Below are 228,856 nucleotides of genomic sequence, written 5' to 3' on the forward strand. Positions count from 1 at the left end.
CGAGCCTGTCGCCGGCCTCCGGGCTGAACGGGCGGCCGTCGATGTGCAGCACGCCTCCGGTCGGCTGGTAGATGCCGAGGAGCGCGCGGATCGTGGTGGTCTTGCCCGAGCCGTTGCTGCCGAGGAAGCCGAACGTCTCGCCGCGGGAGATGTCGAAGGAGAGATCGCGGATGACGGTCGTGCGACCGAAGTCCATGCGGAAGTGGTCGATGTGCACGAGTGGTTCGCTGCTGGGACTGCTCACCCGTCCCACATTAGGGGTTGACGGTGGCCGCGACCGGGATTATCTTATTCAACGTAATAGTTGATAAAGGAAATCGTTGGATATGAATGCGGACAGCGAGGCCAGGCTCGACAGGGCGTTCCAGGCGCTTGCCGATCCGGTGCGACGCGCGATCGTCGCCCGCCTCAGCACGGGGCCTGCGACGGTCAATGAACTGGCGGAGCCGTTCGCGATCACCACGCAGGCGATCTCCCGCCACATCCACGTGCTCGAAGAAGCCGGCCTCGTCACCAGGACACGGGATGCGCAGCGTCGCCCCGTCCACCTCGAACCATCCGCCCTCGAAGAGCTCACCTCGTGGATCGACCGCTACCGGCTCGTCCACGAACAGCAGTACCGCAGCCTCGACAGCGTGCTCGCCGACCTCGGCGACACCGTCACACACAAGGAGAAGAAGAAATGAGCAACCCCGTCACCATCACCGCGCCGGACGGCCTGCCGTTCGTCGACATCGAGCGCGAGTTCGACTTCCCGGTCGAGAAGGTCTTCCTCGCCCACAAAGACCCTGCGCTGCTCTCGCAGTGGAGCGGTCCGCGCGGCTACGAGATGGACATCAAGGAGTACGACTTCAGCACGGGCGGCCGCTACCGCTTCGTGCACCGCGACCCGGAGGGCGCCGAGTATGCGTTCCGCGGCGTCTTCCACGTCGTTCGCGAGAACGAGTTCGCCATCCAGACCTTCGAGTTCGAGGGCTACCCGGATGTGGTGAGCATCGAGTCGATCACGTTCGAGTCGCTCGACGGCGGACGCACCAGGGTCAAGGCGCACGCCGTGTACCCGACCATGGAAGCCCGCGACGGCATCGTCGCCTCCGGTCAGGCCAAGGGCGTCACCGAGGGCTACGAGCGCCTCGAAGAGGCCCTCTCCGCGCTCTGACGACCCCCTCCCGCCCTGCCGTCGCCATCGAGCCGGGACCTGTGTACGCCGCCGCCCGGCGTGTCGCGTACACAGGTCCCGGCTCGATCGTGCGTCAGGCGAGCGCGTCGAGGAGGGCGGGGTGCAGCAGGCCGTTGCTGGCGAGGGAGGAGCCGTTGCCGGGGCCGGCGTCTCCGGTGACGGAGGTGAACGTGCCTCCCGCCTCCTGCACGATCGGGATGAGGGCGGCGAGGTCGTAGGTCTTCACGTCGAACTCGCCCACCGCATCCAGCACCCCCTCTGCGAGCAGCATGTACGACCACATGTCGCCGTATGCGCGGTCCCGCCACACCCGCCTGGTGAGCGCGACGAGCTTGTCGAGGTAGCCTGCACCATCCCACTGGGCGATGCTCTGGAAGCTGATGGATGCGTGCTCCAGGTCGGCGACGGCGGAGACGCGAAGACGGCGGGGCGCGGCGCCCGACTCGGAGAGCCAGGCGCCGGCATCCCGTGCCGCCCACCAGCGCCGGTCGAGTGCCGGCGAGCTGACGACGCCGACCACCGGCACGCCGTCGACGGCGAGCGAGATGAGCGTGCCCCACACCGGGACGCCACGCAGATAGTTGGCCGTGCCGTCGATGGGGTCGATGATCCACTGGCGGGAGGCATCGCCCTCTGTGCCGTACTCCTCGCCCAGGATGCCGTCGCCAGGTCGTTCGGCGGCGATCAGCTCGCGGATGGCCCGCTCGACCGCCAGATCGGCCTCGGTGACGTGAGTGCGATCCGGCTTCGTGTCGATGTGCAGATCCAGGGCACGGAATTTCTCCCGGGAGATCGAATCGGCGACGTCGGCGAGGCGCAGCGCGAGCGCGAGGTCGTCGGCGAACGGGGAGGATGCGGAGTCGGAAGTCACCCGACGAGCCTACCGACGCATGGTGAACAGACGGTGCCGAAGTCGAAGGATGCTCGATTGGCAATGAGGGCGAAGTGGATGCTAGTGTTGAGCCTCGTTCGGGTCGCCGAACAAAACGCACCTCTAGCTCAATCGGCAGAGCAACTGACTCTTAATCAGTGGGTTCTGGGTTCAAGTCCCAGGGGGTGCACCACAAGAAAAAGCCCGGTCGGATCATTAATCCGGCCGGGCTTTCTCGTTGCTCGGGTGAGGGTCACACGAGCGCGCTGATCTCCTCGCGCGCCGCGGCGATCAGTGCGTTGCGCGCGTCTACGACCGGCTGGTATGCCGCACGGTAGTCGTCGCTCCAGTAGACGACGCCCGCCTTCACGGCGTCGCGGAAGCTTTCGAGAGCAGAACGGACCTCGGCGGCGTGTGCCACGACGGCGTCGCCGCCGACGAGTTGCAGGGTGCGGAACTTCTGCGCGACGTCGCTGTCGACCAGCCAGTATCTGTCGGAGTCGGCAGCGAGCGGATCCGGGCAACCGTCCGCCATGCGACCGAGGGTGTGCGCTGCCGAGTGCGCAGCATCGATGAACGCGATGTAGCGCTCAGAGCGGGTCGTCCGCAGAGAGTCGGCCAACGCCTCCCTGCGCGCCTTCCTGTGGCGGATCGACTCGGCGGCGAACGAGCCGACGGCTCCGAGGATCAGGGTCACGATGGGGAGGGCGACGGTCAGCCAGTTCACGTCCTTCATTGTGGCGTAGGCGCTGCTGCCAGGGCGACGCCCCCAAATGGGACAGTTCAATCCCTCAGCCCGCAGCCGGCGCCGGCGCGGATCCTCAGCGCAGCTCTTTCCTCGGCATCACGATCTCTTTGATGATCAGGATGATGCCCGCGGAGATCGGGATGGCGACCAGCGCGCCAGGCAGCCCGAACAGCGTCGACCCCGCCAATGCCGAGATCAGCACCACGGAGCCTGGCACCTGCACGGCCTTGCCCATCACCTTCGGGGTGAGGATGTATGCCTCGACCTGCATGTAGATCAGCATGAAGATCAGGACGAACAGGCCGGACACGGGGGAATGGATGAAGGCCAGCACCGTCATAGCGGCCGTCGTCAGCACGGTTCCGATCAACGGGATGAGTGTGATGAAGAACGCCAGGATACCGATGAGGAAGGCGCCTGGCACGTCCGTGAGCAGGAGCAGGATCACGCTGTAGACCGCGTTGAAGAACGCGAGGATCACCATGCCGCTGAGGTACTTGCCGAAGTTGCGCAGGATGCGCTCTGCGTAGCTGATGAACGTCGCCCTGTGCGATGCGGCGACCAGCTTGTACGCGGCCTCCTTGGTCGCGTCGTAGGTGGCGATGAAGTAGATGGTGAGGATCGCGATGAAGAACCCCGAGGTCAGGCCGTTCACGATCGAGAGGCCGAAGCCGACCAGACCGGTGCCGAGCGACGCCCACACCTCCGGCTTCTGGACCTCGCTCGCCACCCAGTTCACGAGGGCGCCGAGCACGCCGTTGCTCGACGCGTTGGCCGGGTCGAACCAGCCCTGGTCCTTGAGGTTCGCCACTTCTTTCGGGATGGTCGTCACCAGGAACTGGACCTGCTGGATCACCAGGGGGAGCACCACCCAGACGATGGTGATGATGACGGCGATGAGGAGCAGGATCACGGTCACGATCGCCCACGGCCTCGACATGTGCCTGCGCTGGAACCAGCGGATGAGCGGATCGAGGCCCACCGTCGCGAACATCGCGAGGAAGACCATGAAGATGATCGAGCGCAGCCCGTACAGGGCGAACCCGGTGACGATCGCGCCCACCGCGCCCAGGGTGACGATGTAGCCGAGCGCCAGTGGGCTCCGCTGCAGCATGGACGGCTGCGGCTGGTCTTCGGTGGCGGCCGGTGGGGCTGGCTTGGTGAGGCGCATCACGCCCTCCTCGGCTCGGTGTATGGCTGGTGCTGAGCGTATTGCCCCCTGGCGGTCCGCGACAAGTCATCAGGCGGCACGGCGAGGCACGACAGGACGGATGCGTGTTTCGAATATGTAAACCCGTTTACTTCTATTCGCTTTGGTCTTGACGCCCGCATCCTGCCCATGCTTCACTTACGGCAGCAATTAAGCAACGAGGTTTCATTGTAAGCGAGCGGGAGTTTCGACGAATGGTATTCGGTGGACGCGGCCAGGAGCCCGACGCTTCGCGTCAGAGGGCGGCGAACGCCGCCCGGTGCGCGGTCGCCGTCCGAGAGGGCGGCAGGGGGACCGTCGCCCAGATCGCCTCCCGAACGGGACTCTCCCGGCCCACCGTCGAGGTCGCACTCACCACGATGCGCGAGCGCGGTCTCGTGCTCGAGGTCGATGAGCACACGCTCGGAGGCCGCGGAGCAGGCAGGCCGGCCCGCCTCTACGACTTCGCCGCCGACCTCGGCTACCTCGTCGGCGTCGACATCGGCATCCACCGGGTGCGCGTCGCCGTCGCCAACCTCGCAGGAGCGATGGTCGGCTGGGCGGAGCAGGAGGTCGACGAGTCGTTCCTCGGGGCGAGCAGGATGAGCGTGGTGCGGAAGGTCGTGGCGGACTGCCTGGACGGCAACGGCATCGACAGGTCGCGGCTGATCGCCATGGCGGTGGCCGTCTCCGGGCTCGTCGGCGAGGACGGCAGGCTCATCGTCTCCCGCAACTTCCCGGACTGGGAGGGCGTCGACATCGCCGGTCACCTGCGCTCGGAGTTCGGCTGCGAGGTGGTGGTGGAGAACGACATGCGTCTCGCCGCTCTCGCGGAGCACAGGATGGGCGCATCCAGACTGGTCAACGACTCGGCGTACTTCTTCCTCGGGCACCGCATCTCGATGGGCCTCATCATCGACGGCAAGCTGCGCCGCGGAGCGCACTCCGCCGCAGGCGAGGTCGGCGAGATCGTCTTCTCGATGAAGGTCAGCGCGACCGGCCAGCTCAGCTGGAACTCCGCGCCGACAGGCGAAGAGGTGTTCCGGATGGCCGTGGACGGCGACGACGAGGCGCGCGAGGAGATCGAGTCGTTCGTCGGCGGCCTCGCCACCGGCATCGCGACCCTGACGATGGCCATCGACCCGGATGTGGTCGTGGTCGGCGGCGGTCTCTCCCGCGCGGGGGAGGCGCTGCTGGAGCCGTTGCGCAGGGCGGTGATGCGCGAGATCCGTCTGCCCATCCACCCCACCATCATCCAGTCGGAGCTCGGCGCAGAGTCGGTCGTGCTCGGAGCGCTTGCGCTCGCCTTCGGCCAGTCGGCCGAGCGGGTGTACGGGACGGCGGACGTGCCGGAGCCCGATATCGACGTCGCAGGGGCGAAAGCCCTCGCAGAGAGGATCGCAGTATGACTTCGCAGGACGCAGGGGCGCCGCTGAGGCTGGCCGTGATCGGTGTGGGGGCGCGGTCGTACATCGCCGGTCACGCCGTCGACTCAGGGGCCGGTGTCATCGTGGCGGTGGCCGACCCGAGCGCGACAGCGCGGGCGCGCGCCGCCGAGGCGTTCGGCGACCAGCTCACCGCGTTCCCCGGCCACCGCGAGCTGATCGAGGCTCGGGATGCGCGCGGAGGCAACATCGTCGACGCCGCCTTCGTCACGTCGCCCGACCACACGCACGCCGAGATCGCGATCGACTTGCTGCGCGCCGGGATCGCGGTCTACCTGGAGAAGCCGCTCGCGATCAGCCTGGAGGACGCAGACGCCATCCTCGCCGCGGCGGCGGAGAGCGGGAGCAAGCTGTACGTCGGCCACAACATGCGGCACATGGCCGTCGTCACCCTGATGCGCGACATCATCAAGCGCGGCGAGATCGGCGAGGTCAAGGCGGTCTGGTGCAGGCACTTCGTCGGCAACGGAGGCGACTACTACTTCAAGGACTGGCACGCCGAACGCGCCAAGTCGAACGGGCTGCTGCTGCAGAAGGGCGCCCACGACATCGACATCATCCACTGGCTCGCCGGAGGATACTCGGAGCTCGTCACCGGGATGGGCGGCCTCAGCCTCTACGGCGGCATCGACGCCCGCCGTGACAACTCCGACCGGTCGATGCCGGACTGGTTCTCGCTGGAGGCGTGGCCGCCGCTCAGCCAGACGGATCTGAATCCCGTGATCGACGTCGAGGACATCTCGATGGTGAACATGCGGCTCGACAACGGCGTATACGCGTCGTACCAGCAGTGCCACTACACGCCGGACTACTGGCGGAACTACACCGTCATCGGCACGGAGGGCAGGCTGGAGAACTTCGGCGACACCGATGGGGCCGTGGTGCGGGTGTGGAACACCCGCACGCTGTACGACCCCGTCGGCGACGCCGAATACCGGGTGAACGGAGACGAGCGGGGGCACCGTGACGCCGACAGGCTCACGGTCGCCGAGTTCATCCGGTTCGTGACGGACGGCTCCCGAACGGAGACGTCGGCGGTCGCGGCACGCAACGCGGTGGCGACAGCCGTCGCAGCGACAGAGTCCATCCGAGACGGTTCACGGCCCATCGCCGTCCCCGCCGTGGATGAACACGTGGCCACGCTGGTGTGACCACGGGGAATCCCCGGGCCGACGAGGACTGATCGCCGACCCGGGAGGCACCACAACAACACTCACATTTCAAGGAGAACCAATGCGAAAAGCCCTACTAGCCGCCGGGGCGGCGGTTGCAGCCGCAGCCCTTCTGGCCGGATGCTCGTCCAACACTGGAAGCGGCTCCGGTGCCACTGCCGATCATAATCTGTCGGCTTCGATCTCTTACGCGTTCTGGGACGTCAACCAGAAGCCGGCGATGGAGGCGCTCATCAAGGACTTCAACAAGGAGTATCCGAACATCAAGGTGACCACCCAGGTCACCCCGTACCAGAACTACTTCACCAAGCTGCAGACGCAGGGCTCGTCCAAGACGCTGCCAGACGTGTTCTGGATGAACGGTCCGAACTTCCAGCTCTACGCATCCAATGGGCTGCTGGAACCGGTGGGCTCCGGCATCGACCCTGCGAACTACCCGAAGGCGCTGAACGAGCTGTACAGCTACGACGGCAAGCAGTACGGGGCGCCCAAGGACTTCGACACGATCGGCGTCTTCTACAACAAGGCGGTGTTCGACAAGGCGGGAGTCGCGTACCCGACCGCCGACTGGACCTGGGACGAGTTCCACCAGAAGGCCAAGGATATCTCCGACAAGCTGAAGGCGGACGGCGTCTACGGCGTCGCCAGCGGTCTGAGCGGCGGCCAGGAGGTGTACTACAACACGATCCTGCAGGCGGGCGGCGAGATCATCTCGTCCGACGGCAAGAAGTCCGGTTACGACTCCGCCGCGTCGATCAAGGGTCTGCAGTTCGTGCGCGACCTGGTCGCCGACGGCTCTTCTCCGACGCCGTCGCAGCTGTCGGACACCCCGCAGGACCAGTGGTTCATCAACAGCAAGTCCGCGATGATCTGGTCGGGCACCTGGCTGAACGCCGAGCTGCTCGCCTCGCCGATCAAGGACACGATCGCACTCGCTCCTCTGCCCAAGGGCGAGAAGCAGGCGACCGTCATCCACGGTCTCGCGAACGTCGTCGCGAAGGACTCGAAGAACAAGGCCGCTGCCGTCGCGTTCCAGAACTACCTCGGCGGCAAGCAGGCTGCGGAGACGCAGGCAGAGATGGGCGCGGCGAACCCCGCGTTCAACGGCACGCAGGACGCCTTCGTCAAGACGGCTCCCTGGGACCTGAACATCTTCGAGAAGGCGGCGGCGGACTACGCGTACCCGTACCCGATCTCGAAGAACACGGCGGCCTGGAACAAGGCGGAGAACGACCTCCTGCCCGACGCCTTCTCCGGCAAGCGCCCGGTGGCCGACGTCGCCAAGGACCTCGCCAAGCAGATGAACGCGGACCTCGCCAAAGAGTAATGTCCGTTTCCATCGCACCCCAGGAGGCGGGCGCCGTGACCACGGCGCCCGCCACCCGGTCGACGCCGCCGCGCAGACGGCGCACCGACCGGAAGGAATGGCTGTGGGCGGCTCTGTTCGTCGCCCCGCTGCTGTTCGGCGTCCTCGTCTTCTACATCTGGCCGATCATCCGCAACGCATACTTCAGCTTCACCACGTGGGGCGTCTTCGGCGGCGCGACCTGGAGCGGCCTGTCGAACTATCAGGCGATGCTGGCGGACCCGTCATTCTGGCGGTCGATCGTCAACACGCTCGTCTACATCGGCTTCCTGCTCATCGGCATCCCGCTCGCCGTGGTCTTCGCCAGCCTGATGAACCGGCCGGGGCTGCGCTTCGCGACCCTGTACCGCACGGCGTTCTTCCTGCCGTACGTCGCCATGCCCGCCGCGGTCGCGATGGTCTGGCGGATCATCTTCAACGGCGACTTCGGCGTCATCAACTACACACTGTCGCTGGTCGGGATCAAAGGACCCAACTGGCTCTCCACCGAGTGGTTCGCTCTCATCGCGGTGGGCCTGGTCGGGATGTGGATCTCGCTCGGCTTCAACCTGATCGTGCTCTCGGCCGGGATGAAGGGCATTCCGCCGGAGATGTACGAGGCGTCGTCGCTCGACGGGGCCAGCCGGATGCGGCAGTTCTTCTCGATCACGGTGCCGCTGCTCAGCCCGTCGATCTTCTTCGTCTCCGTCATGACGGTGATCACCGGCTTCCAGCTCTTCGACCTGCTCTACGCCCTGATGGGCACGCAGAACCCGGCGATCAACCAGACCCAGTCGATGGTGTACCTGTTCTTCGCCCACCAGCAGACGGGCGACAACGGCTACGCGGCCGCGGTCGGCATGGCCATCCTGCTGCTCGTCGGCGTGTTCACGATCATCCAGTTCCGGATGCAGAAGAGGTGGGTGACGTATGTCTAGCTCCGTCGTGGTCGGTTCCAAGACCGGCAAAGCGAGGATGGGGACGGGGCTCACCCACCTCATCCTGATCGTCGGATCGCTCATCATGGTCTTCCCCTTCATCTGGCAGATCCTGATGTCGCTGTCCACGAACGCGCAGGTCACCTCCGTGCCGCCGACCGTGTGGCCGGGCACGCTGCACTGGGAGAACTTCGCCCACGTGTTCGACCAGCTCCCGTTCCTCAACCAGCTCTGGGTGTCCGTCGCCGTCACGGTGATCCGCACGGTCGGTCAGCTCCTGCTCTGCTCGATGGCCGGATACGCGTTCGCCAGGATGTCGTTCCCGTTCAAGCGCACGATCTTCGCGCTGGTGCTGGCCATCCTGATGGTGCCGCCGCAGGTGTACCTGCTCCCGCAGTACCAGATCGTGCAGGGCCTCGGCTGGCTGAACACCATCGCCGGCATCGCGGCCCCCGGCATCTTCAGCTCCTTCGGCACATTCCTGATGCGGCAGTTCTTCCTCGGTCTGCCGGACGAGCTGGCGGAGGCTGCACGCCTCGACGGCGCCAACCACTTCCAGACCTTCTGGAAGGTGATGCTGCCGCTGGCCAAGCCCGGCCTGTCCGCCCTCGCGATCATCACGGTGCTCGCGTCCTGGAACGACCTGCTCTGGCCGCTCATCGTCGCGACGGACTCCACCCAGATGCCACTCTCCGCCGGCATCGCGACGCTCACCAGCCAGCGGTCAATCCCCGACTATCCGCTCCTGCTCGCAGCCAGCCTGCTCGCGATGGCGCCGGTGCTCATCCTCTTCCTGATCATGCAGAAGCGCGTCATCGACGGCATCGCATTCTCGGGCCTGAAGTAGAAAGAAACGAACACAGTGAAAACTCTCCGAGTCGGCCTCATCGGCGCCGGCGGGATCTCCCAGGTGCACGCGACCGCATGGGCGGCTCTCGGCGTCCAGGTGACCGTCTACTCCCACGAGGGGGCCGAGGCGCTCGCCGCAGAGTACGGTTTCGCCATCGCGCCCGATCTGGATGCGCTGCTCGCGGCGAGCGACGTCGTCGACATCGTCACGTCGAGCAGCAGCCACAAGGAGCTCGCGCTGGCCGCCATCGCCGCCGGTCGGCACGTCATCTGCGAGAAGCCGCTCTCTGTCACCTCGACCGAGGCGCGGGAGCTGGCGGACGCGGCCGACGCGGCAGGGGTGCGCCTGTTCCCTGCGCACGTTGTGCGGTTCTTCCCCGAGTACGCCGAAGTCAAGCGTCAGGTGGACGCCGGCCGGATCGGCGACCCAGCAGTGCTGCGGTTCGTGCGCGGCGGCCAGGCTCCGCGGGCAGGCTCCTGGTTCTTCGACGAGAACGCCGGGGGCGGCATCGTCCTCGACCAGATGATCCACGACCTCGACCAGGCACGCTGGCTCGCCGGCGACGTCACCCAGGTGTACGCGGTGCAGAGCCCGGCGAGCGTGGACGGCATCGTGCCGGGCATCGTCACCGCCCACGTCACCCTCACCCACGCGGGCGGGGCGATCAGTCACGTCCAGGGCACCTGGGGACCGGCAGGCACAGTGTTCCGCACCAGTGCCGACGTCGCCGGCACCAGGGGCACCCTCGAGATCGACTCGCGGACGGACGCCGCCAGCGTGCTCGACTTCCCGGCCGGCGCATCCGGAGACGGCTATCTGCCTCCCGCCACCCACGCGGTCAGTCCGTACACGACGCAGCTCGCCGCTTTCCTCCGTGCCATCGCCGATGGCACGGACAGCGTCGTGACGGCAGAGGACGGAATCAGGGCGGTCGCCATCGCGGAAGCGGCGGCGGAATCGCTCCGCACCGGACGCGCCATCGAGGTCGACACGGCGACGGGGCTCGCCAGGATCACCGGGATCGAGAACGCCCTCGCACAGAAGGTCGGCGCATGACCGCCGGAACAGGAGACACCGTGACCAGCACGCTCAAGATCGCCGTTCTCTCGTTCGCGCACCCGCACGCGATCGGCTACTGCCGGCTGCTCGCCGGCCGCGACGACATCGACCTGATCGTGACAGACCCGGACGGTGCCACCGCGCCGGACGCTGCGCTCCGCGGAGAGGCGCTGGCCGCATCCATCGGGGTGCGCTACGTGGCCGACTACGAGACAGCGCTCGCCTGGGGGCCGGATGCGGTGATCGTCACGGCGGAGAACTCCAGGCACCGCGAACTGGTGGAGGCGGCCGCCGCTGCCGGGGCGCACATCCTGTGCGAGAAACCCCTCGCGACGACGGTCGACGACGGCCGCGCGATGCTCGACGCCGCCGAACGCGCTGGCGTCACCCTGATGACCGCATACCCTGTGCGCTTCGCGCCGTCGTTCGTGGACGCGCTGGCGCGGGTGCGCGCCGGTCAGCTCGGTGACGTCGTGGGCATTCGCGGCACCAACAACGGCAAGCTGCCGTCCGACCGCGCCTGGTTCACCGACCAGACGCTCGCGGGCGGGGGCGCGCTGGTCGACCACGTCGTGCACTGCGCCGACCTGCTCGACGAGCTCCTCGGCGCGCTGCCGACGACGGTGCGGGCGGTGTCCAACCGACTGCTGCACGCCGACGACGGTCTGCAGGTCGAGACGGGCGGCCTCGTCACGGCGACCTACCCTGGCGGGGTAGTTGCGACCATCGACTGCTCCTGGACCATGCCGGAGAACGGACCGACCTGGGGCGGCCTCACACTGCAGCTCACCGGCACGAAGGGGAACATCACCATCGCGCCGTTCGCCCCCCACGTCTCAGGGCAGACGGTGGATGGCCAGGTCTGGGAGGGCGTCGGCGACAACCTCGACGCGCTGATGCTCACCGAGTTCCTCGACGCCGTGCGCACCGGCCGTGCCGCCGTGCCGGACGGGCGCGTCGGGCTGCGCACGCTCCAGGTGGCGGATGCGGCGCGCCGCTCTGCCGTGGACGGGCAGCCGGTCACTCTGTAGGCATTCCACGCGGCGCGAAACCCGCGCCGCGTGGATCGTGTCCGGCTCCGTCTAGGAGGGGCCCAGTCAAACCCTCGAGTTCTAGAGCGAGTGCTCCACCGACCCCACCATGGACATGTTCGCCGGTCCCACCGGGTGACGACGCACGAAGGCCAGCAGGCCGGCCGCTCAGCGCGGCCTGGCGATGACCGAGAAGTCCTTCTCGCCGTCGCCCGCGTCGACCGCGTCCTCCAGCGCCGCCGACACCAGGGCGACGGCGGGGAGCGGTTCGTGCGAGGTCGCCAGCATCAGACGGGTGTCCTTCGCGAGGAGGGCAGCTGAGAACTGGGTGTCGTCGAAGTCGCCGGCCACCACGGGGCCGCCCTTCATCGCGGCGATCGGGGCGAGGGCGGTGATGCCGAGGGTATCGAGCACCTGAGAGGTGCTGAGCCCGCCGGACTCTCCGAGGCGGAGGGCTTCCACCAGCCCCTCGAAGGAGACGGCGAGGGCGAGGTTGGCGACGAGCTTGCCGGTGGCGGCCTGCGCAGGGGTGTCGAGCATCCGGAGCTTGTTGGGGTCGGCCCAGAGCGCGACGACGGTGCGCGCTGTGCGTGCGGCGTCGTGCTCGCCGCCGATGAGGACGCCGAGGGCCGCTGCGCGCGCAGGCGCGAGGGAGCCGATCACGGGGGAGTGCACGTAGCTCACGCCGGCGTCGGCCGCCCACGCGCTGAACGCGTCGGCGTCGGCGGGAGAGACCGTGGTCACGTCGATCCAGACGGCGCCGGATGCGAATGGGAGCGCGCCGTCGACGATCACCTCGCGCACGGCGTCCGGCCCGAACAGTGCGGAGACGACCGCCTCTGCGCCGTCGACCGCCTCAGCCGCCGTCGCCGCCACGCGCGCGCCACGTCTGCCCATGGACTGGGCGGGCTCCGGCGAACGGTTCCACACGGTCACCCGGTGGCCGGCGTCGATGAGATGGGGGACGAGCTCACGGCCCATGCGGCCGAGCCCGAGGAATGCGATGTTCATGCATCCACTGTGCGCCGATGCGCGCGGCTAGGGAAGAGCGGCGCGCGAACGGGTGAGGAACGCGCGCTCGGCCGCGTTGTCGGTGAGCGCCAGCGCCGCCTCGTACTCGGCGGCTGCCTCTGCGCTGCGGCCGAGCCTGCGCAGCAGGTCCGCGCGGATCGCGTGCAGCAGATGGAAGGCGCCGAGCGCATCCAGCAGCCGGTCGGTCTCGGCCAGAGCCGCGGATGGGCCGTCGACCTCGGCCACGGCCACGGCGCGGTTGAGCGCCACGACGGGCGATGGATGCACGGAGAGGAGCTGATCGTAGATCGTCACGATCTGCGGCCAGTCCGTCTCGGCCGCGATGGTGGCGTCGTCGTGGACGGCCTGGATCGCGGCCTGCAACTGAAAGCTCCCCGGCCTGCCGCGGGCCAGGCAGCGCCGCAGGATGGCCTGCCCCTCCGCGATGCGGTCGGCGTTCCAGAGCGCGCGGTCCTGGTCGGGGAGCAGGACGAGACCGCCTGCCGCGTCGAGCCGGGCGGAGCGGCGGGCGTCGACGAGCAGGAGCAGCGCGAGCAGGCCGTGCGCCTCCTCCTCGTCCGGCATCAGCTCGACCAGCACCCTGGCCAGGCGGATCGCCTCGTCACAGAGCTCGTCGCGCACCAGCCGGTCTCCTGCCGACGCCGTGTAGCCCTCGGTGAAGATCAGGTAGACGACCGTGAGCACGGAGGCGAGCCTGTCGGGAAGGTCGGCGTCGGACGGAAGGCGGAACGGGATGCGTGCATCACGGATCTTGGCCTTCGCCCGCGACAGGCGCTGGCCCATCGTCGACTCCTGCACCAGGAACGCCCGCGCGATCTCCGCCGTGCTGAGGCCGCCGAGCAGCCGCAGCGTGAGCGCCACCCTGCTGGCGGGAGCGAGCGCTGGATGGCAGCAGGTGAAGATCAGGCGCAGCCGATCGTCGTCCACTTCGCCCTCCTCTGCTGTGGGTGGCGCGTCCTGTTCGTGCAGGAGCGCGGCCTCCGCCTCTCGATCGCGGCCGGTCGCCTCACGGCGCAGCCGGTCGATGGCCTTTCGCCTGGCGGTGGTGATGATCCAGCCGGCCGGCGCCGGTGGGATCCCGGACACCGGCCAGCGGTCGGCGGCGGTCACGAAGGCGTCCTGCACCGCGTCCTCCGCGATGCTCAGATCGCCGAAGACGCGGTACAGGACGGAGACCGAACGGCCGTACTCCGCACGGAAGACGCGGGCGATGTCGTCGCTGCCGTCGCGATCCACGCGGGGCTCAGCCGGCGAACGGGCGCACTTCGATGGGCAGGGTCGTCGCGAGCGCGAGCCGCTTGCCCCAGTCGAGCGCCGCATCCAGATCGGGCACGTCCACGATGGTGAAGCCGCCGAGGTGCTCCTTGCCCTCGGCGAACGGGCCGTCCGTCACGAGCACGTCCTGGCCGCTCGGCCGCAGCACGGTCGCCGATGCCGCGGGAAGCAGCCCGTTCGAGAAGACCCACACGCCGGCGGCGCGCATGTCCTGGTCGACCGCATTCACGTCGGCCTCGATCGCGGCGAGCGCGTCCGGCTCCGGGATGGGGCCGTCCGGCTGGTAGACGCTGAGCAGGTACTGAGTCATGGTGTTCTCCGTTTCTCTCACCGTCTACACGAACGCGGCAGCGTTATTTCGACATCGCATCGCGATCAGGATGCAGTTTTCTCTCTGCGCTCCAGTTTCGCCACCCCGATCTTGGAGTCCGCCATGCCGTAGAACACGAAGAGCCGGCCGTCGATGTCCTCGATCGCGGTGGGGAAGACGACGTTGGGCACGATGCCGCTGCGCTCGTCCTCGGTCTCCGCCGCCAGCAACGGTGCGTCCGTGCGGTCGATGACACGCCATGGCTCGTCGCCGTCGAGGATCATCGCGCCGGCGCCGTAGTTGACGTTCTGCTGCTGCGCCATCGAGTTCATGATCACGCCGGTGACGCCGTGGTGCAGCAGCAGCCAGCCCTCCGGTACCCGGATCGGGGCCGGCCCAGCACCGATCTTGAGCTCCTCGAACGGGTACTCCGGCCCGGCCAGGAAGCGGTTGCCGCGCCAGCGGGCGAGCTCGCGGCGGTCGGCGAGCACCGCATCCAGGGGGATGAACGCGATCCAGATGCTGGGGCGAGGATCGGGGACGGTCGCCGGCGGCCGGTTGCCCTCGCCGGGCCGCACCTCGCCGAGCTCCCACACCGGGCGGTGCAGCACGGCGAGGCAGAGCGTGCCGTCCGGCGCCGTGACCGGCTCTGGGAAGAACACGGTGTCCTTGTTGTGGTACAGCCCGAGGTCGACGCCGAGGGCGTCGTCGTACTCGAACGTCACCGGTCCGAGGCGCTGCCACTCCCGCAGGTCGTCGGAGACCGCGACGGCCGTGCGGGGGCCGAGCGGGCCGAACGCCACGTACGTCATCACGTGCAGCCCCAGGCTCGGGATGAACGTCACGCGCGGGTCCTCGACGCCCGCGTTGTTCGCACCGGCCTCCCACTCCCTCTCCGGCTCCAGCACGACGCCATCGCGGGTGACGCCGACCGGCACGCCGTCGGTGAGCTCCACCCTGGCGAGGCCGACGCGGGAGACATTGCCGGCGGCGACGAGCCTGGGCAGCAGGTAGAGCGTGCCGTCCGGCGTGTGGCCGGTGGCCGGGTTGAGCACCCCCTCCACCTCGTGGGCGTTGCCCGGCTCGGGGGTCATGATGACGCCGGCTCTGGTGAGGGCGTACGGGAAGTCGTCGGGGGAGCTCATGCTTCCTCCTCGGTCGTTGGCTGGTGGCGTGGTGTGGTGTGGTGCGTGGATCGATAGAAGTACATCTCGCGTGTCCCGGCGGGCGCATCCCAGCCCTGGGCGAATGTCCACTCACCGGTGAGCTTCTGCAGGCCGCCCCAGGCGAGCGAGCCGCCGCGGTGGACGGCGAGCTGCGTGAACGGGTCGTCGGGCGAGTACAGCGCCTGCGCCGCGGCGAAGTCGCCGTTCTCGTCTGCGTAGAAGAAGTCGAGGACCAGGTGATCCCCGTCGACGACGGCGCAGGCCACCTCGTGCAGGGAGCCGTTGAGCGGTGTGAGGTCGAGGTACGGCTGCTCGGCGAACGTCCACTGCACGAGGTCGTCGGAGTGGCCGACCATCGGGCGGCCTCCACATCCCTCAGAGAGGAACATCAGGTACTCGCCGCCGATGCGCACGGCGTTGCCATCCGCATCCCGTGGCACCACGGCGCCCTTCGCCCAATTCTGCGACACGTCGTACGGCACCGCGAGGCCGCGCTTCTCCCAGTGCTCGAGATCGTCCGAGGTCGCGACCATGATGTCGCAGGCCACCTCGCCGTCCTCCGTGCGCCGGATCGCGTTGTAGAACAGCACGTAGCCGTCGCCGACGGCGTAGACCTTGGGGTCCTCGCAGCCGAGGGTCTCGTTCTGCAGCGTCGGATAGATCACCGGGTTCGCCTGCGAGTCCGTCCACACGCCGTCGCGACGGACGGCGTGCCCGATTCGGCTGGCGGTCGACTCCTTCCGCGGGGATGCGCGGTAGAAGAGGTGCAGCTCTCCGTCGCGTTCGATCGCGGTGGGGTTGAAGATCGAATCGCTGGTCCAGCCGATGCCGGTGGGGTCCGCCCACTGGCCGTCGAGATGGAAGGTGAGCGACGCATCCCTGGCGAACGGTCCGATCGCCCAGGCCGGACGCTCGGGGTAGCTGGACGAGAACTGGTCGGTCGAGATGCGGTCGGTGAGCGCGTTGGTGTGCGCGAGGGCTTCGGCGTAGCTCGCGCGGAGGTCGTCGATGTCGACGGCTTTCACTGGTCTCCTTCTGTCGGAAAGGACGGTTCTGAACAGGGATGCTGTCGCGTCAGCCCTTCACGCTGGAGCCGATGTCGGTCGAGGTGAAGTAGCGCTGGAACACGATGAACAGCACCACGACGGGCGCGGCGAGCACGACCGCACCGGCGAGGATCGCGCCGTACGGATTGGTGGTCGACGCTGCGACGGTGCTGATGTAGTTGGCCAGCGAGACCGCGAGCGGCTGCATCGTCTGCTCCTTGGTGATCAGGAACGGCCAGAGGAACTCGTTCCACGGCCCGATGAACGTCAGCAGCAGCACGGTCACCAGCGCAGGACGCACGAGCGGGAGCGCAACCCTGCGGAGGATCATGAACTCGCCTGCGCCGTCGATGCGGGCGGCGTCGAACAGCTCCTTCGGTATCTGCAGGAAGTACTGCCGGAAGATCAGCACAGCCGTCGAGTTGATCGCGAACGGGAGGATCATGCCGAGATAGTTGTCGGCCAGACCGTAGTTGCGCGCGATCAGCACGTAGAGCGGCACCATCAGGAGCTGGAACGGCACCACCTGCACGAGCAGGGCGAGCGCGAACGTCACGCCGCGGCCGCGCCACTGCAGGATGGACAGCGCGTACCCGGCGAGCAGCCCGAACACCACGGTGCACAGCAGCACGCCGCCGGTGAAGATCGCCGAGCTGGCGAGCCCGCTCCACAGGTTGATCCTGTCGTTGATGTTGACATAGTTGTCGAGCGTCAGGTTGCCTGGTGACGGGAACGCGCCGGCGACGGTGGTGTCCGGCGTCGCCTGCAACGAGCCGACGAGCATGTAGTAGAACGGGAACAGGAAGGCGATCGCCCCGATGGTGAGCACGACGCCCTGCAGGATCGCCTGCCCGCGGCTGAGCTGCCTGGGCGACGACATGTCCACGTTGCGGCGCTTGCGCTGCCTCCCGCGATCCCTGCCGGTCGGCGCCGCGCCGGTGTCGCCGGACGCTGGTGCTGCTGTCGTTGTCATGAGTCTCGGTCTCCCGCGAATCGGTTCTGCAAGAAGGCGATGATGAGCACGACGACGACGAGCACGATGCCGATCGCTGCCGCGTACCCCGGGTGGCCCTGCTGGATGCCCTGCTGATAGATCAGCAGCACAGGGGAGGTGGATGCGCCGTTCGGCCCTCCGCCCCCCGTCAGCAGGTACGGCTCTGTGAACAGGTTGGCCCCGACGATGGTGGACAGCAGCAGCACGAGCACGGTCGCAGGGCGCACGCCTGGCACCGTCACGGAGAAGAACTGCCGCACGCGGCCTGCGCCGTCGGTGGATGCGGACTCGTACAGCTCCGTCGGAACGTTCTGCAGCGCTGCCAAGTAGAGCAGGATGTAGAAGCCGAGCTGCTTCCAGGTGACGTAGACGGCGATCATCGGCATCGCCAGCGTCGGGTTGACGAACCAGCTCGGGTTCGGCGCGAGCGGGCCGAGGATCTGGTTGACGAGGCCGTCCTGGTTGAACAGGAACAGCCAGACGCCGATGATCGCGACGCTCGCCGTGACGTACGGCACGTAGTAGCTGACCCGCAGGAAGGTTCGGAACCGCTTGATGCTGTTGAGACCGCTCGCCAGCACGAGGCTGAGCACGACGGTCAACGGCACGTTGATGATCAGGAAGATGCCGACGTTCGCGAAGGACTGCAGCACGGCAGGGTCTGTGAAGGCCGTCACGTAGTTGTCGAGTCCGACGAACGGCCGGTCGACGTTCGCGCCGGGAGCCGCGAAGAAGTAGTCGAAGAACGACATGTAGATCGCGAACAGCAGCGGGTACGCGAAGATCACGATGACGAACACCAGGTACGGCGCGCTGAACAGCCAGCCGAGCGGGTTGCGCCCGAAGATGCGCTGCCGCAGCGGCTTCACGGCCTGATTGGGGCCGCGGCCGCCGTTGGGCTTCCGCCCGGAGGCGGGGGCAGTGCTGCCCCCGGCCGCCGGGGTGGTGCGGATGCTGGACATCAGCTGCCTACTTCTGGGTCTGCAGCTTGTTGATCTTGTCCGCTGCCGCCTTGAACGCGTCGTCGACGCTGCCGGAGCCGGAGATCACGGACTTGGTGTACGCATCCCGGAGCGCCTGCAGCTGGGCGACCGTGTTCGGGCCGGACGGGTCGTCGACTGTGCGGGCGGACTGGGCGCCGAACTCCTTGTACGCCGGGTGGGCGGCGAAGTAGTCGGCGTATACGGTGGCGAGGTTGTCACGGATCGGCATCTGTCCTGTGACGTTCAGGAGCTTGTTGTCCTGGTCCTTGCTGGTGGCGAACTTGAGGACGTCCCACGCCGTGCCCTGGTTCTTGCACGAGGTGTACATTCCGACGTTCTTGGCGTCGGGGAAGGTGTATGTCTTGTCCGCCGCGATGCCGTCCTTGGTCGGCACGGGAACGGATCCCCACTTCACCTTGTCTCCGTAGTACGCGATGGCCCACGGGCCGACGATGGCCATGGCCGCCTTGCCGTCGGCGAACGCGTCGCCCTGGAACTGCTCCTTGCCGGCCAGGCCGGCGGAGTAGATGCTCTTCCAGAAGTTCGCGACCTCGATGCCGTCAGGGCTGTCGATCGTGGCCTTGCCGTTCTCGATCAGGCCCTTGCCGCCCGTCTGCGCTGCCAGCAGCGGCAGGTAGTCGAAGTTCGGCTGGAAGAACTCGCTGGTCGGCGCCGGGTAGATGGCGTACTGCGCCGCTCCGCTGGAGGTGACCTGCTTGGCCGCCGCCAGGAACGAGGCGTATGTCGACAGGTCGGGGTTGTTCGGGTCGAGGCCGGCCTTGGCGAAGATGTCCTTGTTGTAGAAGATCATCACCGGGTTCTGCTTCCACGGCATCTGGTAGAAGTCGCCGTTCGCCGACTTGTACTGGTCGGCCGCGCTGCCGCTTCTGGCCTGGATGTACGAGTTGCCGTCGGAGAACTTCGACAGATCGACGAGGCCGCCCTGCTTCTCGAACTGACCGGTGACCGCCGGGAGGTTGTTGAACACGAGGCACGGGGTCGTTCCCGCCGTGATGGCCGCGCCGAGCACTTCTTCGGTGCTCTTGCCTGCCGGCACCTCCTGCGCCTTGATGGTCTCCTTCGGGTGAGCGGAGTTCCAGGAGGCGACCATCGCCTTGCCCCACTGCACCTCCTGCGCATTGTTCGAGTACCAGATGGTGATGGGGCCCTTGGCCTTCATCGCGTCGGACGAGCCGCCTCCGCTCGAGCCGCACGCCGCGAGGGCGCCCGCGATGGCACCCGCCGTGACGATACTGAGGATGATCCTGCGTCTGTGCATGATGATGATTCCTTACTGTGGGTCACTGACCGGCGGCGGGCGCCGCGGTCGATGCGCGCACGACGAGTCGTGCAGGGGGCAGGGCGACGTCGGCCGGTTCGTCGTTCTCCACCAGCCGCAGCAGTGCGGTGGCGGCGGCGATGCCCCATCCGGTCGGGTCGTTGTCGAGAGTGGTCAGGGACGGATACACGTACGTCCCGATCTGCGAGCCGTCGAGGCCGGTGATCGAGAGGTCCTGGGGGAGGCGCAGCCCGCGTTCGTGCGCGACGCCCATGCCCGCGATGGCCATGGGGTCGTTGCCGTAGATGATCGCCGTCGGGCGGTCGGCGCCGTCGAGCAGGGCCTTCGTGGCCTCGGCGCCCTGCTCCGGGGAGAAGTCCGTCGGCACGACGACGGGGTCGAGACCGGCGGCGATCATCGCGTGCTCGTAGCGCTCGCGGCGTTTGCGGCCGTGCAGCATGCGCTCGTCGCCGGAGACGTGCACGATCTTCGTGTGCCCGAGGCCGACCAAGTGCGCGACGAGCTCGTCGATGCCCGTGTCGTAGTCGCGGCTGATGACGGGGAACGGCGTGCGGTTGGTCGGCTCTCCCAACGAGACCGCCTGCATCCCGAGCCCGTCGATGAGCGGGATGCGGGCGTCGTCGGCGAGCAGGTCGGTGAGCAGGAAGCCGTCGACGCGCTTGTCTGCGGCGAGGCGGGTGTACGCCCTGCGTTCGGCTTCCTCGTCGGGGACGACCGTGAGGACGAGCACGAGTCCACGCTCGGAGAGCACCGTCTCGACGCCGGCGATGAACGCCGCGAAGAACGGGTCGACCTCGATGGTGTGCGGGTCGCGCCGCACGATCAGCCCGAGCGCGTACGCTCGCTTCGTGCTGAGCCCGCGGGCGCTCGGATTGGGACTCCAGCCGAGCTCGCGTGCCGCCTCCAGGATGCGGTCCCTCGTCTCCGGCGCCACCCCGCGGCGGTCGTTGAGGGCGAGGGAGACGAGCCCCTTGCTGACCCCGGCCGCGCGGGCGACGTCGTTGATCGTGACGGTGCCGGAGCTCATCGCGGCACCACCGTGGTGAATCCGCCGGCCTCGACGGCGACGATGGCGTGGCCGCCGAGCCTGGCGGGGGAGCCGACCTGGTGACCGGTCTTGTCGAACCTGGTCACGGTGACGGGGCCTGTACTGTCGAGCTTCTTCAGCGTCGGCAGCTTCGTGCCGTTCACGTACACGTCCAGGCCGGTGGATGCTCCGGCCAGCCCGAGGTGCGACACCACCGGCTGCACGAGCACGGCGTCGAGACTCACCTGTCCGCCGACCCGCGCCGTGATCTTCGTCACGGACGGGAGCACAGGGATGGGCAGCGTCTGCGGCTTGAGGTACACCGTCGTCGGCGCGATGCCTTGCGCTCCCACGGCGGCGTTCGCGCTCGTGCCGATCGGCAGGGTGAGCTTTCCGGCCGTCGCCGTCCAGCGCGTCGTGCCAGAGCCTCCGGAGCCGAGGTCGGCGATGGGCAGGATGCGCGCTGTGGCGTGTCCGGCGGGAAGGGAGATGGTGATCGTGTCACCGGTCTTCGCTGCCACGTACTTTCCGCCGGACCAGTTGGCCGACCCCGTCCACGCCGAGGGAGGCGTGACGACGCTGGCCGAGCCGGTCAGCGTGCCGTTCTCCGCTTCGATGACCGTGATGCCGTCCGTAGCGGTGGTGCGGGTGAGGGCGGTGGCCTGCGCTGCGACGGCGGGATGCGCATCCAGTGCCAGCATCGACAGCTCGGTGTGGATGACGGACTCGGCGCCGCAGTTGCGGTTCACCGTCGTGTCCGCCCCGATCCCGTCGACGCAGACGCCGGTGGCCGGATCGTAGACGGGGACTCCCGCCGGGTTGGCGCCGAAGTACCAGGCGGCCTGCGCAGCGGCGAGCTGGGTGAGCCCGGAGGCGCCGGTGGCGTCGGCGACGGCGAGCAGTCCTTCGAGGCGCGAGTCGACCCCGTATGCGATCTGAGTGGTGTCCGCCGGGGTCGGGGTCCAGCCGTTGTCCGGACCGCCGGAGGCGAGGAGCTGGGCGGTGAACTGCGCGGCGTCCGTCGCAGCGGTCGTCTGCAGGTCACTGCGGCCGAGCACCGTCGCTGCGCGGGAGAGCGCTGCGGGCTCCATGCCGCCCCAGGCGTGCCAGAAGGTGGGGGAGTTGGCCTCCGGCAGGATGGCACCGAACGGCCACTGACCGATGCCGCCGCTCGCGAGCTTCGCGATCCCCTCCGAGTAGCGGGAGAGGGCGGTGGTCGCCTCGGCGTCGCCGGGCGCGGCCTTCACGTACGCGCTCAGGCCGAGCACGGCCTCGGAGGTCGCGCTCGCGCTGCCGACGATCAGCCAGGCGGGCACGGTGACGCCGTTGGCCTGCGCGGTGCTGCCGTACTTCGCCAGCGACTGACGCTGCAGCGCTGCGATGGAGAGGTCCATCCGGTCTTTCAGGAAGGACGCGAACGCCGGGTCGGCTGTGCGGAAGCCCGCGTAGCCCTCGCCGAGCGCCCAGACCGTGCGGGCGAGCCAGAAGGACTCGGCCGAATCGCTCGGGTCGGGGAGCTCGACCGGGATCGCGGACGGGTTCAGCGTTCCGTCCGACTGCTGCCACAGCACGACGCCGCCCGCGTTCGGGCCTGTCGTGGTCTGCAGGTAGGTGAGGGAGCGCAGCAGCTGGTACGCCGACTGCTTGCTGCTCGCCGTGCCGTTCTGCGCCCAGTCGCGCAGGTAGACGACGGCGGCGCGGGAGATGTCGTCCGCGTCGAACGCGCCCTGCGCATACCAGCCCTTGGCCGCATCCGTGATGGGTCCGCCGCCGACGCGCGTGAAGCTGCCGTCCGCGTTGCGGTCGGCGTAGACCCACGGTGCGCGAGCCGTCGGCTCCTCCGCCTGTCGATAGGTGGTGTGGCCCGCGACGCCGGCCAGTAGAGGCACATCGGCCTGCAGCCAGTCGAGATGCGCGAGATTGGTCAGTTTGGCCGGCGCCGCTGCTGTCGCGGCCGTGGATGCGGCGGGTGCGATGGTGGCGGCCTGTGCCGGAATCGCGCCCATCGTCGCCGCCACCGCCGTGCCGAGAATGAGAGCGACGGCCGCTGCCGAACGTCGCTTCGCGCTGTGATTTCCGAGGTGTCGCATCGTTGCGTCCTTTGTCTCTAAACCGGTTTAGATGACGGTAGGCGCGTTTTCAGGGCTTGTCAACGGGGAGGGGCGAGACCAGACTGGCGAGACCGGACAGTGCGCGACCGAGGGAGTCGGAAATGGAATACAAAGACATTCCCACGAAGGCCGACATCGAGAGGATCGCAGCCCTGCGGCAGCCGGGATGCGTGACCATCTACCTGCCGACCGGAACCGTCCCAGCCGACGCGGACCGCGCCAGGATCGAGCTCAAGAACCATCTGGCGCAGGCGGTCAGAAAACTCGAGGAGGACGGCATCCCGAAACCGCGGATCGCCGCGATCCAGCGTGAGGGAGAGGCCATCCTCGAAGACAGGGACTTCTGGCGGTACCAGTCACGGTCGCTCGCCGTGTTCCTCGACGGCGACCTCAGCGAGACGTTCCGCCTTCCCAACCGGCTCGGCTCGTCCTGCGACATCTCCGACCGCTTCTACGTCAAGCCTCTGCTGCGCACGGTGACCTTCCCGCAGACGGCGCTGATCCTCGCCCTCGCTCAGAACTCGGTGCGACTCATCCAGGTCTCGCCCCAGGCGCCGGCGGCGACCATCGACGTTCCCGGCCTGCCGAAGGACGTCGCCTCTGCCGCGGGGCTCGCCTCGATCAGCGGCAGGGCGCCGGACGGACGCATCCAGGGCTCAGAGGGGCAGAAGGTCAGGATGCTCGAATACGTCCAGGCGATCGAGCGGGCGCTGCACCCGATCCTGGCGAACTCGACCGACCCGCTCATCCTCGCGGCGGCCGAGCCCCTGGTAGGCATCTTCCGCAACGCCAACACGTATCCGAAGCTCGTCTCGGAGACCATCACAGGCAACCCGGAGGAGAAGACGGACGAAGACCTCGCAGCAGAGGCGCGCTTGGTGCTCGACCAGGTGTATGCGGCCAAGGCGGAACGACTGAAGTCCGACATGGAGGCGCGCATGGCGGCGGGTACGGCCACCACCGACCTGAGCGACATCGCGAGGGCGGCCACGTACGGCGCGGTGGAATCGCTCATCGTCGACATCGATAGGCGGGTGCCAGGCACCCTCGACGAGGAGAGCGGCGCGATCACATACGCGGACGACGACGAGCCGGGGAACTACGGCGTGGTGGACGAGATCCTGCGGCGTGCGCTGGCGTCCAAGGCGACCGTCTACGCTCTGCGCGCGGAGGAGATTCCCGGGGGAGCAGCCGCGGCGGCCGCCGTGCGCTTCCCCGTCTGATCGGCGGCGGGTCGGCGGCGGGTCGGCGGCGGGTCGGCGGCTACCGGTCGCCCTTCCACAGCGCGTTGACGAGCGTGTCCTGCACGAACGCCAGCCAGTCGTAGATCGCGCGCAGCAGCGCGGTCTCATCATCGTGGACGTCGCCGTCGTCTCCGTCCTCGACGATGCCGAGCCGGGAGGCCAGCACCAGGCGGATGTCGCCGATGGCACGCATCCACGCCGTTGCGTCGTGGGCGTCCAGCCGCACCTCGACGCGGCCGCGCGAGCCGGCCGGCCGGCCTGCCGCGCTCAGCGACTCCACCACCGTGACGGCGTTGAGTGCCTTCCGCTCTGCGAGCCCGTCCGCCGTGAACCGGCGGAACTCGGCCGACGCCTCTGCGTCCTCCGGGTATGCATCAGGGAGCAGCCGCAGCAGGGCTGGATCGCTCGCCGGATCGACGCCCGACCGCACGGACTCGACCAGCTCGGCGGCCTCTCCGGCCAGCCGCGCGATCACCTCGGCCTCCTCACGCTCGAAGACGGCGACGATCGCGCCGTCCCTCGCGCGCCGGAACGGCCTCACGCGTCCGCCTTGGTGAGCGTCGCCCACAGTCCGAAGTCGTGCATGGCCTCCACGTGCCGCTCCATCTCCTCACGCGTGCCCGTCGCCACGACAGCGCGACCCGCGTTGTGCACGAGCAGCATCAGTCGCTCCGCCTCCGCGCGAGGGAAGCCGAAATAGCTCTGGAAGACGTAGCTGACGTACGACATCAGGTTGACAGGATCGTTCCAGACGATGGTCACCCACGGCGAGCCGAGCTCGAGGCGTTCGCCGAGCTCCGTCTCCTCGACGGTCGATGCGTCCGTCATACCGCATCCCGTCTGGACGCATCCGTTTGAAGGGGGAACACGTTCACCGAGTCTACCGTCGCTGGTGCACGACGCTCCTGGTCGGTGCGTGCCCGACCCCCAGCGCATCCGAGATCGCGTCCGCAGCGCGCACCAGGGTCAGATGTGTGAGCGCCTGCGGCGTGTTGCCCACCTGCGACCTGCCGGAGACGTCGTATTCCTCCGACAGCATCCCGACGTCGTTGGCGAGCGCGACCAGCCTGTCCATCAGTGCGGTGGCGTCGTCGATCCGGCCGGAGCGCGCGTACTGCTCGACCAGCCAGAACGAGCACGCCAGGAAGGGATGCTCGCCTGGCGGCAGGCCGTCCACGCCGTTCTCGGTGTGGTAGCGCAGCAGCAGACCGTCGCGCATCAGATCGGTCTCCAGCGCGCGAACCGTGCCGAGCATCCTGGGGTCGTTCCAGTCGCAGTAGCCGACCTGGGCGAGCTGCAGCAGCGAAGCGTCGACGTCGGTCGAGCCGAAGGTCTGCACGTATGTGCCGCGTTCAGGATCGAACCCGTGCGCTTCGATGTCCGCCCGCACCTCGTCCCTGCGTGCACGCCACCGGTCGACGGGGCCGTCCAGCGCGTGGTCCTCGACGGCACGGATGGCGCAGTCGAACGCTGCCCAGACCAGTGCCCGTGAGTGCGTGAAGTACCGCGGGACGCCGCGGATCTCCCAGATGCCGTGGTCCGGTTCGTGCCAGTGCTCCTCCAGATAGCCCATCAGCGCCCGCTGCAGCGCCCAGGACAGACGGGTCTCCGCGACCCCGTTGCGGCGGCCGTGGTCGAGCGCGAGCATCACCTCGCCGATCACGTCGGCCTGGAACTGGGTGGATGCGTCGTTGCCGATCCGCACGGGAGACGCGCCCTGGTAGCCGGGCAGGGTGGTGATCTCGCGTTCTGTGAGATCCCGCTCCCCGGAGAGCCCGTACATGATCTGCACGTCGCTCGGGTCGCCGGCGACGGCGCGCAGCAGCCAGTCGCGCCAGTGGTCGACGTAGTCGTCGTAGCCGTGGGCGAGCAGCACGGAGATGGTGAGCGACGCATCCCGCAGCCAGACGTAGCGGTAGTCCCAGTTGCGTTCGCCGCCGAAGCTCTCCGGCAGCGAGGTGGTGGCCGCGGCGACGATGCCGCCGGTCTGCAGGTGGGTGAGCGCACGCAGGAGCAGCAGGGAGCGCACCACCTCCGACCGGTATGGGCCGTCGTGCTCGCAGCCCTCCGCCCACCTGGTCCACCAGTCGCGCGTGCGGGCGAGGGCCTTCTCCACGTTCGGCGCGGACGGGGTGTGCCGGTGGGAGCGGAACCAGGTGAGGCTGAGGTCGATGGTCTCGCCTGCGGTGATACTGAACTCGCCGGAGTGCGAGTGGTCCGTCGCGCGCAGCGCAGAGCCACGCACGACGATGGCGTCAGGGCCGGCGACCGCGATGAGGGCTGGAGGGTGCTCCGTCTCGTCTTTGCGCACCCAGGGCATCGCGGAGGCGTAGCCGAACCGGATGCGCAGGTCCTGCCGCATCCTGACGGTGCCGCGGATGCCGCGCACGCGCCGCACGAGGTCGGCGCGTCCGTCGCCCATCGGCATCGCGTCGGTGACCTCGACCTCGCCGTCGTCGGTGGTCCAGGTGGTGACGAGGATCATCGTGTCGCCCTCGTAACGGCGCTCCGCGTGCGCAGCGGGGTCGGAGGGTGCGAGTAGCCAGCGACCGTGGTCCTCTGTGCCGAGGAGGGCGCCGAACATGGACTGCGCGTCGTAGCGGGGGAGGCAGAGCCAGTCGATGCTGCCGTCCCGTCCGACGAGTGCCCCGGTGAAGCAGTCACTGATCAGGGCGTAATCCTCGATGGGGAGCGACATGTGTTCCAGTATGGCCGTACTGTGATGGACATGACGCAGCAGGTGACCACTCTCGTGATTCTCGGAGCGAGCGGCGATCTTTCGTCCAGACTCCTCCTCCCCGCTCTCGGCCAGTTGCTGACGGATCACCCGGAACGGTCGGTGAAGCTGGTGGGCTCCGGCGTCGAGGACTGGACCAACGCGCACTGGCGCTCCGTCGTCCGCGCCGCGTTCAAGACCATGAAGTGCTCAGGCCCTGCCGTGGATGCGCTGCTCGCAGGCACGACGTACGTCCCAGCCGATGTCACAGACCCGAAAGACCTGCAGCGCATCCTCGATGCGGCGGACGGCGTGCCCGCGCTCTACTTCGCGCTGCCGCCAGCCATCGCTGCCCAGGCGTGCACGGCCCTGGAGAAGCTGACGCTCCCCGCCGGCACGACGCTCGCTCTGGAGAAGCCGTTCGGCACCGACCGCCGCAGCGCCATCGCGCTCAACAAACAGCTCGCGAAGCTCGTCCCAGAGGACCAGATCCACCGGGTCGACCACTTCCTCGGCCGGTCGACCGTGTTCAACCTGGTGGGGCTGCGCTTCGCCAACCGCATCTTCGAGCCACTGTGGAGCAGCCAGCACATCGAGAGGGTCGACGTGATCTACGACGAGACCCTCGGGCTGGAGGGCAGGGCGCGCTACTACGACAAGGCGGGCGCGATGATCGACATGATCCAGAGCCACCTGCTGCAGGTCCTCGCCGTGCTCGCGATGGAGCCGCCGTCCACGATGGGCGCCCAGGACATCCGGGATGCGAAGGGCGCCGTGCTGCGCGCGACACGGGTCTGGAACGACAGTCCCCTGGAGTCGAGCAGGCGCGCCAGGTACACGGCGGGCACCGTCGAAGGCGAGAAGGTGCCGTCGTACGCCAAGGAGCCGGGCGTCGACCCCGCCCGCGAGACGGAGACGCTTGCCGAGGTCGCCTTCCAGATCGACACCTGGCGCTGGGCGGGAGTGCCGTTCACGCTGCGCTCCGGCAAGGCGCTGGGGGAGCGCAGGCGCGAGATCGTCGTCACGTTCAAACCGGCCCCGCACATCCCGACCGGGTTGAAGGGCGTCAAGGAGCCGACCAAGCTGCGCATCATGCTCGCGCCGGACGAGATGTCGCTCGACCTCAACATCAACGGCCCTGGCGACCCGACCGAGATCGAGCGCGCCTCCCTCTCCGTCGAGTTCGGCCCCGGCCAGCTTCTGGCATACGGCGAGGTCCTGGAGGGAATCCTCGACGGAGACCCGTCGCTCTCCGTCCGCGGGGACACCGCCGTCGAGTGCTGGCGCATCGTCGGTCCGGTGATCGCCGAGTGGCAGAAGGACGAGGTCCAGCTCACCACCTACCGGGCCGGCTCGCGCGGCCCCTCCGCCTGGCACCCCCTCGGCTGACCGGGCACGGGCGACGACGCGATCGAGCCCAGGACCCCTCACCGTTCGACACGGCGTGTCGGGGGAGAGAGCCTGGGCTCGATGGATGCGTGCGGGGCTTACGCGGCGGAGCGCTCTGCCAGCGTGGGGATCTCGCCGGTGACCGGCTTGCGCAGGTCGGTCCAGACGGTGATCGGGGCGGGCTCCCAGCCGAAGGCTGCCGGCTCGTCGTTGGCGGGGGATGCGGCTTCTGCCGGTGCTGTCGCGTCTGCGTCCGGTGCAGCGGCTTCGGAGGCGGCAGCGTCGGCGGAATCGGCGGTGGTGTCCGCCTCGGACGCGAGATGCTGCGGCTCCACGGTCGCGATGATCTCGCCCGCTGCGACGCGCTGGCGTGCGTCCACCAGGGCGGTCGTGATGCTGAGGCTGACCGATTGCGCGAGCACGGAGTGGAAGATCGTGTCTGTGTCGTCTGCGGCGCGGCGGGACACGGTCCATTCACCGTGCTCGCCGATCAGCTCGGCCACCTTGGTGTGCACGAGTTCGAGGATCTGCGCGTCCGTCAACTGCGGGACCGGAGGAACCGGTGCCAGGGCCGCCGGAACCGCGGCGGCGTGCCGCCTACGACCAAACATGGTCCAACCCCTTCCAGGCTGTTCTTGCACTTGAATACAAGTGTCCTGGAAGAAATCTCAGATTCGGCGCGGACACGCCGTGCGATCAGCGGGATTTCTCGCTGATCTCGGCTTCTTTCGACTCTTCGAGCACCGTGCCGACCGCGATCACGAGTGAGAGGGCCGCGCTGATCCACAGCAGGGGCACCCGCCAGTCCCTCGCCCCCGAGCGGGTGGTCTGGATGGTCGTCCAGAGTCCGAAGGCCGCACTGATGATCGCTCCATTGAAGATGAACTTGCGCATCCGCATCCTTTCGCTTCCGGTCAACGCTACCGGGTGCTGCCCATAGCGTACGCTCGCAGAGGCGCGCCGAGAAGGCGGCGGCGCCGGATGGCGGCCGATGGCTCGAAGGAGGATGGATGCGCACCGCGATCGTCGGCGCTGTGCTCCTCGTGCTCGGAGTCGTCGCGGTCGCGACCGGAATCCTGCCCGTGCCGGAGGTGGCGCAGCTCTGGGACAGGGTGTGGCCCATCCTGCTGTTCGTGGTCGCGGTCACCGTGGTCACCGAACTGGCCGCGGAGGCCGGCCTCTTCACCGCGGTCGCGCAGCAGACCGCGCGCTGGGGTCGCGGGCGAGCCTGGGTGCTCTGGCTGCTGGTCGCCGCCGTCGCAGCCCTCAGCACGATCTTCCTCTCGCTCGACACGACCGCCGTGCTGCTCACCCCCGTGGTGATCGTGCTCGCCAGGCACGCTGGACTCGACCCGCTGCCGTTCGCGCTGACCACCGTGTGGCTGGCGAACACCGGATCCCTGCTGCTCCCGGTCTCGAACCTGACCAACCTGCTCGCGCAGCACGCGATGGGCGATCCGAGCCCGCTGCAGTTCGCCGCGCTCACGGTCGTTCCGGCCCTCGTGGCCATCGCCGTGCCGGTGGTCGCGATCTTCCTGATCTACCGCCGTCGCCTGCTCACCAGGTACGAGACGGGGGAGGAGGACGGCATCGAGGACCCTGTGCTGTTCTGGTGGAGCGCCGCCGTGGTGGTCGCCCTCATCCCGCTGCTGGTGTCCGGCATCCCGGTGTGGCTGCCCGCGTCGGCAGCTGCCGTGCTGCTCGGCGCCGTGTTCCTGGTGCGCCGCCGCGCTGTGCTGCGGTTCGGGCTGGTGCCGTGGCAGCTCGTGGTGCTGGCGTCCGGCCTGTTCCTGTTCATCGAGGCGCTGCACGCGGTGGGGCTCGGCCATCTGCTCTCTGTCGTCTCGGGCACAGGGGAGTCGCCGCTCGCGCTGCTGCGCCTGTCGCTGACCGGGATGGTGGGGGCGAACGCGATCGACAACCTGCCCGCCTACCTCGCTCTCGAGCCGTCAGCCGATACTCCTGTGCGGTTGGTCGCGCTGCTGATCGGCGTGAACGTCGGGCCGCTCATCACGCCGTGGGCCTCGCTCGCGACCCTGCTCTGGCACCAGCGCCTCACGTCGTTCGACGTGCAGATCCGCTGGAGCCGCTACATGCTCCTCGGCCTGATCGTCGCCCCCGTCACCGTCGTCCTGGCCACCCTCGCCCTCGCCGCCACCCTCTGAAGGGACTACTCGGCGGGGAGGAGCTGGGCGACGCGGACGATGCGTTTGCGGGCGACGGCGATGAGGGAGAGCGCGAAGCCGAGGGCCGCCCAGAGCAGCAGACCGCCGAGGCCACGCCAGACCCCGTCCGTCGACTCGACCACACCGCGGAACGCCGTGATCGCCGCCGACGTCGGGAACCACTGCATCGCGCTGGTGAAGAACCCTGGCACGGTCGACACGATCCCCGCCGCGAGCGTCACCACGACGACGAGCATTGACACGAACCGGCCGATGCCGCCGAGCAGCGCCACCAGCCCGTGGTTCACCGCAGCGAAGGCCACCCCGACGGCCATCGCGACGCCGGCGAACCCGAACCAGTGACCGACATCGAGCGACAGCGCGAACTGCATGATGCCCGCCACGAAAACGCCCTGCACGGCGCCGATCGCGGCAGCGGGAAGGAAGCCGTCGAGGGCGATCCTGCCGGACGCCCTGGTGGTGAGGATCGCCCTGCGGGACACCGCCTGCAGCACCAGGAAGGTCGCGAGCGCACCGAGCCACAGCGCGACAGCGCCGAACAGCGGGATGCTCGACTGGCCGAACCCGCTGGTGTCCGTGGACTTCTGCGTCACCGGCTGCGACGCGACGGTGGCGAGGTTGGAGCGCTCGTCGCTGGAGTAGCTCGGCAGCTTGGCCGTCGCCTCGGTGAGCCCTGAAGCGAGGGACGCGGTGCCTGCGCTCGTCTGGTCCGCCCCTGTCGCCAGCCCGGTCACGCCGGTGGCGAGCTGCTGCGCTCCGCCGGCGAGCTGCGATGCGCCCGCCGCCGACTGCGCTGCTCCGGAGGCGAGCTGATTCGCGCCGGACGCGCTCTGTCCGATCCCTGCTGTGAGCGCCGGCATCCCCGCCGCGAGCTGCTGCGTCCCGGTGGCGACGGAACCGGCCGCATCCACCAGGCTCGGGTTGCCGCCCTGACCGGTGGTCATCCCTGCCATGGTCTGCTGGAGCCCGGCGCAGATCGGGTCTGCCGCGCCGTGCACGGCCGTGCACCCTGCCGCGAGCTTCTGCAGCCCGGCGACGGTCGCGTTCACGCCGCCGGCCACGCCGGAGGTGCCGGCGGCCAGCTGCTGGGTCTGGGCGGGAAGGGCGGCCGTCTGCTGCTGCAGTGTCGTCAGACCTCCCGCGAGCGACGAGACGCCGTCCGAGAGCTGGCCGACGCCGCTCGACAGCGAGGAGGCGCCCGATACCAGCTGCGTGGATGCGTCGCCGAGCTGGTGCGCACCCGCCGCGAGCTGCGACACCCCTCCCGATAGCTCCGTCGCTCCGCTGGCCGCCTTCGCGATCTGGTCGTGCAGCGTGTTGAAGCCGACGTAGACGTTCTCCAGGTAGGTGGAGGTGAGCTGCTTGTTCAGCACGGAGGTCGCCGTCGTGGTGACCGCCTGACTGATCGCAGGGTCGACCAGCTTGGACTTCTCGCTGGTCTGCACGTCGATGGTCGCCTGCTCGGCGTCGGCGGCGGAACCCGACGGGGAGGTGGCGGCCTTCGAGAAGTCTTTGGGGACGGTGACGACCGAGACGTACGTTCCGTCGGCGAGCCCGGCGTCCGCATCCTTCTGGTCGGTGAGCACCCAGCTGTAGTTGTCGCTCTTGCCGTTGAGCAGGCCGGCGGAGAGCTGGCGGCCGAGCGGCACGGTCTGGCCGTTGATCTGCACGGGCTGGTCGAGGTTGACGACGGCGGCCTTCACGTCGCTGAGCCGGTCTGTCGGGTTCCACAGCGCCCAGACGAGCAGGCCGCCGATGACGAGCGGAACGAGCAGCAGTCCGGCGATGGTGAGCCAGGTGACGCGCCGATCGGTGCGCATCCGTTCGAGGGAGAACAGGGAGCGCGGGCGGCGGAGCTGGGAGGTCGGGGTGGTCATCGGACGATCGCCTTCTCAGTGGTGCTGTCTGTCGTGCTGTCTGTGATGCTTGCCGCGGTGTGCGCAGGCGCCGTGTGCTGGCGGACGGTGTGCTCGCCATCGTGGTCGAGTTGGTCCGTCACGACGATCGAGGTGGGGTCGACGCTGTCCGGCAGCACGTCGTCGAGACCGGCCGGGTCGACCACGCTCACGACGAGCGCGAACGGGCGCTCCTCGATCCGCGCGCGGTTCACGGCGTCGGAGAGCTCGTACCGGATGCGCCTGCGCTCCACCGGATCGGTGATCGCGTCGACGGAGTCGATCGCCAGCACCTGCGGGTGGCCGGCCAAGGCTCTCCTCACATCGTCGACGGGGGTCTCCGTCGCGCCGAGTCGGACGACGGCGGTGCGGGAGCGCACCCCGGCCGCCCTGGTCGGCAGGGCGAGGCCTGCGACCTTGATCGTGCCGGCGTCCGGCTTCGTGCGCCCGGTGATCGCCATGAGCAGCGCGAGGGACGCCGTGCGGTCGTCGCCGTGCACGACGAGCACGTCGCCGTCCGAGATCCGGAACGAGACGTCGGAGAACAGGCGACGCCTCTTCGCACTGATCGCCAGGCCGTCCGCTGCGGCGATGTAGCGCCCGCCCGGCTCCGGCCAGTCGGCCAGGTCGAGCTCCTTCTGCAGGCCGTCGCCCTCCACGTCGAAAGACGGCAGGATGCGGTCGAGCCAGCGCGGCATCCACCAGGCTTTGTCGCCGAGCAGCTTGAGAACGGCGGGCACCAGGGTCATCCGCACGATGAACGCATCGACGAAGACGCCGACGGCGAGCCCCAGGGCGATCGGTTTGATAGAGGTGTCGCCCTCCGGCACGAACGCTGCGAAGACCGAGATCATGATGATCGCGGCGGCCGTCACGACCTTCGCGGAGCCGACGAACCCGCTCTCGACGGCGCGCCTGGCGTTCCCGCCGTGCACGTAGTCCTCGCGGATGCGGCTGACCAGGAACACTTCATAGTCCATCGCCAGCCCGAACAGCACGCCCATCAGGATGATCGGCATGAAGCTGATCACCGGGCCGGTCTTGGCGACGTTGAGCGCATCCGACAGCCAGCCCCACTCGAAGACGACCGTCACCGCTCCGAAGGCGGCACCGACCGACAGCAGGTAGCCGAGCGCTGCCTTGATCGGAACAGCGATCGAACGGAACACCATCGTCAGCAGCACGAGCGACAGTCCCACGACGAGGATGCCGAACGGCAGCAGGGCGCCGCCCAGCCGGTCGGAGACATCGATCTGCGCCGCGGTGTTGCCGGTTACCTTGAGGTCGACGCCGTACTCGTCGAGGAAGTGCTGGTGTTTGGCGCGGATGTCGGAGACGAGCTGCGCCGTCTTCTCCGAGTCAGGGCCGGTGGTCGGGATGACCTGCACGATGCCGGTGTCCGCCGTCTGGTTGGGCGTGGCGAGGGGCACGGCCGCCACGCCGGGCATGTCCGCGAGCTCGTCGCCGATCTTCGTCATGAGGCCGACAGGGTCCGTGCTGGAGATGATCGAGCCTGTGACGATCAGCGGACCGTTGTATCCGGGGCCGAAGTGCTCGGAGATGAGGTCGTACGCGATGCGGGCAGGGTCGTCCTCGGCGTGCGAGCCGGCGTCCGGCAGGGCGAGCCTGAGCTGCGCGGCAGGGATGGCGGCGATGCCGAGCACGGCGACGACGGCCACGATCGTGACGATCGGGAACCTGGTCACGGTGCGCACCCAGCCGCGGAAGAACCCAGGAGGAACGTCGGCCTTGGCCGCGTGCGCGAGCGTCGGCGCGGATACGCCGGCCGCGGGCTCTGCTGCGGCCACGGTCGTGTCGACGTCGGCTCCGGATGCGCCTGCCGCCTTCGCCGCGCGCCGCGCTGCCCGCTTGGCCGCTCGACGGCCCGGCGTGATCCTCGCCCCCGCGAACCCCAGCAGCGCAGGCGTCAGCGACAGCGAGATGAGCACGGCAACGGCGACCGCTGCTGCTGCGGCGACGCCCATCGTCGTCAGGAACGGGATGTTCGCCACCGACAGCCCGAGCAGCGCGATGATCACCGTGATCCCTGCGAACAGCACGGCCGACCCCGCCGTCGCTGTGGAACGCGCGGCGGACTCCTCCGGATCGACCCCGGCCTTCAACTGGCTCTGATGCCTGGAGATGATGAACAGCGAGTAGTCGATCCCGACCGCGAGCCCCAGCATCAGCGCGAGCAGCGGCGTCGTGGACGAGATGGGCCCGAACAGGGTGGCGATGAAGATGAGCGCCATCGACAGCCCGACCCCGAGCAGAGCGGTCAGCAGCGGCATCCCTGCGGCCAGGAACGAGCCGAAGGTGAGCACCAGCACGACGAGCGCGATGCCGACGCCGAGCAGCTCTGTGAGGCTGAGGGTGGGCAGGCTCTGAGAGAAGAGCTGCCCGCCGACGGCGACCTGCGACCCGGCCGGAAGCTGCTTCTGGAGCGCGGTGCCCGCATCCTGCAGGTCGGTCTTGGTGTCGGAGGGGACCGTGGTGATCTGGCCCTTCAGCTGCACGGTGACGATGGCGGCGGAGCCGTCGTCGGAGATGGAGCCCTTGACCTGGTCGCTGTACGGATCGGTGACGCCGGAGACGCCATCGAGCTTCTTCAGCTGCGCGACGGTGTCCTCGACCGGCTGTTTGACCCCCGCGTCCGTGACGGAATCGCCCTTCGGTGCGACGACCACGACCTGCGCCGAGGTGCCGCTGACCTGCGGGAAGGTGCGGCTGAGCGTGTCGAGCGCCTCCTGCGACTCTGTGCCGGGGATGCTGAACGAGTTGTCCGTGCCCTGGTTGAACAGCACAGCGCCGCCGCCGAGGGCGACGAGGAGCACGATCCAGAGGGAGACGACCAGCTTGCGGGCGCGAAACGCCCAGCGGCCGATCGAATACAGAATCGAGGACACGCGTTCTCCTAGATAATCGGGTGAAGAGTGAGGCAGTGGGGTTCGATACACCGTCGTATCCGATACCCGAATGTATCGGATACACTGGTGTATCCGGAACTCAGTTCAGGAAGGTTTCAGCTTGGAAACGACAGCTCTCAGAGAGGAAGCGCCGGCCGAGTCCGCGCGCCGCCAGAAGACCAGGTCCCGCCTGCTCGACGCCGCGTTCGACATCTTCGCCGAGCACGGCGTCCACGCCGCCAGCGTCGAGATGATCACGGAGGCCGCCGGCTTCACCCGCGGCGCGTTCTACTCCAACTTCTCCACCAAGGAGGAGCTGTTCTTCGCCCTGATGGAGCGCGAGATGTCGATGCGCATCCAGCAGCTGAGGGCCGGCGTCGCGCAGTACGTGGTGCCGAACGAGGACGACACCACGGCCCTCGGAGACGACGAGGTCGTCGAGATCATCACCAAGGTGCTCGAACTCCAGTCAGACGACCGCCGCTGGTGGCTGGTGCAGACCGAGTTCCTGCTGCTCGCGCTCCGCGATCCCGCGATCTCCGCCGACTTCCTCCACTCGCAGGATGCGTTCTTCGCCCAGCTCACCGACATCGTCGTGGAAGCGCTGGAGACCGCCCACCGCCGCTTCACCATCGCCCCGGAGGAAGCGGTCCGCGTGATCGCAGAGCTCTGCGCGAACGGCGAGGCGCGCGCGCTGCTCTCCGGAGACGAGCGCACCTTCCCCGAACGGCTCTCCGCGAGCGTGCCGGCGGTGCTGCTCGCGCTGACGGAGCGCGTCTGAGCGCTGCCGCAGTTCGCACACCGCGCGTTGAGCCGCAGCACGGCGAGCATCGAGCCCGCCCCCAGAATGCGCAGGTAACGTAGACCGGATGCGACGCAGAGCCATCGTCATCCCGATCATCGCCGTGGTCGCTGTCTGCGCGCTCGCCGGGGGAGCCGCCATCGCCTGGTCGGCGAACGCCGGCGGCGACGACGGCATCCGTGCGGGGGCGCCTCTCCGCCAGGAGACGACGCCGACACCCACGCCCACCGTCGATCCGTTCCCCGACGAGCCGCTGACGCCGGACACGCGCTATGTCGCCCTCGGTGACTCGTTCGCCGCCGGAATGGGCGCAGGGGACGAGACCGGCCGGTGCGTCAGCAGTCCGAAGAGCTACCCGGACGTCTTCGCGGAGGAGTCCGGTGTCGACCTGATCGCGAACGCATCGTGCAGCGGCGCGACCACCTCCGACCTGCTGAAGCGTCAGCTCATCGCCCTCGACGACCGCACCGATCTGGTCACCCTCAGCATCGGCGGCAACGACCTCGGCGTCGCCGACATCGCCAGCGACTGCGCAGCAGGCAAGGCCATCCCGTGCCGGAACGAGCTGTCCTCGGCACTGTCGCTGCTCAACGTCCTGCCCGACCGATTGGATGCGGTCTACACCGCCGTCGCGAAGGCGGCGCCGAACGCGCGCATCGTCGTCACCGGTTACGCGCTCATGTACGACGCCTCCGACCCGAACGCCCCGGACTTCGGGCTGGCGGCCGCCATCAACGCCGCGACCGTCGGCCTCAACGAGGTCATCCGCACGGCGGTGGACGAGCAGCGGGCCAAGGGTGTGCCGATGATGTTCCTCGGCGTGAACTTCGACGGACACGGCATCGGCAACAAGACCCCGTGGGTCAACACGACGGGCTTCGCCGCGTTCCACCCCACCGCGGCCGGCTACCGGGAGTACGCGAGCGCGCTGATCAGGACGCTGGGGAAGGCGCAGTAGTCGACCCGGTGTGCGCTCTGGCGAACTCGAGCGTCTCCCCGAGCATCCCGAGCCGTTCGTCGTCCGTGCGTGCCTTACGGGTGTTGACCTCGGCGACGATGCTGCCTGACCAGCGGCGGTCGGCGAGCATCCTGAGCACCTCGGCGACCGGCTCGCCGCCGTGACCAGGCAGCAGATGCTCGTCGAAGACGCGGTTCTCGTCCAGGGGGCCTGAGCCGTCGCAGAGATGCACGTGCCGCAGGCGGTCGCCGAGTTCCGTGGCCAGCGCGAGAGAGTCGACGTTGCTGAGGGCGGCGTGGGAGAAGTCGAGAGTGACGGCGTCGCAGTCCATGGCCGCCGGATTCCAGCCGGGGGAGTACGCGCCAAGCGCCCTCCCGGCGAGCTTCCACGGGAACATGTTCTCCACGGCGATCTCCGTGCCGCTCGCCGCCGCGGTCTCGCGCACGATCGCCAGGAAGTCCTCCGCGTATCCCGACTGCCAGCGGAACGGAGGATGCACGACCACCGTGTCCGCGCCGACCGACGCCGCCAGCTCCGCCGACCGCTGCAGCTTCACCTGCGGGTCGCGCCCCCAGACGAAGTGCGTCAGCAGCAGCACGGGCGCGTGGACGGAGAGGATGGGCATCCCGTACCGGCCTGACAGGGTGAGCAGCGCATCCGGCGACTGGGTGGTCTCGTCGCGGGTGACCATCACCTCGACCCCGTCGAAACCGGCCTCCGCCGCGTAGCGGAAGCCGTCCTCGACCCCGAGCGGGTAGACGCACGACGTGCTCATGCCGATTCGCATCACGCGCGTCACTGTACCCACGGGGCCTGAACGCCGCATGACCGCCCGGAGAACGCCGGCGGCGCACAGGCGCCCTGGGTGGGGCTAGAACACGCTGGTACCCTGGCATACAGTGCGCAATGGCCGCGACCCAGACGGATTGGACACACCATCACACCCCACCCAAGCTCCTCCACGACCACCGAATCCACCGCGGAGTCCGAGACGTACGAACTCGTGATCGTCTCCAACAGGCTCCCCGTCGACCGGGTCACCGACGACGACGGCACCGCGAGCTGGCGGCCGTCGCCCGGGGGACTCGTCGCCGCACTGGAGCCCGTGATGCGGGCGGAGGACGGCATCTGGATCGGCTGGGCGGGCGTCGCGGACGAGGACATCGACCCGTTCGAAGCCGACGGGATCAACATCCTTCCCGTCCGGCTCAGCGAGCAGGACCTGCAGGAGTACTACGAGGGCTTCTCGAACGACACCCTCTGGCCGCTCTACCACGACGTGATCGCTCAGCCGAGCTTCCACCGCGAGTGGTGGGACACCTACGTCAAGGTCAACCAGCGCTTCGCGGATGCGGCTGCCGAGGTGTCGGCCAAGGGTGCGGTGGTCTGGGTGCACGACTATCAGCTCCAGCTCGTGCCCGCCATGCTGCGTGCGCAGCGACCCGACCTGGTGATCGGCTTCTTCAACCACATCCCGTTCCCGCCGTACGGGATCTACTCGCAGCTCCCGTGGCGCAGGCAGATCATCGACGGGCTGCTGGGAGCGGACGTGATCGGTTTCCAGCGCGTCGCAGACGCTGGCAACTTCTCCCGCGCCGTCCGGCGGCTCAAGGGTTACGAGACGCGCGGCCCGATCATCGAGGTGCCGATCGACACGGATGATCCGGATGCAGGGTCGCACCGCCACGTCACCACGAACAAGCACGGCGGCCTGGCGCGCACCGTCCTCGCCAGGCAGTTCCCGATCTCGATCGACGCCGAGCGCTACCAGGAGATGGCCAAGCGGCCGGAGATCCAGGAGCGCGCCCGCCAGATCAGGGAAGAGCTCGGCAACCCGGAGAAGATCCTGCTCGGCGTCGACAGGCTCGACTACACCAAGGGCATCGGGCACCGGTTGAAGGCGTTCGGCGAGCTCCTGGCGGAGGGGAAGCTCGACTCGGAGCACGTCACCCTCGTGCAGGTCGCGAGCCCCAGCAGGGAGCGCGTCGAGACGTACATGCAGCTCCGCGACGAGATCGAGCTGACGGTCGGCCGCATCAACGGCGACTACTCCACGCTCGGCCACACCGCCATCGCATACCTCCACCACGGCTACCCGCGCGAAGAGATGGTCGCCCTCTACCTCGCAGCGGACGTGATGCTCGTGACCGCCCTCCGCGACGGGATGAACCTGGTCGCCAAGGAGTACGTCGCCACCAGAGCGGACGACGACGGCGTGCTCGTGCTCAGCGAGTTCGCCGGGGCATCCGACGAACTCCGCCAGGCCCTCCTCATCAACCCGCACGACATCGAAGGGTTGAAGGAGACCATCCAGCAGGCCATCGCGATGCCGAAGCGCGAGAGGACCAGGCGGATGCGCGCCCTGCGCAAGCGCGTCCTCACCAACGACGTCGCCAAGTGGTCGGCCTCGTTCCTCGACGCGCTCACCCGCAGCGCCCACGGTGACCACCCGCTGCAGAACCCGCCCGTGAACCGGCGCTGAGCCGCATCCACCGACCTCGCGCCCGTGCAGGGCGACACGCACGACCAGAGAAAGCAGCATGACAGACACCGCCCCCGCAACACCGTCCGCCTCCGCCGTCGCCCTCGTCGACGCCCTCCGCGCGTTCGCCTCGACGGAGCGGATGCTCCTCGCGCTCGACTTCGACGGCACGCTCGCCCCGTTCGTCGACCGGCCGAAGGCGGCCAGGATGCTCCCGCAGGCCAAGGAGGCGCTCGACCGCCTGGAGGCGCTGCCGAACACCTGGGTCGCGTACATCTCCGGCCGGCCGCTCTCCAGCCTCGAGATCGTGACGGAGGCCGACGCCGACGCGCTCCTGATCGGTTCGCACGGCGTCGAGATCCGGTTCGGCCGCGACGGCGTCTCCCTCGACCTCAGCGTCACGGAGCAGGAGACCCTGCAGAAGCTCGGGGACGTGCTCGGCGCGCTCGTCGAATCCATTCCAGCCACGAGACTGGAGACGAAGCCGGTCGGATTCGGGGTGCACTACCGGCTGCTCGACGGTGACGAAGGCGCGAAGGCCGTCGAGGCTGCGTACGCTGCCGCGGCGTCCGTCAGCGACGACCTCACCATCCGCGACGGCAAGGACATCATCGAGTTCTCGGTGCGCGGCGCCAACAAGGGCGACGGCATCGAGCGACTGCGCGAGTACACGAAGGCGACGGCCGTGCTGTTCGCCGGAGACGACGTGACGGACGAGGACGGCTTCGCCGTGCTCCGGCCGGGTGCAGGCGACGTCGGCATCAAGGTGGGCGAGGGGGAGACCGCCGCGCAGTTCCGCCTGTCCGACGAGAACGCCGTCGCGACCATGCTGACGCTGCTCGCCGACGCACGCAGTTCCTCCGCAGCCTGACCGTTCAGCGGCTTCTCCGCAGACCTGGGACATATGTTCAGAGCAGCATCTGGGACGTCCTAGAGTTGATCCATGCCTGACATCGATTGGAAACCGCGTTCGCGCGTCGTCACCGACGGAATCGAAGCAACCACGAGCCGCGGGATGCTTCGGGCTGTCGGAATGGGCGACGCCGACTGGGAGAAGCCGCAGATCGGAATCGCGAGCTCCTGGAACGAGATCACCCCGTGCAACCTGTCCCTCGACCGCCTCGCGCAGGGGGCGAAAGAGGGCGTGCACTCCGGCGGGGGATACCCGCTGCAGTTCGGCACCATCTCCGTCTCCGACGGCATTTCGATGGGCCACGAGGGCATGCACTTCTCGCTCGTCTCGCGTGAGGTCATCGCCGACTCCGTCGAGACCGTCATGATGGCGGAGCGTCTCGACGGCACCGTGCTGCTCGCCGGATGCGACAAGTCGCTGCCCGGCATGCTCATGGCCGCAGCGCGCCTCGACCTCTCTGCGGTGTTCCTGTACGCCGGTTCCATCGCGCCCGGCTGGGTCAAGCTCTCGGACGGCACGGAGAAAGACGTCACGATCATCGACTCCTTCGAGGCGGTCGGCGCCTGCAAGGCGGGCAAGATGAGCGAGGAAGATCTCAAGCGCATCGAGTGTGCCATCGCCCCAGGCGAGGGCGCCTGCGGCGGCATGTACACCGCGAACACCATGGCCTCCGTCGCCGAGGCGCTCGGCATGAGCCTTCCCGGCTCCGCGGCTCCGCCCTCGGCAGACCGTCGCCGCGACTACTTCGCCCACCGCTCCGGCGAGGCCGTCGTCAACCTGCTGAAGCTCGGCATCACGGCGCGCGACATCCTCACCAAGAAGGCGTTCGAGAACGCCATCGCCGTCGCGATGGCGTTCGGCGGCTCGACCAACGTCGTGCTCCACCTGCTCGCCATCGCCCGCGAGGCGGAGGTCGACCTCACGATCGACGACTTCAACCGCATCGGAGACAAGGTCCCGCACATCGGCGACCTCAAGCCGTTCGGCAAGTACGTCATGAACGACGTCGACCGCCACGGCGGCGTCCCCGTCGTCATGAAGGCTCTGCTCGACGCCGGCCTGCTGCACGGCGACTGCCTCACCGTCACCGGCAAGACCGTCGCGGAGAACCTGGCCGAGATCAACCCGCCTGCTCCGGACGGGGAGGTCATGCGCTCGCTCGACAACCCCATCCACGCCACCGGCGGCATCACCATCCTCAAGGGCTCTCTCGCCCCGGAGGGCGCTGTCGTCAAGACGGCCGGCTTCGACGCCGAGGTGTTCGAGGGTCCTGCTCGCGTGTTCGAGCGCGAACGCGGAGCCATGGATGCGCTCACCGAGGGAACGATCAAGGCGGGCGATGTCGTCATCATCCGCTACGAGGGCCCCAAGGGCGGGCCGGGGATGCGCGAGATGCTCGCCATCACCGCGGCCATCAAGGGCGCGGGCCTCGGCAAGGATGTACTACTATTGACGGACGGACGATTCTCAGGCGGCACAACCGGCCTGTGCATCGGCCACATAGCACCCGAAGCGGTGGACGCAGGTCCCATCGCCTTCGTGCGCGATGGTGATCTGATACGGGTCGATATCGCGGCTCGCTCCCTCGACCTACTTGTCGACGAGTCAGAGCTGACCGCCCGCCGTGAAGGCTGGGCGCCTCTTCCCCCGCGCTATACCCGTGGCGTCCTCGCGAAGTACTCCAAGCTCGTGCACTCCGCAGCGGAGGGCGCGGTCACGGGGTAGCTCCGCTTCCTCGCATCATCCGTTTCGTACGTAAGGGACTCGCCCACACATGTCCTCGGAACCTAGTTCTCCCAGTACCGTGTTGCCATCCGCGACGCCTGGAAAGGCGTCGCCCGAATCACTGACGGGCTCGCAGTCCGTCGTCCGCACCCTGGAGCTCCTCGGTGTCACCGACGTCTTCGGGCTCCCAGGTGGGGCCATCCTCCCCATCTACGACGCGATCATGGACTCCACCAAGATCCGTCACATCCTGGTCAGGCACGAGCAGGGAGCGGGCCACGCCGCAGAGGGCTACGCATCGTCGAGCAACAAGGTCGGCGTGGCGATGGCCACCTCCGGCCCTGGCGCGACCAACCTCGTCACGGCCATCATGGACGCGCACATGGACTCCGTCCCCGTGGTGTTCATCACCGGTCAGGTCTTCTCCACACTGATGGGGACGGACGCCTTCCAGGAGGCCGACATCGTCGGCATCACCATGCCGATCACCAAGCACTCGTTCCTGGTGAAGAGCGCGGAGGACATCCCGGCGACCATCGCTGCGGCGTACCACATCGCAGGAACGGGCCGCCCAGGTCCCGTGCTCGTCGACATCACCAAGGACGCGCAGCAGAACGCGGTGCCGTTCATCTGGCCGCCCAAGCTGGACCTGCCGGGCTACCGGCCGATCACCAAGGCGCACGGCAAGCAGATCCTCGCGGCCGCACAGCTGCTCGCCGAGGCCAAGAAGCCCATCCTGTACGTGGGCGGCGGCGTCATCCGGTCCCGCGCATCCCAGGAGCTGCTCGAGCTCGCCGAGGTCACAGGTGCGCCGGTGACCACGACGCTGATGGCCCGTGGCGCCTTCCCCGACTCGCACAAGCAGCACCTCGGGATGCCGGGGATGCACGGCACGGTTCCCGCCGTGCTCGCTCTGCAGGAGGCGGATCTCATCGTGTCGCTCGGAGCGCGGTTCGACGACCGCGTCACCGGCAACACCTCGCTGTTCGCCCCGAACGCGAAAGTCGTCCACGTCGATGTCGACCCGGCTGAGATCTCCAAGATCCGGATCGCAGACGTGCCCATCGTCGGCGATGCCAAAGACGTCATCGTCGATCTGACCGCCGCCTTCACGGAGGCAACGAAAGAGCACGCACCGGACACGGTCGAGTGGTGGACGTACCTGAACGGGCTCCGCGAGGAGTTCCCGCTCGGCTTCGCCCCGACGACGGACGGCCTGCTCGCCCCGCAGCACATCATCAAGCGGATCGGCGAGCTGACCGGGCCGGAAGGCGTCTACGTCGCGGGAGTCGGCCAGCACCAGATGTGGGCAGCGCAGTTCATCAAGTACGAGCGCCCCAACGCCTGGCTCAACTCCGGCGGCGCCGGCACGATGGGGTACTCCGTGCCGGCCGCGATGGGCGCCAAGGTCGCCCAGCCCGACCGCGTCGTGTGGTCGATCGACGGCGACGGCTGCTTCCAGATGACCAATCAGGAGCTCGCCACCTGCACGATCAACAACATCCCGATCAAGGTCGCGATCATCAACAACTCGTCGCTCGGCATGGTGCGGCAGTGGCAGACGCTGTTCTACGACGGCCGGTACTCCAACACCGACCTGAACACGGGCCACGACACCGTGCGCGTCCCCGACTTCGTGAAGCTGGCAGAGGCGTACGGCGCTCTCGGCATCCGCGTCACCAAGGAGGAAGAGGTGGATGCGGCGATCAAGCTCGCGCTGGAGACCAACGACCGCCCCGTGGTCATCGACTTCGTCGTGAGCGCGGACGCCATGGTCTGGCCGATGGTCCCGCAGGGCGTCAGCAACAGCTACGTCCAGTACGCCCGCGACCACAGCCCGGCCTTCGGAGAGGAGTAACCATGAGCACGCACGTTCTGAGCCTCCTCGTCGAGGACAAGCCGGGTCTGCTGACCCGCGTGGCAGGCCTGTTCGCCCGCCGCGGCTTCAACATCGAGTCTCTGGCGGTCGGTACGAGTGAGGTCGACGGCCTCTCCCGCATCACCGTCGTGGTGGATGTGGAAGACCTCCCGCTCGAGCAGGTCACCAAGCAGCTCAACAAGCTGATCAACGTCATCAAGATCGTGGAGCTCGACCCTGCGCAGTCCGTGCAGCGCGAGCACCTGCTGATCAAGGTGCGCGTCGACAACACCACCCGCTCGCAGGTGCTCGAAGCCGTCAACCTGTTCCGCGCCCGCGTCGTCGACGTGGCGACGGACGCCCTCGTCATCGAGGTCACGGGCGACAGCGGAAAGACCCAGGCGCTGCTCAAGGTGCTCGAACCGTACGGGATCAAGGAGATGGCGCAGTCCGGCCTCCTCGCGATCGGGCGCGGCTCGAAGTCCATCACAGAGCGCGTCTTCAAGAACTAACTCGTCTGTCCGGGCGACGAGAGATTCAACTCGCCTGTCCGGGCGACGAACGACTCACTGCAGAACCACACGAACAAGGAGAATCCACCAGTGGCTGAGATCTACTACGACAACGATGCAGACCTGTCGATCATCCAGGGCAAGAAGGTCGCCGTCATCGGCTACGGCTCGCAGGGTCACGCGCACGCGCAGAACCTCCGCGACTCCGGCGTCGAGGTCGTCATCGGCCTCAAGGAGGGCTCGAAGTCGAAGCCCAAGGCCGAAGAGGCAGGCTTCCAGGTCCTGAGCGCCGCGGACGCGGCGAAGTGGGCGGACGTCATCGTCATCCTCGCGCCCGACCAGGTGCAGCGTCACCTGTACGCCGACGACATCCAGCCGAACCTCGAAGATGGCAACGCGCTCGTCTTCGGCCACGGCTTCAACATCCGTTTCGGCTACATCGAGGCGCCTGAGGGGGTCGACGTGATCATGGTCGCCCCCAAGGGCCCAGGTCACACCGTGCGTCGCGAGTACGAGGCCGGCCGTGGCGTTCCCGTGATCGTCGCCGTCGAGAAGGACGCCACCGGCAACGCGTGGCCCCTCGTCCTCAGCTACGCCAAGGGCATCGGCGGACTTCGCGCAGGCGGCATCAAGACCACCTTCACCGAGGAGACCGAGACCGACCTGTTCGGTGAGCAGGCCGTTCTCTGCGGTGGCGTCTCGCAGCTCGTCCAGTACGGCTTCGAGACCCTGACCGAGGCCGGCTACCAGCCGCAGGTCGCGTACTTCGAGGTGCTGCACGAGCTCAAGCTCATCGTGGACCTGATGTGGGAGGGCGGCATCGCCAAGCAGCGCTGGAGCGTGTCAGACACCGCTGAGTACGGCGACTACGTCTCCGGCCCGCGCGTCATCGACCCGCACGTCAAGGAGAACATGCAGGCCGTTCTCGCCGACATCCAGTCCGGCGCGTTCGCCGAGCGTTTCATCGCCGACCAGGACGCAGGGGCTCCCGAGTTCCTCGCACTCCGCAAGAAGGGCGAGCAGCACCCGATCGAGGCCACCGGCCGCGAGCTGCGCAAGCTGTTCGCCTGGAACGCGTCGAACGACGACGACTACGTGGATGGCGAGGTCGCCCGCTGATCGTCGCCTGAGCGACCGACTGGCTAGTCTGGAGAGGTGCCGCTTCCGCCCGCGCGGAGGTCGGCACCTCTTCTGTCTTTCCCGGCCGCCGGTCCGCGTCGGCTTGATCATTTCGGAGGTTCCGTGTCCCGTCGACTCGCCGTCGAGATCGCCGTCCAGGACAGGGCGGGCGTACGCGTCGCCCTCGAGGCGGGAGCCGACCGCATCGAGCTGTGCTCCGCGCTCGGCGTCGGCGGCCTCACTCCGTCGGCCGCACTCATCCAGGCGGCGGTCGAGGAGGCCGCATCGGCGGGACGCGACGGTTTCGTGCACGTCCTGATCCGGCCGCGCGCCGGCGGCTTCGTCTACGACGCTGACGAGGTGGAGCTCGCGGTGGCCGACATCCGGTTCGCCAGGGAGGCGGGCGCATCCGGGGTCGTGGTGGGCGCGCTCGACGGCATCGGCGCTGTCGACACGGACGCCGTCGCACGCTTCGTCGAGGCCGCGGGCGACCTCGACGTGACCTTCCACCGCGCCATCGACATCGTTCCCGACCCGCTCGGCGCGCTCGACGCCCTCGCCTCGCTGGGCGTCCGGCGCATCCTGACCTCTGGCGGAGCATCGCGCAGCGTCGACGGCGTCGGGATGCTCGCCGCCCTCAGCGCGGAGTCGGCCGGTCGTGTGCAGATCATGGCGGGTGGGGGAGTGAGCGTCGCCGACATCGCCGCCATCGCGGTCACGGGCGTGGATGCGGTCCACCTGTCGGCGCGCACCACCGTCACGGGGTCGCCGTCCGGCCCAGGCGGGGGTGACGCGGCGTACGACGTCACTGACGCGGCGGTCGTGCGCGAAGCGATCGCGGCCGCGGGCTGAGCCCGCGCGTCAGGCCGGGGAGACCACCGCAGCCACGGCGAGCAGCGCCAGGGCTGCGACGCCCGGCACCACGCGCAGCAGGTGGAACGAGACCCACCGGTCGCGGTGCTCCTGCCAGTCGGCGGGCAGCGTGTCGACCGTCCAGGTCTCGATGGTCTTCACGATCGGCACCTCGACCGTCATCGTGACGACGAGGGTGAGCGCGAGGAGCACGAACGCGATGCCGGCCAGGATCAGGGTCGCCGGCTGTCCGAACGCCGCCACCACGACGACCGCGATGGTGGACAGCAGCGCGAGCGGCATGAGCAGCGTCATCACGGGCGCCAGGTTGGCGCTCAGTCGACGGACGAGCGGCAGCAGCACGGCGGGCTCGAAGGTCGCGATCGTGCGGGTCAGCGCGATCCACGGTCCCCAGTAGACGCCGACCACCAGGGCGACGAGCACGATGCTGACCACGATGAGGATGGACATGGCACTCCTTTACATAATTACAGTCACAGTATAAATCGCGTTGCTGTAAAATCATCGGGTGAGCGATCGAACGGTGGTCTGGGAGCACGACGACGCAGGGAAGAAGCTCGGCCTGCGCGAGCAGAAGAAGCGCAGGATGCGCCGCCTGCTCTCCGACACGGCCACCGAGCTGTTCGTCGAGCGGGGCTTCGACGCGGTCCAGGTCGCGGAGATCGCCCGGGCCTGCGGCGTCTCGGAGAAGACCGTCTTCAACTACTTCCCGAGCAAGGAGGCGCTGCTGCTCGACCGTGGCGATGTCACCAGCGCCGGTCTCCAGCGTGCCCTGGAGGACCAGACGGCACCCGCCTCCGCAGTGGTCGCTGCCATGCTCGACGGCGAGCTCGGACGCCTCACGGCCTGGATCGACGCTCAGCCGGATCCGCGCGAGGCGTACAGGAAGACCGCCAGGTTCGGCGACCTGATCGCCGAGACCGCGTCGCTGCGCGCGCACCAGCGCGAACAGCTCGACACTCTGGTCGTCCAGGCGAGCGGACTGCTCGCGCGCCGCTACGGCTATGCCGACGACGACCCTGAGCCGCGGATCGCGGCGGTGGCGCTGATCGGCCTGGTCGAGATCCAGGCGCTCGCGCTGCGCCGAGAACTCGCGCTGGGGACGCCCACCGCTCGCCTGCGCGCGGCGGTGGCGTGCGACGTCAGCCGCGCATCCACTGTCGTCGCTGCGGTCGAGGGGCGGCTCGGAGCGCGCTGAGGCCGCGGCCCTGGGCGCTTCGCCTCGCGCTGATCAGAGCGCGCAGAACACGCACAGCGCGATGAGCAGCAGCTGCAGCAGCAGGCGCGGCACGAGCGGCGTGCCGAACGCGCCGAACCGGTCGGGGTGGCGCGCTGCGTACGCATTCGCGGGGAACACCGCCACCAGGAAGATCACCAGGCAGATCGCCGCTGCGACACGGGTCGCAGGCACCAGCAGCCCGATGCCGCCCGCCAGCTCGCACACCCCGGTGAACGCGACCAGCACTTTCGGGGAGAGCGGGCCACTCCAGCGCATCCTGGGCGGGATCATCGCCGCCATTCCGCGTGCTGGGGCCGGGACGAAGTGCAGCACACCCATCCCGATGAAGACGCAGGCCAGTGCGATCCGCACGACGAGCTGGGCGATATCGAAGGCGGTCACGCTTCCCAGTCTGCACTGTCCAGCGACCTGCTGGATGCGCGGCCCGCGCGCAGGCGGCGCCGGGAACGCCGCGTAACGCGGCGAAAGGAGCTCCCGCGCAGCCGGTAGAGTTGAGGCGATCCGCGCCCCGATGACCTGTGGCGCTTTCTCCCAAGCCAGCCTCTGCAACTCTGTAAGGAACTGCCACGTGACAAAGCCGGTCGTGCTGATCGCCGAAGAACTTTCGCCCGCCACCGTCGACGCCCTCGGGCCGGACTTCGACATCCGCACCGTGGACGGCACCGACCGTCCAGCGCTGCTCTCCGCCGTGGCGGACGCCGACGCCATCCTGGTGCGTTCAGCGACCAAGGTCGACGCCGAGGTCATCGGCGCAGCCCCCAAGCTGCGCGTCGTCGCCCGCGCTGGCGTCGGGCTCGACAACGTCGACATCAAGTCGGCGACCAACGCCGGCGTCATGGTCGTGAACGCCCCGACCTCCAACATCATCTCGGCCGCCGAACTCACCGTCGGCCACATCCTGAGCCTCGCCCGCCACATCCCCGCCGCGCACAACGCACTCGCCCAGGGGCAGTGGAAGCGATCGAAGTACACCGGGACCGAGGTCTACGAGAAGACCGTCGGCATCATCGGCCTCGGCCGCATCGGCGCGCTCATCACGGCCCGCCTGCAGGCGTTCGGCACCAAGGTGATCGCCTTCGACCCGTACGTCACGTCCGCGCGCGCCCAGCAGCTCGGCGTGCAGCTCGTCACGCTCGACGAGCTCCTCGCCGAGGCCGACTTCATCACCATCCACATGCCGAAGACACCGGAGACCACCGGCATGATCAGCGACGACCAGCTCGCGCTGATGAAGCCGACCGCGTTCATCGTCAACGTGGCCCGCGGCGGTCTGATCGACGAGGACGCGCTCTACCGCGCCCTCTCCACCAAGTCCATCGCCGGCGCGGGGCTCGACGTGTTCGTCACCGAGCCGCCCACCGATTCGCCGCTGCTCGCGCTCGAGAACGTCGTCGTCACCCCGCACCTCGGAGCATCCACCGACGAAGCGCAGGAGAAGGCGGGTGTCTCCGTGGCCAAGTCGGTGCGGCTCGCGCTGTCCGGCGAGCTGGTCCCGGATGCGGTCAACGTCGCAGGCGGCGTCATCGACCCGTACGTGCGCCCCGGCATCCCGCTGGTCGAGAAGCTCGGCCAGGTGTTCTCCGGCCTCGCGCACAGCCCGCTCACCAGCGTGGACGTCGAGGTGCGCGGCGAGCTCGTCGACTACGACGTCAGCGTCCTCAAGCTCGCGGCGCTGAAGGGCATCTTCACCAACGTCGTCAGCGAGACCGTCTCCTACGTGAACGCCCCCCTGCTCGCCGACCAGCGCGGCATCGAGGTGCGTCTCATCACCGACTCTGTCAGCGAGGAGTACCGCAACCTGATCACCCTGCGCGGCGCGCTCAGCGACGGCTCGCAGGTGTCGGTGTCCGGCACGCTCACCGGCACGAAGCAGATCGAGAAGGTCGTCGAGATCAACGGCTACGACGTCGAGGTCCCGATCGCAGAGCACCTCATCGTCATGGTCTACGACGACCGCCCCGGCATCGTCGCGGTCTACGGCCACGAGTTCGGCGAGGCCGAGATCAACATCGCAGGCATGCAGATCGCCCGCACGTCGGCCGGAGGCAAGGCGCTCAGCGTGCTCACGGTCGACTCGCGCATCCCGGAGGGTCTGCTCGAGAAGGTCAAGGTCGCGATCAACGCCGACCTGATGCAGGAGATCGACATCACCGAGTCCTGACCGGACCCGAACGCTGCACTCCGTTCGGACGGAGAACCCGCGCGCCACGCCGTGGGATTCTCTGTCCGGACGGAGTTTCGTGCATCCGGAGCCGGAATCTCCTTCTGAAAAAGTTCGGTGGGCTGTCGATTTCCGCGGTTGACTGACGTCGTAGTGGTGTTCACATCCGCTGCGCGCGAGCGCGAGAAGCAAGGAGACATCATGTCGGAGGAATACGTCCTGCTCATCAGGGAACCGAACTGGGACCCGACCTCGATGACAGAAGAGCAGTGGGAGGCCGGGATGGCCGGCCACCGGGCGTTCCAGGATGCGGTGGTCGCGGCCGGAGAGAAGATCCTCGCCTCGAACGCTCTGCAGCCGGTCAGCGCCGCCACCAAGATCACCCCGCAGGACGGCGGCGCCCCGGTGTTCACGGACGGTCCGTTCGGGGAGACCCGCGAGGTGGTCACCGGGTTCTACAGCTTCACCGCCGCCACGCCCGAGCAGGCGAAGCAGCTGGCCGCGCTCGTGCCGACGGACGGCTGGACCGAGCTGTACCCCGTCCTGGTGCTCGACAGGGTCAACTGATTGTGCCGGTGGTCGCAGCTTGTTTGAATGGGCTGTGACCACCGCCATCGAGCGCGCCTTCCGCACGGACGCCCCGCGCATCCTTGGGGCGGTCGCCCGCACCGTCGGCGACCTCCTCATCGCGGAGGACGCCGTGCAGGAGGCGTTCGCCCGCGCTGTCGCCGAGGCGTCGGCCGGGCGCGAACCGGCGAACCCCGCCGCCTGGATCACGACGGTCGCCAAACGGATCGCCGTCGACGCGCGACGCAGGGAGAGCACGGCGGCGCGCGCCGCACCCATGCTCGCCGCCGAGGCGGCCCGCGCGGCCGACCGGCAGGCGGAGATCGACATGCAGGCGAACGAGGTGTTCACCGGGGACGAGCGGCTGGAGCTCATCCTGCTGGTCTGTCACCCCGAGGTGGCGGAGGAGACGCGCGTCGCGCTCGCCCTGCGGTTCGTCTGCGACGTGCCGACCGCGCAGGTGGCCGAGGTGTTCCTCGTGCAGGAGGCGACGATGGCCGCGCGGCTCACTCGCGCGAAGAAGCGCATCCACGACTCGCGGCTGCGGTTAAGGGCCGGCGACGACGCCGACCTCGCCGCCAGGCTCCCGGATGCGCTCACCACCATCTACCTGCTGTACACGGTCGGTCACGCCCGCGCAGACGGCCGCCTGCGCACCGCGGGCATCGAACTGGCCAGGGATGCGTACCGCCTCCGCCAGCAGGACGACGAAGCGGCCGGACTGCTCGCGCTGCTGCTGCTAACCGAGGCGAGGCAGACCACTCGCCTGTCCGACGCCGACGAGTTCGTCACCCTCGCCGAGGCAGACCGCTCGCTCTGGAACGCGGCGATGCTGGCGGAAGGGGAGCGGCTCGCCACGGTCGCGCTGACCACGGCCGCGGCCGATGGGCCTGGCCGGTTCGCGCTGCAGGCGGGGATCGCCGGGCTGCACGGACTGTCGCCCACCTGGGAGAGCACGGACTGGCCGGCCATCGCGCGACTCTACGACGGACTGGTGCTGCGCTGGCCGTCCGCAGCAGCGCAGCTCGGCCGCGCCGTGGCGCGCGGGTACAGCCCCGACGTCGGGCCGGAGGCGGCGCTGGCGGAGCTGGACGCGCATCCCGAGCTGTTCGCCGGGGTGGTCGCCGCTCAGGCCCTCGCCGTGCGCGCCGACCTGTTGCGGCTGGCTCTGGATGCGCGGGCCGGGGAGGCGTACGAGCTCGCGGTCGACGCAGCCCAGGATGCGCGGGTGCGGCGGTTCCTGGAGAAGCGGCGCGACGCGCTCGGCGGCTGACCGTCGGCCGCGCCTGTCGGCCGGTGCCTGTCAGCCGGCGGGGGAGTCCGCCAGGCGCTTCACCAGCTCGATCACCCTGTCCATGTCGGTCTCGCTGCGGAGCACGGCGTTCGTGTCGGGGAGCAGGGCGGTGTTGTAGTACATCCCGTCGCCGATCAGCATGATGACGCGGGCCACCAGTGGGTCTCCGACCGTGGACTCCAGGATCTCCAGCCAGGAGCGCTGCATGGCGGACAGCGCGTCCCGTGCCCGGCTGTCGGCGCTCTGGGCGAGCCGGGCGACGGCCACGATGGAGCGTTCCAGGTCGTTGTCGGTGGGGACGGACGTGCGGATGAAGTAGGCGACGGGGCCCTCCGGAGCAACCCGCATCCGTTCGAGGTCGGCGTCGACCTGGGAGCGCAGCCGGTCGAGGACGCCGTCGACCATCGCGTCCTTGGAGGCGAAGTGATAGAGCAGGCCGCCTTTGGAGACGCCGGCGCGCGCGGCGACGGCGTCGAGGGTCGCTGCGCGCTCGCTCTGCTCTCCGAGCAGTTCTTCGAAGGCGTCGAGGATGCGATCGCGGGCGGAGGGGGTGTCTGCCATGACGCCATCGTAGTCCGTCGGGGTTGAAAACTGTACCGTCCAGACGGTACAGTAGGCGCATGTCCACCACGACTCCCACTACATCGACGCCCACCGCCGCCCCGCGTGCCGGTGCGCGCCAATGGGTGGCGCTCGCGGTCCTCATGCTTCCCGTCCTGCTCGTCTCTGTCGACAACACGGTGCTCAGCTTCGCGCTTCCCGCCATCTCCCAGGCCCTCGAACCGAGCGGAACGGGGATGCTCTGGATCATCGACGCGTACCCGCTCGTGCTCGCGGGCCTTCTCGTGTCGATGGGCAGCCTCGGCGACCGCATCGGCCGCCGCAGACTGCTCATGATCGGTGCCACCGGCTTCGCGCTCGTGTCCGTCGGTGCTGCGTTCGCGCCCACCACGGAACTCCTCATCGCGGCCCGCGCGAGCCTCGGCTTCTTCGGCGCCATGCTCATGCCGTCCACGCTGTCGCTGCTGCGGAGCACCTTCGTCGACCGCGAGCAGCGCCGCCTGGCCATCGCCGTGTGGGCCTCCGGATTCGCTGCAGGCTCCGCCCTCGGGCCGATCGTCGGCGGCATCCTGATCCAGCACTTCTGGTGGGGGTCCGTGTTCCTGCTGGCCGTGCCGGTGCTCATCCCGCTGCTGGTGCTCACGCCGCTGCTCGTGCGCGAGTCGCGCGACCCGAACCCCGGACCGATCGACGTGCCGAGCATCCTGCTCTCGCTGCTGACGATGGCCCCCATCGTCTACGGCATCAAGACGCTCGCCTCCGACGGGGTCTCCGTCGCCGGGGTGCTCGCGATCCTGATCGGACTGGTCTCCGGCTGGCTGTTCGTGCGCAGGCAGCTGCGCCGGCCCATCCCGATGCTCGACATGCGGCTGTTCCGCCGCGGCTCGTTCAGCGGGGCGGTGCTGATCAACCTGCTCAGCGTGGTGTCGCTCGTCGGTTACCTGTTCTTCGTGTCGCAGCACCTGCAGCTCGTGCTCGGGCTGAACCCGATCGACGCCGGGCTGGTGCTCATCCCCGGGCTCGCGACCATGATCGTCGCCGGCCTCGTGGTCGTGCCGATCGCGCGGCGGGTGCGTCCGGGCATCGTGGTGCCTGTCGCGCTCCTCATCTCGGCGGGCGGCTACCTCCTGGTGGCGTTGACAGGCGGCGGTGCCCAGACCGGGGTGCTCATCCTGTCGTTCGTGATGCTGGGGCTCGGCATCGGCGCCGCGGAGACCGTGTCGAACGAGCTGATCCTGTCGAGCGCGCCCGCTGAGAAGGCTGGGGCGGCGTCGGCGGTGTCGGAGACGGCGTACGAGCTGGGCGCCGTGCTCGGTACGGCGACGCTCGGCACGATCCTCACCGTGTCGTACCGCACGGGCGTGGTGCTCCCCGACGGCCTGACGGCCGCGCAGGCGCACGCCGCGGGGGAGACCCTCGGTGGCGCGACCACTGTGGCGGGTCAGCTCCCTTCGGCCCTCGGTGAGCAGCTGCTCGCCTCCGCCAGGGCGGCGTTCGACTCCGGCGTGGCGCTCACCGCGGGCATCGGTGTGGCCCTCATGGTCGCCGCCGCCGTGCTCGCCGTCGTCTCCCTGCGCACGGTGCGTGGCTGACCGCCGGTAATGTGGTGATGGTCCGCCCGCAACGAACAGCAGGAGTGCCATGTCCGAGTCCGCCCCGTCCGTCGTCAAGCTCGCCGTCATCCCAGGAGACGGCATCGGACCGGAGGTCGTCGCCGAGGCGGTCAAGGTGCTGGACGCCGTCACAGCGGGCACCGATCTGACGTTCGAGAAGACGCCGTTCTCTCTGGGCGCGCAGCGCTACCTGGAGACGGGTGACGTGCTCACCGACGCGGACCTCGACGCGATCAAGGAGCACGACGCGATCCTGCTCGGAGCGGTCGGCGGCGTGCCTGGCGACCCGCGCCTCGCCGGTGCGAACATCGAACGCGGGCTGCTGCTGAAGCTCCGCTTCACGCTCGACCACTACGTCAACCTTCGCCCGACCACGCTGTTCCCCGGCATCGCCAGCCCGCTCGCCGACCCGGGAGAGGTCGACTTCGTCGTCGTCCGCGAGGGAACGGAGGGACCGTACGTCGGCAACGGAGGCGCCATCCGCCAGGGAACGCCCCACGAGATCGCCAACGAGGTCTCCGTGAACACCGCATACGGCGTCGAGCGCGTTGTCCGCTACGCGTTCGAGCAGGCGGAGCAGCGCAGCAAGAAGCTCACCCTCGTGCACAAGACCAACGTGCTCACGTTCGCAGGATCGCTGTGGAAGCGGATCGTGGATGCGGTCGCCGCCGAGCATCCGGAGGTCGCCGTCGACTACCTGCACGTCGACGCCGCCACGATCTTCCTCGTCACGAATCCTGCTAGATTTGACGTGATCGTCACAGACAACCTCTTCGGCGACATCCTCACCGATCTCGCGGCCGCAATCAGCGGCGGCATCGGACTGGCGGCCTCGGGCAACATCAACCCTGCAGGCGAATTCCCCAGCATGTTCGAACCGGTTCACGGATCGGCCCCCGACATCGCAGGCCAGCAGAAGGCCGACCCCACCGCTGCGATCCTCTCCGTTGCACTCCTGCTCCGTCACCTCGGACGGACGGAGCTCGCGGAGCGCGTCGAGCAGGCGGTGACCGCCGACCTCGCCAGCCGCGGCACAGCATCCCGCGCCACCGCCGAAATCGGCGACGCGATCGCCGCCGCCGTGGCGCAGAATTAGTTCATCCGCTTCGAACGAGCGCAGCGCAAAGGATTCTCATGACATCTCCGACCAGCATCACCCTCACGGGCGCCCCGACCCCCAGCGGACTCGCGTTCGCCGTCACTCGCAACGAGGAGGCGCGCAGCGCAGCCGAGCGTGAGGAGATCCTCGCGAACCCGGGCTTCGGCAACTACTTCACCGACCACATGGTCGATCTGTGCTGGTCGGTCAAGGGCGGCTGGCACCGGCCGAGGGTCTCGCCGTACGGCCCGATCCAGCTCGAGCCGTCCGCGGCCGTCCTGCACTACGCGCAGGAGATCTTCGAGGGGCTGAAGGCGTACCGCCACGAGGACGGGTCGATCTGGACCTTCCGCCCGGAGGCCAACGCCGCCAGGATGCAGCGCTCCGCGTACCGCCTCGCACTGCCTCAGCTGCCGGTCGAGTACTTCATCGACTCGCTCAAGCAGCTCATCGCCCTCGACGGCGACTGGGTGCCGAGTGCGCCGGAGACGAGCCTGTACCTGCGGCCGTTCATGTTCGCCAAGGAGGCGTTCCTCGGCGTGCGACCGGCCAACAAGGTCGCGTACTACCTGATCGCGAGCCCGGCGGGCGCATACTTCGCCGGTGGAGTGAACCCGGTCTCGATCTGGCTCTCCGACCACTGGTCCCGCGCAGGCAAGGGCGGAACGGGAGCGGCGAAGACCGGCGGCAACTACGCATCCAGCCTGCTGCCCCAGGCCGAGGCCGCTGAGCACGGCTGCGCGCAGGTGCTGTTCCTCGACTCCGTGGAGGGCAAGTACCTCGAAGAGCTCGGCGGGATGAACGTGGTGCTGGTCTACAAGGACGGCACGCTCGTCACCCCGGAGTCGGACAGCATCCTGGAGGGCATCACGCTCGAGTCGGTGCTGCAGCTCGCCCGCGACCGCGGCCACACGGTGGAGCAGCGCAAGGTGACGATCGACGAGTGGCGCGTCGGCGTGGAGTCCGGCGACATCGTCGAGGTGTTCGCGTGCGGCACGGCCGCGGTGATCACTCCGATCGGCGAGCTCAAGTCGGACACCTTCACGGTCGGCGACATCACCGCCCCTCCAGGCGAGCTCACGATGGCCCTGCGCCAGGAGCTCACGGACATCCAGTACGGCCGCGTGCGCGACCGCCACAACTGGATGGTGCGGCTGGACGGCTGATTCCGCGGCGGGGTCAGCCCCTGCCGAGCGCGCCGGCGACCCGCTCGATGTCGTCGGACGTGTTCCAGAGGTGGAACGCCACCCTGACACGTCCGGCGCGTCCGGAGACACGGAGACCGGACGAGGCGAGCGCTGCGAGTGCAGAGCCGTCGGCGTCCGGCCAGGTGACGATCGACTGTCCGAGCGCCGGGATGCCCAGTCGCTCGCTGAGCCCGTCGCCCAGGCCGGCCGTGTGCGCGCGCACCTCGTGCAGGTCGAGGTCCGCGAAGAACCCGAGCGCGGCCGCCGTGCCGGGCCAGACCGGCCAGGCGGGGGAGACGTCGAAGCGGCGCGCATCCCCTGCCAGCTGCATCGTGGGACCGTAGCAGGACGACCACGGATCGTCGCCGGCGAACCAGCCCGCCTGGGCGGGGCGGAGGTCTCCGAGCATCCGGTCGCCGACGGTGAGGAACGCGGAGCCGCGCGGGGCGCAGAGCCACTTGTACGCGTGACAGGCGGTGACGTCGAAGCGGGAGGCGTCGACGGGCAGCCATCCCGCAGCCTGGGTCAGGTCTGCGAAGGTGCGGGCGCCGTGGCGGGCGGCGGCGTCGATGACGGCGTCCGCGTCTGCGATGGCGCCCGTCGCCGACTGGACGAGCGAGAACGCGACCAGCCAGGTGCGCTGCCCGATCGCGTCGGCGAGCCGGTCGAGCGGAGCGTGCACGACGCTGACCCCGCGGTGCGCCTGAGCGAGGAACGGGAAGACCATCGAGCTGAAGTCACCGTCGACGCAGACCACCTCCGCTCCGTCGGGGACGGAGGCCGCGACCAGGGCGGCGAGCACGGAGACCTGCGAGCCGATCGCCACGCGGTCGGCGGCGACGCCGACGATGCGGCCGAACGACGCGCGCGCCTGCTCCACCGCAGCTCCGTATGCCGCCGGCGTCGCCTCTCCGCGTTCCCAGGCGTTCAGCTCCGCCAGGGATGCGCGGAGCGTCGCGTGCAGCGGGAGCCCCTGCGTGCAGGCCGCCAGGTAGCCGTCGCCCAGCACGAACGCGGCACGCGCGGCGGCGAGCCGGTCTGTGGCCGTGGCTGCGGTTGCGGCTGTGCCGGTCGCTGTGATCGTGACGGGTGCGGGCATGAGACCAGCGTGACGGTCGCGCATCCATTCGAGAAGAACAGGTGTTGAATCCCATCCATCATCTGTGGTTATGTATGGCTGTGTCCCTCGACGACCTCGACTCCCACAGCCTGCGCGTGGTCCGCGCCATCGCAGACCACGGGTCCATCACCCGCGCCGCCGACGCGCTCGGCTACAGCCAGCCCGCGATCAGCCAGCACCTGAAACGACTGGAGGCCAGGCTCGGGATGCCCGTGGTCACCAGGGCGGGTCGCGGCGTGCGGCTGACGGAGGCGGGGCGGGTGCTCGCCAGGCACGCGACGACGGTGACGACGGCCCTGGACGCTGCGGCGGGCGAACTCGCCGACCTGCACGGCCTGCGCTCTGGGCGGGTGCGGCTGGCGGCGTTCCCGTCCGCGTCGTCGACCATCGTGCCCCGGCTGCTGCGCACGATGGGGGCGGCGCATCCCGGAGTGACGATCACCTACACGGAGGCGGAGCCGCCGGAGGCCGTCGCGGCCGTGCGGGCGCAGACCGCCGACCTCGCGATCACGTTCAGCTATCCAGGTGACAGAGTCGACCCGCATCGGGAGAGCGCCAGAGGGCTCGCGGTGGTCCCTGTCTGGCGCGACGAGATGCTGCTCGTCCTCCCCGCAGGGCATCGGCTCGCCGACGCGGAGGAGGTCGACCTCGCCGACCTCGCGGACGAGTCCTGGATCGCCGGCTGTCCTCGCTGCCGCGGCCACCTGCTGGAGCTGACGGACGCGCGCGACTTCGTGCCGAGGATCGCATACGAGACCGACAACTTCGTGGCCGTGGTGAGCATGGTCGCCGAGGGGGTGGGCGTCGCGCTCATCCCGTCGCTCGCGGTCGGCTCGGCAGGGCGGAACGACGGCGTCGTGGTCCGCCCGACGGTCAACCACGACCACCGCACCATCAATCTCGTCGGGGCGGCAGGGGCGGATGCTGTCCCCGCCATCGCGACCACGGCCTCCGCGATGCTCGGGCTGGACGGGGCGGCGTGGTCGCTAGCATCGGTGTCATGAGCACCGAGCAGCGCCCCACCATCGCCGTCGTCGGACCGGGGGCCGTCGGCGGTCTCCTCGCCTGGCTGCTGCACCGCGCGGGCCACGACGTGGTGGCGGTCGGACGACCAGCGACCGTCGCCGCTTTCGAGGAGCACGGCATCGAGGTGCGCGGCGACGGCGCAGCGGCCGCCTTCGCCGCCGAACGATTCGGCACCGGCGTCGAGCCCGTGCGGGCGAGCATCGACGTGCCGGAGGGCGCGAGCATCATCCTGGCCACCAAGACCTACGGGCTCGACGACGTGCTGCCCGGGATCGCCGCCTCCCATCCGGTCGAGGTGCTGTCGCTGCTGAACGGCGTCGAGCACATGGCGCCGCTCCGGGATGCGCTGCCCGGGGTGCCCGTCGCCGGCGCGGCCATCGCGGTTTCCGCGCTGCGCGCATCCAGGTCGGTGATCGAGCTGCGGAGCCCGTGGGTGCGGATCGAGGCGCCGGAGGCGGCGGCAGGGTTCTCCTCAGTGGCGGCGCTGACGGACGCAGGGCCCGCCGTGCGCGTGCGAGGGACGGAGGTCGATGTGCTCTGGGCCAAATACCGGATGCTCGCCTCGATCGCGTTGCTCACGTCGTACTGGCGACAGCCGGTCGGCGCGGCGATCAGCGAGGACCCGGAGCTGACGGAAGCGTTGCTGACCGAGGTGGTCGCGTGCTCGAACGCGTCAGGGGCGCCTGCATCCACACTGCAGCTCGTCGAGGTCCTCGGCGGTGTCCCAGGCGGGATGCGCACCTCGCTGCAGGAGGATCTGGCGGTCGGAGCGCCCAACGAACTGGATGCCCTCGGCGGAGCGCTGCTGCGGATCGGCGCGGCCAGCGGCATCCAGACGCCGGCGGTCGAGCGGATCGTCAGCGCGCTGACCGTCGCCTGACCGCAGTAGGCTCGGAAGCGTGAAAATCGCACGCTTCAGCCACGAGGGCGCCATCGACTACGGAATCGTCGACGAGGACGCACTCGTCGTCCTCGCTGGGGACCCGATGTTCGCCGGGTTCGACACGACAGGGGAGCGGGTGCCGCTCAACAAGGTGGGCGCGCTGCTCGCCCCCGTCATCCCGCGCTCCAAGGTGGTCGCCGTCGGCAAGAACTACCGCGACCATGCCGCGGAGATGGGCGGGGACGCTCCGGAGGAGCCACTGCTGTTCCTCAAGCCGAACACGGCCGTGATCGGGCTGGGCGACGCCATCGTGCTGCCGCCGCAGTCCCAGCAGGTCGACTTCGAGGGCGAACTCGCCGTGGTGATCGGGAAGATCGCGCGCAACGTGTCCGCCGAGGACGCACACGAGTACATCTTCGGCTACACCGTCGCCAACGACGTGACCGCCCGCGACCTGCAGAAGAGCGACGGCCAGTGGACCCGCGCCAAAGGCTTCGACACCTTCTGCCCGCTCGGCCCGGTGATCGAGACAGAGCTGAAGCCGGACGCCTACCTGCGCACGCGCGTGAACGGCGAGCTCAAGCAGGACGCCACGATCGCGGACATGGTGCACGACATCCCTTCGATCGTCGAGTACGCGTCGAGCGTGTTCACGCTGCTGCCGGGGGATGTGATCCTCACGGGCACCCCCGCGGGGATCGGGCCGATCGTCGCGGGAGACACGGTCGAGGTGGAGATCGAAGGCGTCGGCTCCCTCGTGAATCCGGTGCGTGCCGCCAAGTAGGATTGGGGGAGTATGTCTGACTCCATCTCGCACCCGTTCTCCACGGCCACCGGCTCCGACGTCCGCGTCCGGTTCTGCCCGTCGCCGACCGGCACGCCGCACGTCGGCCTCATCCGCACCGCACTGTTCAACTGGGCGTACGCGCGGCACACCGGCGGCAAGCTCGTCTTCCGCATCGAGGACACGGATGCGGCCCGCGACAGCGAGGAGAGCTACGGCCAGATCATCGAGGCGCTCACCTGGCTGAGGCTCGACTGGGACGAGGGCGTGAACGTCGGCGGTCCGGACGGGCCGTACCGGCAGTCGGAGCGCTACGACATCTACCGCGACGTGATCGAGAAGCTGAAGGCGTCCGGCCACATCTACGAGAGCTTCGCCACCGGCGAGGAGATCGAGGCGCGCAACGTCTCGCTCGGTCGTGACCCCAAGCTCGGCTACGACAACTTCGAGCGCGAGCTCACGGATGCGCAGAAGGAGGCGTACCGCGCGGAGGGCCGCGAGCCTGCGCTGCGTCTGCGCGTGCCGGACACCGACCTCAGCTTCGACGACCTGGTGCGCGGCGAGATCACCTTCCCGGCCGGATCGTTCAGCGACTTCGTCGTCGTGCGGCCCAACGGCCACCCGCTGTACCCGTTCGTGAACCCGGTGGACGACGCGCTGATGGGCGTCACCCACGTGCTGCGCGGCGAGGACCTGCTGTCGTCGACGCCGCGGCAGATCGCGCTGTACCACGCGCTGATCGAGGCGGGCATCACCACGTTCGTTCCGCGCTTCGGCCACCTGCCGTACGTGATGGGCGATGGCAACAAGAAGCTCTCCAAGCGCGACCCGGAGTCCAACCTGTTCCACCACCGCGACCGCGGGTTCGTCCCGGAGGGGCTCGTCAACTACCTGGCGCTGCTCGGGTGGTCGCTCACCCACGACCGCGACGTGTTCTCGATCGACGAGATGGTCGCGGCGTTCGATGTGGTCGACGTCAACCCGAACCCGGCGAGATTCGACCTGAAGAAGGCCGAGTCGATCAACGGCGACCACATCCGGCTGCTGGAGGTCTCCGACTTCGCGGAGCGGACCATCCCGTACCTGGTGGCCGCCGGCATCCTCACCGAGCCGCTGAGCGACGCGCAGCGGGCGATCCTCGCCGAGGCCGCGCCGCTCGTGCAGGAGCGCGTGCAGCTGCTCGGCGAGACGCCGGGGATGCTCGGCTTCCTGTTCACCGATGCCGCATCGCTGACGGTGGAGGACGACGCACGCGCCTCGCTGCCGGCCGACGCCGGTGAGGTGCTCGCCGCATCCATCGGTGCGCTCGAACTGGTGCCGCAGGACGAGTGGACGCACGACGCCATCGAGTCCGCGCTGCGGGACGCGCTGATCGAGGGCCTCGGACTCAAGCCACGCGTGGCCTTCGGGCCGTTGCGCGTCGCGATCTCCGGTCGCCGCATCTCGCCTCCGCTGTTTGAGTCGATGGAGATCCTGGGCAAGGCCGAGACCATCGCGCGGCTCGACGCACTCTCCGCCAGCCTCGGATAGGCGCCGGTCGTGCCACGCGAGTCACACGAGGTCGTCGTCATCGGCGGCGGGCCTGCCGGGTTGTCCACCGCGCTCAACCTGGTGCGTGCGCGCCGTGACGTGCTCGTGATCGACAGCAATCGACCGCGGCACGCCGCGACCCTGGTGGCGCGCGGCTACCTGACGCGCGACGGCATCGCCCCCCTCGAACTGCGCCGGATCGGCCGCGAGGAGGTCGAAGCGTACGACAACGGCGAGGTGGCGTTCGCGCTCGCGCAGAGCATCGAGGTCTCCGGCGCCGGATTCCGGGTACGCGCGACCGGCGTGCGCGGTGCGGCGGACATCGACGTGGTCGCGCAGACAGTGGTGCTCGCCACGGGGCTGCAGGAGACGTTGCCTGCCGTGCCGAGCATCCGGGCGTACTACGGCACCCAGCTGCACAGTTGTGTGGAGTGCGACGGCTACGAGAAGGCGGATGCGCCGCTCGCGCTGATCGGGGAGACGAATGATCTCGCGGAGCGGGCCATGCTGCTCACTCAGTGGACGGACGACCTGATCGTCTTCACCAACGCGGCAGGCACGGTGAGCGACGACGACGAGCGAGTGCTGGCCAGGCTCGGCGTTCGCGTCGAACGCCGGGCGATCGACGATGTGGTGGGAGAGCGCGGCACCATGACGGGCGTGCGCCTCGTCGACGGCACGGTCATCGAGCGCGCAGGCGGATTCGTGCGCCCGCTCTGGACCCCGTCGCTCGCGTTCGTGTCCGGCCTGGACCTCGAGACGGACGACGACGGCTACCTGCTCACGGACGCGCACGGCCGCTCCTCGGTGCCGGGGGTCTATGCGGTCGGCGAGACGACGCCGCCCGGCCCCCAGCAGCTCATCGTCGCGGCCGGTTCTGGCGCCGTGGCGGCCGCCGCGATCAACCGCGACCTGATCGGCCTCGCGATCGACGGCGCGCCCGGGATCGCCGTTTTGTAATTGAGGGTCGGCGTAGGATAAAGTTGACTCTCGTGCCCGGGCTTCGGTTCGGAACGGTGGGGTATGGTGTAATTGGCAACACGGCGGTTTCTGGTACCGTTGTTCTTGGTTCGAGTCCAGGTACCCCAGCAGTGAGAAAGGCCCGGTCATCCGGGTCTTTTTTGTTTGTGTGACGCGTCCGCCCTCTGACGGGGGCCCCTCGCCTCGGACGGGCTCCAACGACCGAGACGGCGGAGCCCTACCGCGAGGCGGCGCGCAGCACCCCGTCCACCCTCCGCGGGATGCCGAGCGGGTTCTTCTCCACGAGCGCTGCGGGGAGCAGCCGCTCCGGCGCGTCCTGGAACACGATGGGGCGCTGGAAGCGGCGGGTGGCCGTGGCTCCGACCGAAGTGTGCTGGGACGTGGTGGCGGGCCAGGGGCCGCCGTGGTGCTGCGACCAGGTGACGGCGACGCCGGTCGGCCAACCGCCGAAGAGGAGGCGCCCTGCGCGGTCGGCGAGGATCTCGACCAGGTCGGCGATGTCGTCGCCCGGTTCGGCGTGAATGGTGGCCGTGAGCGAGCCATCGAGCGCGTCGAGGTGCGGCGCGAGCGGCTCGGCGCCCGGGTAGCGCACGAGCAGGGTCGCCGGGCCGAACACCTCGGTCGTCAGCAGCTCGCGGTAGCGCTCGTCCGCGAAGGTGGCCAGGGCGACCGCGTACACGACGGCGGTGGGCGCGCCTGCGCCGGCTGCGCCCTCTGCCACCAGCTCGACGCCGGGCACCGCCGCGAGAGCGGCGACGCCGTGGCGGAAGCCGGCGTCGATGGCGTCGGTGAGGAGGCGGTGCTGGGCGGCGCCGACGTGGGCGGCGAGTGCCGCCTCGACAGCGGAGTCCTCCGGCACGAAGACCAGGCCGGGTTTCGTGCACAGCTGGCCTGCGCTGCCCTGGAACGAGGCGGCGAGGCCCTCGGCGAGCTGGGCTCCGCGGGCGGCGTCCGCCTCGGCCGTCACCACGACGGGGTTGATGCTGCCCAGCTCGCCGAAGAACGGGATGGGCGCCGGCCGGGCGGCTGCCCGGTCGGCCAGAGCGCGCCCGCCGGCCACTGACCCGGTGAAGGAGCCGGCTGCGACCAGTGGATGCTCGATGAGCTCCACCCCCGCCTGCCGCCCGGCGACGAGCGCGAACGTCCCCTCCGGCGCCCCCGCCTCCGTCAGCGCAGCCGTGACGAGGCCGGCGGTTCGTTCCGACAGTTCGGGATGCCCGGAGTGCGCCTTGACGATCACCGGCGCCCCGACCGCGATGGCAGAGGCGGTGTCGCCGCCCGCCACGGAGAACGCGAACGGGAAGTTCGATGCCGCGAACACGGCGACGGGGCCGAGTGGGCGCAGCAGCCGGCGGAGGTCGGGGCGAGGAGGGTTCGCATCCGGAGCGGCGTGGTCGATGATCGCCTCGAGGTATGAGCCCTCCTCGACGACGGAGGCGAACATCCGGAGCTGCCCGGTGGTGCGTGCGACCTCCCCACGCAGCCGGGCGTCGCCGAGCCCGGTCTCGCGAGCGGCGATGGCCACGAGCTCGTCCGTCGCCGCGTCGAGGCGGTCGGCCACGGCGCGCAGCCAGTGCGCTCTGTTGGAGTCGGGGAGGCGGCCGATGCGGTGGAAGGCATCCGCGGCCTGGCGGACGACGGCGTCGACCTCCGCAGCGGTGGACGGGGCGGACGACGTGCCGGAGGTGGTCGACGTCGTGGTGGACGAGCTGATCATGGATGCTCCGATCGGAGAGGTGCGGAAAGTCGAAATGAGAACGAGAACGAGAACGGGACGGGAGGGAGAGCGACGTCAGCGGAACCGGAAGCCGAGCCCGAGCAGGGGACCGCCGGACACCACGCCGTCGTGCACGACCAGCCCTGTGGGCGACGTGAGGGCGCCGAGCTCGGCGAAACCGGCGTCCTCGACGATCTCCACCCAGGTCGGTTGCTCCACCGCGAAGGCCACCTGCGACGACAGCTCCGGCAGCAGGTGGAAGGCGAGACGGGCGCCCGCGGCCTGCACGCGGTCGGCGATGCGCCTGGCAGGGGTGATGCCGCCGACCCTGATCACGTTGGGTTGGAGGACGTCGGCGGCGCCCGCGTCGATGAACTCCGCGAACCGCGACTCGGTGTGCAGATTCTCTCCGACGGCGATGGTTGCGCCCGTCCGGCGCTTCAACTCGGCGTGGCCGCGGAGGTCTTCGGCGATCAGCGGCTCCTCGAACCACTCGATGCCGAACGGGGAGAGTGCTTCGACGGCGGAGACGGCCGTGTCGAGGCTCCATCGCTGGTTGGCGTCGAGCATCAGGGCGCGGTCGGGGCCGATGGTCTCCCGGACGGCGCGGATGCGGTCGACGTCCTCGGCGATGTCCGGCTTGCCCACCTTGACCTTGACGGCGTCGAAGCCCGCATCCACCCAGCGCTTCGCCTGCTGCGTCAGTTCGTCGAGCGTGTAGTGCAGGTTCACCCCGCTGCCGTATGCGGCGAGCTGGGAGTGGCGGCGGTCCAGCAGGTCGGCGACGGGGAGCCCGCGCCGGCGCGCCTGCAGATCCCAGAGAGCGAGGTCGAGGCCGGCGATGGCGATGGTCGTGATCCCGCCACCGCCCGCCTCGTGCAGGTGCAGCCAGGCGTCATCCCACCAGGTGGGCTCGGCCGGACGGCCGATGGCGAACGGTGCGAGGTCGGTGTCGATCAGGGCCTGCACCGCCGATCCGCCGATCGACGGAGTCCAGGAGAATCCCACGCTCTGCTCTCCCGCATCGTCCGTGACCGTGACCTGCACCACCCGGATGTCGCGCACGTCCGGACCCCACGGTCTGGCCAGCGGGATGCGGACGAGCCTGGTGTCGACAGCGCGGATCGCCCTGGTCGTCACAGCAGCGCCCGCCCTGCGTCGAGGATGGCGCGCAGCCTGTCCTCCTGCTCCGAGGTCGGGTCGACCAGTGGGGCACGCACCGGCCCGACAGGCAGCCCCTGGATGCGCAGCCCCGCCTTCACGAGCGACACCGCGAACCCCGGTGTCTCGTCGCGCAGCCGCACCAGCGGCACGTAGAACCGGTCGAGCAGCAGGCGTTGTGCGGCATCGTCCCCGGCCAGGTACGCATCGCAGAACGCCACGGCGAGGTCGGGAGCCATGGCGAACACGGCGGACGAGTACAGCGGAACGCCGATGGCGCGGTACGCCGCCTGCGAGAGCTCGGCGGTGAGCAGGCCGTTGAAGAACAACAGGTCCCTGCCCTCAGCGGCTGCAGCGAGCACGAAGCGCTGCATCAGCGCGATGTCGCCCACGCCGTCCTTGATGCCGACGACCTGCTCGATCTCGGCGAGCCGCCTGACCGTATCCTCGCCGAGTGCGGCGTTCGCGCGGTGATAGACGATGAGCGGAAGCGTGGTCGCGGCCGCGATGGCCTCGATGTATGCGACGAGCCCCGCCTGCGGGCCGGAGACCAGGTACGGCGGGAGGACGAGGAGGCCGTCGGCGCCGGCCTCCTCCGCGACCCGCGCGCACTCGCGGGCGTGTCCGAGCGGTCCGCCGGCGCCGGAGACGACAGGGACTCTGCCAGCCGCGGCGGCGACGGCGGTGCTGACCACCGCGCCGAACTCGGAGATCGACAGGGCGTGGAACTCGCCGGTGCCGCAGGCCGCGAAGACCCCTGCGGCACCCGCATCCACCCCGGAGGAGATGTGCTGGGCGAGGACGGCCTGGTCGACCCGGTCGGCCGCGTCGAACGGCGTGACGGGGAAGAACAGGACGCCGTCACGGAAAGCGAGCCGGCTCACCTGGCCGCCTCCTCTGTCGCGAGCTCGGTTCGCCAGGTGCGGCGCGCCCGCCAGCCGAGCAGACGCTCAGCGAGAGCGCTCGAGAACACCGCGTCCTCAGGGCCGAGTGCACCGGACAGCGGTGCCGCGGCCGGCACCAGCCGGGCGATGGCCTCTCCAACGGGTTCGCGCACGAGCGAGTCCGCTGCGCCGACGAAGAACACGGAGCCGTTCGGTGCTGCGTTCTGCTGTGTGAGCCAGGCGAGGACGAACTCGCCAGCGTCGCGCGCATCCACGTAGTTGAACAGGGAGACGGCGGCGAGGCTCGGGTCATCCAGCCGGTCGGCGATCGTGTGCCCCTGCTGTGTCGGCGCGCCGTTCCACTCCTCCGGCGAGACGACGTAGCAGGGGCGGAAGACCCCGAGGCGGGTCGGCGTGCCTGACCGGATCTCGGTGGCCACCAGCTCCTCGATGGCGACCTTGGCGAGCGCGTACGCGTTCCATGGCGCGACGGGGTGCGACTCGTCGATGGGGAGGGACGTCGGCGCCCAGCCCGTCGGCGCGTTGTAGCCGACGACGGTCGGGCTGCTCGACAGAAGGACGGCGGCCACCCCTGCGTCGCGGGCGGCGGCGATCACCGCGAACGCGAGCGAGGTGTTGGTCTGGAAGATCACGTCGTCCGGAGCGCTGAACGGCACAGCGATCCCGGCCAGATGGACCACCGCATCCGGCCGGTGCTCGGCGAGCACGTCCCGCACCGAGGCGGCGTCGGTGAGGTCGCGGACGACCTGCGTCGCCGGAGACCCCGCGACCTCCGTCCTGTCGACGGAGACCACGTCGTGACCGGCCTCCGCGAGCACGGCGACGACACTGCGGCCGAGTCGGCCGGCGCCGCCCGTGACGAGATAGCGGCTCATCGGCGCTCTCCTTCCAGCGCCGCGGCCCCCGCGCCGAGCGAGAGCTCCGACGTGCGGACGGCCTGCCCTGTGCTGAGCGACCGGTTTCCGGCGAGGCCGACGGCGACGGAGCGGACGCCGTCCGCCCACGACGCTGCCCGACCGAGAGGATCGGCAGGGGCGTTCCCGTACAGCTCGCGCAGGAGCTCTGCGTCGCCACCGCCGTGGCCGCCCTCCGCGACCGGGATCGGGACCTCCTGCGCGACGCCGAAGTGGTTCTGGACCAGCAGGCGCTCGCCGACGGGCCGGGTGCGCTCGTCGGCGACGGCCTCCGGGTGGGCGGACGGGTCGACGGCAGGGCGGCCGTCGTCGCCGAGCAGCACAGCACCGCGCTCGACGACCGTCAGCTCCGCTCTGCCCGCCGTGCCGTTGATCGCGACCGTGTACCCCTCCCAGGGCGAGTGCGCGTTCAGCGAGTACGACATGGATGCGCCGCGGGCATAGTCGACGACGAGTGAGAGGTTGTCCTCGATGGTGATGCCCGGGTCGAAGACGTCGCGGTCGCGCAGGTAGCCGTCATATGCCTCCTGATCGAAGTAGAGTTCGCGCAGGTGAGGGTCCTCGCGCAGGTCGAGGCTGAACGCATCCCGCAGCGGCGAGTCGACGGAGCCGCGCTCCGGGCGCATCCCGAGCCCACGCCGTGCAGCGTTCTCCGCGCCGTAGAACCGCAGGCCGCCGCTGGCGAACACGCGGGCAGGGCTGTCGGAGAGCCACCAGTTGACGAGGTCGAAGTGGTGCGACGACTTGTGGATGAGGAGTCCACCGGAGTTCGCCTTGTCTCTGTGCCACCTGCGGAAGTAGTCCGCGCCGTGCGCGGTGTCGAGCACCCACTCGAAGTGCACGGAGGTGACATCGCCGATCGCCCCGGAGGCGACGACGCGTTTCAAAGCGGTGTTGCGGGGGGAGTACCGGTAGTTGAACGTGACGATCACCGAGCGGCCGGTGCGCTCCGCGGCGTCCGCGATCCTGCGCACGCCCTCCTCGCTCGTCGTCAGCGGCTTCTCCACCACCGCGTCCGCGCCGGCCTCGAGAGCGGCGACGACGTAGTCTGCGTGGGTGACGTCCGGCGAGGTCACGATGACGCGCTCGATGCCGAGGGATGCGACGGTCGCGGCGAGCTCGGACGGCTCGAACCGCGCCGGCGCGGCGACCCCCGAGGCGGCGAGGCGCCGCTCGTACCAGTCCAATCGTCCCTGGTTCGTGTCCGACCAGGCGACCAGCTCTGCCGTGTCCGCGTGCGGGCCGACGATCGCATCCAGATGCAGTTGGGCGCGCGAGCCGGTGCCGATGAGCGCGTAGCGGGTCTGGTGTGTCATTGCTCTCTTTCGATCTACTTGATGCCGGTGGTGGCGATGCCCTTGACCAGGTAGCGCTGGCCGAGGAGGAAGGCGATGAACAGGGGGACGAGCGAGATGACCGACATGGCGAACATCCCTCCGTAGTCGGACGTCGACTGCTGGTCGACGAAGCCCTTCAACGCGACGGAGACCGGGAAGACGCTGGTCGTCCGCAGGTAGATGAGCGGGCCGAAGAAGTCGCCCCAGGTCCAGATGAATGTGAAGATCGCTGTCGTCGCGAGGGCGGGGACCATGAGCGGGAGGGTGACCTGCACGAACGTGCGGAGGTGACCGGCGCCGTCGATGCGGGCGGCCTCGAAGATCTCCTTGGGCAGTGCCCGGATGAACTGCACCATCAGGAACACGAAGAACGCGTCGGTGGCGACGAACTTCGGGATGATCAGCGGGAGGAAGGTGCCCAGCCAGCCGAGCTGCTTGAAGATGATGAACTGCGGTACGAGCACGACGTGGATCGGCAGCATGATCGTGCCGAGCATGATGACGAAGAACAGCGTCTTGAACCGGAAGTTCAGCCGGGCGAACGCGTATGCGGCGAGCGAGCAGGAGATCAAGTTGCCGATGATGGCCCCGATGACGATGATCGACGAGTTGCCGAGGAAAACGCTGAACGGCAGACCCTGCGAGCTCCAGCCCTTGACGTAGTTGTCGAGGGTCAGCTCGTTCGTGAAGATGCTGAGGTTGGTGAAGATCTGGTCGTTGGGCTTGAACGACGAGACGACCAGCCAGATCAGCGGGTAGATCATGATGATCGACAGCAGGATCAGGCCGGAGTGCTTGAGGATCGAGCGAACGGGGCGGCGCGCGCTTCGCTTCCGGCGGTCCTGCCGGGGAGAAGCGTCCGTTCCCGGTCGCTCTGCGGTCGGACGGGGCTCTGCGTTCGGACGGGGCTGCCCGTTGGGCCTGGTGTCTGCGGCTGCGGTCATGCGCTGTGCCTTTCTGCGGGTCTCATCGTCTGGGTGCTGGAGGCGGGATCAGTCGTCATAGAAGACCCAGAACCGGGAGAGCCAGAAGTTGAGCGCGGTGAGAGCCGCGATGATGACGAGCAGGAACCACGCCATCGCGGAGGCGTACCCCATGTGCAGTTGAGTGAACGCCTGCTGGTAGAGGTACAGCGTGAAGAACATCGTGGAGTCGGACGGTCCTCCGCTCCCGCCGGAGACGATGTACGCCTGCGTGAACGATTGGAACGCGAAGATCACCTGCAGCACGAGGTTGAAGAAGATGATCGGCGTGAGGAGAGGGAACGTGATCGAGAAGAACTGGCGCACCCTGCCTGCCCCGTCCATCGACGCTGCCTCGTAGTACATGTCCGGGATCTGGCGGAGGCCGGCGAGGAAGATCACCATGGGGGAGCCGAAGGTCCAGATGTGGAGCACGATCAGCGTCCCGAGCGCCGTATTCGGGTCGGAGATCCAGCCGGGCCCCTGGATGCCGAACCAGGACAGGAACCCGTTGACGATGCCCTCCTTGCCGAACACCTGGGTCCACAGGATTGCGATGGCCACGGAGCCGCCGAGGAGGCTCGGCAGGTAGAAGATCGAGCGGTAGATGGAGAGCCCGCGCATCCCCCGGTCGAGGAGGATGGCGATGGCGAGCGCGATGACGAGCTGCAGCGGAACGCCGACGATCACGTAGATGAAGGTGACCCGGAGCGAGTTCCACAGGCGCTCGTCGGCGAACATCTGGGTGAAGTTGTCGAAGCCGATCCACTTCGGCGACTGCAGCAGGTTGTACTTGGTGAACGACAGGTACAGCGAGTACAGCATCGGGCCGATGGTGAAGACGGCGACGCCGATCAGCCAGGGGGCGAGGAAGGCGTACCCCGCTTTGTTGTCGGTGAAGCGAGGTTTGACCTTCGCCCCGCCTCGGCGGGCGTTCAACGCCACGGTTCTCAGTTCACCAAGACTACTCACGAAGACCTCCTCGTCTGCCGTGCCCACGATGTGGGCCGTGAAAGCGATTTCTCGCGTCGTACGGAATAATGCCGGGGTCTGCGGGCAAAGTCAAACGCAACGTTTCACAAGAGCGTTACTGTGAGCACGGAAGAATCGTTCGGAGAAGGGACGGAAATGGTGCGACGATCAGGGTCTTCGACGATCTCGGAGGTGGCGAGGCACGCCGGGGTGTCGCCCGCGACCGTGTCCAGGGTGATGAACGGCCGGTTCGCAGGAGAGCCGGAGGTGGCGGAGCGCGTCCTGGCGTCTGCTCACACCCTGGAGTACCAGCCGAACCAGCTCGCCCGCGCCCTGGCGCTCGGCCAGACGAAAGCCGTCGCCTTCCTCGTTCCCGACCTCGCGAACCCCACCTTCCAGGCGGTGCTCTCCGGGTTCAGCAAGACGGCGGCGCGCGACGGCTACCGCGCCCTGGTCGCCGACTCCGCCGAGTCGCCGGACGACGAGGCGCTGCTCGCCACCGAGATCCGTCGCAGGAGCGATGCCATCGTGCTGTGCGCGCCTCGTATGCCGGAGAAGGAGCTCGTCGCCCTCGCGGAAGCGCTGCAGCCGCTCGTGCTGATCAACCGGCCGAGCGCGCTGGTCTCCGCTCCGTCGCTGTCCGTCGACTACCAGTCGGGCATCCAGGCGCTCGCGCGGCACCTGTACGACCTCGGGCACCGCAGGTTCGCCCTGGTGATGGGGCCGGAGCAGAGCGTGTCGAACGCGGCGAGGCTCCGCGGCTTCGAGGAGTTCCGGCAGGCCGCGGACGGGGTGACGGTCAGCAATGTCCGGGGCGGCGCCGGGCTCGACGACGGGTCGTCCGCCGCCCAGGCCGTGCGGGAGACCGGCGCCACCGCCGTGCTGGCGTTCAACGACCTCGTGGCCATCGGACTCATCAACGGGCTGCAGGAGCTGGGGGTGGATGTCCCCGGCGAGATCTCGGTGACCGGGTTCGACGACATCCCGTTCGCCCGGTTCTGCGCGCCACCGCTGACCACCGCATCCGTGCCCCACGAGGACCTGGGGGTGGAGGCGTGGCAGCGGCTTCACTCGCTCATCCAGGAGGAGCGGCCGTCGCACAACCTGGTGTTCCAGCCGAGGGTCGAAGTGCGCGGATCCGCAGGTCCGGTGCGGAGCTGACCGAGCGTTGACACGTCGTGCCAATGGCTGCTACCGTGCGTGAAACCGGTTTCTCGAAAACAGTCTTCCCGACAGGATCGAGGCCGAGCGTTCTGGAAACACTTTCACGAAATGAGGCGCAATGACGCGTAGGAACCGGCTGCTCACAGGGGCAGCACTCAGCAGCATCGTGGCGGCTTCGCTCCTGTTGAGCGGCTGCTCCGGCTCACCAGGCGACGGTGGATCGTCCGCTCCGACGGCGTCGTACGACGCGAAGGAGAAGGTCACCCTGCACCTCTCCTGGTGGGGGAACGACGCCCGCGCGGCGATCATGACCAAGGTCATCGGGATGTTCGAGAAGAAGTACCCGAACATCTCCGTCGTTGCGGAGCCCGTCGGCGCTCCCGACGATCTCTTCAACCGGCTCTCCACCGACTTCGCGTCGGGAACGGCGCCGGACGTCTTCGCGCTCGGCGGCTCGAAGCCGCAGGACTACGGGGCGGCGGGATCGCTCCTCGACCTCTCGACCGTGAAGCCCTACCTGTCCACCGCCGACTATCCGGAGAGCGCGCTGACCGCCGCGAAGGTCGACGGCGCGCTCTACGGCCTTCCCACCGGCGGAAACGCGATCGGGCTCCTCGTCAACGAGGATCTGTTCGCGAAAGCCGGAGTCGCGCTTCCCAAGGACGACTGGAGCTGGAACGACTTCATCACGGCCGCTGACACGATCAGCAAGAAGGCGGGCGACGGCGTGGTCGGGCTCGACCTCCGCGTGCAGGATGTCCTCGGCACGTACGCGGCACAGCTCAACAAAGTGGGCATCTACACCGACAAGGGCAAGATCGCGGTCAAGGCTGCCGACATCCAGAAGTGGTACGAGATGGAGCAGAAGCTCGTGAAGGGCGGCGGCCTGCCCGACCCGTCCGTGATCGTGCAGCACTGGAACGTGACTCCGGACCAGACCCTGTTCGGCACCGGCAAGGCGGCGATGAGCTTCGCGTACAGCAACCAGCTCAGCGCGTACACGGCCGGCACGAACGGCGCGAAGGTCGAGATCGTGCAGCCGCCGACGAACACGTCGACCACCGGCGTCTCCGTGCTCCCCTCCCAGTTCTGGGCCATCGCGGCCACCACGAAGCACCCGGCCCAGTCGGCACTCCTCGTGAACTATCTGCTCAACGACAAGGACTCGGCGAAGGTGATCCTGGCCGACCGCGGTCTGCCGTTCAACAGCACGATCCTGCCGGTGGTCAAGCCGCTGCTCAGCGAGACGGATGCGCAGTCGGCGAGCTACCTGGAGGACATCCTGAAGGTCGGCGTCGTCTCTCCGCCGCAGCCGGCCGGCGGTGCGATCATGAACGACCTCTCGCAGCGCACGGAGTCCGACATCCTGTTCGGCAAGACGACGGCGGCGAAGGGGGCGGAGAGCTGGATCAGCCAGCTCCAGCAGTCGCTCGACACCGACGGCTGATCGACACGTGAAGTCCAGGCGGGCGGCTCAGCTGAGCCGGCCGCCTGGACTTCACGTTCCGCCCTTTCCCTCCGAGAGAGTGATCAGATGCCCCAGATCGACCGCGCGCGGCTCGTCGCCCGCCACGACGTGCACGTCGACAGTATCGACCCGTCTTCGCCGCTGAGCGTCGGAAACGGCGGATTCGGTTTCACGGTCGATCCGACCGGGCTGCAGACGTTCCCGGGGGCGTATCCCGTGGCGGCGCGCTACGGCGAGCAACCGGGCACCATGCTCGGCACGATGAGCACCTGGGGGTGGCACTCGACGCCGGGAGGAGATGGCCTGGCGCTGCCGCTGCACGCATACGACAGTCCACACGGGCCTGCGCTCTACGCCGACCTCGGCGGCGCGCTCAGCGCGGACAGCGCGAGCGGCCAGTCCGTGGACGAGGAGTGGCTGAGGAACAACCCGCACAGGCTCGACCTCGGCAGGATCGGCCTGTGGACGGGGGACAGCGCCGCCACAGCCTTGGACCTGACGCACATCGACCAGCGGCTGTCCTTGACCGGAGGGCGGATCAGCAGCTCGTTCCGGATCGCCGGGCGTCCGTTCCGCACCGAGACAGCGGTGCACCCGGATCGCGACGCTGTGGCCGTCCGCATCCACGGCACCGGTGAGCTTGGCCTGCGGCTGGCCTTCCCATACGGCTCAGAGGCGTGGGGCAACGCGGCCGACTGGATGCGTGAGGACGCGCACACCAGTCGCGCCACGCGCATCCAGGACGGGTGGCGGATCGAGCGCATCCTGGACCGAACGCGGTACGCCGTGCAGCTCACGGTGAGCGGAGCGGAGCTGGAGAGCGTCGGACCGCACGCGTTCGTGCTGCGCGCGACGGACGGGGGTCGGCCGCAGGAGGTGGTGCTCGAGTTCCTGCCGCATGGCAGGGACGGCGCGATGCTCGACGCGCACGCGGTGTTCGCGGCGAGCGACGCGCACTGGGCGCGGTTCTGGGAGAGTGGCGGAGCGATCGAGCTGGCCGACAGCGAGGACTCGCGCGCACAGGAGCTCGAGCGGCGGATCGTGCTCTCGCAGTACCTCTCCGCGATCAATACGGGAAGTCAGCCGCCGGCGGAGACCGGTCTGATGCTCAACTCATGGCGCGGGAAGTTCCACCTGGAGATGCACTGGTGGCACCAGGCCTGGCAGGCGCCGTGGGGGAGAACGGAGCTGCTGCTGCGCTCGATGCCGTGGTACGAGACCGTGATCGACCTGGCACGGGCGACGGCGCGATCGCAGGGGCTGCCCGGAGCGCGCTGGCCCAAGCAGGTGGGACCGGACGGCCGCGAGGCGCCGAGCCCGATCGGGCCGTTCCTGGTCTGGCAGCAGCCGCACCCGATCCATCTGGCCGAGCTGCTCTACCGGGCGGACCCGTCACGGGAGACGCTGGAGCGCTGGGCGACCGTCGTGTTCGAGACGGCGGAGTTCATGGCGGCCTTCGCCGCGGCCGACGACGGAGCTTTCCACCTCGGTCCGCCGCTGGTGCCGGCGCAGGAGTCGTACGCGGACACGAGGGCGACGGCGAAGGACCCGGCATTCGAGCTGGCGTACTGGGCGTGGGCACTCGGCGTCGCCTGTCGCTGGCGCGAACGCCTCGGACTGACGGTGCCGTCGCGGTGGCGCGCGGTCGCGGCCGGGATGGCTCCGCTACCGCAGCGCGATGGCCGTTACGTGGCTTTGGCGACCCCGCCCTCCCTGGTACGCGACGACCACCCGAGCATGCTCGCCGCACTGGGCGTCGTTCCCGGCACCCCGCTCGTGCATCCAGAGACCATGCGCGCGACGCTGGACGACGTGCTGGCCGACTGGGACTGGGACTCCACGTGGGGCTGGGACTTCCCCATGGCCGCGATGACGGCGACCAGGCTCGGCGCCCCCGAGCTGGCGGTGGACTGCCTGCTGATGGATCGCCCGAAGAACACCTATCTCGTCAACGGGCACAACCGGCAGAACGAGTCGCTGCCGATCTACCTTCCCGGCAACGGGGGACTGCTGCTGGCGGCCGGGATGATGGCGGCCGGGTTCGATGGAGCAGCGGATGCGCCGGGATTCGGAGCGGGCTGGCGCGTGCGGCACGAGGGCATCGCGCCCCTGCCGTAGCCTCGCCAGTGCCTCGGCGGCGCGGCGGCCCTTGGGCTCGGGGGCTCGGCGGCTCAGCGGCCTGCGGCGATGTGCTCCCGCAGCAGTTCCACCAGCGGGGTGCGCTCGACGCTGCTCCCGAACCGGAACGCGCCGGCGAGCCGCCTGGCGTCGTCTGGGCTCAGTCCGCGGAACCGGTCGGCGAACCGCTCGGCGAGCGGCTCGGCCAGCAGGATGTGCCGCACCAGGACCGCGACGTGCGGCTGACGCCCCCACGGGTACGGCGCGAAGTCGGGGAACTCTCTGGCGAACACGGCGTCGATCGGGTCGAGGATGTCTCGCACTCCCGCGTCCGAACCGCCCCAGGAGTCCACGCCGAGCCTGGCCTTGGTCTCGAGTTCCGGCCTGATCGTCTGCAGATACTCGCTGTCCTCGCGCACGTGCATCAGGCCCTGCAGGCCGATGTCCTTGTATGTCCAGAGCGCCCAGCTCGCGCCGTGCTCGCGGTAGATGTCCAACTGGTCGCGCAGCAACTGCAGGCGGAACGCATCCTGGGTCCGGTCGGCGGTGTACACGGGCCCGAACTCGCCGATCCAGATCGGCGTCCCTGTCCGCCGCATGTATTCTGTGCGCCGCAGGAAGGTCTGCTCGACCGCAGCCCGGTCGAAATACTCTCCGCGGGTCCACCCCGGGTATTCCGACGCGCTGGTGATGCCGGGGAGCGCGTAGTCGTGCGCCGTGTACACCGTGTTCGGCAGCGGGTCGGAGCGGCGGTCGAACGCGCTGAAGTCGGTGGAGTACTTGTTGCCGTCGAGGAACAGGATGTGCCGGTGGTCGATGGCACGGATCGCCTTCTCCAGCCGCTCGTAGAAGGGCAGGATCACGTCGCCGCTCGGATCGGCCGGTTCGTTGATCGGGTTGTAGCCCGCGACCTCCGGGCGATCTTTGAAGCGTTCGGCGATCGCCTCCCAGAGGTGCACGACGCGGTCCTGGAAGTGCGGGTGGTTCCAGAACTCGGCGACGTGCGTCGGGTTGTCGCTGTGCCAGTGCTGGTTCTGCCTTCCTGGCACGGCGTGCAGATCGAGGATGGACCGGATGCCGTGTCTGCCGAGCGTGGTGACCGCTCTGTCCAGCCGCGCGAATCCCTCCTCTCGCAGGCGGAACGGCCGGGCGTCGTCCTCGAAGTGGCGGTAATTGAACGGGATGCGGACGCTGTCGATCCCGATGGACGCGAGGAACGAGGCATCCGGCTCGTCGATGAAGCCGTCGAGGTACTCGTCGAAGAATGCGTCGTACGCCTCCCTGCCGAGCCGGTCGAGCAGCAGGCGGCGGATGCGCTCCTCGTTGCCTGGGTAGCCGCTGATGAAGTTCTCCATGTTCATCCAGCCGCCGAGGCCGACGCCCGACAGGCGGACGACGCTGCCGGTCTCGTCGACGATGTCGCTGTCGCGGACAGTGAGGAAGGTGAGGTCGTTCACGGTGATCCGTTCCGGGGTGAGTCGGTCGTCGAGCATGGTCAGGAGAAAGGGAGCGCGATCGGTCTGGCGAGGCCGCCGACCACGACGGTCGGCCAGTCGGGGTCGGCGGTGAGCACGTCCGTGACGCCGCCGGTGATGACGACGGTGTCCTCGACCTTGCCGCGCGGGACGCTGGGGTTCCAGGCGAACGCCTGACGGTCGCGCACCCGGTCGGCGGTGGCCGGGGTCGCCCGCGGGTCTCTGCCCGCGTAGCCGGTGGGACCGCCCTGGTGGTGGCGCATCCACTCGTCGGCGGAGAAGCCGTGCGCTTCGTACGAGGCGGCGATGTCGGCCAGGACGGCGGAGAGCGGCCTGCCAGGGGTGGTCGCGGCGAACGCGGCGGCCTCGACCTCGCGCAGGCGGGCGTCGGCCTCCGCGGCGCCTGGCTCGTCGCCGACCCACCTGGTGAGGTTGACGATGAGACCGTCTCTGCGGGCGCCGACGACCAGCATGAGGCGATCCCCGATGGGGGCGCCGGTCGGCAGCGGGTGCCGCAGGTCGAGCCTGCTCTGCCCGGCGACGAGGGTGACGATCGGCTCGGCGCCGGTGGCGACCACGGCGCGCGAGAGCTCGGAAGCGAGCCGGCGTTCGGTGTCGGCCCGGCGGGCGGCGCGGGCGACGGCGGTGACGGCCGCTGCGACGTCGGCGCCGAGCGAGCGGTAGCGCGCCACCTCGACGGCGAGCAGTGTGGCACGCATGGAACGCAGTTCGGGCGCGACGCTGTGCTCTGCGATCGCGCCGGCCACGGGCCGCGAGGCTGTGCCGGGGAGAGGTACGAACCAGGGATGTTCGACCAGTGCGAACCCCCCGAGTCCGGCGAGCTCCTCCGACACGATGCGGTCGGTCTCGTTCGCGAGCACGTGCACAGTGACCTCGTCGGCGTCGACCAGCACGCTGAGCACAGGGTCGCCGTTCGTCGGGACGGTCACGCGCGCTCCGCACAGCAGCCAGGAGAGCGACTCGCGCGTCGCGAGCGCGATGGCGTGCTCGCCTCCGGCGGTCAGCAGTTCGCGAACGCGGCCGAGCTTGGTCGCGAACTCGGCGGGGGTGGCTGTGCGTGTGGTCGGTGGTGGGGTGGGTGTGGTCGTGGCCGTGCGGCCCGTGCCGTGCTCGCTCATCGTGCTCCTGCGCCCGATCGGTTGTGGATGTGTCCACCTTACCGTGAAAGCGGTTTCGCGAAAGCGGTTTCGCGAAAGCGGTTTCGCGAAAGCGGTCTGCCGACTGTGCGTCAAGAGCGGGGTGCCGCCGCGTCAGGCGAGGTGGTCGAGGTAGCGCAGGATGATGCCCTCGCGCAGCGCCCACGGGCAGACTTCGAGCTCGTCCACGCCGAACGCGCGCATCGCCTCGCGCAGCACGATGCCGCCCGCGACGATCTGGAACGTGCGGTCGGCCGTGATCCCCGGCAGTGCGGTGCGCGCCTCCGCCGGTAGCTGCGCGAGGCGCGGCACCCAGTCGGAGAGCTCCGACCGCCGCAGCAGGCTGCGCTCGCTGCCTCCCGGCCCGGGAGCTGTCGACCCGGCGAGGCGGGCGAGGGAGCGGATCGTCTTGGAGGTGCCGACCACGTGGCCGCCGGACGCGCGTCCGGAGAAGCCGCCGACCGCATCCTGCAGGACGGAGCGGGCGTGCATCCTGAGCGCGTCGACCTGCGGTTCGGTCGGCGGGTCGTCGTGCAGGAAGCCGATGGTGCTGCGTCCGGCGCCGAGCGGCACGGAGACGGCGATGTCGGGGTACTCGTCGCGCCCGGAGGCGATCTCCAGCGATCCTCCGCCGATGTCGAGCAGCAGGAGGTCGCCGGCCGACCAGCCGGACCAGCGGCGCACGGCCAGGAAGGTCAGCTTCGCCTCGTCCTCCCCGGACAGCACCTGCAAGTCGACGCCGGTCTCCGCGGTGATGCGCGCGAGCAGCGCCGGCCCGTTGCTTGCCTCGCGGATGGCGGACGTGGCGAACGGCAGCAGCTCCTCGATGCCCTCCGCCTCTGCGACGCGCATGGCCGACGCGATGGCGTCGAGGATGGCCTGGCAGCCTTCGTCGCTGATCGCGCCGTCCGCGTCGATGTAGCGCATCAGCCGCAGCACCGACTTGTGGGTGGCGGCGGGGATCGGCCGGGCGCCGGGATGCGCGTCGACGACGAGCAGGTGGATGGTGTTCGAACCGACGTCGAGGACTCCGAGCCTCATCGCGGTCAGCGACCCTGCCGGTGACGCACCCAGAACCCGATCAGCACGCCGCCGCCGACGGCGACCAGCACGCCGACGCCGCGCACGATCCACTGCGTCGACCCGCTCGCCGCGTCGATCAGCAGGGGGACGCCGAGCCCGACCGCCACGAGGACGATCCCGCCGATCAAATACCAGGGGGACCCGTTCGTGCGTTCGACCATGGGGAAAGAATACCGGTGCGCCTAGCGCGGAAGGTGCGGTCGCGACGCGCGCGACCGCACCTTCCGCACGAGCGGAACGCTCCCTATGGCAGGTAGTACGTCGGGTTCGGCAGCTTCACGGCGCGGTCGGCCGAGCCGCCGATCAGGTCGCTGAACTGGTCGCCGTAGTTGGCGACGATGTCGTACTTGCCGCCGGCAGCCGACTCGACGTGCTTGCGGGTCTGAGACTTGTACTCGATGGTCGTGCACTTCGCGGTCGCGCAGGTGATGTACGACGGCTGCTGGGATGCGCCGACGCCGGTCCACTTGGTGTAGTAGTTCGGCGCGGTGAAGCCGGTGTATCCGACCTTCGCCAGGTTGCCGAGCGTGGCGGCCTTCTGGTCGTCGTTGCGTCCGGTGAGGCCGATGAGCGTGCATCCGGATTTCTGGGCGACTGTGGCGAGCGTGGTCATCGACGGCGTGCCGGGGAACCGCTGGTCCTGCACCCAGACGTCCTGCTCTGCCGGGTTGAAGGTGAAGTGCATGTCTGCCACCTCCATGTCGTACGTCCAGAGCGTGGTGTCGTCGGCGTCCAGGACGATCGCCGGGTTCTTGTGCAGCTTCTTCTCGACGAAGCAGGTCGCGGCCAGCACGGGCAGCTGCCGCAGCACCAGGCTGCGCATCTCGCGGATGTACGGGGAGTCCGTCTTGTTCGCGATGCCGGTGCCAGGGTCTCCGTAGTAGGTGGCGATGGTCTTCTTCACCGAGTCGATGTTCGGGATGCCCTCGCCTCCGGCCGTCGCGCCGCTGGTGCCGTCCGGCGCCATGCTGAAGTGCGTGCGCGGGGCCAGCGTCGGCTCGTTCACGCCTGGCAGGTCGGGCGAAGGCAGGTAGTAGGTCGGGTTCGGCAGCTTCAGCGCGCGCTGAGCGTAGCCGCCCTGCAGGTCGGACCACTGGTCGCCGACGTTGAGGTCGATCGTGTAACCCAGATCCTGGATGTGCTTCCTGGTGAGGGCCTTGTACTCGACTGTCGTGCACGCCGCGGCGGCGCAGGTGATGTACGACGGCTGCTGGGATGCGCCGACGCCGGTCCACTTGGTGTAGAAGTTCGCGGCGGTGAACGGGGTGTATCCCACCTTGCTGAGGTTGCCGAGGGTGGCCGCCTTCTGGTTGTCGTTGCGTCCGGTGAGGCCGAAGACGGTGAAGCCGATGGCCGCCGCCTTGTTCACGAACGCGACCATCGCCGGAGTGGCCGGGAACCGCTGGTCCTGCACCCAGACGTCCTGCTCCGCGGGGTTGAAGGTGAAGTGCATGTCTGCCACCTCCATGTCGTACGTCCAGAGCGTGGTGTCGTCGGCGTCGAAGACGATCGCCGGCTTCTGGCCCTTGGCCTTCGCAGCCGCGTACTCCGCCTGCAGTTTGGCGGTCTCGCCCGCGATGATCGTGGACATCTCGCTGATGTACGGCGACGCGGTCTTGTCGGCGATGCCGGTGCCGGGGTCGCCGTAGTAGGTGGCGATGGTCTTCTTCACCGAGTCGATGTTCGGGATGCCCTCGCCTCCCGCCGTCGCGCCGCTCGACCCGTCCGCCGCCATCGTGAACGACGTGCGCGGCGCGAGCTGCTGCTGCTGTCCGTGGCCCGGCCCCGGATCCCAGGCGGACGCCGCGGACGCGTTCACGACGCCGAAGCCGACGACGAGTGCGAGCACGCCAGCCGCACCGGCCGCGAGACGGCCGCGGGGACGAGAGGTTTTCACAGAGGACCGGAGCAACATCGCAACACCAATCGGTCGAGGGGGGCCACCCCCGAATGGGGGCCTGCGAGCACGATAGCGGGATGCGGCCGGTCGCGCCAGAGTTCGCGGCCGTCTCCGCGCGGATGAGCGGACCCCTCTTGTCCGCCCGCTCGCGCTGGCCTAGCATCGCGCCATGACAGACGCATCACCGAACGTCGCCTTCGACCTGCTCGCCACCCGTCTGCTCGAAGACCCGGACGACGACGTGGTCGCCACGGAGAAAGGCCTTCACGTGCACGGGAAGCTCTTCGCCTTCCTCGACGGCGACAGGCTGGTGCTCGACCTGCCGGCCTCCCGCGCGCTCGACCTGGTGGACCGCGGAGTCGCGGCTCCCGCATCCGGAGGAGTGGTGGATGCGCGGGGCTCGTGGGTCGGAATCTCCGACCTCGAGGACTGGCCCGAACTCGCTTCCGAGGCGCACCAGTTCGTCGGGGAGCCGCCGGTCGGGCGCGACTCGTAGCGCTGCGCAACCGCACGAGACGGTGCGCGAAACGCGCATCCGGGACGGTGCGCGGGAATGCCGTAACCCTCGACTGCATTGCAGTCAGAGGAAGTAAGGTTTTCAACGCATGTACACCGACACCATCGACATCGCCCGCATCCGTGCGGATTTCCCGATCCTCGCGCGCGAGGTCAACGGGCATCCGTTCGTCTATCTCGACTCCGGCGCCACGTCGCAGAAACCGCGCCAGGTCCTCGACGCCGAACGCGCGTTCGTCGAGCGATACACCTCCGCCGTCCACCGCGGCGCGCACACCACGGCAGGAGAGGCGACCGAGCTGTTCGAGGACGCCAGAGCGCGAGTCGCGGCGTTCGTCGGCGTCGACGCGGACGAACTGGTCTGGACCTCCAACGCCACCGAGGGCATCAACCTGCTCGCGTACAGCATCTCGAACGCGTCCCTCGGGCGCGGGGGAGACGAGGCGGCGCGGTTCCGGATCGGCGATGGCGACGAGATCGTCGTCACCGAGTCTGAGCACCACGCCAATCTGGTGCCGTGGCAGGAACTCGCCGCCCGCACCGGTGCGACGCTCCGGGTGATCGGCCTGCACGACGACGGGCAGCTGCGCCTCGACGAAGCCGCCGGAATCATCGGCGCGCGCACGAAGATCGTCGCGTTCACGCACGTGTCGAACGTGCTCGGTGCGATCAACCCGGTCGAGACGCTCGTCGCCCTCGCCCGCGAAGTCGGCGCGCTCACCGTGCTCGACGCCTGCCAGTCCGCGCCGCACCTCGCGCTCGACCTGCACGCGCTCGACGTGGACTTCGCCGTGTTCTCCGGCCACAAGATGCTCGGCCCCACCGGGGTCGGCGCGCTCTACGGACGTCGCGAACTCCTCAACGCGCTCCCGCCGTTCCTCACCGGCGGCTCGATGATCACCACCGTCACCCTCACGGGAGCCGAATACCTGCCGGCCCCGCAGCGCTTCGAGGCCGGCACCCAGCGGGTCTCGCAGGCTGTCGCGCTCGCCGCGGCCGTCGACTATCTCGACACGGTCGGGATGCGCGCCATCGAAGCGCACGAGGAAGCACTGGGGGCGCGCATCCTGGACGGGCTGGCGGAGATCCCCGGCGTGCGCGTGCTCGGCCCCGGCCGCGGAGTTCCCCAGGTCGGCCTCGCGAGCTTCGTCGTCGACGGCATCCACTCGCACGACGTCGGCCAGTTCCTCGACGACCGCGGCATCGCCGTGCGCGTCGGCCACCATTGTGCGCAGCCGGTGCACCGACGGTTCGGCGCGACGGCCAGCACGCGCATCAGCACCTACCTGTACAACACAGCGGACGAGGTGGATGCGGCCGTCGCCGCTGTCGCCGACGCCCGCGCCTTCTTCGGAGTCGACCGATGAGCTCGTCCGACCTTCAGAACCTCTACCAGCAGGTCATCCTCGACCACGCCAAGGAGAAGCACGGCTACGGCCTCCAGCCGGATGCGGCGGGCAGTTCGCACCAGCTCAACCCGACGTGCGGCGACGAGGTGACGCTGAACGTGCATCCATCGGCCGCAGGCGGTGTCGCCTCGATCAGCTGGGAGGGACACGGCTGCTCCATCTCCACCGCGTCCGCGTCGCTGCTCAGCGACATCGTGCACGACGTGTCGCGCGAGCAGCTCACGGAGGCGGTCGCCGCGTTCCGTGAACTGATGCAGTCGAAGGGCGCGATCGACGGCGACGAGGAGCTGCTCGGCGACGCCGTCGCCCTCGCCGGCGTCTCGAAGTACGTCACCCGCATCAAGTGCGCGATGCTGCCCTGGGTCGCTCTGGAGGACGCGCTGGCGAAGTCGGCCGCGTAGCGTCGCCTCCTGGTTCGGGCACCGGCGGACGGCTACGGCACCGGCGCCAGGTCGACCTCGTCGGCGATCGCTTCGAGAGCGGAGGGCAGGGACGGGAACGTCGTGCCGAAGACGAGGCCGGACGGCCCGCTCGCCGTCCAGGTCTGCGCGCCCTTCGCCACGTGGCCGACGAGATACCGGCGGTGGCCGTCGAGCACCTGGCGCTGCGCGATGGCGAGTGTCAGCGGGAACGCGTACACGTCGCCTTTCGGACTGACGACCAGCTCCCAGCGGGCCTTGCCAGGGTTGAATCTGCTTGTGAAGATGCGCGACATGATCGGATAGTTGTATCCCGGTACGCGCATCCCCTGCCACGAAGATGACAGCCTGTTTCTTTTGTTGCGGCGCCGTCGTAACACGTCCGTCGCCGGCTTGACTCTGGCGCTACGCGACCCAGCCGGAGAACCGGGAGAGGAACGCGCGCGTGCGCTGCTCCCGTGGTGCGCCGAAGAGCTGCGCCGGCGGTCCCTGCTCGGCGATGACACCGGCGTCGAGGAAGACGACCCGGTCGGCCACATCCCGCGCGAACGCCATTTCGTGCGTGGCCATGACGATGGTCGTGCCGGACGCCTTGAGGTCGCGCACGAGTTCGAGCACCTCGCCGACGAGCTCAGGATCGAGGGCGCTGGTGACCTCGTCGAGCAGCAGCAGCTCCGGGTCGGTCGCGATGGCGCGCACGATCGCCGCGCGCTGCTGCTGGCCGCCGGAGAGCCGGTCGGGGAACTCCTTCGCCTTGTCGCCGAGGCCGATCGCCCCCAGCAGCTCGTGCGCCTTCGCCTCGGCAGCCTTCCTCGGGATGCGGTGCACCCTGCGGCTGGCGAGCGTCACGTTGTCGAGCACCGACAGGTGCGGGAACAGGTTGTAGTGCTGGAACACCACGCCGATCCGGCCGCGGACGGCGTCCATCCTGGTGCGCGGGTCGCTGATGTCGTCGTCGCCCAGGAAGATCTGGCCGTCGTCGATGCGCTCCAGCAGATTGATGGTCCGCAGCAGAGTCGACTTGCCCGACCCGCTCGCGCCGATCAGGGCGACCACCTCGTGGCGTTGCACGTCCAGGTCGATGCCGCGCAGCACCTCGGTGTCGCCGAACCGTTTGCGGACCCCGGTCAGCCGGAGGACGGGGGCAGGGCCAGGCTCGGGGGCGGCGCCTGGCACCGGGGTGACCGTCTGCTCGCTCATACGATGCTCCCGACCTGCTCGCGCTTGCGCACCCTGGCCGAATACCAGTCGGTGAGCCGGATCATCGGCAGCGCCAGCGCCACGAACAGCAGGCCGGCCAGCACGTACGGGGTGAAGTTGTATGTGGCGGCGGTCTCGATCTGGGCGGCACGGACCGCATCCACTGCCCCCAGGATGGAGATCAGGCCCACATCCTTCTGCATGGCGACGAAGTCGTTCATCAGCGCCGGCGTGACCTTGCGGATGGCCTGCGGGAGGATCACCAGGCGCAGCGTCTGGTAGTGGCTGAGGCCGAGACCGCGGGCGGCCAGCCGCTGCGATGGATGCACCGCCTCGATCCCGGCGCGGAACACCTCGGAGACGTAGGCGGAGTAGACGAGCACGAGTGCGATCGTGCCCCAGAACTCGGCGGGCATCCGAGGGAAGACGCCGAGCCCTGGCAGGCCGAAGCCGACCAGGTAGAGCACGATGATGAGCGGCATCCCGCGGAACAGGTCCGTGTATCCGGCCGCCAGAGCGCGCAGCGGGAAGAAGATCGGCCCGCGCAGGGTGCGCGTGGTGGCGATCAGGATGCTCACGATCAGCACGCCGATCGCCGCCACGACGAGCACCCGGATGTTCAGCAGCAGCCCGTCGAACACCCTCGGCCAGGCCTGCACGGCGACGGCGGGATCGAAGAAGGTCTGCTGCACCGCCGCCCAGCCCGGCGTATTGATCACGAAGAACCAGGCGAGGACGGCGACGACGATGGTGCTGGCGAGACTGATCAGCACCGACCGGGTGGTCTGCTTCGTGCGGAAGGCGCGGCGGCCGAGCTCGACGGCGCTCGGCTCGACCGGGCCAGGCTCGACAGGGCTGGGCTGGGCGGCGCCCGGCTGCTGGATGGTGCTCACCCGATGAACGCTAGCGCTTCCGCACCGCTACTTGAGCACCGGGGCGTTGCCGTCCGTGGCGAGCCACTTCGCGGCGAGCTTGTCCAGGGTGCCGTCGGTGCGGAGCGCGTCGACCGCCGCGGTGACCTTGGCGGTGAGGGCGCTGCCCTTGGCGAGCACCAGACCGAACTGGTCGCCGTCCTGACCGGACGCCTTCGGAAGCTGGCCGACGATCTTCCCGTCCTTCAGCTCGGCGTCGCGCAGGTAGAACGCGGTCGGCAGGTCGACGACGATCGCATCCACCTGCTTGTTCTCCAGGGCGAGCTTGGCGTCGTCGTTCGAGTTGAACGCCTGCACGCCGCCCGCCGGCGCGATCTCCTTCTCCGCAGCGGTGAAACTCGTGGTCGCCGACTGGGCGCCGATGGCGAGCTTCTTCAGGTCGGCCAGCGATGTCGCCTTGGCCGCGGGGGAGGAGCCGATGGTGACGACGACCTGCGTCGTCTCGTAGTACGGCGAGGAGAAGTCCACGGCCTTCTTGCGCTCGTCGGTGATGGAGAACTGCTGCAGGTTGAAGTCGAACGTCTTCGGCCCCGGCGCGATGGCCTGGTCGAACGTGGTGCGCACCCAGGTGACGTCGCCCTTGGCGAAGCCGAGCTTGTCTGCCACCGCGTACGCGACGGCAGACTCGAAGCCCTTTCCTGACTCCGGCTTGTCGTCGATCACCCACGGCGAGTACGCGGGCTCCGCGGTGCCGATGGTGAGCTTGCCCGGCGTGATGTACGCGTCGTCCGCCTTCGCGCTGCCGGTGCCGGTCGAGCCTGAGCCCGATGCGCATCCCGTGAGAGCGAGAGCTGCGGCAGCGACGACGGCTGCGACGGTGAGGATGCGACGGCGGGACATGGCGACTCCGGGCTGTGAGAGAGGGCGGTGAGCTAGGGGTGTGGTGCTGGTGCTGGTGCTGAGTGCGGGGGTCTTTCAGCATGGCGCATCCGTCGTGGCGCGGGCAATGCGCGGGTCACAGTGTTACGGGTACGGCGCGATACTCCGCCGGAAAGGAGACCTGCGGGGCACATGGCCAGGTCAGTCGCCGCGCGCAGCTCAGTCGCCGAGAGAGTCCAGGATGGCGCGCGACGGGGCGAAGAACGTGGTGCCGGTGGTGGCGGTGGAGAAGTCGAGGATGCGGTCGTAGCTGCCCTCCGGATCGCCGATGAACATCCGCTGCAGCATCCGCTCGATCACCCAGAGCGCCCGCGAGTACCCGATGAAGTACGTGCCGAACTCGCCGTGGCCGACGCGGCCGAACGGCATGTTGTCGCGGAGGATGTCGTGCTCGACGCCGGACTCGTCGGTGATCGTGGCGAGGGTCTTGTGCGACTTCTGGCCGTGCTCCGCGTCGTCCAGCTCGACATTGTCGATCTTGGTCCGCCCGATCACGCCCTCCTGCGACGGCGTGGGGAGCGAGCCCCACTTCCCGAGGTCGTGCAGGTACTTCTGCACGACGACGTAGCTGCCGCCCGCGAACTCAGGGTCCTCGTCGCCGACGAGCGTGGACGACGCCATCTCGCCTGCGGTGGGGTTGGCCGTGCCGTCGACGAAGCCGAGCAGGTCGCGGGAGTCGAAGTAGCGGAATCCTGTCACCTCGTCCACCACCTCGACAGCGTCGCCGAGAGCCGACAGCAGCAGGCGCTCGAACTCGAACGTGAAGTCGCCCCGCTCCGCCCTGATGTGGAACAGCAGGTCGCCCGGCGTCGACACGGCGGTGTGCACCGGTCCGCGGATCTCGGCGAACGGATGCAGCTCGCGGGGGAGGCCGCGACCGGTCAGCCTGGTCCAGATCGCCGCGCCGACCGCGACATTGCAGGAGAGATGCGCGTTCAGGTCGCGGAAGCCGACCGTCTTCACCAGGTCGGAGAGACCGGAGAGGACGTCCTTCACGATGGCGAACGCCTCGTCGTTGTCCGCAACGGAGACGACGAGGAAGACAGCGGAACGGGACAGAGGAGCGTCGACGGTCTGGGCTTCGATCGGGACGCGCTGCCAGGCGTGATCGCCGGTGTCGGAGGTCATGGGGAGAGTCTGCCGCACATCCCGCGGTCGGTGGAAGAGGGGTCGTCTGGCGGCGCACTCAGGTAACGGAAAGGTAACGATGCCAGGACCCGAGCGATCCGCATCCTGACGCGGATGTGCTTACATTCCGGAAGCGGAATGCACAGTGAAATGCAGAATCTCGATTGGCTTTCTGTGCAAACACATTGATAGCGTCGAGTCGCCCCGTTCGCCGCCACGGCTGAACCGCGACCGGCTGAGACGGGGCCGCAACAACCCAGCCCGCGTTCCGGGAACAGGGGCCGCCGTGTACACCGGCCCCGCAGGTCGGAGCGTACGGTCGGGCGGTGTGGGCGTGCCCCGATGGCGCGTCGGCAGCCGGTGATTCGCGCGTCGCACGACCCGCTTGAGTCGCCCGCTGTTCACGCTGCCCACCCGGGCGCAACCAGGAGCACGCCGAGCAGTAGAGCGCGTGCCACGGAGATCACGTGAGCGAAATCGCCGCCGTCGAGGCGCGGAATCTGTACAAAGTGTTCGGACGCAAACCCGGCGACGTCGTCCGCCGGCTGAAGAGCGGGGCGACCCGCGACGACGTGACCGCCTCGGGCACGGCGGCGGTCATCGACGCGAGCTTCACGGTGAAGGCCGGGGAGATCTTCGTGGTCATGGGGCTGTCCGGCTCGGGCAAATCCACCCTCATCCGCCTGCTGAACGGCCTCCTCGAGCCGACCGCGGGCGACGTGGCCGTGATGGGCACCACCATCACCGGCCTGCCGTCCAAAAAGCTGCGGGATGTGCGCCAGAAGCACATCTCGATGGTGTTCCAGCACTTCGCCCTCCTCCCGCATCGCACCGTGCTCGACAACCTCGCATACGGTCTCGAAGTGCAGGGCGTGCCGATCGCCGAGCGTCGCGCGAAGGCGGAGACCGTCCTCGAGCTGGTCGGCCTGTCCGGCTGGGGCGACAAGCTGCCAGGCGAGCTCTCCGGCGGCATGCAGCAGCGCGTCGGCCTCGGTCGCGCCCTCGCCGCCGACACCGATGTGCTCCTGATGGACGAGGCGTTCTCGGCTCTCGACCCGCTCATCCGGCGTGAGATGCAGGAGCAGTTGCTCGAACTGCAGAGCCAGCTCGGCAAGACCATCGTCTTCATCACCCACGACCTCAACGAGGCCATGTTCCTCGGCGACAGGATCGCCGTGATGCGCGACGGCCGTGTCGTGCAGATCGGTACCCCGGAGGAGATCCTCACCGACCCGGCCAACGACTACGTCGAGAGCTTCGTGCAGGACGTCGACCGCGCCCGCGTGCTCACCGCAGCGAGCGTGATGGAGCCGGTTCGCGCGCTCGTCACCGTCGCCGCAGGTCCGCGCGCCGCCGTGCGCACGATGCGCGACCTGCAGACCTCCGCTGCGTTCGTCGTCGGGCACGGGCGACGTCTGCTCGGCGCCGTGCGCGACAGGGATGTGATGCGCCAGGTGCGCGACGGCCAGTCCGACCTGTCGACCGTGATCGACGACGGCATCGCCTCCGTCTCCCGCGACGAGGTGCTGAGCGAGCTGGTGGAGCTGTCCGTCGGCAGCGACCTTCCGCTCGCCGTCGTGGACGACAATCACCGTCTCCTCGGCGTGATTCCGCGCGTCACGCTCTTGGCCGCGCTCGGCAACGTGACGAGTGAGACCACGGAGATCCCGATCATCGTGGAGCCCCCGGCGACCATCCCGGCGGATGTCATGAACCAGACTCTCCTCGACACGGCTGAGGGAGCTGCTGCGCGAGACGGCGGAGAACCAGAGCTCGAGGAGGTGCGCTGATGGATGTCCGGCTTCCTCTCGGCGACTGGGCGACCAGCGTCGTCGACTTCGTCACCGAGTTCTTCGGCCCCGTGTTCGACGTGATCCGCACGGTGTTCACCGGCCTCTACGACGGCATGGACTGGGTGCTCCAGACCCCGCCGTTCTGGGGCATCATCCTGATCTTCGCCGTGCTCGGCGTCTGGCTGCGTGGCTGGGTGTTCGGGGCAGGCACTGTCGTCGGCCTCCTCGTCATCGCGGGCATCGACCAGTGGTCGAACGCGATGGACACGCTCGCCCTGGTGATCGTCGCCGCGGCCATCGCTGTCGCGCTGAGCGTCCCGCTCGGCATCCTCGCCGCCCGGTCGAAGACCGCGTCCGCCATCATCCGGCCCGTGCTCGACTTCATGCAGACGATGCCGGCGTTCGTGTATCTAATCCCCGCCCTCATCCTGTTCAGGGTGGGCGTCGTCCCCGGCATCGTCGCCACGATCATCTTCGCGATGGCGCCGGGCGTGCGGCTGACAGAGCTCGGCATCCGCGGGGTCGACAGCGAGATCGTCGAGGCGGGGCGGGCGTTCGGATCGTCGCCGCGGCGCATCCTTCGCCAGATCCAGCTGCCGCTGGCCATGCCGTCGATCCTCGCCGGGGTGAACCAGGTGATCATGCTGTCGCTCTCGATGGTGGTCATCGCCGGGATGGTCGGTGCGGGCGGTCTCGGCCGCGACATCGTCCAGGCGCTCAGCAGGGTGGATGTGGGACTCGGCTTCGAGGCCGGGCTCTCCGTCGTCATCATCGCGATCATCCTCGACCGGCTCACCGCGTCGGTCGGCGCCGCCCGCACGCGGATGCCGAAGCGGGCGCTGGCCGCGCTCGGCGCCGCTGCGCTCGTCGCCGTCGCAGGCACCAGCATCGCGGCCGTCTCGCAGGCCGACTCGTCCAAGGGCGAGATCAAGGTCGCTGTCTTCAACGGCTGGCCGGAGGGCGAGGCGGCGTCCTACCTCTGGAAGCACGTGCTGGAGGAGAAGGGCTACAGCGTGAAGTTCGAGTACGCAGACGCAGGGCCGGCCTTCGCGGGCCTCAGCACGGGCGACTACGACGTGGCGTTCGACGGCTGGTTGCCGACGACGCACGAGGCGTACCTGAAGAAGTACGGCGATTCGCTGGTGGATCTCGGCGCCTGGAACGACGAGGCCAAACTCACCATCGCGGTGAACAAGGACGCCCCGATCGACTCGCTCGATCAGCTTGCGGCACACGCCGACGAGTTCGGCAACCGTCTGGTCGGCATCGAGCCTGGCGCAGGCCTCACCGAGGCGACGCAGAACAAGGTCATCCCGGAGTACGGGCTCGGGAAGCTCGACTTCATGACGTCGTCGACGCCGGCCATGCTTGCGGAGCTGACCAGTGCGATGAAGAGCAAGGACAATATCGCCGTCACGCTGTGGCGCCCGCACTGGGCGTACGACCAGTTCGATCTGAAGGACCTCAAGGACCCGAAGAACACGCTCGGAACGGCGGAGTCCATCCACTCGATCGCCAGCGCGGACTTCGAGAAGAAGTTCCCAGAGGCGGCAGCCTGGGTGAAGTCGTTCCGCCTCGACTCGAAGCTCCTGTACTCGCTGGAGAACGACATGTTCAACGGCGAGAAGACGAGCAACTACGACCCGATCGTGACGAAGTGGATGAACGAGCACCAGGACTACGTGGCCTCGCTCACGAAGTAGGGGCGACCTGTCTCGTACCCTGGACGGATGAGCTTCCCTCTCGCCCATCCCGTGGACACCACCAGCATCGACGCGGACACCATCGTCACCTATCCGGACGGCGACGTCACCTCGACCGGCACCGTGCTCATCGCACAGCCGGTCGAGGGCGGCCGCACGGCGATCGTGCTCGACCGGACAGCGTTCCACGCTGTCGACCCGGTCTGGCCGGACCAGCCGGCCGACCAGGGGACGCTTTCGGTGGACGGGGTCGTGCATCCCGTGGCCGGAGCGGTGGTGGGAGCGATCGACGGCGAGAGCCTGTTCGTCGGGGATGCGCCTGTGCGCACGGGCACGGAGGGCTGGGCGTTCGTCGTCTGCCACCTGGTGGAGGACGCGGCAGGGCTGGAGCCGGGAACGCCCGTCACGGTGACGGTGGACCCTGCGGTGCGCCGCGCGCTCTCGGCAGGGCACACCGGCTGCCACCTGGCGTCGCTCGCGCTCAACGGCGCTCTCGCGTCGCTGTGGAGCAAAGAGGTCGCGGTGGACGGGCGGGGCAACCCCAGCTTCGACCAGCTCGCGATCACCGAGTCGCGCATCCTGCCGGACGGGTCGCTCGACACCTTCCGGATCGGCAAGAGCCTGCGGAAGAAGGGCTTCCAGGCCGCGGAGCTCGCCGAAGCGCTGGCAGCTGTGGAGACGGCGGCGAACGCGCAGCTCGCGGAGTGGCTGTCCACCGGAGCCGCGGTGTCGATCGTCCGCGACGGCGACGGCCTGGGGGAGCGGCGCACCTGGCGCTGCGCCCTGCCGGACGGCACGGTCGAGATCCCGTGCGGGGGAACGCACCTGCGCTCCCTGGCCGAGCTGCAGTCGGTCGTGGTGTCGCTCACGCTGGAGGAGGCGGACGGCGCGCTCGAACTGCTGATGCGCACAGAGGCGACTCCGGCGATGCCGTAGTCGGTGCGGCGCCGCTGCGGGCTCAGTGCCCGAGCAGCCCGCCTGGCAGGAAAGGCAGGCTCACCGCGAGCGCGCTCAGCGCGATCGCGACCAGCCAGCCCAGCCGCACGACGCGGGCAGAGCGGTCCTCGCGGGCGATGGCGTCGAAGCGTTCGACCGTGTCGGCGCTGGTCAGGGCGCGGCGCTCAGGCGGCGGGCTCTGCTGGGTGCCCCGCCAGGTGGCCGGGTCGTCCACGACGCGCACGATCGCGGCGACGGTCGCCGCGTCGATCACCGAGGGACGCCTGGTGAGCCAGCGGTTCAGGCCGTCAGCGCTCAGGACGGCCACGCGGGCCGGCTGCTGACGCACGGTCAGCTTCTTCGCACCGACGACGGCGACGACCGCGTTCACCGGAGCGACCAGGCCGGCCGTCGCGAGCACCTTCCTGATCCGCGACGCCTCGAACTCCGAGTTGCGCAGGTACGGCTTCTTCGCGCCGTTCACCAGGACAGCTCGTTCGCCCACCCACACCTCAGCGCCGGAGTGGTTCTTCGTGTTGACGGCGAACACGCCGCCTGGACCGACGACGAGGTGGTCGATGTCCGCGTCGCCGGAGCCGACGGGGAGCGCGTGGAACGCCGTCCAGCCGTCGGGGAGCCTGTCGAGCGTGGCGCCGACCTCGCGCTCGCCGAGTGCGCCGGCGAACCACGGCCGGGCGTCCGGCGTCACCGGTCGCACGCCGAACGCGCGGGCGACGGCCGAGCGGGGAGGAACGTCGTCGTGCAACCGGACGACCTGCTCCATCACCGCGTACCCGGCGACCCTGTCGCGCATCCGTTGGCTGTCCACCGCGCAACCGTACCGACTGGATGCGCGACCATCCAGGCCCCCAACCAGGGCGCGATCCGCTGGCCTACCCCTTGGTGAGGGGCAGGTCGTCGTCGCCTGGCAGACGCTCCTCGAGGGACGCGTTGCGCTCGGCGACGGTGTCGAGGCGTTCCTCGTCGTCGGCGCCGAGGCCGGTGACGGCGTCGGTCAGCTCGTCGGCGTCGCGCGGCTGGGCGTCGCTGGGCTTGCCGTCGCTGGGCTTGGCGGCGCTGGGATGAGAGGCGCTGTGCTGTCCGGCGTCGCGCGGCGGCCTGGGCTTCGGCGTGTTCTGATCGCTCATGCCGCGCACTCTACGCTCCCGTCGGATGCCGGGACTACACTGCCGCCCATGAGCCGAATCGAAACCGGAATCGTGTCGTACACCCTCTCCGGCGACTACTACGCCGGCGTCGGAGCCGACTTCGACACCGAGGCCGTCGACGACGCGATCCTCGCCGAGCTGAACAGGATGCTCCCCTCCGGCATCGTCGTGGAGCGCAGCGGCAAGGTCTTCGCCGACGAGGACAGAGCCGATGAGGCACGCCGGATCGACTGGAACGCGCTGCTCAAGCGCATCGACGTGGACCAGATCCTGGCCGAGCACGGCCGCTGACGAGCGCGCCGGCGGACGCCGGTCAGGACGTCTTCCGTCCCTTCACGGCGTCGTAGGCGGCCAGCGCAGCCCTCCGCGTCTCCGCGAGGTCGACGATGGGCTCCTGGTACGCCTCCGTCTGCCACTCCGGCACCCAGCGGCGGACGTAGTCGCCGTGCCTGTCGAACTTCTCGCGCTGCAGCTCGGGGTTGAAGACGCGGAAGTACGGTGCGGCATCCGCGCCACTGCCAGCGACCCACTGCCAGTTGAACGGGTTGCTCGCCGGGTCGGCATCCACCAGCGTGTCCCAGAACCACTGCTCGCCGAGCCGCCAGTCGATCAGCAGGTTCTTGATCAGGAACGATGCGACGACCATGCGCACCCTGTTGTGCATCGTCCCCGTGCGCCAGAGTTCGCGCATCCCCGCATCCACCAGCGGGACGCCCGTGCTGCCCTGCTGCCATGCGCGCAGCGCGGCGGGGTGCAGGCGCGGCCAGGGGAAGGCGTCGAACTCGCTGCGGATGTTCTCCGTGGCCAGTGCGGGACGCTGGAAGAGCGTGTGGTACGCGAACTCGCGCCAGCCGAGCTCGGAGAGGAACGTCGCAGCGCCCTCCGCATTGCTGCGGTCCCTGGCCGCCGCCGTCGCGTGCCAGACCTGGTGCGGGCTGAGCTCTCCCCAGCGCAGGCGAGGGGATAGTCGCGATGTCGCGTCGATGCCGGGGGTGTCCCTGTCCGCCGTGTATGCGGCGACGTCCTCGGCGAGGAAACGGTCGAGGGCCTCGTGTGCCGGATCCTCGCCGGGCTGCCAGGCCTCCCGGAGGCCATCCGTCCAGTCAGGATGCGTCGGCAGCAGCCCGAGGTCGGAGACGCCGAGTCCGGGATGCGGTGGGGCTCCGGCGATGGAGACCGGCGCATCCAGTGGCCTGCGCGGTGCGGGAGCGGCGAGGCAGGCGCGCCAGAACGGCGTGAAGACCGAGAACGGAGTGCCGGAGCCGGTGCGGATCGTCCACGGCTCGAACAGGAGGTTCGCGCCGAAGCTCGATGCCTCCCTGCCGTCCGCCCGCGCAGCGGACTTCACCGCTTCGTCGACCGTGCGCTCGGCGAGCCCGTAGCGCCGGTTCCAGAACACCGCCGCAGCGTCCGTCTCGCGCAGCAGGTCGCCGATCACGCGCTCTGCGGGGCCGCGCAGGATGGTGAGGAAGCCGCCGAGCGCATCCAGTGCCGCCGAGAGCGACACGAGGCTGCGGTGCAGCCACCACCGGGATGCGCCGCCGAGCGCCCGCACGCCGGGAGACTCCTCGTCGAGCACGTACACGCAGAGCACGGGCATCCCGCTGTCTGCCGCCGCCGTCAGCGCCGGGTTGTCCGCGACCCTGAGGTCGTCGCGGAACCAGACGACGGCAGGGCGGTCCGCCTGCTCTGCGTGTGTGCTCACCTGGGCCTAGATGTCGAGCGTGTCGTTCGGTTCCAGCGCGAAGAACTCGCCGCCGTTCTGCTCCGTCGCCCACTTGATGCGGCCGTTGGACATGTCCTTGCCACCGCGGGAGAGCACCATCTCGTGCGTGGGGAAGCTGCGCTTGGGCTTGACGGCGAGCACGAAGTCGATGGTCTCGCCGATCTTCAGCCACGGCGCGCCCGCCGGGGTGGCCAGCACATCCACGTCGACGCCCTCGGGGACGGTGAACGAGTCGCCGGGGTAGTAGAGCTCGTCGTTGATCAGCACGCCGAGGTTGTCCACCACCGGGATGCTCTCGTGGATGACCGCGTGGCGGCCGCCGAAGAAGCGGAGGGTGAACGGAGCGGCCTCGACGGTGTCCCCGGCGTGGACGACGGTGACGTTGAAGTCGGTTGCGGCGGCCGCGACGCCCTCCGGGGCGAAGATCTGCACGTCGGGGTTGAGGTCCAGGATGCGGTTCAGCTGCTCCGGGGTCCAGTGATCGGCGTGCTCGTGCGTGATGACCACGGCGACGGTGTTGGCGGTGTCGGTGAGGGGGGAGGTCAGGCTTCCCGGGTCGACGAACAGCTTCTTTCCCGATTCTTCGAGGAGCAGGGCGGCGTGTTCGAACTTCGTCAGTCTCATGACATCAGGAAATACCCAAAAGGGTGCCGGTGCAACTTGGCTGAGAAAGGGTTGAGGAATATACCCCCTGGGGGTACTGTTCTGGTGTGGAGATGAACGAGACGACGAGAAACCAGACGCACGAGTCCAGCCACGACCACGCTGCCGTGGAGCAGGGGGCGCACGAACACGCGGCGCACGAACACGCGGCGCACGATCACTCCGGCCACGACCATTCCGCGCACGACCACTCCGGCCACGCCGGTCACGACCCCGCCATCTTCCGGCGCAAGTTCTGGTTGACGCTGGTGCTGACCATCCCGACCCTGGTGTTCTCGCACGGCCTGCAGGACATCCTGGGCCTCGGCGGTCCCCGGTTCCCCGGCAGCCAGTTCGTCCCCGCCGTGTTCGGCATCGCGATCTTCTTCTACGGCGGGCTGGTGTTCCTCCGCGGCGCCGTCGACGAGCTCCGCAGCCGTCAGCCCGGGATGATGACGCTCATCTCCCTCGCGATCGTCGTCGCGTTCGGATACAGCCTGGCCGTCACGTTCGGGCTGCCCGGCATGGACTTCTGGTGGGAGCTCGCCACCCTCATCCTGATCATGCTGCTCGGCCACTGGATCGAGATGTCGGCGGTGATGGGTGCCCAGGATGCGCTCGGCCAGCTGGCCAAGCTGCTGCCGGACGAGGCGGAGCGGGTGGGGACCGACGCAGCAGGCGCATCCACCGCCGAGCTCGTACCGGTCAGCGCGCTCGCGGTCGGCGACCTGGTGCGTGTGCGTCCTGGCGCGGCAGTGCCCGTGGACGGGGAGATCGTCGACGGCCGCTCCGACCTCGACGAGTCGCTGCTCACCGGCGAGTCCAAGCCGGTCACCCGCGGCGCGGGGGAGCAGGTGGTCGCCGGCTCCATCTCCGGCAGCGGCTCGCTCGTGGTCAGGGTGACGAAAACGGGCGGCGACACGGCGCTCGCCGGGATCATGCGGCTCGTCTCCGACGCGCAGGCCAGCAAGTCCGGAACGCAGATCCTCGCCGATCGCGCGGCCGCGCTCCTGTTCTACGTCGCACTCGCCGCCGCATCCCTCACTCTTGTCGTGTGGGTGATCCTGCGGCCGGGGGATCCCTCGTTCGTGCTCGAACGCGTGGTGACCGTGCTCGTGATCGCCTGCCCGCACGCCCTCGGCCTCGCCATCCCGCTCGTCGCCCAGATCTCCACGGCCATCGGCGCGAAGAACGGGCTGCTGATCCGCGACAGGCACGCAATGGAGGACGCCCGCCTCATCGACGTCGTCCTCTTCGACAAGACCGGCACCCTCACCGAGGGTCGCCAGGGCGTCGCCGCCGTCACCGCCACCGACGGGGATGCGGATGCGCTGCTCGCGCTCGCCGCCTCCGTCGAGGCGCCTGCCGAGCATCCCATCGCCAGGGCGATCGTCGCCGAGGCCGCGGACCGCGGGCTCTCCGTCGCAGCCGCTGCGGACTTCGAGGCGCTCGGCGGCCGCGGAGCGACGGCGCGCGTCGGAGGCGCCGTCGTGACGGTGGGCGCGCCGCGCCTGCTCGCCGAACGGAGTCTCGCGCCGAGCGCGGACGTTTCTCGCGCTGCCGCGGCCGCTGAGGCCGAGGGGCAGACCGTCGTCTACGTGCTGAGCGGCGACCAGGTGGCGGGCATGATCGCGCTGGCCGACGTGGTGCGCCCTGAGTCGGAGGAGGCCGTGCGCATCCTGCACAGCAGAGGCGTGCGCGTCGCGATGCTGACAGGAGACTCGCGGGCCGTCGGTGAGGCCGTCGCCGCGAAACTCGGGATCGACGAGGTGTTCGCCGAGGTGCTGCCCGGTGACAAGGCAGGCACGGTGTCGCACCTGCAGCAGGGCGGCGCGCGGGTGGCGATGGTCGGCGACGGCGTCAACGACGCTCCGGCGCTCGCGCAGGCGGACGTCGGCATCGCGATCGGAGCAGGCACGGACGTGGCGATCGAGTCGGCGGGCATCGTGCTCGCGTCCAGCGATCCCCGCGGCGTCGCCAAGGTGATCACGCTGTCGCGGGCCACGTACCGCAAGATGCTGCAGAACCTCGCCTGGGCGGCCGGCTACAACGTGATCGCGCTGCCGCTCGCGGCGGGGGTGGCGACGGGCATCGGCATCGTGGTGTCCCCGGCGTTCGGCGCCGTGCTGATGAGCGTGTCGACGATCGTGGTCGCGCTGAACGCGCAGCTCCTGCGGCGCGTGCGGCTGTAGCCGCGCTGCGTGCCGGCGCAGCCGCGTCGCCGGCGGCCGCGCCGCTGAGCCCGTGTGCGTGGTCTCCGTCCGGACGGAGACCACGCCACGGCACCCGTCATTTTCTCCTTCCGAACGGAATTCGCGCGGAAACGCTCCGATTACTCCTGCGCAACGGTCACCGTGATCCTCACGCCGCTTCTCCTTCCGGACGGAGTTCGTCATCGCTGGATGTGTGCGCTCCGTTCGGACGGAGTTTCTGGCGGCGTGTCGAGCGCTGTCTCCGTTCGGACGGAACTCGCCGGGCGGACAGGGCGGTGCACCGGGCCCGTGCGGACCGCGCGCGGAAGTTCGGCCATAATCGTGCACTATGGCCGCATCCCCCCGTACCGTCGTCGTCGCGGTGAACCCGATGGCGTCGTTCGGCAAGAGGAGGGACGTTGGGCCGCGTGCGATCGAGCGGCTTCGCGCGGCCGGGCACACGGTGGTCGCCCTCGATGAGGCGAACATCGAGCTGCTGCGGCGCGAGGCGAAGGCGGCCGTCGCCGCCGGTGTCGACGCGCTCGTGGTGGTCGGCGGCGACGGGATGGTGAACCTCGGCGTCAACATCGTCGCGCAGACGGACATCCCGCTCGGCATCGTGCCGAGCGGAACGGGCAACGACATGGCGGACGGTCTCGGCATCCCGGTCGCGGACACCGAGGCGGCCATCGACGCGCTGCTCGCCGCGCTGCAGCGCCCGCCACGCAGGATCGACGCAGGGGTGGTCACGCACGGCGGCCTGAACACCTGGTTCGGCTGCGTGCTCTCCGCCGGCTTCGATGCGACCGTCAACGAGCGCGCCAACCTGATGACCAGACCGCGCGGACGCAGCCGGTACGTGTTCGCCCTGCTGCGCGAACTCGCGACCCTCCGCCCCATCCCGTATCGCGTCGTGGCCGACGGCGTCCCGGTCGAGCGGGAGGCTTTACTGATCGCCGTCGCCAACAACCGGTCCATCGGGGGCGGGATGCGCGTGGTCCCGCACGCCAGCCTCGACGACGGGATGCTCGACCTCTTCATCGTGAAGGAGATGCCGAAGTGGCGCTTCCTGCGGATGTTCCCCAAAGTATTCTCCGGAACGCATACTGACCTTGCCGAGGTCTCGTTCGAGCCGGTTCGTACTGTCACCATCGACGCTCCGGGCGTCGTTGCGTACGCGGACGGGGAGCGCATCGGTCCTCTGCCGGTCGAGGTGTCCGTCGCTCCTGGCGCGCTGCTCGTGCTCGCCTGACCAGCTCGGCCGCGGGATGGGATGCGCCACGCCCGGGATGCACCGCCCGTTTTGGAACAGCGGCGAAGGGTGTGGCATACTCATTGAGTTGCAAAAACGGCCCCATCGTTTAGCGGCCTAGGACGTCGCCCTCTCACGGCGGTAACGCGGGTTCAAATCCCGCTGGGGTCACTACAGCCCGGATGTCAGTGTTTCACTGACATCCGGGCTTTTTCAGTTGATTCTTCGCTGGGCGATTCCGTCGCTCACGACACCTTCTCCACGGGGTACCGGTCCCGGATCGCTTCGCCGAAATACCGCCCTGCGCTCTCCGCCTCCCACAAACCGCGCCACACCCGCTCCGGCACGATCCAGTACCGGTATACGTCCCCGCTGACGAACTCCAGCTCCAGGATGCGCGCCGCCGGGTCGTACCCGGCCGACGCGAGCACACTGCTGGTCAGAGTCCGCCGCTTCATAGCGTGCACAGTAGACCGCGCGGGTCTGCGCATCCGGTAGACTGTCCGGAGCGAAGGGGAGTATCCCGGACGACCCATGACGGGTCGGCGCTGTGGACGTCATCACGGTTCGAGTCTTCGAGCCCGGGCACAGCGGCACCCGAACAGTGGGTGCGGGAGAGACTTTCGGACCCGTTTCTGGTGCCCTTCGAAAGGTTTTCCCCCGTGGAGCTTGCTCTTCCCCCGTGGTTCGAAATCGGATCAATGGTCGTTCTGCTGCTGATCCTGGCGTTCGACCTGCTGATCGTGTTCAAACGACCGCACATCCCGAGCCCGAAGGAGTCGACGCTCTGGGTGTCGTTCTACGTGGCGCTCGCCCTGCTGTTCGCCCTCGCGATGCTCCTGATCGGGGACGCGGAGCACGCGGGGCAGTTCGTCGCAGGCTGGCTGACCGAGTACAGCCTGAGCATCGACAACCTGTTCGTCTTCGTCATCATCATGGCGAGGTTCGCCGTGCCGAGGAAGTATCAGCAGGAAGTGCTGATGGTGGGCATCATCATCGCGCTCGTCCTGCGCGGCATCTTCATCATCCTGGGCGCATCGCTGATCGCGTCGTTCAGCTGGATCTTCTACATCTTCGGTGCGTTCCTGCTCTGGACGGCCATCCACCAGGCGCTCAGCAAGCACGACGACGAGGAGGGCACGAAGGACAGCTGGTTCGTGCGCTTCACCCGCAGGCACCTGAAGGTCTCCGACCAGTACGAGGGCAACAAGCTGCGCACCACGGTGAACGGCACCAGGATGTTCACCCCGCTGCTCATCGTCTTCCTCGCGCTGGGCACCACCGACCTGCTGTTCGCGCTCGACTCGATCCCCGCGATCTTCGGCATCACGCAGAGCCCGTTCATCGTGTTCGCCGCCAACGTGTTCGCCCTGATGGGGCTGCGGCAGCTCTACTTCCTGCTCGGCCACCTGCTCGACAAGCTCGAATACCTCAAGTACGGCATCGCGTTCATCCTCGCCTTCATCGGCGTCAAGCTGGTGTTCCACGCCATGCACGAGAACGAGCTGCCGTTCATCAACGGCGGCCAGCACATCGAGTGGGCGCCCGATATCAGCACCATGACGTCGCTCGGCGTGATCGTGGGGTCCATGGCAGTCGCTACGATTGCAAGTCTGGTGAAGCTGAAGCTCAGCGGCACCTCTGTCGCCGCTGCCATTCACGGTGACGGTGAAGACGACGCGGACGCCACGGACGGCGCGAACGGATCCACGGACTCCGGGCGCGCACCGGCAACGACCGCGAAGACGCAGGAGGAAACCGGTACATGACGTCAATCGTCGGCGTGAGCGTTCGCAGCGATGTCGGTGCGGTACGGCACGTCAATGAGGACAGCATGATCGCGGCGGACCCGGTGTTCGCCGTCGCAGACGGGATGGGCGGGCACGCCAGAGGGGATGCGGCCAGCCAGACGGCGGTCGAGTCCATCGCCCGCACCCTTCCTGCCGGCTCCAGGCCGACCCCCGACGAGGTCATCGCAGCGATCGACGAGGCGAACGCCGCTGTGCGCGCCCTGTCGGGTGCAGACGAGTCGGGCGTCGCGGTGGCGGGCACCACGCTCACCGGCGTCGTGCGCGTGCGCGTGCCGGAGGTCGCGGAAGAGCAGTGGATGGTCGTGAACGTCGGCGACTCCCGCGTATACCTCTGGGACGGCAGGGCGCTCAGCCGCCTGAGCGTCGACCACTCCGCCGTGCAGGAGCTGGTGGACGCCGGCCTCATCACCGAGGCGCAGGCGGCCGTGCATCCGGAGCGGAACGTCATCACGCGGGCGCTCGGCGCGGAGGACTTCGTCGACACGGACTCGTTGCTGCTGCGCGAGGAGGGGCGCCAGACGTTCCTGATCTGCTCGGACGGGCTCACCAAGGAGCTCGGCGACGAGGCCATCGCGCGCATCCTCGCGGACGGCGGACCGGACGTCGCCGACCGGCTGGTGAGCGCCGCCATCGCGGCAGGCGGGCGCGACAACGTCACCGTGATCGTGGTTGAATCGACGGCGGGGGATGCGGAACCGGCTTCCGATGTCACGAAAGACAGGCCGGAAGACAGCCGCTCTCTCGAAGACACGCAGCCGAGAGGGTAGGTTTCACCGACGTGTTCGACGTGCAGCAGACGACAACCGGGGACTGGGCGGTGGTCGCGGCGGGAACGCGCGCACTCGTCGTCGAAGCGCAGGACGCGTCGGCCCTTCGTGCGCTGGCGTCGGCTGTCGCCTCCGGGTTCGCTGCGACCCTGGAAGCGCTCGCGGCGGACGGGTTCGCCAGGACGCCGTCCTTCGGCCTGATCGACGGAGGGGCAGGGCGCGCGATGGTCGCCGTCCGCGGCCCCGTCGTCGCGACCGTGCGGACGGCAGCGGGGGAGCGCCGCATCGACGCAGAAGGCGTCTCCACCTGGGTGGAGCAGCAGGTGGCGGAGGCTACCGCGGTCGCGCTCGCCGTCGAGCCGGCGGATGCGGCGGATGCGCGTCGCCCCGCGCTGCCGCTGGCCGACGGGATCGTGTGGGGCACGGCGGTGAGCTGGGCCGGCACCGTCGCTTCGGCAGCACCGGCCGTCGTGCAGGAGCAGAAGCGTGCGCCGATCACCGCGCCGGTGGCACTGGAGGTGCAGGCGGACGAGCCGCAGCAGGACGAGCCGCAGCAGGTCGCGCCGCAGCCGGTCGAGCCGCAGCTCGCGCAGCCGGAGCCCGCGCTGCCGGACCCGGTGCATCCAGAGCAGGTGAATGCAGTCGCAGACGAGACGCGCATCCCGGACACCACCGTGAGCGAGGCGACCATCGCCCAGCCGGCCGACACGGACGCAGATGCAGGCACAGATCCCGACGCGGACGCCGACGCGACCGGCTACGACCACCTCTTCGGAGCCACCATGGTGCGCAGTGTCGAGGACGCGGCCGTGCGCCAGGCGGACGAGGCAGAGCCCGCCCGCATCGACCTGCCGAGGTTCATCACCGACTCCACCCCCGCGCGTCCGAGTGCCGAGGCCGGAGACCACGACGGGCTCACCATCATGTCCGGCAGCCTCGGCGGTCTCCTCGGCGGCCGCCAGAGCGAGCAGGAGCACGAACGCGACAACGAGCACGAGCAGCTGCCCGTCGCGCCTTCGCCGCGGTTCTTCGTCGATCTCGCAGACGGCAGGCGCGAGTACCTGGAGCCGCCGATCGTCGTCGGCCGTGCCCCCGTCGCCTCCACCACCGCGCGCGGCCCGGCGCCGCGCCCTGTCACCGTGGACAGCGCCGAGCGCGACATCTCGCGATCGCACACGACGATCGCGGTCGAGGGCGACACCGTGGTCGTCACCGACCTGCACTCCCGCAACGGCACGATGATCGTGCTGCCAGGCAAGCAGCCGCAGAAGCTCCGCAGCGGCGAGCCGACCGCCGTCATCGCAGGGACGGTCGTCGATCTGGGCAGCGGCGTCACGCTCACGGTCGGTGAGGACGCATGAGGCGTCTCGCCTCGCAGCCGCCCGCCCTGCCGGGGTTCCACTTCATCCGGCTGCTCGGCTCCGGCGGGTTCTCCGACGTGTTCCTCTACGAGCAGGAGCTGCCGAAGCGCAGCGTCGCCGTGAAGGTGCTGCTCACCGACAGCGTCGACGACGCCGCCCGCGCCCGGTTCGTGGCGGAGGCGAACGTGATGGCCAGGCTGTCCGCGCACCCGTACATCGTCACGATCCACCACGCAGACGTGTCCGCCGACGACCGGCCGTACCTGGTGATGGAGTACTGCTCCGGCCCGTCGCTCGGCGATCGGTTCAAGCGCGAGCGCTTCACCGTGGAGGACGCCCTGCGCATCGGCGTGCGGCTGTCGAGCGCCATCGCGACCGCGCACAGCGTCGGCATCCTGCACAGGGACATCAAGCCGGCGAACGTGCTCACCACCGACTTCGGCTGGCCGGCACTCACCGACTTCGGCATCGCCTCCGCCCTCGAGGAACTGCCCGTGCACACGGCATCGCTCGGCTCGCTGCGCGGAGGGGACGCGGACACCGGCACGAGCGGCAGCCGCTCCGTCGGGCTCAGCGTGCCGTGGTCGCCCGCCGAGATGTTCGACGACGACCCCCAGCCGGATGTGCGCAGCGACGTGTTCTCGCTCGCCGCGACCATCCACACCATCCTCGCCGGGCGCACGCCGTTCGAGGTGCCAGGCAGGGCGAACGGCACCCTCGATCTCATCGGCAGGATCGAGCGAGGTATGATCACGCCGATCGACAGAGACGACCTCCCTCCGTCTCTCGTCGCCGTGCTGCGCAAGGGCATGGCGACCAGGCGCGACGACCGCTTCGCGACGGCGGTCGACTTCGCCAGGGCACTGCAGAGGGTGGAGCTGGAGCTCGGTTTCGCGCCGACCAGCATCGACGTGCCGAACCTGCGGACGCTGGACGAGTCGCCGCCGTCGCCGTCCGGAGAAGACGAGACGCGCGCCCGCTCCGTGCAGTCGGTGGATGCGCAGGGTCTCTCCGCGCAGAAGCCGCAGAAGCCGCAGAAGCCGCAGACGACGCCGACGACGCCGCAGAAGGAGTCGCCCGCCGCGCACGACAGCACGGAGACGCGCCCCGGCCTCGTCGAGGTGCCGGCCGACCTGCTCGCCGGGCCGACCGTGGTGCGCGGCGCTGTCCCGACCGTGCATCCAGAGCCGGAGCGGGATGCCGCTCCCGTCGAGAACACGATGCTGCGTCCCCGCACGGATGCGCGCACGAAGCAGGAGCAGGAGCAGGAGCGGAAGCCGGACGCTGCGTCCGCATCCCGTCCCCGCGCATCCCGGCCACGCTGGCTGCTGCCGGTGATCGCCGCCGCTGCCGTGCTCGTGGTCGCCGGCGGTGTGCTCGCCGCCGTGCTCCTGCCACAGACCGCACCCGCTGCGTCGCCGACGCAGCGGCCAGGAAGCGATCAGGACGGAACGGTCGCGGTCACCGTCGTGCCGCCGCCGACGCTGGTCTCCGCCACCCGCAACGCGCAGGGCACCACGGCGACCATCGTCTGGAAGACGGCGAAGCCGCAGAAGGGCGACCAGTACCAGTGGGTGCGGGAGGGAACGACCGACGTGCCGGAGGTGACCGCGCAGCCGAAGGCGGAGCTGACCGGCCTCACGGCCGGCGTTCCTGTCTGCATCGACGTCGCCACCGTGCGCTCCGGCAGGACGTCGGAGCCGTTGAAAGCGTGCTCGAAATGAAACCGTTGACCATCGACTACTGCGGCGAGCTCTACACGGTGACGGACCCCGTCGAGTTCGGCATCGGCCGCGAGGCCGACCTCAGCATCGACGACAACCCGTACCTGCACCGCCGCTTCCTCACCATCAGCAGCGACTTCGGGATGTGGTGGCTCTCCAACGTCGGAACCCTCCTGACCGCGACCGTGAGCGACTCCACCGGCACCGTGCAGGCGTGGCTGGCCCCCGGCGCCAAGCTGCCGATCGTGTTCCAGACCATGCACGTCATGTTCAGCGCCGGCGCGACCACGTACGACTTCACGATCAGCAGCGAGGACGACTTCTTCAACACGGCGGTCACCGTCAACGACGCAGGAGGCTCGACGACGATCCTGCCGGTGACGCTCACCACCAGCCAGCGGCAGCTCATCGTCGCGCTCTCCGAGGGCGTGCTGACGCAGGCGGTGCCAGGCCGGGGCACCATCCCGACGTCGGCGGAGGCCGCGGCGAGGCTCGGCTGGAGCATGACGACGTTTAACCGCAAGCTCGACAACGTCTGCGACAAGCTCGACAAGCTCGGCGTCGCCGGGCTCCGCGGCGGCAAGGGCAAGCTCGCCACCAACCGGAGGGCGCGGCTCGTCGAGTACGCGGTCACGACCAGGCTCGTCGGCCTGGACGACCTGGCGCTGCTCGACGCGGACACGGCCGGAGCATCCGCTGCGGAGACGGGCGCTGCGGAGACGGGCGCAGCGGATGCAGACGAAGCGGGGGCGGCGAAGGCGTCGTCGCCCCGGGAGGATGGGTAGACCTCCCCATCCACGCCCGTCCAGGGGCCGTGTTAGCGTAGTGGTCGTTCTCGAACCCGGGGGGATAGCAGAGTAGTGGCATCGCTGAGCGCGTGGATCCGCAAGCGCAAGACGCTCGCCTCCGTGACCGCTCTGGCCGTCGTCGCCGGCGTCCCTCTGACGATCGCGGTGCTGCACAAGGGTTTCCCCGTGAACGCCGTCGACCTGGACACCAGAGACGTGTGGGTGACCAACGGCGACAAGCTGATGGGCGGCAGGCTCAACCACCAGATCAACGAGCTGGATGCCGCGGTCACCGGCGCGAGCTCCGACCTGGACGTGCTCCAGGACGGGTCTGCGTACTTCCTCACCGACGCCCCGCACGGCACGGTCGACAAGATCGACCCGGCGTTCGTGTCGCTCGGCGGCCGCATCCAGGTGCCGGAGAAGTCGCAGCTCGGGTACGGCGCGAACACGCTGTCCGTGCTGTCGCCGACCGGTCAGCTCTGGGTGCTCGACGCCAGCGGCCGTCTCGATTTCGACAAGGCGAAGACCAGGCCGACCGCGAAGGTCGGCGCCGATGCGCAGCTCGCCGTCAGCAAGAGCGGTGAGACGTTCGTCGTCGCGCCGCAGGGGAAGAAGCTGTACACCGTCGACCATCCAGGCGCGGAGGCGACGACGGCGTCGTTCCCCGTGCCGGGGAAGTTCCAGGTCTCCGCTGTCGGCGACCATCCCGTGGTGCTCGACACCCAGGCGAACCGGGTCATCACGTCGGACGGGAAGACCGTCGACCTGCCGGCGAAGGGCCTCAAACTCCAGCAGCCGTCCGCCGACGACCCGTCCGCGCTCGTCGCGACGGCGTCCAGCCTGCTCAGCGTCCCGCTCGGTGGAGGGACCGTGGTCGCGCATCCGGCCGGGGCGACGTCCACCGGAGGAGCGGCGGCCGTCTCGGCTCCCGTCCGCCTCGGCGACTGCTCATACGGTGCCTGGGCGGGCACCGCGCGCTATCTCTACGCCTGCGATGGCGCGAAGGACGTCGGCGTCGACATCGACCAGCCGGTGAAGGGCGACGACCTCGAATTCCGGGTCAACCACGGGGTGATCGCGCTCAACAACCTGCGAGACGGCAACGCCTGGGTGGTGTCCTCGAACATGCGGCTCGTGCAGAATTGGGCGCAGCTCAAGCCCAACGAGACCACCGTGCAGGGCGACACAGGCGAAGAGAAGCCCGTCCTGCAGTCGTTCTCCGACACCCTCGCGCAGCGCACGAAGGTGAACCGTCCGCCGACGGCCGTTGCCGATGCGTTCGGCGTCCGCCCAGGGCGCTCGACGGTGCTGCCCGTGCTCGCCAACGACACCGACCCCGACGGCGACGTGCTCACCATCTCGGACGTCTCCACGCTGCCGGCAGCCCAGGGCACGCTGGAGCTGGTCGAGGGAGGGCGAGCGCTCCAGTTCACCCCAGCGGCGGGCCTCAGCGGCACCATCTCGTTCCGCTACGCCGTCGACGACGGCCGCGGCGGCACCTCCACCGCGCAGGTGGATGCGACCCTGCACCAGCCGGCGCAGAACGCGGCCCCCGCCTCCACCAGGGCCAGCACAGCGCAGGCCGAGGTCGGTCAGTCGGTGAAGTACGACGTGCTGAACGACTGGCTCGACCCGGACGGGGACGACCTCTCCCTGGTGTCCGCGGCGTCGACCACCGAGGACGACGTGCAGTTCAAGCCGAACGGCGAGGTCACCTTCACCAGCAAGACGGGCCAGACCGGCTCGAAAGAGGTCAAGGTCACGGTCTCTGACGGCAAGAAGAGCACGACAGGCAGTCTGCTCATCACGGTCAAGGCAGCGGGGACGCTCGATCCGGTGGCGGTGCCGGACTTCGGAGCGGGGTTCACCGGGAAGCCCGTGGTCGTGCATCCTCTGGACAACGACCAGTCGCCGTCCGGGCAGCCGCTCAGCCTGGTCGGTGCGTCCATCGACGGCCAGGCGAGCGCCGACGTGACCACCGACGCCGCGCGCGGCACCGTCACGGTGCTCAGCAACGCGCCTGGCGAGTACTACGTCACCTACACGCTCGGGGCGGGCCCGAAATCCACCACCGGGCTGATCCGGGTGGATGTGGCCGCCGACGGCGGTTCTGACGCACCGCCCATCGCGGTGACCGACACGGCATACGTGCGTCCAGGCGAGCCGACCTCGGTGAGCGTGCTCGACAACGACGTGTCGCCCTCCGGCCGCGTGCTCGTCGTGCGCTCCGTGACGGCCGCGGCAGGAGCGGGCGACCTCAACGTGGAGGTGCTCGACAACGCCGTCGTCAAGGTGACCGCCCCGACCGTGCTCGCCGAGCAGGTACAGCTCGTCTACACGGTCTCCGACGGCATCCACGAGGCGAAGGCCGGGATCACCGTCGTCCCCGTTCCTCCGCTGGTCACCCACCAGCCGCCGATCGCGGTCGACGACACCGCGACGGTGCGCGCGGGCGACATCGTCACCGTGCCTGTGATGGACAACGACTACTCCCCGGACAACGCTCCGTTCTCCCTCGACCCGGCCCTGCGCGACGACGCGGCGGCCGGGAAGGGCGCCACGGCGTTCGTCAGCGGCAAGACGGTGCGCTACCAGGCGCCGACCGAGCCTGGACAGTACAGCGTCGTCTACGGCATCACCGACAAGCTCGGCCAGAAGGCGCAGGCGACGGTGAGCTTCGTGGTGACAGCGCCGGACAAGGGCAGCGACAGGGCACCGCGCCCGCAGCCGCTCACCATTCGGGCGTTCGCCGGATCGACGGTGCCGGTCGACGTTCCGCTCGACGGGATCGACCCGGACGGCGACTCCGTCACGCTCGCAGGGCTCGGCAGCCAGCCGACGCTCGGCCGGATCTCGGACAGCTCCAGCACGTCGTTCACCTACGAGGCGTACCCGACCTCTGCTGGCACGGACACCTTCACCTACCAGGTCAAGGACACCTACGGGAAGACGGCGACGGGCACGGTCACCATCGGCGTCATTCCGCGCCCGACCGCTGTGCAGCCGCCGATCGCAGGGAACGACCCCGTGCAGGTCAAGCCGGGCCGCACCGTCTCCGTCCCCGTGCTCGACAACGACTCCGACCCTAACGGCTACACCATCGCCGTGCAGAAGAAGCTGCTCCAGGTGGATGCGGGCCTGAAGGCGTCCGTGCACGGCAAGGTCGTCCTCGTCACGGCCCCGAAGACCGAGGGCGCGTACATCGTGCGCTACCAGATCAGCAACGGGCAGGGCGGTGTCGCCAGCGCGTTCATCCAGGTGACCGTCACCCCGAACGCCAAAGAGCAGTACCCATCGGCGATCGACCACCTGATCGAACCGGATGCGGTGGCCGACAAGGACAGCGTGAAGGTGGATGCGCTGGCCGGGGCGACCAACCCGTCCGGGCTCGTCGAAGACCTCGGCGTCGCGCTCACCGGTCCGAACGCCGGCGCGGCCGAGGTGGGCGCCGGCGGCTCGATCACCGTGCATCCGGCGGCCAAGCGGCTCGCCATCGCATACCAGGTGAAGGACGAGGTGACCGGGCTGACCGGGGACGCGTTCATCATCGTGCCGCCGAAGGGCGACGCGACGGCGCCACCGGCGATCAAGAAGTCGCTGCCGCAGCAGATCGTGGACATGGGCGGCAGCAAGAGCTGGAAGCTCTCCGACATCCTCGATGTGCCGTCCGGCCGATCGGTGAAGCTGACGGGCGCGAGCGGCGTCAGCGCGACCAACAGCACAGGAGCGTCGCCGTTCGGGGACGAGCAGACCCTCCGCTTCACCGCCGCGAAGGACTACCGCGGCCCTGCCGCCATCACCTTCAAGGTCGACGACGGACGGGATGCAGGGCAGACCAGCGACCGCATCACCACGCTCGTGCTGCCGATCACGGTGGGAAGCCCCGACCAGTCGGACGTCGCCCCCACCTTCACGTCGCCGAGCGAGAAGATCGAGCCGGGGGAGGCTCCGCTCACCATCGACCTGCGGTCGTCGAGCTTCCACCCCAACCCGGACATCCTCGCCAAGCTCACGTACTCGAACCCGCAGTGGACCAACAAGAAGCTCCAGGTCGCGCTCAGCGGATCGTCCCTGTCGCTGTCGGCGCCGCTGGGCGTGCAGCCGGGGGAGTCCACCGTGGTGACCGTCACGATCAGCTCGGGAACGCACACCATCACCGGAACGGTGAACGTGCAGGTCGTCAGCTCCAACCGGCCGGTCGCCAGCCAGAAGAACCCGCCGCAGACGCAGGAGCTGCAGCGCGGCAAGTCGACCACCCTGACCGGGGCCGCGAGCGACTCGGCGTGGGTGAACCCGTTCCCCGGGCATCCACTGACCATCACCGACGCAAAGGCGGACAGTGCGCCGGCGGGCGTGACGGTGACGTACACCGGCTCGTCGATCACTGTGAGTGCAGCATCCGGCGCCGCCATCGGCGCGGTCAACGTGGTCTACCACGTGCAGGATGCGACCAAGGACCCGAAGCGGACCGCGGCGGCGGTCGGGCAGTACCGCGTGACCGTGCACGACGTGCCGGAGAAGCCGTCGGCGCCCGCCAACGCCAAGGCGTCGGACGGGCAGGCGACGGTCGAGATCGCGGCGCCGGCGAACAACGGCAAGCCGATCGACCAGTACGAGGTGCGCGGCGGCCCGAAGGCCGTGACGACGACCACCATCGGCCAGGTGACCATCGGCGGTCTGACCAACGGCACGGCGTACACCTTCACTGTCCGCGCGCACAACGCGGACGGCTGGAGCGAGCTGTCGGCGCCGAGCGCGTCCGTCACGCCGTACGGAACGCCGCAGGCCGTGAGCGGGGCGAAGATCAGCGCAGACCAGTACGCGCCGAGCGACCTCTCCCTGAGCTGGAACGCGCTGTCCGACCCGTCCGGCACGGGTGGCGGCGCGGTGACGTACCAGTGGCGGCTGAACGGCGGAGCCTGGAACAGCACCTCCGGCACCAGCGCGACCGTCTCGAACCAGGGCGTCGGAAGCTACTCGTTCCAGGTGCGGGCTGTGAACAACCACAGCAACAAGACCGGCGGCGCCGACACCTCGAACACCGTCTCCGTGGCCAAGAAACCGGACCCGCAGCCGTCGATCGACCTCGCCAAGGGCGATCTCGAACCCGGATACGCGCACAGCTTCACCTACGACGTGACGCTCAATCACTTCAGCGGCAACACCACGTACACGATGAACTTCTACTGCAACGGCGGCAAGCTCACCAGCGAGTCGATCACGACCAACGGCAGCGGATACGCCCACTATCGCGGTGCACCGAACAGACTGCACGCATACTGCGGCTACCACGGCGCGTACGTGACCGCCGGCGGCGTGCAGAGCAGCGTGCAGGACTGGGCGCCGTGACGATGAGGACCCACGAGCGCACGCCGGGCACGGCAGCGACGAGCACAGCGACGATCAGCACGACGACGATCAGCACAGAAATGGATGGAACACCGTGGCAGTAACCCAGGAACAGGCCGACTGGTTCTCCGGAGCCTTCTCGCAGCTGGTCGCGAACGTCGACAAGGCGATCCTCGGCAAGGAGCACAGCATCCGGCTGGTCATCACCGCGATGCTCTCCGGCGGCCACGTGCTGCTGGAGGACGTGCCCGGCACAGGGAAGACCGTGCTCGCGAAGGCGCTCGCCAACACGATCGAGGGCACGCAGTCGCGCATCCAGTTCACGCCGGACCTGCTGCCGTCCGACGTGACGGGCGTCACCATCTACGACCAGAGCAACGGGAGGTTCGAGTTCCATCCAGGACCGATCTTCGCCTCCGTCGTGCTCGCCGACGAGATCAACCGGGCGAGCCCGAAGACCCAGTCCGCTCTGCTGGAGGTGATGGAGGAGGGCGTGGTCACGGTCGACGGCGTCGGCCACCCCGTCGGGGCGCCGTTCGTGGTGATCGCCACGCAGAACCCGGTGGAGCAGGCAGGAACGTACTCGCTGCCGGAAGCGCAGCTCGACCGCTTCCTCATCAAGACCTCGCTCGGCTACCCCGACCACGAGACCACGGTGAACCTGCTGCTCGACTCCTCGAACCGTTCGCGCGCTGCAGGCGTGCGGCCGATCATCGCCTCCGACTCCGTGACGGCGCTCGCCCAGCTCGCCTCCGACGTGCACGCCGACGCGTCCGTCATGGGCTACCTCAGCGAGATCGTCTCCGCCACCCGCGCCGACAAGGATGCCGCTCTCGGCGTGAGTATCCGCGGCGCCCTGTCGCTGGCACGCGCGGCGAAGACCTGGGCCATCGCCTCCGGTCGCACCTTCGTGACGCCGGACGACATCCGTGAGCTCGCCATCCCCGTGCTCGCGCACCGCGTGATCGTGGACCCGGAGTCCGAGTTCGCCGGCGTGACCGCCGAGGAGATCGTCGCCCGCGCCATCGCCGAGGCGACCCCGCCCGCATACCGCGCAGCGTGACCTGGGACCGAACGGACGAACAGCCCCGCCGATGACCGCCGCTCCCGACACCGACACCGCCACCGCCTCCCAGCCCGGCGCCGCACCCACCGGCCGCCGCCGTTCGGCGCGCCCGCGTACGTCCCAGGCACGTACTTCTCAGTCGCGCATCGCGTTCGGGCAGCTGCTGGATGCGCTGCGCGGGATGCTCGGAGCGCTCGGCCGCCGCATCCACCCGGCCTGGCGTGCCGTCACCGGGTGGATGGCTCCCGTGCTCGGCGTGGTGAGCACGTTCGGCTGGATCGTGCTCGGGGGAGCTGCGGTGTCGTTCGCGCTGCTCGCCGTGTTCGGCTGGGCGGAGTTCGCCTTCCTCGGTGCGACGCTGTGCGCTGCGTTCCTGATCGCCGTCGGATTCGTGTTCGGCCGCTCGACATACGACGTGGCGATCGAGCTGAACCCGCGTCGGGTCGTCGCGGGCGACAGGGCGCTCGGCCGCATGGTGGTGCGGAACTCCGGCAGCCGCCCCGTGCTGCCCACCAGGATGGAGCTTCCGGTCGGCGCAGGGGTCGCGGAGTTCATGGTGCCCAGGCTCGCCGCAGGCGAGGAGAACGAGGAGCTGTTCGCCGTTCCGACCGCGCGGCGCGCCCTGATCCTCGCCGGGCCCGCGCTGTCCGTGCGCGGCGACCAGCTCGGGCTACTGCGCCGCACCACGGCGTGGACGGAGCAGGTCGAGCTGTTCGTGCACCCGAAGACCACCCGGCTGGCCGCGACCGCCCGCGGGCTGGTGCGCGACCTGGAGGGGCAGACCACCAAGGTCATCACCGACAGCGACCTCGCGTTCCACGCGCTGCGCACATACGAGCCTGGCGACGACATCCGCAACGTGCACTGGCGCACGTCTGCGCGCACGGGGCAGCTGATGGTGCGGCAGTACCAGGAGACCCGCCGCTCCCAGCTCCTGCTCGTCTTCGACGCCGAGCGGTCGCACTTCGCGGACGATGACGAGTTCGAGCTCGGCGTCTCCGTGCTCGCCTCTGTCGGCTGCCACGTGATCCGCGAGGAGACGGAGCTCGACGCGGTCTGGCAGCAGAAGACGATGCGCGTCGAGACGCCGACCGCGCTCCTCGACGACTCGTGCCGCATCCAGCCGGTGGACGGGATGCACCAGAGCCTGCGCGACTACGTGCGCAGGTCGACGGTGCGGCTGGCAGCGCCGAGTCTCGTGGTGATGATCGTCGGCTCGCAGCTCGACCCCGCAGAGATCCGGGCGGCGGCGAGCCTGTACGGCTCGGACACCGAGACCATCGGCGTGCGGGTGGATGTGCACGGCGAGCCCCGCCTGAGCAGGCTCGGCGGCATGATGCTCGCCACCGTGTCGACGCTGGGTGAGCTGCCGGCGCTCCTGAAGCGAGCGGCACGATGAGCGGCGCGACGACGGCACAGCAGCCCCGGCCGCGCCGCACTGCCGCAGCGCAGAAGCAGGGGAGCATCGACCGTCTGTCCGCAACGACCTGGATCGACGTGGCGGTGGTCGTCGTGCTCAGCGCCATCGCCGTGCTCGGCTTCCAGCCCGCGTTCGGGCACTTCTCCTTCTTCACTGCCGCCATCGGCGGTCTGGTGGTCGGGACGGGCTCCGCCGTCGTCTGCCGGCTGTTCCGGCTGTCCGTGCCGCTCACCGTCACGATCGCCGTCGCCGCATACTTCCTCTTCGGCACGCCGCTGGCGATGCCAGGCTCCGCCACGCTGGTCGTGCTCCCGTCGCTCGACAGCCTCGCCGGGCTCGTGATCGGCGCGGTGTTCGGCTGGAGCGACGCCGTCACGCTGCAAGCCCCGCTCGAAGCGCCGCCGTACGTCGCCGTCGTGCCGTACGTGGCCGGCTGGCTGGTGACCCTCGTCTCCGTCTCGCTCGCTGTGCGCTGGCTGCCGCGCGCGAAAGGCAGAGGAGCCGGCCGTGCCGCCGTGCTGGTGGCAGGTCCGCTTGCACTGTTCGTCGCGGGCATCCTGCTCGGCACCGTGGATGCGTACCTCGCCGCCGTCCGCGGCATCGCGTTCGCCGCGATCGCGCTGCTCTGGCTCGCCTGGCGCCGCACGCGCTCTGCGTCCGTCGAGGTCGTCGCGGACCCCGGTCTGCTGCGTCGCAGGATCGTCGGCGTCGGCTCTGTCGTGCTCGGCGCGGTGGTGGTGGGCGCTCTCGCAGGCTCCGTGCTCGCGCCTCCGCCCGCATCCCGGTTCGTGCTGCGCCAGGAGGTGACTCCGCCGTTCGACCCGCTCGACTACCCGAGCCCGCTGGCCGGGTTCCGGCAGTACACCAAGGATCTGGAGAAGACGGAGCTGTTCACGGTCGACGGGCTCAGCAGCGGCCAGGTCATCCGGCTGGCCACGATGGACAGCTACGACGGCGTGGTCTGGACGGTCACCGACCCGAAGGAGAGCAGCGACGCCTCCGGCAGCTTCGAGCTGCTCGGCAGCACCATCCCGTCGCCTCCGCTGTTCACGCCGGGTTCGACCACGAAGGCGCAGATCGACATCAAGGACTACTCGGACGTCTGGCTGCCGACCATCGGGTACCTGACGACGCTCGGCTTCGACGCGTACCAGGGAACCGACCCGTCGACCACCGTGCGCGTCAACACCGCCACCGGCACGACAGCGGTGACGAGCGGTGTGAAGGACGGCCTGCGATACACCGTGGATGCCACGGCCCAGAAGATCCCGAGCGACAAGGCCCTTGCGAAGGTCGCACCGGCCAGGCTCGATCTGCCGCCCGTCACGAACGTCCCGGACATCGTGGCGGCGAAGGCCGAGGAGTACGCGGGCTCGGCGACCACCGCCATCCAGAAGCTCCGCAACCTCGAGCGCTCCCTCAAGACGCTCGGCTATCTGAGCCACGGCCGCGCGTCCGACCCCGTTCCGTCGCGGGCGGGAGAGGGCGCGGACAGGATGACCGACCTGTTCGCCAAGGCGCCGATGGTCGGCGACCAGGAGCAGTACGCGAGCGCGTTCGCGCTGATGGCCAGGCGCCTCGGCTACCCGACCAGGGTGGTGATGGGCTTCGCGCCCAAGGTGGTCAACGGCCAGGCCACGACGGTGACGGGCAATGACGTGACGGCGTGGGACGAGGTCGCGTTCGACGGGGTGGGCTGGGTGCCGTTCTTCCCGACGCCGACCAAGACCGATGCTCCGAAGAACCAGACGACCAAGCCCAAGCTCGAACCGCAGCCCCAGGTGCGGCAACCGCCGCCGGCCGACCCGAAGGCGCAGGACCTGCTCACGCCGGTCAAGACCAAGGACAACGAGCGCAAGGAGGCGAAGAGCGGCTTCGCCATCCCGGCGTGGGCGTGGGTGGTCGGCGGGATCGTCGTCATCCCGCTGCTGCTGTACATCGTGCCGCTGCTGATCGTGGCCGCGCTCAAACGCCGCAGGCGCAAGCGCAGGCTCACCACCGGTCCGCCGGACAGACGTGCGGCCGGAGCGTGGGAGGAGCTGGCGGACGGCTACGACGAGCTCGGTCTGAGTGTTCCGCGCAACGCCACACGCCTGCAGGCCGCCGGTGCGCTGGAGAGGCAGAGCGCCGAGCAGAACCTGAGCGTGCCCACCGGAGGACTTGCCACGATCGCCAGGGACGTCGACGCCGCGGTGTTCGATGGCTCGGAGGTCGGATCCGACAGGGTGGATGCGGTCTGGCGTGCTTCGGACGCGGCCGTCGCGGACGCCCGCTCCTCCGCTGGGCGGCTGCGGGCCAGGCTGGCGGCGTTCCGCTACCGCCGCCGTGCCAAGCGGGCGGGGCGGTAGTCCCGCTCCCCGTATAGTGGCTGCGTGGAATCGCCCGACTTCATCGTGCCGCCGCCGCACCTCATCCCTCCCCGTCACGACACGGGGACGGAGACGGCGAAGGTTCCAGCGCGCGAGCGCTCGCTCCCGGTGTTCGCCCCGCCGAGCCCTCCGCCGGCAGCGGCATCCGCTGGTGCCGCTGCTCCGGCCCGCCAGTGGCGCATCGTCCTGCCGGGCGGAAGGGCCGTGCCGGTGACGGGCACCGTTCTGGTCGGCCGCAATCCCGTGACCTTCGGCGCCTGGACGGACGCCGAGCTGGTCGCCGTCGACGACCCGGCGGCGAGCGTGTCCAAGACGCACGCCGCTTTCGAGGCGGACGGCGGCGCGCTGTCCGTCACCGACGCGCACTCCACGAACGGCGTCGTCGTCGTGGCAGAGGATGCGCGGGAACGGGAGCTCACGCCGGGGGAGCCGACGCCGCTCGCACACGGCGACGTCGTGCACCTCGGGCGCTTCTCCGTGCGCGTCGAGCTGAGCTGACAGGTTCACCCCCGAACCGGTGATAACCTGACAACGTGTTTCACGGTCTGCTCCTCCTTAGCTGCCGCGACGAGTCCTAGATCCTCCAGGCCTCCCTCGTCGCGGAGTTCGTCGTCGGCTGATCCGGAAGCAAGCTAAGGAGTTCTTGAGCATCATGAGTACCGATTCCCAGCACGAATCGTCGCAGCACGAATCGAGCGAGCGCGGCTTGACCCTCGCTGAGAAGGTGTGGCGCGACCACCTGGTCGTCAAGGGCGAAGACGGTTCGCCCGACCTGATCTACATCGACCTGCACCTCGTGCACGAGGTGACGAGCCCGCAGGCGTTCGACGGACTGCGCATGGCGGGCCGCCCCGTTCGCCGTCCAGACCTCACCATCGCCACCGAGGACCACAACACCCCGACCATCGGCATCGACAAGCCGATCGCCGACCTGACCAGCCGCACCCAGATCGAGACGCTGCGCAGGAACGCGGAGGAGTTCGGCATCCGCCTGCACTCGCTCGGCGACGTCGAGCAGGGCATCGTTCACGTCGTCGGTCCCCAGCTCGGCCTGACGATGCCGGGCATCACGGTGGTCTGCGGAGACTCGCACACCTCGACGCACGGCGCGTTCGGCGCGATGGCGTTCGGCATCGGCACCAGCGAGGTCGAGCACGTCATGGCCACGCAGACGCTGCCGCTGAAGGCGTTCAAGACGATGGCGATCACGGTCGAGGGCGAGCTGCGTCCCGGCGTGACGGCGAAGGACATCATCCTGGCCGTCATCGCCAAGATCGGCACGGGCGGCGGGCAGGGCTACGTGCTCGAGTACCGCGGCAGCGCGATCCGCGCGCTCTCCATGGAGGGCCGCATGACGATCTGCAACATGTCGATCGAGGCGGGCGCCCGCGCAGGCATGGTCGCGCCGGACGAGACGACGTACGCATACCTCAAGGGCCGTCCGCACGCCCCGGAGGGGCAGGACTGGGACGACGCCGTGGCGTACTGGGACACGCTGGCGACAGACGACGACGCCGTGTTCGACGCCGAGGTCTACCTCGACGCCGCCGAGATCGAGCCGTTCGTCACCTGGGGCACGAACCCTGGCCAGGGCGTCTCGCTCAGCCAGGCCGTTCCAGACCCGGCCGCCATCGCAGACGCCAACCAGCGCGCGGCGGCAGAGCGGGCACTGGAGTACATGGACCTGGCAGCAGGCACGCCGATGAAGAGCATCCAGGTGGATGCGGTCTTCATGGGCTCGTGCACCAATAGCCGCATCGAAGACCTCCGTGCATTCGCCTCGGTGATCAAGGGGCGGAAGAAGGCGGACGGCGTCCGCGTCATGGTCGTGCCCGGCAGCGCCCGCGTGCGCATCGAGGCGGAGGCAGAGGGCATCGACAAGATCGTCGAGGAGTTCGGAGCGGAGTGGCGGTTCGCCGGCTGCTCGATGTGCCTCGGCATGAACCCGGACCAGCTCGCGCCTGGCGAGCGGTGCGCGTCCACCTCGAACCGCAACTTCGAGGGCCGTCAGGGCAAGGGCGGACGCACCCACCTGGTGTCTCCGCTGGTGGCAGCGGCGACCGCGATCCGCGGCACGCTGTCCAGCCCGTGGGACCTGGAGCCGGACGGTGATGGCGACACGCCGGGCCATGACGGCTCGGATACCCGCGCAGGAGAGAAGGTGGGCGCCTGATGGAAAAGATCTCAACGATCGAGGGCGTCGCCGTCCCGTTCCGCCGCTCCAACGTCGACACCGACCAGATCATCCCCGCGGTGTTCCTCAAGCGCGTCACCAAGACGGGCTTCGACGACGCGCTGTTCCACGCGTGGCGTCAAGACCCTGACTTCATCCTCAACCAGCCGGAGTATCAGGGCGCCCGCGTGCTGATCGCCGGGGCGGACTTCGGAACGGGCTCGTCGCGCGAGCACGCCGTGTGGGCGCTGCGCGACTACGGCTTCGCCGCCGTGCTCAGCCCCCGTTTCGCCGACATCTTCCGTGGCAACGCAGGCAAGCAGGGACTGCTCGCCGGGCAGATCACGGAGGAGGACGCCGAGCGCCTCTGGCAGGCCATCGAGGCCCAGCCGGGAATAGCGGCGACGGTGGATCTGGTTGCCAAGACTGCGAGCGTCGGTGAGGTCCAGGTGTCTTTCGACATCGACGATTACACTAGGTGGCGTTTGCTCGAAGGGTTGGACGACATCGCTCTGACCCTGCGCGACGAGGCGCGCATCTCAGAATACGAAGCCCGCCGCGAGAGCTGGCGGCCCAAGACGTTACCGGTGAAACTTTGAACTCACTTCTTCAGGACGCCCAAGCAGCAGGAGCGCGTGTCGGCCTCAAAGGCGACCGCATCACGATCAACGGCGGGATCCCACTCCGCGGCCGGATCGAGCTGAAGGGCGCGAAGAACCTCGTCACCAAGGCGATGGTCGCCGCCCTGCTCGGCGAAGGCCCGAGCGTGCTGCGCGACGTCCCGGACATCAGCGATGTCCGGGTCGTCCGCGGCCTCCTCGAGATCCACGGCGTCAAGGTCACCGACGGCACGGACGAGGGAGAGCTGCTGCTCGACCCGAGCGCCGTCGAGTCGGCCCACATGGCCGACATCGATGCGCACGCCGGCTCCAGCCGCATCCCGATCCTGTTCTGCGGGCCGCTGCTTCACCGCCTCGGCGAGGCGTTCATCCCCGACCTCGGCGGCTGCCGCATCGGCGACCGCCCGATCGACTACCACCTCGAAGTGCTGCGCAAGTTCGGCGCCATCGTCGACAAGCTGCCCACCGGCATCCGGATGACGGCCCCGAACGGCCTGCACGGCGCCAAGCTCGACCTGCCGTACCCGAGCGTCGGTGCGACGGAGCAGGTGCTGCTCACCGCCGTCCGCGCGGAGGGCATCACCGAGCTCAAGGGTGCGGCCATCGAGCCGGAGATCATGGATCTCATCAACATCCTGCAGAAGATGGGCGCGATCATCACGGTCGACACCGACCGCGTCATCCGCATCGAGGGTGTCAAGAAGCTCGTCGGCTACAGCCACACCGCCCTGTTCGACCGCAACGAGGCCGCCAGCTGGGCCGCTGCCGCCCTCGCGACCGGCGGAGACATCTACGTCGGCGGAGCCCGCCAGCCGGAGATGCTCACCTTCCTCAACGTCTTCCGCAAGGTCGGCGGCGCGTTCGAGATCCACGACGACGGCATCCGCTTCTTCCACCCGGGCGGCGAGCTCAAGCCCGTCGTCATCGAGACGGATGTGCACCCCGGCTTCATGACCGACTGGCAGCAGCCGCTCGTGATCGCCCTCACCAAGGCGAAGGGCGTCTCGATCGTGCACGAGACCGTGTACGAGCAGCGTTTCGGTTTCGTCGACGCGCTGATCGACATGGGCGCCAAGATCCAGATCCACAAGGAGTGCCTCGGCGGACACCCGTGCCGTTTCGGTCAGCGCAACTTCAACCACTCGGCGGTCATCATGGGCCCGACCGATCTGAAGGGCGCCGACATCGAGGTTCCCGACCTGCGCGGCGGCTTCAGCCACCTGATCGCAGCGCTCACGGCGGAGGGACGTTCGACCGTCAGCAACGTCGGGATCATCAGCCGCGGCTACGAGAACTTCATCACCAAGCTGCAGCTTCTGGGAGCCGACTTCGTTCTCGAAGGATAATGGAGGGGTGTCCCGACCCTCTTCAGAGCAGAACCCGGTGTCCGATTCGAGCAAACCCGTGACAGGGCGCGCCGCAAAGCTTCCGCGCAAGGAGACGAGCACCCCGTCGATCTTCTGGGTGCTCGCCGGGATCGTGATCCCGATCATGAGCATCGCCGCGCGCTTCCGCATCGTGGACGGCGAAAAGCTGCCACGGCGCGGAGCGTATGTCGTCGCTCCCAACCACTACAGCGAGATCGACCCGGTGATGATCGGGATGGTGAGCTGGAAGCTCGGGAGGATGCCGCGGTTCCTCGCCAAGGGCAGCCTGTTCCGCATCCCGGTGGTCGGCTGGTTCCTGCGCAAGTCCGGTCAGGTGCCGGTCGAGCGCGCCGGCACGTCGCGCGGCTCAGCGCCGCTCACCGCGGCCAAGGAGATCGTGCGCGACGGGCGCATCGTCATCATCTACCCGGAGGGCTCGCTCACCCGTGACCCCGACATGTGGCCGATGCGCGGCAAGACCGGCGCCGCCCGCATGGCGCTGGAGAACGACCTGCCAGTGATCCCCGTCGCACACTGGGGCACGCAGCAGGTCATGGCGCGCTACGGCAAGAAGATCAGCTTCTTCCCGCGCAAGACCATCGACGTGAAGATCGGCGATCCGGTCGACCTGTCCGCGTTCCGAGGCCGTAACCTCGACGCGGCGACGCTGAACGAAGCGACCGCCGTCATCATGGACGCCATCACCGCGCTGCTGGAAGACCTCCGAGGCGAGAAGGCGCCTGCCACCAGGTGGAACCCCGCCGAGCACGACCAGAAGGAGACCGGCCGTTTTGAAGGCTAGTTCTGCCAGACGCCCCGTCGTCGCCCCCCGCAAGATCGCCGTCCTCGGCGCAGGAAGCTGGGGAACCACGTTCGCGAAGATCCTCGCCGACGGCGGGGCGGACGTGACGCTCTGGGCGCGCAGGCCGGAGCTGGCCCGCGAGATCAACGAGGTGAAGCGCAACAGCGACTACCTCGAGGGCATCAACCTCCCGCGCACCCTCAAGGCCACCTCCAAGCTGGCCGACGCGATGCGGGACGCAGAACTCGTCTTCGTCTCCATCCCGAGCCAGACCCTGCGCTCCAACCTGGAGGCCATCGCGCCGTACCTCGGCCCGTCCACGATCGTCGTCAGCCTGATGAAGGGCGTCGAGAAGGGCACGGGCCTCCGGATGAGCGAGGTGATCGCCCAGGGGCTGCCGATCGAGCTGGAGCGCATCGCCGTGGCGTCCGGCCCCAATCTGGCGCTGGAGATCGCCCGCGAGCAGCCGACGGCCGCCGTCGTCTCGTCGGTGAGCCTGGAGACCGCGCAGGCGGTGGCGATGGCCGCCACGAACCGGTACTTCCGCAGCTTCGTGAACACCGACGTGATCGGCACGGAGTTCGGCGGCGTGCTCAAGAACCTCATCGCCGTGGCCATCGGCATCGTCGACGGCGTCGGATACGGCGAGAACACCAAGGCGTCGATCATCACCCGCGGGCTGGTCGAGATGACCGACTTCGCCGTGGCATACGGCGCGGAGGCCGTAACGCTCTCCGGCCTCGCGGGGCTCGGCGACCTCATCGCCACTTGCGAATCGTCGCTCAGCCGCAACAACACGGCAGGACGGCTCCTCGGACAGGGCTACAGCTTCAACGACGTCGTGAAGCAGATGAACCAGACCGCAGAGGGCCTGGCGTCCGTCGCCCCCATCCTCACCCTCGCGGAGGCCCGCGGAGTGGACATGCCCATCGTGCGGCAGGTGAGCCAGGTGCTTGCCGGTACGCTCGATCCGAAAGACATCGCGCCGCATCTGACCACCGATTCGGACGAACCTCAGGGTGAAAGGACAACGGATGACGGACAGACTCGCGGTCGTGCTTCTCTTCGGGGGGCGTTCAAGCGAGCATTCGATCAGCTGCGCAACGGCGGCGGGGGTGCTGGGCGCAATTGACCGCGCCCGCTACGACGTCATCCCGGTCGGAATCACCCGCGACGGTGCCTTCACCCTGCAGCCGGACGACGCGGCGCTGTTCGCTCTGAACGCTGAGAAGCTGCCGGCCGTCGAGGACAACGGCACGCGCATCCACTGGCCGGAGTCGGCCGCGACGCGCGAGCTGACCGTCACCGAGAACGGCGAGACCCGCTCGCTCGGCGACGTCGACCTGGTGTTCCCGATCCTGCACGGACCGTGGGGAGAGGACGGCACCATCCAGGGGATGCTCGAACTCGTCGACCTGCCGTACGTCGGCAGCGGCGTGCTCGCCAGCTCGCTCGGGATGGACAAGCACTTCACCAAGACCGTGCTGCAGCAGGCGGGCATCCCCGTCGCCCCGTGGCGGACGGTCACGGCGTACGAGTGGCGCACCGACCAGGATGCGGTCCGCGCGACCGCGACGGAACTCGGCCTTCCGGCGTTCGTGAAGCCGGCACGCGCCGGCTCCAGCGTCGGCGTGAGCAAGGTGTCCGACTGGGCGCAGCTCGACGCGGCCATCGAGACGGCCTTCGCCGAGGACGACCGCGTGCTGATCGAGTCCGGACTGGTCGGGCGCGAGGTGGAGATCGCCGTGCTCGGCGGCCGTCCTGGGCAGGCGACCCGCGCATCCGTCGCCGGGGAGATCGTGGTCACGGGCCGCGACTTCTACGACTTCGAGGCGAAATATCTGGATGCGCCAGGCATCGACCTGGTCTGCCCCGCCGACCTGACCGCGGAGGAGCTGGCCACGATGCAGGAGCTCGGCGCCCGGGCGTTCGACGCGATCGGGGGAGCGGGTCTCGCGCGCGTCGACTTCTTCCTCACGGCGGACGGTTTCGTCATCAATGAGATCAACACGATGCCCGGCTTCACGCCGATCTCGATGTTCCCGCGCTGCTGGCAGGAGTCAGGGCTCTCGTACCCTGCGCTCATCGACGAGCTCATCGACGTCGCCCTCACCCGCGCCGCCGCGTAACTGCGCTCCCGCCTGCTAGGGCGTGGGCGTCGGTGTCGGTGTCGGCGTCGGCGTGAGCGACGTGTCCAGAGTCGAGAGGCACTTGCTCGTCTGTGTGATGGTCTGGATGGCGCTCGCGAACTCGGGAAGGACCGCGGAGTCGGAGACGCCGGAGACGTGGTCGATGACGACCTCGGTCGCCGGCGTGCGGCCGAAGGTCTGGTAGACGATCGTCTTCGCATCCGGGTCGGTCATCAGCACCCAGTCGACGCCGTTCACCGAGACGCACGGCTTGGTGGTCGGGCCGATCGGCGGCACGCCGCAGCGTAGAAGCACGGACGTCGGGTCGCCCCACGCTCCCGTCGCCTGCGCGTCGGTCTGCCGCTCCGCCTTGCCGGCCACGCTGTCCGGCAGACGGACGCTGACCTCCGCGCATCCGGGGTCGTTGGCGTCGGCCGCCGGCTGGAGCGAGACGATCGGCGTGCACCCTGCGAGGGCGATGCCTGCGCCGAGGACGATCGTGAGGACGGCTGAGGTGCGACGCTGGGCGCGGTGACGGGTGGACATCGGTTTCAGGCTACCGTTTGATGCATGACGATGTCTGGGAGCGGAACCGCAGGAGCGACCATCGGGGAGGCGTCGGAGGTCGAAGCCCTGAAGCGGATCTTCCCCCGGCTTCCCGCGTCCACGGCCACGATCGTCGGCCCTGGCGACGATGCCGCCGTGCTCGCTGCGCCGGACGGCCGCTACGTCGTCACCACGGACATGATGGTGCACGGCCCCGACTTCCGCCTCGCCTGGTCTGCGCCGTACGACCTCGGATGGAAGGCGGCAGCGACCAACCTGTCCGATGTTGCGGCGATGGGCGCCGTGCCCACCGCTCTCGTCGTCGCCATCGCCGCCCCGGCGAGCACGCCGGTGGCCGACCTGGAGCGCATCGCGGACGGCCTCCGCGATGCCTGCGCCGCCCTCGCCCCCGGATGCGGCGTGGTCGGAGGTGACCTGTCGGCGTCGGACACGCTCACGATCGCGGTGACGGCGTTCGGCGACCTGGAAGGGCGCGCGCCCGTGCTGCGCAGCGGGGCGCGTGCCGGCGACACGGTGGCCGTGTCCGGTCCGCTCGGCCGGGCGGGAGCGGGGCTGCGCCTGCTGTTCGAGCGCGCGGTCGACGAGACGGGGGAGCCGGACCGCGCACGCTTCGTGGAGGTGCTGGCGGCGCATCCGGATGCGGTGACCGCCCAGCTGCGTCCAGAGCCGCCTATCCAGGACGGGCCGCTCGCCGCCATCGCGGGGGCGACGGCGATGCTGGACCTGAGCGACGGGCTCGCGCTCGACGCGCGCAGGGTCGCGCTGGCGAGCGGGGTGGCCATCGACATCGACCCCGCCGCGCTCGGCGATGACGCGCAGTCTGCGCTCACCGGGGGAGAAGACCACGGCCTGCTCGCCACGTTCCCTGCCGGGACGGCGCTGCCGGGCGGTTTCCGCGCGATCGGGACGGTGCGCGACGGAGACGGCGTGCTCGTCGCGGGGCGTGCGTTCGACGCGCGCGGAGGCTGGGACCCGTACGACGGGTGGGACGGCAACGCGGGCTGAGTGCGTCGCTGCACCCGTAGGCTCAGTCCGGTTCGACCCAGTAGAGCGCGGTGTCCCCGTAGTCCTTGCGCCGCTCGACGACGAGCCCGGCGGGCATCGTCGGCTCCGGGGTGCGGGTGCTGCGCTCCACGCACACCGTCGCGTGCGGAGCGAGCCGTGGCACGAGCGAGGTCAGCACCGCGAGCAGTTCGTCGTCGTCCACGTCGTACGGCGGGTCGATGAAGACCAGATCGTATGTGGAGCCTGTGCTGCCCAGATAGCTCTGCACAGCGGCGCCGCGCACCTCGATGACGGGCACGGCGTAGCGCGGAGCCGCCTTGGCGACCGCCTGCGCGTTTCGACGGCAGACCTGGGCGGCGTCTGGGTTCTTCTCCACCAGGGTCACATGGGTCGCCCCGCGGCTCGCCGCCTCCAGCCCGAGCGCCCCGGACCCGGCGAACAGGTCGAGCACCCGCGCGCCGCGGATGGCGTCGCGCGCGTCGAGCGCGGAGAAGATCGCCTCGCGCACCCTGTCGCTCGTCGGGCGGGTCCCGGTCTTCGGAACCTGCAGGCTGAGCGAGCCGGCGAAACCGGCGACGATACGTGTCATGGCATTTCGAGCCTAGCGGCAGCGTGGCAGGGACGGCCAAGATGGTGGGATGGTAGATCGCCTGGAACAGGCCGAACTCGATGCCATCTGGAACTTCGACGACCCCGTCGCCTCCGCCGATCGCTTCGCGGCAGCTGCTGCGGAACCGCATCGACCGGAGCTGGTCAGAGCGGAGCTCGAGACGCAGCGGGCGCGGGCGCTCGGCCTGCAGCGACGCTACGACGAAGCCGACGCTCTGCTCGATCTCCTCGGTCCTGCGACGGACACCCTGGGCGTGCGCGTGCTGCTCGAACGCGGCCGGCTGCGCAACTCCGCCGGGCGCGCGGCCGAGGCGACGGCGCTGTTCGAGGACGCGCTCGACGCGGCCAGGCGCGAGGGGGAGACCTTCCTCGCCGTCGACGCGGCGCACATGCTGGCCATCTCCGACCCCGAGCGCTCCGAGCGGTGGACGGCCGAGGCGTTCGACCTCCTCTCCGGCACGAGCGACCCTCGCACGCTGCGCTGGTCCGTTGCGCTGCACAACAATCGCGGCTGGCGGCTGTTCGAGGAGGGCACTCCGGTGTCGGCGCTCGCCGAGTTCGAGGCCGCCGTGGACGCCGCCCGCGCGTATGGAACGGACGAGCAGCGCTTCGCGTCCGAGTGGACCGTCGCGCGCTGTCTGCGCGAGCTCGGGCGCATCCACGATGCCGAACGGATCGTGCGGGCGCTCGCCGACGAACGCCCGGAAGACGAGGCCGTCGCCGCCGAGCTCGCCGCACTGACGGATGCGACGCATACGATCGAACCATGAGTTCCGTTTCCGCACCGGCCGTCGATGGTGCGATCAGTCTCGACTCCCGGCTGAGCGGGGTCCTCGGCGGACGCACATCCTCGGCGTTCGAGAAGGCGTTCGGGATGCGCACGGTCGCCGATCTGCTCAGCCACTACCCGCGCCGGTACGCCAAGCGCGGCGAGCTGACCGCGCTGGCGAACCTGCCGCTCGACGAGAACGTGACCATCGTCGCCGAGGTCATCCGGGTGCAGGAGCGCCCGATGCGCGCTCGTCGCGGCTCCATCCTGGAGGTGAAGATCACGGACGGGGAGGGCATCCTGACCCTCACGTTCTTCAACCAGGCGTGGCGGTCCAAGGAGCTGGTTCCGGGCGTGCGCGGCATCTTCGCCGGCAAGGTGTCCGACTACCGGGGCGCACTCCAGCTCGCTCATCCCGACTACGAGCTGTTCGAGCCGGATGCGGAGAACGCCGTGGTGCCCGGCAGTGCGGCCGCCAAGAACTGGGCGCAGACCCCCATCCCGATCTACCCGGCCACCGGAACGGTGGCGAGCTGGCAGGTGCAGAAGGCTGTCGCCCTCGCCCTGGATGCGCTCACCGACGTCCCAGACTCCGTGCCGGCCGGGATCGTGGCAGAGCGCGGCCTGCTCGGGCTGCGCACGGCGTTCGAGTACATGCACCGCCCGGAGAAGGATTCGCAGTGGCAGCGGGCCCGCGACACGCTGCGCTTCCACGAGGCGTTCGTGCTGCAGGCGGCGCTGCTGCAGCAGCGGGCGGCGTCGAGGGCCGTCGCCGCGACCCCGCGCACGGCGAAGCAGGGCGGCTTCCTCGACCGGCTGGATGCGACCCTGCCGTTCGAGCTCACCGCCGACCAGGCGACGGTCGGCGCGGAGATCGCGCGCGACCTCGCGGACACCGCTCCCATGCACAGGCTGGTGCAGGGCGAGGTCGGATCGGGCAAGACCCTGGTGGCGCTGCGGGCGATGCTCGCCGTCGCGGACTCCGGTGGGCAGGCCGCCATGCTCGCACCCACCGAGGTGCTCGCTGCGCAGCACCTGCGCTCCATCGTGAAGATGCTCGGCCCCGACCTCGCCGCCCAGCTGATGCCCACGCTGCTCACCGGACAGCTCTCGACCGCCGAGCGCAAGAAGGCCCTGCTGCGCACGGTGTCCGGTCAGTCCCGCATCGTGGTCGGCACGCACGCCCTGCTGGGCGACGCCGTGACGTTCTTCGACCTCGGGCTCGTCGTCGTGGACGAGCAGCACAGGTTCGGCGTCGAGCAGCGGGAGGCACTGCGAGCGAAGGGCGGAACGCCGCCGCACGTCCTCGTGCTCACGGCGACGCCCATCCCGCGCACGGTCGCGATGACTGTGTTCGGCGACCTGGACGTGTCGACCATCGCGCAATTGCCGGCCGGACGGCAGGGCATCGAGAGCTTCGTCGTGCCGCTGGCCGACCGCCCTGGCTGGGAGCGGCGGATCTGGGAGCGCGCCGCCGAGGAGATCGGCAAGGGCAGGCAGGTCTTCGTGGTGTGCCCGGCGATCACCGCGAAGGACCGCGAGGACGACGGAGAGGACGCAGGGCAGGACGAGGACGGCGCACCGGCACGGCCCATCGCCAACGTCGAGTCGGTCACGGCCCAGGTGCGTGCTGACCCGCTGTTCAGGGATGCACGGATCGGGATGCTCCACGGCAAGCTCACGAGCGACGCCAAGGACGAGACGATGCGCGCGTTCGCCGCAGGCGACCTCGACCTGATCGTCGCCACCACCGTCATCGAAGTGGGGGTGGACGTGCCGAACGCGTCGGCGATGGTGATCCTCGACGCGGACCGGTTCGGCGTCTCCCAGCTGCATCAGCTCCGCGGCCGGGTCGGCCGAGGCGGCGTGCCAGGGCTCTGCCTGATGGTCACGTCGGCCGAGCAGGAGACGCTCGCCAGGGAGAGAGTGGAGGCGGTCGCGGCGACGCTCGACGGCTTCGAGCTCGCCAACATCGACCTGGAGCTGCGTCGCGAGGGCGACGTGCTCGGCAGCCGCCAGTCCGGCGGCAGGTCGTCGCTGCGCCTGCTGCGCGTCGTCTCCGACGGCGAGCTGATCCAGGAGGCGAGGACGGCGGCGCAGGAGACGCTCGACGACGACGGAGGGCTGGCTGCGCATCCCGCGCTGGCTGCTGCCCTGGCGAGGCGGCTGGACGAGAGCGAGCGCGCATTCCTCGGCAAGTCCTGATCGCTGCCAGGCGCCCCGGCGTGACCCCCGGAAGGGGGCGACGACCACGCCGTACTTTGGTAACGGATTCACAACGAAATGCCGGGTACGGCGGGATAGTCTGAAGGTCTATGAACAGGATCGCCGTTGTCCCTGGATCGTTCGACCCGGTCACCCTCGGGCACCTCGACGTCATCGAACGCGCCGCGGGCCTGTTCGACGAGGTCCACGTGCTCGTCGTGCACAACCCGGACAAGAGCGCCCTCCTGCCCATCGCCCAGCGCGTCTCTCTCATCGAGCGCTCGATCGAGGACGCCGGGATCGTCGGGAACATCGTCGTCGCATCCTGGAGCGTCGGCCTGCTGGTCGACTACTGCACGGATGTGGGAGCCCACGTGCTCGTCAAGGGCATCCGTTCCCAGGTGGATGTGGCGTACGAGACGCCGATGGCGATCGTCAACAGGCACCTCGCGGCCGTCGAGACCGTCTTCATCCTGCCGAACCCCGCCAACGCCCACGTCTCCAGCTCTCTCGTGCGCCAGGTCTCCGCGCTCGGGGGTGACGTGAGTCCATACGTCCCCACCGCCGTCTACGAGTATTTGCAGGAGACATGAACAGTTACGCGACGCGCCAGCCGACCGAATCCTCTGTCGCCCCCGACGAGGCCGAGCAGACGACAGGGATGGACCTCGACGAGCTGAGGCGCGCCGCAGCGCAGATCACCGCCAATGTCGAATCCGTCATCGACGGGAAGCACGAAGCGGTGCAGACCGCACTGACCGTGCTGCTCGCCGAGGGACACCTGCTCATCGAGGACGTGCCTGGCGTGGGCAAGACGATGCTGGCGAAGTCGCTGGCCAAATCGGTCGACTGCACGGTCAGCCGCATCCAGTTCACGCCAGACCTGCTGCCGAGCGACGTCACAGGCGTCTCGGTGTACAACCAGGCAGAACGGCGGTTCGAGTTCAAGCCGGGCGCGGTGTTCGCGAACATCGTCATCGGCGACGAGATCAACCGGGCGAGCCCGAAGACGCAGTCGGCACTGCTGGAGTGCATGGAGGAGCGGCAGGTCACCGTCGACGGTTCGACATACCCGCTCAGCGCACCGTTCATCGTGGTCGCAACGCAGAACCCCGTCGAGATGGAGGGCACGTACGCGCTCCCGGAGGCGCAGCGCGACCGTTTCATGGCGCGGATCGCGATGGGCTACCCCGACGACGCCTCCGAGCTCGCGATGCTCACCACCAGGGACACCTCCAGCCCGCTGTCCAGGATCGGCCCCGTCGTCACTTCGGACGAGCTGAGGGCGATGATGGCGACGGCGCGCAGCGTGTTCGCCTCGACGCCGGTCAAGCAGTACGCGGTCGACATCGTGCGCGCGACCCGCGAGGACAGGGACCTGCGCCTCGGAGGGAGCCCGAGGGCCACCCTGCAGCTCGTGCGGGCGGCGAAGGCGATGGCGGCGCTCGACGGCCGCGACTTCGTGCTGCCGGACGACATCGACACCCTCGCCGTCCCCGTGCTCGGCCACCGGCTGCTGCCGACGAGCCGCGCGCTCGGCCACCACCACGAGAGCGCTCCTGTGATCGCCGACATCGTGCGCAGGATCGTCGCGGCGACCCCCGTGCCTGTGGGCTCCGGTGCGATCGGCGGGGCATCGGGCACCGCCGCCGGCGCGTCACGGCCCGCCAGGGCGGGACAGGCCGGCTGACCGATGCCGGGGCGCGTCCGATCCTCGTCGCCGGTCAGGAAGCCCAGACCGACCGCCAGAGGGTGGGCGCTGTTCTCGGTCGGCGTCGTCGCCCTCGTCGCGTCGGTGGCACTCGGCAGAACGGACGTGCTGTTCGTCGGGCTGTTCCTCACGGTGCTGCCCCTCGCGGCGATGATCTCGGTGACCATCGACAGGCCGCGACTGACGGTGACGCGCAGCTTCCACCCCGACATCGTGGCCGCAGGCGAGACCGCGACCGTCGTGACGACAGCACGCAACGAGTCGCCGCGGCCGAGCCCGGCGGCCGCCTGGCGCGAGTCGGCCCCTGCGGCGGTCGGCGTCCAGGGCCTCGCCCCGTTCCCGCGCCTCGGCGCCCACCAGGCGACGGTGAGCCACGGCAGGGACACGATCGTGCTGCGACAGGATGTGCGCGCCAGGCACAGGGGATCGCATCCCATCGGCCCGTTCATCGTCAGCAGGGCCGACCCGTTCGGGCTGGCATACGCCGAGTACGCGCTCGGGCAGCCGAAGCAGTTCGTCGTCACCCCGCGCGTGACGGCGCTGCCAGGCGGCGACCTCGACGTCGCGCGCAGCGAGGGCACGGAGCACGAGCTGCTGCGCCACAGCATCCCGAGCGCCGACGAACTGATCGCCAGGGAGTACCGGCCGGGCGATCCGCTCCGCCGCGTGCACTGGAGAGCGACGGCCAAGCACGACAAACTCATGGTGCGCCAGGAGGAGAGGCGCAGCAATCCGGAGGCCTGGCTGATCGCAGACACCAGGGACACGGCCGCGCCGGACGCGGAGTTCGAGACGCTGGTGGAACTGGTCGCCTCCATCGGCGTGCACCTCCTCGACGAGGGATTCGTGGTGAGCGTCGTCGAGACAGGGCCTCGCCAGCTCTCCGGAAGGAGCGGAGCGGGCAGGACGGGCACCCTGGGTGCGGCGACGCCGACGTACGACGTCGGCAGCGCTGACAGGCTGCTGCTCTCGGACCTCGCCGCCGTCGAGCCGAGCGACGTGCCCCGCGACGACGCCGTCGCGGAGCTCGCCGCCGGGCTGCGGCGCTCCGGCCGAGCGGTGCCGGTCTTCGCGATCCTCATCGGAGGAGCGCTCAACGAGCTCGGCGCGCTCGCTGCCGTTCGGTCGATGTGCGACCCGGCCGTCGCGTTCATCGGTGCGTCTGCCCCTGCCGAGGTGGAGGAGGTCCTCACCGACGCGGGGTGGCTCTGCGTGCCATTCGCAGGGGGAGACGACCCTGCGGACAGCTGGCAGCGCGCCCTCGGGCGCCGCAGAGCCGAGGTGAGCCGTGGCTAGCGAACAGGCCTTCGCGGGGTCGCTGCCCATCGCCAGAGCGCGCAAGCAGGGATACTGGCGCCTGACGGCCGCGCTGCTGCTGCAGGTGGTCGCCGTCAGCTTCGCGCTGGTCGGCCTCATCCAGGGTGCGGGCTGGTGGTTCGCGCTGGTGTCCTCCGCCGCGCTTCTGCTCGTCACCGGCGCCGGCCTCCGCAACCTCGGTGTCAGCAGACGCCTCGTCCCCGTGCTCCTGATCGTCGAGGGCGCGATGCTGATGACGGTCGCCTTCGGGCGCGGCACCGGATTGCTCGGCCTCATCCCGACACCGCGCACGTTCTCGGTGTGGGGCGATTACGCCAACCAGGCGATGCTCTCGATCTACCAGCAGGGCACTCCGGCCGACAGCCTCCCGGAGTTCATGTTCCTGGTGGTCGGCGGTGGATGCGTCCTGGCCGTCCTCCTCGACACCCTCGCCATCGCGCTGCGCGCCCCTGCGTTCACCGCGATCGGCGTCGGCATCGTGCTCGTCGTCCCCGGCGCGCTGCTCGGAGACGGCCTCGACCCGTTCGCGCTCGCCGCGTCCGCCGCCGCCTTCCTCTGGCTGCTGCGCTGCGATGTGCGGACCAGGCGGCCTGGCACGCCGCGGCCGACCGCATCCCTCGCCATCTCGGCGTCCGCGGTGATCGTCGCTCTCATCCTGGGCGGCACCGCTCCCGGCTTCGACAGGGGAGGGGCGACGTCGTTCACCGCAGGCGGCATCTCCATCGGCGGCACGGTCACCCCGCTGATCGACCTCGGCAAAGACCTGCGCAGACCGGCCGCGGTGCGTGCGCTCACCTACACGACAACCGCATCCACCGGGCAGTACCTCAAGCTCGCCTCGCTCGACCAGTTCACCGGGAGCGTCTGGAAGCACAGGGAGCGCGACACCAAGCGCCTGCCGAGCGGCAACACGATCGGCCCGGTGTTCGGGCTGTCCGACACCGTCGCGACGACGAAGATCACGACCAAGGTCGAGATCGACAACATGCAGAGCCGCTGGCTGCCCGTCCCGTACCCGGTGCAGGGCGTGAGCGGTCTCAACGGCACCTGGTCGTGGGACCCTGACGACCTCACGGTCGGCGCGATCAACACCACGACCCAGGGCCAGAAGTACACGGCGACCAGCCTCATCCTGCAGCCGACGGCGGACCAGCTCCAGGCCGCCGGCGGATTCGTGCCGGCCTCCGTCGAGCGCGACCTGTTCCTGCCGCCCGATCTGCCGGCGATCATCGCATCCACTGCTGTCACAGCGACGCAGGGGGCGGTCTCCGAGTACGACAAGGCCGTCGCGCTGCAGGACTATTTCCGCGACAACGGATTCACGTACTCGACGCAGACGCCGCTCAAGCAGGGGTACGACGGGGACGGCGGCCGGGTGATCGCCAAGTTCCTGCAGGTCAAGAGCGGGTACTGCGTGCACTTCGCGTCCGCGATGGCGCTGATGGCCCGCACGCTCGGCATCCCGTCCAGGGTCGCGGAGGGCTACCTGCCTGGCGCGACCAGCGGCGGAGCGGCGAACAACCCCGGCCAGTACACGGTGACGAGCGACGACCTGCACGCCTGGCCGGAGCTGTACTTCGCAGGCGTCGGCTGGGTGGCGTTCGAGCCGACGGTCGGCAGGGGGACCATCCCCAGCTACACCCGTCCGGACGCACCCCAGACCTCGGCAGCTCCCGGTTCGACCTCGACCTCGACCGCCGGCGTGAAGGCGCTCGTGCCCACCGACCCTGCGAACCTCGGCAGCCCGACCGGCGCCACGGCGCCGTCCACCCTGCAGCCGGTCATCTCCGGTGTCGGCGTCGCCCTCCTGATCGTCGCGCTCCTGCTCACCCCCGCCGTGCTGCGCAGGCTGAGACGCAGGAACAGGCTCAGAAAGCTGAGCGACGAGTGGGGTGGAGCATCCGTCGCCTGGGACGAACTGCGCGACACGGCCCGCGACCTGGGCTGGAGTGTGCCGACGACGGAGACGCCTCGCGTGTTCGCCTCGCGGGTCGCCGCCGCTGTGGCGGGAACGCCGGGGGAGGACGCCGTGCTGCGCCTGCTCACGGTGCGAGAACGGGATGCGTACGGGCCGCCGACCAGAGCGACCGCCGTCGGTCTCGGCGACGATCTGCAGCGCGTGCTGACCGCCCTCGAAGCGCAGGCGGGGGCCGCACTCAGGATCAAGGCGGCGCTCATTCCTGTGTCTCTCATCCCAGCCGGGTGGTCTCCGGCCCCGAACACAGGAAGACCCGCGTAAAATAGTCGCTCGTGACCAAGTTCAGAACGACGCCGTACACCGTCAATGTGTACGACATCATCCACCGCCCAGGGGAGATGCGCGAGCAGCGCATCCAGCTGCCGGTCGGCGAGAAGATGGGCGAAGGGCTGGTGAGCGTCCCTGCGGGCGCGACCATCGATCTCGACCTCAGGCTCGAGTCGATGCACGAGGGCATTCTGGTGACCGCTGAGGCCGAATCGACGGCCGTCGGCGTCTGCGGACGATGCCTCACCGACATCGAACAGCCTGTCAAAGTCGATATCCAGGAACTTTTCGCGTATTCTTCTGACGAAGCTTTTGATTTTGAGGTTCACGACGACCACGTGGATCTTGAACCTCTGATCAGGGACGCGGTAGTGCTGTCACTGCCGTTTCAGCCGGTGTGCCGGCCAGACTGCCCAGGACTCGACCCAGAGTCAGGGGAGCGGCTGGCGGATGTGCCGGACCGCGAAGCCACAGGGACCGTCGATCCTCGATGGTCTGCGCTCGCGGCCTTCCAGGCTTCCGACACCACTGAATCCACCAGCAGCAGTAACAGAGAAGAGAGATAACCATGGCTGTTCCGAAGCGGAAGAAGTCACGCGCCAACACGCACGCCCGTCGTTCGCAGTGGAAGGCCGAGGTCCCCACGCTCGTCAAGACCGTCGAGGGCGGCAAGGTCACGTACAGCCTGCCGCACCGCGCGAAGGTCGTCGAGGACTCCGCAGGCACCGCCCTGTTCATGGAGTACAAGGGCCGCAAGGTCGCCGACGTCTGATCGTCCGCGTGACGAACGGAGTCGTGCGATGACCGCAGAGTCGGTCGCGCGCACAGAACTCATCGAGAAGCTCGGAGTCGACATCGGCCCCGAGCTTCTCGAGCTTGCGCTGACCCATCGTTCGTACGCGTACGAGCACGGCGGCATCCCGAACAACGAGCGCCTGGAGTTCCTCGGCGACTCGATCCTCGGGCAGGCTGTGACCGTCAAGCTGTTCGTGGAGAACCCGCAGCTCGACGAGGGCGACCTCGCCAAGCGGCGCGCCAGCCTCGTCAGCTCCGTCGCTCTGGCGGAAGTCGCCCGCAGCATCGGACTCGGCGAGTACCTGCTGCTCGGCCGAGGCGAGAACCAGAGCGGTGGGCGCGAGAAGGCGTCCATCCTCGCCGACACGGTCGAGGCGATCATCGGCGCCGCGTACCTGCACGCGGGCGGCGAAGAGGCGACCGCCCTTGTGCTGCGTCTGATCGAGCCGCTGCTCGACGACCCTGAGAGGTTCGGCGCGGCGATGGATCCGAAGACCAGCCTCCAGGAGGCTGCGGCGCACAGGGGAGCGGGCGCGCCCGTCTACACGGTCACCAACAGCGGGCCAGACCACTCCAAGACGTTCCACGCCACCGTGTCGGTCGGAACGCTCGTCACGGCGAGCGGAGACGGCACGAGCAAGAAGCAGGCAGAGATGGCGGCGGCGCTCAGCGCCTGGACCACCCTGACGCAGCGACGTGCCAGAGCTTCCCGAGGTTGAGGTCGTCCGGGCGGCCCTCGCGCCTGCCGTCGCCGGTGCGACCATCCTCGGGGTCGAGGTCTTCGAACCGCGCTCTCTGAAACGCCACGACCCTGTCGCTGGAGCGTTCGATGTGCTCCTCTCCGGGCGGACGATGCAGACGCCCGCGCGGCGCGGAAAGTTCCTGTGGATTCCGCTCGCGCCAGAGGGCGCTGCTGGTGACGCTGGTGCTGCTGATGCTGCCGGTGCTGCCGCTGCCGGTGCGGGCTTCGAGCGGCGGTCAGCGATCGTCGCGCACCTGGGCATGAGCGGTCAGATCCTCCTCCGGGAGCCCGGCACCGTGGAGAACGGGCTGCTGCGCATCCGGTTGCACATCGAGCAGCCGGGCTACGGCGAGCTCTGGGTCAACTTCGTCGACCAGCGCATCTTCGGCTCGATGGCGGTGGATGCGCTCGTCCCGACCGCGGACGGCGCTCCGGGCGGCCTCGGAACGGACGAGCCGCTCGTGCCGTCGCAGGTCAGCCACATCGCCCGCGACCCGCTCGACCCCGCATTCGACGACGCCGCGTTCAGTGCGGCGCTGTCCCGCAAGAACACCGGCATCAAACGCGCACTCCTCGACCAGACCCTGATCAGCGGCATCGGCAACATCTACGCGGACGAGGCACTGTGGGCGGCCAAGCTGCACTACGCCCAGCCGGCGTCGTCCCTGTCGCGTCCGCGCATCCGGAGCCTGCTGGCCGAGGTGCGCCTGGTGCTGCAGAAGGCGCTGGCGGAGGGCGGTACGAGTTTCGACGCCCAGTACGTCAACGTGAACGGCGCCTCCGGGTACTTCTCGCACAGCCTCAACGCCTACGGTCAGCAGGGCAAGCCGTGCCCGCGCTGCGGCACCCCGATCGTGCGCGAGCAGTTCATGAACCGCTCCTCCCACTTCTGCCCGCGCTGCCAGCGCCTGCGCGCCTAGCACCCTCTGCTTACGCCGCCCACCCCACCCCCCCCCGGAATCTCCTTCCGAACGGATAATCGGCCGCAGGTCACCCGATTCTCCTTCCGAACGGAGAGCCGGGCGGGCGTGTCGCGCGGAGACTCCTGTTGTACGCAACGCAGGACACCTCGCCTGACACGCCGTCCGAATCTCCTTCCGGACGGAGATGGTGGCCGAATGCGGCGCATTGTTCGTTCGGACGGAGAAGGCGGGCAGCAGCAGCAGCGCGCGTCAGGGGAGTGTCTTCTGCCAGTTGCCGGTCAGGGCGTGCGGGCGGAAGCCGAAGGCGTCGTTGACCGCGAGCATCGGGGTGTTCTCGTCGGCGTTCCAGGTCAGCAGCCGGTGGATGCGCGGGGCCAGGCCGCCGAGGCGCCGCAGGTTCTCCAGCTTCACCAGCGTGCCGAGTCGCCTTCCGCGGTGGGCTGCGGCCACCAGCGTGTCGTACTGCTCCGCCTTGTCGCCGTCGTCCGGAACGGCGATCTCTGTGTACGCCGCCAGCTCGCCGCTCTGGATGTGCTGGGCGACCGTCACCAGCAGTGGCTCTCCCCGCCCCGACAGCTCGTCCTCGTGCTGCCGGACGCGCTCCGGCGTCCAGGCTTCGTCGTCGAGTGCGATGCCGGCCTGCGGCACGTCGGTCGTCATCCGCTCTTTGAGCGCGGCGAACGCCTCGGCGAACTCGTCGGGGGTGCGCCGCCACCAGCTGATGGTCCGGTAGGCCCCGGAGTGGGCGACCGCATCCGCGAGCAGCGCGTCGGCCGTAGCGGACGGCAGCGGCAGCGTGAGCTGGCTCGATCGCTCGATCTGGCCGAGCCGGTAGCCGTGGGAGAGCGCGAACCGTACCTCTGGCGCATCCGCAGGCAGTCCGCTCGGCCCTGCCGCCGCGCGCACGACGTCCCCACCGTCCGGTAGCGAACCGACGGGATGCTCGGTGTACGCCGACAGCGCCGTGCGCCCTCCGTCGGCCGCGAGCTCCTCGCCTTTCGCGAGCAGCGCCGCCCCGATGCCGCGTCCGCGGATCGCGGGAGCCACATCCACCAGCAGGGTCGCGGTGATCGCGTCCTCCTCCAGTGGGAAGTCGACGACGACACGCCCGACGATCGCACCGTCGAGCACCGCGGCGAAGATCAGCTTCTCGTGGAACTCCTGCGCGCGGAACGATGCCAGTTCCGCCTCCGCCGTGTAGACGAAGTCGTCGTTGCCCCAGAGCTCGTACGCGATCCCGTTCATCACGGAGACGAGCTCTTCGAAGGCGGCGGACTCCGGGGTTCCGAGGCGCTCCGGCAGCGGGACGCGCACGATCGAGACGTCCCCGTCGTCCACCATCCAGCCGCCTCCTCGTCGAGCGTGCTCGCGTCGTGCTCGCATCCTGCTCGCACCCTGATCGCATCGCGTGCGCGCTGTCAGCGCGTCGTCGACGCCGACCGTTTTCGAGCCTAACCCGACAGCACCGGTGTGAACAGGGCGGGCCGATTTGGTTTCGATCGTGTAAATCTCCGTCAAAAAGAGCGTTGCGATTAGTTGCAATGCATGTACTCTCGACACACATATTCGTGGTGCGAAGAGGCAACCACGCCGCTTCGTTACGAATTTCACGTCGAGAGGCAAGAGATGCTACGAAAGAAAGTCATCATCGGTGCGGCTGTTGCAGCGTCAGCCGCGCTGTTCCTCGCGGGATGCGCCAACCAGGCGTCCACGGGTGGTTCCACGAACACGAGCGCGAAGGTCAACATTCCGGCCATCACCTCGATCGACACCCCGAAGGACGCCGTCCTCCCCGCGGGAGACGGGAAGGCGACCTGTCCCGCCGGCCTGACCATCGGCTACGTCGGAGCAGAGACCGGCCCGAACGCCCAGCTCGGAATCAACATCTACAACGGCATCCAGCTGGCCATCAACCAGCACAACGAGGCCAACAAGGGCTGCCAGGTCGGCTTCAAGAAGTTCGACACGGAAGGCGACCCGAACAAGGCGACCGGCCCGGTGACCCAGGCGGTCAACGAAGCCGACATCGTCGGTGTCGTCGGACTCCCGTTCTCCGGTGAGTCGAAGGCGACGGGCAACATCTTCGAGCAGCAGGGCCTGGTGCACATCACCCCGTCCGCGACCAACCCCGACCTGACGAAGAACGGCTGGACGACGTTCTTCCGCGGCCTCGGCAATGACGCCGTGCAGGGACCTGCAGCGGCGAAGTTCCTCACCGGCAAGCTCGAAGCCAAGAAGGTCTACCTGGTCCAGGACGACTCCGACTACGGAATCGGCCTCGCCACCACCACCTCCAAGGCTCTCGGCGACGCCCTCGTCGGCACCGACAAGGTGACCACCGGCCAGAAGGACTTCTCGGCGGTCGTCTCGAAGATCATCAACGCGAAGCCGGATGCGGTCTACTACTCGGGCTACTACGCCGAGGGCGCTCCGTTCGACCAGCAGCTCGTCGCGAAGGGCTTCGAGGGCACGTTCGTCGGGCCGGACGGTGTGAAGGACGACCAGTTCATCAAGCTGGCAGGCGACGCGTCCAGCAACGCGTACTTCACCTGCCCCTGCATCCCCGGTGAGCTGATCCCGGACTTCGAGAAGGCGTACAAGACGCTCGCCAGCGCGGAGCCCGGAACGTACTCCATCGAGGGTTACGACGCCGCGACCGTGCTCCTGTCCGGCATCGACCAGGGCAAGACCACCCGCGCCGACCTCAAGGACTTCGTCAAGTCCTACGACAAGGACGGCCTGAGCAAGCACTACAAGTGGGATTCCACCGGTGAGCTGCAGGCGCCGACCGTCTACGGGTACAAGGTCGAGGGCGGCAAGATCGTCCCGATCGGAACCATCGGATAGCGCGACACAGCACGTGGATGCGGCGGGCGGCCTTCCGCGCCGTCCGCCGCATCCCTCGTCCCACTTGTCCGCTTCCGACCGGATCACGTACGATCCCCTCCCGTTCGATCTGGATGCCTGAATGCTCGAATTGCTTGTCCTCCACCCGGTCATCGACAACTCCTGGATCAATTTCGATGTCCCTTCCCTCATACAGAACTTCTGGGGCGCGACCTTCGACGGCCTCACCTTCGGGGCCATCTACGGCCTGATCGCCGTCGGATACACGCTCGTCTACGGCGTGCTGAACCTGATCAACTTCGCCCACTCAGAGGTGTTCATCGTCGGCGCGTACGGCGTCGTCATCACCCTCACGTCGCTGGGCTTCGGCCCGTCCATCCCGAATCTGTCGCTGGCGGCGATCATCGGAGACATCCTCCTGGCGCTGCTTGTCGGCATGGTGGCCTCCGCCGTCACCGCGTTCCTGCTGGAACGCATCGCATACCGGCCGTTGCGAAGACGCAACGCGCCACGATTGGCGTTCCTCATCACCGCGATCGGCGCGTCGTTCGCCATCCAGTCGCTGATCTTCGTGATCCGCGGCGCGAACGCCGAGCCAGCGGTGACGATGTTCAAGCCGATCCCGGTGTTCGACGTGTTCGGCACCATCATCAACAGCCAGTCGATCATCATCGTCGTGGCCGCGGTCATCCTGATGATCGTGACCGACATGTTCATCAGGCGCACCCGCACCGGCCGCGGCATCCGTGCCGTCGCTCAGGACCCGGACACCGCGACCCTGATGGGCGTGAACAAGGAGCGGATCATCGTGATCACGTTCGTGCTCGGCGGCATCCTCGCCGGAGCGGCCGCCTTGTTCTACGTGATGCTCGTGCCGTCCGGCGTGATCTACACCGGAGGCTTCGTCCTCGGCATCAAGGCGTTCGCCGCCGCGGTGCTCGGCGGCATCGGCAACGTGCGCGGAGCGCTCCTGGGTGGACTTCTGCTCGGATTGATCGGAAACTACGGACAGATCCTGTTGGGCGACTCCCAGTGGACAGACGTCATCGCCTTCGTGGTGCTGGTGCTCGTCCTGCTGGTCAGGCCGACGGGCATCCTCGGTACCTCACTGGGGAGGAGCAGAGCATGAGCACGACAGACGGACCCAAGGTCCTCCCGGATGCGCGCAGCGAGCAGGCGGCGGACGCGGCGGAGGCCAGACGCAAGAGGAGCGGCCCACTGCAGGGCTTCCGCGACCGCTGGAACGGCCTGCCTCGCCAGGTGCAGTGGCTGTGGATGCTCATCGTGGTGGCGCTCGCCTTCGCCCTGCCGTACCTGAACTTCTTCCCGCTGACCACGGAACCAGGCAACGACTGGCCGCTGGCCTGCTTCGCGATGGCGGTGTACGCGCTGATCGCTGTCGGCCTGAACGTCGTGGTCGGCTACGCCGGGCTCCTCGACCTCGGCTACGTGGCGTTCTTCGCTGTCGGGTCGTACACGGCGGCCATGCTGACCAGCCCGGACTCGCCGTTCACCAAGATCCCGTACCTCTGGACGATTCCGGTGGCGATGGCGGTCGCGATGATCTTCGGCGTTGTGCTCGGCGTTCCGACGCTGCGCCTCCGCGGCGACTATCTGGCCATCGTGACGCTCGGCTTCGGCGAGATCGTGCGCATCCTGGCCACGATCATCCCGGCACTGAAGGGTCAGGTCGGCTTCCAGAACGTCGGTCACCCTCCGGGGGAGACGGACAAGGGCATCCCGATCTTCTCGAACTCGAACGGCATCCCGTGGTACTGGCTGACGCTCACGATCATCATCATCGTGCTGCTGCTGGTCGGCAACATGGAGCGCAGCCGCGTCGGACGCGCCTGGATCGCCATCAGGGAGGACGAGGACGCCGCAGAGATCATGGGCGTCCCGACCTTCAAGTACAAGGTGTGGGCGTTCGCGATCGGCGCCGCCGTCGGCGGTCTCTCCGGGGCGCTGTTCGCCGGTCAGGTCGGCTTCGTGAACAACCAGAAGTTCGACGTGCAGACCTCCATCCTGTTCCTCGCGGCCGTGGTGCTGGGCGGCACGGGCAACAAGGTCGGTGCGCTGCTCGGTGGCGCGATCGTGGCGTACATCCCGCTGCGGTTCACCGCCATCGCCGACTACAAGTACCTGATCTTCGGCGTCGCCCTGGTGGTGCTGATGATCTTCCGCGCGAAAGGTCTGGTGCCGGCGAAGCAGCGTCTGCTCGCCTACGGCAGGAACGCATACAAGTACCTGGTGACGAAACCGTCGCCGCCGCCCGGCACGGGCAGCACGCCGACCTCGCCGTCGTCTCCGGCGCCCACGGCGCCGGTGACCCCGCCAGCCACGCCGAACGGAGGCGCATCATGACCGACGCCCGCGACGCGAATGCAGAACGGCCGGCCAACGCCGACCTTCCGGATGGCGCAGACGCCGAAGCCCTGGCCGACCTGGATGTGGACCTCGAGGTCGCGGCTGCGGCGGCACCCGACAGGGAGATCGCCGTCGAGGTCGGGGACAAGCTCGTCGAGGTGAAGAACCTCACGGTCAAGTTCGGCGGGCTTCTCGCCCTCGACGACGTGAGCTTCGACATCAAGCGCGGGGAGATCCTCGGCCTGATCGGTCCGAACGGCGCCGGAAAGACCACCTGCTTCAACGCCATGACCGGTGTCTACAAGCCGACGAGCGGCGATGTGCTGCTCGAAGGCACGTCGATCAAGGGTAAGAAGCAGCACCAGATCACCCGGCTCGGTCTCGCCAGGACGTTCCAGAACATCCGCCTGTTCGGCGAGATGAGCGCGCTGGAGAACGTGGTGGTGGGGCTGGACGCACGGCACCGCACGAGTGTGCCCGGCGCGCTGGTGCGCTCGCCCAGGCACATCAGAGAGGAGAAGAGCGCGATCGAGCGCGGGATGGCACTGCTCGAGTTCGTCGGCATCGCCGACCTGGCGAGCACCGCATCCCGTCAGCTGCCGTACGGCTACCAGCGGAGGCTCGAGATCGCCAGAGCGCTGGCGACCGACCCGAAGGTGCTGTGCCTGGACGAGCCGGCCGCCGGCTTCAACCCCGCGGAGAAAGAGGACCTGATGGACCTCATCCGCACGATCAGGGCAGACGGATACACCGTGCTGCTGATCGAGCACGACATGCGGCTGGTGATGGGCGTCACCGACCGGATCGTCGTGCTGGAGTTCGGGCGCAAGCTCGCCGACGACGTTCCGACCGCGATCCGCAACGACCAGCGCGTGATCGCCGCCTACCTGGGAGAGCCTGAAGATGACGTTGCTTGAGCTGAAGAACGTGAGCGTCTCGTACGGGCGCATCGAGGCCATCCACGACATGTCGTTCTCGGTGGAGGAGGGCGAGATCGTCAGCCTGATCGGGGCGAACGGTGCGGGCAAGTCGACCACGATGAAGACGATCTCCGGCATCCTGAACCCGACACAGGGGTCGATCACCTTCGACGGCCAGGACATCACGAAGATGAAGGCGCACATCCGGGTGATCCGCGGCATCTCGCAGGCGCCGGAGGGCCGGGGCATCTTCCCCGGCATGACGGTGCTGGAGAACCTGGACATGGGTGCGTTCGGACGCAAGGACCGAAGCGGGATGGACGCCGACTTCGAGCGCGTTTTCGCCCTGTTCCCCCGGCTCGCGGAGCGCAAGACGCAGGTCGGCGGCACGATGTCGGGGGGCGAGCAGCAGATGCTCGCCATCGGTCGCGCGCTGATGTCCGCCCCGCGGTTGCTGCTTCTGGATGAGCCGTCGATGGGGCTCGCCCCGCAGTTCATCAAGCAGATCTTCTCGATCATCACCGAGATCAACAACCAGGGCACGACGATCCTCCTGGTCGAGCAGAACGCCAACCAGGCGCTCGCCCGCGCCCACCGCGGCTTCGTCCTCGAGACCGGCTCGATCACCCACTCGGGCACCGGCAAAGAGCTCCTCGCCAACCCCGCCATCAAAGAGGCCTACCTCGGCGTCGGCTGACCCACCCCGTCCGTCCCTACCCCGTCCGAAGCCGTCGAGTCGGGAGTTATGCACACGACACGCCGTCGTTCGGTGTGCATAAGTCCCGACTCGATGGCTTCGGTGGCGGGATGTGCGGGTGCTGTCGGGTAAATTTGGGGCGACAGCGCGGCAAACGAGCAGAAAGCAGGGCGGCGGGTGTATCTGAAGAGCCTGACGCTCAAGGGGTTCAAGTCGTTCGCGCAGCCGACGACGTTCGCCTTCGAGCAGGGTGTCACCTGCGTGGTCGGGCCGAACGGCTCCGGCAAGTCCAACGTGGTGGATGCGCTCGCCTGGGTGATGGGGGAGCAGGGCGCCAAGACCCTCCGCGGCGGCAAGATGGAGGACGTCATCTTCGCCGGGACCTCCACCCGAGGTCCGCTCGGCCGCGCTGAGGTCACGCTCACCATCGACAACTCCGACGGCGCTCTGCCGATCGAGTACTCAGAGGTCACCATCTCGCGCACCCTGTTCCGCAACGGCGGCAGCGAGTACGCGATCAACGGCTCCGCCTGCCGCCTGCTCGACGTGCAGGAGCTCCTCAGCGACTCCGGCCTCGGCCGCGAGATGCATGTCATCGTCGGTCAGGGCCAGCTGGATGCCGTCCTGCACGCGAGCCCGGAGGACAGGCGCGGCTTCATCGAAGAGGCGGCAGGAATCCTCAAGCACCGCCGCCGCAAGGAGAAGACCCTCCGCAAGCTGGAGGCGATGCAGACCAACCTCACCCGCCTGAGCGACCTCGCCGGCGAGATCAGGCGGCAGCTCAAGCCGCTCGGCCACCAGGCCGAGATCGCGCGGGAGGCGCAGTCGATCGCGGCCGTCGTCCGCGACGCCCGCGCCCGCATCCTGGCCGACGACGTCGTGGCGCTGCGCACGGCGCTCGACGACCACGGCCGAACGGAGTCCGAGCGGCACAGCGAGCGGATCGTGCTGCAGGAGCAATTGGAGCAGAAGCAGCTCCGCGTCGCGCGCCTGGAGCAGGCGCAGGTCGGCGACGAGGTCGACCTCGCCAGGCGCACCGCGTTCGGGCTGGAGTCCGTACAGGAACGCCTGCGCAACCTCTACACGATGGCCAACCAGCGGCTCGCTCTGCTCGGCAGCCAGGCGGATGCACCGGATGCCGGGCCCAGCGTCAGCCAGCAGATGGTCCAGGATGCGCGCGACGAGGTCGACAGGCTCCGCTCTGTCGTGACGGACGCTGAGGCCGCATGGACCGCCGCGCAGGCCGCCACCCGTTCAGCGCGCGGCCGGCTCGACGCGGTCGACGACGAGATCGCCGCGCAGAGCGCCCTGGTCTCGCGCCACGATCTCGAGCTGTCCAAGCTGACCGGTCAGGCCGACGCCGCAGCCCAGCGGCTCGCGGCCGTGCGCGGCGAGGTGCTGCGCCAGCAGAACGCCCTGGATGCGGCGACCGACCGCAGGGAGAAGGCGCGCGCCGAGTTCGCCTCGCGCGAGGCGGAGGCGGCGACCGCCGACGTGGGAGAGGGCAACCTCGACGAGGCGTACGAGCTGGCGCAGGCCGACGTGTTCGAGGCCGAGGGAGAGATCGAGCGGCTGCGCGAGGAGCTGCACACGCTGGAGCGCGAACGCGACGCCCTCGCCGCCCGCACCAGCGCGCTCTCGATGGCGCTCGACCAGAAGGACGGCTCGGCCGCTCTCGTCGCCGCCAGGCTGCCGGGCGTGCGCGGGCTGGTCGCAGAGCACATCCGCGTGCATCCCGGGTTCGAGGCGTCGATCGCCGCCGCCCTCGGCTCGCTGGCGGATGCGGTGCTCGCAGAGGATCGCCGCGCAGCATTCGACGCTGTCGCGCAGGCATCCTCCGATGACCTCGGCCGGGTCGAGGTCATCATCGCGGACGCCGTGGCGTCCGATGTCGACCTCGGCGGCGTCTCCGGTGTCGTCGCCGCTCGCTCGGTGGTGGAGGCGCCGGACGGCGTGCTCGGCATCCTGGCGTTCACGGCCATCGCCGACGATCTGGACGCGGCTCGCGCGGCAGCAACCGCGTTCGCGACGCGGAAACTCGGCGGGCCCGTCACGATCATCACGAAGTCCGGCGATGTGCTCACCGACTACGTGCTGCGCGGCGGCTCCGGCGCCAAGCAGAGCCGCATCGAGCTCATCGCCGACCGGGATGCCGCTTCCGACCGCCTGGGCGAGGTCACCTCCCTGATCGACCGCGCGAAGTTCGCTCTCGCCGAGCAGCGCGGCGTGCTGCAGGTGGCCAAGGAGCAGTCGCAGTCGGCGCTCTCCTCCCTGAGGGAGTTCGACGCCAAACTGGCGGCGCAGACCGAACAGCTCAACAGGCTGAAGGTGCAGCTCGAGGCGTCGCAGGCCGAGTTCGACCGGCTGAGCACGGCGCTGTCGCTCGCCGCCGAGCGCGTCGCGGACGCGGAAGCTGCCGCCGACAGGGCGAAGTCGGAGCTGGAGACGGCTCGCTCGCGACCGCGTCCTATCCTGGATGTGAGCGCTCGGGATGCGCTCTCCAATGAGCTCGAGGCCGCCAGGGAGGCGGAGGTCGAGTCCAGGCTCGCCGTCGAGACCGCCAAGGAGCGGGTCCGGGCGGAGCAGGCCAGGGGAGAAGCGCTCGCCAGGCAGCTCGACGCAGAGCGCGCCGCCGCGGAGGAGGCCGCGCGCCGGGCCGTGATCCGTCGCAGGCAGATCGACGCGGCCACCGGCGTCATCGATGCGCTGCCCGCCGTGCTCGACTCCGTCGATCGTTCCGTCGCGCAGGCGCGGCTCGAGCTCGCGGCGGCCGAGGCGAAGCGGTCGAGCCAGAACGAGGAGCTTGCGACGCTTCGTCGCGAGGAGAACGTGGTGCGCGACCGCCTGCAGGTCATCACCGAGAGTGTGCACGGGCTCGAACTGCAGATCTACGAGAAGAAGCTGCACCTGTCGAGCCTGCTGGAGCGTGCGGGAAGCGAGCTCGGCCTGGTGGAGGACGTGCTGGTCGCCGAGTACGGGCCTGAAGTCCCCATCCCGGTGGATGGGCCGGCGCCGGACGGTGCTGACGTGGCGGAAGACGACGCAGCCGACACCAAAGGCGATGACACCGAGTCCGACGACCGCGCGGCAGACGCCGCCGAGCGCCCGACCGTCCCGTTCAACCGCGAGCAGCAGCAGAAGCGCCTCGCCTCCGCTGAACGCAAACTCGCCCAACTCGGGAGGGTCAACCCGCTCGCGCTCGAAGAGTTCGCCGCCCTGGAGCAGCGCCACAAGTTCCTCACCGAGCAGCTCACCGACCTCACGAACACCCGCAAAGACCTGCTGACGATCATCGAGGAGATCGACGAGAAGATGCAGACCATCTTCGAATCGGCGTTCGAGGACACCAGGGAGGCGTTCGGGTACGTCTTCCCGATCCTGTTCCCCGGCGGCACGGGCAGCATCTCGCTGACCGACCCGGAGAATCTGCTGACCACGGGCATCGAGGTGTCGGTGAAGCCCGCAGGCAAGAAGATCGAGCGCCTGTCGCTGCTGTCGGGCGGCGAGCGGTCTCTGGCGGCGGTCGCGCTGCTCATCGCGATCTTCAAGGCGCGCCCCAGCCCGTTCTACATCATGGACGAGGTCGAGGCCGCTCTCGACGACGCGAACCTCGGCCGTCTGCTGACCATCTTCGAGGACCTGCGCGAGTCCAGCCAGCTCATCGTGATCACGCACCAGAAGCGCACGATGGAGATCGCCGATGCCCTGTACGGCGTCTCGATGCGCCAGGACGGCGTGTCGGCGGTGGTCGGCCAGCGCGTCGCGCAGGAGCAGGCGTCCTAGCCGGAGCTCCGCTCAGCGGTCCCGGTCGTGATCATGGTCGCGCGTTGCTTCCTCGATCCTGTCGGGGTACCCGCGGGTCGTGAGCTGGTAGCGGATGCTCGACGCCAGCTTCGTGGTCATCGTCGCCTCACCGCGCGTGCTGCTGTAGTCGTAGATCTGGAACACTCCGCAGTCCACGACGCGGTCTGGCGTGCCGAGTTCGGTGAGCGCCTGGGAGCGGCGGGCGGGTGCATCCACGATGAAGTAGCTCGGGATGCGGTCGTCGAACGACGCCAGGTCGGTCATCCACGCCCGTGCGCCCAGGGTGCTGTCGACCTGGAGCACGTCTACGCGTCTGGTCCCGTAGAGGTCGAGGGCGCGCACCGCCCAGTACGAACCCTCTCCGGTGAGCGAGCGGTTGCCGATCCAGTTCTCCAGGCAGGAGAGTCCTGGGCTGCCCGGCGAAGCGGTCACCGCGCGCAAGCTCGCCGCCGCCGGTGCGGTGACCACGAGGGCAGTCACGGCGACCGCGATCGCCGCGCCGGCCCCCACCGTACGCACCTGCCGGCGGACGCGGACGACCGCCGCCCTGCGCCAGAGCAGCGGATGCACCAGGATCAGCAGCGGGAACACGAACACCGGCCCGAGATACCGCGTCGCCGTGCTGCCGACGAGCACCGTCCCGACGAGCGTGACCGCTACGGCGCACAGCACGAACAGGGGGAGGACCCCGTCGCCCGTGCCCCTCGCCGCCCGCAGCACGGCCACGCACGCGCCGAGCAGCAGCACCACCACGGCCGCCTCCGCGATCCCGCCCGGCGTGCTCACGAACGACACCGCGACGCCGGAGAAGAAGCGGATGCTCTCCGGGATCTGGTTCAGGTGCACGTAGCTCGTCGCGCCGGGCAGCAGGTAGCGGCCGAGCGCGAATCGCGCGGCGTAGCCGACGACCGCGGCCGCGACCAGCGGCGCGAGCACCAGCGCTGCCGACCGCCACGGCACGGCGCGCAGCAGGACGGCGATGCAGAGTGCGAGTCCGAGTGGGACGGCGAACTGGAACACCACCAGCGGGTTCGACAGCGTCTCGACCCCCAGGAGCAGCCCGGCCGCGACGGCGTAGCAGGCGTAGCCGGCCGACCGGATGCGCGGCTGTGTCCGAGAACCGCCTGTCACGTGCAGCGCGAGTGCGAGCACGGCGAGCGCGACGAACGTCGCGCCGTAGTAGTACGTGGTGAGCACGGTGAACGTCGCGATCGACTCGTCGGTCTGCGCACCACGCACATCCAGCAGCAGGAACGCCACGAACAGCAGGGAGGCCGCGAACGGGGCGACGAGCCTCGCCCAGGCGCTGCTCCAGCGCATCCGACCGGACACGCTCCGCAGCAGCAGCGAGAGGACGACCGCGTTGAGGATCGCGTTCAGGACGAGCGCCGCCTTCACCGCTCCGCCGGCGACCAGCGAGCAGAGCAGGTAGAACGGCAGTTCAGGAAGCAGGAAGAGCTGCGAGGACATAACCCACTGCGACGGCTCGCCGCGCGCGAGCGATTGCTGGAACAGCGGAAGAACCAGCGAGTCGCCGTCGTAGAAGAACTGGTGCTGGCCGTGTGCGTCGAGCGCGACCGAGAGCGCTCCCGCTGCGAGCAGGGCGATGACGATCGGCGCGGCGACCTCGGCCGCGAGGCGCAGGGCGACAGTGCGGCGGTCCACGGCTCAGACGCTAGCCCTGGATGCGGTGGGCGCCCTGGGATGCGGATGCGGAGTCGTTCAGAGTGCTCGCGCCACCGCGTCGGCCAGGTCGTCCAGCCCGGCCAGGTGCTCCACTGCGCGCTCGTCGCATCGGTCGGCGATCCTCGCGATCCCCGCCTCGGCCTCCGGGGCGATGGAGGCGTCCTCCGCTTTCTGCCGCAGGTGCGTCGCGAGCAGTACGAGGTCGCGGTGGTCGCCGAGCGCGTTCTGCAACGCCTCTGCTGCGGCGGCGACGCGCACAGCGTCGCGGCCGAAGGTGTCGGTGACCGCCTCCGCTGCATACCGCAGCCGTCTGGCGGCCTTCCTGGCAGCGTGCCGCTCCTCGAGCGTGTCTCCATCCTGCTCCAGTACGCGCACGCCCGCCTTCGCCAACGCCTTCCTGGCCGTCCGCCTCGGATGCTCGGCACCGCGCGCGCTGAGCGGCGGGTTCGCGGCGAACGCGACCACGTCGGCGAGGAGCTGGCGATGCGCCCGGCCGTGCAGCTCGCCGACGAGCGCGGTGACCGCCGCCGCGTGTGCAGCGCGGGCATCGGCCGAGAAGGCGGTGACCGCATCCACGGTGGCCTGGTCGAGGGGATCGGCGTCGGCGCCTGTTTCCGCGTCGGCGATCAGAGCGGCAAGAGCGTCGGCGCGCACTTCCAGGTCGCGTGCGGTCCCGAGCTGGGAGCCGAGCACGCCGAGGCGCCGCCTGAGCCGCTTCGCCTCGTTCTTCTCGAACGCACGCCGGTCGACGCTCAGGATGCTCCGCAGCCGCCGCACCCTGATGCGCGCCTGATGCACGGCGTCGGCGCCGCCGGACTCGATCGCGACGAGCCACTCGGCGAGCTCCGCCGACACTGCCACCAGAGAGAACATGCTCACACGGTAACAACTAGTCTGAGAGCTATGGCAGAACGCACCCCCTGGTCTTTGTCCGGCGCGCTCCGCGGCATGTTCGCGAAGAAGACGATCGACGACACCACCTGGGACGACCTGGAGACGGCGCTGATCACCGCCGACTTCGGCCCCGATGTGACGGAAGCGATCGTGGACGACCTGCGTGCCAAGGTCGACAGGTATCACACCACGGACCCCGCCGACCTGCAGCGGATGCTGAGGGAGAGCCTCGAAGAGCGCCTGTCCAAGCTCGACACCACGCTCAAGCTGAGCGAGCGTCCTGCGATCGTGCTCGTCGTCGGCGTCAACGGCGTCGGCAAGACCACCACGATCGGCAAGTTCGCGAAGTTCCTCCGCACATACGACCGCACCGTCGTCGTCGGCGCGGCCGACACGTTCAGGGCGGCGGCCGTGGAACAGCTCGCCACCTGGGCGGAGCGCGCAGGCGCGGACATCGTGCGGCCGCAGCAGCAGGGCCAGGACCCGGCCTCCGTCGCGTTCCAGACCGTCGAGAAGGCGAAGGCGGACGGCACGGAGATCGTCATCATCGACACGGCGGGGCGCCTGCAGACCAAGGGCGGCCTGATGGACGAGCTCTCCAAGATCAAGAGGGTGGTCGAGAAGCAGGCGCCGATCTCCGAGGTGCTGCTCGTCCTCGACGCCACCACGGGCCAGAACGGGCTCGCGCAGGCCGAAGCGTTCATCGAGCACGCCGGGGTGACCGGCCTGGTGCTCACCAAGCTCGACGGCTCCGCCAAGGGCGGCTTCGTGCTCGCCGTTCAGGAGAAGACGGGCATCCCGATCAAACTGGTCGGCCAGGGCGAGGGCATCAACGACATCACCGGCTTCACGCCGCACGTCTTCGCCCAGCAGCTGGTCGGCTAGGGTCGCGTACATGGCCATCGAACACGACTACTTCGGCGTCATCGACGAGACCGCATCCGGCGGCCTGGCGTGGAACGACACCGCCGATCTCTCCGAACAGGTGGTCGAGGTCGACCTGCTGGCGGACGACGAGTCCGCCGTGCCGGAGTTCGCGCTGGATGCCGCCGCTGCGATGATCCAGGCGATCGACGGCTTCGACGCCAGGGCACGGGATGCGCTGATCGCCGAGCTCAGCTCGCGCCAGTCCGCGACCGTCGCGTACATCGACGAGCACGTCGACAAGCTGGGGGACAGCCTGATCGACCTGCTGGTGCACAACTCAGGCGACATCGCCGTCGACGTGCTGCGCTCCCTGCAGCTGCTGCGCATCCTGCTGCAGCCGGACCACTCGGACGAGGACGAAGTCTTCGCCACGTTCGACTACTCGATCAGCCCGGACGAGTCGGATGCACTGCTCACCGTTTCGTTCGACATCCGGGGCGATGTGGTCGCCGTCGACACGCAATCCTGACGCACAGCATCCGCCCGGTAAACTGGGACGATCATGGCTACTTTCGGATCGCTGTCTGACCGCCTGGCAGATACCTTCAAGAACCTTCGCACCAAGGGCAAGCTCTCTCCGGCCGACGTCGACGGCACGGTGCGCGAGATCCGTCGCGCGCTGCTCGACGCGGACGTCGCACTCGACGTCGTCAAGGAGTTCACCGGAAAAGTGCGCGAGCGCGCGCTGAGCGACGAGGTCAACAAAGCCCTCAACCCGGCGCAGCAGGTCGTGCAGATCGTCAACGAGGAGCTCGTCGCGATCCTCGGCGGGCAGCAGCGCCGCCTGCAGTTCGCGAAGAAGCCGCCGACAGTCATCATGCTCGCCGGTCTCCAGGGCGCCGGTAAGACGACCCTCGCAGGCAAGCTCGCCAAGTGGCTCGTCAAGGACGGGCACACGCCCGTGCTCGTGGCCGCCGACCTCCAGCGTCCGAACGCCGTCACACAGCTCCAGATCGTCGGCGAGCAGGCCGGAGTGCCCGTCTACGCTCCCGAGCCCGGCAACGGGGTCGGCAACCCGGTGCGCGTCGCGAAGGACGCGCTCAAGTTCGCCGAGACCAAGCAGTACGACACGGTCATCGTCGACACCGCTGGTCGTCTCGGCGTCGACGCCGAGCTCATGAAGCAGGCTTCGGACATCCGCAAAGCCGTCGACCCGGACGAAGTGCTGTTCGTGATCGACGCGATGATCGGCCAGGACGCCGTCGCGACCGCCAAGGCGTTCCAGGACGGCGTCGACTTCACCGGCGTCGTGCTCTCCAAGCTCGACGGCGACGCGCGCGGTGGTGCTGCCCTCTCCGTCGCATCCGTCACCGGCCGCCCGATCATCTTCGCCTCCACGGGTGAGGGACTGGACGATTTCGAGCCGTTCCACCCCGACCGCATGGCCAGCCGCATCCTCGACCTCGGTGACATCCTCACCCTCATCGAGCAGGCCCAGGAAGCGTTCGACGAAGACGAGGCGCGCAAGGTCGCCGAGAAGTTCGCGACGGACAGCTTCACGCTCGACGACTTCCTCAAGCAGATGCAGCAGCTGCGCAACATGGGCTCCATCAAGAAGATGATGGGCATGCTGCCAGGCGCAGGCGCCATGAAGCAGCAGCTCGACAACTTCGACGAGAAGGAGATCGTGCGCACCGAGGCGATCATCCAGTCGATGACCAAGGCGGAGCGCACGACGCCGAAGCTGCTCAACGGTTCGCGTCGCCTCCGCATCGCGAAGGGCTCCGGCTCCACCGTGACCGAGGTCAATCAGCTCGTCAACCGCTTCGAGCAGGCCGCGAAGATGATGAAGACCGTCGCCAAGGGCGGCGTGCCGAACGTGCCAGGCATGGGTCCGATCCCGGGCGCCAGCTACGGCGGCAAGGCCAAGCAGCAGCCCAAGAAGAAGGGCTCGCGGTCCGGCAACCCGGCCAAGCGTGCGGCGGAGAACGCCGCGATCACGTCAGGCGCGAAGCCGTCGACCGGCGCGCAGGGCGGCTCCGGCTTCGGCCTCGGCGGCGGCGCAGGCAGGCCGGGCGGGCCGTCTGAGGAAGAGCTGGCGTCGCTGCAGAAGTTCCTCGGCCGCTAGGCCGGGGGCGGCGGGCTAGAGCGCGAGGGCGTTCGGGGCGAGCTTGGCCTCGATCGTCTTGGCGACGATCTCCTGGCCCGTCGGATTCGGGTGGATGCCGTCCGGCTGCACCCACTCGGCGTGGCCCACGAGTGGGAAACCGATGTCGACGAGTGTGCCGTCCACGTCGTGGATGGCCGCTGTGAACGCGTCGTCGACCATCGTGATGGTCTGCGGCGGCTGGTCAGCTCCCCAGACGGCCGTCACGCCGATGATGTGCGCGTGCGGGAACGTCGAGCGCAGCGTGCCCAGGAGCTCTGTGCTCTTCTGAGCAAGCGCCGCCGGGTCCTCCAGCCGGTCGTTCCTGGTCGCGGCGATCAGGATGTAGTCGGGCTTCAGCTTCACGGCCTGGTCGACCTGCTGCTGGAAGGTCGTGCCGTTCCAACCGGGGTGCAGGAAGCCGGAGCCGGAGACGGCGAGGTCGGTGAGCTGCCACTTGTGGGTCTTCGCCACCAGCGACGGCCACGCCTGATCCTGCCGGATTCCCTTGCCGAAGGCGATGGAATCGCCGATCGCGACGGCCACGGGCCGCTCAGCGACCTGGGGTGCGGGGGCGGCGGAGCGCAGCCCGGCGACGGGTTCCTGCGGGGCGCCGGCCGAGCATCCGGTAAGGACGACGACGGCGGCCGTGGCAGCGGCGAAAAGGGCCACTCGAAGGCCACGGGTAGACAGACGCACGGAGCGAGAGTAAATGCACGAACCTGCGTGGAAGCTGTGTGTTTTGGAAGGTGCGGTTCTCAGCGCGAGACGGCGGTGTCCGTCTTGGTCGTGATGCGCGCTGCGGCGATCTTGTCGGCGATCAGACCGGCGAGCAGATGCTGGCCGTCCGCGGTGGGATGCACGTTGTCCTTCTGCACCAGATCGGCGCGGTTCTGGAACGGCTGGCCCACATCCACCCAGGTGCCGTCCACGGCCAGGACGGCGCTGCGGACGATGCTCGCGACCACCGGAGTGGCCGGCGTCGGCGTGCCGGCTCCCCAGATCGGCCCGACGCCGATGATGACCGCATCCGGAAGGGCCGTGCGGAGCCGCTGGAGCTGAGCCGTCGCAGTGTTCTTGAGCTCGATCGTCGAGCCGAGGGTGTCGTTGCGGGTCGCGGCGATGATGACCACCTGCGGGCGAAGCGCGATGGCCTGGCTGACCTGCGCCTCGTATGTGTGCGTGTTGAGCCCCGGGGCGATGAAGCCGGAGGCGCTGTCGGCGAAGTCGTTGAGCGTCCAGCCGAACTGGTCGGCGACCAGGAACGGCCAGGCGTCGTCGTACGGCACGCCGTTGCCGATGGCGATGGAGTCGCCGATGGCCGCAGCGCGCACGGGCGCGCTGGACGTCGCCTGCGGGGTCGGGGTCGCTTCCGGCGCTCCTGTGAAGGTGGTTCCGCCCGCGAGGGAGGTGCACCCTGCGGTCACAGCGATGACGATGGTGGCGACGGTGACGGCGGCGATTCGGGTTATCGGTCGGGCGAACACAGTTAGACAGCATACGGTGCCGCCTCCCCGGGGAAGCTGAGGGGGACGGGCTCGCCGCAGATCAGCTCCTGTCGAGCCCGTCGCGCAGCTCGTGGGTGAGGGAGCTGACGACGGCCTGCAGACTGCCGCCGTTCGCCTCGGCCACCCTGAGCTGTCGCTGATAGCTGGCGCCCTTCGACAGGATCACATCGACCGTCTCCAGTTCGGCGAGGCAGCCGAGGCGTTCCGCCGTGGGGGAGAGGTCGACGATCAGATCGCGCAGCGAGTCGGACACCAGCCGTTCGCTGCCGTCCGGCGCCGTGATGATCTCGGCGTCGAGCCCGTAGCGGGCCGCCCGCCACTTGTTCTCCCGCACGAACCACGGCTGGAGGGTCACCGGCTCCACGCCGTCGTCGAGCTGGCCGGACATCCGGTCGGTGAGGCAGTGGATGAGGGCCGCGACCGCTCCGACCTCGTCGGCCGTCGACAGACCGTCGCAGGCGCGCATCTCGACCGTGCCCCACTTCGGCGACGGCCGGATGTCCCAGCGCACCTCGCTGTGGTCGGTCACGACGCCCGTCGTCACCAGGTCCTGGACGTATTCCTCGTAGTTGGCCCAGCTGCCGAACTGCCAGGGCAGACCCGCGGTCGGGAGCTGCTGGAACATCAGCGCCCTGTTCGACGCGTATCCCGTGTTCGCGCCCGCCCAGAACGGGCTCGACGCGCTCAGCGCCTGCAGGTGCGGGTAGTAGGTGAGCAGGCCGTTGACGATGGGGAGCGCCTTGTCCCTGTCGTCGATGCCGACGTGCACGTGGATGCCCCAGATCATCATCTGCCTGCCCCACCACTGCGTGCGGTCGAGCAGGCGGTCGTAGCGCTCGTTCGGCGTGACCTTCTGGTCGAACCACTGCGCGAACGGGTGCGTTCCTGCGCACATCAACTCGACGCCGAGCGGGTCGATCACCTCGCGGACGAGGCCGATCAGCCCCTGGAGGTCCTCGATCGCATCCGGCACGGTGCGGTGCACCTTACTCACCAGCTCGACGGTGTTGAGGAGCAGCTCGTGGGTGATCTGCGGATGCTCCTCGCCGTCTGTCGAGAGCGCGTCCAGCACCTCCTGAGCGATCTGGACGAGGGCTCCCGTGGATGCGTCGACCAGCGCGAGCTCCCATTCGACTCCGACGGTGGAACGCTCGGATTCCGAGAATTCGATCTGCATAGTGGTCGTCCCAATCATCCGATTGTTCAAAGGGCGGCGTTGTCTGACAGAATAGCTAGTTGAGTTCCCTCGTACCCGACCCTCTAATCAGGTGCGATGGAACACCATAGACCTCCTGCCGAGTGTGCCCCCACGCTCACGGCAGACAGTTCGTCACGTCACTCATACACACAGGAGAATTTGTGTCTGTCAAGATCCGTCTGAAGCGCCTCGGCAAGATCCGCGCACCGTACTACCGCATCGTCGTCGCCGACTCGCGCACCAAGCGCGACGGCCGCGTGATCGAGGAGATCGGTCTGTACCACCCGACCGAGGAGCCCTCGGTCATCCAGGTCGACTCCGAGCGCGCGCAGTACTGGCTCAGCGTCGGCGCACAGCCGACCGAGCAGGTCCTCGCCCTCCTCAAGCTCACCGGCGACTGGGGCCAGTTCAAGGGCGACAAGAACGCCACGAGCACGGTCAAGGTCAAGGAAGCCAAGGTCGAGTTCCAGGCCGACGAGAAGAAGAAGCCCGTCCTGAAGCCGAAGGCCGAGAAGCCGGTCGTCGCCGAGGCAGAGGCCGTCGTCGAGGCCGAGGTCGAGGCCGAGGAGGCCGCTGAGGCCGAGGTCGTCGCCGAGGCTGAGGAAATCACCGACGCTGCCGCCGACGGCGAGAAGGCGTAACACCTTGCTCGCACCCGCACTCGCGCACCTCGTCAAGGGGATCGTGGATCACCCGGACGACGTGCACGTCGTTGCAAAGAGTTCGCCCCGTGGCGAGGTCCTCGAGGTTCGTGTGAACCCCGAGGACCTCGGCAGGGTCATCGGCCGCTCCGGCCGCACCGCCAAGGCGCTGCGGACGCTGGTCGGTGCGCTGGCCGACGGCCGACGCGTCCGCGTCGACGTCGTCGACGACTGAGGTGGCCGACCACAAGCTGCCCCGCAAGGACGCCGCTCCACGACCGGATGAGACCCAGCTGCGCGTCGGCAGGCTCACCAAGGCCCACGGCCTGAAGGGCGCGATCAAGGTCGAGCTCTACACGGACGAGCCGGAGAAGCGGTTCGTCCCCGGCGCGGTCTTCACCCTGCAGGTGCCGACCGCATCCAAGTGGCACGGCAAGACCCTCGAGCTGAACGAGCTGCGCTGGTACAACGGCCACGCCGTGGCCTTCTTCGCCGGCATCGACGACCGCTCGGAGGCGGAGACCCTCATCAAGGCCATCCTCTGGGTGAGCCAGGATGTGAAGGAACTGCCGGACGAGGACGACGCCTGGTACGACCACCAGTTGGTCGGACTGGACGCGATCCGCGACGGCGTGAAGGTGGGAACGGTCGCGCGTGTCGACCACCTGCCTGCGCAGGACCTGCTCGCGATCAAGACCGCGAACGGCGAAGTGCTCGTGCCGTTCGTCAAGGCGATCGTTCCCGAGGTCGACGTGACGGCGGGAACGGTCACGCTCACGCCGCCGGCCGGACTGTTCGAAGAACTGCCGGACGACGACGAGCCGGAGGACGACGAGCCGGAGACGGACGCACCAGCCGCCGAGTGACGCACTCAGACAGAAGAGCCCCGACCAGGAGTCGGGGCTCTTTCTGCGTCTGTGCTCGTTTGCGTCTGTGCCTTCTGCGTCTGTGCCTTCTGCGTCTGTGCCTTCTGCGTCTGTGCTCTTCTCGTCAGCGGACGATCGCGAGGCCGCGGGCGCGCAGGGAGCGGGTGTCCGCATCCAGTGCCGCCATCAGGCGCTCGTGGGTGCCGATGATGTGCCGGTGGATGCTGTCCGCCGCCGCGTCGGCATCCCGCGCCGCCAGCAGGGTCAGGATGTCGCGGTGCTCCTCCCAGGCGGTGCGTCTTGCGTCCTCGGTGCGCACCTCCAGCCAGCGGGTGCGGGCGAGGCGCGTCATGGCGGCGTCGACGCTGTCGGCGAAGAAATGGTTGCCGGACAGGCTCGCCAGCTCGACGTGGAAGCGCGTGCCTGCGCGCATAGCGTCGTCGCTCGGCCGCTGCAGGTCGAACTCGCCGAGCCTGCTCGTGAGGGAGGCGATGGCATCGTCGGCGGCGCGGGCGCAGCTGTGGCGCACGGCGGCCGACTCGACCGCGTCCCTCAGCTCGCTGAGCCTGGCGATCTCGCCGAGGTCGATCGGCGTGATCTGCCAGGCGCGTCCGTCGCGCTCCACCAGGCCGTCTGCCTCCAGGCGCATGAGGGCCGCGCGCAGGGGAGTGCGGGAGGCGCCCAGGTCGGTCTCGAGGCCGCGCTCGGTGAGGCGGGCGCCCGGCATGCGCTCCAGATCGAGGATCTGCGCGCGCAGACGATCGTAGACGGTCGATTGCTCTGGCACGCGTACTCCCTTTGGTATACCGGGTTGGTATACCGCTAGGGTATACCTCGTGACCTCCACCGTACAACGCACACCGCGGCCGTGGCTCATGCTGTCCTTCGGCGTCATCGCCCAGGCCAGCTCCACCGTGTTCGTGTCCACGCCCGCGTTCCTCATCCCGCTGCTGCACACCGAGCGCGGACTCAGCCTCGCGCAGGCCGGCCTGCTCGCCTCCGCGCCGACGCTCGGGCTCGTCATCACCCTGATCGGCTGGGGTGCCCTCAGCGACCGGATCGGCGAGCGCTGGGTGATCGCTTCGGGTCTTGCCCTCACGGCTGCCGTCGCCTTCGCCGCGATGTTCGCGAGCGACTACATCAGTCTCGGCGCGCTGTTCCTGATCGGCGGCATGGCCTCCGCGAGCCCCAACGCCGCCAGCGGGCGCGTGGTCATCGGCTGGTTCCCGAAGGAGCGGCGCGGACTCGCGATGGGCATCCGGCAGATGTGCCAGCCGCTCGGCGTCGCCGTGGCGGCGCTCACGATCCCGCAGCTCGCCGCCGCGGGAGGAATCGCTGCGGCGCTGGCGGTGCCCGCCGTGCTCTGCGCCGTCTCTGCTGTGCTCTGCGTTGTCGGCATCGTGGACCCGCCGCGGCCTCCGCGGGCGACGGGAGGGGAGGCGCATCCGCAGGCCGTGTGGAAGCCGTACCGCGAGACATCGCTGCTCTGGCGCATCCACGGGGTGTCGATGCTGCTGGTGATCCCGCAGTTCACCGTGTCGACGTTCGGGCTGGTCTGGCTGGTGACCCAACTGCACTTCTCCTCGCTCGCGGCCGGGATCGTGATCGGCGTGAGCCAGTTCGCAGGAGCGCTCGGCCGCATCGGGATCGGCGTGCTGAGCGACAGGGTCGGCAGCCACCTGCTCCCGCTGCGCTGGGTGTCGGTCGCCGCCGCTGTGGTGATGCTGCTGATGGCCGCCGCGTCGGCGCTCGGCGCAGGCTGGGCGGCGGTGATCCTGATCGTCGCGGCCATCGTGACCGTGGCGGACAACGGGTTGGCGTACACCTCCGTGGCGGAGATCGCTGGTCCGTTCTGGTCCGGCAGAGCGCTCGGGACGCAGAACACCGGGCAGTTCCTCGCGGCATCGGTTGTGGGGCCGGCGGTCGGCGGGTTGATCACCGTGCTCGGCTATCCGCTGGCGTTCGCGGCGGTCGCGCTGTGCCCGGTGATCGCTGCGCCGCTCGTCCCGCGCGACAGGGAGCTCGCCGTCGTGCCGCAGTAGCAGCCCTCGAATAGGCTGGGGGGATGCGCATCGACATCGTCACGATCTTCCCCGAGTTCTTCGATGTGCTCGACATCTCGCTCCTCGGCAAGGCCCGTCAGACCGGCCTGATCGACCTCGGCGTGCACAATCTCCGCGACCACGCCCACGACAGGCACCGCACGGTCGACGACACCCCGTACGGCGGCGGGGCAGGCATGGTGATGAAGCCGGAGCCGTGGGGAGAGGCGCTCGACGGCATCCTGGAAGCCTCGCCAGGCGACCCGCTGGTGATCTTCCCGTCACCGGCAGGCGACGTGTTCACCCAGCGGATCGCGCGCGAGCTCGCGGAGGAGAAGCACCTGGTCTTCGGATGCGGCAGGTACGAGGGCATCGACCAGCGCGTCTTCGACGACACCGCATCGCGTGCCAGGGTGCGACTGATGAGCATCGGCGACTACGTGCTCAACGGGGGAGAGGTGGCGACGATGGCGATGATCGAGGCGATCGGCCGGCTCATCCCCGGCGTGGTCGGCAACCCGGAGAGCCTCGTGCAGGAATCGCACGAGGACGGCCTGCTCGAATACCCCAGCTACACCAAGCCGGCCGCCTGGCGGGGCCACGATGTGCCGCCGGTCCTGCTCTCCGGCAACCACGGCGCCATCGCCGCCTGGCGCCGCGAGCAGCAGCTGGCGCGCACCCGCGCCGTCCGCCCCGACCTCCTCCCCGAATGATCAGGGCGGCGCTCAGTCGCGGGCGGTGAGGACGAGCGGGCCGGACTCTGTGATGGCGACGGTGTGCTCGGAGTGGGCTCCGCGGGAGCCGTCGGCACTGCGCAGCGTCCAGCCGTCGCGGTCGGTGTAGATCTCGTCCGTCGACTCCAGGAACCACGGTTCGATCGCGATGACCAGGCCAGGGCGCAGGGGATAGCCGCGACCGGCGCGGCCCTCGTTGGCGATGTGCGGATCGCCGTGCATCGTGCGGCCGACGCCGTGGCCGCCGAACTGCAGATTCACCGTGTAGCCCTCGGCGTGCGCGACGGCGCCGATCGCGGAGGAGATGTCTCCGACGCGGCCGCCTGGCTGCGCGGCCTGGATCCCGGCCGCGAGCGCGCGGCGCGTGGTGTCGATGAGGTGCAGGTCCGCATCCCGTGGCTGCCCGACCACCAGGCTGATCGCGGAGTCCGCCACCCAGCCGTCGACGGATGCGGCGAAGTCGAGGGTGAGCAGATCGCCGTCCTCGAGGCGGTAGTCATGCGGCAGACCGTGCAGCACGGCGTCGTTCACCGACGTGCAGATCACCTTGCCGAACGGGCTCGCCCCGAACGACGGGTGGTAGTCGATGTAGCACGACTCCGCCCCGGCCTTCCGGATGAGGTCGTGCGCGATGCGGTCGAGCTCCAGCAGGTTCACGCCCACCTTGGCCGCCGCGGCCGTCTGCTGCAGCACGTCGGCCACGAATCGGCCGGCCGGCCGCATCTGGTCGATCTCGGCAGGGGTCCTCAACTCGATCACGCTGTCTCCTTCATATCGCCACCAGTGTTCCACAGTAGTTGCACGCGCGGCGCATTCGGTGTGCGACGGGCGCGCATCCACTGGGATTCGGCCATCGGCGAACCCGCAGCCGCTGCACAGGCGCGCGCCGTTACGCTGGTGCCGTGATCCTGCGCAAGGCGTTCTACTGGTGGTTGTTCCCCTCCGCCGTGATCCTGCCTGTCTGGCTGCTCATCGGCTGGGCGATCTTCGGCTCGGGCGGGTGGAGCTTCATCGGGCTTCTGATCCTCTGCCCGGTCCTGTTCATCGCGATGCTCGCCGTCGGCGGCATCATCATGGCCCGCAAGACCGTGCGCGACACCCGCGCCGTCTCCTGGTGGGACGTCGGGCTGATCGGCGCGTGGCACGCATCCATCGTCGTGTTCGGCTGCTTCATCCCCGGCGTGATGAGCTGGCTCGCCGTGCTCGGCATCCTGCTCGGCCTCGCCGCGTTCTGGGTGTCGCTCTGGCAGCTGGTCACCGAGGCCAGGATGCGCGTGCAGCAGACCTTCGAGGCATACGAACGCGCGGCGCAGCCGCAGCAGGTGCGTCGTCCTGAGGCTCTGTTCGAGGAGGGCTCGGAGGTCATCGTGATCGAGGAGAGGCGCGACGAGCGCTGACGCCCGTGCGTTCCTGCACGGTCCGGGGCGTCGTCGATTTGGCAAACGCATCCCGTTCATGGCAGAATTGATCTTTGTGTCGCGGCCAGGCTCTGCCACAGGGGAGCCAGCACTTCTCGCGCACACCCCATACCGTTGATTCCCGGTCGTCGCCTGCGCTGAGCAGGGGAAGGCCCCAAGTCCGTCCTCGACCTGTGGCGGGTACAGAGAGCGAACACGCAATGCATATCCTCGACCACGTCGATGCCGCTTCCCTGAAGCAGGACATCCCCGACTTCCGCGCGGGCGACACCGTCAAGGTTCACGTCAACATCATCGAGGGCAGCCGCTCCCGTATCCAGGTCTTCCAGGGCGTCGTCATCGGCCGCTCCAACGAGGGCGTGCGCGAGACCTTCACGGTCCGCAAGGTCAGCTTCCAGGTCGGCGTCGAGCGTACGTTCCCCGTGCACTCCCCGGTCATCGACAAGATCGAGGTCGTCACCCGCGGTGACGTCCGTCGCGCCAAGCTCTACTACCTGCGCGAACTGCGCGGCAAGAAGGCGAAGATCAAGGAGAAGCGCGACAACTAGGCTTCGCCGAAGTCGTCGGATTCTCGACGCGCGCGGCCGCCGCGTGCGTCTGTCCTGAGCTCCCTGTCCCATACACTTGGGCAGGGAGCTCAGGCGGTTAAATGACGGATGAAGCAGTGCCCACCCGGTCGGACCGCGTGGCGAAGGAACGGCGCGGGAAGACCCGGCGCAGACGGCGCAGCACGAAGCTGTTCTTCCGCGACCTGCTGGTCATCGTGGTCGTCGCCGTCCTGGTGTCGTTCCTGGTCAAGACGTTCGTCGTCCGCTCGTTCTACATCCCCTCCGCTTCGATGGAGAACACGCTCCAGATCAACGACAGGATCATCGTCAACGAGCTGGAGCCAGGGCTCGTCCCGATCAGCCACGGCGATGTTGTCGTGTTCCGCGACCCTGGCGGCTGGCTCCCCCCGCAGCCGCCGACCAGGCAGAGCCCGCTCGCGCAGGCCGTCGACTCCGCGCTGACCTTCGTCGGCCTGTCCGCCTCCGACAGCGATGACCACCTGGTGAAACGCGTGATCGGGCTGCCGGGCGACCACGTCGCCTGCTGCAACGCGGACGGCAGGATCACGGTCAACGGAACGCCCATCGACGAGCCGTACATCCTGCTCCAGCCCGGCAACGTGAACGCCGCGACACTCGCCTTCGACGTCACGGTTCCGAAGGGCGAACTGTGGGTGATGGGAGATAATCGTTACAACTCTCAGGACTCCTCCCGCAATCAGAGCCTTCCAGGTCACGGGTTCGTCCCGATCGACCACGTCGTCGGTCGCGCGTTCGTGATCAGCTGGCCTGCCGGCAGGTGGACCTGGCTCGACAACTACCCGGATGTGTTCCGCGGCGTGGAGGAGGACAAGCGATGATGGCGCCGGTGACTCCCACCCTCCGCTTCGAGAAGTCCCTCTACCGTTCAGGGGTGACCTCGATCGTCGCCGTCGACGAGGTCGGCCGGGGAGCACTCGCCGGGCCGGTGGCGGTCGGAATGGTCGTGATCGACACCGCGGTCAAGCGCATCCCGGTCGGGCTCCGCGACTCGAAGCTGCTGGCAGAGCCGGCACGCGAGGCGATCGAGCCGTTCTGCCGCAAGTGGGTGCTGCACCACGCGGTCGGAATGGCGTCCGCCGCCGAGGTGGACTCGCTCGGCATCATGCGCTGCCTCGGGCTCGCGGGAGCCCGCGCGCTCGCGCTGCTGGAGGAGGGCGGCGCCGAGATCCGGGAGAGCACCCTCATCCTGGACGGCAACTACGACTACCTCAACCCGGCGCTGATGCGTCCGGCGAACGTCGTCACCAGGATCAAGGCGGACAGGGACTGCGCATCCGTCGCCGCCGCCAGCGTGATCGCGAAAGTGGCGAGGGACAGGCTGATGATCCAGCACGACACGGAGTTCCCCGGCTACGGCTGGGCATCCAACAAGGGCTACTCGAGCCGCGAGCACTTCGACGCGATCTCCGAACTCGGGCCGAGCGCCCTGCACCGGCTGACCTGGCTGCGGGATGCGGCGACGCTGCCCATTCCGACATGACCCCCTTCGCGGCATAGACTTGTCGAACAATGGATGAAGACGAGTTCGACGACTACGACCGCGAGGTCGAGTTGGCTTTGTACCGCGAATACCGGGACGTCGTCTCGCAGTTCAAGTACGTGATCGAGACCGAGCGCCGGTTCTACCTCGCGAACGAGGTGGAATTCGTGCGCAGGGACACCGAGCACGACTTCTACTTCGAGCTGACGATGAACGATGTGTGGGTGTGGGACGTGTACCGTTCCGACCGCTTCGTGAAGTCGGTGCGCGTGCTCACGTTCAAGGATGTGAACATCGAGGAGCTCTCGAGCAAGGAGTTCGAGCTCCCGAAGGAACTCGCGCTCGACGAGTAGTTCTCCCCAACCAGGGTCTTCCGGGCTGTTCTCCACAGATTCGCTCCCGCTGTTCTCCCACGACGACCGCCACGTGAGGCTGTCTTCAGGAGGCAGCAATGGCAGCGAAAGACGAGTTGGGGCGCCGCGGCGAAGACGTGGCGGCAGAATGGTTCGCGCGGCGAGGGTTCGTCGTGCTCGAACGCAATTGGCGATGCGCGGCGGGTGAGCTCGACCTGATCGTCCGTGGCGACGGGGTGACCGTCGTCGCGGAGGTGAAGACCAGGACGTCGGTGGCGTACGGCCATCCGTTCGAGGCGATCACAGCGGCGAAGGCCGCCCGCTTGAGACGTCTGGCGGCCGAGTGGTGCCGGGTGCGAGGGCCCATTCCCGGCCCGATCCGGATCGACGCGGTCGCCGTCATCGACGCGTGGAGCGCTGCGCCATCGGTCGAGCACCTCGCAGGCGTCGCCTGATGTCCATCGCGCGCACATACGCCGTCGCGCTGAACGGCGTCGACGGCGACATCGTGGAGGTCGAGGCCGACATCGCCGCCGGGCTTCCGGCGTTCTCCCTGATCGGTCTGCCGGACACGGCGCTCGGCGAGTCGCGCAAGCGCGTGGTCTCCGCTGCGATGAACGCCGGCTGCCCGCTCACCACGCGCAAGCTCACGGTCAACCTGTCACCGGCGTCCCTCCGCAAGCAGGGCTCCGCCTTCGACCTCGCCATCGCCGTCGCGGCTCTCGCGGCGGCAGGCGATCTCAGCCCGGAGTCGGCGGCGACCACCGTGCACCTCGGCGAGCTGGGCCTCGACGGCAGGCTGCGTCCCGTTCCCGGAATCCTGCCGGCGGTCATCGCCGCACGCGCGGCCGGCTTCTCTCGGGTCGTCGTCCCCACCGCGAACGCGGAGGAGGCCGAGCTGGTCGACGGGATGGAGGTGGTCCCGGTCGCGAGCCTGAGGCACGTCGCCATCCACCACGGCAGCTCCCTCGACCCTGTCGATGTCGAGTCTGTCACCCTCGGGCCGGGTCCCGGCGCGGCCTCCGCGACCGCTGCGAGCTCCGCGACCTCCGCTCCTGGCGCTGCTGCGCCTCCCGAGCCCGACCTCGCCGACGTCGCGGGCAACGAAGACGCGGTGGAGGCTCTCGTGGTCGCGGCGGCGGGTGGCCACCACCTGTCGATGGTCGGTCCGCCAGGGGCAGGCAAGACGATGCTCGCGTCCCGGCTGCCCGGGCTGCTGCCCGACCTCACCCCGGAGCAGGCGCTGGAGGTCACCTGCATCCGTTCGCTTGGCGATGGGCGTGGGGTCGGTGCGGTCGGCTCCGGGGGCGCTCTGATCCGGCGCCCGCCGTTCGAGGCGCCGCACCACACCGCCTCCGCAGCCGCGATCGTCGGAGGAGGCACGATGAGGATCGTGCCTGGCGCGATCGTGCGCGCCTCGAACGGCGTCCTCTTCCTCGACGAGGCGGCCGAGTTCCCGCCGTCCGTCCTGGACGCCCTCCGGCAGCCGCTGGAGTCCGGCACCATCACCATCCACCGGGCGAACGGCATCGCGACCTTCCCCGCTCGCTTCCAGCTCGTCCTCGCCTCCAATCCGTGCCCGTGCGGCCGCTACGGCTCCGTCGACGACGAGTGCACCTGCACCCCGATCGCCCGCCGTCGCTACCTTGCTCGCATGTCCGGCCCCCTGCTCGACCGCGTCGACATCCGCCTCACGGTGAGGAGCGTCGGCCTCGCCGCGCTCCGCGTGCGTGCGCACGAGCAGGCGGATGCGGAGGGGCTGCGCGCGGGACGTGGCGGTGGGGAGTTCGATGCCCCTCCGGACGCATACGGCGCGGCCTCGACACCGGGAACGCGCACCGTCGAATTGAGGCAGCGGGTGATCGTCGCCAGGGCCATCGCCGCCGAACGCCTCGCCGGCACAGCCTGGGCGAGGAACGCCGACGTGTCGGGCACCTGGCTGCGCACCGGCCCCCTTCGCCTTCCGAGGGCCGCCGCCGGCGCACTCGATCGTGCCATCGACAGGGGTGCGATCACCATGCGCGGCTACGACAGGACGCTGCGCCTCGCCTGGACGATCGCGGACCTTGATGGCGCCTCCACTCCGACCGGCCACCACATCGGTGCCGCCCTCTACCTCAGACGGGGCGACGCATGACCACAGCACACCGAAACGACAGGACGACGATGACAACGGACCAGATGACAGCGGATCGGGCGCGGCCGAATCAGGTCCGATCGGACCAAATGACACCGGACTCAACGATCGGGGATGACGCGAGCAGCGGGGTCGCCTGCACCGCGTGCCCTGTCCGACTGTTCGTCGGCGTGAGGCGTTCCCATCCGCACGGCCTCGGCGGTCGGGAGTTCGAGTTCGGCGAGAGTCACCGGTGATGGCGGAAGACTTCCTGGGCATCGCGCACAGCCACATCGCGGACCTGCTGACCCCCATCACGCACGGGCGGGGCGATGACCTGACCGGCGACGAGCTGGAGACGCGCTTCGCCTGGGCCGCCTTCTCCACCCTGGTCGAGCCGGGGGACACTGACGCCCGCGCTCTCGTCCAGGCGCTCGGTCCAGCGGAAGCCCTGCGGATCGTCGTCCACGGCGAAGCAGCAGACACGGTGGCCGCCAGGATGCGCGAGGCGGACCAGGCCGCGGCCCTCTCGGTGACCCCGAGGCTGACGGCGGCCATGGCGCGCTGGAAACCCCGTGTTTCTCTCTCGACAGCCACGCGCGCTCTGACGGCGGCAGCGCACCTGCGTGCGTTCCTCCTCACCCCGGACGACACGACGTGGCCGCTGACGCTGGATGCGCTGGGTGACGGCGCTCCGCTCGCCCTGTGGGTGCGCGGCGACCTCGCGCGCCTTCCCGAGCTGAACCGGTCGATCGCCCTCGTCGGCGCCCGCGCCGCGACCGGCTACGGCGAGCACGTGGCGATGGAGAGCGCTGCAGGGCTGAGCGATCGCGGTTTCGCGATCGTCTCCGGAGGGGCATACGGAATCGACGGCGCCGCACACCGGGCTGCCCTGGCGAGCGACCAGACGACCGTGGCGTTCCTGGCAGGCGGAGTCGACCGCCTCTACCCGGCGGGTAATAGCCGGCTCCTGGAGCGCATCGCACATAGCGGTCTGCTGATCGGGGAGCTCCCGTGCGGTTCGCCGCCGACACGATGGCGCTTCCTGCAGCGCAACAGACTGATCGCGGCGGTCGCGACCGCCACCGTCGTCGTCGAGGCGGGACGCCGTTCCGGTTCGCTCAACACCGCTGGGCACGCAGCGATGATGGGACGACCGCTCGGCGCTGTGCCAGGTCCGATAACGTCGCCAGCGTCGTCCGGCTGCCATCGACTCATCCGCGAGTACGACGCGGTCTGCGTCACCTCCGCAGACGAAATGGCCGAGCTGGCCATCGGAGCCGCGGTTCCCGAGCCCGCGCTGGCGCCCGTCGCGGGCACTGATCGGCGAACCCACGCCACAGCGACGGGCGCCGCCGAGGAGACGCGCCTCCTGGATGCCCTCAGCACACGGCGCTCGCGTCCGATCGCCGACATCGCCGCCCGATCGGGGCTCTCGGCCGCCGAGGTCATGGCCACCCTCGGCCGCCTCGAACTCGCCGGATGGGTCGTAGAGGACGAGGGGAGCTGGTCCAAGGTGCACTGAGCGCGCTCGGGCGATGGTCGTCCACAGCGGGGAGGAGTGATGGTGGTGACCGTTGCCTACCGGTGGGGGATTCGGCGCGGCGGGGCGTCGCGACCGGTCTTCTGGTGGGCGTGGTGGAGGCTTGAGGGGTGGAACTTGTTCGCGCCATCGACGGCTTCGCCGTGCATCTCACGGTGGAGCGTGGGTACTCGCCCCAGACCGTTCGTGCGTACCGGTCGGATTTGAACGCGCTCGCCGTGTTCGCGGGGACCAGGGAGGTCGCCGACACCGCAGGGCTGACGCTCGAGGTTCTGCGCGACTGGCTGTGGGAGTCGTCGCAGCGTGGGCTGTCGAAGGCCACCCTCGCCAGGAGGTCCGCATCGGCGAAAGGCTTCAGTGCGTGGGTGGCGCGCCAGGCGGGCGACCTCAACGATCCTGCCGTCAGGCTCAAGGCGCCCAAACCGGACAAGATGCTGCCGCGGGTGGTCAACCTCGCGCAGATCGACGCGCTACTGAGACGGCTCGGCGCGCTCGCCGAAGACGGGGACGCCAACCGGGTCCGCGATCTCGCGGTCATCGAGCTGCTGTACGCGACTGGTATTCGTGTGTCCGAACTGACCGGGCTCGACGTGGACGACATCGATCTCGACCGGCTCACCGTTCGCGTGCTCGGCAAGGGTTCTAAGGAGCGCGTGGTTCCGTTCGGCGTGCCGGCCAAGACCGCGATCGTCGACTACCTCCGACGCTCACGTCCTCTGCTCGCGACGGAGCGATCGGGCCCCGCCCTGCTGCTCGGTCCCCGCGGGGCGCGGCTCGGGTCGCGCGCCGTCTACGGATTGGTCGCCGGGCTGCTCGCGGACATCCCCGGCGGGGGACCAGCTGGACCGCACGCACTCCGCCACACAGCAGCCACCCACCTGCTCGACGGCGGCGCCGACCTGCGCGCTGTGCAAGAGCTCCTCGGCCACGCCAGCCTCGGCACCACCCAGATCTACACGCACGTCTCGACGGAGCGGCTGAAGGAGAGCTACCGCATCGCCCACCCGCGTGCCTGATCGCGTGTGCCGGGAAGGCTTGATCGCTTGTACCCGGAAGGGATGATCGCTTGCGTCGCGCGGCCTCATCGCGTGTACCGGGAAGGTCCCATCGCGCTTCCCGAGCGCCTGCGCAGGGAAGGCGGGGGCCGCAGGCCGGCGCTCGCCGTAGCCGCCGTGCCCTCCGTTGCCGCCGTGCCCTCCGCTGGTGCGCCAAGCGGGAGCAGGACGGCGCGCGGCACCCTGTCGAAGAAGCGGAGCGGCGAGACGTACTCGCCGCGGATGCGGACGCCGATATGGAGACACCGAGCGGCGCAGTGCCCGCCCTCAGCGACCAGGCCGAGCGGGGTGCCGGCGGCCACCTCTGTGCCGACCGAGAGACCGGAGGCGAGCGGTTCGTAGCTGGAGAGCACGTCGTTCCCGTGGTCCAGCGTGAGGACCGGGCGATCGACCACGACGCCGGCGAACCTCACGGTGGCCCGCGACGGCGACGAGACCGCTGATCCGACGGCCGCCGCGAGGTCGATGCCTCGATGACCGGCGGCATACGGCGTCGGGGGAGCGGCGTACGTGTTCGACAGGATCACTGGGGACAGCGGCCATCGCCACGTCGATTCGCCCTCCACACCCGCAGAGAATGTCATGCCCGAGGCGACGGTCCCACCGGCAGAGACGGATATGCACACGACCACCGACGTCGCACTCGCGGCGATCGTCCAACGCCTCCGAACCGGCCGCACCCGACCCGTCGCGCCCGCAACCCGATCTCCCGCGCCCCGACGTCTCACAATCCGACCTCCCGCACCCCGCACCACCCGTGCCTCCACTCCTCGCGCCGCCGATACCGCACACCCACTCTCCGTCGCCGACGCGCGCAGTCCTCCGTGCATCCGGAACCGGTGGACAACGCACCGCGTCCGTCGCCTGTGCAGAACCACCGGCGCGGCCACCGATCCGGCCAACGCGCGCCTCGCCGGACGGCGCGCTCCGCGACCCACCGGCCGCGCTCTTGCCCGTCGTCGGCTTCGGAGTATCGTGTGGGTCGCCGGCCCGCCGCAGGCAGCATCCAGCAGCATGTGGCGCAGCCTTCATCCGCAACCGAAAAGGTCTTACATGTCTGATCAGCAGAGCGCGTCGTCATCGTCGTCTTCCGCAGCCTCGTCGGAGTCCGACGCCCCCGTGCCGACGCCGACTGGGGCTATGCGCAGGAAGGTCATCGGGCTGGCGATCGCCGCGGCCGTCGGCGGGTTCCTGTTCGGGTTCGACTCGTCCGTGGTCAACGGCGCGGTCGACTCCATCCAGAAGCACTTCGCTCTCAACGCGTTCGTGACCGGGTTCATCGTCGCCATCGCCCTTCTCGGCTGCGCGGCGGGCGCGTACATCGCCGGGCGGCTCGCCGACCGGTGGGGGCGGCTCAAGGTCATGCTGCTCGGCGCCGTCATGTTCCTGGTCAGCTCGATCGGGTCGGCGCTCGCGTTCTCCGCGTGGGATCTGGGGATCTGGCGCATCATCGGCGGTCTCGGCATCGGCATCGCGTCCGTCGTGGCCCCGGCGTACATCGCCGAGATCGCGCCGAAGCAGTCGCGCGGCAGTCTCGCGTCGTTGCAGCAGCTCGCCATCACGATCGGTATCTTCGTGGCGCTGCTCTCCGACGCCCTGCTCGCCGGGGTCGCAGGGTCCGCATCCAATCAGCTCTGGCTGGGGCTCGAGGCGTGGAGGTGGATGTTCCTCGTCGGCGTGATCCCGTCCGTCGTCTACGGCGTGCTCGCCCTGACGCTGCCGGAGTCCCCGCGGTACCTGCTGGCGACGGGCAAGCACGACGAGGCGCGGAAGATCTTCGCGACGCTCGTCCCGGAGAGTGACGTCGACCGTCAGATCTCCGACATCGAGCGCGCCATCGCCGAGGACAAAGAGGGCAAGAAGGCCACCCTCCGCGGCAACAGGTTCGGGCTGAAGCCGATCGTCTGGATCGGCATCATCCTGTCCGTCTTCCAGCAGTTCGTCGGCATCAACGTGATCTTCTACTACTCGACCACGCTGTGGCGGGCGGTCGGCTTCACGGAGAGCAATTCGCTCCTGATCACCGTCATCACCTCGGTGACCAACGTGGCCGTGACCATCGTCGCCATCCTGCTCGTCGACAGGGTCGGAAGGCGTCCGATCCTCCTCACCGGCTCGATCGGCATGACCGTGTCCCTCGGCGTGATGGCGCTCGCCTTCGCGTTCTCGCAGAAGACGAACGGCGAAGTGAGCCTTCCTGGAGCGTGGGGGCCGATCGCCCTGGTGGCGGCCAACCTGTTCGTGGTGTGCTTCGGCGCATCCTGGGGTCCACTGGTCTGGGTGCTGCTCGGCGAGATCTTCCCGACCAAGATCCGCGGCAAGGCGCTCGGCGTCGCGGCAGCCGCCCAGTGGATCGCCAACTTCCTCGTCACCATCAGCTTCCCGCCGATGTCTGACTTCTCCCTCCCGTTCACGTACGGCATGTACGCGATCTTCGCGCTGCTGTCCTTCTTCTTCGTGTTCTTCAAGATCCCGGAGACCAACGGCATGGCGCTGGAGCACGCGGAGACGCTGTTCACGAACGCGGGCAAGAACCGCGGGCCCCAGGTGCGGTCGACCGGCGACACCGTCTGAGGGCGGACGCGCGGGACGTCCGTAGTTCCTGGTAAGCTTTCCTGAGCACTCCGCCCGTCGGAGTGACTACGCGTGCCCATCTGGCCCTCACGGGCTGGCGCCGCATCCACCGGTCTTCCTTCTCCAGCGGTCATCCGCGCGGTGAGCGAAGCGGATGTGCGCGCAGGGCGCCAGGAGCGTCGGCCACTCGGCCGTCACTGACAAACCGCAACGCGCATCCGCCTGCCAGGACGAAGTCTCCTGCTCCGGATGCCCAGAAAAGGAGAACGGCACAATGGCCGTTGTAACCATGCGCCAGCTGCTCGACAGCGGCGTCCACTTCGGACACCAGACCCGTCGCTGGAACCCGAAGATGAAGCGCTTCATCCTCACCGAGCGCTCCGGCAGCTACATCATCGACCTGCAGCAGTCGCTCGCGTACATCGACAAGACGTACGAGTTCGTCCGCGAGACGGTCGCCCACGGTGGCACCATCCTCTTCGTCGGCACGAAGAAGCAGGCCCAGAACGCGATCGCCGAGCAGGCGACCCGCGTCGGCCAGCCCTACGTCAACCAGCGCTGGCTCGGTGGTCTGCTGACCAACTTCCAGACGGTCTCGAAGCGCCTCGCCCGTATGAAGGAGCTCGAGGAGCTCGACTTCGACGGCACCACGAGCGGCTTCACCAAGAAGGAACTGCTCATCAAGAAGCGTGAGCTCGACAAGCTGCACAAGTCGCTCGGCGGCATCCGCAACCTGACGAAGACGCCGAGCGCTCTCTGGGTGGTCGACACCAAGAAGGAGCACCTCGCGATCGACGAGGCCAAGAAGCTGGGTATCCCGGTCATCGGCATCCTCGACACCAACTGCGACCCTGACGAGGTCCAGTACCCGATCCCGGGCAACGACGACGCCATCCGTTCCGTCGGCCTGCTCACCCGCATCGTCGCAGACGCGGCGGCGGAGGGCCTCATCCAGCGTCACCAGAAGCCGGAAGAGGGCACCGAGCCTGCCGAGCCGCTCGCCGAGTGGGAGCAGGAGCTCCTGAAGTCCTCCGGCGAAGAGGTCCAGGCCAGCGCAGAGACCGAGAAGGCGGCTGACGCCGACCTCGCAGAGGCCAAGGCGGACTCCGCCGAGGTCGTCGCAGAGGGCGAAGCAGTCGCAGAGGCCGTCGCGGAGACCGAGGCTGCCGACGAGGCCGCCGCCGTCGCGACCGACGACGCCACCGAGGCGGTCGTCGAGGCCGAGACCGAAGCCAAGTAGTCCGCTTCCTCTCCAAACAGTTTCGAAAGACAAGGGTTCTCAACGAACATGGCAAACATCAGCATCGCTGACATCAAGGCCCTGCGCGAGCAGCTCGGCACGGGCATGGTCGACACCAAGAAGGCGCTCGAGGAGGCCGATGGCGACATCGACAAGGCCACCGAGATCCTGCGCCTGAAGGGTGCGAAGGGCAACGCGAAGCGCGCGGACCGCTCCACGAGCGAAGGTCTCGTCGCGGCCAAGGAGAACGGCACCTCCGCCACGATGATCGAGCTCGCCTGCGAGACCGACTTCGTCGCGAAGGGCGAGAAGTTCGTCGCCCTCTCCGAGAAGGTCCTCGACGCGGTCACCGCCGCCGGCGCCACCACGGTCGAGGAGGCCCTCGCGGCCCCCGCCGGCAGCCAGACCGTCGCCGAGGTCATCGGCGACGAGGCAGCCATCCTCGGCGAGAAGGTGGAGCTGCGTCGCGTGGCCGTCGTCACGGGCGAGCACTTCGCGATCTACCTGCACAAGACCTCCAAGGACCTGCCCCCGCAGGTCGGTGTCGTCCTCGGCTACGCCGGAGACGACGCGGAGACCGCGCGCAGCATCGCTCAGCACATCTCCTTCGCCAACCCGGAGTACCTCACCCGTGAGGACGTCCCGGCAGAGGCGGTCGAGAACGAGCGTCGCATCGTCGAGGAGATCTCGCGCAACGAGGGCAAGCCGGAGGCAGCGCTTCCGAAGATCATCGAGGGTCGCCTCGGTGCATACTTCAAGCAGGTCGCGCTCCTCGAGCAGGACTACGCCAAGGACAACAAGCTGAGCATCAGCCAGGTGGTCAAGGATGCGGGAATCACCGTGTCCGGCTTCGCCCGGTTCAAGGTCGGCGCCTAGCACGAACATGAAGGAGTCCGGATCGTCTCGTACGATCCGGACTCCTTTTCTGTGCGCAGCCACTGCGCGCACCCAGTAGCTTTAACGAGATCGCTCACGGAAGGACGCAGTACGCATGTCGGAATCCAACAAGAGGCGCAGGGTCCTTCTCAAGCTGTCGGGCGAGGCGTTCGGCGGAGGCCAGCTCGGCGTCAACCCGGACATCGTCGGTGCCATCGCCAGGGAGATCGCACAGGCAGCCCAGGACGTCGAGATCGCGATCGTGGTCGGCGGAGGCAACTTCTTCCGCGGGGCAGAGCTCTCGCAGCGCGGTATGGACCGCGGACGCGCCGACTACATGGGGATGCTCGGCACCGTCATGAACTCGCTCGCGCTGCAGGACTTCCTCGAGCAGGCAGGCGCTGAGACGCGCGTGCAGTCCGCCATCGCCATGACCCAGGTGGCCGAGCCGTACATCCCGCGCCGCGCGGAGCGTCACCTGGAGAAGGGCCGCGTCGTCATCTTCGGCGCCGGCGCAGGTCTCCCGTACTTCTCCACGGACACCGTCGCCGCCCAGCGCGCCCTCGAGATCGAGGCGGACGTGGTGCTCGTCGCCAAGAACGGCGTCGACGGCATGTACGACGACGACCCCCGCACCAATCCGGATGCGCGCAAGATCGACCAGATCAGCCACCAGCAGGCGCTGCAGCAGAACCTCAAGGCCGTCGACTCCACGGCGCTCAGCCTCTGCATGGACAACGGGATGCCGATGCGCATCTTCGGCATCGAGCCGGCAGGAAACGTGACAGCCGCGCTGCTCGGCGCCGAGATCGGCACCCTGCTCGGCTGACACCGGCTCCGTGCCGCCCGGCCGTCCCCATCCGGGGCTCTAGACTAGAAACCGATTCACCGACTGAAGGAGAGACCGTGATCGCGGATGTGATTTCCGACGCCACCCAGCGCATGAGCAAGACCGTGGAGTCTGCGAAGGACGACTTCAGCACGGTGAGCGCCGGGCGTGCGAACCCCGCGCTCTTCCAGAAGGTGCTCGTCGACTACTACGGCTCCCCGACGCCGCTCGCGCAGCTCGCAGGCCTTCAGAACCCCGAGGCCCGCGTCCTCCTGGTCACGCCGTACGACAAGTCGGCGCTGAAGGAGATCGAGAAGGCCATCGTCGCGATGCCGAACCTCTCCGCGAACGTCGGCAACGACGGCGACATCGTGCGCGTCACCCTGCCGGAGCTGACGGAGGACCGCCGCAAGGAGTTCGTCAAGATCGTCCGCAACAAGGGCGAGGACGCCAAGGTCGCGATCCGCAACATCCGTCGCAAGGCGAAGGACGAGCTGGACGCCCTCAAGAGCGAGGTCGGGGACGACGACGTCGCCCGCGGCGAGAAGGAGCTCGAGAACGTCACCCGTGCGCACGTCGACGCCGTCGACGAGGCGTTGAAGCGCAAGGAAGCCGAACTCCTCGAGGTCTAGGCGCTGATGACTGACGGCACACCGGGCGATCCTGAGAAACCGGTCCTCCCGAAACGGAACCGGTCGGCGTCGAAAGCCGAGTTCCGGGCCCAGGTGCAGGCCACCAGGGCAGATTTCGAGCGCCAGGTGCTCGCCAGGAAGGCCCAGCTGGATGCGACGAACGAGCGCATCGCGGAGCGCACGGGCCGCAACCTGGTCCTCGCGATCCTGATCGGCGTCGGTGTCGGAGCGCTCCTGCTCTTCAGCCTGATCTTCATCAAGGAGATCTTCCTGGTCTTCGGGATGGCGATGGTCGGCTTCGCGTCGTTCGAGCTGACTCAGGCGTTCCGCGGAGCAGGTCACCGCGTTCCGCGCACGCCGACGCTGATCGCGGCGCTGGCGATCGTCCCGGCGTCGTTCTTCTTCCACTCCGGCGGCCAGCTCGTCTCGCTGGCGGCGGGGATCGTGTTCGTCGTCGTCTGGCGACTGGTCGAGGAGGCAGCCAAACCGGATGCGCGCCGCGGGGGAGCAGCGCTCGCCCGCGACCTCACGTGGAGCGTGCTGGTGCAGCTCTACGTCGTGCTGCTCGGCAGCTTCGCGATCCTGCTGCTGGCGGAGGACGGCGGAGAGTGGTGGGTGCTGGCGTTCATCATCCTGGTGGTCGCCGTCGACACGGGCGCGTACGTGAGCGGCCTCTCGTTCGGCAAGCACCCGATGGCGCCGACGATCAGCCCGAAGAAGACCTGGGAGGGTTTCGCCGGTGCGGCGGTCACGAGCGTGATCGCGGGCGTCCTGCTTTCGGTGTTCATGCTGCACATGACCTGGTGGTTCGGCGTCGTCTTCGGCATCGCCCTGCTGCTCACGGCGACGCTGGGAGACCTCGCGGAATCGCTGATCAAGCGCGATCTCGGCATCAAGGACATGAGCTCGTGGCTTCCCGGCCACGGCGGTTTCCTCGACAGGCTCGACTCGATCCTGCCGTCCGCTGCCGTCACCTACGCGCTGTTCCTCATCTTCGGATGACAGAATGGGGGAGTGAGCACCTTCCCCCGCACTCGCAAATCTGAGCTCGGCTACGACACCGAGCAGGTCGACGAGTTCCTGCAGACAGCGCGCCGCGCATACGACGGCGGCGCCGACGACGACGCCTCGGACAGTTCCCCGGCGCTGACGGCGGCCGACATCAGGCACACCGCGTTCTCGATGAAGAAGGGCGGATACTCGACGTCGCACGTCGACGCAGCCCTCGAGCGCCTCGAGGACGCCTTCGCGTCCCGAGAGCGCGAAGCGAAGAGAGCCGCCATGGGGGACACCGAGTGGTTCGAGCAGGCGCGCACGACGGCGCAGGTCATCCTGAACCGCCTGGAGCGTCCGGTCGGCGAGCGATTCGAGCGGGTGAGCTTCCTCACCTACGGGTACAACAAGGGCGATGTGGACCGTTTCGCCACCCGGCTGTCCCGCTATTTCCAGGACGGACGGCCGATGAGCGTCGAGGAAGTGCGCACGGTGACCTTCCGCCCGCAGCGCGGCGGATACCGGGAAGTGCAGGTCGATCTGCTGCTCGACGGCGTGACGGATGTGATGCTGGCTGTTCGCTGAGTATGGGTGGGCTGTGTTGGCAGTTCGTCAATTGTTCGTTATGGTTCTGTGATCGTGGGTAGACGAGAAGCAGAGATCATTCCGCTGTCTCCGGCCAACCCGGTCGGCGTAGCGTTCAAGCGACCCCGGCGTCCGCACATCCGGTCGCGCGCAGCCCTGTACGGTTTCGCCTTCACGGCCGCCGTCGGCTTCGCGCTCGTGAATGTGGTCGACCCGTACTCCGGCTCGGCCGCGACTCCCGCGTACGCGGACACCGGGCAGACCACCAGCAGGTTCGGCGACGCCCCTGTGCAGTCCCTGACGGCGCCTGGCTCGTACACGGCGACCGTCTCGCGGGAAGCGATGACCGTCAAACCGAAGCCCAAGCCCGTCGTGACCGTCGCTCCCAAGCCGGCGACGACGTCCAGCGACTCCGGCTCCAGCGGAGGCGGCGGAGGCGCACCAGCGGCAGGCACGCCTGACCCTGGCTCCGCCCAGGCGATCGCGTACCAGATGCTGCAGGCCCGCGGCTGGGGCGACGACCAGTACAACTGCCTCGTCTCGCTCTGGAACCGCGAATCCGGCTGGAACGTCTACGCGTACAACGCGGGGAGCGGGGCGTACGGCATCCCGCAGGCACTGCCAGGCAGCAAGATGGCCTCGGCGGGTCCAGACTGGCAGAACAGCGCCGCCACCCAGATCACCTGGGGCCTCGGCTATATCTCCGGGCGCTATTCGACGCCGTGCGGCGCGTGGAGCCACTCGGAGAGCTCCGGCTGGTACTGATCCCCTTCGGAGCATCCTGAGCGTTCTCCGGCGCGCTGAGCGCCGTACGGCGTGCGGAGGCGTCTGCGTGGCATAGCGTTGAGCCATGGAGTTCGCGCTGATCGGGGTCATCGGGGTGATCGTCCTCGTCGTCGTCTCGAAGTTCTCGAAGCAGCTCGGCGTCGCCGCGCCGTTGATCCTGGTGCTCGTCGGCGTCGCCAGCTCCTTCATCCCCGGCCTGCCGTCGCCGATCGAGGTCCCGCCCTGGGTGATCCTCTCCGCCGTGCTCCCTCCGCTGCTCTATGCCGCGGCCATCCAGGTGCCGCTGATGGACTTCCGGCGGAACCTCGGCACGATCTCCGTCCTGTCCGTCGGGCTGGTGATCGTGACCGCGGTCATCGTCGGCATCGTGCTCTCCGCTCTGCTTCCCGACCTTTCCCTCGCGGAGGGCATCGCGCTCGGGGCGGTCGTCAGCCCGACGGATGCCGTGGCGGCGACGGCCGTCGCCAAACGTCTCGGGCTGCCGGCCAGGCTCGTCACCGTGCTCGAGGGCGAGAGCCTCGTCAACGATGCGTCGTCGCTCGTGCTGTTGAAGTCGGCGCTGGCCGCGACGGCCGCTGCGGTGAGCATCGGTTCTGTCGCCTGGAACTTCGCGTTCTCCGTGGTGGTCGCGATCGTGATCGGACTGGTCGTCGGGATCGTCACGGTGTTCTTCCGCTCGCGGCTCAACGACTCTGTGCTGGAGACGGCGATGTCGTTCGCGGTGCCGTTCATCGCGTACATCCCCACGGAGGAGCTCGGCGCATCCGGAATCCTCGCCGTCGTGGTCGCGGGGCTGTACACCGGCCACAACGCCGCCAGGAGGTTCAGCGCCCAGGCGCGCATCGCCGAGCGCCTGAACTGGCGAACGGTGCAGTTCGTGCTGGAGAACGGCGTCTTCCTGCTGATGGGGGTGCAGCTCAACACCATCGTGCGGAGCGTCCAGTCCGATCGGGAGTCCATCACCGTGGTCACCGCCGTGGCCATCGGGCTGCTGATCTGCGTGCTGCTGCTCCTCGTGCGCGCGGCCTTCATGGCGCCGGTGGTGCTCTCGCTCCGGGCAGCGCAGCGTCGCGCAGAGCAAATCGGCGACAGGGTCAGCGACGGGCTCGACCGGGTGCGCAACCGCGACGAGCCGACCACGGAGCGCGGCCATCGGCGCTGGCGGCGGCTCACCCGTTATCTGGAGCGCCGCTCGGCCGACATCACAGAGCTGCAGGACTCGCCGGTCGGCTGGCGCGGCGGCGCCGTGCTCACCTGGGCGGGGATGCGCGGAGTGGTCACGCTCGCTGCCGCACAGTCGCTGCCGGCGGACGGGAGCATCCCGTACAGGGCGGAGCTGATCCTGATCGCGTTCACCGTGGCGCTCGTCACGCTGCTCGTCCAGGGCGGCACGTTGCCGCTGATGATCCGTCTGCTCCGGGTCTCCGGCACGGATGCGGCGGCAGACCGCAGAGAGCTGGCCGGACTGCTCGAGGAGCTCAGCGAGGCGGGCATCGCGGCGCTGGAGCGGCCGGAGATTCCGCTCGCAGACGGCCAGGAGCTGGACGGGGACGTGGTGGAGCGGGTGCGGCAGGACACGCTGCTGCGGGTCGAGGCGGAGTGGGAGCGCGTCGAGCGCGACGAGCAGCAGGCGGAGACGGTGGGGCCGCACCAGCAGTACCGCGCGCTCAGGGCCGCCGTGCTGGACGCGGAGCGCGCCGCCCTTCTGGAGGCACGCAGCAGGGGCAACTACTCGTCGCGCATCCTGAGCAGGGCGCAGACGATGCTCGACTTCGACGAGTCGCGGATGGCGCAGCGCGAGGACCGTCCGTAGTCGTCGTCGGCAGGGCGGCGCGCGGAGGCGTGGCGTTTAGACTGGACGAATGCCGCGCAGCAACCGTCCCAGAGGTCGTCAGGGCCGGGTGCCGGACGACGACGAGGAGAACGGCCTCGGCCGCCTGCTCGCCGGCTGGCGGCGCACAGAGACGCGCCGCGGCATCGTGTGGAACGTGCAGCCCGTCTCCGCTGTCCAGGCGCAGAAGAGCTACGTCTGCCCCGGCTGCGGGAAGGACGTCGCTCCCGGCGTGGCGCACGTGGTCACCTGGCGAGCGGACGGAGTGATGGGCGACGCGGCGGACATCGCGGCCAGGCGGCACTGGCACGCCCACTGCTGGAAGATCAGCTGACGAGAGAGGTCACCGACGTGACGACTGCCCCAACAGAGATCCGTGGCGCCATCGAGCTGCCGGCCAGGCGCGAGGACATCGAGCTGCGCACGCGCGACGGTCTGACGCTGGTCGGTGAGCTGGCGAGCCCGCTCGACCGGCCGCCCGTCGCGACGCTGGTGACTCTGCACCCGCTGCCGACCGCGGGCGGGTTCATGGACTCGCACATCCTGCGGAAGGCGGCAGGCCGTCTGCCTGCTCTCGCCGACATCGCGGTGCTGCGCTTCAACCTGCGCGGCACGACCTCGCCGCGCGGCACCAGCCAGGGCGCTTTCGGGCACGGCGTCGACGAGCGCTACGACGTGGAGGCGGCGATGGACTTCGTGGCGGAGCGCGGCCTTCCGAACCCGTGGCTGGTCGGCTGGTCGTTCGGGACGGAGCTGGCGCTGATGTACGGCCGCCAGTACCCCGTCGCAGGGGTGATCCTGCTGTCGCCCCCGCTGCACAGGGCGAAGCCGGAGGATCTGGCGGCCTGGCAGGGGGATGCCCGCCCGATCGTCGCCCTCATCCCCGAGCACGACGACTACCTGAAGCCGGACGCTGCGGCCGAGCGTTTCGCGCCGCTGCCGCAGATCGAACTGGTCGACGTCGCAGGAGGCAAGCACCTGTGGGTCGGCGAGACCCAGACCCGGCGCGTTCTCGACGAGATCGTCGCCAGGGTCAACCCGTCCGCGCTGCCCCTGCCGACCGAGTGGCCTGCGCCCTAGCTTCGACGGCCTCAGCGTCGCCTCGACGGCTGCGGGGCGGCTCTCAGAGTTCGTTCTGGCGGGGGATGACGACCTGCTTGATGATGAGCAGGATGGCGGCGGCGAACGGGATGGCGACCAGGGCGCCCAGGATGCCGAGCAGCGTACCGCCGGCGAGGGCGGCGACCACGACGAGGGCGCCTGGCACCGCGACAGCGCGGTTCATGATGCGCGGGCTCAGCACGTATGCCTCGACCTGCATGTAGATGATGTAGTAGATCGCCGCCGTGATGGCGGTCGGCGGACCGGCCAGCAGGCAGACCAGCGTGATGATGATCGAGCCGGTGATCGTGCCGACCAGCGGGATCAGCGAGAAGAAGAATGCGACGGACGCGAGCAGGATCGGGAACTTCGCGCCGATGATCGACAGGAAGATGGCGCTCAGGATGCCGTTGACCAGCGCGAGCGCGACCTGCCCCATCACGTACTTGCCGACCGAATCGGTGATCTGGTCGCCGAGGTCGGCGAACCGCGACCGCTTGGAGGCGGGAACGAGCTGGTAGGTGGCGCGCTTGATGCTCGGCAGCGACGCGGTGAAGTAGATGGTCAGGATGATGATGATGATCCCGCCGAAGACTCCGCTGACAATCCCGATGCCGGTCTGCAGCACCTGAGAGGTGATGTTCGGCAGGTTCTGTTGCAGCCACTTGGTGACCGCGTCGATGTTGTCCTGGTTGACGATGGTCGGGAACTGGTTCTGCAGTCCCTCGAACCACTTCTCCGCATCCCCGTGGTTGACCCAGGTGATGATGCCCTGGATGAGCTGGGAGAGCTGATCGACCGCCACGGGCACGATCGCCCAGATGAGCAGCGTGACCAGGCCGATGATGACCACGAGCGTGACCGTCAGCGCCGCCCAGCGCGGGAACTTGCGCCGTTCGAGGAACGAGATCAGCGGTTCGATGCCGAGAGCGATGAACAGCGCGGCGCCGATGTACGTGATGATCGTCGCGAGGTTGACGATCGACGTCAGCAGCAGGAAGCCGAGTCCGACACCGAGGGTGCCGATCAATCCGACGCGGAACGGGTTCTGGATCTTCACGCGGCGGCCCCCTGGGTGCTCATGGTCAGTCTCTGTCGGTCGTCACCTTCTCCGCCTGCTGCAGCACGCCGCGCAGGTTCTCGAAGTAGCCGGCAACGGCTTCGCGCTCAATCCTAATCTGGGCCAACCGCTCCTCGGCGTCCGCCACCAGGCGGCGTGTCCGTTCTTCGGCGTCCTCGACCAGCGCAGCAGCACGTTCCTCGGCGTCGGCGACGATGGTACGCCCTGTTTCGTCCGCTTCGGACTTCGCGGACTTAATCGTCGCGCGGGCCTCGTTCTCCGCCTTCTCCGCCTCCGCGCGCGCCTGCGCCGTTCGCTTGATGGCGTCGGCGAGCTGGGTGTTGGCCTCGTCGAGGTACTTCTGGGTCTGGGCGACCGCTTCCTGGTGGCGCAGGAGGTAGTCCTTCTCCGCCTCGTCGCGCCTGGCCTTGAGTTCGACATCGAGGTCGATGCGGGCCTGCTCGATCTCGCGGGTGCGCGCATCCACTGTCTCGAGCACCTCGGTGCGCATGGTGGTGAGCTCGGTGTCGAGTGCCGCCCTGGCCTGCACGGACTCCTGCTCGAACGCGCTCCTGAGCGAGGCGAGCTCTGCTTCGAGGGCGGTGCGCGCCTCTGCAATCTCTGCGGCGAGCGTCGCGCGCGCCTCTGCCGTCTCGCGCTCGATGGCGACCCTGGCCTGCTCGGTCTCGGCGGCGAGCTCGACCCTGGTCTGCTCCGACTCGCGCTGCAGGGTGAGGCGCTGCTGCTCCCTGTCGTTCTCCAGCTCGTTCGCCGTCGCCTCGCGCTGGTCGGCCAGGTCGACGCCGGTGCGGCGGGTGTCCTCCGCGAGGGTGCTCTGGATGCGCTGGACCTCTTCGTCGAGGCTGGACTTGGTCTGCTCGACCTCGGCGGCCAGGGCGGACTTCGTCTGCTCGACCTCAGCTGCGAGGGCCGACTTCGTCGTGGTGACCTCGGTCTCCAGGGCGGACCTGGTCTGCTCGACCTCCGCTGCGAGGGAGGACTTGGTCTGCTCGACCTCGGCCGCGACGGCTGCCCTGGTCTGCTCGACCTCGGCGGCCAGCTCTGCCTTGGTCTGCTCGACCTCCGCAGCCAAGGTGGATGTGGTCTGCTCAACCTCGGCAGCGAGAGCCGCTTTCGTGGTGCTGACCTCTGTGTCGAGCGCCGACTTCGTCTGCTCGACCTCCGCCGCGAGGGCCGACTTCGTGGATGTGACCTCCGCGTCGAGCTGCGAGCGCGTGTTCGCGACCTCTGCGGCGAGAGCGCTGCGCTCCCTGGCGAGTTCGTCGGCGAGGGTGCTCCGTGCCGTGTCGACCTCCGCGGCGAGGGATGCGCGCAGTTCGGTGGCCTCCGCGTCCAGTTCCCTGCGCTGCCGCTCCGCGTCGGCCGCGAGCGCCGCCCTGGTCTGCTCGACCTCCGTGGCGAGCGAAGACGCGGTCTGCTCCCTGTCTGCCGCGAGCGACGCCGCCGTGGTCGCGCGGTCGGACTCGAGCTGAGCGCGCGTCTCCGTCGCCTCTGTCTCGAGCGCCGTCCTGGTCTGCAGGACCTCGTCTGCGAGCTGCTTCCTGGTGCGCTCGACCTCCTCGGCCAGCGCGCTCCGTGCGGTGGCCGCCTCAGTCTCCAGCGCGCTCCTGGTGCTGCTGACCTCGGTCTCCAGCGCGCTCTTGGTCGTGGTGACCTCGGTCTCCAGCGCACTCTTGGTCGTCGTGACCTCGTCGGCCAGCGCGCTCTTGGTGCGGGTGACTTCGTCTGCGAGCTCCTGCGTGGTGCGGGTGACCTCGTCGGCCAGCGCGCTCTTGGTCGTGGTGACCTCGTCGGCCAGCGCCGACCTGGTCTGCTCGACCTCCGCATCCAGTGCAGCTTTCGTCTGCTCGACCTCGACGGCGAGGGCGTTCTTGGTCTGCTCGACCTCCGTCTGCAGGGCGAGGCGGGTCGTCTTGGACTCATTCTCCAGATCGGCCCTGGTCTGCTCGGTGTCTGCTGCGAGGGCGGCGCGCTGCTGCTCGACCTCTGCCGCGAGGTCGGCGCGTGCCTGCGCAGCCTCCGCCGCGAGGGCGTTGCGGGTGGCGGTCTGCTCCGCGTTCAGCCGGTCCGTCGTCTCGGCGACCTGGCGGGCGAGGTCGAGCCTGGTCTGCTCCGACTCGCGCTCGAACGCCGCCCTGTCCTCGGCGAACGCCGTGGCGAGTTCGGTGCGCCTGGTCTCGATCTCTCTGTCGAGCTGTGCGGCCTCTGCGCGGGCGGCCTCCGCCTCCCTGGTGGCGACGGCCTTCAGCTCCGCGGCTTCCCGGTCGGCCTCTGCGCGCACGGCGGACGCCTCGCGCTTGCTGGTGGACCTGACCTCGGCCGCCTCGGTGGCGACGGCGCCACGGATCGCCGCCGCTTCGCGCATCGCGTCGGTGAGAAGGGTCTCTTTGTCCGCCCTGGTCTTCTCGAGCAGCTCCGCCGACTCGATCTGGGCGTCCTCGATCGCGGTCGTCGCGCGAGCGCGGGCATCCGCCAGGATGCGCTCCGCCTGCTGGGAGGCGGTGGTCTTGATCTTCTCGACATCGGCGGCGACTCCTGCGCGCAGCTTCTCCGCGTCGATGTCGGCCTGGGCGATCAGCCGGGTCGACTGCTCCTCCGCGACCCTGAGGGTGTTCTCCAGCTTGGTGCCGAGCCCGGAGAACGTCGGGCTGCCGACCTCTTCGATCTCGGCGTTGAGCTCCTCGACGCGCACCTGCAGGCGCTTGATCTCCTTGGTCGCATCCGCGGCCTGCGTGTTGGACTTGATCAGGTCGCGGCGCAGCTCCTGCAGGGCCTTGTCGACTTCGTCCTTGTCGTAGCCGCGGAAGACCTGCGTGAAGTTCGATTCGTCGGTGGCCACTTCTTACTCCTGAAAGCTCGGGGGGTGCGGCGCCTGGCGTGCACCCCGACGATCCTACATTTCGCAGGATGGGCGCGCACCGGTGGACAGCGCATCCGTTGAGGCAACGGTTAGACGGCTCCCAGGGTCACCCGGTATCTTTGAGTAACTGTGCCTCCCGTCGTCTCCGGCACAGAAGGAGCTTGCTTGCGTTTCGTATTCGCCATCGTCGCGTTCGTCGTGGCGGCCGTCATGATCGTCGCGGGAATCGCCCAGCGCACCGTTTTCGCGCCCCCGTCGCAGATCGCCGCCACCACGACGGTCAAGGGCGACCCCCGATACATCGTCATCGACGGCGCCGTGCTGAACGCCCATCCTGGCCAGCAGACCCTGTCCGTCGGCGGCGGAGACACCAAATCCCAGGTGGTCGCGTACGGCAGGACGGCCGACGTCAAGGCGTGGCTCGGCACAGAGAAATACGTGAGCCTCGGGCTCGACAAGACCACGGGTGACATCACGATGAAGTCGGTCACCACGAAGGCGACGGACGGGGGCTCCACCTCCACGCCGTCCCCGACGAGCACCCCGGCAGCGCCCGCCGACCCCGCCACCACGACGCCGGCGGAGGGAGCGACGACAGGAGACGCTGTCGCCACCCCCAACCCGAACCCCGCCGGTTCGGACCTCTGGCTCGAGGAGTTCGACGGCGAGGACGCCCAGGTCACCCGGATGAACGTGCCGGACAGCATCAGCGTGATCGTCGCGGGCGACGGAACGAAGGCCGCTCCGAACCAGATCCGCGTCACCTGGCCCGTCGATTCGAGCACCCCGTTCGCGTTCCCGCTCATCGTCGGCGGCCTCGTGCTGCTGGTCATCGGAATCGGCCTGTATCTCTGGGGGCTGTACGCGATCCGCAAGTCGCGTGGACCGCGCAGGAAGGGCGGTCCGAAGATGCCGAAGCTGCCGAAGGCGCCCAAGTACAAGCCGTCGAAGGCCGTCGAGGCCACGCCGAAGGGCCGCAGGTCGGTCAGGCGCTCGATGGTCGCCGTGCCGATCACTCTCGTCGGCGCCCTCGCCCTCAGTGGATGCTCGATCGGAGCTGCTCCCTCGGCGTCCGTTCCCGTCCGCACGGCGAGCCCGATCACCACGGAGCTCCCCAAGGCCAAGGACCAGCTTCCCCCCGCCGTGACCGTGCCGCAGCTCGAGCGCATCGTGAAGCGCATCTCCGCCACCGCGACGACGGCGGACGCGAAGGCCGACCCGGCGATCGCGAAGCAGCGCTTCACCGGCCCCGCACTGCAGCTGCGCGAGGCCAACTACGCCATCCGCGCGAAGAAGGCGGACGAGCCGGCGCTGCCAGCCATTCCGGCGAGCCCGATCATCCTCTCCCTCCCGCAGGCCACGGACACCTGGCCGCGCACGGTCACGGCCGTCGTCGAGACGCCGAAGGACGCCAACGGCGCAGCGCAGGCCCCACTCTCGCTGACGCTGGTGCAGGAGACGCCGCGCGACAACTACCTCGTCACGTACGCGGTGTCGCTGGAGCCGAAGGCGAAGGTTCCGAACCTCGCCCCGGCGAGCATCGGCTCCGCCGTCGTTCCTCCGAACTCCAAGCTGCTGAAGCTTCCGCCGAAGGACCTGGCCGCCGCATACGGCGACGTGCTGATGAACGGCGACGCGAGCACCTCCGCCGACCTGTTCAGCGCGGAGGGCGACACCCTGCGCACCCAGGTCGGCTCCGACTGGAAGGCGCAGCAGAAGGCTGAGCTGCAGCAGAAGTACGGCGCGACGTCGTCGCTCGACTTCACCAGCGCGGTCGGCGCCGGTCCCGATATCGCCATGGCGACGAACGACTCCGGCGCGATCGTCTGGGTCAACCTCGAGGAGACGCAGACGCTGAAGGTCGTCGAGGCAGGCGCCGAAGTGGATGCCGGACCGACCTCCGCCGCGCTATCCGGAGTAGCGTCGTCCAAGACGGGCATCGCATCCACGTACGGATACCAGCTGGCGTTCTACGTGCCGCCTGCCGGCTCGTCCGCCAAGATCACCCTCCTGGGCTTCGCCCAGGGCCTCGTCTCAGCCAAGGAAGTGCAATGAGCCAGATCCCGCCGAGCCCCACGAACCTGCGGGGAGCCGTCGACCTCACCTCGCTCGTGAACAGGGCCATGACGGCCGGTCAGCCGCCGGCGGCCGGCGCCCCAGCCGCACCGGCGGGGGAGCAGGGCGGCGACGTCGCGCTGCCGAGCCTCTACTTCGAGGGCACGGACGCCAACTTCAACGACTTCCTCGACCTGTCGATGACGGTTCCGATCGTCGTCGACCTCTGGGCGGAGTGGTGCGAGCCGTGCAAGCAGCTCAGCCCCATCCTCGACAAGCTCATCGCCGAGTACGCGGGCCGGCTCGTGCTCGTGAAGGTCGACGTGGATGCGAACCCCCAGCTCACGCAGGCGTTCCAGGCCCAGTCGATCCCCGCCGTCGCCGCCGTGATCGGCGGACGCCCCGTGCAGCTCTTCCAGGGAGCCATCCCGGAGCAGCAGGTGCGCGACGTGTTCGAGCAGCTGCTCCAGCTCGCCGCGCAGAACGGCGTGACGGGACGCGCCGCCGTCGACGGAGCAGAAGTCCCTGCAGCGGACGACGCCGAGCAGGCGGAGCCTGCCCCAGAACCGCTGCCGCCGCACCACGCGGAGGCGTACGAGGCGATCGAGCGCGGCGATTTCGCGACCGCCATCGCCGAGTACAAGACCGCCATCGCCCAGGACCCGCGCGACTTCATGGCCGTGGCCGGTCTTGCACAGGTGAGCCTGCTCGCGAGACTCGCCGGGAAGTCGCTGGACGAGATCCGGTCGGCGGGCGCCTCAGCACCCGATGACGTCGACGCTCAGCTGCTCGTGGCCGACCTCGATATCTCCGGCGGGCACGTTGACGACGCCTTCGACCGCCTGCTCACCCTGTTCCCGAAGCTCGACGCAGCGGGCAAGGACGCGGTGCGCACGCGCATCCTGGACTATTTCGAGATCGTCGGTGTGGATGACCCTCGCGTCGTGAGGGCGCGGGCTAGGCTGGCGTCGCTGCTGTACTGAGCCGACTCACCGGCCTCGGCGGCTTCGCTCCTTTCCGCATCGCATCGATCAGCCGGGAGGCCACTGCATGACCCGCGTTCTCGTCGTCGGAGGCACCGGCCTGGCCGGGCGCGCCGTCACCTCGGAAGCCATCGCCCGCGGACACGACGTGGTGGTCGCCTCCCGCCGGGTTCCCGACGACGACAGCGAGCAGTACGTCGACGGAGCGGTCTACGAGACGGCGGACATCGTCTCCGGCAACGGGCTCGAGGCGGTGCTCGACGGCGTCGACGTCCTCGTTGACACCACGAACGGCTCCGGCCGCACGGCGGCGCACGTCTTCGCGCACGGGTCGCAGAACCTGCTGCACACGGCCGCCCGCTTCGGCGTGCACCAGGCCGTGCTGCTCTCCATCGTGAACGTCGACCGCTCGACATACGCGTACTACCGCGCGAAGGCGGCTCAGGAGCGGGTCTACCGGGAGTCGCCGCTGAACACCCGCATCCTGCGCACCACGCAGTTCCACGACTTCGTGTCGGCGATCTTCGCCCGCGGCACCGCCGCCGTCGTGCCAGCGCCGACGAAGACCAGCTTCCAGCCGATCGCCGTCTCCGACGTGGCGAGGCTGCTGGTGGATGCGGCGGAAGGGCAGGGCGAGGCCGACTCGACCCTCACGATCGGCGGCCCGAAGGTCGAGACGGCCAGGGCTCTCGCCGAGCAGTGGAAGGCGGCGACAGGCGCGCGCGGTGCGATCGTGCCCGTCCGGCTCGGCGGGGCGCTCGGCAGCTTCCTGCGCGCGGGGGAGAACCTGATCCCCGGCAACTCCCTGCCGGGGATCGACTACGGCACCTGGCTCAGCTCGAACGCGGCTTGAGCCACAGGCCGCCGAGCGGCGGCAGGGTCACCAGCGCAGAGGCGGGGCGTCCCGCCCACGGCTCGTCCACGGCGACGACGGCTCCGAGGTTGCCGACGCCGGAGCCGCCGAACGCCTCGGCGTCCGTGTTGAGCAGTTCCTCCCACTCGCCGGCGAACGGCAGGCCGAGCCGGTAGCCGCTGTGCGGCGCGCCGGAGAAATTCATCACGATCGCGATCGGCGAGCCGTCGACGTCCTTCCGGAGGAACGCCACCACGTTGCCTGCGGCGTCTGAGCCGTCGATCCACTCGAACCCTGCCGGGTCGCTGTCGAGCGCCCAGAGCGCAGGGTTGGCCTTGTAGACGGCGTTGAGCTGGGCCACGAGGTCCCAGAGGCCGCGGTGCGACGGCTGGTCGAGGATCCACCAGTCCAGGCCGCGCTCCTCGCTCCACTCGGACGGCTGACCGAACTCCTGTCCCATGAACAGGAGCTGCTTGCCCGGATGCGCCCACATGAACGCGAGGAACGCTCGTACGTTCGCGAGCTGCTGCCAGTGGTCGCCCGGCATCTTGCCGAGCAGGGAGCCCTTGCCGTGCACGACCTCGTCGTGACTGATCGGCAGGAGGAAGTTCTCGCTGAACGCGTAGACGAACGAGAAGGTGATCTCGCTGTGGTGGTAGCTGCGGTACATCGGGTCCTCGTGGATGTATTGCAGGGCGTCGTGCATCCAGCCCATGTTCCATTTGAAGCCGAATCCGAGGCCACCGGACGAGGTCGGCTGGGTCACGCCCGCCCAGCTCGTCGACTCCTCGGCGATCATGACCGTGCCCGGGTTGCGCTTGTACGAGGTGGCGGTGACCTCCTGCAGGAAGCCGATCGCCTCCAGGTTCTCCCGGCCGCCGTGGATGTTCGGCAGCCACTCGCCGTCGGCGCGCGAGTAGTCCAGGTACAGCATCGAGGCGACGGCGTCGACCCGCAGGCCGTCGACGTGGAACTCCTCGAGCCAGTACAGCGCGTTGGCCACGAGGAAATTGCGCACCTGCGAGTTGCCGAAGTCGAAGACGTAGGTGCCCCAGTCCTTCTGCTCGCCGCGGCGTGGGTCCGCGTGCTCGTACAGAGCCTGCCCGTCGAAGCGGGCGAGTGCCCAGTCGTCCTTGGGGAAGTGGCCGGGCACCCAGTCCATGATCACGCCGAAGCCCGCCTGGTGCAGCCGGTCGATCAGGTAGCGCAGGTCGTCAGGCGAGCCGAACCGGCTGGTCGGCGCGTAGTACCCGGTGACCTGGTAGCCCCACGACCCGCCGAAGGGATGCTCGGACAGCGGCAGGAACTCGACGTGCGTATAGCCGAGGGCGCCGACGTAGTCGATGAGCTGGTCCGCCGCCTCGCGGTAGCCGAGGCCGGGGCGCCAGCTGCCGAAGTGCAGTTCGTAGATGCTCATCGGACCGGCGTGCGCGTCTCGGGAGGCGCGGTCGCGCATCCACTGGTCGTCGCCCCAGGCGTGCTCGGAGGCGGTGACGACGGATGCGGTCGCCGGGGGAGTCTCCGCCGCCCGCGCCATCGGGTCGGCCTTGCGCACCCAGGCGCCGTTCTGGCCGAGCAGGTCGAACTTGTAGATCGCGCCTGCCCCGATGCCGGGCAGGAAGATCTCCCACACGCCGGACGAGCCCATGCTGCGCAGCGAGTGGCGTTCGCCGTCCCAGTCGTTGAAGTCGCCGACGACGCGCACGGCGCGGGCGTGCGGCGCCCACACGGTGAACGCGGTCCCGCTCACCCCGTCGATCTCGCGGACGTGCGCTCCGAGGGCGGTCCAGAGCTGCTCGTGCCTGCCCTCTCCGATGAGGTGGATGTCCAGCTCGCCGATGGTCGGAGCGAACCGGTACGGGTCTTCCGCGTCCCAGACGCTCCCGTCCGGGTAGCGCGCCTCGATCGTGTACGCGTCGGCGCCGATGATGTCGATGCCCTGCCAGATGCCGTGGCCGACGTGCGCCAACTCGATGTGCGCTCCCGTCGAGAGCACGGTGGCGACCTCGCTCGCCAGGGGCCGCAGCGTCCTGATGACCGTGATCCGGTCGGCGATGCCCTCCGCGCTGACAGCGTGCTGGCCGAGGATCGCGTGCGGGTCGTGGTAGCTGCCGGTCGCGACGGCGAGCAGCAGCCCGTCGTCGAGGTCGGGGAGCACGACAGCGGCCGCGCCTTCGGGGATCGGGGTCATCAGGAACCTGCCTTCACAGTGGACTCTGCCTTGACAGAGAGGATGTGCACGGGTTCGGTGAACGCGTCGAGCCGGACGTAGTCGTCGGCGCCCCAGGTCCACTTCGCACCCGTGACGATGTCTTTGACCTCGAACAGCGCGCCGGGCTCCCCGCCGAACGCCGTCACGTCGAGGTGCACCATCGTCTCGCGCACGGAGTGCGGGTCGACGTTGGCGACGACGATGACCGCATCCGGTTTGCCGCTGCGGGTGAACTCGCCTGCGAGGTATTTGGAGTAGACGAGGATCGAGTCGTCGTCGCTGCCGTGCACGCGCAGGTTGCGGAGCTGGCGGAGCGCAGGATGCTCGCTCCGCGCCCTGTTGAGCATGGTCAGGTACGGCGCGAGCGACTGGCCGAGTGTCTGTGCCCTGGCGTAGTCGCGCGGCCGGTACTCGTACTTCTCGTTGTCGATGTATTCCTCCGCTCCCGGCCGTGCGACGTTCTCATACAGCTCGAAGCCGGAGTAGACGCCCCACGTCGGCGCTGCCGTCGCCGCGATGGCCGCGCGCACCTTGAACGCGGCAGGGCCGCCGAACTGGAGGTACTCGGTGAGGATGTCCGGGGTGTTAACGAACAGGTTGGGCCGGAGGAAGTCGGCCGTCTCCGTGGCGAGCCCGGTGAGGAACTCCTCGAGCTCTTCCTTCGTGTTCCGCCAGGTGAAGTAGGTGTACGACTGCTGGAAGCCCGCCTTGGCGAGCGTGTGCAGGATGGCGGGACGGGTGAAGGCCTCCGCCAGGAACACCACGTCGGGGTCCGTCGCGTTGATCGTGCGGATCAGCCACTCCCAGAACGCGAGCGGCTTGGTGTGCGGGTTGTCGACGCGGAAGATGCGGACGCCGAGCGACATCCAGTACCGGACGATCCGCAGGATCTCCTGGCGCAGGCCCTCCGGGTCGTTGTCGAAGTTGATCGGGTAGATGTCCTGATACTTCTTCGGCGGGTTCTCCGCATACGCGATGGTCCCGTCCGGCAGGGTGGTGAACCACTCGGGATGCTCGGTGACCCACGGGTGGTCAGGAGCGGCCTGGAGGGCGAGGTCCAGGGCGACTTCGAGCCCGGCCTGCTTGGCCTTGCCGACGAAGTAGACGAAGTCCTTCTCTGTGCCGAGATCGGGGTGGATCGCGTCGTGACCGCCCTCCGCCGAGCCGATCGCCCAGGGCGACCCAGGGTCGTTGGGGCCGGCGACGAGCGTGTTGTTCGGTCCCTTGCGGAACGCATGGCCGATCGGGTGGATCGGCGGCAGGTAGACGACGTCGAAGCCCATCGCAGCCACCTCTGGCAGGCGCTTGGCCGCCGAGCGGAAGGTGCCGGACTTCCAGGAGCCGTCCTGCTGCTTCTTCGCTCCCTCCGAGCGGGGGAAGAACTCGTACCAGCTTCCGACGCCGGCGCGGGTGCGCTCCACCTGGATGCCGAGCGTTGGCGACAGGGTGGGCAGATCGACGACAGGACGCACGGTGAGGATGCCGGCGACGCGCGGTTCGATGGCCGCTGCGAATCGTTCATCCGCTGTTCGTGTCGTGTCGGCGACCACCTTCGCCGTCTCGGTCAGGTGGCGGCGCTCCGCGGTGCTGCGGCGCTTGTCGGTCGCTGCGCGGGTGAGCAGTTCGTGGCCGATGGTCAGCATCAGGTCGGTGTCGATGCCGGCGGGGATCTTCACCTCGGCGTTGTGCCGCCAGGTCGCGTACTCATCTGCGTATGCCTGCACGCGGTACTTCCAGAGGCCTTCGGTCTCCAGCTGAACCAGCACTTCCCAGCGGTCGGTGCCTGGGTCGACAGGGTGCATCCTGTGCTCTGTCTGCACCCCGTGCGGGTCGAGCAGCAACAGGTCGACGCCGATCTGGTCGTGGCCCTCCCTGAACGCGGTCGCCCTGAACGGGATCACCTCGCCGCTGAACGCCGCCGCGGGCCAGAGGCCGTCGTCCACCTGGGGGGAGAGCCCCAGGATCGGGATGCGCCCCAGCAGGGGAATGTATTCGGTCTGCGCCGGTGCGCCGCCGTCCGCAGGGGATGCAGGCTGTCCGGCCGATGCTGTCTTGGTCGCTGCACTCTTAGCCACACCCCGACCGTACACGCATTAACGTGCCGGACATCAGGCTCCCCTAGAGTGGCACCGTGAAGGCAATCCGTAGGTTCACCGTCCGTGCCGTTCTGCCAGAGAATCTCTCTGCGCTCGAAGAGATCGCGGGCAATCTGCGCTGGTCATGGCATGAGCCGACCCGCCAGTTGTTCGCGAGGATCGCCCCGGAGCTGTGGCAGCAGGTCGGCCACGATCCGATCGCGCTGCTCGGCGCCGTCGAGCCGTCGCGCCTCGCCGAGCTGGCCGCCGACCAGGGATACATCGACTGGGCCACGCACATCAGGGACGACCTGCGCGCGTACCTGAGCGACCCGCGCTGGTATCAGTCGCTCGACGACTCCGCGCCGAAGTCCATCGCGTACTTCTCGCCGGAGTTCGGCATCGCCGCCGCGCTTCCGCAGTACTCCGGCGGCCTCGGCATCCTGGCAGGCGACCACCTGAAAGCTGCGAGCGACCTCGGCGTCCCGCTCGTCGGGGTCGGGCTGTTCTACCGCTCCGGCTACTTCGCCCAGGCGATCACCCCGGACGGCTGGCAGCTCGAGAGCTACCCCGTGCTCGACCCGGACGGCCTCCCGCTGTCCGTCCTGCGCAACCCGGACGGCACCGCCGTTCAGATCACCCTCGCCCTCCCGGACGGCGTCTTGCACGCCCGCGTCTGGCAGGTGGCCGTCGGCCGGGTGACGCTCCTGCTGCTCGACACCGACATCCCCGACAACGAGGAGCGTCTGCGCTCGGTGACCGATCGCCTGTACGGCGGAGGAGGAGAGCACCGTCTGCTGCAGGAGCTCCTGCTCGGCATCGGCGGCGTGCGAGCCGTGAAGGCGTGGACGGAGCTGACCGGCGCGCCGGCGGCAGAGGTGTTCCACACCAACGAGGGCCACGCCGGTTTCCTCGGCCTGGAGCGCATCTCCGACCTGATCGGAGAGGGCCTGACCTTCGACGAGGGCCTGCAGGTGGTCCGCGCGGGCACCGTGTTCACCACGCACACCCCCGTTCCCGCCGGCATCGACCGGTTCGACACCCCGCTCGTGCAGCGCTACTTCTCCACCGACCTGCTGCCAGGTGTCGATCCGCAGCAGGTGCTCGCGCTCGGAGCGGAGGACTACCCTGGCGGCTCGCCCGACGTCTTCAACATGGCCGTGATGGGCCTGCGTCTCGGCCAGCACGCCAACGGCGTCTCCCGGCTGCACGGCGAGGTCAGCAGGCAGATGTTCAACGGCCTCTACCCGGGGTTCGACGCGCAGGAGGTGCCGATCGACTCCGTCACCAACGGTGTGCACGCGCCCACCTGGACAGACCCGATGCTGCTCGCCCTCGCCGAGGAACGTCTCGGCACGGACGACACCACGGCGGCGGACTGGGCCAACAGCGGAGCGGTCAGCGACCTCGACCTGTGGTCGGTGCGCACCAGGATGCGCGAACAGCTCGTCGGCGACGCCAGGCGCCGCCTGCAGGCGGCCTGGGAGGCGCAGAACCCCGGCGGCATCGCCCCGGCGTGGATGGACGAGCTTCTCGACCCGTCCGTGCTGACCATCGGTTTCGCCAGGCGGGTGCCGACGTACAAGCGGCTCACGCTGATGCTGCTCAGCCCGGAGCGGCTGCGCGCCATCCTGCTGAACCCCGAGCGGCCGGTGCAGATCGTGATCGCCGGCAAGTCGCACCCGGCGGACGACGAGGGCAAGCGCCTCATCCAGAAGCTGGTGCAGTTCGCCTCCGAGCCCGACATCCGCACCCGCATGGTCTTCCTGCCCGACTACGACATCGGGATGGCGCAGCTCCTCTACCCAGGCACGGACATCTGGCTGAACAACCCGCTGCGCCCGCTGGAGGCGTGCGGCACCTCCGGCATGAAGGCGGCCCTGAACGGCGCGCTCAACCTGTCGATCCTCGACGGCTGGTGGAACGAGTTCTACGACGGCGAGAACGGCTGGGCGATCCCGTCCGCGGACGCGGCGGGCGACGGAGCGGAGCGCGACGCCCTCGAGGCGGAGGCGATGTACGACCTCATCGAGCACCAGATCGCCCCGCGCTTCTACGACCGCACGGTCGACGGCGTTCCCGCGGCCTGGGTCGGCCAGATCCGGCACACCCTCTCCACGCTGTCGCCGGAGCTCAGCGCAGGCCGGATGGTGCGCGAGTACGTCACCCGCCTGTATGTGCCCGCCGCGTCGTTCGAGCGCAGGCTCACCGCGGACGGCTTCGCCGACGCGCGCAGCCTCGCCGCCTGGAAGGCCCGCGTGCGCGCTGCGTGGCCGGGCGTCAACGTCGCCCACGTCGACGCGGGAGGGGTGGATGCGGTGCCGCAGGTCGGCGACGAGCTGCACGTCCGCGCGCTGGTGCACCTCAACGGCCTCTCGCCGGACGACGTGGAGGTGCAGGTGGTCTACGGCCGCAGCCACGAGGGCGACGAGCTCACCGACGTGCGCCACGAGGCGCTGACCCTCGACAGCGCTGCTCCCGGAACGGACGACCCGTCCGTGGCCCGTGAGTACCGAGGGACGGTCAGGTTGCAGCTCGCTGGCGGCTTCGGATACACCGTGCGGATCGTGCCGAAGAACGCGCTGCTGATCTCGGACGCCGAGCTGGGTCTGGTGGCCGTCGCCTCGTAGCCGTCAGGCGGCGATGTCCGCGAACGTGCCGCCCGTGGCGGTGAGCAGGTCGGCCGGGGAGAGCTCCACATCCACGCCCCGCTTGCCCCCGGAGACGAACACGGTGTCCCAGAGCTGAGCCGTCTCGTCCACGACGGTGACGTGCCTGGTCTTCTGGCCGATCGGGCTGATGCCGCCGACCACGTAGCCTGTCCTGCGTTCGGCCACCGCAGGGTCGGCCATGGTCGCCCGCTTGGCGCCGACCGCGGCGGCGAGCGCCTTGAGGTCGAGCATCCCTGTCACGGGGACGACCCCGACGACCAGGCCGAGCTCGGTGTCTGCGAGGAGGGTCTTGAACACGCGGTCCGGCTCGACGCCGAGCGCCGCGGCGGCCTCCAGGCCGTATGAGGCAGCAGCCGGGTCGTGCTCGTATGCGCGGACGGCGAACGGGATGCCGGCAGCGCTGAGTGCGACGGTCGCCGGAGTGCCGGCGGTCGGCCTGGCCGCTGTTCCTTTCGTCCCTGGCGCTTTTGAGCGGGGCACTAGCGCTGCGCCTCCACCTCGGATGGGTGCTGCTCAACGGCGGTCTCCGACGGCTCCAGCCTCGGCCCGTTCGCGCGGAAGAGCTGCATCGATGCCCCGCCGACCAGCCGGGAGGCGCCGGGCGCGAGCGTGCCGCTCTCCTCGTCGATCGGCACCTCGGTGGCGCTGTCCCAGAGCAGGCGGTACGAGTCGACGCCCGGCGCGACGGGAAGCCGCACCTCCACGTCGTCCTCCACGCCGTGCACGATCAGCAGGATGCGGTTGAACTCCTCCCTGTCCGGAGTGGAGGCCGCGAGGTACTGCAGGGTGCGGTTCTCCGGGGAGTTCCAGTCGTCGTCGTCCATCAGAGCGCCGGTGGCGTCGAACCAGTCCATGTGGCTGGCGTTCTTGGTGGTCTCGCCGAACACGGCGTACTTGCTCGGGCGCAGCGCCGGATTGTCGCGGCGCAGCTCCAGCAGCCGCTTGGTGGTGTCGTACATCTCCCGCTGGTCGCGGGTGCGCAGCCAGCTCAGCCAGGTGAGCTCGCTGTCCTGGCAGTACGCGTTGTTGTTGCCGCGCTGGCTCCTGCCGAACTCGTCGCCGGCCGTGACCATCGGAACGCCGGCGCTCAGCAGCAGCGTCCCCATCAGATTGCGCATCGCCTTGTGACGGTCGAGCAGGACGGCTTCGTCCGTCGTCACGCCCTCGACGCCGTGGTTGAACGACCGGTTGTTGTCTGTACCGTCGCGGTTGTTCTCGCCGTTGCCGAGGTTGTGTTTGACGTCGTACGCGGTCAGGTCGGCCATCGTGAAGCCGTCGTGCGCCGTGACGAAGTTCACCGACGCGAGCGGGCCGCGCTCGGGGGAGAAGGTGTTGGAGGACCCGGCCAGGCGCGTGGCGAACCCGCCGATGCCCACCGGAGCCTGCCCGTTCTTCCGCGCGTCCGCGATGTCGGCCAGCCAGAAGTTCCGCACCCTGTCGCGGTAGCGGTCGTTCCACTCGGACCAGCCCTCAGGGAAGTTGCCGGTCTGCCAGCCGCCCATGCCGACATCCCACGGCTCCGCGATCAGCTTCACGTCGGCGAGTGCCGGATCGTTCAGCACTCCCTGCAGCAGGGGATGCTCCGGGCTGTACTCCACATCGGCCCCGCGTCCAAGCGTTGCGGCCAGATCGAACCGGAAGCCGTCGATCTGCACCTCGTTCGCCCAGTAGCGCAGCGAGTCCTGCACCAGCCGGATGGGGACCGGGTGCCCGAAGTTCAGGGTGTTCCCGCATCCCGTGACGTCGATGTACGCGCCGTGCTCGTCCTGCCGGTAATAGGTTGCATTGTCGATGCCGCGGAAACTCGTGCGCGGCCCGCCGAGCCCTTCCTCTGCGGTGTGGTTGTAGACCACGTCGAGGATGACCTCGAGCCCGGCCAGGTGCAGCAGCTTCACCATGCCCTTGAACTCGGCGAGCACGGCGTCCGGACCGGCCGCCTGCGCCGCATGCGACGCGTACGGGACGTGCGGCGAGAAGAAGTTGAGGGTGTTGTAGCCCCAGTAGTTGGTGAGCCCCTGCTGCAACAGCCGCTGCTCGGAGACGAACGCGTGCACGGGCAGCAGCTCGACGGCGGTGACGCCCAGGTCTTTCAGGTAGCCGATGGTCGACTCGTGCGCGAGCCCCGCGTACGTGCCGCGCAGCTCCTCTGGCACATCGGGGTTCAGTTTGCTGATGCCCTTGACGTGCGCCTCGTAGACCACGGTGTGGTCGAGCGGGGTGTTCGGCTTGCGCGCATCCCCCCAGTCGAAACCATCGGAGACCACCGTGCCGCGCCAGCCATCGGCGCCCACCCGCACCAGCCCGCGCGCATACGGGTCGAGCAGCAGCGTCTCCGGATTGAACACGTTGGTGGGGGAGGACGGCCCTGACACGCGGATGGCGTAGCGGCTGCCGACCGCGAGGGAGCGCGACCTGCCCACCCACACGTTGTTCGCATCCTTGGTCATGGTGACGGTCTTCACCAGCCAGTTCGGGTCCTTCGCATCGAACAGGCACAGTTCCATGCCGTCGGCGTGCTCGGACCACACCCGCAGCTCACCGCCGTGGGTACCGACGCGGACGCCCAGATTGCGCAGAGGATCAGCGGAGGTCATGCGATCTACAGTAGTGAATGCGGGTAACGATCCCGCTGAGAGCGAAGGAGGGGCAGGTGCCGGTCTACCTCGACCACGCGGCCACCACGCCCATGCGGCCGGAGGCCATCGCCGCATACGCGGAGGCGATGGGCGTCGTCGGCAACCCGTCCTCCATCCACAGCCAGGGCCAACAGGCCAAGCGGATGCTCGAAGAAGCCCGCGAGACCGTCGCGGCCACCCTCGGCTGCGACCCGATCGAAGTCGTCCTCACCTCGGGAGGAACAGAGGCGATCAACCTCGCCATCAAGGGGCTGTACTGGCAGCGCAACACGGACGGACGGCGACCGCGCATCCTCGCCCCCGGCGGAGAGCACCACGCAACGGTCGACACGATCGACTGGCTCACCAGCGCGGAGGGAGCGAACGCCGACTGGCTCCCGCTCGACGGCGAAGGACGCATCCGGATCGACGCCGTCACCGACGCGCTCGCCGCGCACGCGGACGACACGGCGCTCCTCACCTTCCTCGCGGTCAACAACGAGGTCGGCACCATCCAGCCCGTCTCGTCGCTGGCGGCGCTCGCCGTGGACGCCGGGGTTCCTGTGCACGTCGACGCCGTCGCGGCGTACGGGCACCTGCCGATCGACTTCGCGTCGCTCGGCGTCGCCGCCCTCAGCGTCTCTGCGCACAAGATCGGCGGCCCCGTCGGCATCGGGGCGCTCGTGCTCGCCCGCACGGCGAATGTGGTGCCGCTCGTCCACGGCGGCGGCCAGCAGCGGCAGGTGCGCAGCGGCACGCAGGACGTCGCTGCGGCGGTGTCGTTCGCGGTGGCGGCGCGGGCGGCGGCGGACGAGCTCGCGGGGGAGAGCGCGCGGCTGACAGTGCTGCGCGACCGGCTGATCCGCGGCGTGCTCACCGCGGTCCCGGAGGCGCGGCTCAGCGGACCGTCGCCGGACGGCCCCTCTTGGGACGGCCCCCCGTCGGACAGCACGGGGCGCGTGGCATCGAACGTGCACGTCACGTTCCCAGGAGCGCAGGGCGACTCGCTGCTGTTCCTGCTCGACCTCGCCGGCGTCTCCGTCTCCACGGGGTCCGCCTGCCAGGCGGGCATCCCCGAGCCGTCGCACGTGCTGCTGGCGATGGGGCGCACAGAGGACGATGCCCGCAGCGCCCTGCGCTTCACCCTCGGCCGCACCACCACGGACGCCGACGTGGATGCGCTGCTCTCCGCTCTCCCCGGCGCGTACGCGCAGGCCGCCCGCGCCGGCCTCGCCACGCGCGCCCCTCGCCTCGCCTGAGGCGGCAGACCGCGCCGCGGCCTGCCCGAATCGTGCGCTCAGAGTGGGCGCGTACAATCGCCTGGTGAAGATTTTGGCGGCAATGAGCGGTGGCGTGGACTCCGCGGTGGCGGCGGCGCGCGCCGTCGACGCCGGGCACGAGGTGGTCGGCGTGCACCTGGCGCTCAGCAGGATGCCGGGGACGCTGCGCACCGGAAGCCGCGGCTGCTGCACGATCGAGGACTCGATGGATGCGCAGCGCGCGGCCAACATCATCGGCATCCCTTACTACGTCTGGGACTTCTCGGAGCGCTTCAAGCTCGATGTGGTGGACGACTTCATCGCCGAGTACACGGCGGGCCGCACACCCAACCCCTGCATGCGCTGCAACGAGAAGATCAAGTTCGCCGCTCTGCTGGAGAAGGCGCTCGACCTCGGCTTCGACGCGGTCTGCACAGGGCACTACGCCACGATCCTCACCGACGAAGAGGGCAACCGCGAGCTGCACAGGGCGAGCGCCTGGGCCAAGGACCAGTCGTACGTGCTCGGCGTGCTCACCTCGGAGCAGCTCGCGCACGCGATGTTCCCGCTCGGCGCGACCCCGTCGAAGGCGGAGGTGCGCGCGGAGGCGGCCGAGCGCGGCTTCAGCGTGGCCAACAAGCCCGACTCGCACGACATCTGCTTCATCCCGGACGGCGATACCCGCGGCTGGCTCGCCGAGCGCGTCGGGGCGGAGACCGGAGACATCCTCGACCGCGAAGGCAACAAGCTCGGCGACCACGGCGGAGCGCACGCCTTCACCGTCGGTCAGCGCAAGGGCCTCAACATCGGCTACCCGTCGGACGACGGCAAGCCCCGTTTCGTGCTCGAGGTGCGCCCCAAGGACAACACGGTGGTCGTCGGCCCGAAGGAGGCGCTGGACATCGCGGAGATCGCCGGCTCCCGGTTCACCTGGGCTGGCCGCGCTCCGGAGAACGCGGACGAGGAGTTCGCCTGCGACGTGCAGATCCGCGCGCACGCCGACCCTGTTCCTGCTGTGGCCGTGGTGCGCGACGGCGAACTCGTCATCCGGCCGGACGTTCCGCTGAACGGCGTCGCCCCCGGGCAGACCGCTGTCGTCTACGTCGGCACGCGCGTGCTCGGCCAGACCACGATCGATCGCACGGTCTCCGCCGTCCCGGTCGGCTAGCCGCAGGGCGCTTCGCAGCAGGGGCGCGTCCCTCCGGGGGACGTCGGTGGTGGTGAATATGCTGTCTGACGTGGCAGACGACACCAGCACGGCAGACGACACCAGCGACGCGATCGAATCCAGCGGCGCGCAGAGCGACACGGACGCCCGCGCGGAGGCGGCGGAGCTGACCACGCGCATCCTGGAGCTGCGGGATGCGTACTACGAGCGCGACACCGTGCTCGTCAGCGACCAGGACTACGACCGCATGATCCAGCGGCTCGAAGAGCTTGAGCGGCTGCATCCGGAACTGCAGAGTCAGGACAGCCCGACGCAGACCGTCGGCGGCCGTGCCCAGACCACCCTGTTCGCGCCTGTCGAGCACGCCGAGCGGATGCTCAGCCTCGACAACGTGTTCTCGATCGAGGAGTTCGAGGCGTGGGCAGCCAAGGTGGAGCGCGACGCCGGGAGGAGCGTGCACTACCTCAGCGAGCTCAAGATCGACGGGCTCGCCATCAACCTGCGCTACGAGAACGGCACGCTCGTCACGGCGGCCACCCGCGGAGACGGGGTCGTCGGCGAGGACGTGACGGAGAACATCCGGTACATCCCCGCCATCCCCACGAAGCTGTCCGGATCGGGGCACCCGCCGCTCGTCGAGGTGCGCGGAGAGGTGTTCTTCCCCGTCGCCGAGTTCGAGGCGCTGAACGCCGCGCAGCTCGAACAGGGCGAGAAGGTGTTCGCCAACGCGCGCAACGCCGCGAGCGGTTCGCTCCGCCAGAAGGGCGAGAACAAGAACCAGGCGCAGCTCGCGCTCATGCGGGCGCGCCTCGGCAGGCTGCACATGCTCGTGCACGGCATCGGAGCGTGGGCGAACCCGCCCGTTGCCAGCCAGTCGGAGGTCTACGACCTGCTCAAGGAGTGGGGTCTGCCCACCTCGACCCACTACCGCGTGTTCGAGAGCGCGCACGAGGTGGCCGACTTCATCCAGTACTTCGGCGAGCACCGCGCGAGCGTCGAGCACGAGATCGACGGCATCGTGGTGAAGGTCGACGAGCTCGCGCTGCACGACGAACTCGGCGCGACGAGCCGTGCCCCGCGCTGGGCCATCGCGTACAAGTACCCGCCTGAGCAGGTCAACACCAAGCTGCTCGACATCGTCGTGAGCGTCGGCCGCACCGGGCGCGCCACGCCGTTCGCAGTGATGGAGAAGGTGAAGGTCGCCGGCTCCGAGGTGCGCCAGGCAACGCTGCACAACCAGGACGTGGTCAAGGCCAAGGGCGTGCTGATCGGCGACACGGTCGTGCTGCGCAAGGCGGGCGATGTCATCCCCGAGGTCCTCGGCCCCGTGGTGGAGCTGCGCGACGGCACGGAACGTGAGTTCGTGATGCCGGAGAACTGCCCGGAGTGCGGCACCAAGCTGGCCCCGGCGAAGGAGGGCGACATCGACCTCCGCTGCCCCAACTCCGAGTTCTGCCCCGCCCAGGTGCGCGGGCGCGTCGAGCACATCGGCTCGCGGGGCGCGCTCGACATCGAGGCACTCGGCGAGGTGGCGGCCGCTGCGCTCACCCAGCCGCTGCATCCGTCGACCCCTCCGCTGCCGACCGAGGCCGGGCTGTTCGGCCTGGAGATGGCGGACATCTTCCCGGTCGAGGTGGTCGTGCGCGACTCGGAGACGGGGCTGCCCAAGCTGACGGACTCCGGCGCGGAGAAGACGGACACCCCGTTCCGCAGGCGCAGACAGAAGAAGGACGGCGCGTACGACCCGGACGCCGCGGAGTTCGGCGGAGACGCCGATTTCGTGCCGTCGAAGAACGCCGTCGAGCTGCTGGCGAACCTGGCTGCGGCGCGGGTGAAGCCGCTGTGGCGCATCCTCGTCGCGTTGAACATCCGGCACGTCGGGCCGGTCGCCGCGCGTGCGCTCGCCAACCACTTCGGGTCGCTGGATGCGATCCGCTCGGCCAGCAGGGACGATCTCGCCGCGGTGGACGGCGTCGGCGGGATCATCGCTGACGCGGTGCTCGCCTGGTTCGAGGTCGACTGGCACCGCGAGATCGTTGAGCGCTGGGCGGAGGACGGCGTGCAGTTCGCGACGCCGGGGCACCCAGGGCCCGGCGCGGCAGCGGAGGCCGGAGGGGTGCTCGCGGGCCTCACCGTCGTCGCCACCGGCTCGCTGGAGGGATACACCAGGGAGGGTGCGCAGGAGGCGATCATCGCCGCCGGCGGCAAGGCGGCGTCCAGCGTGTCGAAGAACACCGACTTCGTGGCTGCGGGACCCGGCGCAGGATCGAAGCTGGCGAAGGCGGAAGCGCTCGGGCTGCGCATTCTGGACGCCGAGCAGTTCCGCATCCTGGTCGAGCAGGGGCCGGCCTCTTTGGACGATTCGACCGATTCCGAGGCACCGGAGGCGCATTCCTGACCCGAGAACGGTCCTTCTACTCCTGAACAGGGGGTAGAATGACCGGCCTGACACGATCGTGCTACCGATAGCATCGGAGAGTGCGCTCGCCCGGGGCGCACTGCAAGGGCTTAGCTCGTCGCTCTCGGAGGGACCCGGACGGAGTGCTGGTCGGCTTTGCAGCTGTTATCGCTATAACCTCGGTCGCCAGTGGGCTGACCGGGGCCTTCGTCGCGCCCGCAGATGCCGTCCCAGCCGTCTCGGTCTCGTACCACTCCGTGGTCGCCGACGCCCCGTCAGGCAGCGGCACCGCCGCCGTCGCTCCCGGCTCGCTGCTCGGCTCGATCGCCGGCCTCAGCGCCTCCGCGGTCCCCGGGTTCATCAGCGCGCATCGTGCCGACCTGGACAGGATGCTCGTCACGCCTCCGCGCGCCGGCGACGTCTCCGCCGTCTGGCGCCTGCTCGACCCCGTCAAGCAGGCGGCCCTCGTCAACGAGGCCCCGCACGTCATCGGCAATCTGGAGGGCGTCCCGTACGCGGTGCGCGGCACCGCGAACGCGCTCGATCTCAAGCGCACCATCGCGTCGACCACCGAACGCCTCACGACGGAGAACGGCAAGGCTGTCCGTCTCGAACTCGAGCGCAGGCTGACCACGCTTGACAACGTGAAGAAGGCGCTCACGGTCAAGGACGGCGTCAAGCGCACCCTCGTCAACCTGGACACCTCGGACGACGCCCGCGCATCCATCGTCGTCGGCGACCTCTCCACTGCCCGCTACGTGAGCGTGCTGGTGCCGGGGATGTACATGTCGGTCGGCGAGCAGATCGTCGACTGGGCCAAGGTGGCGCAGAACCTGCACGACCAGGAGACCGCGTTCCTGCACCGGCTGCTCGGACCCCGGTCGTCCGGCGGCACGCCCGGCGTCGCCGTCGTCGCCTGGATCGGCTACCAGACCCCCGTGCTCACCAACATCGGCGGAACGCAGCTCGCTATGGACGGCGCCGACAGCCTGGAGCGTACCCTGGTCGGCATTCAGGAACTCCGCACGGAGAATCCGCCGTACCTCAGCGTGTTCGCGCACTCCTACGGGTCGACGGCCGCGCTGCTCGCGCTGGAGCGCAAGACGGTGACCGTGGACGCCCTGGCACTGATGGGTTCGCCCGGCAGCGACGCGCAGTCCGTCGCCGAGCTCAGCGTGCGCGACGGAAACGTGTTCGTCGGGCAGGCCGAACTCGACCCCATCGTGCACAGCGCGTTCTTCGGCAGCGACCCAGGATCGCCGTCGTACGGTGCGCAGCGGATGGATGTCGGCGGAGCGGTCGACCCCGTCACCGGTCAGACGCTCTCCGGGTCGTCCGGTCACAACGAGTACTTCTCCGCCGGCACGGAGTGCATGCGGAATCTCGCCATGATCGGCATCGACCAGGGCGGCCTGGTGATCAGCAGCACAGGATCGTCTGGCGCGGTCGTGACGGCCGCCGAGCGCTGATCCGGCGCGGCTCCTTCCGCGAACCACCGATGCGCGCATAATGGACGGCGATGCAGCCGGATGACGATGAGCCTGCCGAGGCACAGCCCGCAGGCGACCAGCCCGTAGGCGATACGAGCCGCGCAGCCCCGTCCCGGCGCGCCTTCCTCAGGACGGCGGGCATCGCGGCCGCGGGAGCAGCGGTCGGCGGTGTCGTCGGTGGAGTGATCGGCGCATCCGTCGCGTCGCACCCGGAGGACGAGGTCGAGCACGAGACGGGGGAGGAGTACCCGCCGCTGCCTGCGCCTGCGACGCCGGGCTTCGAGCACCTCATCGTGCTGATGTACGAGAACCGGTCGTTCGACAACCTGCTCGGCTACCTCTACGACGAGAAGACCCTGCCGAAGGGGAAGCACTTCGACGGGCTGGCGTTCGGCGAGTACAGCAACCCGGACCCGGCGGGCGGCGTCATCCCGGCGCATCCGTACGACGGAACGACCGACTTCATCATGCGCCAGCCGTCGCCCGACCCTGGCGAGGCGTATCCGCACGTCAACACGCAGCTCTTCGGCACCGTCGACCCCGCCTCGAACGCGACGGCCAGGGAGCACGACATGCTGCCGCCGTTCAACGCGCCTCCCGCAGGGAGCGAGCCGCGGATGCAGGGCTTCGTGCGCGACTACGTGGACGAACTGCGCAAGGATCTGCGGCGCGAGCCCGTCGCGGACGAGTACCGCAGGGTGATGGGATCGTTCACGCCGGAGATGCTTCCGGTGTTCTCCACCCTCGCCAAGCAGTTCGCCGTCTACGACGACTGGCACTGCGCCGTTCCGTCGCAGACGTTCTGCAACAGGTCGTTCTTCAACGCGTCGACGTCGCACGGCTACGTGACCAACGGAGGAGCTGGCGGCCTGAAGAAGTGGTTCGACGCCGACAACTCGTCGCCGACGATCTTCAACAGGCTGGAGGAGGCGGGGGTGAGCTGGCGGGTCTACTTCGACGACCGGCAGATCATCTCGCTCACCGGGTTCATCCACGCGCCGGTGCTCGAACCGTACTGGCACACCAACTTCCGCACGATGACGGACTTTTACAAGGACGTGGAGGAGGGCACCCTCCCCGCGTACGCGTTCGTGGAGCCGCGGCTGCTCTACGACCACAACGACATGCATCCGCCAGGCGGACCGATGACCGAGGTGGATGTGGACGGGCAGGTGATCGTCGGCGGCGCCATCTCCGACGTGCGCGCAGGCGACCTCCTGCTGCACCAGGTGTACTCGGCCGTGCGCTCGTCGTGCAGCGCGAAGGGCTCCAACGCGCTCAACACCATGCTGCTGGTGACGTTCGACGAGCACGGCGGCACGTACGACCACGCCGTGCCAGGGCCTGCGACGCCCCCGGATGCGAGCGGTCCCGGCGAGATGGGCTTCACCTTCGACCGCCTCGGCCTGCGGGTCCCCGCCATCGCGATCTCCGCGTACACGGAGCGCAACACGATCATCAACGAGGAGATGCACCACGCCGCCGTCGTGAGCACCCTGGTGAAGAAGCACAAGCTCAAACACCTGACCAACCGGGACAGGGGAGCGACGACGATCGACAACGCCGTCAACCGGCGAACGCCGAGGCAGCCGGGAACGTGGCCGGACACCCACCCGCAGTACCTCCCGGCCAACCCGGAGCAGCAGGCGCCGGCGCCGGGCGACGACGACCGGCCGCTCAGCCCACCCGGCATCGGCCTGGTCGGCCTGCTGCTGGCGCGCTACGGGCTGCCGGACGATCAGACGCCCCGCACGTACCGGGAGGCGTACGAGGCGGTGGACCGGCTGGGAACGGGACTGTTCGGCTCGCCCTAGAATTGAGGAGTCCACCCTCGAGTCACCACGGAGACGTATGTCCGAAATCAGTGCAGAGCAGGTCGCGCACCTGGCGAGCCTCGCCAGAATCGACCTCAGCCAGGAAGAGATCGCGAGCCTGACCAGCGAGCTCGGCCAGATCGTCGAAGCGGTCGCCAAGGTCACAGAGGTGGCAGGGCCCGACGTTCCGGCCACCAGCCACCCGCTGCCGCTCACGAACGTCTTCCGCGACGACGAGGTCGTCCCGTCGCTGACGGTCGAGCAGGCGCTCTCCGGAGCGCCGGACCGCGACGGGGACAAGTTCAAGGTCGCCGCCATCCTGGACGAGGAGTAGGACGCACGCATGACTGATCTGACCAGGCTCTCCGCAGCCGCCCTCTCCGACCTGCTGTCCGCGGGCGACGTCTCCAGCGTCGACGCGACGCAGGCCCACCTCGACCGCATCCAGGCAGTGGATGCGGACGTCCACGCCTTCCTGCACGTCGCGGGGGAGAAGGCGCTCGCCACCGCAGCCGCGATCGACGCGCGCCGTGCGTCCGGCGAGAAGCTGTCGCCGCTCGCCGGTGTGCCGATCGCCATCAAGGACGTGCTGGCCACCAACGACATGCCGTCTACCTCCGGATCGAAGATCCTCGAGGGTTGGCTGCCTCCGTACGACGCCACCGTCGTGCGCAAGCTGCGCGAGGCCGACCTCGTGCCGCTCGGCAAGACCAACATGGACGAGTTCGCGATGGGCTCGTCCACCGAGCACTCCGCGTACGGCCCCACCCGCAACCCGTGGGATCTGGAGCGCATCCCCGGCGGGTCCGGCGGTGGCTCCGCCGCTGCCGTCGCCGCGTTCGAGGCTCCTCTCGCCCTCGGCTCCGACACGGGAGGGTCGATCCGCCAGCCGGCCGCCGTCACCGGCTCCGTCGGCGTCAAGCCCACCTACGGCGGCGTCAGCCGCTACGGCGCCATCGCGCTCGCCAGCTCGCTCGACCAGGTGGGTCCCGTCTCGCGCACCGTGCTCGACGCCGGTCTGCTGCACGACGTGATCGCCGGACACGACCCGCTCGACTCCACCTCGCTCAGCGACACCTGGCCGTCGATGGCGGACGCAGCGCGCGCCGGTCTCGTTGACGGCGCCCTGAAGGGCATCCGCGTCGGTGTGATCAAGGAGCTCTCCGGCGACGGCTTCCAGGCCGGCGTCAAGCAGCGCTTCGACGAAGCCCTCACTCTGCTGGAGGCGGCAGGAGCCGAGATCGTCGAGGTCGGCGCCCCCAGCTTCGAGTACGCGGTCGCCGCGTACTACCTGATCCTCCCGGCAGAGGCGTCCAGCAACCTGGCCCGCTTCGACTCCGTGCGGTTCGGCCTGCGGGTCAACCCGGAGGACGGCCCCGTCACGGTCGAGCGCGTCATGTCCGCCACCCGCGACGCCGGGTTCGGCCCTGAGGTCAAGCGCCGCATCATCCTCGGAACGTACGCGCTGAGCGCCGGTTACTACGACGCGTACTACGGCAGCGCGCAAAAGGTGCGCACGCTCATCCAGCGCGACTTCGCCTCCGCCTTCGAGAAGGTGGATGTGCTGGTCAGCCCGAGCGCTCCGACCACCGCGTTCAAGTTCGGCGAGAAGCTGGCGGATCCGATGGCGATGTACCTCAACGACATCACCACCATCCCGGCCAACCTCGCAGGCGTGCCAGGCATGGGCCTGCCGATCGGCCTCGCACCGGAGGACGGCCTGCCGGTCGGCCTGCAGCTCATGACCCCGGCGCGCGCCGACGCCAGGCTGTACACGATCGGCGCGGCGCTCGAGCAGCTCCTGGAGCAGAAGTGGGGTCGCACCCTGCTGAGCCAGGCGCCCGACCTGAGCGCCACCGAGATGTTCGCGAGCGAAGAGGGAGCCGTCTGATGGCCAAAGCGGAACTGATGGATTACGACAAGGCTCTCGAACTGTTCGAGCCGGTCCTCGGCTTCGAGGTGCACGTCGAGCTGAACACCAAGACGAAGATGTTCTGCGGGTGCGCCAACGAGTTCGGCTCCGGCGCGAACACGAACACCTGCCCCACCTGCCTCGGCCTGCCAGGCGGACTGCCGCAGGTGAACAAGAAGGCCATCGAGTCGAGCATCCGCCTCGGCCTCGCCCTCGGCTGCGAGATCGCGGAGTCGAGCAGGTTCGCCCGCAAGAACTACTTCTACCCGGACACGGCCAAGAACTTCCAGACCTCGCAGTACGACGAGCCGATCGCTTTCGAGGGCGCCGTGACCATCGAGCTGGAGTCAGGCCGCACGATCACGGTCGACATCGAGCGCGCCCACATGGAGGAGGACGCGGGCAAGCTGACGCACGTCGGCGGGGCGACCGGCCGCATCCAGGGCGCTGACTACTCGCTGGTCGACTACAATCGCGGCGGCGTCCCGCTGGTCGAGATCGTCACCAAGATGATCGAGGGCGCAGAGCACGACGCTCCGGAGATCGGGCGCACGTACGTGCACGCCATCCGCGACATCGTGAAGGCGCTCGGCGTCTCCAACGCGCGGATGGAGGAGGGCAACGTGCGCTGCGACGCGAACGTCTCCCTGCGCCCGCGCGGCTCAGGGAAGCTCGGCACCCGCACGGAGACCAAGAACGTCAACTCGCTGCGCTCCGTCGAGCGCGCCGTGCGCTACGAGATCCAGCGGCAGGCGGCGATCCTCGCAGCAGGCGGCACGATCATCCAGGAGACCAGGCACTGGCACGAGGACACCGGCACCACGAGTGCCGGGCGCCCGAAGTCCGACGCCGACGACTACCGCTACTTCCCCGAGCCGGACCTCGTGCCGGTCGCCCCGGCGCGCGAGTGGGTCGAGGAGCTGCGCGGAACCCTCCCGGAGCAGCCGTCGCTGCGCCGCAAGCGCCTGATCGAGGCGTGGGGCTTCACCGCCCTGGAGTTCCAGGACATCGACAACGCCGATCTGCTCGACGAGGTCGAGGCGACCATCGCCGCCGGAGCGACGCCGGCGGCCGCCCGCAAGTGGTGGTCCGGCGAGATCGCCCGCCTGGCGAACGCGCAGGGCGTTCCCGCGGGAACGCTGGTCAGCCCACAGCACGTCGCCGAGCTGGCTGCGCTGGTCGACGCAGGAACGCTCACCGACCGGCTCGCCCGCCAGGTGCTCGAAGGGGTCATCGCCGGCGAAGGCGGACCCCAGCAGGTGGTGGATGCGCGCGGCCTCGCTGTCGTCTCCGACGACGGCGCGCTCATCGCGGCCATCGACGAGGCCCTCGCTGCCCAGCCCGACGTGCTCGCGAAGATCCGCGACGGCAAGGTGCAGGCGGCAGGAGCCGTGATCGGCGCCGTCATGAAGGCGATGAAGGGCCAGGCGGACGCCGCCCGCGTCCGCGAACTCGTGCTCGAGCGGGCAAGCGCCCAGTAGCGCTGCGCTGACACGCACCGCGCACGACTCCGTCCGAACGGAGAATCCGGCCATTCGCTGCCGATTCTCCGTTCGGACGGAGTTCTTTGCGGCGTGTCGCCGCGATTCTCCGTCCGGACGGAAAAGCCAAACGTCCCGCGGCGCGTCGCTCCGTTCGGACGGAATCTAGGAGCCTGGCGCCCGCATTCTCCGTTCGGACGGAGAATCCACGCCGTGCGAGGTTGGCGTTCCGGCGTCGGGTGTTGCAGATTAGGGAGTATGGGCGTCTTCACTCTCGGCGGGCTGACCACAGCACCCGCCTCCACTGCCACGGAACTCCTCGCGCCGACGACGGCCGGCGCACTGACCGCATCCGGATGGCTGGACGATGTCGGCGTGGTGGAGATCGACCCCGCCGTCTCCGACACCGCCGCCACGCGTGAGCAGTTCGGGCTGGATGCGTCCACCCTCGCGAACTGCGTGGTGGTGGCAGGCAAACGTGAGGGCGTCGAGCGGATCGCCGCGTGCGTCGTGCTCGCGACCACTCGCGCCGACGTCAACAACACCGTGAAGCGGCTGCTGGATGTGCGGAAGGCGTCGTTCCTGTCGATGGACCGCGCCGTCGAGCTCACCGGCATGGAGTACGGAGGCATCACCCCGATCGGATTGCCCGCGGAGTGGCCGGTGTTCGTCGACGGCCGGGTGGCGGAGACGGACGTCGTCATCATCGGCTCCGGTGTGCGCCGCTCCAAGATCCTGCTGCCCGGGCGACTGCTCGGCGAACTGCCGAACGCGACCGTGGTCGACGGACTCGGCCAGGAGTCGTGAGGATCGGGAGATGACCGGCATTCTGGAGCCCGTCCGGTCGCGGCTCATCGAGACGCTCGCCGGTCGCTCCGACGAGGTTCCGCGCTGGGTGCTCGCGCTGGAGGACGGCGACGACGCAGGCTTCTTCTCCGCAGGCAGCGCACCGTGGGTGGTGCACGGCGGGATGCCGACGCTGGTGGCCGGAGTGCGGGCGTTGCTGCTGCAGGCGCTGCACCCCGGCGCGCTCGCGGGCGTGCGCGACTTCTCCCGGTTCCGCGAGGACCCGCTCGGCCGTCTGGCCGGCACGATCCAGTGGATCCACACGGTCACGTTCGGCAGCACGGGGCAGGCTCTCGCGAGCTCGCAGATGGTGCGTGCGATGCACAAACGGGTCACCGGCACGTTCGTGGACGGGCACGGCGTCACCCGCCCGTATGCGGCGAACGACCCTGAGCTGGCTGCGTGGGTCCATGTCGCCTTCGCCGACGCCTTCCTCAGCGCGCACGAGCACTGGGGGAGTCCCATCCCCGGGGGCGCCGACGAGTACGTGGCGCAGTGGGCGACGGCCGGCGAGCTGATGGGCGTGGAGCGGCCGCCGCGTAGCGCGGAGGAGCTGCGGGCGCAGATCGACGGATACACCGACGCAGGCGAGCTCCGCGGAGGTCCGGAGGTCGAGGAGATCGTGCGGTTCATCCGGCGCCCTCCGCTGCGCAGGATGCTGCGGCCGTCGTACCGGGTGGTCTTCCGCGCCGCGGTCTCGACCCTCGAACCGCGTCACCGTGCGATGCTCGGCTTCCGGGCGACGCCGTTCGACAGGGCGTTCCCCGTCCACACGGCGACGTCCGCCGTCCTGAAGGGCGCCGGGGTCCTGCTCGGCCCGCAGACCCAGGCGGAGCTCGCCGCACGCCGCCGCCTGGCGCGCCTCGCAGCAGCCTGAAGCGATTCTCAGAGGTCGCATCGGCGTCGCCTGTGGCGCATTCCGGTGGTTTTGGAGTTAGCCTGTGTCCAGCCGGCCCGCTCAGTGGTGAGCGGACCCGAGTCGGTGGGAGCAGCAGAATGACAGCGACCGTCCCCTCCAAACCGGAGGATGTGGAATCCAAAGGGCTGAAAGGCGGAGCCCTCGGCCTCGTCTCCAGCGTCGTCGTCGGAGTGGCATCGACCGCTCCCGCGTACAGCCTGGCCGCGAGCCTCGGCTTCATCGTCGTCGGCGGCACGGTCGTCGCCGGCGTGAAGGCGCCTGGCATCGTGCTGCTCGCCTTCATCCCGATGTATCTCATCGCCGTGGCGTATCAGGAGCTCAACAAAGCGGAGCCGGACTGCGGGACGACGTTCACCTGGGCCACCAGGGCGTTCGGCCCTGTGACCGGGTGGATGGGCGGCTGGGGCATCATCGTCGCCGACGTGATCGTGATGGCGAATCTCGCGCAGATCGCCGGATCGTACTCGTTCACCTTCGTCGGCAGCTTCGGTCTGCCTGCTGTCGCCGATCTCGCCACCAATACGGTCGCCACGACCATCGCGGGGCTGCTCTGGATCGCGATCATGACCTGGATCTGCTATCGCGGCATCGAGATCTCGGCCAGGCTGCAGTACGTTCTGCTGTCGTTCGAGGTCATCATCCTGATCTTCTTCGCGGTGTTCGCACTGGTGAAGGTCTACACCGGCAACGCGGAGCCGTACTCGCTCATCCCGCAGTGGGACTGGTTCAACCCGTTCACCCTCGACTTCAGCAAGACGATCGCCCCGGCCATGCTGACCGCGATCTTCATCTACTGGGGCTGGGACACGGCCGTCTCCGTCAACGAGGAGACGAAGGACCCTGGCAAGACGCCCGGCCGCGCCGCCGTCATCAGCACCCTGCTTCTCCTCGCCACCTACGCGGTGGTCACGGTCGCGACCGTCGCCTTCGCCGGGGTCGGCGAGAAGGGCATCGGCCTGGCGAATCCCGCCAACTCCGGCGACGTGTTCTCCGCGATCGGCCCGACCCTGTTCGGCGGGGGACCTCTCGGGGCGATCCTGATGGCACTGCTCGGCTTCTCCATCCTGACCTCGGCATCCGCCTCCACCCAGACCACCATCCTCCCCACGGCGCGAACGGCGCTCTCGATGGCGGCATACAAGGCCATCCCCGAGCAGTTCGCGCGCATCCACCCGAGGTTCCTCACGCCGACCTGGGCGACGATCGGGATGGGGATCGTCTCGGCGGTCTTCTATCTCATCTTCACCTTCATCAGCCCCGCGCTGCTGCTGGCGCTGATCGGCTCGATCGGCCTGATGATCGCGTTCTACTACGGACTCACCGGGTACGCCTGCGTCTGGTATTACCGCAAGACGCTGTTCCGCAGCTTCCGCAACATCGTGATGCGCGGCCTCTTCCCGCTGGTCGGCGGCATCATGCTCACGTACGTCTTCATCTACGGGCTGATCAACTTCGCCGCCGTCGACTGGCTGGTGGACGACAACGGCAAGAACGTCACGATCTTCGGCATCGGCGCCGAGGCGGTCGTAGGCGTCGGCGGGCTGCTGATCGGCCTGGTGCTGATGGCCATCTGGTGGTGGCGCAGGCCGGACTACTTCCGCGGCAGGACGCTCCCGCGCCGGTCGGACGACCTGGTGCTGTCGCCGGAGGGCGTCGTCCCCGCGTTCGGTCTGCCGGACTCCGGCATCCCGCCGACCATCATCGCGCCCGACTTCTCCAATCTTCCCCCTGGACAGATCCCCATCAACGCGGAGACACTCGAACCGGTCAAGGAACCGTCAGAGCTCCCGCCCGACGACCCGGCCCTCCCCAGAAAGGACACCGAGTGAGCGAACGCCAGCGCCTCGTCGAATGGGAGGACCCGGCACCCGGTGTGGCCGTCATGCCCACCATGAGCGGTCTCGACTACCTCCGGTCGATGCTCGCAGGGGAACTCCCTCCGCCGCCCATCACCAACCTGATGAGCATGCGGCTGACCGAGGTGGGGCAGGGGACGGCGACGTTCGTCTGCGAGCCGGACGAGTCCCACTACAACCCGATCGGCACGGTCCACGGCGGCCTGGTCTGCACGCTCCTCGACTCGGCCCTCGGCTGCGCGGTCCAGACCACGCTGCCGCAGGGCCAGGGATACACGTCGATCGAGATCAAGGTCAACTACCTGCGCCCCGTGCTCGCCGGCGCCGGCCGGCTGACCTGCGTCGCGCACGTGACCAAGCCAGGCAACAGGGTGGCCTTCGCCGACGGCGTGGTGACGGACGGATCTGGCAAGGTGGTCGCGACGGCGACGGGATCGCTGCTGGTGTTCGCCCTCTGAGGCTCGGTCTGCTCGCTAGTTCTTCGCGGCGAGAAGCTGGTCGCGCACCTTGCGTCTGATCACCTTGCCGACGATCGAGCGTGGCAGGTCGTCCACCTGGGTGATGTGCTTCGGCACCTTGTACGCCGTGAGGGTGTCCCTCGCGAACGCGCGGATGGCCGCCTCGTCGAACGATGCGCCCGGCTTCATCACGACCGCTGCGACGACATCCTCGCCCCCGCGCTGGTGCGGGACGCCGACGACGGCCACGTCCGCGACGCCTTCGAACGCCCGCAGCGCGTCCTCGACCTCGGTCGGCGAGACGTTGAAGCCGCCCGTGACGATGAGCTCCTTGATCCGGTCGACGATGCGCACGAAGCCGTCCTCGTCCATCGTGACGATGTCGCCGGTGCGGAACCAGCCGTCGTCGGTGAAGACCTTGGCCGTCTCGTCGCTCTTGTGCCAGTATCCCGAGAAGACCTGCGGGCCCTTCGCCAGCAGCTCGCCCTCCTCGCCGAACGCGCGGTCGGTCGCCGGATCCTCCGGGTCCACAACGCGCAGCTGCGTGCTCGGAAGCGCGAGGCCGACCGTGCCGTCCCTGCGCGTCGAGCCGACAGGGTTGGCCATCAGCACGGGGGAGCACTCTGAGAGCCCGTAGCCCTCGACCAGGTACCCGCCCGTCTTGCCCTCCCAGAGCTTGACGATGCTGTCCGGCAGGCTCATCGCGCCGGAGATCGCGATCTCGATGCCGGAGAGCGACACCTTCCGCTTCTCCGCCGCCGTCACCAGGCGCTCGTAGATCGGGGGCACGGCGGGAAGGAACGTCGCAGGGTGCTTCTTGACCACGTCCAGCACCAGGTCGGGGTCGAACTTGGGGAACAGCACGAGACGGGAGCCCATGCTCATCGCGAAGGTCAGACAGAGCGTCAGCCCGTAGGCGTGGAACAGGGGGAGGACGGCGTAGACGACCGAGGTTCCGCGCTCGATGGTCGGCACCCACGCCCGCGCCTGTGCGGCGTTCACCCCGAGGTTGAGGTGGCTGAGCATCACGCCCTTCGGCTGCCCGGTGGTGCCGCTGGTGTACTGGATGAGCGCGAGATCGTCGCGCTCCGGCCTGGGGTACGACGCCTTCAGCTTGCGGCCGCCGATCAGCGTCTCCCAGGTGACCGTGCCGCTGACCTTCGCGGTGAGCTGCTCCCTGGCCTGGCGTGCCGCGCGGACGGGCAGCCGGAGGGCGACCCGCTTGGATGCAGGCATCGCCCTGGTGATGTCGATCGAGATGACCGTGGTCACCCCGAGGTCGGCCGGCAGCTCCTGCACGGTCTTCGCGACCTTGTCCCAGACGATCGCGACGGTCGCCCCGTGGTCCTCGAACTGGTGCCGGAGCTCGCGCGGCGTGTAGAGCGGGTTGTGCTCGATCACCACCGCCCCGAGACGCAGCGCCGCGTAGAAGGCCACGACGTGCTGCGGGCAGTTCGGAAGCACGAGCGCCACCCTGTCGCCCTTGCGGACCCCGCGCTTGCGCAGCCCCTCCGCCGCCCGGGCGATCTGGTCTCCCAGCTCGGCGTATGTCGTGGTCGCGCCGAAGAACTCCAGCGCGACGTTGCGCGGGTAGCGCGCGACGGAGTCGTCGATGAGGTGCGCGAGGGAACCGGCGGGCAGCTCGACATCGTCGGGGACGTTGGGCGCGTAGCTGCGCAGCCATGGCCTGGTGGCGTAGTCGCCGGGGGCCATACCCGAAGCGGTGCTGCCGGCTCCGGAGCTGCCCGCTCCGGTGCTCTCGGCTGATGGGGTGTCTTCGGCGGCGTTGTCGACTTCGGAACTCACGGTCGCAAGCCTACGCGGCGCCGACCTGCGCGCGCACGGCGTCGGCGATCGGCGTCGAGCCGGAGACGACCTCCCAGACATGCCCGATGCTCGCAGGCTCGTCGATGCACGCGCTGATCAGTCGCGCGACGTCCTCGCGCGGAATGCTGCCGCGCTCCACGCTGTCGCCGAGCGTGACAAGCCCCGTGCCTTCGTCGAAGGTGAGGCCGCCAGGGCGGAGGATGGTCCAGTCGAGCCCTGACTCGCGGAGCACAGCGTCCGCGTCGCGCTTGGCCTCGACGTATGCGCGCCAGACCGGCTCGGTGTCCTCCGGCAGCGGGGCGTCGACGCCCCAGGCTGACACCTGCACGAAGCGGCGGACGCCCGCGATCACGGCGCCCTGCATCGACTTCACCGAGCCCGCGTAGTCAACCGTGCGCTTGCGTTCGATGCTCGACCCTCCGCCCGCCCCGGCGGTGAACACCACGGCGTCCGATCCGGAGAAGGCCGTCGCCAACTGCTCGGGCGTCGCCTGCTCGATGTCGAGCAGCACGCCCTCGCCGCCGAGACGGTAGACGTCGTCGGCGTGCTCCTCCCCGCGCACGATGCCGACGAAGTCGTCCCCGTTGTCGTAGAGGACGCGCATCAACTGCTGGGCGACTTTTCCATGGGCACCGACGATCACAACACGAGTCATGCTTCCATCATGGACCCGCTGGACACGGATGCGCCCACGGCGAACACCTCCAGCGAATCGGCTGGGAATTTGTTACGGTCAACACCATGCTGACGTTCTTCGAGCTTCTGGGGCGGCTCTTCGCCACCTCGCTCGAGAACGTGCTCTCCGCATCCACGCCGGCCAGCATCATCGCTCTCGCCGGTATGGCGGGTGCCATCGGACTGGTCGCGGTCGTCGCGGCCGCCGGGCTCAGGTCGATCGTCGCCATCGCGGCGTCGCTGCGGGTGCGCGCACGCCTGGAACGCCCGATCGAGCCGGCGGACAAGAGCGCCATGCTCAGCCAGTCCGATCCGGATGCGGACGGTCGCCCCCGCCCGCGAGCGCCCGGCATCGCCCTGCAGACCGCGTAGCAGGCGCGGGCCCCGTCCAGCACGGCTCCGCCCTGCCTGGCAGGCCGACGCCTGCCACCGCGGTCAGACGGAATCCACCCATCCGTTCGACAGCAGGGACACCCTCTCGTGGACATCTTCTCCTTCGGCCCCATCGCGGCCATCCTCGACGCGACATACGGTCTCGTCACCGGTCTCTCCGACGCTCTCGCGCCGGTCGCAGGAACCCTCGGCGGCCTGCTGGCCGTCGTCGTGCTCACCGTGCTCGTGCGCGCTCTGCTCATCCCTGTCGGGATGAGCCAGGTGCGCGCCGAGTACAACCGCAGGCGCCTCGCGCCGCACCTGGCCGAGCTGCAGCGCAAGCACGGCAAGGATCGCGAGCTGCTGACCAGGAAGACGATGGAGCTCTACCAGCGGGAGAAGGTCTCGCCCTTCGCCGGGATGCTTCCGCTGCTCGCGCAGCTTCCCGTCATCTCCCTCGTCTACGCCGTCTTCACACATCCGATGATCTCCGGCCACGCCAACGCACTCCTCGGCGAGCACGTGTTCGGCGCTCCGCTCGGCACGAGCTTCGTCGGGCTGACCAGTGCGGGAGCTGCCGTCTGGCCGGCGATGGTCGTCTACCTGGTCGTGCTCGCCATGATCGCGATCGTGACCACGGTGTCGCGGCGCGTGCTCACCCTTCCGCAGCAGGAGGGCGCCGCAGGCCAGACGCCGGTCGGCCTCGTGCGGGCGATGTCGTTCCTTCCATATGTGACCGTCGTCTTCGCGGCTTTCGTGCCGCTGGCCGCCGCCATCTACATCCTCACCTCCACGGCGTGGACGGTCGCGGAACGCTTCACCCTGCGCCGCCTTCTCGACCCGGCGCGGCACCGGCCGGACGGCAGGATCGAGCCGTCCGCGGCGCGCTGACCAGGCGCGTGTCGTCCGCAGGCGCGAGTGGGATGCTTGGTCCATGAAGAACCGCAAGACCGCCGTCGACGCCGCTCCTGGGTTCGGCGTCGGTGTCCAGGTGTACGTGCGTGAGCCGCAGACGGAGAGCGGAGAGGACTGGGTGGGGGAGCCGACCGGCGTGATCATCGCCCCCGGCGCCGCCAGCCTCCGCAGCGTGAACCTGCCGGCGGGCGACGTCACGTCGTGGCTGGTCGCGTTCAGCGAGCCGCAGCACCGGCGCGACGGCAGAGGGCCGTACGAGCAGGCGACCATCGCCCAGGCGCTGCTGGTCACCGCCGACCCGATCGACGGGTAGGGGATGCACGGGGTCGGGCTGGTGCGCGGCATCAACGTCGGCGCATCCACCAGGGTAGCGAAGGCCGACCTGGCCGCGGCGTTCGCGGACGCGGGATTCGCAAACGTCACGACCTTCCTGCAGAGCGGGAACGTCGTGTTCGACGCGGACGCCGTCCCGACCGCCGCCGTTGCGGCGACCGTCGAGGCCGGCATCGAAAAGCGCTCAGGGGTCGCCGCCCGCGTCGTCCTGCTCACGGAGAAGCAGTTCCGCGCTGTCGCGGCCGCCAATCCGCTGCTGCAGGAGGGCGACGATCACTCGAAGCTGATGGTGACGTTCCTCGACCATCCCGTGCCTGGCTCCCTCGCCGTTCCGGAGGAGGACGCCATCCAGCCGGAGCTGGTCAAACTCGGTGAGCGGGCCGTCTACCAGTGGTGCCCGCTCGGAGTCTCGAAGTCGAAGCTGAAGCCGGCCTTCTGGCGCGAGGTCGGCTCGGTGGCGACCGGCCGCAACTGGCGGACGGTGCTCCGCCTGATCGAGGAGCTGGACGCGAGAAGCTGAACGTTCTCCGCGAATAATGCAGAACTGCATTCTTACAGTTTAGAAAAATTGCAGTTGCTGCAACAATAGCAGGGTGACATCGGAAACCCTCGGACTGCGCGAGCGCAAACGCCTGGAGACACGGGCGCAGCTCGAACGCGCCACCGTGCTCCTGGTCGCGGAGGTCGGGCTCGAGAACGCCACCGTCGACGCGATCTGCGCCAGGGTGCTCGTCTCGCCCCGCACATTCTTCAACTACTTCGAGAGCAAAGAGGACGCCATCCTCGGGATGCGCGACCTCCCCGTCGACGACGCGTTCGTCGCGCAGCACAGGGCAGACACCGCAGGGCAGAGCATCGTCGAACAGATCGTCGGGCTCCTGCTGCACGTGATCGGCCCCGCCATCGGGGACACCGCGTTGCACGATGCCCGCCTGGCGATCGTCAAGGAGCACCCGGAACTGCTCCGTCGACAGTTCGCCCAGATGACCAGGATGGGGGAGCAGCTCGTCGCGGGCGTCTCCGACCTCCTCTCGCACGACCGGGCGTTCTCCGCGTACGACGCGGCGGAACGCGCATCGCTCGCCGAGCTGATCCTGCCGCTCTGCGGCGGCGCCATCCGCGCCGCCGTCAAGGAGTGGGTGGCGGACGGCACGGAGCGCGACGCAGACGAACTTCGGACGCGAGCCGTCGAGCTCGCAGGAAAGGCGATTCAGGCACTCTCATGAGTCAGACAGCAACACGGCAGGAGACCGCGGACGCACCGTCCGCCGGATCTCCTCAGAAGAAGACCATCCTCCTGCTCTTCGCGGGCCTGATGGTCACGATGCTCCTCGCATCCCTCGACCAGACGATCTTCTCCACGGCCCTCCCGACCATCGTCGGCGAGCTCAACGGGGTCGACCACATGCTGTGGGTGACCACGGCGTACATCCTGGCCTCGACCATCATGCTGCCGGTGTACGGCAAGCTCGGCGACCTGATCGGCCGCAAGGGGCTGTTCATCATCGCCATCGGCCTGTTCATGGCCGGGTCCGTCATCGGCGGCCTCGCCGGCGACATGACCTGGCTGATCGTCGGTCGCGCCGTGCAGGGTCTCGGCGGCGGCGGTCTGATGATCCTGTCGCAGGCGATCATCGCCGATGTGGTCCCCGCCCGCGAACGTGGACGGTACATGGGCATCATGGGCGGCGTCTTCGCCCTGTCGAGCGTCGCAGGCCCGCTGCTCGGCGGCTGGTTCACCGAGAGCATCGGCTGGCGCTGGGCATTCTGGATGAACATCCCGCTCGGGATCCTCGCCATCGCGTCCGCTGTCGCCTTCCTCCGCCTGCCCAAGAACGCTCAGCGCAAGCCGCGGATCGACGTGGCGGGCATGGGGCTGCTGGCCATCGCATCCACCTGCCTGGTGCTCGTCACCACCTGGGGCGGCACGACGTATGACTGGAACTCGCCGGTCATCCTCTCGCTCATCGTCGGCACGGTCGTGGCCGGGATCGCGTTCGTGTTCGTGGAGCGCGCCGCAGCGGAGCCGATCATGCCGCTCGCGCTCTTCCGTGACCGCAACTTCAACCTGACCACGATCGCCGGTCTCATCATCGGCATCGCGATGTTCGGAGCCCTCGCATACCTGCCGACCTATCTGCAGATGGTGACCGGCGCGAACGCGACAGAGGCCGGGTTCCTGATGATCCCGATGATGGCCGCACTGCTCATCACCTCGATCGTCTCCGGCCAGCTCGTCAGCAAGACCGGCAGGTACAAGTGGCTGCCCGTCACCGGAACCGTGATCGTCGCAGGAGCCCTGGTGCTGCTGTCGACCATGACCCCGACCCTGCCGATCTGGGTGCTCTGCAGCTTCCTCGCCATCATGGGCGTCGGGCTCGGGATGAGCATGCAGATCCTGGTGCTGATCGTGCAGAACTCGTTCCCGGTCAGTCAGGTCGGAACGGCCACGGCGTCGAACAACTACTTCCGCCAGATCGGCGCGTCGCTCGGCTCGGCGATCGTCGGAAGCCTGTTCGCGACCCGACTCACCCAGCTCCTCACCGAGCGGATGCCGGCGGGCGCACAGGCGGGCGGCGGCAGCAACTCGCTGACCCCGGCCATCGTCAAGGGCCTTCCCACGCCGATCCGCGACGTGATCGTCGGGTCGTACAACGACGCCCTCACCCCGGTCTTCCTCTACATGGTGCCGCTGCTGCTCGTCGCCGCCGTGCTGCTGCTGTTCGTGGTGGAGAAGCCGCTGGCGACGACCATCGAGCGCGACGCGGTCGTGACGTCGATCGAGACGGACGGCTCGACGCATCCCGTGCTGGATGCGGTCGCCGCCGACCAGACGGAGGCGGCGTCCGACACGGCGCCCGCCTCTCTGGACGACGAGCGGGACGGCACTCTCATCCGGAGCTGACCCGCTGGACGTCCACGGCCCGCCCTCCCCGGCTTCGGGAGGGCGGGCCGTTTTCGTGACGGCGCCGGCTCCGGCGCGCCTGGCGGCGGGCCGGACACTGGTCACGCGCGGCCGACGCTCCTACAATGACGGCATGTTCGTCGAGGGCACCCTTCGATGGCAGGTCACAGAGGACTGCCCCTGGGACCTGCTGATGGCGCTCGCCCTCCGCGACCTGGGGCACCTCGACGGGATCGGCGATCCGGTCATCCCTCGACTGTCTCCCGCGGTGGCGCCCGTGCTGCATCCGGCGACGGGCGCGCTGCCGGTGCTTCCCGCCCGGCGCCCGGCCGTGCATCCAGGGCAGGGGCGCGGCTCGCTGGAGGAGCAGTGGCTGGCGTGGTTCGAGTTCACCGTCGACAGGGAGCGAAGAGCGGCAGGCTCGCTCCTGCAGCCGCCGCACTTCACAGCGTTCGACCGCGCGATCGAGCTGCAGGACCTCATCCTGGAGCACTTCGACGAAGCGCTGCTGTGGGCGACGGAACGGCACGACGAATACGCGCGGGCGAGCATCGAGACGCACGCCAGACGGGCGGCGGACATCGTCGACGTGGTGCGCGACCGCGAGCATGAGCTGCGCAGGCAGGCCGGATACTTCCGCCTCGACCTCGCCGTGCTCCCCCTGGAGGAGAGCGGCGCCTGGATCGTCGGCCCGCACTCGGTCATCCTGAGCACCAGCCTCCGCGACGACTCCCGCGCCTTCCGCTCCTGGTTCGCCCCCGTCGTCGCCGCCCTCGTCTGACCCCGCTCTTCCCGGCCCCTGTCCACATCATCGAGCCGGGACTTGTGCACGCGACACGCCGTGCTCAGGCGTGCACGAGTCCCGGCTCGATGATGGGGTCAGACCGGGCGGTGTGCGGGGGAGACGGTCTCGGCGGGGTCGGTGACGGCGACGTCGCCGACGGCCTCGTCGATGCGGGCGAGCACGTCGCCGGAGAGGCGGATGCCGGCGGCAGCGGCGTTGGACGCGACCTGCTCCGGCTTGGATGCGCCGACGATGGCGCCGGCGACGTTCGGGTTCTGCAGCACCCACGCCACGGCGAGCTGCGCCATGGTGATGCCGAGCTCGTCCGCGATCGGGTGGAGGCGCTGTACGGCGGTGAGCACGTCGTCGTTCATGAACGACTTGATCGCGTTCGCCCCGCCCTTGCTGTCCGCGGCGCGGCTGCCCTCCGGGGCCTCCGCACCCGGCAGGTACTTGCCGGTCAGCACGCCCTGCGCCACAGGCGACCAGACGATCTGCGAGATGCCGAGCTCGGCGGAGGTGGGGACGACCTGGCCCTCGATGACCCGCCACAGCATGGAGTACTGCGGCTGGTTGGAGATGAGCTGGACGTTCAGCTCCTTCGCCAGCGCTGCGCCGGCGCGGAGCTGCTCGGCGTTCCACTCCGAGACGCCGATGTAGAGCGCCTTGCCGGCACGGACGACGTCGGCGAACGCCTGCATCGTCTCCTCCAGCGGGGTCTCCGAGTCGTAGCGGTGCGCCTGGTAGAGGTCGACGTAGTCGGTGCCGAGGCGCTGGAGCGACCCGTCGATCGACTCGAAGATGTGCTTGCGGGAGAGGCCGACGTCGTTGTGGCCCTTGGGGCCGGTCGGCCAGTAGACCTTGGTGAAGATCTCCAGCGACGCGCGCCGTTCGTTCTTCAGGGCGTCGCCGAGCACCTTCTCCGCCGCCGTGTTGGCGTACGCGTCCGCCGTGTCGAACGTGGTGATGCCCGCATCCAGTGCTGCGCGCACGCTCTGCAGCGCGATGTCGTTCTCCACCTGGGAGCCGTGGGTGAGCCAGTTGCCGTAGATGATCTCGGAGATCTTGAGTCCGCTGTTGCCGAGGTACCTGAATTCCATGGTGTTCACGCTACCCGACCGGCGATCCTGCACCGCTGTCAGGGGAGCGTGGCAAGCTGGTGGAGTGGGACGAGCGGACGGCAGCGATAGGCGGGTGACGACCGAGCCGATCGACGACTCGTCCGCCACCATCCTGCACGTCGACATGGATGCGTTCTTCGCCTCGGTCGAGCTGCTCGACCGGCCGGATGCGCGCGGCAAGCCCGCCATCGTCGGTCACCCGGGCCCTCGCTCGGTTGTGACGAGCGCCACGTACGAGGCCCGCAAGTTCGGGGTGCGGTCGGCGATGCCGATGTCGCAGGCCATCCGGCTGTGCCCGCAGGCGATCATCCTGCCTCCGCACATGCACAAGTACAAGGAGTACTCGGAGAAGGTCATGGCGATCTTCTCCGAGGTGACTCCGCTGGTCGAGGCGCTGAGCATCGACGAGGCGTTCCTCGACGTCGCGGGCGCCAGGCGGCTGCTCGGCTCGCCGAAACGCATCGCGGAGCTGGTCAGAGCACGTGTGTTCGAGGAGACGGGCCTCACCTGCTCGGTGGGGGCAGCGCCGACCAAGTTCATGGCCAAGCTCGCCTCCGGTCGCGCCAAGCCGGACGGGGTGCTCGTCATCCCGGAGTCGGCGATCATCGACTACCTGCGACCCCTCCCTGTCGGCGCGCTCTGGGGCGTCGGCGCGAGCACCCAGCAGGCGCTCGAACGACTCGGGATGCGCACCGTCGCCGACCTCGCGGACGCACCGCTCTCCGTGCTGCAGAAGGCGGTGGGCGACGCGTCCGGCAGCAAGCTGCACGAGCTCGCGAACGGCAGAGACCCGCGCTCGGTCGTGACGGAGACGCGCGAGAAGAGCGTCGGGCACGAGATGACCTTCGAGACGGACGTCTCCGATCAGGACCGGCTGCGCCGCGAACTGCTGCGATTGTCCAACCAGGTGGGGGAGCGCCTTCGCAAGAACGGCCTCGAGGGGCGCACGGTCGCCCTGAAGCTCCGGTTCTCCGACTTCCGCACGGTGACGCGGTCGCGCACCCTCGGCGAGGCGACCAATGTCGGAAGGCGCATCTTCGAGGAGGTGTGGCAGATCTACGAAGGGCTCGACCTCGGTCGCACGCCCATCCGGCTGATCGGCGTGCGGGCGGAGCAGCTGCTCGAAGCGGGAGGGGACAGCCTGGCCCTCTGGGACCCTGACGACGAGTGGCGGGAGACGGAGCGCACCCTCGACGCTGTCAGCGCGCGCTTCGGCCGCGGGATGATCGGGCCGGCGTCGCTGGTGAAGCGCCAGCGCGACGCGGAGGCGGCGGCCGACGACGGGCGCAACCCGCGCTGGCTGAGCGACTGAACGACTGATCGACTGAACGCCCGAACGCCGGAGCGACTGAACGCCCGAGCGGACGAACGCCGGTGCGCTGAGCGTGACTCAGCGCACCCCGACGAGGATGCCGCGGTGGTCGCTGCCGTTGTCGGCGAGCACGTCGCTCGTCACATTCGTGAGGCCGCGGACGAGCACGTGATCGAGCCGGGCGACGGGGAACTCCGCCGGCCAGGTGAACCCGAAGCCGAGCGTGTTGTCCGGCGCCTCGGTGAGGGTGGAGAGCAGCGGCTGGAACTTCCGATCCGTGCTGGCGGTGTTGAAGTCGCCCACCACGATCAGCTTCGCCGAGTCATCCGCCTTCACCGTCTCGGCGAGCTGGGCGAGCATAGTGTCCCTCGACTGGTACGCCCCTGGACGCACCGACGCGATGTGCACCGCGTACACCCGCGTCGGCGTCCCAGGGGTGTCGAGGTCGACGCGCACTGCCCTGTCCCAGCCGAGTCCGAGGTCCAATCGCTGCTCGTCACTGATCGGGTACTTGCTCCACAGTCCGACGGTGCCGACGATCGCGCTGTGCGGATACCCGGGATCGAGCACCGCGGACACCGTCTCGCGCGCGGTGGCGTCGAGCTCCTGCAGCGCGATCACGTCCGGGGCGCGGTCGGCGAGGTCTTTGGCGATGCTGCCCGCCGCGCTGTTCTGGGCGTGGATGTTCTCGCTCGCGACCGTGAGCGACGGCGCGCCCGCGTGCATCCCAGGGAGGAACGTCGGCAGGAACAGCGTGCCCCAGACGGCGGCGGCCGCGGCGACGCAGAGCGTCCCGAACACCGACAGCCGAACCAAGGCGGCGACGCCGAGCACCAGGATGAAGACTCCCAGCCAGGGCAGGAAGGTCTCGACGAGCGACGCGGAGCCCCCGATGTTCGGCAGCAGATCGTGCCAGAGCAGCAGGGCCCCGGTCATCAGGGCGAGCAGGCCGACGACGATGCCGCGCGGGCCACGGCTGGAACGGATCATCGACACTCGGACGATTATTCACGGTCGACTCCTGAGAACCCGCCGCAAACGCTGGACGCGGCCTGGGGACTGCCCTGGTGAGGCTGGGAGGGGAAGGGTACGGTGGCTGCATGACGAACATCTCCCTGAAGCTCGCGGAAACGATCAGCTCAAACGGCATCAAGTCGGTCTACGGCGAGCCCGTGGAGATCGACGGGACCACCATCGTGCCCGTCGCCGCCGTGCAGTACGGCTTCGGCGCCGGATCGGCGGGTGAGGGCGAGGACGCAGACGCGCCAGGCGGCGCAGGTGGTGGAGGCGTGAGCATCCCGTTCGGCGCATACATCAACGACGAGACCGGCGTGCACTTCCGGCCGAACATCATCACGCTGCTCGCCGTGGCCATCCCGTTCGTGTGGGTGGCGGGTCACGCGTGGGCGCGCATCATCAAGGCCCTCAAGAAGTAGCAGCGTCGGCAGAGTGCCAGACGCACTAGACTGAACGCGAACACGGGAGTCCGGTGAGCCGGGCTGAGAGGAAACTTCTCAAGTTTCGACCGTTGAACCTGATCTGGATCATGCCAGCGCAGGGAGACATCCTCGAATCCCGTGCCTCTTTCCACGAATGAAAGGGCACGAACAGTGCACGCAACCATCTCTCCGAGCACCACCACCGATCGCAGGGCTCGCGTCCTCCGCTGGCGGGTCGTCGACATCGTCGTCGCCAGTGTCGTCGCCGTCGCCGCGGGCGTCGTCTTCTGGGTGTGGGGTCAGCTCGACAACCCCATCTCCGGTCCGGTGAGCGCCGTGCTCCCCGGTTTCCAGGGCATCCTGAACGGCCCGTGGCTGTTCGCGGGCGTCCTCGGCGCGCTCATCGTCCGCAAGCCGGGCGCTGCCGTGTACACCGAGCTGGTGGCCGCGACGGTCTCCGCCCTGATCGGCACGCAGTGGGGCTTCGCCACGCTCATCTCCGGGCTGGTGCAGGGGCTCGGCGTCGAGATCGTCTTCGCCGCGTTCCTCTACGCCAACTGGCGGCTCCCCGTCGCACTGCTGGCCGGGGCTGGCGCCGGCATCGCCGAGTCGATCCTCGACCTCCTCTACTGGTACCCGGGCTCCAAACTCGGCTTCGTCGTCACATACACGATCACGACCACCATCTCGGGCATCGTCGTCGCCGGACTGCTGTCCTGGCTGCTCGTCCGCGCCATCGCCAAGACAGGCGCGCTCAGCCGGTTCGCGTCCGGACGCGAGGCGACAGGCAGGGTCTGATCATCGGACGCGCCATCGACGATGGTCGGCACGGACCGTCAGCCCCGGCCGCCGTTCGGGTCGACGACTGGGGCTGGCGCTACTCCGGGCGGAACGCCTGGGCCGTCCGCGGGCTGAGCCTGAGCATCCAGCCCGGCGAGCGCGTCCTGCTGCTCGGTGCCTCCGGCGCCGGCAAGAGCACGGTGCTCGCCGGACTGGCCGGTGTGCTCGGCGGCGACGACGACGGAGAGGCGACGGGCTCGCTGACCGTCGGCGGCCGACGACCGGTGGATGCGCGCGGCGCGAGCGGCCTGCTGCTGCAGGACCCTGACTCGCAGGTGATCCTCGCGCGGGTCGGCGACGATGTGGCGTTCGCCTGCGAGAACCTCGCCGTGCCCCGCGAGCAGATCTGGCCGCGGGTGCTGGACGCCCTCGACGCCGTCCGGTTGCGGGTACCGCTCGACCACCCCACCTGGCAGCTCTCCGGCGGGCAGAAGCAGCGGTTGGCGCTCGCTGGGCTGCTGGCGATGCGTCCAGGGCTGCTGCTGCTCGACGAGCCGACAGCGAACCTCGACCCGGAGGGGGTGATCGAGGTGCGCGAGGCCGTCGCGTCGGTGATCGCGGCCACGGGGGCGACGTTGATCGTGGTGGAGCATCGCGTCTCCGTCTGGCGCGGGCTGGTCGACAGGGTGATCGTGCTCGCCGCCGACGGCGGCGTCCTCGCGGACGGACCCCCGGATGCTGTGCTCGCCGACGCCTCGAACGAGCTGCGCCGAGCGGGCGTCTGGCTCCCGGACGAGCCGGTTCCCGTCGCGAGCGAGGTGGCCGTCGGCGCTCCTCTGCTGACAGCAGAGGCGCTGGCATTCGGCCGCGGCCCTGCCATCGCCCGCCGCGCGAAGCGGGGGAGCAGGCGGGCCGCTCGCTCCCAGGCACAGGATGCTGCCGCGCTGCCCGACCGGGTGGATGCGCGCATCCACGAGGGCTCTGCGCTCGCGCTGGTCGGTCGCAACGGCGCAGGCAAGTCGACGCTCGCGCTCACGCTCGGCGGGCTGCTTCCACCGCTCGGCGGCGTCCTCCGCGCCGAGCAGGCTCTCGCGGGCGACGCCGCATCAGAGCCGTCCGCGTGGCGCTCCAGGGATCTGCTCACGCGCGTCGGGAGCGTGTTCCAGAATCCGGAGCACCAGTTCGTCGCCTCGACGGTCAGGGACGAGCTCGCCATCGGGTTGCGCGCCATGCACGAGCCGAACGACGCGATCAGCGCTCGGGTGGACGAGCTGCTCGACCGGCTGGCGCTCGCGCCGTTCGCCGACGCGAACCCGTTCACCCTCTCCGGCGGCCAGAAGCGCCGTCTCTCCGTCGCGACAGCGCTGGCCACCAGGCCGACGCTGCTCGTGCTCGACGAACCGACCTTCGGGCAGGACGCCAACACCTGGGCGGGGCTGGTCGAGATGATCGCGGAGCTACGCGCGGACGGGCGCGCCGTCGTCGCCGCAACGCACGACGAGGAGTTCGTCACCGCCATCGGCGCAGGGCGCTTGCTGCTCGGCGCGTCGTCGGAGGTGGCGGCATGAGCATCATCGCCCCGGTGCGGCAGGGTCCGCTCGCCGCCCTCAACCCTGTCGCCAAGCTCGGTGCCGCCCTGATCGTGACCGTGGTGCTGCTGCTGTCGATCGACATCGTCTCGGCCGCCGTGGCGCTCGGCATCGAGCTGGTGCTGCTGTGCTTCTCGCGCATCCCGTGGCGGGTGCTGGTCGTGCGCACAGCGCCGATCTGGATCGCCGCTCCGCTCGCCGGGATCACGACGGTGCTGTACGGGCGAACCAGCGGCGTCGTCTACGTGCAGTGGATGTTCGTGGAGGTCAGCGACGGCTCCATCCAGCTCGCCGTCGCCACCACCCTCCGCATCCTGGCCATCGGTCTGCCCGCTGTGCTGCTGTTCATCACGATCGACCCGACCGACCTCGCGGACGGGCTCGCCCAGGTGCTGCGCCTGCCTGGGCGGTTCGTGCTCGGCGGGCTCGCCGGGCTGCGACTGGTCGGCCTGTTCGCCGACGACTGGAGGGCACTCACGCTGGCCCGCAGAGCGCGCGGCATCTCGGAGAGCGGTGCGCTGCGCAGGATGCTCGGTCAGGCGTTCGCCCTGTTCGTGCTGTCCATCCGGCGCGGCACGAAGCTCGCCACAGCGATGGAGGCCCGCGGGTTCGGCTCCTCCCGCACGCGCACCTGGGCGCGCCAGAGCGTGTTCAGGGGCAGGGACTGGGCGACGCTCGTGGTCGCGGCGACGGTGGCCGTCACGGCGGCGGGCGCGGCCATCGCAGCAGGGACGTGGCATGTCTTCGGCGCGTGAGGGGGAGCTGCGGCTGCGCGACGCCGTGCAGCGGGCGATCCGGGATGCGGCGGCTAGGCAGGCCGCGCCTGTCGTCCTCATCGACGGTCCGAGTGGGGCGGGCAAGAGCTCGCTCGCCGACGTGCTGGTCGCCGACTGGCCGGGAGACGCGACGCCGCGACTGGTGCGGATGGACGACCTCTACCCCGGCTGGGGAGGGCTGGATGCTGGAAGCGTCGCGGTCGGGTGGGACCTGCTGCGGCCGCTCCGCGCATCCGGTGCAGGACGCTGGCGGCAGTGGGACTGGACGGCCGATGCTCCGGCCGGGTGGCACACCGTCGACGGGCGTGCGCCGCTGATCGTCGAGGGATGCGGCACGCTGGCCATGGCCAATGTCGCGCTGGCCGACCTCGCGCTGTGGCTCGACGCCGACGACGCCCTCCGCAAGGAGCGCGCGCTCGCCCGCGACGGGCTCTCCTTCGTCACGCACTGGGACCAGTGGCAGCACGACTTCGAGCGCTACGTCGAGCGCGAACGGCCGAGGGACAACGCCTCACTGGTGCTCGACGTGACCGACTGGCCGCTCGACACAGCCCGACAGCGCGCTCTGAGGGCTAACGTTGGTACATGACCGCTGCAGAACAGACTGAGACCGAATACATCGTCGAGTACGTCGACGGCCCGCTGGCAGGCACGACGGAGCGGCGCCTCCTGATCGGCGGCAAGGTCGACGAGCGGATCGGCGCTGTCGCGGCGATCGAGGGCCTCGAGTCGCTGTTCTGGTACGTCGCGGGCGCCGAGCGCACGGTCGGCGGCGAGAAGTACGTCTCGTACTCCTTCGACGCCCCGGACAGCGACCCCGTCGAGACCGAGAAAGAGGAAGAGTCCCTCTAGGCCGCGCTGCGGATCCCGCTCGACGCTCGACGCTGGGCGGCTGCGGGGTCTACGCCCAGCCGAGCTCGTGCAGGCGGTCGTCGTCGATGCCGTAGAAGTGCGCGATCTCGTGCACCAGCGTCACGTGGATCTCGTCACGGAGCTCGTCGATGCTCTCGCTGATCGAGAGCAGTGGCTCGCGGTAGAGGATGATGCGGTCCGGCATCTCGCCGAAGCCGTAGCTGTCGCGCTCGGTGAGCGCCACGCCGTCGTAGAGGCCGAGCAGGTCGAGCGAGCCGTCCTCTGGCCGGTCCTCCACCACGAACACCACGTTGTCGAGCCCGTCGACCATCTCGTCCGGCAGTTCGTCGAGTTCGTGGGTGACCAGCGCCTCGAACGCGTCGGCGTCCAGGTGGATGGGCACGGTCACCAGGCCTGTGTCGTCGCGGCGTGCAGGTCGAGCAGCTCGGTGGTGCGCTCACTCGGGCCGCGGCCGAAGCCGCACTCGGTCGCGACGCCGAAGCGCGGCTGAACCGCGGTCGCAGCGGCGATCCTGCGCTCGGCGCCCTCGACGCCGTCCTCGTGGTGCAGCAGCCCGAGGTAGAGCTCCGTCTCCTCAGGAACGTCGACGGCGGCGAGCGGCGCGAAGAACGCGTCGTCGTCCCGCTCGATCGGCACGGGAAGGTGGAACCAGCTGATCGGGCGGGGCGCGGCGGCGAGGACGCCGGAGACCACGTCGGCCAGGTGGCCTGCGTCTGTCGGCTGCACGAAGTGCGCCTCCTCCACGTCTCCGTAGCAGAGGTGGTAGCCCACCTCGACGTCGGACGGCACAGCGGCCGCCTGTCGCACGGCACGCTCGACAACGCCGCCGAGCACATCGTCGAACCACGGGACGATGGCGTGGTGCGACCGGATGTTCGCGGACTCCAGCAGGGCGAACTCGACGGCCGTGTCCCACTGGATGGCGAGGCTGTCGTGCGGGATGCCGTCTGCGATCTGCTGCAGCTCGCCGAACAGGGCGCGCTCGTATGCCGGCTCGAACGCGGCGCGGTGCTCGGCCACGACGAATGCGCCGACGATGGCGGCGGGGGTGGGAAGGGACACCTGGAAACGGGTGCCCTCCGCGATCTCGCCGGCCGCGCGCATCCTGTCGAAGGTGGCGTACGACTCCAGAGCGGCGTCCGCGTAGCCGAGGCTCGGGAAGACGAGGTCGTCGGCGGACACTCCGTCGTCGATCACGAACGGGCGGCCGTCGAAGACGCCGCGGATGTAGAACGGCTCGACCGGGATGCGGGAGAGCCCCGTCATCGTGTCGAAGCGTTTCGTCTGGAACTGGATCCAGTAGAACCGTTCGCCGACCTCGCCATCCGGGATGCGGCGCATCCGGTCGCCGAGGTGGGTGCTGACGG

Annotated in this window: 208 protein-coding genes, 3 tRNA genes and 1 riboswitch (2 of these 212 cut by a window edge); of the genes, 139 read left to right on the forward strand and 72 right to left on the reverse strand. The window is 69.1% G+C overall.

Annotated features, from left to right (window positions below):
* Positions 1-196 carry the 5' end (the start) of an ABC transporter ATP-binding protein gene (locus tag ACIRCZ_RS01865; protein ID WP_402851605.1) on the reverse strand. Its footprint begins 680 nt before the window's first position, so 196 of the gene's 876 nt are visible here — the first part of the coding sequence; the start codon lies at positions 194-196; its stop codon lies off the left edge, out of view.
* A 130-nt stretch (positions 197-326) separates the two neighbouring features.
* Between ACIRCZ_RS01865 and ACIRCZ_RS01870 the strand changes: the two genes are divergently transcribed.
* Together ACIRCZ_RS01870 and ACIRCZ_RS01875 are read left to right on the forward strand one after the other, a co-directional pair.
* Complete coding sequence (locus ACIRCZ_RS01870; protein WP_402849032.1) at positions 327-686, forward strand: ArsR/SmtB family transcription factor; 360 nt, start codon at positions 327-329, stop codon at positions 684-686.
* Complete coding sequence (locus ACIRCZ_RS01875) at positions 683-1,159, forward strand: SRPBCC family protein (RefSeq protein ID WP_055892683.1); 477 nt, start codon at positions 683-685, stop codon at positions 1,157-1,159. Before ACIRCZ_RS01870 ends, ACIRCZ_RS01875 begins: the two co-directional genes overlap by 4 nt.
* Before the next feature lie 94 nt (positions 1,160-1,253).
* On the opposite strand, the gene ACIRCZ_RS01880 is transcribed toward ACIRCZ_RS01875, so the two are convergent.
* Positions 1,254-2,051, reverse strand: coding sequence for an inositol monophosphatase family protein (locus ACIRCZ_RS01880; RefSeq protein WP_402849035.1), 798 nt, complete (start codon positions 2,049-2,051; stop codon positions 1,254-1,256).
* A 117-nt stretch (positions 2,052-2,168) separates the two neighbouring features.
* Between ACIRCZ_RS01880 and ACIRCZ_RS01885 the strand changes: the two genes are divergently transcribed.
* Positions 2,169-2,244, forward strand: a tRNA-Lys gene (locus ACIRCZ_RS01885).
* Positions 2,245-2,304: 60 nt separating this feature from the next.
* On the opposite strand, the gene ACIRCZ_RS01890 is transcribed toward ACIRCZ_RS01885, so the two are convergent.
* Both ACIRCZ_RS01890 and ACIRCZ_RS01895 read right to left on the reverse strand, forming a co-directional pair.
* The gene (locus ACIRCZ_RS01890; RefSeq protein WP_055892689.1) at positions 2,305-2,778 is read right to left on the reverse strand and encodes a hypothetical protein; all 474 of its coding nucleotides are present in this window, start codon (positions 2,776-2,778) and stop codon (positions 2,305-2,307) included.
* A 94-nt stretch (positions 2,779-2,872) separates the two neighbouring features.
* Positions 2,873-3,970 carry an AI-2E family transporter gene (locus tag ACIRCZ_RS01895; RefSeq protein ID WP_055892692.1) on the reverse strand — a complete coding sequence of 366 codons (1,098 nt, stop codon included), beginning with the start codon at positions 3,968-3,970 and terminating at the stop codon, positions 2,873-2,875.
* A gap of 233 nt (positions 3,971-4,203) precedes the next feature.
* Here ACIRCZ_RS01895 and ACIRCZ_RS01900 point away from each other — a divergent pair, with 233 nt between their 5' ends.
* The 7 genes from ACIRCZ_RS01900 to ACIRCZ_RS01930 all read left to right on the forward strand — a co-directional run bounded on the left by ACIRCZ_RS01900 (position 4,204) and on the right by ACIRCZ_RS01930 (position 11,828).
* Entirely contained in the window at positions 4,204-5,397 is a 1,194-nt protein-coding gene (locus ACIRCZ_RS01900) for an ROK family protein (protein ID WP_402849040.1), read from the forward strand.
* On the forward strand, positions 5,394-6,584 hold the full coding sequence (locus tag ACIRCZ_RS01905) for a Gfo/Idh/MocA family protein (protein WP_055892701.1): 1,191 nt from the start codon (positions 5,394-5,396) through the stop codon (positions 6,582-6,584). The genes ACIRCZ_RS01900 and ACIRCZ_RS01905 overlap by 4 nt, the downstream gene beginning before the upstream one ends.
* Positions 6,585-6,666: 82 nt before the next feature.
* On the forward strand, positions 6,667-7,932 hold the full coding sequence (locus ACIRCZ_RS01910) for an ABC transporter substrate-binding protein (RefSeq protein ID WP_402849044.1): 1,266 nt from the start codon (positions 6,667-6,669) through the stop codon (positions 7,930-7,932).
* Positions 7,932-8,888, forward strand: a complete 957-nt coding sequence (locus ACIRCZ_RS01915; protein ID WP_055892707.1) for a carbohydrate ABC transporter permease — start codon at positions 7,932-7,934, stop codon at positions 8,886-8,888. The genes ACIRCZ_RS01910 and ACIRCZ_RS01915 overlap by 1 nt, the downstream gene beginning before the upstream one ends.
* The gene (locus ACIRCZ_RS01920) at positions 8,881-9,735 is read left to right on the forward strand and encodes a carbohydrate ABC transporter permease (protein WP_402849048.1); all 855 of its coding nucleotides are present in this window, start codon (positions 8,881-8,883) and stop codon (positions 9,733-9,735) included. Before ACIRCZ_RS01915 ends, ACIRCZ_RS01920 begins: the two co-directional genes overlap by 8 nt.
* A 15-nt stretch (positions 9,736-9,750) precedes the next feature.
* Positions 9,751-10,794 (forward strand): Gfo/Idh/MocA family protein, encoded by a 1,044-nt coding sequence (locus tag ACIRCZ_RS01925; protein ID WP_082581288.1) that lies wholly within the window; start codon positions 9,751-9,753, stop codon positions 10,792-10,794.
* Positions 10,791-11,828, forward strand: coding sequence for a Gfo/Idh/MocA family protein (locus ACIRCZ_RS01930; protein ID WP_402849052.1), 1,038 nt, complete (start codon positions 10,791-10,793; stop codon positions 11,826-11,828). Before ACIRCZ_RS01925 ends, ACIRCZ_RS01930 begins: the two co-directional genes overlap by 4 nt.
* Before the next feature lie 168 nt (positions 11,829-11,996).
* On the opposite strand, the gene ACIRCZ_RS01935 is transcribed toward ACIRCZ_RS01930, so the two are convergent.
* The 10 genes from ACIRCZ_RS01935 to ACIRCZ_RS01980 all read right to left on the reverse strand — a co-directional run bounded on the left by ACIRCZ_RS01935 (position 11,997) and on the right by ACIRCZ_RS01980 (position 23,051).
* Positions 11,997-12,839, reverse strand: a complete 843-nt coding sequence (locus tag ACIRCZ_RS01935; RefSeq protein ID WP_402849055.1) for an NAD(P)-dependent oxidoreductase — start codon at positions 12,837-12,839, stop codon at positions 11,997-11,999.
* Between the two features lie 27 nt (positions 12,840-12,866).
* Positions 12,867-14,096, reverse strand: coding sequence for an RNA polymerase sigma factor (locus ACIRCZ_RS01940; protein ID WP_402849058.1), 1,230 nt, complete (start codon positions 14,094-14,096; stop codon positions 12,867-12,869).
* A 7-nt stretch (positions 14,097-14,103) separates the two neighbouring features.
* Positions 14,104-14,445: a YciI family protein gene (locus tag ACIRCZ_RS01945; RefSeq protein WP_402849061.1), complete on the reverse strand. Its 342-nt coding sequence runs from the start codon at positions 14,443-14,445 to the stop codon at positions 14,104-14,106.
* Positions 14,446-14,510: 65 nt separating this feature from the next.
* Entirely contained in the window at positions 14,511-15,590 is a 1,080-nt protein-coding gene (locus ACIRCZ_RS01950) for a glycosidase (RefSeq protein ID WP_402849064.1), read from the reverse strand.
* Positions 15,587-16,636: a hypothetical protein gene (locus ACIRCZ_RS01955; protein WP_402849067.1), complete on the reverse strand. Its 1,050-nt coding sequence runs from the start codon at positions 16,634-16,636 to the stop codon at positions 15,587-15,589. Before ACIRCZ_RS01955 ends, ACIRCZ_RS01950 begins: the two co-directional genes overlap by 4 nt.
* Positions 16,637-16,685: 49 nt before the next feature.
* The gene (locus ACIRCZ_RS01960) at positions 16,686-17,630 is read right to left on the reverse strand and encodes a carbohydrate ABC transporter permease (protein ID WP_402849069.1); all 945 of its coding nucleotides are present in this window, start codon (positions 17,628-17,630) and stop codon (positions 16,686-16,688) included.
* On the reverse strand, positions 17,627-18,613 hold the full coding sequence (locus ACIRCZ_RS01965) for a carbohydrate ABC transporter permease (RefSeq protein ID WP_055892731.1): 987 nt from the start codon (positions 18,611-18,613) through the stop codon (positions 17,627-17,629). The genes ACIRCZ_RS01960 and ACIRCZ_RS01965 overlap by 4 nt, the downstream gene beginning before the upstream one ends.
* 7 nt (positions 18,614-18,620) lie before the next feature.
* Positions 18,621-19,913: a sugar ABC transporter substrate-binding protein gene (locus tag ACIRCZ_RS01970; protein ID WP_055892734.1), complete on the reverse strand. Its 1,293-nt coding sequence runs from the start codon at positions 19,911-19,913 to the stop codon at positions 18,621-18,623.
* A gap of 22 nt (positions 19,914-19,935) precedes the next feature.
* Entirely contained in the window at positions 19,936-20,961 is a 1,026-nt protein-coding gene (locus ACIRCZ_RS01975) for a LacI family DNA-binding transcriptional regulator (RefSeq protein ID WP_055892739.1), read from the reverse strand.
* Positions 20,958-23,051: a hypothetical protein gene (locus ACIRCZ_RS01980; protein ID WP_055892742.1), complete on the reverse strand. Its 2,094-nt coding sequence runs from the start codon at positions 23,049-23,051 to the stop codon at positions 20,958-20,960. The genes ACIRCZ_RS01975 and ACIRCZ_RS01980 overlap by 4 nt, the downstream gene beginning before the upstream one ends.
* Before the next feature lie 122 nt (positions 23,052-23,173).
* Between ACIRCZ_RS01980 and ACIRCZ_RS01985 the strand changes: the two genes are divergently transcribed.
* Complete coding sequence (locus ACIRCZ_RS01985; RefSeq protein ID WP_402849075.1) at positions 23,174-24,295, forward strand: hypothetical protein; 1,122 nt, start codon at positions 23,174-23,176, stop codon at positions 24,293-24,295.
* Between the two features lie 40 nt (positions 24,296-24,335).
* Here the strand turns inward: ACIRCZ_RS01985 and ACIRCZ_RS01990 are convergent, their stop codons facing one another.
* From ACIRCZ_RS01990 to ACIRCZ_RS02000, 3 genes are read right to left on the reverse strand one after another with little or no spacing between them, the layout of a single operon-like run.
* Positions 24,336-24,857 (reverse strand): DUF2017 domain-containing protein, encoded by a 522-nt coding sequence (locus tag ACIRCZ_RS01990; protein WP_055894365.1) that lies wholly within the window; start codon positions 24,855-24,857, stop codon positions 24,336-24,338.
* A complete protein-coding gene (clpS, locus tag ACIRCZ_RS01995; protein ID WP_402849080.1) occupies positions 24,854-25,144 on the reverse strand; it encodes an ATP-dependent Clp protease adapter ClpS in 291 nt (96 codons plus the stop codon). The genes ACIRCZ_RS01990 and clpS overlap by 4 nt, the downstream gene beginning before the upstream one ends.
* A gap of 52 nt (positions 25,145-25,196) precedes the next feature.
* Positions 25,197-27,014, reverse strand: coding sequence for a glycoside hydrolase family 15 protein (locus ACIRCZ_RS02000; RefSeq protein ID WP_402849083.1), 1,818 nt, complete (start codon positions 27,012-27,014; stop codon positions 25,197-25,199).
* Between the two features lie 30 nt (positions 27,015-27,044).
* Here ACIRCZ_RS02000 and ACIRCZ_RS02005 point away from each other — a divergent pair, with 30 nt between their 5' ends.
* The gene (locus ACIRCZ_RS02005) at positions 27,045-28,421 is read left to right on the forward strand and encodes a glucose-6-phosphate dehydrogenase (protein ID WP_402849086.1); all 1,377 of its coding nucleotides are present in this window, start codon (positions 27,045-27,047) and stop codon (positions 28,419-28,421) included.
* 98 nt (positions 28,422-28,519) lie between these two features.
* Here the strand turns inward: ACIRCZ_RS02005 and ACIRCZ_RS02010 are convergent, their stop codons facing one another.
* Positions 28,520-29,032, reverse strand: coding sequence for a hypothetical protein (locus ACIRCZ_RS02010; protein WP_055892756.1), 513 nt, complete (start codon positions 29,030-29,032; stop codon positions 28,520-28,522).
* Between the two features lie 85 nt (positions 29,033-29,117).
* Entirely contained in the window at positions 29,118-29,315 is a 198-nt protein-coding gene (locus ACIRCZ_RS02015) for a hypothetical protein (RefSeq protein WP_055892760.1), read from the reverse strand.
* 116 nt (positions 29,316-29,431) lie between these two features.
* Between ACIRCZ_RS02015 and ACIRCZ_RS02020 the strand changes: the two genes are divergently transcribed.
* Positions 29,432-30,586, forward strand: coding sequence for an SLC13 family permease (locus tag ACIRCZ_RS02020; protein WP_402849090.1), 1,155 nt, complete (start codon positions 29,432-29,434; stop codon positions 30,584-30,586).
* Between the two features lie 5 nt (positions 30,587-30,591).
* Here the strand turns inward: ACIRCZ_RS02020 and ACIRCZ_RS02025 are convergent, their stop codons facing one another.
* A complete protein-coding gene (locus ACIRCZ_RS02025) occupies positions 30,592-32,484 on the reverse strand; it encodes a YhgE/Pip family protein (RefSeq protein ID WP_402849093.1) in 1,893 nt (630 codons plus the stop codon).
* Positions 32,481-35,408 carry an MMPL family transporter gene (locus ACIRCZ_RS02030; protein WP_402849096.1) on the reverse strand — a complete coding sequence of 976 codons (2,928 nt, stop codon included), beginning with the start codon at positions 35,406-35,408 and terminating at the stop codon, positions 32,481-32,483. The genes ACIRCZ_RS02025 and ACIRCZ_RS02030 overlap by 4 nt, the downstream gene beginning before the upstream one ends.
* 121 nt (positions 35,409-35,529) lie before the next feature.
* Between ACIRCZ_RS02030 and ACIRCZ_RS02035 the strand changes: the two genes are divergently transcribed.
* Both ACIRCZ_RS02035 and ACIRCZ_RS02040 read left to right on the forward strand, forming a co-directional pair.
* A complete protein-coding gene (locus ACIRCZ_RS02035) occupies positions 35,530-36,189 on the forward strand; it encodes a TetR/AcrR family transcriptional regulator (RefSeq protein WP_402849102.1) in 660 nt (219 codons plus the stop codon).
* A gap of 88 nt (positions 36,190-36,277) precedes the next feature.
* A complete protein-coding gene (locus ACIRCZ_RS02040; RefSeq protein ID WP_082581292.1) occupies positions 36,278-37,168 on the forward strand; it encodes an SGNH/GDSL hydrolase family protein in 891 nt (296 codons plus the stop codon).
* Here the strand turns inward: ACIRCZ_RS02040 and ACIRCZ_RS02045 are convergent.
* On the reverse strand, positions 37,143-37,958 hold the full coding sequence (locus tag ACIRCZ_RS02045) for a sugar phosphate isomerase/epimerase (RefSeq protein ID WP_082581347.1): 816 nt from the start codon (positions 37,956-37,958) through the stop codon (positions 37,143-37,145). The two genes, ACIRCZ_RS02040 and ACIRCZ_RS02045, sit on opposite strands and share 26 nt — an antisense overlap.
* Before the next feature lie 213 nt (positions 37,959-38,171).
* Between ACIRCZ_RS02045 and otsA the strand changes: the two genes are divergently transcribed.
* The 7 genes from otsA (at position 38,172) to ACIRCZ_RS02080 (ending at position 46,629) form a co-directional block, all read left to right on the forward strand.
* Positions 38,172-39,650, forward strand: a complete 1,479-nt coding sequence (gene otsA, locus ACIRCZ_RS02050) for an alpha,alpha-trehalose-phosphate synthase (UDP-forming) (RefSeq protein ID WP_321164239.1) — start codon at positions 38,172-38,174, stop codon at positions 39,648-39,650.
* 58 nt (positions 39,651-39,708) lie between these two features.
* Positions 39,709-40,521, forward strand: a complete 813-nt coding sequence (gene otsB, locus ACIRCZ_RS02055; RefSeq protein WP_402849109.1) for a trehalose-phosphatase — start codon at positions 39,709-39,711, stop codon at positions 40,519-40,521.
* A gap of 72 nt (positions 40,522-40,593) precedes the next feature.
* Positions 40,594-42,288 (forward strand): dihydroxy-acid dehydratase, encoded by a 1,695-nt coding sequence (ilvD, locus tag ACIRCZ_RS02060; protein ID WP_055892776.1) that lies wholly within the window; start codon positions 40,594-40,596, stop codon positions 42,286-42,288.
* Positions 42,289-42,337: 49 nt separating this feature from the next.
* Positions 42,338-44,146 carry an acetolactate synthase large subunit gene (locus ACIRCZ_RS02065; RefSeq protein ID WP_402849113.1) on the forward strand — a complete coding sequence of 603 codons (1,809 nt, stop codon included), beginning with the start codon at positions 42,338-42,340 and terminating at the stop codon, positions 44,144-44,146.
* 2 nt (positions 44,147-44,148) lie between these two features.
* Positions 44,149-44,658, forward strand: a complete 510-nt coding sequence (gene ilvN / locus ACIRCZ_RS02070) for an acetolactate synthase small subunit (RefSeq protein WP_055892785.1) — start codon at positions 44,149-44,151, stop codon at positions 44,656-44,658.
* A 90-nt stretch (positions 44,659-44,748) separates the two neighbouring features.
* Positions 44,749-45,777 carry a ketol-acid reductoisomerase gene (ilvC, locus tag ACIRCZ_RS02075; protein ID WP_055892789.1) on the forward strand — a complete coding sequence of 343 codons (1,029 nt, stop codon included), beginning with the start codon at positions 44,749-44,751 and terminating at the stop codon, positions 45,775-45,777.
* Between the two features lie 123 nt (positions 45,778-45,900).
* Positions 45,901-46,629 carry a copper homeostasis protein CutC gene (locus tag ACIRCZ_RS02080; RefSeq protein WP_402849118.1) on the forward strand — a complete coding sequence of 243 codons (729 nt, stop codon included), beginning with the start codon at positions 45,901-45,903 and terminating at the stop codon, positions 46,627-46,629.
* A 9-nt stretch (positions 46,630-46,638) separates the two neighbouring features.
* Here ACIRCZ_RS02080 and ACIRCZ_RS02085 read toward each other — a convergent pair whose 3' ends face one another.
* The gene (locus tag ACIRCZ_RS02085; RefSeq protein WP_402849121.1) at positions 46,639-47,100 is read right to left on the reverse strand and encodes an anthrone oxygenase family protein; all 462 of its coding nucleotides are present in this window, start codon (positions 47,098-47,100) and stop codon (positions 46,639-46,641) included.
* Positions 47,101-47,158: 58 nt separating this feature from the next.
* Here ACIRCZ_RS02085 and ACIRCZ_RS02090 point away from each other — a divergent pair, with 58 nt between their 5' ends.
* Positions 47,159-47,848: a TetR/AcrR family transcriptional regulator gene (locus ACIRCZ_RS02090; RefSeq protein WP_402849124.1), complete on the forward strand. Its 690-nt coding sequence runs from the start codon at positions 47,159-47,161 to the stop codon at positions 47,846-47,848.
* 33 nt (positions 47,849-47,881) lie between these two features.
* Here ACIRCZ_RS02090 and ACIRCZ_RS02095 read toward each other — a convergent pair whose 3' ends face one another.
* Positions 47,882-48,271, reverse strand: a complete 390-nt coding sequence (locus tag ACIRCZ_RS02095; protein ID WP_402849127.1) for a DoxX family protein — start codon at positions 48,269-48,271, stop codon at positions 47,882-47,884.
* 187 nt (positions 48,272-48,458) lie between these two features.
* Here ACIRCZ_RS02095 and serA point away from each other — a divergent pair, with 187 nt between their 5' ends.
* From serA to ACIRCZ_RS02110, 3 genes are all read left to right on the forward strand, one after another.
* Positions 48,459-50,051, forward strand: a complete 1,593-nt coding sequence (gene serA, locus ACIRCZ_RS02100; protein ID WP_055892802.1) for a phosphoglycerate dehydrogenase — start codon at positions 48,459-48,461, stop codon at positions 50,049-50,051.
* Positions 50,052-50,252: 201 nt separating this feature from the next.
* Positions 50,253-50,618, forward strand: coding sequence for a YciI family protein (locus tag ACIRCZ_RS02105; protein ID WP_402849131.1), 366 nt, complete (start codon positions 50,253-50,255; stop codon positions 50,616-50,618).
* 34 nt (positions 50,619-50,652) lie between these two features.
* The gene (locus ACIRCZ_RS02110; RefSeq protein ID WP_402849134.1) at positions 50,653-51,891 is read left to right on the forward strand and encodes an RNA polymerase sigma factor; all 1,239 of its coding nucleotides are present in this window, start codon (positions 50,653-50,655) and stop codon (positions 51,889-51,891) included.
* A 30-nt stretch (positions 51,892-51,921) separates the two neighbouring features.
* On the opposite strand, the gene ACIRCZ_RS02115 is transcribed toward ACIRCZ_RS02110, so the two are convergent.
* The gene (locus ACIRCZ_RS02115; RefSeq protein ID WP_055892814.1) at positions 51,922-52,473 is read right to left on the reverse strand and encodes a TetR/AcrR family transcriptional regulator; all 552 of its coding nucleotides are present in this window, start codon (positions 52,471-52,473) and stop codon (positions 51,922-51,924) included.
* A gap of 59 nt (positions 52,474-52,532) precedes the next feature.
* Between ACIRCZ_RS02115 and ACIRCZ_RS02120 the strand changes: the two genes are divergently transcribed.
* Genes ACIRCZ_RS02120 through ACIRCZ_RS02130 form a run of 3 tightly spaced genes read left to right on the forward strand, consistent with a single transcriptional unit; the run spans position 52,533 to position 56,351 of the window.
* A complete protein-coding gene (locus ACIRCZ_RS02120; protein ID WP_402849139.1) occupies positions 52,533-54,065 on the forward strand; it encodes an MFS transporter in 1,533 nt (510 codons plus the stop codon).
* 49 nt (positions 54,066-54,114) lie between these two features.
* On the forward strand, positions 54,115-55,182 hold the full coding sequence (locus tag ACIRCZ_RS02125) for a 3-isopropylmalate dehydrogenase (RefSeq protein WP_402849142.1): 1,068 nt from the start codon (positions 54,115-54,117) through the stop codon (positions 55,180-55,182).
* 38 nt (positions 55,183-55,220) lie between these two features.
* Positions 55,221-56,351 carry a branched-chain amino acid aminotransferase gene (locus ACIRCZ_RS02130; RefSeq protein WP_402849145.1) on the forward strand — a complete coding sequence of 377 codons (1,131 nt, stop codon included), beginning with the start codon at positions 55,221-55,223 and terminating at the stop codon, positions 56,349-56,351.
* Positions 56,352-56,364: 13 nt separating this feature from the next.
* Here ACIRCZ_RS02130 and ACIRCZ_RS02135 read toward each other — a convergent pair whose 3' ends face one another.
* The gene (locus ACIRCZ_RS02135) at positions 56,365-57,471 is read right to left on the reverse strand and encodes an aminotransferase class V-fold PLP-dependent enzyme (protein ID WP_402849148.1); all 1,107 of its coding nucleotides are present in this window, start codon (positions 57,469-57,471) and stop codon (positions 56,365-56,367) included.
* Positions 57,472-57,545: 74 nt separating this feature from the next.
* Here ACIRCZ_RS02135 and ACIRCZ_RS02140 point away from each other — a divergent pair, with 74 nt between their 5' ends.
* The 6 genes from ACIRCZ_RS02140 to ACIRCZ_RS02165 all read left to right on the forward strand — a co-directional run bounded on the left by ACIRCZ_RS02140 (position 57,546) and on the right by ACIRCZ_RS02165 (position 62,804).
* Positions 57,546-58,496, forward strand: coding sequence for a LysR family transcriptional regulator (locus ACIRCZ_RS02140; protein ID WP_402849151.1), 951 nt, complete (start codon positions 57,546-57,548; stop codon positions 58,494-58,496).
* Entirely contained in the window at positions 58,493-59,398 is a 906-nt protein-coding gene (locus ACIRCZ_RS02145; protein WP_402849154.1) for a ketopantoate reductase family protein, read from the forward strand. Before ACIRCZ_RS02140 ends, ACIRCZ_RS02145 begins: the two co-directional genes overlap by 4 nt.
* A 19-nt stretch (positions 59,399-59,417) precedes the next feature.
* Positions 59,418-60,185, forward strand: coding sequence for a fumarylacetoacetate hydrolase family protein (locus tag ACIRCZ_RS02150; protein ID WP_402849157.1), 768 nt, complete (start codon positions 59,418-59,420; stop codon positions 60,183-60,185).
* Positions 60,186-60,197: 12 nt separating this feature from the next.
* On the forward strand, positions 60,198-61,715 hold the full coding sequence (gltX, locus tag ACIRCZ_RS02155) for a glutamate--tRNA ligase (protein ID WP_402849160.1): 1,518 nt from the start codon (positions 60,198-60,200) through the stop codon (positions 61,713-61,715).
* A 9-nt stretch (positions 61,716-61,724) separates the two neighbouring features.
* Positions 61,725-62,675: an NAD(P)/FAD-dependent oxidoreductase gene (locus ACIRCZ_RS02160; RefSeq protein ID WP_402849163.1), complete on the forward strand. Its 951-nt coding sequence runs from the start codon at positions 61,725-61,727 to the stop codon at positions 62,673-62,675.
* A gap of 57 nt (positions 62,676-62,732) precedes the next feature.
* Positions 62,733-62,804, forward strand: a tRNA-Gln gene (locus tag ACIRCZ_RS02165).
* A gap of 109 nt (positions 62,805-62,913) precedes the next feature.
* Here ACIRCZ_RS02165 and ACIRCZ_RS02170 read toward each other — a convergent pair.
* The 7 genes from ACIRCZ_RS02170 to ACIRCZ_RS02200 all read right to left on the reverse strand — a co-directional run bounded on the left by ACIRCZ_RS02170 (position 62,914) and on the right by ACIRCZ_RS02200 (position 70,646).
* Positions 62,914-64,413, reverse strand: a complete 1,500-nt coding sequence (locus tag ACIRCZ_RS02170) for an aldehyde dehydrogenase (NADP(+)) (protein ID WP_402849166.1) — start codon at positions 64,411-64,413, stop codon at positions 62,914-62,916.
* A 75-nt stretch (positions 64,414-64,488) separates the two neighbouring features.
* Positions 64,489-65,553 (reverse strand): mandelate racemase/muconate lactonizing enzyme family protein, encoded by a 1,065-nt coding sequence (locus ACIRCZ_RS02175; RefSeq protein WP_402849169.1) that lies wholly within the window; start codon positions 65,551-65,553, stop codon positions 64,489-64,491.
* On the reverse strand, positions 65,550-66,458 hold the full coding sequence (locus ACIRCZ_RS02180; RefSeq protein WP_402849172.1) for a 5-dehydro-4-deoxyglucarate dehydratase: 909 nt from the start codon (positions 66,456-66,458) through the stop codon (positions 65,550-65,552). The genes ACIRCZ_RS02175 and ACIRCZ_RS02180 overlap by 4 nt, the downstream gene beginning before the upstream one ends.
* Positions 66,455-67,354, reverse strand: a complete 900-nt coding sequence (locus tag ACIRCZ_RS02185; RefSeq protein WP_402849175.1) for an NAD-dependent epimerase/dehydratase family protein — start codon at positions 67,352-67,354, stop codon at positions 66,455-66,457. The genes ACIRCZ_RS02180 and ACIRCZ_RS02185 overlap by 4 nt, the downstream gene beginning before the upstream one ends.
* Entirely contained in the window at positions 67,351-68,709 is a 1,359-nt protein-coding gene (locus ACIRCZ_RS02190; protein ID WP_402849178.1) for a Gfo/Idh/MocA family protein, read from the reverse strand. Before ACIRCZ_RS02190 ends, ACIRCZ_RS02185 begins: the two co-directional genes overlap by 4 nt.
* A 14-nt stretch (positions 68,710-68,723) precedes the next feature.
* Positions 68,724-69,674, reverse strand: a complete 951-nt coding sequence (locus tag ACIRCZ_RS02195; protein WP_055892867.1) for a carbohydrate ABC transporter permease — start codon at positions 69,672-69,674, stop codon at positions 68,724-68,726.
* Positions 69,675-69,722: 48 nt separating this feature from the next.
* Positions 69,723-70,646: a carbohydrate ABC transporter permease gene (locus ACIRCZ_RS02200; protein WP_402851608.1), complete on the reverse strand. Its 924-nt coding sequence runs from the start codon at positions 70,644-70,646 to the stop codon at positions 69,723-69,725.
* Between the two features lie 174 nt (positions 70,647-70,820).
* On the opposite strand from ACIRCZ_RS02200, the gene ACIRCZ_RS02205 reads away from it, so the two are divergent.
* The 3 genes from ACIRCZ_RS02205 (at position 70,821) to ACIRCZ_RS02215 (ending at position 75,414) form a co-directional block, all read left to right on the forward strand.
* On the forward strand, positions 70,821-71,825 hold the full coding sequence (locus ACIRCZ_RS02205; RefSeq protein WP_055892872.1) for a LacI family DNA-binding transcriptional regulator: 1,005 nt from the start codon (positions 70,821-70,823) through the stop codon (positions 71,823-71,825).
* Between the two features lie 121 nt (positions 71,826-71,946).
* Positions 71,947-73,275, forward strand: coding sequence for an ABC transporter substrate-binding protein (locus ACIRCZ_RS02210; protein ID WP_055892875.1), 1,329 nt, complete (start codon positions 71,947-71,949; stop codon positions 73,273-73,275).
* A gap of 87 nt (positions 73,276-73,362) precedes the next feature.
* Positions 73,363-75,414, forward strand: a complete 2,052-nt coding sequence (locus tag ACIRCZ_RS02215; RefSeq protein WP_402849184.1) for a hypothetical protein — start codon at positions 73,363-73,365, stop codon at positions 75,412-75,414.
* Between the two features lie 53 nt (positions 75,415-75,467).
* Here ACIRCZ_RS02215 and ACIRCZ_RS02220 read toward each other — a convergent pair whose 3' ends face one another.
* The 5 genes from ACIRCZ_RS02220 to ACIRCZ_RS02240 form a co-directional block, all read right to left on the reverse strand.
* Entirely contained in the window at positions 75,468-76,907 is a 1,440-nt protein-coding gene (locus ACIRCZ_RS02220; protein ID WP_402849187.1) for a glycoside hydrolase family 5 protein, read from the reverse strand.
* A gap of 2 nt (positions 76,908-76,909) precedes the next feature.
* On the reverse strand, positions 76,910-78,028 hold the full coding sequence (locus tag ACIRCZ_RS02225; protein ID WP_402849190.1) for a M24 family metallopeptidase: 1,119 nt from the start codon (positions 78,026-78,028) through the stop codon (positions 76,910-76,912).
* Between the two features lie 132 nt (positions 78,029-78,160).
* Positions 78,161-79,087 (reverse strand): Ppx/GppA family phosphatase, encoded by a 927-nt coding sequence (locus tag ACIRCZ_RS02230; RefSeq protein WP_402849193.1) that lies wholly within the window; start codon positions 79,085-79,087, stop codon positions 78,161-78,163.
* A gap of 5 nt (positions 79,088-79,092) precedes the next feature.
* Positions 79,093-79,290: a hypothetical protein gene (locus tag ACIRCZ_RS02235; RefSeq protein WP_055892893.1), complete on the reverse strand. Its 198-nt coding sequence runs from the start codon at positions 79,288-79,290 to the stop codon at positions 79,093-79,095.
* Positions 79,291-79,373: 83 nt separating this feature from the next.
* On the reverse strand, positions 79,374-81,026 hold the full coding sequence (locus ACIRCZ_RS02240) for an HAD family acid phosphatase (RefSeq protein ID WP_402849196.1): 1,653 nt from the start codon (positions 81,024-81,026) through the stop codon (positions 79,374-79,376).
* A 172-nt stretch (positions 81,027-81,198) separates the two neighbouring features.
* Here ACIRCZ_RS02240 and ACIRCZ_RS02245 point away from each other — a divergent pair, with 172 nt between their 5' ends.
* The 3 genes from ACIRCZ_RS02245 to sufU all read left to right on the forward strand — a co-directional run bounded on the left by ACIRCZ_RS02245 (position 81,199) and on the right by sufU (position 83,355).
* Complete coding sequence (locus ACIRCZ_RS02245) at positions 81,199-81,525, forward strand: hypothetical protein (RefSeq protein WP_055892900.1); 327 nt, start codon at positions 81,199-81,201, stop codon at positions 81,523-81,525.
* 109 nt (positions 81,526-81,634) lie between these two features.
* Positions 81,635-82,912 (forward strand): aminotransferase class V-fold PLP-dependent enzyme, encoded by a 1,278-nt coding sequence (locus ACIRCZ_RS02250; protein ID WP_402849198.1) that lies wholly within the window; start codon positions 81,635-81,637, stop codon positions 82,910-82,912.
* Positions 82,909-83,355 carry a Fe-S cluster assembly sulfur transfer protein SufU gene (sufU, locus tag ACIRCZ_RS02255; RefSeq protein WP_402849200.1) on the forward strand — a complete coding sequence of 149 codons (447 nt, stop codon included), beginning with the start codon at positions 82,909-82,911 and terminating at the stop codon, positions 83,353-83,355. Before ACIRCZ_RS02250 ends, sufU begins: the two co-directional genes overlap by 4 nt.
* A gap of 32 nt (positions 83,356-83,387) precedes the next feature.
* Here the strand turns inward: sufU and ACIRCZ_RS02260 are convergent, their stop codons facing one another.
* The 5 genes from ACIRCZ_RS02260 to ACIRCZ_RS02280 all read right to left on the reverse strand — a co-directional run bounded on the left by ACIRCZ_RS02260 (position 83,388) and on the right by ACIRCZ_RS02280 (position 87,512).
* The gene (locus ACIRCZ_RS02260) at positions 83,388-83,669 is read right to left on the reverse strand and encodes a hypothetical protein (RefSeq protein WP_055894380.1); all 282 of its coding nucleotides are present in this window, start codon (positions 83,667-83,669) and stop codon (positions 83,388-83,390) included.
* Positions 83,670-83,778: 109 nt separating this feature from the next.
* On the reverse strand, positions 83,779-84,573 hold the full coding sequence (locus ACIRCZ_RS02265; RefSeq protein WP_402849202.1) for an amino acid ABC transporter ATP-binding protein: 795 nt from the start codon (positions 84,571-84,573) through the stop codon (positions 83,779-83,781).
* Positions 84,570-85,457, reverse strand: a complete 888-nt coding sequence (locus tag ACIRCZ_RS02270) for an amino acid ABC transporter permease (RefSeq protein WP_402851611.1) — start codon at positions 85,455-85,457, stop codon at positions 84,570-84,572. Before ACIRCZ_RS02270 ends, ACIRCZ_RS02265 begins: the two co-directional genes overlap by 4 nt.
* A gap of 36 nt (positions 85,458-85,493) precedes the next feature.
* Entirely contained in the window at positions 85,494-86,345 is an 852-nt protein-coding gene (locus ACIRCZ_RS02275; protein ID WP_402849204.1) for an ABC transporter substrate-binding protein, read from the reverse strand.
* Between the two features lie 198 nt (positions 86,346-86,543).
* Positions 86,544-87,512 (reverse strand): Dyp-type peroxidase, encoded by a 969-nt coding sequence (locus tag ACIRCZ_RS02280; RefSeq protein WP_402849206.1) that lies wholly within the window; start codon positions 87,510-87,512, stop codon positions 86,544-86,546.
* Positions 87,513-87,979: 467 nt separating this feature from the next.
* On the opposite strand from ACIRCZ_RS02280, the gene ACIRCZ_RS02285 reads away from it, so the two are divergent.
* From ACIRCZ_RS02285 to ACIRCZ_RS02295, 3 genes are read left to right on the forward strand one after another with little or no spacing between them, the layout of a single operon-like run.
* Positions 87,980-89,302 (forward strand): glycine betaine/L-proline ABC transporter ATP-binding protein, encoded by a 1,323-nt coding sequence (locus ACIRCZ_RS02285; RefSeq protein ID WP_402849208.1) that lies wholly within the window; start codon positions 87,980-87,982, stop codon positions 89,300-89,302.
* Positions 89,302-91,008: an ABC transporter permease/substrate binding protein gene (locus ACIRCZ_RS02290; RefSeq protein WP_055892922.1), complete on the forward strand. Its 1,707-nt coding sequence runs from the start codon at positions 89,302-89,304 to the stop codon at positions 91,006-91,008. The genes ACIRCZ_RS02285 and ACIRCZ_RS02290 overlap by 1 nt, the downstream gene beginning before the upstream one ends.
* Before the next feature lie 27 nt (positions 91,009-91,035).
* Positions 91,036-91,944, forward strand: a complete 909-nt coding sequence (locus ACIRCZ_RS02295) for a metal-dependent hydrolase (protein ID WP_402849211.1) — start codon at positions 91,036-91,038, stop codon at positions 91,942-91,944.
* 22 nt (positions 91,945-91,966) lie between these two features.
* Here ACIRCZ_RS02295 and ACIRCZ_RS02300 read toward each other — a convergent pair whose 3' ends face one another.
* Both ACIRCZ_RS02300 and ACIRCZ_RS02305 read right to left on the reverse strand, forming a co-directional pair.
* Positions 91,967-92,773, reverse strand: coding sequence for a nuclease-related domain-containing protein (locus ACIRCZ_RS02300; protein ID WP_402849213.1), 807 nt, complete (start codon positions 92,771-92,773; stop codon positions 91,967-91,969).
* Between the two features lie 64 nt (positions 92,774-92,837).
* Complete coding sequence (locus ACIRCZ_RS02305) at positions 92,838-93,092, reverse strand: hypothetical protein (RefSeq protein WP_402849216.1); 255 nt, start codon at positions 93,090-93,092, stop codon at positions 92,838-92,840.
* Between the two features lie 48 nt (positions 93,093-93,140).
* Here ACIRCZ_RS02305 and ACIRCZ_RS02310 point away from each other — a divergent pair, with 48 nt between their 5' ends.
* The gene (locus ACIRCZ_RS02310; protein WP_402849219.1) at positions 93,141-93,404 is read left to right on the forward strand and encodes a hypothetical protein; all 264 of its coding nucleotides are present in this window, start codon (positions 93,141-93,143) and stop codon (positions 93,402-93,404) included.
* A 22-nt stretch (positions 93,405-93,426) separates the two neighbouring features.
* Here the strand turns inward: ACIRCZ_RS02310 and ACIRCZ_RS02315 are convergent, their stop codons facing one another.
* Together ACIRCZ_RS02315 and ACIRCZ_RS02320 are read right to left on the reverse strand one after the other, a co-directional pair.
* The gene (locus ACIRCZ_RS02315; protein ID WP_402849222.1) at positions 93,427-94,818 is read right to left on the reverse strand and encodes a cryptochrome/photolyase family protein; all 1,392 of its coding nucleotides are present in this window, start codon (positions 94,816-94,818) and stop codon (positions 93,427-93,429) included.
* 6 nt (positions 94,819-94,824) lie between these two features.
* On the reverse strand, positions 94,825-95,463 hold the full coding sequence (locus tag ACIRCZ_RS02320; protein WP_402849225.1) for an MBL fold metallo-hydrolase: 639 nt from the start codon (positions 95,461-95,463) through the stop codon (positions 94,825-94,827).
* Positions 95,464-95,555: 92 nt separating this feature from the next.
* On the opposite strand from ACIRCZ_RS02320, the gene ACIRCZ_RS02325 reads away from it, so the two are divergent.
* The 3 genes from ACIRCZ_RS02325 to ACIRCZ_RS02335 all read left to right on the forward strand — a co-directional run bounded on the left by ACIRCZ_RS02325 (position 95,556) and on the right by ACIRCZ_RS02335 (position 99,096).
* Complete coding sequence (locus ACIRCZ_RS02325; RefSeq protein ID WP_402851614.1) at positions 95,556-97,673, forward strand: copper-translocating P-type ATPase; 2,118 nt, start codon at positions 95,556-95,558, stop codon at positions 97,671-97,673.
* A 349-nt stretch (positions 97,674-98,022) separates the two neighbouring features.
* Positions 98,023-98,925 (forward strand): YegS/Rv2252/BmrU family lipid kinase, encoded by a 903-nt coding sequence (locus ACIRCZ_RS02330; protein ID WP_055892946.1) that lies wholly within the window; start codon positions 98,023-98,025, stop codon positions 98,923-98,925.
* A gap of 98 nt (positions 98,926-99,023) precedes the next feature.
* Positions 99,024-99,096 (forward strand) — tRNA-Glu (locus ACIRCZ_RS02335).
* Between the two features lie 74 nt (positions 99,097-99,170).
* On the opposite strand, the gene ACIRCZ_RS02340 is transcribed toward ACIRCZ_RS02335, so the two are convergent.
* The gene (locus ACIRCZ_RS02340) at positions 99,171-99,383 is read right to left on the reverse strand and encodes a KTSC domain-containing protein (protein WP_055892949.1); all 213 of its coding nucleotides are present in this window, start codon (positions 99,381-99,383) and stop codon (positions 99,171-99,173) included.
* Between the two features lie 204 nt (positions 99,384-99,587).
* On the opposite strand from ACIRCZ_RS02340, the gene ACIRCZ_RS02345 reads away from it, so the two are divergent.
* From ACIRCZ_RS02345 to ACIRCZ_RS02420, 16 genes are all read left to right on the forward strand, one after another.
* Complete coding sequence (locus ACIRCZ_RS02345) at positions 99,588-100,694, forward strand: TerC family protein (RefSeq protein ID WP_157480187.1); 1,107 nt, start codon at positions 99,588-99,590, stop codon at positions 100,692-100,694.
* On the forward strand, positions 100,691-101,503 hold the full coding sequence (locus ACIRCZ_RS02350; protein WP_055892956.1) for a PP2C family serine/threonine-protein phosphatase: 813 nt from the start codon (positions 100,691-100,693) through the stop codon (positions 101,501-101,503). Before ACIRCZ_RS02345 ends, ACIRCZ_RS02350 begins: the two co-directional genes overlap by 4 nt.
* Before the next feature lie 11 nt (positions 101,504-101,514).
* Positions 101,515-102,864, forward strand: coding sequence for an FHA domain-containing protein (locus ACIRCZ_RS02355; protein ID WP_402849232.1), 1,350 nt, complete (start codon positions 101,515-101,517; stop codon positions 102,862-102,864).
* Positions 102,861-104,588, forward strand: a complete 1,728-nt coding sequence (locus ACIRCZ_RS02360; protein WP_402849235.1) for a serine/threonine-protein kinase — start codon at positions 102,861-102,863, stop codon at positions 104,586-104,588. The genes ACIRCZ_RS02355 and ACIRCZ_RS02360 overlap by 4 nt, the downstream gene beginning before the upstream one ends.
* Positions 104,585-105,373, forward strand: a complete 789-nt coding sequence (locus tag ACIRCZ_RS02365) for a hypothetical protein (RefSeq protein ID WP_402849238.1) — start codon at positions 104,585-104,587, stop codon at positions 105,371-105,373. Before ACIRCZ_RS02360 ends, ACIRCZ_RS02365 begins: the two co-directional genes overlap by 4 nt.
* Before the next feature lie 75 nt (positions 105,374-105,448).
* Entirely contained in the window at positions 105,449-110,728 is a 5,280-nt protein-coding gene (locus tag ACIRCZ_RS02370; protein WP_402849241.1) for an Ig-like domain-containing protein, read from the forward strand.
* A gap of 94 nt (positions 110,729-110,822) precedes the next feature.
* Positions 110,823-111,791, forward strand: a complete 969-nt coding sequence (locus ACIRCZ_RS02375; protein WP_055892967.1) for a MoxR family ATPase — start codon at positions 110,823-110,825, stop codon at positions 111,789-111,791.
* 31 nt (positions 111,792-111,822) lie between these two features.
* Positions 111,823-113,193 carry a DUF58 domain-containing protein gene (locus ACIRCZ_RS02380; protein ID WP_402849244.1) on the forward strand — a complete coding sequence of 457 codons (1,371 nt, stop codon included), beginning with the start codon at positions 111,823-111,825 and terminating at the stop codon, positions 113,191-113,193.
* The gene (locus ACIRCZ_RS02385) at positions 113,190-115,562 is read left to right on the forward strand and encodes a transglutaminaseTgpA domain-containing protein (protein ID WP_402849247.1); all 2,373 of its coding nucleotides are present in this window, start codon (positions 113,190-113,192) and stop codon (positions 115,560-115,562) included. The genes ACIRCZ_RS02380 and ACIRCZ_RS02385 overlap by 4 nt, the downstream gene beginning before the upstream one ends.
* 24 nt (positions 115,563-115,586) lie before the next feature.
* A complete protein-coding gene (locus tag ACIRCZ_RS02390; protein WP_402849250.1) occupies positions 115,587-116,081 on the forward strand; it encodes an FHA domain-containing protein in 495 nt (164 codons plus the stop codon).
* Between the two features lie 154 nt (positions 116,082-116,235).
* Entirely contained in the window at positions 116,236-117,756 is a 1,521-nt protein-coding gene (gene leuC / locus ACIRCZ_RS02395) for a 3-isopropylmalate dehydratase large subunit (protein WP_402849253.1), read from the forward strand.
* A complete protein-coding gene (gene leuD / locus ACIRCZ_RS02400; protein ID WP_055892975.1) occupies positions 117,756-118,355 on the forward strand; it encodes a 3-isopropylmalate dehydratase small subunit in 600 nt (199 codons plus the stop codon). Before leuC ends, leuD begins: the two co-directional genes overlap by 1 nt.
* Positions 118,352-119,722: a UDP-N-acetylglucosamine 1-carboxyvinyltransferase gene (gene murA, locus ACIRCZ_RS02405; RefSeq protein ID WP_055892977.1), complete on the forward strand. Its 1,371-nt coding sequence runs from the start codon at positions 118,352-118,354 to the stop codon at positions 119,720-119,722. The genes leuD and murA overlap by 4 nt, the downstream gene beginning before the upstream one ends.
* Positions 119,723-119,759: 37 nt before the next feature.
* Positions 119,760-120,545, forward strand: a complete 786-nt coding sequence (locus ACIRCZ_RS02410) for a lysophospholipid acyltransferase family protein (protein WP_402851617.1) — start codon at positions 119,760-119,762, stop codon at positions 120,543-120,545.
* Positions 120,535-121,677, forward strand: a complete 1,143-nt coding sequence (locus tag ACIRCZ_RS02415) for an NAD(P)H-dependent glycerol-3-phosphate dehydrogenase (RefSeq protein ID WP_402849258.1) — start codon at positions 120,535-120,537, stop codon at positions 121,675-121,677. Before ACIRCZ_RS02410 ends, ACIRCZ_RS02415 begins: the two co-directional genes overlap by 11 nt.
* Positions 121,580-122,674 carry a D-alanine--D-alanine ligase family protein gene (locus ACIRCZ_RS02420; RefSeq protein WP_055892983.1) on the forward strand — a complete coding sequence of 365 codons (1,095 nt, stop codon included), beginning with the start codon at positions 121,580-121,582 and terminating at the stop codon, positions 122,672-122,674. The genes ACIRCZ_RS02415 and ACIRCZ_RS02420 overlap by 98 nt, the downstream gene beginning before the upstream one ends.
* Before the next feature lie 15 nt (positions 122,675-122,689).
* Here ACIRCZ_RS02420 and ACIRCZ_RS02425 read toward each other — a convergent pair whose 3' ends face one another.
* Positions 122,690-123,220: a DUF3515 family protein gene (locus tag ACIRCZ_RS02425; protein ID WP_402849262.1), complete on the reverse strand. Its 531-nt coding sequence runs from the start codon at positions 123,218-123,220 to the stop codon at positions 122,690-122,692.
* 24 nt (positions 123,221-123,244) lie between these two features.
* Between ACIRCZ_RS02425 and thiL the strand changes: the two genes are divergently transcribed.
* On the forward strand, positions 123,245-124,246 hold the full coding sequence (gene thiL, locus ACIRCZ_RS02430) for a thiamine-phosphate kinase (RefSeq protein ID WP_402849265.1): 1,002 nt from the start codon (positions 123,245-123,247) through the stop codon (positions 124,244-124,246).
* 22 nt (positions 124,247-124,268) lie between these two features.
* Here thiL and rsmD read toward each other — a convergent pair whose 3' ends face one another.
* Positions 124,269-124,835, reverse strand: a complete 567-nt coding sequence (gene rsmD / locus ACIRCZ_RS02435; RefSeq protein ID WP_055892992.1) for a 16S rRNA (guanine(966)-N(2))-methyltransferase RsmD — start codon at positions 124,833-124,835, stop codon at positions 124,269-124,271.
* A 49-nt stretch (positions 124,836-124,884) separates the two neighbouring features.
* On the opposite strand from rsmD, the gene ACIRCZ_RS02440 reads away from it, so the two are divergent.
* The 10 genes from ACIRCZ_RS02440 (at position 124,885) to mutM (ending at position 135,559) form a co-directional block, all read left to right on the forward strand.
* Complete coding sequence (locus tag ACIRCZ_RS02440) at positions 124,885-125,625, forward strand: hypothetical protein (protein WP_402849270.1); 741 nt, start codon at positions 124,885-124,887, stop codon at positions 125,623-125,625.
* The gene (locus tag ACIRCZ_RS02445) at positions 125,622-127,829 is read left to right on the forward strand and encodes an ATP-dependent DNA helicase RecG (RefSeq protein ID WP_402849273.1); all 2,208 of its coding nucleotides are present in this window, start codon (positions 125,622-125,624) and stop codon (positions 127,827-127,829) included. The genes ACIRCZ_RS02440 and ACIRCZ_RS02445 overlap by 4 nt, the downstream gene beginning before the upstream one ends.
* Positions 127,830-127,939: 110 nt before the next feature.
* A complete protein-coding gene (gene coaD, locus ACIRCZ_RS02450) occupies positions 127,940-128,422 on the forward strand; it encodes a pantetheine-phosphate adenylyltransferase (protein ID WP_055892998.1) in 483 nt (160 codons plus the stop codon).
* Complete coding sequence (locus tag ACIRCZ_RS02455) at positions 128,419-129,519, forward strand: MoxR family ATPase (protein WP_055893001.1); 1,101 nt, start codon at positions 128,419-128,421, stop codon at positions 129,517-129,519. The genes coaD and ACIRCZ_RS02455 overlap by 4 nt, the downstream gene beginning before the upstream one ends.
* 3 nt (positions 129,520-129,522) lie before the next feature.
* A complete protein-coding gene (locus ACIRCZ_RS02460) occupies positions 129,523-130,836 on the forward strand; it encodes a DUF58 domain-containing protein (RefSeq protein ID WP_055893004.1) in 1,314 nt (437 codons plus the stop codon).
* Entirely contained in the window at positions 130,829-133,096 is a 2,268-nt protein-coding gene (locus ACIRCZ_RS02465; RefSeq protein ID WP_055893006.1) for a DUF3488 and transglutaminase-like domain-containing protein, read from the forward strand. The genes ACIRCZ_RS02460 and ACIRCZ_RS02465 overlap by 8 nt, the downstream gene beginning before the upstream one ends.
* Before the next feature lie 11 nt (positions 133,097-133,107).
* A complete protein-coding gene (locus ACIRCZ_RS02470; RefSeq protein WP_055893009.1) occupies positions 133,108-133,668 on the forward strand; it encodes a DUF177 domain-containing protein in 561 nt (186 codons plus the stop codon).
* 2 nt (positions 133,669-133,670) lie between these two features.
* Entirely contained in the window at positions 133,671-133,874 is a 204-nt protein-coding gene (gene rpmF / locus ACIRCZ_RS02475; RefSeq protein WP_055893012.1) for a 50S ribosomal protein L32, read from the forward strand.
* A 28-nt stretch (positions 133,875-133,902) separates the two neighbouring features.
* Positions 133,903-134,616 carry a ribonuclease III gene (gene rnc, locus ACIRCZ_RS02480; RefSeq protein WP_055893015.1) on the forward strand — a complete coding sequence of 238 codons (714 nt, stop codon included), beginning with the start codon at positions 133,903-133,905 and terminating at the stop codon, positions 134,614-134,616.
* Positions 134,594-135,559, forward strand: a complete 966-nt coding sequence (gene mutM, locus ACIRCZ_RS02485) for a bifunctional DNA-formamidopyrimidine glycosylase/DNA-(apurinic or apyrimidinic site) lyase (protein ID WP_402849280.1) — start codon at positions 134,594-134,596, stop codon at positions 135,557-135,559. The genes rnc and mutM overlap by 23 nt, the downstream gene beginning before the upstream one ends.
* A gap of 252 nt (positions 135,560-135,811) precedes the next feature.
* Here mutM and ACIRCZ_RS02490 read toward each other — a convergent pair whose 3' ends face one another.
* Positions 135,812-136,903: a GNAT family N-acetyltransferase gene (locus tag ACIRCZ_RS02490; protein WP_402849283.1), complete on the reverse strand. Its 1,092-nt coding sequence runs from the start codon at positions 136,901-136,903 to the stop codon at positions 135,812-135,814.
* Between the two features lie 285 nt (positions 136,904-137,188).
* On the opposite strand from ACIRCZ_RS02490, the gene ACIRCZ_RS02495 reads away from it, so the two are divergent.
* The 6 genes from ACIRCZ_RS02495 (at position 137,189) to smc (ending at position 146,176) form a co-directional block, all read left to right on the forward strand.
* Entirely contained in the window at positions 137,189-138,409 is a 1,221-nt protein-coding gene (locus tag ACIRCZ_RS02495; protein ID WP_055893026.1) for a branched-chain amino acid ABC transporter substrate-binding protein, read from the forward strand.
* Positions 138,410-138,530: 121 nt separating this feature from the next.
* Complete coding sequence (locus tag ACIRCZ_RS02500; protein WP_402849287.1) at positions 138,531-139,538, forward strand: branched-chain amino acid ABC transporter permease; 1,008 nt, start codon at positions 138,531-138,533, stop codon at positions 139,536-139,538.
* Complete coding sequence (locus ACIRCZ_RS02505; RefSeq protein ID WP_055893034.1) at positions 139,535-140,773, forward strand: branched-chain amino acid ABC transporter permease; 1,239 nt, start codon at positions 139,535-139,537, stop codon at positions 140,771-140,773. Before ACIRCZ_RS02500 ends, ACIRCZ_RS02505 begins: the two co-directional genes overlap by 4 nt.
* Positions 140,770-141,693: an ABC transporter ATP-binding protein gene (locus ACIRCZ_RS02510; protein WP_055893035.1), complete on the forward strand. Its 924-nt coding sequence runs from the start codon at positions 140,770-140,772 to the stop codon at positions 141,691-141,693. Before ACIRCZ_RS02505 ends, ACIRCZ_RS02510 begins: the two co-directional genes overlap by 4 nt.
* A complete protein-coding gene (locus ACIRCZ_RS02515) occupies positions 141,686-142,393 on the forward strand; it encodes an ABC transporter ATP-binding protein (RefSeq protein WP_402851620.1) in 708 nt (235 codons plus the stop codon). Before ACIRCZ_RS02510 ends, ACIRCZ_RS02515 begins: the two co-directional genes overlap by 8 nt.
* Before the next feature lie 177 nt (positions 142,394-142,570).
* Positions 142,571-146,176: a chromosome segregation protein SMC gene (smc, locus tag ACIRCZ_RS02520; protein ID WP_402849292.1), complete on the forward strand. Its 3,606-nt coding sequence runs from the start codon at positions 142,571-142,573 to the stop codon at positions 146,174-146,176.
* A gap of 12 nt (positions 146,177-146,188) precedes the next feature.
* Here smc and ACIRCZ_RS02525 read toward each other — a convergent pair whose 3' ends face one another.
* Both ACIRCZ_RS02525 and ACIRCZ_RS02530 read right to left on the reverse strand, forming a co-directional pair.
* The gene (locus tag ACIRCZ_RS02525) at positions 146,189-147,862 is read right to left on the reverse strand and encodes a hypothetical protein (protein WP_402849295.1); all 1,674 of its coding nucleotides are present in this window, start codon (positions 147,860-147,862) and stop codon (positions 146,189-146,191) included.
* 57 nt (positions 147,863-147,919) lie between these two features.
* Positions 147,920-148,756 carry a CHAD domain-containing protein gene (locus tag ACIRCZ_RS02530; protein ID WP_402849298.1) on the reverse strand — a complete coding sequence of 279 codons (837 nt, stop codon included), beginning with the start codon at positions 148,754-148,756 and terminating at the stop codon, positions 147,920-147,922.
* Positions 148,757-148,786: 30 nt separating this feature from the next.
* Here ACIRCZ_RS02530 and ftsY point away from each other — a divergent pair, with 30 nt between their 5' ends.
* The 3 genes from ftsY to ffh are packed head-to-tail and all read left to right on the forward strand — an operon-like array spanning position 148,787 to position 151,772.
* The gene (gene ftsY / locus ACIRCZ_RS02535) at positions 148,787-149,662 is read left to right on the forward strand and encodes a signal recognition particle-docking protein FtsY (RefSeq protein WP_402849301.1); all 876 of its coding nucleotides are present in this window, start codon (positions 148,787-148,789) and stop codon (positions 149,660-149,662) included.
* 10 nt (positions 149,663-149,672) lie between these two features.
* Entirely contained in the window at positions 149,673-150,173 is a 501-nt protein-coding gene (locus tag ACIRCZ_RS02540) for a DUF2004 domain-containing protein (protein ID WP_055893061.1), read from the forward strand.
* Between the two features lie 33 nt (positions 150,174-150,206).
* The gene (ffh, locus tag ACIRCZ_RS02545; RefSeq protein WP_402849306.1) at positions 150,207-151,772 is read left to right on the forward strand and encodes a signal recognition particle protein; all 1,566 of its coding nucleotides are present in this window, start codon (positions 150,207-150,209) and stop codon (positions 151,770-151,772) included.
* A gap of 15 nt (positions 151,773-151,787) precedes the next feature.
* On the opposite strand, the gene ACIRCZ_RS02550 is transcribed toward ffh, so the two are convergent.
* From ACIRCZ_RS02550 to ACIRCZ_RS02560, 3 genes are all read right to left on the reverse strand, one after another.
* Positions 151,788-152,489, reverse strand: coding sequence for an SGNH/GDSL hydrolase family protein (locus ACIRCZ_RS02550; protein WP_235500409.1), 702 nt, complete (start codon positions 152,487-152,489; stop codon positions 151,788-151,790).
* A gap of 59 nt (positions 152,490-152,548) precedes the next feature.
* The gene (locus tag ACIRCZ_RS02555; protein WP_235500410.1) at positions 152,549-153,277 is read right to left on the reverse strand and encodes an SGNH/GDSL hydrolase family protein; all 729 of its coding nucleotides are present in this window, start codon (positions 153,275-153,277) and stop codon (positions 152,549-152,551) included.
* Between the two features lie 61 nt (positions 153,278-153,338).
* Positions 153,339-154,475 (reverse strand): glutamate--cysteine ligase, encoded by a 1,137-nt coding sequence (locus ACIRCZ_RS02560; protein WP_402849311.1) that lies wholly within the window; start codon positions 154,473-154,475, stop codon positions 153,339-153,341.
* 182 nt (positions 154,476-154,657) lie between these two features.
* On the opposite strand from ACIRCZ_RS02560, the gene rpsP reads away from it, so the two are divergent.
* The 3 genes from rpsP to rimM are packed head-to-tail and all read left to right on the forward strand — an operon-like array spanning position 154,658 to position 156,003.
* Positions 154,658-155,137 carry a 30S ribosomal protein S16 gene (gene rpsP, locus ACIRCZ_RS02565; protein WP_402849314.1) on the forward strand — a complete coding sequence of 160 codons (480 nt, stop codon included), beginning with the start codon at positions 154,658-154,660 and terminating at the stop codon, positions 155,135-155,137.
* A gap of 4 nt (positions 155,138-155,141) precedes the next feature.
* Complete coding sequence (locus ACIRCZ_RS02570; RefSeq protein WP_055893072.1) at positions 155,142-155,372, forward strand: RNA-binding protein; 231 nt, start codon at positions 155,142-155,144, stop codon at positions 155,370-155,372.
* A gap of 1 nt (position 155,373) precedes the next feature.
* Positions 155,374-156,003 carry a ribosome maturation factor RimM gene (rimM, locus tag ACIRCZ_RS02575; protein WP_082581298.1) on the forward strand — a complete coding sequence of 210 codons (630 nt, stop codon included), beginning with the start codon at positions 155,374-155,376 and terminating at the stop codon, positions 156,001-156,003.
* A gap of 124 nt (positions 156,004-156,127) precedes the next feature.
* Here rimM and ACIRCZ_RS02580 read toward each other — a convergent pair whose 3' ends face one another.
* Positions 156,128-156,790, reverse strand: coding sequence for a GntR family transcriptional regulator (locus ACIRCZ_RS02580; RefSeq protein ID WP_402849318.1), 663 nt, complete (start codon positions 156,788-156,790; stop codon positions 156,128-156,130).
* Positions 156,791-156,878: 88 nt separating this feature from the next.
* Here ACIRCZ_RS02580 and ACIRCZ_RS02585 point away from each other — a divergent pair, with 88 nt between their 5' ends.
* Positions 156,879-158,045 carry an MFS transporter gene (locus ACIRCZ_RS02585; RefSeq protein WP_402851623.1) on the forward strand — a complete coding sequence of 389 codons (1,167 nt, stop codon included), beginning with the start codon at positions 156,879-156,881 and terminating at the stop codon, positions 158,043-158,045.
* Between the two features lie 23 nt (positions 158,046-158,068).
* Positions 158,069-158,758 carry a tRNA (guanosine(37)-N1)-methyltransferase TrmD gene (trmD, locus tag ACIRCZ_RS02590; protein ID WP_402849321.1) on the forward strand — a complete coding sequence of 230 codons (690 nt, stop codon included), beginning with the start codon at positions 158,069-158,071 and terminating at the stop codon, positions 158,756-158,758.
* A 12-nt stretch (positions 158,759-158,770) separates the two neighbouring features.
* Here trmD and map read toward each other — a convergent pair whose 3' ends face one another.
* Positions 158,771-159,538, reverse strand: a complete 768-nt coding sequence (map, locus tag ACIRCZ_RS02595) for a type I methionyl aminopeptidase (protein ID WP_055893083.1) — start codon at positions 159,536-159,538, stop codon at positions 158,771-158,773.
* 143 nt (positions 159,539-159,681) lie between these two features.
* On the opposite strand from map, the gene ACIRCZ_RS02600 reads away from it, so the two are divergent.
* The 7 genes from ACIRCZ_RS02600 to ACIRCZ_RS02630 all read left to right on the forward strand — a co-directional run bounded on the left by ACIRCZ_RS02600 (position 159,682) and on the right by ACIRCZ_RS02630 (position 164,757).
* Complete coding sequence (locus ACIRCZ_RS02600) at positions 159,682-160,176, forward strand: hypothetical protein (RefSeq protein ID WP_402849325.1); 495 nt, start codon at positions 159,682-159,684, stop codon at positions 160,174-160,176.
* Between the two features lie 221 nt (positions 160,177-160,397).
* Positions 160,398-160,745: a 50S ribosomal protein L19 gene (gene rplS, locus ACIRCZ_RS02605; protein WP_055893091.1), complete on the forward strand. Its 348-nt coding sequence runs from the start codon at positions 160,398-160,400 to the stop codon at positions 160,743-160,745.
* Between the two features lie 101 nt (positions 160,746-160,846).
* A complete protein-coding gene (lepB, locus tag ACIRCZ_RS02610; protein WP_055893094.1) occupies positions 160,847-161,605 on the forward strand; it encodes a signal peptidase I in 759 nt (252 codons plus the stop codon).
* A complete protein-coding gene (locus ACIRCZ_RS02615) occupies positions 161,605-162,267 on the forward strand; it encodes a ribonuclease HII (protein ID WP_055893097.1) in 663 nt (220 codons plus the stop codon). Before lepB ends, ACIRCZ_RS02615 begins: the two co-directional genes overlap by 1 nt.
* A 29-nt stretch (positions 162,268-162,296) precedes the next feature.
* On the forward strand, positions 162,297-162,620 hold the full coding sequence (locus tag ACIRCZ_RS02620) for a DUF2469 domain-containing protein (RefSeq protein WP_055893100.1): 324 nt from the start codon (positions 162,297-162,299) through the stop codon (positions 162,618-162,620).
* Between the two features lie 98 nt (positions 162,621-162,718).
* Positions 162,719-163,075 carry a YraN family protein gene (locus ACIRCZ_RS02625; RefSeq protein WP_055893104.1) on the forward strand — a complete coding sequence of 119 codons (357 nt, stop codon included), beginning with the start codon at positions 162,719-162,721 and terminating at the stop codon, positions 163,073-163,075.
* On the forward strand, positions 163,075-164,757 hold the full coding sequence (locus ACIRCZ_RS02630; protein WP_402849333.1) for a YifB family Mg chelatase-like AAA ATPase: 1,683 nt from the start codon (positions 163,075-163,077) through the stop codon (positions 164,755-164,757). The genes ACIRCZ_RS02625 and ACIRCZ_RS02630 overlap by 1 nt, the downstream gene beginning before the upstream one ends.
* 101 nt (positions 164,758-164,858) lie before the next feature.
* On the opposite strand, the gene ACIRCZ_RS02635 is transcribed toward ACIRCZ_RS02630, so the two are convergent.
* On the reverse strand, positions 164,859-164,987 hold the full coding sequence (locus ACIRCZ_RS02635) for a hypothetical protein (RefSeq protein WP_402849336.1): 129 nt from the start codon (positions 164,985-164,987) through the stop codon (positions 164,859-164,861).
* A 5-nt stretch (positions 164,988-164,992) separates the two neighbouring features.
* Between ACIRCZ_RS02635 and dprA the strand changes: the two genes are divergently transcribed.
* Together dprA and ACIRCZ_RS02645 are read left to right on the forward strand one after the other, a co-directional pair.
* Entirely contained in the window at positions 164,993-166,261 is a 1,269-nt protein-coding gene (gene dprA / locus ACIRCZ_RS02640) for a DNA-processing protein DprA (protein WP_402849339.1), read from the forward strand.
* A 128-nt stretch (positions 166,262-166,389) separates the two neighbouring features.
* Positions 166,390-167,295, forward strand: coding sequence for a tyrosine recombinase XerC (locus tag ACIRCZ_RS02645; RefSeq protein ID WP_402849342.1), 906 nt, complete (start codon positions 166,390-166,392; stop codon positions 167,293-167,295).
* Positions 167,296-167,360: 65 nt separating this feature from the next.
* Here ACIRCZ_RS02645 and ACIRCZ_RS02650 read toward each other — a convergent pair whose 3' ends face one another.
* Positions 167,361-167,861, reverse strand: a complete 501-nt coding sequence (locus ACIRCZ_RS02650; protein ID WP_402849345.1) for a M23 family metallopeptidase — start codon at positions 167,859-167,861, stop codon at positions 167,361-167,363.
* A 526-nt stretch (positions 167,862-168,387) separates the two neighbouring features.
* On the opposite strand from ACIRCZ_RS02650, the gene ACIRCZ_RS02655 reads away from it, so the two are divergent.
* From ACIRCZ_RS02655 to ACIRCZ_RS02705, 11 genes are all read left to right on the forward strand, one after another.
* The gene (locus tag ACIRCZ_RS02655) at positions 168,388-169,908 is read left to right on the forward strand and encodes a sugar porter family MFS transporter (RefSeq protein WP_402849348.1); all 1,521 of its coding nucleotides are present in this window, start codon (positions 168,388-168,390) and stop codon (positions 169,906-169,908) included.
* Positions 169,909-170,182: 274 nt separating this feature from the next.
* Positions 170,183-171,148, forward strand: a complete 966-nt coding sequence (gene rpsB, locus ACIRCZ_RS02660) for a 30S ribosomal protein S2 (protein WP_055893132.1) — start codon at positions 170,183-170,185, stop codon at positions 171,146-171,148.
* A 48-nt stretch (positions 171,149-171,196) separates the two neighbouring features.
* On the forward strand, positions 171,197-172,024 hold the full coding sequence (gene tsf / locus ACIRCZ_RS02665; RefSeq protein ID WP_055893137.1) for a translation elongation factor Ts: 828 nt from the start codon (positions 171,197-171,199) through the stop codon (positions 172,022-172,024).
* 115 nt (positions 172,025-172,139) lie between these two features.
* Entirely contained in the window at positions 172,140-172,853 is a 714-nt protein-coding gene (gene pyrH / locus ACIRCZ_RS02670) for a UMP kinase (RefSeq protein ID WP_402849353.1), read from the forward strand.
* 77 nt (positions 172,854-172,930) lie between these two features.
* The gene (frr, locus tag ACIRCZ_RS02675) at positions 172,931-173,485 is read left to right on the forward strand and encodes a ribosome recycling factor (RefSeq protein ID WP_055893143.1); all 555 of its coding nucleotides are present in this window, start codon (positions 172,931-172,933) and stop codon (positions 173,483-173,485) included.
* 6 nt (positions 173,486-173,491) lie between these two features.
* The gene (locus ACIRCZ_RS02680; protein WP_082581303.1) at positions 173,492-174,487 is read left to right on the forward strand and encodes a phosphatidate cytidylyltransferase; all 996 of its coding nucleotides are present in this window, start codon (positions 173,492-173,494) and stop codon (positions 174,485-174,487) included.
* Between the two features lie 12 nt (positions 174,488-174,499).
* Complete coding sequence (locus ACIRCZ_RS02685) at positions 174,500-175,063, forward strand: DivIVA domain-containing protein (RefSeq protein WP_402849358.1); 564 nt, start codon at positions 174,500-174,502, stop codon at positions 175,061-175,063.
* 54 nt (positions 175,064-175,117) lie between these two features.
* Positions 175,118-175,828, forward strand: coding sequence for a lytic transglycosylase domain-containing protein (locus tag ACIRCZ_RS02690; RefSeq protein ID WP_235500413.1), 711 nt, complete (start codon positions 175,118-175,120; stop codon positions 175,826-175,828).
* 85 nt (positions 175,829-175,913) lie between these two features.
* Entirely contained in the window at positions 175,914-177,662 is a 1,749-nt protein-coding gene (locus tag ACIRCZ_RS02695) for a cation:proton antiporter (protein ID WP_402849362.1), read from the forward strand.
* Between the two features lie 49 nt (positions 177,663-177,711).
* Positions 177,712-178,014: a hypothetical protein gene (locus ACIRCZ_RS02700; RefSeq protein WP_402849365.1), complete on the forward strand. Its 303-nt coding sequence runs from the start codon at positions 177,712-177,714 to the stop codon at positions 178,012-178,014.
* 17 nt (positions 178,015-178,031) lie between these two features.
* On the forward strand, positions 178,032-178,760 hold the full coding sequence (locus tag ACIRCZ_RS02705) for an alpha/beta hydrolase (RefSeq protein WP_200949589.1): 729 nt from the start codon (positions 178,032-178,034) through the stop codon (positions 178,758-178,760).
* A 43-nt stretch (positions 178,761-178,803) separates the two neighbouring features.
* Here ACIRCZ_RS02705 and ACIRCZ_RS02710 read toward each other — a convergent pair whose 3' ends face one another.
* Together ACIRCZ_RS02710 and ACIRCZ_RS02715 are read right to left on the reverse strand one after the other, a co-directional pair.
* Complete coding sequence (locus tag ACIRCZ_RS02710) at positions 178,804-179,841, reverse strand: AI-2E family transporter (protein WP_055893154.1); 1,038 nt, start codon at positions 179,839-179,841, stop codon at positions 178,804-178,806.
* A 25-nt stretch (positions 179,842-179,866) separates the two neighbouring features.
* Positions 179,867-182,701, reverse strand: a complete 2,835-nt coding sequence (locus tag ACIRCZ_RS02715) for a DivIVA domain-containing protein (protein ID WP_402849369.1) — start codon at positions 182,699-182,701, stop codon at positions 179,867-179,869.
* A 186-nt stretch (positions 182,702-182,887) separates the two neighbouring features.
* Between ACIRCZ_RS02715 and ACIRCZ_RS02720 the strand changes: the two genes are divergently transcribed.
* The 3 genes from ACIRCZ_RS02720 (at position 182,888) to ACIRCZ_RS02730 (ending at position 186,613) form a co-directional block, all read left to right on the forward strand.
* Entirely contained in the window at positions 182,888-184,777 is a 1,890-nt protein-coding gene (locus ACIRCZ_RS02720; protein ID WP_402849372.1) for a hypothetical protein, read from the forward strand.
* Complete coding sequence (locus ACIRCZ_RS02725; protein WP_402849375.1) at positions 184,774-185,760, forward strand: tetratricopeptide repeat protein; 987 nt, start codon at positions 184,774-184,776, stop codon at positions 185,758-185,760. Before ACIRCZ_RS02720 ends, ACIRCZ_RS02725 begins: the two co-directional genes overlap by 4 nt.
* 67 nt (positions 185,761-185,827) lie before the next feature.
* The gene (locus tag ACIRCZ_RS02730) at positions 185,828-186,613 is read left to right on the forward strand and encodes an SDR family oxidoreductase (RefSeq protein ID WP_402849378.1); all 786 of its coding nucleotides are present in this window, start codon (positions 185,828-185,830) and stop codon (positions 186,611-186,613) included.
* Here ACIRCZ_RS02730 and glgB read toward each other — a convergent pair.
* Both glgB and ACIRCZ_RS02740 read right to left on the reverse strand, forming a co-directional pair.
* Entirely contained in the window at positions 186,594-188,804 is a 2,211-nt protein-coding gene (glgB, locus tag ACIRCZ_RS02735; protein WP_402849381.1) for a 1,4-alpha-glucan branching protein GlgB, read from the reverse strand. The genes ACIRCZ_RS02730 and glgB overlap by 20 nt on opposite strands.
* Positions 188,804-190,900, reverse strand: coding sequence for an alpha-1,4-glucan--maltose-1-phosphate maltosyltransferase (locus ACIRCZ_RS02740; RefSeq protein ID WP_402849384.1), 2,097 nt, complete (start codon positions 190,898-190,900; stop codon positions 188,804-188,806). Before ACIRCZ_RS02740 ends, glgB begins: the two co-directional genes overlap by 1 nt.
* 56 nt (positions 190,901-190,956) lie before the next feature.
* Here ACIRCZ_RS02740 and glgP point away from each other — a divergent pair, with 56 nt between their 5' ends.
* On the forward strand, positions 190,957-193,530 hold the full coding sequence (gene glgP, locus ACIRCZ_RS02745; protein ID WP_402849387.1) for an alpha-glucan family phosphorylase: 2,574 nt from the start codon (positions 190,957-190,959) through the stop codon (positions 193,528-193,530).
* 3 nt (positions 193,531-193,533) lie between these two features.
* Here the strand turns inward: glgP and ybaK are convergent, their stop codons facing one another.
* Together ybaK and glgX are read right to left on the reverse strand one after the other, a co-directional pair.
* Entirely contained in the window at positions 193,534-194,052 is a 519-nt protein-coding gene (ybaK, locus tag ACIRCZ_RS02750) for a Cys-tRNA(Pro) deacylase (RefSeq protein ID WP_055893178.1), read from the reverse strand.
* Positions 194,052-196,166 carry a glycogen debranching protein GlgX gene (gene glgX / locus ACIRCZ_RS02755; RefSeq protein ID WP_055893181.1) on the reverse strand — a complete coding sequence of 705 codons (2,115 nt, stop codon included), beginning with the start codon at positions 196,164-196,166 and terminating at the stop codon, positions 194,052-194,054. The genes ybaK and glgX overlap by 1 nt, the downstream gene beginning before the upstream one ends.
* Positions 196,167-196,222: 56 nt before the next feature.
* On the opposite strand from glgX, the gene ACIRCZ_RS02760 reads away from it, so the two are divergent.
* The 12 genes from ACIRCZ_RS02760 to ACIRCZ_RS02815 all read left to right on the forward strand — a co-directional run bounded on the left by ACIRCZ_RS02760 (position 196,223) and on the right by ACIRCZ_RS02815 (position 211,788).
* Positions 196,223-197,446, forward strand: coding sequence for a cysteine desulfurase family protein (locus ACIRCZ_RS02760; RefSeq protein WP_402849392.1), 1,224 nt, complete (start codon positions 196,223-196,225; stop codon positions 197,444-197,446).
* Between the two features lie 64 nt (positions 197,447-197,510).
* Complete coding sequence (gene mnmA, locus ACIRCZ_RS02765; RefSeq protein ID WP_235500414.1) at positions 197,511-198,614, forward strand: tRNA 2-thiouridine(34) synthase MnmA; 1,104 nt, start codon at positions 197,511-197,513, stop codon at positions 198,612-198,614.
* Between the two features lie 58 nt (positions 198,615-198,672).
* The gene (gene ligA / locus ACIRCZ_RS02770; RefSeq protein ID WP_402849395.1) at positions 198,673-201,012 is read left to right on the forward strand and encodes an NAD-dependent DNA ligase LigA; all 2,340 of its coding nucleotides are present in this window, start codon (positions 198,673-198,675) and stop codon (positions 201,010-201,012) included.
* Positions 201,013-201,269: 257 nt separating this feature from the next.
* A complete protein-coding gene (locus tag ACIRCZ_RS02775; RefSeq protein WP_402849398.1) occupies positions 201,270-202,481 on the forward strand; it encodes an alpha/beta hydrolase in 1,212 nt (403 codons plus the stop codon).
* 50 nt (positions 202,482-202,531) lie between these two features.
* Positions 202,532-204,316: an alkaline phosphatase family protein gene (locus ACIRCZ_RS02780; RefSeq protein ID WP_402849401.1), complete on the forward strand. Its 1,785-nt coding sequence runs from the start codon at positions 202,532-202,534 to the stop codon at positions 204,314-204,316.
* 37 nt (positions 204,317-204,353) lie between these two features.
* Positions 204,354-204,650, forward strand: coding sequence for an Asp-tRNA(Asn)/Glu-tRNA(Gln) amidotransferase subunit GatC (gatC, locus tag ACIRCZ_RS02785; RefSeq protein WP_055893200.1), 297 nt, complete (start codon positions 204,354-204,356; stop codon positions 204,648-204,650).
* A 9-nt stretch (positions 204,651-204,659) separates the two neighbouring features.
* Positions 204,660-206,207 (forward strand): Asp-tRNA(Asn)/Glu-tRNA(Gln) amidotransferase subunit GatA, encoded by a 1,548-nt coding sequence (gatA, locus tag ACIRCZ_RS02790; protein ID WP_402849406.1) that lies wholly within the window; start codon positions 204,660-204,662, stop codon positions 206,205-206,207.
* Positions 206,207-207,709: an Asp-tRNA(Asn)/Glu-tRNA(Gln) amidotransferase subunit GatB gene (gene gatB / locus ACIRCZ_RS02795; protein ID WP_055893205.1), complete on the forward strand. Its 1,503-nt coding sequence runs from the start codon at positions 206,207-206,209 to the stop codon at positions 207,707-207,709. The genes gatA and gatB overlap by 1 nt, the downstream gene beginning before the upstream one ends.
* A 258-nt stretch (positions 207,710-207,967) precedes the next feature.
* Positions 207,968-208,516, forward strand: a complete 549-nt coding sequence (locus ACIRCZ_RS02800; RefSeq protein WP_055893209.1) for a YbaK/EbsC family protein — start codon at positions 207,968-207,970, stop codon at positions 208,514-208,516.
* A 10-nt stretch (positions 208,517-208,526) separates the two neighbouring features.
* Complete coding sequence (locus ACIRCZ_RS02805; protein ID WP_402849410.1) at positions 208,527-209,432, forward strand: oxygenase MpaB family protein; 906 nt, start codon at positions 208,527-208,529, stop codon at positions 209,430-209,432.
* Between the two features lie 119 nt (positions 209,433-209,551).
* Entirely contained in the window at positions 209,552-211,303 is a 1,752-nt protein-coding gene (locus ACIRCZ_RS02810) for an APC family permease (protein ID WP_055893219.1), read from the forward strand.
* Complete coding sequence (locus ACIRCZ_RS02815) at positions 211,300-211,788, forward strand: PaaI family thioesterase (protein WP_055893223.1); 489 nt, start codon at positions 211,300-211,302, stop codon at positions 211,786-211,788. Before ACIRCZ_RS02810 ends, ACIRCZ_RS02815 begins: the two co-directional genes overlap by 4 nt.
* A gap of 15 nt (positions 211,789-211,803) precedes the next feature.
* Here ACIRCZ_RS02815 and ACIRCZ_RS02820 read toward each other — a convergent pair whose 3' ends face one another.
* Positions 211,804-213,501: a long-chain-fatty-acid--CoA ligase gene (locus tag ACIRCZ_RS02820; RefSeq protein ID WP_082581305.1), complete on the reverse strand. Its 1,698-nt coding sequence runs from the start codon at positions 213,499-213,501 to the stop codon at positions 211,804-211,806.
* A gap of 103 nt (positions 213,502-213,604) precedes the next feature.
* Positions 213,605-214,270 carry an SDR family oxidoreductase gene (locus tag ACIRCZ_RS02825; protein ID WP_055893230.1) on the reverse strand — a complete coding sequence of 222 codons (666 nt, stop codon included), beginning with the start codon at positions 214,268-214,270 and terminating at the stop codon, positions 213,605-213,607.
* An 86-nt stretch (positions 214,271-214,356) separates the two neighbouring features.
* On the opposite strand from ACIRCZ_RS02825, the gene ACIRCZ_RS02830 reads away from it, so the two are divergent.
* From ACIRCZ_RS02830 to ACIRCZ_RS02860, 7 genes are all read left to right on the forward strand, one after another.
* The gene (locus ACIRCZ_RS02830) at positions 214,357-214,662 is read left to right on the forward strand and encodes a DUF6412 domain-containing protein (protein WP_055893234.1); all 306 of its coding nucleotides are present in this window, start codon (positions 214,357-214,359) and stop codon (positions 214,660-214,662) included.
* Positions 214,663-214,770: 108 nt separating this feature from the next.
* Positions 214,771-215,553 (forward strand): YidC/Oxa1 family membrane protein insertase, encoded by a 783-nt coding sequence (locus ACIRCZ_RS02835; protein ID WP_402849417.1) that lies wholly within the window; start codon positions 214,771-214,773, stop codon positions 215,551-215,553.
* Positions 215,554-215,596: 43 nt separating this feature from the next.
* A complete protein-coding gene (locus ACIRCZ_RS02840) occupies positions 215,597-215,890 on the forward strand; it encodes a hypothetical protein (RefSeq protein ID WP_055893241.1) in 294 nt (97 codons plus the stop codon).
* Between the two features lie 3 nt (positions 215,891-215,893).
* Complete coding sequence (locus ACIRCZ_RS02845; RefSeq protein ID WP_402849420.1) at positions 215,894-216,430, forward strand: DUF1697 domain-containing protein; 537 nt, start codon at positions 215,894-215,896, stop codon at positions 216,428-216,430.
* A gap of 73 nt (positions 216,431-216,503) precedes the next feature.
* Positions 216,504-217,136, forward strand: coding sequence for a TetR/AcrR family transcriptional regulator (locus tag ACIRCZ_RS02850; protein ID WP_402849423.1), 633 nt, complete (start codon positions 216,504-216,506; stop codon positions 217,134-217,136).
* Positions 217,133-218,815, forward strand: a complete 1,683-nt coding sequence (locus ACIRCZ_RS02855; protein ID WP_402849426.1) for an MDR family MFS transporter — start codon at positions 217,133-217,135, stop codon at positions 218,813-218,815. The genes ACIRCZ_RS02850 and ACIRCZ_RS02855 overlap by 4 nt, the downstream gene beginning before the upstream one ends.
* Before the next feature lie 133 nt (positions 218,816-218,948).
* Positions 218,949-219,596 (forward strand): hypothetical protein, encoded by a 648-nt coding sequence (locus tag ACIRCZ_RS02860; RefSeq protein ID WP_402849429.1) that lies wholly within the window; start codon positions 218,949-218,951, stop codon positions 219,594-219,596.
* 98 nt (positions 219,597-219,694) lie between these two features.
* On the opposite strand, the gene ACIRCZ_RS02865 is transcribed toward ACIRCZ_RS02860, so the two are convergent.
* Positions 219,695-220,699, reverse strand: coding sequence for an aldo/keto reductase family protein (locus ACIRCZ_RS02865; RefSeq protein ID WP_402849432.1), 1,005 nt, complete (start codon positions 220,697-220,699; stop codon positions 219,695-219,697).
* A gap of 64 nt (positions 220,700-220,763) precedes the next feature.
* On the opposite strand from ACIRCZ_RS02865, the gene dinB reads away from it, so the two are divergent.
* Positions 220,764-222,032, forward strand: coding sequence for a DNA polymerase IV (gene dinB, locus ACIRCZ_RS02870; RefSeq protein ID WP_402849434.1), 1,269 nt, complete (start codon positions 220,764-220,766; stop codon positions 222,030-222,032).
* A 78-nt stretch (positions 222,033-222,110) separates the two neighbouring features.
* Here the strand turns inward: dinB and ACIRCZ_RS02875 are convergent, their stop codons facing one another.
* Positions 222,111-223,022: an endonuclease/exonuclease/phosphatase family protein gene (locus ACIRCZ_RS02875; protein ID WP_402849437.1), complete on the reverse strand. Its 912-nt coding sequence runs from the start codon at positions 223,020-223,022 to the stop codon at positions 222,111-222,113.
* Between the two features lie 110 nt (positions 223,023-223,132).
* Between ACIRCZ_RS02875 and ACIRCZ_RS02880 the strand changes: the two genes are divergently transcribed.
* The 6 genes from ACIRCZ_RS02880 to ACIRCZ_RS02905 all read left to right on the forward strand — a co-directional run bounded on the left by ACIRCZ_RS02880 (position 223,133) and on the right by ACIRCZ_RS02905 (position 227,468).
* The gene (locus tag ACIRCZ_RS02880) at positions 223,133-223,468 is read left to right on the forward strand and encodes a spore germination protein GerW family protein (RefSeq protein WP_055893271.1); all 336 of its coding nucleotides are present in this window, start codon (positions 223,133-223,135) and stop codon (positions 223,466-223,468) included.
* Between the two features lie 41 nt (positions 223,469-223,509).
* A riboswitch (TPP riboswitch) is annotated at positions 223,510-223,610 on the forward strand.
* A 32-nt stretch (positions 223,611-223,642) separates the two neighbouring features.
* A complete protein-coding gene (locus ACIRCZ_RS02885; protein ID WP_055893274.1) occupies positions 223,643-224,269 on the forward strand; it encodes an ECF transporter S component in 627 nt (208 codons plus the stop codon).
* 14 nt (positions 224,270-224,283) lie between these two features.
* Positions 224,284-225,819, forward strand: coding sequence for an ABC transporter ATP-binding protein (locus ACIRCZ_RS02890; RefSeq protein WP_402851628.1), 1,536 nt, complete (start codon positions 224,284-224,286; stop codon positions 225,817-225,819).
* Positions 225,816-226,595, forward strand: a complete 780-nt coding sequence (locus ACIRCZ_RS02895) for an energy-coupling factor transporter transmembrane component T family protein (protein WP_402849440.1) — start codon at positions 225,816-225,818, stop codon at positions 226,593-226,595. The genes ACIRCZ_RS02890 and ACIRCZ_RS02895 overlap by 4 nt, the downstream gene beginning before the upstream one ends.
* Positions 226,579-227,205, forward strand: coding sequence for an ATP-binding protein (locus tag ACIRCZ_RS02900; RefSeq protein WP_402849443.1), 627 nt, complete (start codon positions 226,579-226,581; stop codon positions 227,203-227,205). The genes ACIRCZ_RS02895 and ACIRCZ_RS02900 overlap by 17 nt, the downstream gene beginning before the upstream one ends.
* A complete protein-coding gene (locus ACIRCZ_RS02905; protein ID WP_055893279.1) occupies positions 227,202-227,468 on the forward strand; it encodes a hypothetical protein in 267 nt (88 codons plus the stop codon). The genes ACIRCZ_RS02900 and ACIRCZ_RS02905 overlap by 4 nt, the downstream gene beginning before the upstream one ends.
* Before the next feature lie 49 nt (positions 227,469-227,517).
* Here ACIRCZ_RS02905 and ACIRCZ_RS02910 read toward each other — a convergent pair whose 3' ends face one another.
* Together ACIRCZ_RS02910 and ACIRCZ_RS02915 are read right to left on the reverse strand one after the other, a co-directional pair.
* Positions 227,518-227,799: a metallopeptidase family protein gene (locus ACIRCZ_RS02910; protein WP_402851631.1), complete on the reverse strand. Its 282-nt coding sequence runs from the start codon at positions 227,797-227,799 to the stop codon at positions 227,518-227,520.
* A gap of 74 nt (positions 227,800-227,873) precedes the next feature.
* On the reverse strand, positions 227,874-228,856 hold the 3' portion of the coding sequence (locus ACIRCZ_RS02915; protein ID WP_402849446.1) for a hypothetical protein. The gene runs 76 nt beyond the window's last position; only the last 983 of its 1,059 coding nucleotides appear in the window; its start codon lies off the right edge, out of view; it ends in the stop codon at positions 227,874-227,876.

Origin of the sequence: Leifsonia sp. NPDC102414 (assembly GCF_044765685.1) — a bacterium.
GTDB lineage: Bacteria > Actinomycetota > Actinomycetes > Actinomycetales > Microbacteriaceae > Leifsonia.

Bases quoted from the DNA above. Each gene is read 5' to 3' on its own strand.
- ACIRCZ_RS02015 (WP_055892760.1), bottom strand. From the start codon at position 29,315: ATGCGCAAGTTCATCTTCAATGGAGCGATCATCAGTGCGGCCTTCGGA.
- ilvN (WP_055892785.1), top strand. From the start codon at position 44,149: ATGAGCACGCACGTTCTGAGCCTCCTCGTCGAGGACAAGCCGGGTCTG.
- leuD (WP_055892975.1), top strand. From the start codon at position 117,756: ATGGAAAAGATCTCAACGATCGAGGGCGTCGCCGTCCCGTTCCGCCGC.
- ACIRCZ_RS02105 (WP_402849131.1), top strand. From the start codon at position 50,253: ATGTCGGAGGAATACGTCCTGCTCATCAGGGAACCGAACTGGGACCCG.
- ACIRCZ_RS02135 (WP_402849148.1), bottom strand. From the start codon at position 57,471: ATGCCCGCACCCGTCACGATCACAGCGACCGGCACAGCCGCAACCGCA.
- ACIRCZ_RS02695 (WP_402849362.1), top strand. From the start codon at position 175,914: ATGGAGTTCGCGCTGATCGGGGTCATCGGGGTGATCGTCCTCGTCGTC.
- ACIRCZ_RS02505 (WP_055893034.1), top strand. From the start codon at position 139,535: ATGAGCACGACAGACGGACCCAAGGTCCTCCCGGATGCGCGCAGCGAG.
- ACIRCZ_RS02220 (WP_402849187.1), bottom strand. From the start codon at position 76,907: ATGCTCGACGACCGACTCACCCCGGAACGGATCACCGTGAACGACCTC.
- ACIRCZ_RS02910 (WP_402851631.1), bottom strand. From the start codon at position 227,799: ATGGTCGACGGGCTCGACAACGTGGTGTTCGTGGTGGAGGACCGGCCA.
- ACIRCZ_RS02840 (WP_055893241.1), top strand. From the start codon at position 215,597: ATGAAGAACCGCAAGACCGCCGTCGACGCCGCTCCTGGGTTCGGCGTC.
- ACIRCZ_RS02445 (WP_402849273.1), top strand. From the start codon at position 125,622: ATGAGTTCCGTTTCCGCACCGGCCGTCGATGGTGCGATCAGTCTCGAC.
- rpsB (WP_055893132.1), top strand. From the start codon at position 170,183: ATGGCCGTTGTAACCATGCGCCAGCTGCTCGACAGCGGCGTCCACTTC.
- trmD (WP_402849321.1), top strand. From the start codon at position 158,069: ATGCGCATCGACATCGTCACGATCTTCCCCGAGTTCTTCGATGTGCTC.
- ACIRCZ_RS02820 (WP_082581305.1), bottom strand. From the start codon at position 213,501: ATGGCCCCCGGCGACTACGCCACCAGGCCATGGCTGCGCAGCTACGCG.
- ACIRCZ_RS02725 (WP_402849375.1), top strand. From the start codon at position 184,774: ATGAGCCAGATCCCGCCGAGCCCCACGAACCTGCGGGGAGCCGTCGAC.
- ACIRCZ_RS02215 (WP_402849184.1), top strand. From the start codon at position 73,363: ATGCCCCAGATCGACCGCGCGCGGCTCGTCGCCCGCCACGACGTGCAC.
- thiL (WP_402849265.1), top strand. From the start codon at position 123,245: ATGACGATGTCTGGGAGCGGAACCGCAGGAGCGACCATCGGGGAGGCG.
- coaD (WP_055892998.1), top strand. From the start codon at position 127,940: ATGAACAGGATCGCCGTTGTCCCTGGATCGTTCGACCCGGTCACCCTC.
- ACIRCZ_RS01950 (WP_402849064.1), bottom strand. From the start codon at position 15,590: ATGAGCTCCCCCGACGACTTCCCGTACGCCCTCACCAGAGCCGGCGTC.
- ACIRCZ_RS02440 (WP_402849270.1), top strand. From the start codon at position 124,885: ATGGTAGATCGCCTGGAACAGGCCGAACTCGATGCCATCTGGAACTTC.
- ACIRCZ_RS02305 (WP_402849216.1), bottom strand. From the start codon at position 93,092: ATGAGCGATCAGAACACGCCGAAGCCCAGGCCGCCGCGCGACGCCGGA.
- ACIRCZ_RS01970 (WP_055892734.1), bottom strand. From the start codon at position 19,913: ATGCACAGACGCAGGATCATCCTCAGTATCGTCACGGCGGGTGCCATC.
- ACIRCZ_RS02065 (WP_402849113.1), top strand. From the start codon at position 42,338: ATGTCCTCGGAACCTAGTTCTCCCAGTACCGTGTTGCCATCCGCGACG.
- ACIRCZ_RS02460 (WP_055893004.1), top strand. From the start codon at position 129,523: ATGCCGGGGCGCGTCCGATCCTCGTCGCCGGTCAGGAAGCCCAGACCG.
- gltX (WP_402849160.1), top strand. From the start codon at position 60,198: ATGTCTGACTCCATCTCGCACCCGTTCTCCACGGCCACCGGCTCCGAC.
- ffh (WP_402849306.1), top strand. From the start codon at position 150,207: ATGGCTACTTTCGGATCGCTGTCTGACCGCCTGGCAGATACCTTCAAG.
- ACIRCZ_RS02250 (WP_402849198.1), top strand. From the start codon at position 81,635: ATGTACACCGACACCATCGACATCGCCCGCATCCGTGCGGATTTCCCG.
- rnc (WP_055893015.1), top strand. From the start codon at position 133,903: ATGACCGCAGAGTCGGTCGCGCGCACAGAACTCATCGAGAAGCTCGGA.
- ACIRCZ_RS01900 (WP_402849040.1), top strand. From the start codon at position 4,204: ATGGTATTCGGTGGACGCGGCCAGGAGCCCGACGCTTCGCGTCAGAGG.
- ACIRCZ_RS02530 (WP_402849298.1), bottom strand. From the start codon at position 148,756: ATGTTCTCTCTGGTGGCAGTGTCGGCGGAGCTCGCCGAGTGGCTCGTC.
- ACIRCZ_RS01920 (WP_402849048.1), top strand. From the start codon at position 8,881: ATGTCTAGCTCCGTCGTGGTCGGTTCCAAGACCGGCAAAGCGAGGATG.
- ACIRCZ_RS02490 (WP_402849283.1), bottom strand. From the start codon at position 136,903: ATGGTGGACGACGGGGACGTCTCGATCGTGCGCGTCCCGCTGCCGGAG.
- ACIRCZ_RS02025 (WP_402849093.1), bottom strand. From the start codon at position 32,484: ATGACCACCCCGACCTCCCAGCTCCGCCGCCCGCGCTCCCTGTTCTCC.
- pyrH (WP_402849353.1), top strand. From the start codon at position 172,140: ATGTCGGAATCCAACAAGAGGCGCAGGGTCCTTCTCAAGCTGTCGGGC.
- glgB (WP_402849381.1), bottom strand. From the start codon at position 188,804: ATGACCCCGATCCCCGAAGGCGCGGCCGCTGTCGTGCTCCCCGACCTC.
- otsB (WP_402849109.1), top strand. From the start codon at position 39,709: ATGACAGACACCGCCCCCGCAACACCGTCCGCCTCCGCCGTCGCCCTC.
- ACIRCZ_RS02385 (WP_402849247.1), top strand. From the start codon at position 113,190: ATGAGCGGCGCGACGACGGCACAGCAGCCCCGGCCGCGCCGCACTGCC.
- ACIRCZ_RS02145 (WP_402849154.1), top strand. From the start codon at position 58,493: ATGAGCACCGAGCAGCGCCCCACCATCGCCGTCGTCGGACCGGGGGCC.
- ACIRCZ_RS02330 (WP_055892946.1), top strand. From the start codon at position 98,023: ATGGCCGCATCCCCCCGTACCGTCGTCGTCGCGGTGAACCCGATGGCG.
- ACIRCZ_RS01915 (WP_055892707.1), top strand. From the start codon at position 7,932: ATGTCCGTTTCCATCGCACCCCAGGAGGCGGGCGCCGTGACCACGGCG.
- ACIRCZ_RS02780 (WP_402849401.1), top strand. From the start codon at position 202,532: ATGCAGCCGGATGACGATGAGCCTGCCGAGGCACAGCCCGCAGGCGAC.
- ACIRCZ_RS02260 (WP_055894380.1), bottom strand. From the start codon at position 83,669: ATGTCGCGCATCTTCACAAGCAGATTCAACCCTGGCAAGGCCCGCTGG.
- ACIRCZ_RS02865 (WP_402849432.1), bottom strand. From the start codon at position 220,699: ATGGAATTCAGGTACCTCGGCAACAGCGGACTCAAGATCTCCGAGATC.
- ACIRCZ_RS02805 (WP_402849410.1), top strand. From the start codon at position 208,527: ATGACCGGCATTCTGGAGCCCGTCCGGTCGCGGCTCATCGAGACGCTC.
- ACIRCZ_RS01935 (WP_402849055.1), bottom strand. From the start codon at position 12,839: ATGAACATCGCATTCCTCGGGCTCGGCCGCATGGGCCGTGAGCTCGTC.
- ACIRCZ_RS01945 (WP_402849061.1), bottom strand. From the start codon at position 14,445: ATGACTCAGTACCTGCTCAGCGTCTACCAGCCGGACGGCCCCATCCCG.
- ACIRCZ_RS02810 (WP_055893219.1), top strand. From the start codon at position 209,552: ATGACAGCGACCGTCCCCTCCAAACCGGAGGATGTGGAATCCAAAGGG.
- ACIRCZ_RS02000 (WP_402849083.1), bottom strand. From the start codon at position 27,014: ATGTCGCTCCCCATCGAGGATTACGCCCTGATCAGTGACTGCTTCACC.
- ACIRCZ_RS02730 (WP_402849378.1), top strand. From the start codon at position 185,828: ATGACCCGCGTTCTCGTCGTCGGAGGCACCGGCCTGGCCGGGCGCGCC.
- ACIRCZ_RS02265 (WP_402849202.1), bottom strand. From the start codon at position 84,573: ATGAGCGAGCAGACGGTCACCCCGGTGCCAGGCGCCGCCCCCGAGCCT.
- ACIRCZ_RS02005 (WP_402849086.1), top strand. From the start codon at position 27,045: ATGACGCAGCAGGTGACCACTCTCGTGATTCTCGGAGCGAGCGGCGAT.
- ACIRCZ_RS02275 (WP_402849204.1), bottom strand. From the start codon at position 86,345: ATGTCCCGCCGTCGCATCCTCACCGTCGCAGCCGTCGTCGCTGCCGCA.
- rsmD (WP_055892992.1), bottom strand. From the start codon at position 124,835: ATGACACGTATCGTCGCCGGTTTCGCCGGCTCGCTCAGCCTGCAGGTT.
- gatB (WP_055893205.1), top strand. From the start codon at position 206,207: ATGGCCAAAGCGGAACTGATGGATTACGACAAGGCTCTCGAACTGTTC.
- ACIRCZ_RS02510 (WP_055893035.1), top strand. From the start codon at position 140,770: ATGACCGACGCCCGCGACGCGAATGCAGAACGGCCGGCCAACGCCGAC.
- ACIRCZ_RS02855 (WP_402849426.1), top strand. From the start codon at position 217,133: ATGAGTCAGACAGCAACACGGCAGGAGACCGCGGACGCACCGTCCGCC.
- ACIRCZ_RS02125 (WP_402849142.1), top strand. From the start codon at position 54,115: ATGTCCGAGTCCGCCCCGTCCGTCGTCAAGCTCGCCGTCATCCCAGGA.
- ACIRCZ_RS02825 (WP_055893230.1), bottom strand. From the start codon at position 214,270: ATGACTCGTGTTGTGATCGTCGGTGCCCATGGAAAAGTCGCCCAGCAG.
- ACIRCZ_RS02455 (WP_055893001.1), top strand. From the start codon at position 128,419: ATGAACAGTTACGCGACGCGCCAGCCGACCGAATCCTCTGTCGCCCCC.
- gatC (WP_055893200.1), top strand. From the start codon at position 204,354: ATGTCCGAAATCAGTGCAGAGCAGGTCGCGCACCTGGCGAGCCTCGCC.
- ACIRCZ_RS02235 (WP_055892893.1), bottom strand. From the start codon at position 79,290: ATGGTCGAACGCACGAACGGGTCCCCCTGGTATTTGATCGGCGGGATC.
- ACIRCZ_RS02230 (WP_402849193.1), bottom strand. From the start codon at position 79,087: ATGAGGCTCGGAGTCCTCGACGTCGGTTCGAACACCATCCACCTGCTC.
- ACIRCZ_RS02195 (WP_055892867.1), bottom strand. From the start codon at position 69,674: ATGACCGCAGCCGCAGACACCAGGCCCAACGGGCAGCCCCGTCCGAAC.
- ACIRCZ_RS02630 (WP_402849333.1), top strand. From the start codon at position 163,075: ATGTCCATCGCGCGCACATACGCCGTCGCGCTGAACGGCGTCGACGGC.
- ACIRCZ_RS02185 (WP_402849175.1), bottom strand. From the start codon at position 67,354: ATGAGCCGCTATCTCGTCACGGGCGGCGCCGGCCGACTCGGCCGCAGT.
- ACIRCZ_RS02860 (WP_402849429.1), top strand. From the start codon at position 218,949: ATGTTCGTCGAGGGCACCCTTCGATGGCAGGTCACAGAGGACTGCCCC.
- ACIRCZ_RS02365 (WP_402849238.1), top strand. From the start codon at position 104,585: ATGAAACCGTTGACCATCGACTACTGCGGCGAGCTCTACACGGTGACG.
- ACIRCZ_RS02615 (WP_055893097.1), top strand. From the start codon at position 161,605: ATGGCGCCGGTGACTCCCACCCTCCGCTTCGAGAAGTCCCTCTACCGT.
- dprA (WP_402849339.1), top strand. From the start codon at position 164,993: ATGGCGGAAGACTTCCTGGGCATCGCGCACAGCCACATCGCGGACCTG.
- sufU (WP_402849200.1), top strand. From the start codon at position 82,909: ATGAGCTCGTCCGACCTTCAGAACCTCTACCAGCAGGTCATCCTCGAC.
- ACIRCZ_RS02540 (WP_055893061.1), top strand. From the start codon at position 149,673: ATGGCCATCGAACACGACTACTTCGGCGTCATCGACGAGACCGCATCC.
- ACIRCZ_RS01985 (WP_402849075.1), top strand. From the start codon at position 23,174: ATGGAATACAAAGACATTCCCACGAAGGCCGACATCGAGAGGATCGCA.
- ACIRCZ_RS02130 (WP_402849145.1), top strand. From the start codon at position 55,221: ATGACATCTCCGACCAGCATCACCCTCACGGGCGCCCCGACCCCCAGC.
- ACIRCZ_RS02655 (WP_402849348.1), top strand. From the start codon at position 168,388: ATGTCTGATCAGCAGAGCGCGTCGTCATCGTCGTCTTCCGCAGCCTCG.
- ACIRCZ_RS01980 (WP_055892742.1), bottom strand. From the start codon at position 23,051: ATGCGACACCTCGGAAATCACAGCGCGAAGCGACGTTCGGCAGCGGCC.
- ACIRCZ_RS02700 (WP_402849365.1), top strand. From the start codon at position 177,712: ATGCCGCGCAGCAACCGTCCCAGAGGTCGTCAGGGCCGGGTGCCGGAC.
- ACIRCZ_RS02225 (WP_402849190.1), bottom strand. From the start codon at position 78,028: ATGAGCGAGCACGGCACGGGCCGCACGGCCACGACCACACCCACCCCA.
- ACIRCZ_RS02895 (WP_402849440.1), top strand. From the start codon at position 225,816: ATGAGCATCATCGCCCCGGTGCGGCAGGGTCCGCTCGCCGCCCTCAAC.
- ACIRCZ_RS02170 (WP_402849166.1), bottom strand. From the start codon at position 64,413: ATGATCAGCTCGTCCACCACGACGTCGACCACCTCCGGCACGTCGTCC.
- ACIRCZ_RS02625 (WP_055893104.1), top strand. From the start codon at position 162,719: ATGGCAGCGAAAGACGAGTTGGGGCGCCGCGGCGAAGACGTGGCGGCA.
- ACIRCZ_RS01905 (WP_055892701.1), top strand. From the start codon at position 5,394: ATGACTTCGCAGGACGCAGGGGCGCCGCTGAGGCTGGCCGTGATCGGT.
- ACIRCZ_RS02880 (WP_055893271.1), top strand. From the start codon at position 223,133: ATGACGAACATCTCCCTGAAGCTCGCGGAAACGATCAGCTCAAACGGC.
- ACIRCZ_RS02875 (WP_402849437.1), bottom strand. From the start codon at position 223,022: ATGATCCGTTCCAGCCGTGGCCCGCGCGGCATCGTCGTCGGCCTGCTC.
- ACIRCZ_RS02245 (WP_055892900.1), top strand. From the start codon at position 81,199: ATGACAGACGCATCACCGAACGTCGCCTTCGACCTGCTCGCCACCCGT.
- gatA (WP_402849406.1), top strand. From the start codon at position 204,660: ATGACTGATCTGACCAGGCTCTCCGCAGCCGCCCTCTCCGACCTGCTG.
- ACIRCZ_RS02380 (WP_402849244.1), top strand. From the start codon at position 111,823: ATGACCGCCGCTCCCGACACCGACACCGCCACCGCCTCCCAGCCCGGC.
- ftsY (WP_402849301.1), top strand. From the start codon at position 148,787: ATGGCAGAACGCACCCCCTGGTCTTTGTCCGGCGCGCTCCGCGGCATG.
- ACIRCZ_RS02040 (WP_082581292.1), top strand. From the start codon at position 36,278: ATGCGACGCAGAGCCATCGTCATCCCGATCATCGCCGTGGTCGCTGTC.
- clpS (WP_402849080.1), bottom strand. From the start codon at position 25,144: ATGACGGACGCATCGACCGTCGAGGAGACGGAGCTCGGCGAACGCCTC.
- ACIRCZ_RS02310 (WP_402849219.1), top strand. From the start codon at position 93,141: ATGAGCCGAATCGAAACCGGAATCGTGTCGTACACCCTCTCCGGCGAC.
- ACIRCZ_RS01910 (WP_402849044.1), top strand. From the start codon at position 6,667: ATGCGAAAAGCCCTACTAGCCGCCGGGGCGGCGGTTGCAGCCGCAGCC.
- ACIRCZ_RS02120 (WP_402849139.1), top strand. From the start codon at position 52,533: ATGTCCACCACGACTCCCACTACATCGACGCCCACCGCCGCCCCGCGT.
- ACIRCZ_RS02205 (WP_055892872.1), top strand. From the start codon at position 70,821: ATGGTGCGACGATCAGGGTCTTCGACGATCTCGGAGGTGGCGAGGCAC.
- rpmF (WP_055893012.1), top strand. From the start codon at position 133,671: ATGGCTGTTCCGAAGCGGAAGAAGTCACGCGCCAACACGCACGCCCGT.
- ligA (WP_402849395.1), top strand. From the start codon at position 198,673: ATGCTGTCTGACGTGGCAGACGACACCAGCACGGCAGACGACACCAGC.
- ACIRCZ_RS02495 (WP_055893026.1), top strand. From the start codon at position 137,189: ATGCTACGAAAGAAAGTCATCATCGGTGCGGCTGTTGCAGCGTCAGCC.
- rplS (WP_055893091.1), top strand. From the start codon at position 160,398: ATGCATATCCTCGACCACGTCGATGCCGCTTCCCTGAAGCAGGACATC.
- ACIRCZ_RS02210 (WP_055892875.1), top strand. From the start codon at position 71,947: ATGACGCGTAGGAACCGGCTGCTCACAGGGGCAGCACTCAGCAGCATC.
- ACIRCZ_RS02620 (WP_055893100.1), top strand. From the start codon at position 162,297: ATGGATGAAGACGAGTTCGACGACTACGACCGCGAGGTCGAGTTGGCT.
- ACIRCZ_RS01875 (WP_055892683.1), top strand. From the start codon at position 683: ATGAGCAACCCCGTCACCATCACCGCGCCGGACGGCCTGCCGTTCGTC.
- ACIRCZ_RS02350 (WP_055892956.1), top strand. From the start codon at position 100,691: ATGACGTCAATCGTCGGCGTGAGCGTTCGCAGCGATGTCGGTGCGGTA.
- ACIRCZ_RS02320 (WP_402849225.1), bottom strand. From the start codon at position 95,463: ATGAGACTGACGAAGTTCGAACACGCCGCCCTGCTCCTCGAAGAATCG.
- ACIRCZ_RS02010 (WP_055892756.1), bottom strand. From the start codon at position 29,032: ATGTTTGGTCGTAGGCGGCACGCCGCCGCGGTTCCGGCGGCCCTGGCA.
- ACIRCZ_RS02500 (WP_402849287.1), top strand. From the start codon at position 138,531: ATGCTCGAATTGCTTGTCCTCCACCCGGTCATCGACAACTCCTGGATC.
- ACIRCZ_RS02560 (WP_402849311.1), bottom strand. From the start codon at position 154,475: ATGCAGATCGAATTCTCGGAATCCGAGCGTTCCACCGTCGGAGTCGAA.
- ACIRCZ_RS02085 (WP_402849121.1), bottom strand. From the start codon at position 47,100: ATGTCCATCCTCATCGTGGTCAGCATCGTGCTCGTCGCCCTGGTGGTC.
- lepB (WP_055893094.1), top strand. From the start codon at position 160,847: ATGACGGATGAAGCAGTGCCCACCCGGTCGGACCGCGTGGCGAAGGAA.
- ACIRCZ_RS02290 (WP_055892922.1), top strand. From the start codon at position 89,302: ATGGATGTCCGGCTTCCTCTCGGCGACTGGGCGACCAGCGTCGTCGAC.
- ilvD (WP_055892776.1), top strand. From the start codon at position 40,594: ATGCCTGACATCGATTGGAAACCGCGTTCGCGCGTCGTCACCGACGGA.
- ACIRCZ_RS02425 (WP_402849262.1), bottom strand. From the start codon at position 123,220: ATGTCCACCCGTCACCGCGCCCAGCGTCGCACCTCAGCCGTCCTCACG.
- ACIRCZ_RS01870 (WP_402849032.1), top strand. From the start codon at position 327: ATGAATGCGGACAGCGAGGCCAGGCTCGACAGGGCGTTCCAGGCGCTT.
- ACIRCZ_RS02325 (WP_402851614.1), top strand. From the start codon at position 95,556: ATGAACGAGACGACGAGAAACCAGACGCACGAGTCCAGCCACGACCAC.
- ACIRCZ_RS02190 (WP_402849178.1), bottom strand. From the start codon at position 68,709: ATGACACACCAGACCCGCTACGCGCTCATCGGCACCGGCTCGCGCGCC.
- ACIRCZ_RS01960 (WP_402849069.1), bottom strand. From the start codon at position 17,630: ATGACAACGACAGCAGCACCAGCGTCCGGCGACACCGGCGCGGCGCCG.
- tsf (WP_055893137.1), top strand. From the start codon at position 171,197: ATGGCAAACATCAGCATCGCTGACATCAAGGCCCTGCGCGAGCAGCTC.
- ACIRCZ_RS02115 (WP_055892814.1), bottom strand. From the start codon at position 52,473: ATGGCAGACACCCCCTCCGCCCGCGATCGCATCCTCGACGCCTTCGAA.
- ACIRCZ_RS02680 (WP_082581303.1), top strand. From the start codon at position 173,492: ATGACTGACGGCACACCGGGCGATCCTGAGAAACCGGTCCTCCCGAAA.
- ACIRCZ_RS01930 (WP_402849052.1), top strand. From the start codon at position 10,791: ATGACCGCCGGAACAGGAGACACCGTGACCAGCACGCTCAAGATCGCC.
- ACIRCZ_RS02020 (WP_402849090.1), top strand. From the start codon at position 29,432: ATGCGCACCGCGATCGTCGGCGCTGTGCTCCTCGTGCTCGGAGTCGTC.
- ACIRCZ_RS02140 (WP_402849151.1), top strand. From the start codon at position 57,546: ATGGCTGTGTCCCTCGACGACCTCGACTCCCACAGCCTGCGCGTGGTC.
- ACIRCZ_RS02900 (WP_402849443.1), top strand. From the start codon at position 226,579: ATGTCTTCGGCGCGTGAGGGGGAGCTGCGGCTGCGCGACGCCGTGCAG.
- ACIRCZ_RS02905 (WP_055893279.1), top strand. From the start codon at position 227,202: ATGACCGCTGCAGAACAGACTGAGACCGAATACATCGTCGAGTACGTC.
- ACIRCZ_RS01965 (WP_055892731.1), bottom strand. From the start codon at position 18,613: ATGTCCAGCATCCGCACCACCCCGGCGGCCGGGGGCAGCACTGCCCCC.
- ACIRCZ_RS01895 (WP_055892692.1), bottom strand. From the start codon at position 3,970: ATGCGCCTCACCAAGCCAGCCCCACCGGCCGCCACCGAAGACCAGCCG.
- ACIRCZ_RS01975 (WP_055892739.1), bottom strand. From the start codon at position 20,961: ATGAGCTCCGGCACCGTCACGATCAACGACGTCGCCCGCGCGGCCGGG.
- ACIRCZ_RS02295 (WP_402849211.1), top strand. From the start codon at position 91,036: ATGAGCTTCCCTCTCGCCCATCCCGTGGACACCACCAGCATCGACGCG.
- ACIRCZ_RS02800 (WP_055893209.1), top strand. From the start codon at position 207,968: ATGGGCGTCTTCACTCTCGGCGGGCTGACCACAGCACCCGCCTCCACT.
- ACIRCZ_RS02585 (WP_402851623.1), top strand. From the start codon at position 156,879: ATGCTGTCCTTCGGCGTCATCGCCCAGGCCAGCTCCACCGTGTTCGTG.
- ACIRCZ_RS02340 (WP_055892949.1), bottom strand. From the start codon at position 99,383: ATGAAGCGGCGGACTCTGACCAGCAGTGTGCTCGCGTCGGCCGGGTAC.
- ACIRCZ_RS02360 (WP_402849235.1), top strand. From the start codon at position 102,861: ATGAGGCGTCTCGCCTCGCAGCCGCCCGCCCTGCCGGGGTTCCACTTC.
- ACIRCZ_RS02420 (WP_055892983.1), top strand. From the start codon at position 121,580: ATGACGGACAGACTCGCGGTCGTGCTTCTCTTCGGGGGGCGTTCAAGC.
- glgX (WP_055893181.1), bottom strand. From the start codon at position 196,166: ATGACCTCCGCTGATCCTCTGCGCAATCTGGGCGTCCGCGTCGGTACC.
- ACIRCZ_RS02280 (WP_402849206.1), bottom strand. From the start codon at position 87,512: ATGACCTCCGACACCGGCGATCACGCCTGGCAGCGCGTCCCGATCGAA.
- ACIRCZ_RS02830 (WP_055893234.1), top strand. From the start codon at position 214,357: ATGCTGACGTTCTTCGAGCTTCTGGGGCGGCTCTTCGCCACCTCGCTC.
- ACIRCZ_RS02845 (WP_402849420.1), top strand. From the start codon at position 215,894: ATGCACGGGGTCGGGCTGGTGCGCGGCATCAACGTCGGCGCATCCACC.
- leuC (WP_402849253.1), top strand. From the start codon at position 116,236: ATGAGTACCGATTCCCAGCACGAATCGTCGCAGCACGAATCGAGCGAG.